The 227260-nt window shown below is 65.7% G+C and carries 208 protein-coding genes, 1 tRNA gene and 5 pseudogenes (1 of these 214 cut by a window edge); 99 read left to right on the forward strand and 115 right to left on the reverse strand.

The features are described 5' to 3' along the window. From Q7I88_RS00005 to Q7I88_RS00015, 3 genes are all read right to left on the reverse strand, one after another. On the reverse strand, positions 1-164 hold a 164-nt coding region (locus Q7I88_RS00005; RefSeq protein WP_305098632.1), incomplete at its 3' end, for a nucleotidyl transferase AbiEii/AbiGii toxin family protein. A 3-nt stretch (positions 165-167) separates the two neighbouring features. Further along, positions 168-956, reverse strand: coding sequence for a type IV toxin-antitoxin system AbiEi family antitoxin (locus Q7I88_RS00010; protein WP_305097002.1), 789 nt, complete (start codon positions 954-956; stop codon positions 168-170). A 49-nt stretch (positions 957-1005) separates the two neighbouring features. Further along, positions 1006-1452 (reverse strand): hypothetical protein, encoded by a 447-nt coding sequence (locus tag Q7I88_RS00015; RefSeq protein WP_305097003.1) that lies wholly within the window; start codon positions 1450-1452, stop codon positions 1006-1008. 474 nt (positions 1453-1926) lie between these two features. Here Q7I88_RS00015 and Q7I88_RS00020 point away from each other — a divergent pair, with 474 nt between their 5' ends. After that, on the forward strand, positions 1927-2562 hold the full coding sequence (locus Q7I88_RS00020; protein WP_305097004.1) for a S24 family peptidase: 636 nt from the start codon (positions 1927-1929) through the stop codon (positions 2560-2562). A 10-nt stretch (positions 2563-2572) separates the two neighbouring features. On the opposite strand, the gene Q7I88_RS00025 is transcribed toward Q7I88_RS00020, so the two are convergent. The 5 genes from Q7I88_RS00025 to Q7I88_RS00045 form a co-directional block, all read right to left on the reverse strand. Further along, the gene (locus tag Q7I88_RS00025; protein ID WP_305097005.1) at positions 2573-3331 is read right to left on the reverse strand and encodes an HNH endonuclease; all 759 of its coding nucleotides are present in this window, start codon (positions 3329-3331) and stop codon (positions 2573-2575) included. A 222-nt stretch (positions 3332-3553) separates the two neighbouring features. After that, the gene (mobF, locus tag Q7I88_RS00030) at positions 3554-6469 is read right to left on the reverse strand and encodes a MobF family relaxase (RefSeq protein WP_305097006.1); all 2916 of its coding nucleotides are present in this window, start codon (positions 6467-6469) and stop codon (positions 3554-3556) included. A gap of 59 nt (positions 6470-6528) precedes the next feature. Further along, the gene (locus Q7I88_RS00035) at positions 6529-8841 is read right to left on the reverse strand and encodes a type IV secretion system DNA-binding domain-containing protein (protein ID WP_305097007.1); all 2313 of its coding nucleotides are present in this window, start codon (positions 8839-8841) and stop codon (positions 6529-6531) included. Then, positions 8831-9163: a hypothetical protein gene (locus tag Q7I88_RS00040; protein ID WP_305097008.1), complete on the reverse strand. Its 333-nt coding sequence runs from the start codon at positions 9161-9163 to the stop codon at positions 8831-8833. Before Q7I88_RS00040 ends, Q7I88_RS00035 begins: the two co-directional genes overlap by 11 nt. 729 nt (positions 9164-9892) lie before the next feature. Continuing rightward, positions 9893-10114, reverse strand: a complete 222-nt coding sequence (locus Q7I88_RS00045) for a hypothetical protein (RefSeq protein WP_305097009.1) — start codon at positions 10112-10114, stop codon at positions 9893-9895. A 345-nt stretch (positions 10115-10459) separates the two neighbouring features. Here Q7I88_RS00045 and Q7I88_RS00050 point away from each other — a divergent pair, with 345 nt between their 5' ends. Continuing rightward, positions 10460-10726 carry a DUF6437 family protein gene (locus Q7I88_RS00050; protein WP_305097010.1) on the forward strand — a complete coding sequence of 89 codons (267 nt, stop codon included), beginning with the start codon at positions 10460-10462 and terminating at the stop codon, positions 10724-10726. A gap of 67 nt (positions 10727-10793) precedes the next feature. Here the strand turns inward: Q7I88_RS00050 and Q7I88_RS00055 are convergent, their stop codons facing one another. The 9 genes from Q7I88_RS00055 to Q7I88_RS00095 all read right to left on the reverse strand — a co-directional run bounded on the left by Q7I88_RS00055 (position 10794) and on the right by Q7I88_RS00095 (position 16731). Continuing rightward, positions 10794-11198, reverse strand: coding sequence for a single-stranded DNA-binding protein (locus Q7I88_RS00055; protein ID WP_305097011.1), 405 nt, complete (start codon positions 11196-11198; stop codon positions 10794-10796). A 269-nt stretch (positions 11199-11467) separates the two neighbouring features. Then, complete coding sequence (locus tag Q7I88_RS00060) at positions 11468-11737, reverse strand: hypothetical protein (RefSeq protein ID WP_305097012.1); 270 nt, start codon at positions 11735-11737, stop codon at positions 11468-11470. A gap of 68 nt (positions 11738-11805) precedes the next feature. Continuing rightward, positions 11806-12741: a DUF2493 domain-containing protein gene (locus tag Q7I88_RS00065; protein WP_305097013.1), complete on the reverse strand. Its 936-nt coding sequence runs from the start codon at positions 12739-12741 to the stop codon at positions 11806-11808. A 224-nt stretch (positions 12742-12965) separates the two neighbouring features. Beyond that, positions 12966-13406, reverse strand: a complete 441-nt coding sequence (locus Q7I88_RS00070) for a hypothetical protein (RefSeq protein WP_305097014.1) — start codon at positions 13404-13406, stop codon at positions 12966-12968. 14 nt (positions 13407-13420) lie between these two features. Beyond that, positions 13421-13699, reverse strand: a complete 279-nt coding sequence (locus tag Q7I88_RS00075; protein ID WP_305097015.1) for a zincin-like metallopeptidase domain-containing protein — start codon at positions 13697-13699, stop codon at positions 13421-13423. Between the two features lie 335 nt (positions 13700-14034). Further along, on the reverse strand, positions 14035-15381 hold the full coding sequence (locus Q7I88_RS00080) for a dihydrolipoyl dehydrogenase family protein (RefSeq protein WP_039574902.1): 1347 nt from the start codon (positions 15379-15381) through the stop codon (positions 14035-14037). Then, on the reverse strand, positions 15363-16142 hold the full coding sequence (gene merB, locus Q7I88_RS00085) for an organomercurial lyase (RefSeq protein ID WP_025549114.1): 780 nt from the start codon (positions 16140-16142) through the stop codon (positions 15363-15365). Before merB ends, Q7I88_RS00080 begins: the two co-directional genes overlap by 19 nt. 9 nt (positions 16143-16151) lie before the next feature. Further along, a complete protein-coding gene (locus tag Q7I88_RS00090; protein ID WP_025549113.1) occupies positions 16152-16379 on the reverse strand; it encodes a GDCCVxC domain-containing (seleno)protein in 228 nt (75 codons plus the stop codon). Then, positions 16372-16731, reverse strand: coding sequence for a hypothetical protein (locus tag Q7I88_RS00095; protein ID WP_017184393.1), 360 nt, complete (start codon positions 16729-16731; stop codon positions 16372-16374). Before Q7I88_RS00095 ends, Q7I88_RS00090 begins: the two co-directional genes overlap by 8 nt. A 74-nt stretch (positions 16732-16805) precedes the next feature. Here Q7I88_RS00095 and Q7I88_RS00100 point away from each other — a divergent pair, with 74 nt between their 5' ends. Next, the gene (locus Q7I88_RS00100) at positions 16806-17222 is read left to right on the forward strand and encodes a MerR family transcriptional regulator (protein WP_017184392.1); all 417 of its coding nucleotides are present in this window, start codon (positions 16806-16808) and stop codon (positions 17220-17222) included. Between the two features lie 3 nt (positions 17223-17225). Here the strand turns inward: Q7I88_RS00100 and Q7I88_RS00105 are convergent, their stop codons facing one another. The 13 genes and pseudogenes from Q7I88_RS00105 to Q7I88_RS00165 form a co-directional block, all read right to left on the reverse strand. Further along, entirely contained in the window at positions 17226-18095 is an 870-nt protein-coding gene (locus Q7I88_RS00105; protein WP_017184391.1) for an ArdC family protein, read from the reverse strand. A gap of 155 nt (positions 18096-18250) precedes the next feature. Continuing rightward, the gene (locus Q7I88_RS00110; protein ID WP_305097016.1) at positions 18251-20428 is read right to left on the reverse strand and encodes an integrase; all 2178 of its coding nucleotides are present in this window, start codon (positions 20426-20428) and stop codon (positions 18251-18253) included. Continuing rightward, positions 20425-22212: a hypothetical protein gene (locus Q7I88_RS00115; protein ID WP_205499360.1), complete on the reverse strand. Its 1788-nt coding sequence runs from the start codon at positions 22210-22212 to the stop codon at positions 20425-20427. The genes Q7I88_RS00110 and Q7I88_RS00115 overlap by 4 nt, the downstream gene beginning before the upstream one ends. After that, entirely contained in the window at positions 22209-23558 is a 1350-nt protein-coding gene (locus tag Q7I88_RS00120) for a tyrosine-type recombinase/integrase (RefSeq protein WP_039577820.1), read from the reverse strand. Before Q7I88_RS00120 ends, Q7I88_RS00115 begins: the two co-directional genes overlap by 4 nt. A gap of 157 nt (positions 23559-23715) precedes the next feature. Further along, the gene (locus tag Q7I88_RS00125) at positions 23716-24510 is read right to left on the reverse strand and encodes an ArdC family protein (RefSeq protein WP_305097017.1); all 795 of its coding nucleotides are present in this window, start codon (positions 24508-24510) and stop codon (positions 23716-23718) included. Between the two features lie 102 nt (positions 24511-24612). Further along, a complete protein-coding gene (locus Q7I88_RS00130) occupies positions 24613-25452 on the reverse strand; it encodes a ComEC/Rec2 family competence protein (RefSeq protein ID WP_305097018.1) in 840 nt (279 codons plus the stop codon). Further along, on the reverse strand, positions 25439-25711 hold the full coding sequence (locus Q7I88_RS00135; RefSeq protein ID WP_305097019.1) for a hypothetical protein: 273 nt from the start codon (positions 25709-25711) through the stop codon (positions 25439-25441). The genes Q7I88_RS00130 and Q7I88_RS00135 overlap by 14 nt, the downstream gene beginning before the upstream one ends. 235 nt (positions 25712-25946) lie before the next feature. Further along, positions 25947-26663: pseudogene (locus tag Q7I88_RS16515) on the reverse strand (patatin-like phospholipase family protein); the annotation flags it as partial. Next, positions 26650-28239: an anti-phage 6A-MBL system cap2_3 protein gene (gene cap2-3 / locus Q7I88_RS00145; RefSeq protein WP_500786076.1), complete on the reverse strand. Its 1590-nt coding sequence runs from the start codon at positions 28237-28239 to the stop codon at positions 26650-26652. The pseudogene Q7I88_RS16515 and the gene cap2-3, both read right to left, overlap by 14 nt. Positions 28240-28586: 347 nt before the next feature. Further along, entirely contained in the window at positions 28587-30419 is a 1833-nt protein-coding gene (locus Q7I88_RS00150; RefSeq protein WP_305097022.1) for a recombinase family protein, read from the reverse strand. A gap of 308 nt (positions 30420-30727) precedes the next feature. Further along, positions 30728-32701: a ParB/RepB/Spo0J family partition protein gene (locus Q7I88_RS00155; protein WP_305097023.1), complete on the reverse strand. Its 1974-nt coding sequence runs from the start codon at positions 32699-32701 to the stop codon at positions 30728-30730. 104 nt (positions 32702-32805) lie between these two features. After that, positions 32806-37053, reverse strand: a complete 4248-nt coding sequence (locus Q7I88_RS00160) for a strawberry notch family protein (protein ID WP_305097024.1) — start codon at positions 37051-37053, stop codon at positions 32806-32808. 75 nt (positions 37054-37128) lie between these two features. Beyond that, positions 37129-38043, reverse strand: a complete 915-nt coding sequence (locus tag Q7I88_RS00165) for a DUF7146 domain-containing protein (protein WP_305097025.1) — start codon at positions 38041-38043, stop codon at positions 37129-37131. A 138-nt stretch (positions 38044-38181) separates the two neighbouring features. Here Q7I88_RS00165 and Q7I88_RS00170 point away from each other — a divergent pair, with 138 nt between their 5' ends. The 3 genes and pseudogenes from Q7I88_RS00170 (at position 38182) to Q7I88_RS16555 (ending at position 39565) form a co-directional block, all read left to right on the forward strand. After that, entirely contained in the window at positions 38182-38766 is a 585-nt protein-coding gene (locus Q7I88_RS00170; protein WP_305097026.1) for a lytic transglycosylase domain-containing protein, read from the forward strand. A gap of 187 nt (positions 38767-38953) precedes the next feature. Next, positions 38954-39380: pseudogene (locus Q7I88_RS00175) on the forward strand (thermonuclease family protein). Further along, positions 39371-39565, forward strand: a pseudogene (locus Q7I88_RS16555) (DUF6961 family protein). The pseudogenes Q7I88_RS00175 and Q7I88_RS16555 overlap by 10 nt, the downstream one beginning before the upstream one ends. 367 nt (positions 39566-39932) lie before the next feature. On the opposite strand, the gene Q7I88_RS00180 reads toward Q7I88_RS16555, so the two are convergent. Together Q7I88_RS00180 and folK are read right to left on the reverse strand one after the other, a co-directional pair. After that, a tRNA-Lys gene (locus Q7I88_RS00180) sits at positions 39933-40008 on the reverse strand. A gap of 12 nt (positions 40009-40020) precedes the next feature. Further along, the gene (gene folK / locus Q7I88_RS00185) at positions 40021-40527 is read right to left on the reverse strand and encodes a 2-amino-4-hydroxy-6-hydroxymethyldihydropteridine diphosphokinase (RefSeq protein WP_305097027.1); all 507 of its coding nucleotides are present in this window, start codon (positions 40525-40527) and stop codon (positions 40021-40023) included. Positions 40528-40550: 23 nt separating this feature from the next. Here folK and Q7I88_RS00190 point away from each other — a divergent pair, with 23 nt between their 5' ends. Then, positions 40551-41204: a uracil-DNA glycosylase gene (locus Q7I88_RS00190; RefSeq protein ID WP_305097028.1), complete on the forward strand. Its 654-nt coding sequence runs from the start codon at positions 40551-40553 to the stop codon at positions 41202-41204. Here the strand turns inward: Q7I88_RS00190 and aguB are convergent. Then, entirely contained in the window at positions 41201-42067 is an 867-nt protein-coding gene (aguB, locus tag Q7I88_RS00195) for an N-carbamoylputrescine amidase (protein WP_305097029.1), read from the reverse strand. The genes Q7I88_RS00190 and aguB overlap by 4 nt on opposite strands. 77 nt (positions 42068-42144) lie before the next feature. On the opposite strand from aguB, the gene msrA reads away from it, so the two are divergent. After that, on the forward strand, positions 42145-42681 hold the full coding sequence (gene msrA, locus Q7I88_RS00200) for a peptide-methionine (S)-S-oxide reductase MsrA (protein WP_305097030.1): 537 nt from the start codon (positions 42145-42147) through the stop codon (positions 42679-42681). Between the two features lie 226 nt (positions 42682-42907). Continuing rightward, entirely contained in the window at positions 42908-44026 is a 1119-nt protein-coding gene (locus tag Q7I88_RS00205) for a helix-turn-helix transcriptional regulator (RefSeq protein WP_305097031.1), read from the forward strand. A 69-nt stretch (positions 44027-44095) separates the two neighbouring features. On the opposite strand, the gene Q7I88_RS00210 is transcribed toward Q7I88_RS00205, so the two are convergent. Further along, positions 44096-44713, reverse strand: a complete 618-nt coding sequence (locus Q7I88_RS00210) for a flavin reductase family protein (protein WP_305097032.1) — start codon at positions 44711-44713, stop codon at positions 44096-44098. A gap of 7 nt (positions 44714-44720) precedes the next feature. After that, the gene (locus tag Q7I88_RS00215; protein WP_305097033.1) at positions 44721-45968 is read right to left on the reverse strand and encodes an RsmB/NOP family class I SAM-dependent RNA methyltransferase; all 1248 of its coding nucleotides are present in this window, start codon (positions 45966-45968) and stop codon (positions 44721-44723) included. 57 nt (positions 45969-46025) lie between these two features. On the opposite strand from Q7I88_RS00215, the gene Q7I88_RS00220 reads away from it, so the two are divergent. Then, the gene (locus Q7I88_RS00220; RefSeq protein ID WP_305097034.1) at positions 46026-46184 is read left to right on the forward strand and encodes a DUF1674 domain-containing protein; all 159 of its coding nucleotides are present in this window, start codon (positions 46026-46028) and stop codon (positions 46182-46184) included. Here Q7I88_RS00220 and Q7I88_RS00225 read toward each other — a convergent pair. Genes Q7I88_RS00225 through Q7I88_RS00240 form a run of 4 tightly spaced genes read right to left on the reverse strand, consistent with a single transcriptional unit; the run spans position 46181 to position 51061 of the window. After that, the gene (locus tag Q7I88_RS00225; RefSeq protein WP_305097035.1) at positions 46181-46786 is read right to left on the reverse strand and encodes a hypothetical protein; all 606 of its coding nucleotides are present in this window, start codon (positions 46784-46786) and stop codon (positions 46181-46183) included. The genes Q7I88_RS00220 and Q7I88_RS00225 overlap by 4 nt on opposite strands. 4 nt (positions 46787-46790) lie before the next feature. After that, positions 46791-47816 carry a ferrochelatase gene (gene hemH, locus Q7I88_RS00230; RefSeq protein ID WP_305097036.1) on the reverse strand — a complete coding sequence of 342 codons (1026 nt, stop codon included), beginning with the start codon at positions 47814-47816 and terminating at the stop codon, positions 46791-46793. Continuing rightward, the gene (locus Q7I88_RS00235) at positions 47813-50086 is read right to left on the reverse strand and encodes a molybdopterin cofactor-binding domain-containing protein (protein ID WP_305097037.1); all 2274 of its coding nucleotides are present in this window, start codon (positions 50084-50086) and stop codon (positions 47813-47815) included. The genes hemH and Q7I88_RS00235 overlap by 4 nt, the downstream gene beginning before the upstream one ends. Positions 50087-50089: 3 nt before the next feature. Then, a complete protein-coding gene (locus Q7I88_RS00240) occupies positions 50090-51061 on the reverse strand; it encodes an Mrp/NBP35 family ATP-binding protein (protein WP_305097038.1) in 972 nt (323 codons plus the stop codon). 135 nt (positions 51062-51196) lie between these two features. Between Q7I88_RS00240 and hflK the strand changes: the two genes are divergently transcribed. From hflK to Q7I88_RS00255, 3 genes are all read left to right on the forward strand, one after another. Further along, entirely contained in the window at positions 51197-52309 is a 1113-nt protein-coding gene (gene hflK / locus Q7I88_RS00245) for an FtsH protease activity modulator HflK (RefSeq protein ID WP_305097039.1), read from the forward strand. Next, entirely contained in the window at positions 52309-53160 is an 852-nt protein-coding gene (gene hflC / locus Q7I88_RS00250) for a protease modulator HflC (protein ID WP_305097040.1), read from the forward strand. Before hflK ends, hflC begins: the two co-directional genes overlap by 1 nt. Positions 53161-53259: 99 nt before the next feature. Further along, a complete protein-coding gene (locus tag Q7I88_RS00255) occupies positions 53260-54804 on the forward strand; it encodes a Do family serine endopeptidase (RefSeq protein ID WP_305097041.1) in 1545 nt (514 codons plus the stop codon). Positions 54805-54816: 12 nt separating this feature from the next. Here Q7I88_RS00255 and Q7I88_RS00260 read toward each other — a convergent pair whose 3' ends face one another. The 7 genes from Q7I88_RS00260 to Q7I88_RS00290 all read right to left on the reverse strand — a co-directional run bounded on the left by Q7I88_RS00260 (position 54817) and on the right by Q7I88_RS00290 (position 60779). Beyond that, the gene (locus Q7I88_RS00260) at positions 54817-56991 is read right to left on the reverse strand and encodes a transglycosylase domain-containing protein (RefSeq protein ID WP_305097042.1); all 2175 of its coding nucleotides are present in this window, start codon (positions 56989-56991) and stop codon (positions 54817-54819) included. 121 nt (positions 56992-57112) lie between these two features. Continuing rightward, entirely contained in the window at positions 57113-57517 is a 405-nt protein-coding gene (msrB, locus tag Q7I88_RS00265; RefSeq protein WP_305097043.1) for a peptide-methionine (R)-S-oxide reductase MsrB, read from the reverse strand. Positions 57518-57602: 85 nt separating this feature from the next. Further along, positions 57603-58274 carry a glutathione S-transferase family protein gene (locus Q7I88_RS00270; protein ID WP_305097044.1) on the reverse strand — a complete coding sequence of 224 codons (672 nt, stop codon included), beginning with the start codon at positions 58272-58274 and terminating at the stop codon, positions 57603-57605. A 70-nt stretch (positions 58275-58344) separates the two neighbouring features. Next, the gene (locus tag Q7I88_RS00275) at positions 58345-58701 is read right to left on the reverse strand and encodes a hypothetical protein (RefSeq protein WP_305097045.1); all 357 of its coding nucleotides are present in this window, start codon (positions 58699-58701) and stop codon (positions 58345-58347) included. A gap of 113 nt (positions 58702-58814) precedes the next feature. After that, the gene (locus Q7I88_RS00280; RefSeq protein ID WP_305097046.1) at positions 58815-59729 is read right to left on the reverse strand and encodes an SDR family NAD(P)-dependent oxidoreductase; all 915 of its coding nucleotides are present in this window, start codon (positions 59727-59729) and stop codon (positions 58815-58817) included. A gap of 10 nt (positions 59730-59739) precedes the next feature. Further along, the gene (locus Q7I88_RS00285) at positions 59740-60246 is read right to left on the reverse strand and encodes a nuclear transport factor 2 family protein (protein ID WP_305097047.1); all 507 of its coding nucleotides are present in this window, start codon (positions 60244-60246) and stop codon (positions 59740-59742) included. Next, positions 60243-60779: a nuclear transport factor 2 family protein gene (locus Q7I88_RS00290; protein WP_305097048.1), complete on the reverse strand. Its 537-nt coding sequence runs from the start codon at positions 60777-60779 to the stop codon at positions 60243-60245. Before Q7I88_RS00290 ends, Q7I88_RS00285 begins: the two co-directional genes overlap by 4 nt. Before the next feature lie 207 nt (positions 60780-60986). Here Q7I88_RS00290 and Q7I88_RS00295 point away from each other — a divergent pair, with 207 nt between their 5' ends. From Q7I88_RS00295 to Q7I88_RS00325, 7 genes are all read left to right on the forward strand, one after another. Then, positions 60987-62384 carry an MFS transporter gene (locus tag Q7I88_RS00295; RefSeq protein ID WP_305097049.1) on the forward strand — a complete coding sequence of 466 codons (1398 nt, stop codon included), beginning with the start codon at positions 60987-60989 and terminating at the stop codon, positions 62382-62384. A gap of 80 nt (positions 62385-62464) precedes the next feature. Beyond that, a complete protein-coding gene (locus Q7I88_RS00300) occupies positions 62465-63223 on the forward strand; it encodes a nuclear transport factor 2 family protein (RefSeq protein WP_305097050.1) in 759 nt (252 codons plus the stop codon). Between the two features lie 100 nt (positions 63224-63323). Then, positions 63324-64754 carry an NAD-dependent succinate-semialdehyde dehydrogenase gene (locus Q7I88_RS00305; RefSeq protein ID WP_305097051.1) on the forward strand — a complete coding sequence of 477 codons (1431 nt, stop codon included), beginning with the start codon at positions 63324-63326 and terminating at the stop codon, positions 64752-64754. A 16-nt stretch (positions 64755-64770) separates the two neighbouring features. Continuing rightward, positions 64771-65826 carry an amidohydrolase family protein gene (locus Q7I88_RS00310; protein ID WP_305097052.1) on the forward strand — a complete coding sequence of 352 codons (1056 nt, stop codon included), beginning with the start codon at positions 64771-64773 and terminating at the stop codon, positions 65824-65826. 31 nt (positions 65827-65857) lie between these two features. Then, positions 65858-67480 (forward strand): MFS transporter, encoded by a 1623-nt coding sequence (locus Q7I88_RS00315; RefSeq protein WP_305097053.1) that lies wholly within the window; start codon positions 65858-65860, stop codon positions 67478-67480. Continuing rightward, positions 67480-69018 carry a benzoylformate decarboxylase gene (gene mdlC / locus Q7I88_RS00320; protein WP_305097054.1) on the forward strand — a complete coding sequence of 513 codons (1539 nt, stop codon included), beginning with the start codon at positions 67480-67482 and terminating at the stop codon, positions 69016-69018. The genes Q7I88_RS00315 and mdlC overlap by 1 nt, the downstream gene beginning before the upstream one ends. Before the next feature lie 99 nt (positions 69019-69117). Then, positions 69118-69582: a VTT domain-containing protein gene (locus Q7I88_RS00325; protein ID WP_305097055.1), complete on the forward strand. Its 465-nt coding sequence runs from the start codon at positions 69118-69120 to the stop codon at positions 69580-69582. Positions 69583-69830: 248 nt separating this feature from the next. Here the strand turns inward: Q7I88_RS00325 and Q7I88_RS00330 are convergent, their stop codons facing one another. Together Q7I88_RS00330 and Q7I88_RS00335 are read right to left on the reverse strand one after the other, a co-directional pair. Beyond that, complete coding sequence (locus Q7I88_RS00330; protein WP_305097056.1) at positions 69831-70814, reverse strand: hypothetical protein; 984 nt, start codon at positions 70812-70814, stop codon at positions 69831-69833. Further along, on the reverse strand, positions 70811-71272 hold the full coding sequence (locus Q7I88_RS00335; protein WP_305097057.1) for a DUF3237 domain-containing protein: 462 nt from the start codon (positions 71270-71272) through the stop codon (positions 70811-70813). Before Q7I88_RS00335 ends, Q7I88_RS00330 begins: the two co-directional genes overlap by 4 nt. Before the next feature lie 108 nt (positions 71273-71380). On the opposite strand from Q7I88_RS00335, the gene Q7I88_RS00340 reads away from it, so the two are divergent. After that, positions 71381-73039, forward strand: coding sequence for a GMC family oxidoreductase (locus Q7I88_RS00340; protein WP_305097058.1), 1659 nt, complete (start codon positions 71381-71383; stop codon positions 73037-73039). A gap of 60 nt (positions 73040-73099) precedes the next feature. Here Q7I88_RS00340 and Q7I88_RS00345 read toward each other — a convergent pair whose 3' ends face one another. After that, entirely contained in the window at positions 73100-74470 is a 1371-nt protein-coding gene (locus Q7I88_RS00345) for a L,D-transpeptidase family protein (RefSeq protein WP_305097059.1), read from the reverse strand. A 157-nt stretch (positions 74471-74627) separates the two neighbouring features. Between Q7I88_RS00345 and Q7I88_RS00350 the strand changes: the two genes are divergently transcribed. Further along, positions 74628-75512 (forward strand): DMT family transporter, encoded by an 885-nt coding sequence (locus Q7I88_RS00350; protein ID WP_305097060.1) that lies wholly within the window; start codon positions 74628-74630, stop codon positions 75510-75512. On the opposite strand, the gene Q7I88_RS00355 is transcribed toward Q7I88_RS00350, so the two are convergent. Further along, on the reverse strand, positions 75509-75736 hold the full coding sequence (locus Q7I88_RS00355; protein WP_305097061.1) for a hypothetical protein: 228 nt from the start codon (positions 75734-75736) through the stop codon (positions 75509-75511). The genes Q7I88_RS00350 and Q7I88_RS00355 overlap by 4 nt on opposite strands. A gap of 174 nt (positions 75737-75910) precedes the next feature. On the opposite strand from Q7I88_RS00355, the gene acnA reads away from it, so the two are divergent. Then, a complete protein-coding gene (acnA, locus tag Q7I88_RS00360; RefSeq protein ID WP_305097062.1) occupies positions 75911-78583 on the forward strand; it encodes an aconitate hydratase AcnA in 2673 nt (890 codons plus the stop codon). An 80-nt stretch (positions 78584-78663) separates the two neighbouring features. Continuing rightward, positions 78664-79290, forward strand: coding sequence for a prolyl hydroxylase family protein (locus tag Q7I88_RS00365; RefSeq protein WP_305097063.1), 627 nt, complete (start codon positions 78664-78666; stop codon positions 79288-79290). A gap of 8 nt (positions 79291-79298) precedes the next feature. On the opposite strand, the gene Q7I88_RS00370 is transcribed toward Q7I88_RS00365, so the two are convergent. From Q7I88_RS00370 to ruvA, 5 genes are all read right to left on the reverse strand, one after another. Further along, positions 79299-80297: a PEP-CTERM sorting domain-containing protein gene (locus Q7I88_RS00370; protein WP_305097064.1), complete on the reverse strand. Its 999-nt coding sequence runs from the start codon at positions 80295-80297 to the stop codon at positions 79299-79301. A 265-nt stretch (positions 80298-80562) separates the two neighbouring features. Beyond that, entirely contained in the window at positions 80563-81600 is a 1038-nt protein-coding gene (gene ruvB, locus Q7I88_RS00375) for a Holliday junction branch migration DNA helicase RuvB (RefSeq protein WP_305097065.1), read from the reverse strand. Beyond that, a complete protein-coding gene (locus tag Q7I88_RS00380; protein ID WP_305097066.1) occupies positions 81597-82049 on the reverse strand; it encodes a hypothetical protein in 453 nt (150 codons plus the stop codon). The genes ruvB and Q7I88_RS00380 overlap by 4 nt, the downstream gene beginning before the upstream one ends. After that, positions 82046-82519, reverse strand: a complete 474-nt coding sequence (locus Q7I88_RS00385; protein WP_305097067.1) for a hypothetical protein — start codon at positions 82517-82519, stop codon at positions 82046-82048. The genes Q7I88_RS00380 and Q7I88_RS00385 overlap by 4 nt, the downstream gene beginning before the upstream one ends. After that, positions 82519-83121 (reverse strand): Holliday junction branch migration protein RuvA, encoded by a 603-nt coding sequence (ruvA, locus tag Q7I88_RS00390; protein WP_305097068.1) that lies wholly within the window; start codon positions 83119-83121, stop codon positions 82519-82521. The genes Q7I88_RS00385 and ruvA overlap by 1 nt, the downstream gene beginning before the upstream one ends. Before the next feature lie 356 nt (positions 83122-83477). On the opposite strand from ruvA, the gene aroC reads away from it, so the two are divergent. Further along, complete coding sequence (gene aroC, locus Q7I88_RS00395) at positions 83478-84551, forward strand: chorismate synthase (RefSeq protein ID WP_305097069.1); 1074 nt, start codon at positions 83478-83480, stop codon at positions 84549-84551. 100 nt (positions 84552-84651) lie between these two features. Here aroC and Q7I88_RS00400 read toward each other — a convergent pair whose 3' ends face one another. Both Q7I88_RS00400 and Q7I88_RS00405 read right to left on the reverse strand, forming a co-directional pair. Further along, positions 84652-85578, reverse strand: a complete 927-nt coding sequence (locus Q7I88_RS00400) for a DUF8021 domain-containing protein (protein WP_305097070.1) — start codon at positions 85576-85578, stop codon at positions 84652-84654. Between the two features lie 153 nt (positions 85579-85731). Continuing rightward, on the reverse strand, positions 85732-86496 hold the full coding sequence (locus Q7I88_RS00405; RefSeq protein WP_305097071.1) for an enoyl-CoA hydratase-related protein: 765 nt from the start codon (positions 86494-86496) through the stop codon (positions 85732-85734). Positions 86497-86708: 212 nt separating this feature from the next. Here Q7I88_RS00405 and ahpC point away from each other — a divergent pair, with 212 nt between their 5' ends. The 4 genes from ahpC (at position 86709) to Q7I88_RS00425 (ending at position 92227) form a co-directional block, all read left to right on the forward strand. Beyond that, positions 86709-87275, forward strand: a complete 567-nt coding sequence (gene ahpC, locus Q7I88_RS00410) for an alkyl hydroperoxide reductase subunit C (RefSeq protein ID WP_305097072.1) — start codon at positions 86709-86711, stop codon at positions 87273-87275. Between the two features lie 99 nt (positions 87276-87374). Further along, positions 87375-88964 carry an alkyl hydroperoxide reductase subunit F gene (ahpF, locus tag Q7I88_RS00415; RefSeq protein ID WP_305097073.1) on the forward strand — a complete coding sequence of 530 codons (1590 nt, stop codon included), beginning with the start codon at positions 87375-87377 and terminating at the stop codon, positions 88962-88964. Positions 88965-89137: 173 nt separating this feature from the next. Then, the gene (gene katG, locus Q7I88_RS00420) at positions 89138-91351 is read left to right on the forward strand and encodes a catalase/peroxidase HPI (RefSeq protein ID WP_305097074.1); all 2214 of its coding nucleotides are present in this window, start codon (positions 89138-89140) and stop codon (positions 91349-91351) included. 171 nt (positions 91352-91522) lie between these two features. After that, positions 91523-92227, forward strand: a complete 705-nt coding sequence (locus Q7I88_RS00425; protein WP_305097075.1) for a VIT1/CCC1 transporter family protein — start codon at positions 91523-91525, stop codon at positions 92225-92227. A 3-nt stretch (positions 92228-92230) separates the two neighbouring features. Here Q7I88_RS00425 and Q7I88_RS00430 read toward each other — a convergent pair whose 3' ends face one another. Genes Q7I88_RS00430 through Q7I88_RS00440 form a run of 3 tightly spaced genes read right to left on the reverse strand, consistent with a single transcriptional unit; the run spans position 92231 to position 94685 of the window. Then, a complete protein-coding gene (locus Q7I88_RS00430) occupies positions 92231-92797 on the reverse strand; it encodes a Smr/MutS family protein (protein WP_305097076.1) in 567 nt (188 codons plus the stop codon). Further along, on the reverse strand, positions 92794-94008 hold the full coding sequence (gene mltA / locus Q7I88_RS00435) for a murein transglycosylase A (protein ID WP_305097077.1): 1215 nt from the start codon (positions 94006-94008) through the stop codon (positions 92794-92796). Before mltA ends, Q7I88_RS00430 begins: the two co-directional genes overlap by 4 nt. A gap of 20 nt (positions 94009-94028) precedes the next feature. Continuing rightward, on the reverse strand, positions 94029-94685 hold the full coding sequence (locus Q7I88_RS00440) for a Tim44/TimA family putative adaptor protein (protein WP_305097078.1): 657 nt from the start codon (positions 94683-94685) through the stop codon (positions 94029-94031). Positions 94686-94877: 192 nt separating this feature from the next. Between Q7I88_RS00440 and secB the strand changes: the two genes are divergently transcribed. The 6 genes from secB (at position 94878) to Q7I88_RS00470 (ending at position 102692) form a co-directional block, all read left to right on the forward strand. Further along, entirely contained in the window at positions 94878-95408 is a 531-nt protein-coding gene (secB, locus tag Q7I88_RS00445) for a protein-export chaperone SecB (RefSeq protein WP_305097079.1), read from the forward strand. 27 nt (positions 95409-95435) lie between these two features. Continuing rightward, positions 95436-97052, forward strand: a complete 1617-nt coding sequence (murJ, locus tag Q7I88_RS00450) for a murein biosynthesis integral membrane protein MurJ (protein WP_305097080.1) — start codon at positions 95436-95438, stop codon at positions 97050-97052. Positions 97053-97271: 219 nt separating this feature from the next. Continuing rightward, the gene (trpS, locus tag Q7I88_RS00455) at positions 97272-98327 is read left to right on the forward strand and encodes a tryptophan--tRNA ligase (RefSeq protein WP_305098633.1); all 1056 of its coding nucleotides are present in this window, start codon (positions 97272-97274) and stop codon (positions 98325-98327) included. 151 nt (positions 98328-98478) lie between these two features. Then, positions 98479-99183 carry a DUF4136 domain-containing protein gene (locus Q7I88_RS00460; protein ID WP_305097081.1) on the forward strand — a complete coding sequence of 235 codons (705 nt, stop codon included), beginning with the start codon at positions 98479-98481 and terminating at the stop codon, positions 99181-99183. 159 nt (positions 99184-99342) lie between these two features. Continuing rightward, positions 99343-101688: a putative bifunctional diguanylate cyclase/phosphodiesterase gene (locus Q7I88_RS00465; protein ID WP_305097082.1), complete on the forward strand. Its 2346-nt coding sequence runs from the start codon at positions 99343-99345 to the stop codon at positions 101686-101688. Between the two features lie 65 nt (positions 101689-101753). Continuing rightward, positions 101754-102692 carry an alpha/beta hydrolase gene (locus Q7I88_RS00470; protein ID WP_305097083.1) on the forward strand — a complete coding sequence of 313 codons (939 nt, stop codon included), beginning with the start codon at positions 101754-101756 and terminating at the stop codon, positions 102690-102692. A 10-nt stretch (positions 102693-102702) separates the two neighbouring features. On the opposite strand, the gene dut is transcribed toward Q7I88_RS00470, so the two are convergent. Both dut and Q7I88_RS00480 read right to left on the reverse strand, forming a co-directional pair. Then, entirely contained in the window at positions 102703-103203 is a 501-nt protein-coding gene (gene dut / locus Q7I88_RS00475; protein ID WP_305097084.1) for a dUTP diphosphatase, read from the reverse strand. Next, positions 103196-104836: a bifunctional phosphopantothenoylcysteine decarboxylase/phosphopantothenate synthase gene (locus Q7I88_RS00480; protein ID WP_305097085.1), complete on the reverse strand. Its 1641-nt coding sequence runs from the start codon at positions 104834-104836 to the stop codon at positions 103196-103198. The genes dut and Q7I88_RS00480 overlap by 8 nt, the downstream gene beginning before the upstream one ends. Before the next feature lie 153 nt (positions 104837-104989). Here Q7I88_RS00480 and Q7I88_RS00485 point away from each other — a divergent pair, with 153 nt between their 5' ends. Then, positions 104990-105388, forward strand: a complete 399-nt coding sequence (locus Q7I88_RS00485; RefSeq protein ID WP_305097086.1) for a hypothetical protein — start codon at positions 104990-104992, stop codon at positions 105386-105388. On the opposite strand, the gene Q7I88_RS00490 is transcribed toward Q7I88_RS00485, so the two are convergent. From Q7I88_RS00490 to Q7I88_RS00510, 5 genes are all read right to left on the reverse strand, one after another. Further along, complete coding sequence (locus Q7I88_RS00490; protein WP_305097087.1) at positions 105330-106469, reverse strand: hypothetical protein; 1140 nt, start codon at positions 106467-106469, stop codon at positions 105330-105332. The genes Q7I88_RS00485 and Q7I88_RS00490 overlap by 59 nt on opposite strands. Then, a complete protein-coding gene (locus tag Q7I88_RS00495) occupies positions 106466-106813 on the reverse strand; it encodes a hypothetical protein (protein ID WP_305097088.1) in 348 nt (115 codons plus the stop codon). Before Q7I88_RS00495 ends, Q7I88_RS00490 begins: the two co-directional genes overlap by 4 nt. A gap of 115 nt (positions 106814-106928) precedes the next feature. Beyond that, entirely contained in the window at positions 106929-108485 is a 1557-nt protein-coding gene (ubiB, locus tag Q7I88_RS00500; protein ID WP_305097089.1) for a 2-polyprenylphenol 6-hydroxylase, read from the reverse strand. Position 108486: 1 nt separating this feature from the next. After that, positions 108487-109218: a class I SAM-dependent methyltransferase gene (locus tag Q7I88_RS00505; RefSeq protein ID WP_305097090.1), complete on the reverse strand. Its 732-nt coding sequence runs from the start codon at positions 109216-109218 to the stop codon at positions 108487-108489. Beyond that, the gene (locus tag Q7I88_RS00510; protein ID WP_305097091.1) at positions 109215-110159 is read right to left on the reverse strand and encodes a DMT family transporter; all 945 of its coding nucleotides are present in this window, start codon (positions 110157-110159) and stop codon (positions 109215-109217) included. The genes Q7I88_RS00505 and Q7I88_RS00510 overlap by 4 nt, the downstream gene beginning before the upstream one ends. Before the next feature lie 75 nt (positions 110160-110234). On the opposite strand from Q7I88_RS00510, the gene mutM reads away from it, so the two are divergent. The 6 genes from mutM to Q7I88_RS00540 all read left to right on the forward strand — a co-directional run bounded on the left by mutM (position 110235) and on the right by Q7I88_RS00540 (position 115017). After that, complete coding sequence (gene mutM / locus Q7I88_RS00515; protein ID WP_305097092.1) at positions 110235-111050, forward strand: bifunctional DNA-formamidopyrimidine glycosylase/DNA-(apurinic or apyrimidinic site) lyase; 816 nt, start codon at positions 110235-110237, stop codon at positions 111048-111050. A 208-nt stretch (positions 111051-111258) separates the two neighbouring features. Further along, positions 111259-111519 carry a 30S ribosomal protein S20 gene (gene rpsT / locus Q7I88_RS00520; RefSeq protein WP_159793186.1) on the forward strand — a complete coding sequence of 87 codons (261 nt, stop codon included), beginning with the start codon at positions 111259-111261 and terminating at the stop codon, positions 111517-111519. Positions 111520-112010: 491 nt separating this feature from the next. Next, the gene (gene dnaA, locus Q7I88_RS00525; protein ID WP_305097093.1) at positions 112011-113420 is read left to right on the forward strand and encodes a chromosomal replication initiator protein DnaA; all 1410 of its coding nucleotides are present in this window, start codon (positions 112011-112013) and stop codon (positions 113418-113420) included. An 88-nt stretch (positions 113421-113508) separates the two neighbouring features. After that, entirely contained in the window at positions 113509-114276 is a 768-nt protein-coding gene (locus Q7I88_RS00530) for a HesA/MoeB/ThiF family protein (RefSeq protein WP_305097094.1), read from the forward strand. Between the two features lie 141 nt (positions 114277-114417). Beyond that, on the forward strand, positions 114418-114567 hold the full coding sequence (locus tag Q7I88_RS00535) for a hypothetical protein (protein ID WP_305097095.1): 150 nt from the start codon (positions 114418-114420) through the stop codon (positions 114565-114567). Between the two features lie 111 nt (positions 114568-114678). Then, the gene (locus Q7I88_RS00540) at positions 114679-115017 is read left to right on the forward strand and encodes a hypothetical protein (RefSeq protein ID WP_305097096.1); all 339 of its coding nucleotides are present in this window, start codon (positions 114679-114681) and stop codon (positions 115015-115017) included. A 21-nt stretch (positions 115018-115038) separates the two neighbouring features. On the opposite strand, the gene Q7I88_RS00545 is transcribed toward Q7I88_RS00540, so the two are convergent. After that, positions 115039-115800, reverse strand: coding sequence for a hypothetical protein (locus Q7I88_RS00545; RefSeq protein ID WP_305097097.1), 762 nt, complete (start codon positions 115798-115800; stop codon positions 115039-115041). Further along, complete coding sequence (locus Q7I88_RS00550; protein WP_305097098.1) at positions 115800-116189, reverse strand: DUF6152 family protein; 390 nt, start codon at positions 116187-116189, stop codon at positions 115800-115802. The genes Q7I88_RS00545 and Q7I88_RS00550 overlap by 1 nt, the downstream gene beginning before the upstream one ends. A 238-nt stretch (positions 116190-116427) precedes the next feature. Between Q7I88_RS00550 and Q7I88_RS00555 the strand changes: the two genes are divergently transcribed. Continuing rightward, complete coding sequence (locus tag Q7I88_RS00555; RefSeq protein ID WP_305097099.1) at positions 116428-117090, forward strand: glutathione S-transferase family protein; 663 nt, start codon at positions 116428-116430, stop codon at positions 117088-117090. A 22-nt stretch (positions 117091-117112) separates the two neighbouring features. Here the strand turns inward: Q7I88_RS00555 and Q7I88_RS00560 are convergent, their stop codons facing one another. Next, positions 117113-117577: a cupin domain-containing protein gene (locus tag Q7I88_RS00560; protein WP_305097100.1), complete on the reverse strand. Its 465-nt coding sequence runs from the start codon at positions 117575-117577 to the stop codon at positions 117113-117115. Positions 117578-117628: 51 nt separating this feature from the next. Between Q7I88_RS00560 and dapE the strand changes: the two genes are divergently transcribed. Together dapE and Q7I88_RS00570 are read left to right on the forward strand one after the other, a co-directional pair. Then, positions 117629-118762 (forward strand): succinyl-diaminopimelate desuccinylase, encoded by a 1134-nt coding sequence (gene dapE / locus Q7I88_RS00565; protein WP_305097101.1) that lies wholly within the window; start codon positions 117629-117631, stop codon positions 118760-118762. Positions 118763-118802: 40 nt separating this feature from the next. Then, entirely contained in the window at positions 118803-120044 is a 1242-nt protein-coding gene (locus tag Q7I88_RS00570; protein ID WP_305097102.1) for a dicarboxylate/amino acid:cation symporter, read from the forward strand. An 8-nt stretch (positions 120045-120052) separates the two neighbouring features. Here the strand turns inward: Q7I88_RS00570 and Q7I88_RS00575 are convergent, their stop codons facing one another. The 3 genes from Q7I88_RS00575 to dapB all read right to left on the reverse strand — a co-directional run bounded on the left by Q7I88_RS00575 (position 120053) and on the right by dapB (position 121993). Next, positions 120053-120457 carry a DUF6491 family protein gene (locus Q7I88_RS00575; protein ID WP_305097103.1) on the reverse strand — a complete coding sequence of 135 codons (405 nt, stop codon included), beginning with the start codon at positions 120455-120457 and terminating at the stop codon, positions 120053-120055. Positions 120458-120617: 160 nt separating this feature from the next. After that, positions 120618-121268, reverse strand: a complete 651-nt coding sequence (gene nth / locus Q7I88_RS00580) for an endonuclease III (protein WP_305097104.1) — start codon at positions 121266-121268, stop codon at positions 120618-120620. Continuing rightward, positions 121265-121993, reverse strand: coding sequence for a 4-hydroxy-tetrahydrodipicolinate reductase (dapB, locus tag Q7I88_RS00585; protein WP_305097105.1), 729 nt, complete (start codon positions 121991-121993; stop codon positions 121265-121267). The genes nth and dapB overlap by 4 nt, the downstream gene beginning before the upstream one ends. Before the next feature lie 35 nt (positions 121994-122028). Between dapB and Q7I88_RS00590 the strand changes: the two genes are divergently transcribed. The 4 genes from Q7I88_RS00590 to Q7I88_RS00605 all read left to right on the forward strand — a co-directional run bounded on the left by Q7I88_RS00590 (position 122029) and on the right by Q7I88_RS00605 (position 125438). Beyond that, positions 122029-122742, forward strand: a complete 714-nt coding sequence (locus Q7I88_RS00590) for an NAD-dependent deacylase (protein ID WP_305097106.1) — start codon at positions 122029-122031, stop codon at positions 122740-122742. Between the two features lie 72 nt (positions 122743-122814). Beyond that, complete coding sequence (locus Q7I88_RS00595) at positions 122815-124677, forward strand: ABC-F family ATP-binding cassette domain-containing protein (RefSeq protein ID WP_305097107.1); 1863 nt, start codon at positions 122815-122817, stop codon at positions 124675-124677. Positions 124678-124683: 6 nt separating this feature from the next. Continuing rightward, positions 124684-124887, forward strand: coding sequence for a hypothetical protein (locus tag Q7I88_RS00600; RefSeq protein WP_305097108.1), 204 nt, complete (start codon positions 124684-124686; stop codon positions 124885-124887). After that, positions 124875-125438: a pseudouridine synthase gene (locus tag Q7I88_RS00605; protein ID WP_305097109.1), complete on the forward strand. Its 564-nt coding sequence runs from the start codon at positions 124875-124877 to the stop codon at positions 125436-125438. Before Q7I88_RS00600 ends, Q7I88_RS00605 begins: the two co-directional genes overlap by 13 nt. A gap of 6 nt (positions 125439-125444) precedes the next feature. Here the strand turns inward: Q7I88_RS00605 and Q7I88_RS00610 are convergent, their stop codons facing one another. The 8 genes from Q7I88_RS00610 to Q7I88_RS00645 all read right to left on the reverse strand — a co-directional run bounded on the left by Q7I88_RS00610 (position 125445) and on the right by Q7I88_RS00645 (position 131215). After that, positions 125445-126596: a cupin domain-containing protein gene (locus Q7I88_RS00610; RefSeq protein WP_305097110.1), complete on the reverse strand. Its 1152-nt coding sequence runs from the start codon at positions 126594-126596 to the stop codon at positions 125445-125447. Next, on the reverse strand, positions 126596-126865 hold the full coding sequence (locus tag Q7I88_RS00615; RefSeq protein WP_305097111.1) for a hypothetical protein: 270 nt from the start codon (positions 126863-126865) through the stop codon (positions 126596-126598). Before Q7I88_RS00615 ends, Q7I88_RS00610 begins: the two co-directional genes overlap by 1 nt. A gap of 41 nt (positions 126866-126906) precedes the next feature. After that, positions 126907-127539 (reverse strand): ribosome biogenesis GTP-binding protein YihA/YsxC, encoded by a 633-nt coding sequence (gene yihA / locus Q7I88_RS00620; protein WP_305097112.1) that lies wholly within the window; start codon positions 127537-127539, stop codon positions 126907-126909. A gap of 27 nt (positions 127540-127566) precedes the next feature. Then, on the reverse strand, positions 127567-129369 hold the full coding sequence (gene yidC / locus Q7I88_RS00625; RefSeq protein ID WP_305097113.1) for a membrane protein insertase YidC: 1803 nt from the start codon (positions 129367-129369) through the stop codon (positions 127567-127569). Positions 129370-129402: 33 nt separating this feature from the next. Next, the gene (gene yidD, locus Q7I88_RS00630) at positions 129403-129612 is read right to left on the reverse strand and encodes a membrane protein insertion efficiency factor YidD (protein ID WP_439648351.1); all 210 of its coding nucleotides are present in this window, start codon (positions 129610-129612) and stop codon (positions 129403-129405) included. Next, entirely contained in the window at positions 129609-129974 is a 366-nt protein-coding gene (gene rnpA / locus Q7I88_RS00635; RefSeq protein WP_305097114.1) for a ribonuclease P protein component, read from the reverse strand. Before rnpA ends, yidD begins: the two co-directional genes overlap by 4 nt. A gap of 308 nt (positions 129975-130282) precedes the next feature. Further along, entirely contained in the window at positions 130283-130417 is a 135-nt protein-coding gene (gene rpmH / locus Q7I88_RS00640) for a 50S ribosomal protein L34 (protein ID WP_305097115.1), read from the reverse strand. Positions 130418-130486: 69 nt separating this feature from the next. Next, positions 130487-131215 carry an alpha/beta hydrolase gene (locus Q7I88_RS00645; protein WP_305097116.1) on the reverse strand — a complete coding sequence of 243 codons (729 nt, stop codon included), beginning with the start codon at positions 131213-131215 and terminating at the stop codon, positions 130487-130489. 150 nt (positions 131216-131365) lie between these two features. Here Q7I88_RS00645 and Q7I88_RS00650 point away from each other — a divergent pair. The 3 genes and pseudogenes from Q7I88_RS00650 to Q7I88_RS00660 all read left to right on the forward strand — a co-directional run. Next, positions 131366-132280 (forward strand): annotated as a pseudogene (locus Q7I88_RS00650) (YifB family Mg chelatase-like AAA ATPase); the annotation flags it as partial. Between the two features lie 71 nt (positions 132281-132351). After that, positions 132352-132786, forward strand: a complete 435-nt coding sequence (locus tag Q7I88_RS00655; RefSeq protein ID WP_305097117.1) for a hypothetical protein — start codon at positions 132352-132354, stop codon at positions 132784-132786. A 416-nt stretch (positions 132787-133202) separates the two neighbouring features. Further along, a complete protein-coding gene (locus Q7I88_RS00660) occupies positions 133203-133796 on the forward strand; it encodes a DUF4760 domain-containing protein (RefSeq protein WP_305097118.1) in 594 nt (197 codons plus the stop codon). On the opposite strand, the gene Q7I88_RS00665 is transcribed toward Q7I88_RS00660, so the two are convergent. Further along, entirely contained in the window at positions 133793-134752 is a 960-nt protein-coding gene (locus Q7I88_RS00665; protein WP_305098635.1) for an IS1595 family transposase, read from the reverse strand. The two genes, Q7I88_RS00660 and Q7I88_RS00665, sit on opposite strands and share 4 nt — an antisense overlap. Before the next feature lie 104 nt (positions 134753-134856). On the opposite strand from Q7I88_RS00665, the gene Q7I88_RS00670 reads away from it, so the two are divergent. The 6 genes and pseudogenes from Q7I88_RS00670 to Q7I88_RS00695 all read left to right on the forward strand — a co-directional run bounded on the left by Q7I88_RS00670 (position 134857) and on the right by Q7I88_RS00695 (position 138145). Continuing rightward, complete coding sequence (locus tag Q7I88_RS00670) at positions 134857-135087, forward strand: DUF6471 domain-containing protein (protein ID WP_305097119.1); 231 nt, start codon at positions 134857-134859, stop codon at positions 135085-135087. Between the two features lie 116 nt (positions 135088-135203). Beyond that, positions 135204-135905 (forward strand): hypothetical protein, encoded by a 702-nt coding sequence (locus tag Q7I88_RS00675; protein ID WP_305097120.1) that lies wholly within the window; start codon positions 135204-135206, stop codon positions 135903-135905. 71 nt (positions 135906-135976) lie between these two features. Then, positions 135977-136582, forward strand: a pseudogene (locus tag Q7I88_RS00680) (ATP-binding protein); the annotation flags it as partial. Positions 136583-136636: 54 nt separating this feature from the next. Next, positions 136637-137392 (forward strand): ZIP family metal transporter, encoded by a 756-nt coding sequence (locus tag Q7I88_RS00685; protein ID WP_305097121.1) that lies wholly within the window; start codon positions 136637-136639, stop codon positions 137390-137392. 62 nt (positions 137393-137454) lie between these two features. Further along, on the forward strand, positions 137455-137697 hold the full coding sequence (locus Q7I88_RS00690; RefSeq protein WP_305097122.1) for a twin-arginine translocase TatA/TatE family subunit: 243 nt from the start codon (positions 137455-137457) through the stop codon (positions 137695-137697). A 76-nt stretch (positions 137698-137773) separates the two neighbouring features. Next, on the forward strand, positions 137774-138145 hold the full coding sequence (locus Q7I88_RS00695; RefSeq protein ID WP_305097123.1) for a response regulator: 372 nt from the start codon (positions 137774-137776) through the stop codon (positions 138143-138145). Between the two features lie 12 nt (positions 138146-138157). Here Q7I88_RS00695 and Q7I88_RS00700 read toward each other — a convergent pair whose 3' ends face one another. Next, positions 138158-138631 carry a winged helix-turn-helix transcriptional regulator gene (locus tag Q7I88_RS00700; RefSeq protein ID WP_305097124.1) on the reverse strand — a complete coding sequence of 158 codons (474 nt, stop codon included), beginning with the start codon at positions 138629-138631 and terminating at the stop codon, positions 138158-138160. A 151-nt stretch (positions 138632-138782) separates the two neighbouring features. Here Q7I88_RS00700 and Q7I88_RS00705 point away from each other — a divergent pair, with 151 nt between their 5' ends. After that, positions 138783-139082, forward strand: a complete 300-nt coding sequence (locus tag Q7I88_RS00705) for a CC_3452 family protein (protein ID WP_305097125.1) — start codon at positions 138783-138785, stop codon at positions 139080-139082. A gap of 87 nt (positions 139083-139169) precedes the next feature. On the opposite strand, the gene Q7I88_RS00710 is transcribed toward Q7I88_RS00705, so the two are convergent. Continuing rightward, positions 139170-139784, reverse strand: coding sequence for an HAD family hydrolase (locus Q7I88_RS00710; protein WP_305097126.1), 615 nt, complete (start codon positions 139782-139784; stop codon positions 139170-139172). Between the two features lie 72 nt (positions 139785-139856). Further along, a complete protein-coding gene (gene ykgO / locus Q7I88_RS00715; RefSeq protein WP_033920696.1) occupies positions 139857-139982 on the reverse strand; it encodes a type B 50S ribosomal protein L36 in 126 nt (41 codons plus the stop codon). A gap of 174 nt (positions 139983-140156) precedes the next feature. Here ykgO and Q7I88_RS00720 point away from each other — a divergent pair, with 174 nt between their 5' ends. Genes Q7I88_RS00720 through Q7I88_RS00730 form a run of 3 tightly spaced genes read left to right on the forward strand, consistent with a single transcriptional unit; the run spans position 140157 to position 142308 of the window. After that, positions 140157-140741: a DUF4136 domain-containing protein gene (locus Q7I88_RS00720; RefSeq protein WP_305097127.1), complete on the forward strand. Its 585-nt coding sequence runs from the start codon at positions 140157-140159 to the stop codon at positions 140739-140741. Next, positions 140738-141877 carry a M14 family metallopeptidase gene (locus tag Q7I88_RS00725; protein ID WP_305097128.1) on the forward strand — a complete coding sequence of 380 codons (1140 nt, stop codon included), beginning with the start codon at positions 140738-140740 and terminating at the stop codon, positions 141875-141877. Before Q7I88_RS00720 ends, Q7I88_RS00725 begins: the two co-directional genes overlap by 4 nt. 38 nt (positions 141878-141915) lie before the next feature. Continuing rightward, complete coding sequence (locus Q7I88_RS00730; protein WP_439648352.1) at positions 141916-142308, forward strand: acyl-CoA thioesterase; 393 nt, start codon at positions 141916-141918, stop codon at positions 142306-142308. Positions 142309-142314: 6 nt separating this feature from the next. On the opposite strand, the gene Q7I88_RS00735 is transcribed toward Q7I88_RS00730, so the two are convergent. Together Q7I88_RS00735 and Q7I88_RS00740 are read right to left on the reverse strand one after the other, a co-directional pair. Next, complete coding sequence (locus Q7I88_RS00735; RefSeq protein ID WP_305097129.1) at positions 142315-142704, reverse strand: hypothetical protein; 390 nt, start codon at positions 142702-142704, stop codon at positions 142315-142317. Positions 142705-142785: 81 nt separating this feature from the next. Then, a complete protein-coding gene (locus Q7I88_RS00740; protein WP_305097130.1) occupies positions 142786-144054 on the reverse strand; it encodes a Rieske 2Fe-2S domain-containing protein in 1269 nt (422 codons plus the stop codon). A gap of 116 nt (positions 144055-144170) precedes the next feature. Here Q7I88_RS00740 and Q7I88_RS00745 point away from each other — a divergent pair, with 116 nt between their 5' ends. Then, entirely contained in the window at positions 144171-144776 is a 606-nt protein-coding gene (locus Q7I88_RS00745; protein WP_305097131.1) for a cation efflux transmembrane domain-containing protein, read from the forward strand. Here Q7I88_RS00745 and Q7I88_RS00750 read toward each other — a convergent pair. The 3 genes from Q7I88_RS00750 to Q7I88_RS00760 are packed head-to-tail and all read right to left on the reverse strand — an operon-like array spanning position 144773 to position 146404. Further along, positions 144773-145183, reverse strand: coding sequence for a cytidine deaminase (locus Q7I88_RS00750; RefSeq protein ID WP_305097132.1), 411 nt, complete (start codon positions 145181-145183; stop codon positions 144773-144775). The two genes, Q7I88_RS00745 and Q7I88_RS00750, sit on opposite strands and share 4 nt — an antisense overlap. Continuing rightward, positions 145180-145878, reverse strand: a complete 699-nt coding sequence (locus Q7I88_RS00755; protein WP_305097133.1) for a glycoside hydrolase family 25 protein — start codon at positions 145876-145878, stop codon at positions 145180-145182. The genes Q7I88_RS00750 and Q7I88_RS00755 overlap by 4 nt, the downstream gene beginning before the upstream one ends. 28 nt (positions 145879-145906) lie before the next feature. Next, positions 145907-146404: a UPF0262 family protein gene (locus tag Q7I88_RS00760; RefSeq protein WP_305097134.1), complete on the reverse strand. Its 498-nt coding sequence runs from the start codon at positions 146402-146404 to the stop codon at positions 145907-145909. Positions 146405-146644: 240 nt separating this feature from the next. Here Q7I88_RS00760 and Q7I88_RS00765 point away from each other — a divergent pair, with 240 nt between their 5' ends. Continuing rightward, the gene (locus Q7I88_RS00765) at positions 146645-148165 is read left to right on the forward strand and encodes a replicative DNA helicase (protein ID WP_305097135.1); all 1521 of its coding nucleotides are present in this window, start codon (positions 146645-146647) and stop codon (positions 148163-148165) included. A gap of 272 nt (positions 148166-148437) precedes the next feature. On the opposite strand, the gene Q7I88_RS00770 is transcribed toward Q7I88_RS00765, so the two are convergent. Continuing rightward, complete coding sequence (locus tag Q7I88_RS00770) at positions 148438-149142, reverse strand: Crp/Fnr family transcriptional regulator (protein ID WP_305097136.1); 705 nt, start codon at positions 149140-149142, stop codon at positions 148438-148440. 712 nt (positions 149143-149854) lie between these two features. Here Q7I88_RS00770 and Q7I88_RS00775 point away from each other — a divergent pair. Then, a complete protein-coding gene (locus Q7I88_RS00775) occupies positions 149855-150331 on the forward strand; it encodes a hypothetical protein (protein WP_305097137.1) in 477 nt (158 codons plus the stop codon). 219 nt (positions 150332-150550) lie between these two features. Here the strand turns inward: Q7I88_RS00775 and Q7I88_RS00780 are convergent, their stop codons facing one another. The 3 genes from Q7I88_RS00780 to Q7I88_RS00790 form a co-directional block, all read right to left on the reverse strand. Next, entirely contained in the window at positions 150551-150709 is a 159-nt protein-coding gene (locus tag Q7I88_RS00780; protein WP_305097138.1) for a hypothetical protein, read from the reverse strand. Between the two features lie 48 nt (positions 150710-150757). After that, on the reverse strand, positions 150758-151021 hold the full coding sequence (gene infA / locus Q7I88_RS00785; RefSeq protein WP_305097139.1) for a translation initiation factor IF-1: 264 nt from the start codon (positions 151019-151021) through the stop codon (positions 150758-150760). 184 nt (positions 151022-151205) lie between these two features. After that, entirely contained in the window at positions 151206-152402 is a 1197-nt protein-coding gene (locus Q7I88_RS00790) for a phospholipase D-like domain-containing protein (RefSeq protein WP_305097140.1), read from the reverse strand. A gap of 104 nt (positions 152403-152506) precedes the next feature. Between Q7I88_RS00790 and rpoZ the strand changes: the two genes are divergently transcribed. Next, entirely contained in the window at positions 152507-152854 is a 348-nt protein-coding gene (gene rpoZ, locus Q7I88_RS00795; protein WP_305097141.1) for a DNA-directed RNA polymerase subunit omega, read from the forward strand. 95 nt (positions 152855-152949) lie between these two features. Further along, entirely contained in the window at positions 152950-154044 is a 1095-nt protein-coding gene (locus tag Q7I88_RS00800) for a DUF3667 domain-containing protein (protein ID WP_305097142.1), read from the forward strand. Positions 154045-154115: 71 nt separating this feature from the next. Here the strand turns inward: Q7I88_RS00800 and ftsH are convergent, their stop codons facing one another. Together ftsH and Q7I88_RS00810 are read right to left on the reverse strand one after the other, a co-directional pair. Then, the gene (ftsH, locus tag Q7I88_RS00805; protein WP_305097143.1) at positions 154116-156065 is read right to left on the reverse strand and encodes an ATP-dependent zinc metalloprotease FtsH; all 1950 of its coding nucleotides are present in this window, start codon (positions 156063-156065) and stop codon (positions 154116-154118) included. Positions 156066-156172: 107 nt separating this feature from the next. Next, positions 156173-157006, reverse strand: a complete 834-nt coding sequence (locus Q7I88_RS00810; protein ID WP_305097144.1) for a nuclear transport factor 2 family protein — start codon at positions 157004-157006, stop codon at positions 156173-156175. Positions 157007-157096: 90 nt separating this feature from the next. Between Q7I88_RS00810 and Q7I88_RS00815 the strand changes: the two genes are divergently transcribed. Beyond that, the gene (locus Q7I88_RS00815; RefSeq protein WP_305097145.1) at positions 157097-157900 is read left to right on the forward strand and encodes a class I mannose-6-phosphate isomerase; all 804 of its coding nucleotides are present in this window, start codon (positions 157097-157099) and stop codon (positions 157898-157900) included. Between the two features lie 272 nt (positions 157901-158172). On the opposite strand, the gene mmsB is transcribed toward Q7I88_RS00815, so the two are convergent. The 5 genes from mmsB to Q7I88_RS00840 all read right to left on the reverse strand — a co-directional run bounded on the left by mmsB (position 158173) and on the right by Q7I88_RS00840 (position 162584). After that, positions 158173-159042 carry a 3-hydroxyisobutyrate dehydrogenase gene (gene mmsB / locus Q7I88_RS00820; RefSeq protein ID WP_305097146.1) on the reverse strand — a complete coding sequence of 290 codons (870 nt, stop codon included), beginning with the start codon at positions 159040-159042 and terminating at the stop codon, positions 158173-158175. Between the two features lie 134 nt (positions 159043-159176). Continuing rightward, positions 159177-159962 carry an enoyl-CoA hydratase-related protein gene (locus Q7I88_RS00825; protein ID WP_305097147.1) on the reverse strand — a complete coding sequence of 262 codons (786 nt, stop codon included), beginning with the start codon at positions 159960-159962 and terminating at the stop codon, positions 159177-159179. 21 nt (positions 159963-159983) lie between these two features. Further along, positions 159984-161480: a CoA-acylating methylmalonate-semialdehyde dehydrogenase gene (locus tag Q7I88_RS00830; RefSeq protein WP_305097148.1), complete on the reverse strand. Its 1497-nt coding sequence runs from the start codon at positions 161478-161480 to the stop codon at positions 159984-159986. Between the two features lie 115 nt (positions 161481-161595). After that, positions 161596-162324 (reverse strand): helix-turn-helix transcriptional regulator, encoded by a 729-nt coding sequence (locus Q7I88_RS00835; RefSeq protein ID WP_305097149.1) that lies wholly within the window; start codon positions 162322-162324, stop codon positions 161596-161598. A 2-nt stretch (positions 162325-162326) separates the two neighbouring features. Further along, the gene (locus Q7I88_RS00840; RefSeq protein WP_305097150.1) at positions 162327-162584 is read right to left on the reverse strand and encodes a hypothetical protein; all 258 of its coding nucleotides are present in this window, start codon (positions 162582-162584) and stop codon (positions 162327-162329) included. Between the two features lie 66 nt (positions 162585-162650). On the opposite strand from Q7I88_RS00840, the gene cysD reads away from it, so the two are divergent. The 4 genes from cysD to Q7I88_RS00860 all read left to right on the forward strand — a co-directional run bounded on the left by cysD (position 162651) and on the right by Q7I88_RS00860 (position 167084). Further along, positions 162651-163571, forward strand: a complete 921-nt coding sequence (gene cysD, locus Q7I88_RS00845; protein ID WP_305097151.1) for a sulfate adenylyltransferase subunit CysD — start codon at positions 162651-162653, stop codon at positions 163569-163571. Positions 163572-163668: 97 nt separating this feature from the next. Further along, positions 163669-165594, forward strand: a complete 1926-nt coding sequence (gene cysN, locus Q7I88_RS00850; protein ID WP_305097152.1) for a sulfate adenylyltransferase subunit CysN — start codon at positions 163669-163671, stop codon at positions 165592-165594. Between the two features lie 10 nt (positions 165595-165604). Further along, positions 165605-166336 carry a 3'(2'),5'-bisphosphate nucleotidase CysQ gene (locus Q7I88_RS00855; RefSeq protein WP_305097153.1) on the forward strand — a complete coding sequence of 244 codons (732 nt, stop codon included), beginning with the start codon at positions 165605-165607 and terminating at the stop codon, positions 166334-166336. A 49-nt stretch (positions 166337-166385) separates the two neighbouring features. Beyond that, positions 166386-167084, forward strand: coding sequence for a Crp/Fnr family transcriptional regulator (locus Q7I88_RS00860; protein WP_305097154.1), 699 nt, complete (start codon positions 166386-166388; stop codon positions 167082-167084). Here the strand turns inward: Q7I88_RS00860 and Q7I88_RS00865 are convergent, their stop codons facing one another. Beyond that, on the reverse strand, positions 167085-167771 hold the full coding sequence (locus Q7I88_RS00865) for an OmpW/AlkL family protein (protein ID WP_305097155.1): 687 nt from the start codon (positions 167769-167771) through the stop codon (positions 167085-167087). Positions 167772-167981: 210 nt separating this feature from the next. On the opposite strand from Q7I88_RS00865, the gene ccoN reads away from it, so the two are divergent. Genes ccoN through Q7I88_RS00920 form a run of 11 tightly spaced genes read left to right on the forward strand, consistent with a single transcriptional unit; the run spans position 167982 to position 177581 of the window. Next, entirely contained in the window at positions 167982-169637 is a 1656-nt protein-coding gene (ccoN, locus tag Q7I88_RS00870) for a cytochrome-c oxidase, cbb3-type subunit I (protein WP_305097156.1), read from the forward strand. A gap of 9 nt (positions 169638-169646) precedes the next feature. Beyond that, on the forward strand, positions 169647-170393 hold the full coding sequence (gene ccoO / locus Q7I88_RS00875) for a cytochrome-c oxidase, cbb3-type subunit II (protein WP_305097157.1): 747 nt from the start codon (positions 169647-169649) through the stop codon (positions 170391-170393). Further along, positions 170390-170563 (forward strand): cbb3-type cytochrome c oxidase subunit 3, encoded by a 174-nt coding sequence (locus Q7I88_RS00880; protein ID WP_305097158.1) that lies wholly within the window; start codon positions 170390-170392, stop codon positions 170561-170563. The genes ccoO and Q7I88_RS00880 overlap by 4 nt, the downstream gene beginning before the upstream one ends. Continuing rightward, positions 170553-171458, forward strand: coding sequence for a cytochrome-c oxidase, cbb3-type subunit III (gene ccoP / locus Q7I88_RS00885; RefSeq protein ID WP_305097159.1), 906 nt, complete (start codon positions 170553-170555; stop codon positions 171456-171458). Before Q7I88_RS00880 ends, ccoP begins: the two co-directional genes overlap by 11 nt. After that, positions 171445-173001, forward strand: coding sequence for a cytochrome c oxidase accessory protein CcoG (gene ccoG / locus Q7I88_RS00890; RefSeq protein WP_305097160.1), 1557 nt, complete (start codon positions 171445-171447; stop codon positions 172999-173001). The genes ccoP and ccoG overlap by 14 nt, the downstream gene beginning before the upstream one ends. Further along, entirely contained in the window at positions 172998-173444 is a 447-nt protein-coding gene (locus Q7I88_RS00895; RefSeq protein WP_305097161.1) for a FixH family protein, read from the forward strand. Before ccoG ends, Q7I88_RS00895 begins: the two co-directional genes overlap by 4 nt. Beyond that, positions 173444-175561, forward strand: coding sequence for a heavy metal translocating P-type ATPase (locus Q7I88_RS00900; RefSeq protein WP_305097162.1), 2118 nt, complete (start codon positions 173444-173446; stop codon positions 175559-175561). Before Q7I88_RS00895 ends, Q7I88_RS00900 begins: the two co-directional genes overlap by 1 nt. Then, the gene (gene ccoS / locus Q7I88_RS00905) at positions 175558-175710 is read left to right on the forward strand and encodes a cbb3-type cytochrome oxidase assembly protein CcoS (RefSeq protein WP_305097163.1); all 153 of its coding nucleotides are present in this window, start codon (positions 175558-175560) and stop codon (positions 175708-175710) included. The genes Q7I88_RS00900 and ccoS overlap by 4 nt, the downstream gene beginning before the upstream one ends. Further along, the gene (locus tag Q7I88_RS00910) at positions 175707-175934 is read left to right on the forward strand and encodes a hypothetical protein (RefSeq protein WP_305097164.1); all 228 of its coding nucleotides are present in this window, start codon (positions 175707-175709) and stop codon (positions 175932-175934) included. The genes ccoS and Q7I88_RS00910 overlap by 4 nt, the downstream gene beginning before the upstream one ends. 32 nt (positions 175935-175966) lie before the next feature. Continuing rightward, positions 175967-177280, forward strand: coding sequence for a radical SAM protein (locus Q7I88_RS00915; protein ID WP_305098637.1), 1314 nt, complete (start codon positions 175967-175969; stop codon positions 177278-177280). A gap of 34 nt (positions 177281-177314) precedes the next feature. After that, complete coding sequence (locus Q7I88_RS00920; RefSeq protein ID WP_305097165.1) at positions 177315-177581, forward strand: hypothetical protein; 267 nt, start codon at positions 177315-177317, stop codon at positions 177579-177581. A 49-nt stretch (positions 177582-177630) separates the two neighbouring features. On the opposite strand, the gene Q7I88_RS00925 is transcribed toward Q7I88_RS00920, so the two are convergent. Both Q7I88_RS00925 and Q7I88_RS00930 read right to left on the reverse strand, forming a co-directional pair. Then, positions 177631-178482, reverse strand: a complete 852-nt coding sequence (locus Q7I88_RS00925) for a class III extradiol dioxygenase family protein (protein ID WP_305097166.1) — start codon at positions 178480-178482, stop codon at positions 177631-177633. Then, the gene (locus Q7I88_RS00930) at positions 178479-178889 is read right to left on the reverse strand and encodes a protocatechuate 4,5-dioxygenase subunit alpha (RefSeq protein ID WP_305097167.1); all 411 of its coding nucleotides are present in this window, start codon (positions 178887-178889) and stop codon (positions 178479-178481) included. The genes Q7I88_RS00925 and Q7I88_RS00930 overlap by 4 nt, the downstream gene beginning before the upstream one ends. 186 nt (positions 178890-179075) lie before the next feature. Here Q7I88_RS00930 and Q7I88_RS00935 point away from each other — a divergent pair, with 186 nt between their 5' ends. The 6 genes from Q7I88_RS00935 (at position 179076) to Q7I88_RS00960 (ending at position 185868) form a co-directional block, all read left to right on the forward strand. Continuing rightward, positions 179076-179612, forward strand: coding sequence for a DUF6644 family protein (locus Q7I88_RS00935; protein WP_305097168.1), 537 nt, complete (start codon positions 179076-179078; stop codon positions 179610-179612). Positions 179613-179625: 13 nt separating this feature from the next. Further along, complete coding sequence (locus tag Q7I88_RS00940; protein ID WP_305097169.1) at positions 179626-180135, forward strand: hypothetical protein; 510 nt, start codon at positions 179626-179628, stop codon at positions 180133-180135. Positions 180136-180347: 212 nt separating this feature from the next. Then, positions 180348-182813 carry a TonB-dependent receptor gene (locus Q7I88_RS00945; RefSeq protein WP_305097170.1) on the forward strand — a complete coding sequence of 822 codons (2466 nt, stop codon included), beginning with the start codon at positions 180348-180350 and terminating at the stop codon, positions 182811-182813. 40 nt (positions 182814-182853) lie between these two features. After that, positions 182854-183750, forward strand: a complete 897-nt coding sequence (locus Q7I88_RS00950) for a VOC family protein (RefSeq protein ID WP_369426087.1) — start codon at positions 182854-182856, stop codon at positions 183748-183750. Positions 183751-183775: 25 nt separating this feature from the next. Beyond that, complete coding sequence (locus Q7I88_RS00955) at positions 183776-184894, forward strand: FAD-dependent oxidoreductase (RefSeq protein ID WP_305097172.1); 1119 nt, start codon at positions 183776-183778, stop codon at positions 184892-184894. An 11-nt stretch (positions 184895-184905) separates the two neighbouring features. Continuing rightward, complete coding sequence (locus tag Q7I88_RS00960; protein ID WP_305097173.1) at positions 184906-185868, forward strand: fumarylacetoacetate hydrolase family protein; 963 nt, start codon at positions 184906-184908, stop codon at positions 185866-185868. Here the strand turns inward: Q7I88_RS00960 and Q7I88_RS00965 are convergent. Next, positions 185865-186512, reverse strand: a complete 648-nt coding sequence (locus Q7I88_RS00965) for a TetR/AcrR family transcriptional regulator (RefSeq protein WP_305097174.1) — start codon at positions 186510-186512, stop codon at positions 185865-185867. The two genes, Q7I88_RS00960 and Q7I88_RS00965, sit on opposite strands and share 4 nt — an antisense overlap. Positions 186513-186646: 134 nt before the next feature. Between Q7I88_RS00965 and Q7I88_RS00970 the strand changes: the two genes are divergently transcribed. The 5 genes from Q7I88_RS00970 to Q7I88_RS00990 all read left to right on the forward strand — a co-directional run bounded on the left by Q7I88_RS00970 (position 186647) and on the right by Q7I88_RS00990 (position 191839). After that, the gene (locus Q7I88_RS00970) at positions 186647-187630 is read left to right on the forward strand and encodes an MBL fold metallo-hydrolase (RefSeq protein ID WP_305097175.1); all 984 of its coding nucleotides are present in this window, start codon (positions 186647-186649) and stop codon (positions 187628-187630) included. Beyond that, positions 187620-188909, forward strand: coding sequence for a fumarylacetoacetate hydrolase family protein (locus tag Q7I88_RS00975; protein WP_305097176.1), 1290 nt, complete (start codon positions 187620-187622; stop codon positions 188907-188909). Before Q7I88_RS00970 ends, Q7I88_RS00975 begins: the two co-directional genes overlap by 11 nt. Next, positions 188906-189961, forward strand: a complete 1056-nt coding sequence (locus Q7I88_RS00980; RefSeq protein ID WP_305097177.1) for an amidohydrolase family protein — start codon at positions 188906-188908, stop codon at positions 189959-189961. The genes Q7I88_RS00975 and Q7I88_RS00980 overlap by 4 nt, the downstream gene beginning before the upstream one ends. A gap of 121 nt (positions 189962-190082) precedes the next feature. Continuing rightward, positions 190083-191375: an MFS transporter gene (locus Q7I88_RS00985; RefSeq protein ID WP_305097178.1), complete on the forward strand. Its 1293-nt coding sequence runs from the start codon at positions 190083-190085 to the stop codon at positions 191373-191375. 143 nt (positions 191376-191518) lie between these two features. Further along, on the forward strand, positions 191519-191839 hold the full coding sequence (locus tag Q7I88_RS00990) for a hypothetical protein (protein ID WP_305097179.1): 321 nt from the start codon (positions 191519-191521) through the stop codon (positions 191837-191839). Between the two features lie 53 nt (positions 191840-191892). Here Q7I88_RS00990 and Q7I88_RS00995 read toward each other — a convergent pair whose 3' ends face one another. Beyond that, positions 191893-192792, reverse strand: coding sequence for an ROK family protein (locus Q7I88_RS00995; RefSeq protein WP_305097180.1), 900 nt, complete (start codon positions 192790-192792; stop codon positions 191893-191895). Positions 192793-192845: 53 nt separating this feature from the next. Here Q7I88_RS00995 and Q7I88_RS01000 point away from each other — a divergent pair, with 53 nt between their 5' ends. Continuing rightward, on the forward strand, positions 192846-193403 hold the full coding sequence (locus Q7I88_RS01000; RefSeq protein WP_305097181.1) for an NADPH-dependent FMN reductase: 558 nt from the start codon (positions 192846-192848) through the stop codon (positions 193401-193403). Between the two features lie 38 nt (positions 193404-193441). On the opposite strand, the gene Q7I88_RS01005 is transcribed toward Q7I88_RS01000, so the two are convergent. Next, entirely contained in the window at positions 193442-194788 is a 1347-nt protein-coding gene (locus Q7I88_RS01005; RefSeq protein WP_305097182.1) for a sensor histidine kinase, read from the reverse strand. 19 nt (positions 194789-194807) lie between these two features. Continuing rightward, positions 194808-195464, reverse strand: coding sequence for a response regulator (locus tag Q7I88_RS01010; RefSeq protein ID WP_305097183.1), 657 nt, complete (start codon positions 195462-195464; stop codon positions 194808-194810). Between the two features lie 107 nt (positions 195465-195571). Between Q7I88_RS01010 and Q7I88_RS01015 the strand changes: the two genes are divergently transcribed. From Q7I88_RS01015 to Q7I88_RS01025, 3 genes are read left to right on the forward strand one after another with little or no spacing between them, the layout of a single operon-like run. Next, entirely contained in the window at positions 195572-196642 is a 1071-nt protein-coding gene (locus Q7I88_RS01015) for an efflux RND transporter periplasmic adaptor subunit (protein WP_305097184.1), read from the forward strand. 9 nt (positions 196643-196651) lie between these two features. Next, positions 196652-199759 (forward strand): efflux RND transporter permease subunit, encoded by a 3108-nt coding sequence (locus tag Q7I88_RS01020; RefSeq protein ID WP_305097185.1) that lies wholly within the window; start codon positions 196652-196654, stop codon positions 199757-199759. Next, entirely contained in the window at positions 199759-200985 is a 1227-nt protein-coding gene (locus tag Q7I88_RS01025; protein ID WP_305097186.1) for a TolC family protein, read from the forward strand. Before Q7I88_RS01020 ends, Q7I88_RS01025 begins: the two co-directional genes overlap by 1 nt. Positions 200986-201124: 139 nt before the next feature. Here the strand turns inward: Q7I88_RS01025 and Q7I88_RS01030 are convergent, their stop codons facing one another. Genes Q7I88_RS01030 through Q7I88_RS01040 form a run of 3 tightly spaced genes read right to left on the reverse strand, consistent with a single transcriptional unit; the run spans position 201125 to position 205109 of the window. Next, entirely contained in the window at positions 201125-202726 is a 1602-nt protein-coding gene (locus tag Q7I88_RS01030) for an MBL fold metallo-hydrolase RNA specificity domain-containing protein (RefSeq protein ID WP_305097187.1), read from the reverse strand. 11 nt (positions 202727-202737) lie between these two features. Continuing rightward, positions 202738-203625, reverse strand: a complete 888-nt coding sequence (locus Q7I88_RS01035) for a ribose-phosphate diphosphokinase (protein ID WP_305097188.1) — start codon at positions 203623-203625, stop codon at positions 202738-202740. Beyond that, positions 203625-205109, reverse strand: coding sequence for a thymidine phosphorylase family protein (locus tag Q7I88_RS01040; RefSeq protein ID WP_305097189.1), 1485 nt, complete (start codon positions 205107-205109; stop codon positions 203625-203627). The genes Q7I88_RS01035 and Q7I88_RS01040 overlap by 1 nt, the downstream gene beginning before the upstream one ends. A 345-nt stretch (positions 205110-205454) precedes the next feature. On the opposite strand from Q7I88_RS01040, the gene Q7I88_RS01045 reads away from it, so the two are divergent. Continuing rightward, positions 205455-206420: a 1-phosphofructokinase family hexose kinase gene (locus Q7I88_RS01045; RefSeq protein ID WP_305097190.1), complete on the forward strand. Its 966-nt coding sequence runs from the start codon at positions 205455-205457 to the stop codon at positions 206418-206420. A 61-nt stretch (positions 206421-206481) separates the two neighbouring features. Here the strand turns inward: Q7I88_RS01045 and Q7I88_RS01050 are convergent, their stop codons facing one another. The 4 genes in view from Q7I88_RS01050 to Q7I88_RS01065 are tightly spaced (at most 23 nt apart) and all read right to left on the reverse strand, a layout consistent with a single transcriptional unit that may run on beyond the window. Then, the gene (locus Q7I88_RS01050; protein WP_305097191.1) at positions 206482-208500 is read right to left on the reverse strand and encodes a preprotein translocase subunit SecA; all 2019 of its coding nucleotides are present in this window, start codon (positions 208498-208500) and stop codon (positions 206482-206484) included. Next, entirely contained in the window at positions 208493-210646 is a 2154-nt protein-coding gene (locus Q7I88_RS01055) for a site-2 protease family protein (protein ID WP_305097192.1), read from the reverse strand. Before Q7I88_RS01055 ends, Q7I88_RS01050 begins: the two co-directional genes overlap by 8 nt. 10 nt (positions 210647-210656) lie before the next feature. Next, positions 210657-212519, reverse strand: a complete 1863-nt coding sequence (locus tag Q7I88_RS01060) for a GAF domain-containing protein (protein WP_305097193.1) — start codon at positions 212517-212519, stop codon at positions 210657-210659. Between the two features lie 23 nt (positions 212520-212542). Next, positions 212543-227260, reverse strand: the final stretch of a protein-coding gene (locus Q7I88_RS01065; protein ID WP_305097194.1) for an Ig-like domain-containing protein. The gene runs 22959 nt beyond the window's last position; 14718 of the gene's 37677 nt are visible here — the last part of the coding sequence; the start codon falls outside the window, past its right edge; its stop codon occupies positions 212543-212545.

A 227260-nucleotide genomic window follows, 5' to 3' on the forward strand; every position in this document is an offset into this window, starting at 1 on the left:
GGCAAGTAGGTCAGGTCGATGTCCACCGAGAGGCGCGGCAAGTCGCGCACGAAGAGGTTGATCGCCGTGCCGCCCTTTAGCGCGAAGCACTGCTCTTGCGCCACGAATGGGATGGTGCGGATCAGGAGGGCAACCTGCTGCCGATAGGCGTCCTGGAAGGCCATTTCTTATTGCCCCCCAAGATCGGTAGGCACCGTGATGTCGTATTGCGGATTGAGCCTGCCCCCCTTCACTAGAACACGTTTGCCGGAACCCAAATCGATCTTGGCCAAGTCGAGTTTCGGTCGCCACGCATGGCGGTGCCGGTCGGCAAAGAACAGGAACAGCCGCTTCACCTTGACGCTGGAGCAGGCTTCGAGAAGAGCTTGCAGGCGACGCGGACTGAGATCGCTCAAGCCGTCCATCAAGGCATCGACCTGATGGAAGCTCTCATGCTTGGGTAATTCATCGAGCAATTCGAGCACGGCGCGTTCCTTGCTAGAATAGCGAACAGGCAATTGCACGCCAGCGGCACTGTACATGGTGGGGCTTGGCAGTGGCGGCGCGTCGGCATCGACCGGGAACAGGCGCAAGCTATTGTGCCATGCGAAAGTCACGTCGAGCGGCAAGTCATCCAGCCAGGTTGGCGGTCGTGTCGGCCCGTAAAGGTGAACTGTCTGGACGTTTGCCGAAAGGTAATGGGCATAGCCTTGCTGTTCGAGCGCGGTGCGACCGCCAACGATTAGTGGAAGGTCAAGCATGGTCTGGAGCGAGATCACGACCTGCTGCCAGGTCAGAGGCCCGCGTGAACGGCGATAGACCCGTCGCGCTGGGCTATCCAGCCAGCCAGAACTTACATACTGGCTGCGCAGCGCTGACGAATAGCCCTTGGCCTCCAGCCAGGCGGCATCGACCAGAAGTCCTTCCGGAAGATCCTGCTGAAGCTGGTTTAGTTTGCTGTCCAAACGCGTAGCCATGCTTAGTATTTTGCCACTTGTGTAAACTCATGTCCAGTTTGAAGTAATCTCAAAAGGCTAAGCTGAACTTAGCGTTTTTGCGAAGATTCAAACCGCTTAGCCAAGCCCCCTGTGTGAAAGAAGGAATGATTCGTCCGCGAAATTCGGCAACGCTGGCGCGGAAACCCGCCGTTGCCGTCGCAAGTCCGCGCGTCTCAGTCGCGAAATCGGGCCGAACGAAAAAGATTATCAGACCCGAGGGCGGCGGAGCGGTTTGTCCGCAAAGGTCTCTAACCGTCCATAGGTGTTTCAAATCACGCGAATCGCTGAAGATTTGGCCGAATTCCAACTCTGGATAACTCTTGAGTTGCCCGGAAGAAGTTCTCATTATGTTCCGAAGAGGGGCTGCTGTTCCGATGAGGACTATCGCCAGAAAGGCCGCCATTGCGTCGCGAATGAGCGGAATCTCGGTAAAAAAGTAGATCAGCCCATCACCGAGCCATTCGGTAATTTCCACGCAGACCCCCTAAAGCCCGTAAAGATGTCGGGCTTCTGCGGGCCGATGCGGAAGCAGACTTGGCATGCTGATAGCAACCGAGCGGAGAAACCCTGAATGAGCCAGACGGTATCGAACCGCGGGGCCTGCGCCAAGGCACGTTGCGACAAACCCATGAGAATTTCGTGAATTTTCGAAGAACTATTGGAGAGCGCTTCTTGTCTTGAGGTAATTCTCGACCTTTTCAATCGTTCTTCTGCGTGGCCTGCGTCCAGCTCTTAGATCAAGCACAAAGCGCGGATCGCCAACGGCGCGGCGACCGAATCGCGTCGCGGACATGTGCGATTCTTTCAGATGGAGCTCGACGCGATCCAGTAATTTCATGACCTTCCTCGACTCACTCAACGCTTGTGTTCCTGTTTTGTTCTTAGTAGGAAGGTTCCAACGAGTCTAGGAGATTTCCTTCTCTCCTGAGACCGTCAAAAGGAATGAACGATGGAACATGTCAGAGAGGAGCTTGATCGCCTGATCCAGCAGCGACGGCTCGGATATTCCTCGATCTCGCGGATGATCGGACGCAACTCGTCCTATATCCAGCAGTTCATCAAGCGCGGATCGCCGCGCAAACTGGATGATGAGGACCGACGCACGCTCGCGAGCTTTTTCGGTGTCGATGAGCAGGTTCTGGGCGGCCCGCCCGCGCCGATGCGGGATGGCCTCGTTGAAATTCCGGTGCTCAATGTCGATGCGTCGGCGGGCTACGGCGCGATCGCCGAAAGCGAGACCGCGCATACCCGTTTTGGGTTCGACGAACGCTGGCTTGCCCGGCTTACCCGAGCAAAGAGCGCCAGTCTCTCGATCATCCATGTTCTGGGCGACTCCATGGAGCCTACACTCAGCGATGGCGACGAAGTGCTGGTCGATGCGTCGGACCAGGGCTCGCGGCTACGCGACGGGATCTATGTTCTGCGCGCCGATGATGCTCTGGTGGTCAAACGCGTGACGCTCAAGCCCGGTGGCCGCAAAATCACCATCAGCAGCGATAATTCGGCCTATCCCAGCTGGGACGATGTCGACCGGTCCGAGATTCAAGTGGTGGGACGTGTCATCTGGTTCGGCCGGGCGGTCTGATTCAACCGGATCAGGAGCCCGCAAAGCGCGCGCGATGTTTGGCAACGAAATCCGGACGGGGGTGATCCCTCGGATCGACCGGAAGCCTGATCTTCTGTCCTGAAGGCGGGAAGAGCTTCAACAGGTCGGACGGCACCTTATTGTGCGATACGAGCAGGCACAGGTTGTCGTCGAGCGTTATGAGATGTCGGTCGAACAGCCAATGGGCCGTGGCCGAGAGCGCCACGCCGTTGGGTACGACGTCGGGTCCGCCATCGGCGACAGACCAGATATGCGCCGCCTGCGCCTCCGCTTTCCCGCCACCATTGATGATCCGCAATCCCGTGACGGCACAGGTGCTGTCATAAGCGTCGAGAACCTGATTGCGGAAACTGGCGGCCCGGATTTTCTTGTTCACCAAAATCTGCTCGATCCGGCGTTTGCCAAAATCATCGGCCAGCAGCGCGGCGGTCGCATCGTCGATGTGCCGCTCGTCGAGCTCGAGCCTTATCCGGTTGTCCGGGTCGAGCGTCTCGCTCAGCCCCTGATTGACGATGGCGACGAAATCGTCGCCATCGAGCGTGCGCACCGATTTGCCGCGCAGCGTCCTGCCGGCATCGCGAGGACGGGCCATCTCGCGAAGGAATCGTTCAGCGAAGCGTCCGTCCTTGTCGCGATAGGACACCGGGTCATCGAAAGGTAGATAGTCCCTGACGCGCGCATAGTAATGGGTTGGATCAGCCTCATCGGGATCGATCCGCTCAACGAAGGCGGTCGCGATATAGGCCATCCGGCCGCCGGATACGCGGGTTTCGCGGTAAAGGATCCAGTCGTTTTCGAGCTGGCGCGCTTCGGAAAGATACTGCGAGGGGAAATGATACCGCTCGGTAATGAGGTCGTCGTAGCGCGAATTGCCGCTGATCTCGAAAACACCCTTCACCGGCAACGCTCCGCAATTCATTCGAACAGGCATCGTGCCTGGTAACGCGGAAATCGTCCAGGCTGTCGGTGATCAAATGCCGATTTCGAAAGGCTTTACCCTTTCCTTTGTCAGTTCGGGCTTGTCACTTGCAGGCGAACCGCTGCCAACATCCTTGTCTTGTGAAAGGCCCTTGGCAGCTGCCGCCTTGAGCCTTTGCGTAACTTCAAGGGCCGAAGCTTTCTCGCCGCTGTTGGACTTGATGGCCCGGCCGAGTTTCTCGGCATTATCTGCTATCAGCGTAAGGCCGTCGCGAAGCCGGGTGACCGTGACCAGGAAGGTCTGCCGATTGGCGAGATTGCGTTCGCGGCTGTCCATCACTGCGATCCCGCGATCCGATGTGAGTCCCTGCGCCATATGCGCATTGAGGGCATAGGCGAGGTCCATGCGTTTGAGCATGGGGTCACCGCGGCTCAGGCGGAGCTCCTTGCCCCCTGATGTCTCCACCAAAACGCCCTTTGTGTCGATGGCCACGATCCTCGCCCGGTCGGCGTTGAACAGCCCACGCTTGTGGTCGTTGTCGGTCCAGCGGATCTTGTCGCCCTCGATGATGGAGAGCGATTTGCGTTCGAAGAGCGACAGCCGGCTATCGGCTGCGCCCGGCCGCAAACGCGCGGGATTGAACTTGCGAAGCCGCCCCTTCCTGTCCTCAAGCAAGAGCTGCTTGCGCGCATGGTCGATGGTCTTGACGGTATAGTCGCCCTTGGAGAGTTTCTGGGTACTGTCGCGCGAGCGAAAGTTGAGAACCATGCCCGGCTGGTACGTGCGAAGGTACCGCAACTCCTCGTGGGTCACGTTCACCCGCGAATGAACGGTCAGTCGGCCCGATCGTGGCCCGAGCTCGCCATTGGCCTTGAGCCCGCGCTGAACAGCCTCGTTGACCGCGGATCGCAAGGTTCGTCCCGACGCGTAAATCGACGTCCGATCCCGATCCGCCGGGCTGAGCGAGAGCCATTGCTCGGCAGCAACAATCGCACTGTCTCCGCGAGCCTCTATGGTTGAGGGGGCAAGTGCCTGGAGCGCATCGTCGATGCGCCCCTCCTGCGCGGCCGCCTGCGCACGCCGCAGGACGGGATCGCGGCCGCGCAGGTTAACGTCCATGTTGGCTCGCTCGATCCCGGCCTGCTGGACGAGGTCGAAGGGCTTACCAGCATCGACAGCGCCTAGCTGTCGCTTGTCGCCGACGAGAACCAGACGATGGACTTCGGCAAAGTTCGCCAGCCGTACCAGCTTGGCCTTGTCCTCGTTCGACACCATCGATGCCTCGTCGAGCACCAGGACATGGTCTCCGAGCGCGCTCCGAGCTTCGCCAAGCAGGGTGGCATTTCCCGGTTCGTGCAGAAGCCTGCCCCATTGGGCGAGAAAGCGGGCGATGGTCATCGAACGGATGCCGGTGTCGCGCTCGAGCATCTGGACCAGCGTGTTCTGGACGGCGAGCCCCAGCACCTGCTTGCCTTCTTCGCGGAGCAGCTGGGCGACCGGCTGCATCACGCTGCTTTTTCCCGCCCCGGCTATGCCCTGGATCGCTACGATCCTGTCACGCGACGAAAGGACAAGGCCCGCCGCGTCCTCCTGCCCTTCGTTCAGCGAAAATCCGTGGTTGAGCGCGGCAACAGCCTGAACCCGTTCTGCGGCGTCCGGCCGTTCCAGAATAGGCGACACCGCACCGCGTCCATGGTCGACATTCGCGAGAATGGTGTTTTCAAGGTCATGCGCCTGCCGGCTCGCCAGCCAGCCTTTATGCTCGCCTTTGCCGGGCTCAAGTGCACCGCTTCTGACCAATGCGTTCACACGGGTTTCGACATGGTCCACCGTCGTCGGCAGCCCAAAATCGAGCGCCGCCTTCAGCAATTCCTCGCGCGGGAATGCTGCCTCGCGCTGCGAGAGATGACGCACCGCAGAGGCGACGGCCTGCGCGGCCGCGATGGTCGGTGCATCCTGCTTGAGGACATGGGCAGGGATCAGCGGATCAGCGGGATCACCCTTGATCCGCTGCGCGAACTCCCTCAGCTTCCCAATTCCGCGATGAAGGAGGCTTTGCTCTTTCGAACCGGCTACTGCCTTCGCCGCAGCACGCATCTGGGATGCGTCAATCAGTCCAGCAAGATCGAGACCGACCTCGTCGGCTTGCTGGCGCCACGACGAAAGAAGGCCCTCGCGATCGCGCACTGGCTCCTTGCCTTTTCGTGTTTCGAGCGTTGCGACAATTCCTGCCTCAAGTCCGTTCCCGCGCCTGGCTGCGAGGACTTCTTCGCGCCGCGTTGAAAATGCCATGACCTGCTCGCGGGCAATGCCCGCTGCTTCGAAGTTGCCATGCTTTCCAACCGGCCCTGCTTCGTAGCCCATTTTCTCGACCGCCAGGCGAAAGCGCGCCATGGTCATCGAGTTGAGGAGCGTGTTGAAAGACCAGAGCTTGTCGTTGCGCAGAGCGCGCCACTTCCCGTCGGTGCCTTGCGTTACATTCGCCACGACCGCGTGAAAATGCAGGTTTGGCTCCTGGTTGCGGTTGGTGTCGTGCTGGAAAAGACCAATCGTCAGGTTATCTGTCGCGACCTTTCCGTATCCAGCCTTGCTGCCCATCCGGGTCTGCGCAGCGTTCTTTTCTGCCCAGCGCAAGGTCTCGATGACTGCCTCGCGATAGGCATCGATAATCCGCTGGTCGCCGCCCACCAGCGCGAGCAGCGACCAGCTTTTCGGGAGTGAGAATGTGAGGTCAGTTCCCGGCCTATGGGCCTGGCCCGCGTTGCCGACCTGGATACCACCGGGAAGTTCTCCCCGCAGCAAGGCATCGAACTGCTCGGTGCTGACGCGGCCCTCAAGTCCAAGTCGCTCCGCTCCCTTTCCGGCCCAGGTTCCGGAACGATCGGCATCAGCGCCGGTGTAGTAATTGTCTGCCGCAAAATAGCTCGCGGCAGCTGAAGGCGAACGCACATTGGCGACGGAAAGCATCCTGTCTGGTCCTCGTCACGACTCCCCTCGCGGCCGGTAAATCCCTCCCCATTTGCCTTTCACATGTCGGGTTCGAACTCGCCGAAATCCTTCTCCGGAGGATCTGCGACCGCACCTTCGCGCAGGTCTTTCTCGACCGGAGTGAGAGGTTGGCGCCCGTTGGTCGCCGCACGACCTTGAGGCGTCAAACCGCCCTTGCCATGGGCGTCATCGGCAGCGGTTCCTGGTTCAGACTGATGCCGTTCCGCGCCCACTGCTGGAGCATCCTCACCGGTTTGCACGGCGGCGACAGGTAGCGTTGGGGACGCCTCCAGATTAGCATCAGAACGGTCTTCCGCCCCAAGATCAGCAGCAGCGCGCCCTGCATTCAGCTTTTCAGGCGGCACAGGCTGTTGCCGATCCTGCGATTCATCGGCGACACGACGCTGCCCTCCTAAGTCGAGTTTGAGCTGCTTTGAATCGACGGGCTTGCCGGCACCGTCGTCGTTCGACGCGGGATGCTCGCTATTCGGTTTCGAACCAGGTTTCCCATTGGGCGTCGTTGCCGTCGGACCCTGGCCAGGCTTTATGAGCGGTGTCTCGCGGGCAATGAACCCCTCGGCGATACGACCACGCGTGCGCGGAATGAGCGAGACCGGCGCAGCAGGGAATCCGTCGGGGAACTTGATGTAGGCTGACAACCGCGGAAGGTTCATGAACTGGTCGGGCAAGAGCAAGGGCTCGATCTGCCGCCGGGGTGTCAGGCTGACCGCATCGCGCGCATTGTTGTACCCGTAGCTGTAGCCTTCTTCCATGTCGCGCACCTGCCGGTGGCCGATGAAATCGGAGCACCAGGTCGCTGTCTCTCGATCGGCGGTCGCAAGGATGAGCTTGGTGCGCGCAAGCGAGGAAAGTGTCATCGCCATGTTCTCGCCGTAGACTTCCTTGAGCTTGGCAAACGCATGCACCCCGGTGACGATCGCACCACCGAAGTTGCGCGCCGTTTGCAGCCCCTTTTCAAGGGCCGGTAGTCGATGAAGGGCGCCGAGCTCGTCGATCAGGAACCACATCCGCAGGTCCTGCGTGCGCTCGAGCGTCATCAGCGTATTCATCGCCGTATCGAGCCATAAAGTGAGCAACTGCGAGGCAATGCTCATGTCGACATAGCGAGCCGACAGGAACAGGATCGAGCCCGCCTGGCAGTCACCCTTGACCCAGTCGCGGACCGAAAAGCGCGGTCCGGATGAGGGCAACAGCTTCAGCACTTTCGCGTTCGCGTTGAACACCGCACGGATCGATTCCGCCATCCGGGCCGCTTCCGGAGCGGTCAACGGATCGGCCATGGTTCCGCGCATCAGCTTATGCACTTCGGACAAGTCCGCGGTCATCAGCCGCCGCGACAAAGCCTCGTTGGTCGCCGTGCCGATACGGGCAAGATGGAGGCACATCTCGACGAATAGCATGCGCGCCGCGAGCACCCAGAACTGTTCAGAACCACCCCCGTCATGGGGCACAAGCGCTTCGGCCGCGGCATGAAACTCAGCCTCGCTCGTACAGTCGTCAAACACGCTCCACAGCGGACACCGCGCATCCACAGGATTGAGAATGATGTCGCGCGCGGGATCATAGAAGGCCTCGATAAAGGCACCTGTCAGGTCGAAAATAACCGCGCGCTGGCCGCGTTCACGTGCTTCAGCAACGAGCTGCATGAGGGCCACGGTCTTGCCGGTTCCGGTTGTGCCGATGAGCATGGCGTGGCTCTGTTCGAGCCGCCACGGCCAGCTCACGCCGGCAAGGTGTGCCGGTTGGTAGTGGCCCGCTTCGGCCAGCGCCGACGAGCTGGCAAGCCGCCATTTCCACCCGAACTTGCAGCTCAGTTCTTCGGCCCGAAATGCCTTGTTGTGACGCTCGATTTCCTCTTCGAGTTCGTCGAGCGAAACGAGCATGGCGCCGCGCTCGTGCTTGCGCTCCTTGGAGCGACCACCAAAGCGCTCGGCGAACCACCAGAAGAACACGAAGGCAGGAATCAGCAGCACCGCCGACACCAGCAAACCCTGCTTCACTGCCGAACGAAACGCCTCGACTGCCTCGCGCATCGGCGGGAACTCGCGAACGATGGCAAAGGGGAGTCCGACCCTTTCGCCGTCAAGCAATTCAAGGTTGACCAACTTGACCGGATCGAACTCCATGAAGGCATAGAGACTGGCGTAGATATGCATCCAGACCAGGTAGAACTGGTGGTCGGTCAGGGTCGCCCGCACTTCCCAGTAGCAGGTACCGAGAACAACCAGCCCGGTGACAATCAGAGGACCCTTGAGGCCCGCTGCAAACATGAAACCGAAGTGGCCGAGCAGCTGGCTCCCGCGGGTGAAGTTCAGGAGATTACGCTTCATGGGAGTGACCTCCCATGTTCGCGTTGACGGGAAGGCCGAGACGTTCGAGGCGACGCCGGTACGCCTCGTGGGTACGGTCGCGCAAACTCGCATCAGGATGACTGGCCAGAAGCGCATCGAGCGCAACCGAAATGAAGATCGCCTGGCGCGCGGGATCGAGCCCTGCAGGCCGGTTCTTCGTCTCGTTATCGCGCTGCCAAGCGGCGACAATGAGGTCACGGATAAAGACGCTGACACTAACGCCATGGTCCGCGGCACAGTGGCGAACCCAGCTACCTACGGAGAGAGATACAAATGTCTGAAGCCGATCTTGTCGGGTCATGAAACAGGTTCCTTGTCGGACCGACGGAACCTGGCTCACCTTGCGGAAGGTGACGATGAGAATAAATCGTGAACAACTCGCAGTCAATCGAAAGATTCAGACAATATTTCAGAGCGATAGATGGATTTGAGTTGTCCACGGGTCGGCGCAAAGCCGCTCAACTCGCAGACGGGTTGGTTTCGCCCAAAACCACATTCCACAGAGATATCAGAGAGATAGTTCCCGAATTCGCGGGGTACGGTGTGCTCCCTTGTTCCCATGTGCGCGAGGTAGTCCAGACAGGAAGGGGGATTGATCAAGGATGACTTTTCCCGACGTCCACGATGGAGCGCGAGCAACCAGGCCTGGCAGCTGATCGCATGCAGATCGAAAGCATTTCGACGCCTCCAGCCAAAGACAGCACCTGCGATAGAGGCAGCGGCCAAGGGCGCGTGGGAAGCAAGGCAAGCGGGGCATGTCGCGTGCCCTAGCTTCCCGCCGCCCGACCCGTTGTCGGTTCGCAAGTGCGCGCGGGGCCCAAGAACAAATCACGCCGCACCCTCAGGAGCGCATCGCCAGATGCGCGGGACAGAGTGCGTCCACAGCCCCGCTCCATTTATCGGGCGCCGCCGCATGCGGTGGGCAGCCGTCAGAGCAACCGACAGGACCGGGATTTGATCTTGGTTGGACTACCCGGCGAACATGAAAAAAGGGCAGGAACCGTTCCCGGTTCCCGCCCTGTCGATAGCCTCAGAACTCGTCGAGCATGCCGCCGTGGACCGTGTGGACCACCCGCGCTGCGAGATGCGCTGGCAGTATGTTGTAGTCACCCTCGTCGAGGGCAAAGTACCCGAGTTCATCATCCTCGATAACGTGCTGATCGAAGAAGCTGTGCAACGCTCTCTTCTCGGCAGTTTCCAGAGCCTCGAAATAGCTCCGGGACTCAACGGCGCAACGCATCGAATAAGCCATGATTATCCTCCTGATTTCTGTCGTGAGACGACAGGAGGTCGCGCGATGGTCTTGCGTGTCCCGGGTCGGGGATCGCCCGGACGGGCGACCGCGATAGCGGCGGTGGGGGTAACGATTTTGTTCGCTGCCGGATGCAATCCGGTGGCGGGCAAAATGGTGGGGCCCCGCCCGTCCTTGAGGCGGGAGGCGCAAGGCCATCATGCTGGGACAACCGTGAGCCAGGACCCACTACCTCCGCCCAACATCAAACACCTGCTGTGTGCGAATTGCCTTTCCTACACCCCGATGACGCATGCATGGAATCAACCGGGGAGCAGATCCGAGGGGAATGGAAGGACAAGTAACATGCCCCGAAACAGGAGCGCGATTGCAGCCCTGCAAAAGCTCGAAGCAGACCGCGAGGCGCTCGATGCCAAACAACGCGGACTTGAAGTGCAGGCGGCCAGAGAACTCGGCGAAATCATCCTGGGAAGCGGCCTCGAAAGCTTCTCGAAGAAGGGCCTGAGGAAGGTTGCCGAAGAACTCGGGAAACTCGGCGAGGACGCCGCGATCGAGAAACTGACGGGGCGCGGTGCAACCCGTGCTTCGAATGCAGCGCCGGGAACCCAGTAACCACAGAGGAAGAGGCCCTGCCGCTTGCGGCAGAGCCTCTTCGTAAAAGGGACGACCGGGATCGATGTCAGTCGATATCGGGAGCGTCGGTGTTGTCGTTGTCGTTGTCGTCGCCCGATCCACTGCCGCGGGAGAGGAAGTCGACCTTGTCGGCGAGGATCTCGGTGCCGTAGCGCGTGACCCCGTCCTTGTCCTCCCACTGCGTGTAGTGGATGCGGCCCTGGACGCTGACCAGCTGGCCCTTGGAGCAGTACTGTCCGACGGTCTTGGCGAGGCCATTGAAGCAGGTCACCCGGTGGAACTCGCTTTCCTTAGCGGTGTAGCCGTTCTCGTCCTTGTAGGTCTTGCCGTCCTTGTCGCGTGCGGGGCGATCGGTGACGACGGTGATGCCGGTGACATTGGTGCCGCCCTTGGTCTCGCGGGTGTCCGGATCGCGGGCGATGCGGCCGGTGAGGATTGCGATATTGGTCATGATGGTAGTCCTTCAGTTCCTCAAACCGGAGACCATCTCCGGCTTGCGAACATCCAGAAGAAACAGGGCATGGGAGGACTGCACCGCAGGCCTGAAGGGCCGAAGGGAAACCTGTTCATGACGGGTGGTGCGGGCAGGCGCGCGAAGCGCGACAACACGGCCGGAAAGGAACGGGTTGCTGCCCTCAGCTGACCTGGTTCAGGACTGTTCGCGAAGAAAGCCGGATGGGTATCGGGTGCGGGTCTGAAGGTGCCGAGACCCTGCTGTAATCAGACTACCCCATCGCCTTCCGATGCCGCCAGGAGATCCATGAAGTTGCGGGCTGCTTCGCGGTCTTCGTCGTTCTCGAACGCCACATCGAGATCGGGGGCGGACCCGAACATGTGCAGGAACGACCACAGTGCAAAGCGCTTGCCCCGGTTCTCCTCAAGGCCGAGATCGACCCGGCAGTGCTCGATGCCGGCTGCAAAGGCGTCGGGAGCAACCCCGGAGAGGTCGGTGGTGGCAAAGTAGCGCTGCAGCAGATCGTCAAGTTGCATGACCGGTCCATAGTCGGGTCGGCGCCGAATGCACATCCGGGCAATTTAGATGCAGATGACAAGGCCCCTCAGGACCCCGGAGAGGTGCCCAACGGGCCGCGGCGATCGACCACAGTGATCCGGCGCGCCTTGGCATCGATCACAAGCCGTTCGGTCACGCCATTGCCCGGAAAGGCGACGACATAACGCGGATTGAGCGAAAGCATCTGCTCGTTGCGCTTGAACCCGGCGCGAGCGCCAAGCCGACGATCGAGCGAATAGGTCAGCTGCTGAACTTCGCGGCGCTCGGCCCAGCTCGCTGCCAGGCGATCGGCACCCTTGCCGTCGCCACCATGGACCAGGAAGAGATCGGGAACCGCATCGCGAACCTTGTCCAGCGTCGCCCAGATATTGTCGGCATAGGCGCGCGCATCCTCGGCATTCTCGAAGCTCTGACGACCACCAGCAAAAACGATTGGAGTTCCCTCCGGGATCAGGGCGTGACGCCGGTTCTCGGCGCGAGCGCGGAGGAAATCGCGGGCATCGATTACGGCCGAGGTGAGGTTGCGCGAATGGCTCGTGCGCGAGCCGGAAATGGGCTTCCACGAGGAACCGGTCTCGTCGCGATAGAGTGATGCCGCGGATTCGCGCATCTGTTCGAAGGCCAGCATGCTGGCTTCGGCAGCCTGCGCGCGTTCGACTTGTTCTTCAAGATTGCTCGAATGGACTTCGGAGCCATCGGCGGATGCGAGCAGGACCCGGATTTCGTCGCTGGCCCGATCGAGCTGAGCCGCCTTGCGGCTGGCTGCGCGGTGGAAGAGATTGACCACGCCCCAGGCAATATCCTCGGCATCGGCTTCCAGGGCCGTGTCAGAAAACATCGCGAAGAGGTCGGACCAAACTCCGGCCAGCGTCTGGTCAATGGCGTCCTCGCAAGGAAAGTCGGTCTCGTTGAATGGGGCTGGCTGAATGCTGAGACCTGAGAGATTGAGGCCGCTCAATTGGTCGATGAAGCTGTCGTACATGGGGTGTCTCCTGATCTGATCGCGCGGACAAGGAGAGGAGGCACCATTGCCTCGGCCCTGTCCGCCGGAGCCCGATCAGGGCCGGGGATAGGGGCGAGACGCACCGCGTAGCGGAGAACCTGCGGCCCTAGGCTGGCGCGGGCAACACGGGCCGACGGGCCGCAGGTTGCGGCGCGCCCCGACCGGCCCAAGGGCCTCTCCCGGCGGACTGGGATGGGACAGGATCAGGATCCGGTGTCGCAAGTGGATCGGGAGCGCTCGAAGATCGCTTCGCCATTCGAGAACCAACCGACCATGCGCAGCTCGCCAAACAGGTTGATGAACCTTCCCGACACCTGGGCGAGCCAGTGCCGTGCCCTCGCCGTTCGTGGGATGCAGAAATCGGCCTCCCAGTACCGGGCATCGTCGCGTTCGACGAGCCAGATCGCGGCGAGCCCGCAATAGGTCGATATGCCGCAATCGGCAAAGGCGTTGCGCAGGAGGATGCGGTCCTCGCGGCCGCGCCATCCATCGAAGCGCTCAAAGGAAGGAAAGGTCGCCTTTGTGGTATCGATGATTTCGTCAACGAGGCACTCATAGACCCAGTCGACATCGTCGTCCTCGCCATCGTCCAGCAGGCGAAAGGCCACCGCGGAGCCGGTTGGATAGTTGACGGAGCGTCCCATCTTCGGTCTCCTGCTCAAGCTGCATTGGCGAGATCGACATCGTCCTCGACTTCACAGGATAGGTGACCCCCAAGGTCAAGCAACATGCTGGCCGCTTCCTCGGCCTTGGCTGCGGCGGTCAGGATCGCGCGCTCGTCCGATTTGAGGATCTTAAGCCAGGATGCGATGTAGCTGGCGTGATGGTCGAGGTGGGTGACCGGAAGACCCAGTTCGGCCCCGAGAATGGCCGAGGACAGCTCGGCAACATATCCTGACAGTCCAGCCCCAATCCGGGGTTCGAGGAAGAAAACCATCGGCTGCCTCCAGCACTGCCCAAAAACCGCATCGGCCTCCCCCGAGGCGGGGGTGGGCGGCGAGAGCGACCGAAGAGGCCCGTTCGAGCGGCGGGCTGCACCCGCAGGGGCGAAATGAAATGGAGCAGCCCGGCGAAGCCGGGGCTTGCAGCCCGCCGTGGCGGGCCTAGCAGGGAGCGCCGACCACCTCCGCGTCGGAAGGGAGGCCCAAAAAGTAGCGCCGCCGCGTCAGCGGCGTCCGCAGATCAGGCGGGCGACAGCCCGCTATCGTCTTTCGCGACAGGCTGCCGCCCGCCCGCGGGCGAGCACTGGTGACGGATCGTGCGCGGCGTCGCCTAGAGCATGTAGCCGATATCCGAGGCGCCGGTCGGATAGGCAAACATGGTGGAGCGTAGATCGGCCGCGGTGAGGCCGTGGCGGATGGCCAGGCCGAAAAGGTTGATCACCTCGTCGGCGTTCGGCCCGACGAGATGCGCGCCGAGGACGAGGTCCGTCCGCTCGTCGATCAGAACTTTGTGGCCATAGACCGGCTCGGCGAGCCGGCGGGCGGTGAACCAGTCCGGCGTCGAGGCCGCGTTAACCCGGAACTTGAGGCCGCTGCGGCGCGCCGCCTCTTCCGAAAGCCCGACGGCGGCGATCGGCGGCACGGTGAAGGCGACGCTCGGAACACCGCGATAGTCGGGCTCGCGCGATGGACCTTGCAGGAGGTTCGCGGCGACGATCTTCGCGTCGTGGCTCGACACCGGGGTCAGGGGCGGCCCGACGCCGGCGGCGTCACCGGCGGCATAGACCCGCGGGTTGGAAATGCTGCGCAGATGCGCATCGAGCTGCAGTCGTCCGTCTTGCACCGCGACCTGCCCGGTGGACAGGTCGAGGCTGCCGAGATCGGGACGACGCCCGGCAGCATGAATGACGAGATCGCAGGCGACCTCCAGGTCCGGCGCTCCCTGGCGAGAGGCACGCACCTGCAGGCCGTCCCCGTTCCGCTCGACCCGTGTGACCGCGGTGCCGGTCTCGATGCGAATGCCGAGCGCCGTGAACCGCGGTGTGAGCCAGCCCACCAGGTCGGGATCGAAATGCGGCAGCAGCCGGCTAGCGCGCTGCAGGATCGTGACTTCGGCGCCGGCACGTGCGGCCAGATGCGAGAACTCCGCGGCGACATAGCCGCCGCCGATCAGCACGATCCGGCGCGGCAGCGTCTCCAGCTCGAGGAAAGCGTCGCTCGTGCTGACCAGCTCCTCGCCTGGAATGCCGAGCGGGATCGGCCCCGCGCCGGTTGCGATCAGGATATGCTGGGCCTGCAACGTCCGACCGTCGACCGCGACCGCGTCCGGGCTTGCGAAGCGCGCTAGCCCGTGGAAGGCGTCGACGCCCAGCTTGGCGTAGCGGCGTTCCTGCTTGGCGGGGACCGGATCGGTAAAGCTGCGCTTGAACGCCATCAGGCTAGGCCAATCGATCGCCAGGTCGCCGCCGACACCATGTCCGGCCATGCGAGCGGCGGCATCGATCGCCTCTTCGCCGCTGACCAGCATCTTCTTGGGATCGCAGCCCCGTAGCGCACAGGTGCCGCCGAACGGGCGGTGGTCGATGACGGCGACGGACCATCCGGCGGCGCGGACCTGGCCGATCGCGACCTGGGCGGCTGTTCCGCTGCCGATGACGATCAGGTCGTAATGGGCCATGGCAATATCCCTCCGAGCATCGGTGCAAAGATCGCGCGGCCGACCTGGAGGGCCTCGCGCAGGGTCAGGCGAATGCCGTCGCGGGCGGTCACGGAACCGTCCATACGCCAGGCTTCAAGATGATCGGCATGGCAGAAGAAAGCCTGCTGAGTGCAGAGCGAAGACGCTGCACAGCCGCCGGTGTAGCGATGACCGGACCAGACGAGAATCCCCTCGGGCACGACGTCGCCCAAGGTGCAGCCCCGGTCGTGGACATGGATCGCAAGCGAGCGCCGGCATTGGCGGCATGACGAGCGGATGAGGCTGGCGTGCGGTGCGATCGTGCAGATCCCCAGCGCGTCGAGGGCGCACATGGCTCCCATCGTGATACCCGCGGCCTCCACCTGATGCTCACTGGGAGCATCGGTGAAAGGATAGGCGCCGCTCACTCGGCCGTCGCCGTCGAGGACCACGAGATCGCGTCCGGCGAGCCGGTGGAGCGCTGCGGCCACGTCGCCGGGCGGGAGCGCAACCGCGGCAGCGATCTCCACCGGCGCCGGCGCGTGGCCCTGGGTGACATAGGCCCGGAGGATGGCACGCCGCACCTCGTCCTCGGTGCTGTCGATGCCATGCCACCTGCGGCCGATAAATGCCGCGAACAGCGCTGTCAGGGCCGAATGGGCGCTTGGCGCGGTGACCGCAGTCCAGTCCGGGACGACGGTGCCGTCGGGGAATGCAACCGTCGGTTCAGGGGCAGCGTCAGCGGGGGTGGCAAGCGTCACGGCTTGTCTTCAGCCGCAGCAGGACGCGCCCTTGCCCTCGATCTGGATCGGCGGACACGGAACGTCGCCATAGGAACAAAAGACGCAGCAATCGCCCTGCTTGGGCTTGAGGACCGCGCCGCAGCCCCGGCAGTCATAGAAAAACTGGCATGCGTTGGTCGGCATCGTCTCGGTCGCCTGATGTCCGCAGTGCGGACAGGTCAGGGTCGAGTGCAGCTCCGGAACGACGTCAGACATAGCTATAACCCGCCCAGAGCAGTGCCGCGCCGACCAATAGGCCGGCGAGAGTGAGGATGCGCGTCCAGCGCGGCGTGCACACGCCGTCCGGGCCGCAGCGCATGGCGGCGAGTTGCTGGCGCAATAGCAGCGCGGCGCCGGCGACGAGGCATAATGCGCCGATCACGAGGAGCGGCGTGCGATAGGGCGCGGAGACGACGGCCACGCCGCTGAGCCAGGCCGCGCCGATGCCGGCGGATGCCAAGAGGATCGGCAGTGCGCAGCAGGCAGCGACGCCGAACGCGGCGGCGATCCCCGCCAGGGTAAGCGCGGCGGTACTTATCCCCTTGGGCGGGCTTGGTGTCTGGGTCACGGGCGACTCCTTGTGGCGGGCATGCAGCTATCCTACCATCTGTAGCGACTACAGACTCAAGAGGTATTTTGAAGATGGCCGCAACCGCCGCGATCCAGATCGGCGAACTCTCGCGCCGTACCAGCTGCAACATCGAGACGATCCGCTATTACGAGCGGATCGGGCTGCTGCCCGTTCCGCCGCGGCGCGGCCGTTACCGCAGCTACGGTCGGGAGGACGTGGCTCGCCTGGGCTTCGTGCGCCGTGCGAGGGAGCTGGGCTTCACCCTTGACGAGGTGCGCGCCTTGCTCGGACTCGCGGCCGGCGGCCAGGCCTCCTGCACCGAAGTCCGCGAGCTCGCGGCGTCGCATCTGCAGGATGTGCGCGCGCGGATCGCGGACCTCAGGCGGATGGAACGGGTTCTGGCAGACTCGGTGCGAGCCTGCGATGCCGGTCAGGATCCGGGCTGTCCGCTGCTTGATGCGCTCGGCGCCGAGGTGCGGGCCGCGTGAGCGTCACGGCTGCTGGGCGTGCATCCAATCGGCCGCCGCCTGCGCCTTGCTGGCCGCAGTGAAGATCGCGCGGCTGTCGTTCTTCAGCACCTGAAGCCAGGAGGCGATATAGGCGGCATGATCGGGACGCGGATCGTGCGCGATGCCGAGGTCGGCAAGCAGGAACGAGGCGGTCAGCTCGGCGGTCGCTTCCTCCATCGCGAGCGCGTCCTTGGTCCACCTGGCGCTGAAATCCCGGTCGAGCCGATGCGCCGCGCCGCTGGCATGGGCACACTCGTGGATATGGGTGCCGTAGAATCCATGCGCGCTACGGAAGGTTGCGAAGTGCGGCATGTAGATGCGGTCTTCGCCGAGATGGTAATAGGCGCTGCTCGACCCGTAGACCGTGTCGATACCGAGCGCGGCGATGAAGGCCTCGGCGGCCGCAAGGCGCTCGCTCTCGGGCAGGACCGGCCCGGGCTCGGGCGCGTAGCCGTCGACCTGATCGGCGTTGAACAGGCTGAACGCCCGGGCGAAGAGCCGCCGTCCCTTGCCGCCATCTTCGTCATCCTGCTCGTCGTCGCGCCGGCTGATCTCCTTCCAGAGGACGCCGAGGCTGGCCTGCTCGCCCTTGCGGACCTGGGCGCCGCGGTCCTGCCACTGACGATAAGTGCCCCAGACCCCGCTCGCATAGCCGCCGCCATAGGCCGCCGCCCAGAGCGACACCGTGTTGATGCCGCGATAGGGCTTGCCGCTGGCGATGTTGGTCGGCCGGGTGACATCGGCGCCGCTGTGATGCCATGGCATGCGCCAGTTGCCCGTACCGGCTTCGATCGCTGCAAGGATCGCCTCGGTGACCCGAGTATAGACGTCGGCTCGTACCTGAGTTGGCATGATCTGAACTCCGCTTGCCCGTCGGGGGCCATCCCCGGCGGCGGAGCTCGACTAGCGCCGGGCACAAGCGCGGTTGCGCACCCGTAGGGCCGCAGCGAAGCGGAGGACGGCAACGCCGTTGCGCCAGCGCGCCGACCGGCGCAGAGCTTCCGCCGTCAGCCGGGGTTGGCCTCCGGCGGCGCGGGGCCGATGGCGTCGATCACGGTAGTGAGCCGGTTGATCTCGGTGGCGAGTGCATGGCGTTGAAGATCCGACAGACGTCGTTCGCGCAGCAATGCCCTGGCATCATCGGCCGCGCGTTCCCAAGCTGGCCTGTGACGGGCGGTGATGCAGGCGTTGGGACAGCGGGTCGGCTCGCACAGCGCCGTGAGCGGCTGCTTGGGATCGGGGGTGGTCACGCGCTTGAGGCAGAGCGCGGTGGCGGGATCGAAGAAGCAATCCGCGAGGAGGCCGACATGGAGGGTTCGCGCGACGCTGGCGAGCATGACACGTAGCCGGGAGCGGTCGGCGATCATGGCGGGCAAGGGCCCGAGCTGCACGGCCGCATCGTCGAGCGTCCGCGCGATGCGTGGTCCCGCCGGCCCCGCGAGTGAGGCACCGCCCTGCCGCCGGTCGAAATAGTCCAGCAGGTCGCCCTGCTGACCGAGCCGGCGCTGCGCCTCGACCTCGGCGCGAAACCCCGATGCGCTGGTTCCGGCATAGCCCTCGAAAGCGGCGACCGAGGCGTGCTTATACTGGATCATGCCGGCGATGGTGCCGAACGGACGGTTGGCGATGTGCCATGCGATGGTGCGGCGGAACTGCCGCGTCGTTATGCGCCACGGCTTGCCACCGGGTCCGGACGGGATGACCGGCACATCAGGGCTGCCGAAGGCAGCGTTGAGGTGGTCGCGGAAGGCGTTGAGTTGGCGGACCACCTCGCTCGACAGATGCGTCTTGGTGGCGGCGCCGGGGCGTAGCACCGGCCAGAGCGGATCGCTGCCGCTGGCGCGCGTCGGTCTTGCCGACAGGCGTTCAAGCACCGCTATCGCGTCTGCGACCGGCTCGATCGTCACCCAGCTCGCCGCCTCGCCCATGGTCGACCGACGCTTGTAGATGGTCGATCGAATGCGATGCCGCTCGACCAGGCCATCCTCGCTGCGCGCGATCGAGAGGCACCCCCGCCGCATCGCCTGCACCTCGCAGTCGCGCATGCCGGTGAGGTAAGCGCACACTATATAGGCGGCCGCCTGAAGCATCCGTTCCTCTTGTGCGAGCGTCTTCGCATCGAAGCGTGCGCGCCATGGCCGACCGCTATCGGGATCAATCGAGATCGGCGTGTCCATGCCGCCCACTTCGACGCCCAGGTCGGCGGCAGCGGCTTCGATCAGGGCGGAGACGCCCTTGGCGAGTCCGAAATGCATGGCCGGTTCCGCCTCAGCATCGACACCGGCATGAAGATGGAGAAGATGGACGTTGATCGGCGGCGTCGCTTCTCCGGTGCGGGGATCGGTGCGCGTGACGCCGTTATGCGCGGTCGTCCAGATCGGCACGCCGCGGCCTTGCCGGGCTCGACGCGCGATATGGCGCTCGAGGCGCGCGCGCTGCCGCAGGCGGCGCTCTACGCCAGGCAGTCCGCGCTCGGCGGCAAGCAGCCGGGCGCGGCGCGCCTCGAGCCGATCCAGCGCGGCCCGAGCCGATAGAATATCGTGCGCGAAGACGGTGACGTAGCGCAATGACCAGGCGAGCAGTGCGGCGATGACATCTTCCGGAAACCGCGGGGTACGGTTCTCAACGACGTGCCGATAGCCTGCGACGCGGGCGGGTGCCTGTCCGGCCCAGGGCTCAAACGCGAGGCCTCCGCCAGCGAGGCGGTCACGATAGTGATAGAGATCGGAGACCACTTCGAGGAGGTGGCCGACTATGACGGGTCGCCGGGCAGAATCGTGGCGAAGATGCCTGGCATAGGCATCGGCCAGCGCCTGATCGATGCGGCCAAGGTCGAGCCCTCCAAGCGTCAGGCGCGCGAAGGCGAAGAACCGGCGTGCGCGGTTGAATGCCTGGCGGATGCTCGCCGGCGGCAGCTTCGGGCGGTAGCCGGGAAGATCGACGTTGAGGCGGGCGTAGAGATAGGCACGCATCGCCGCCTGCACATCGGCATGTTCGAGCACGTCGAAATGCACGGTGACATGGCAGCGCCGCGCGTTCTCGCGGAACACGGCGGGACCGAGATCCCAGCTTGAGTCGCCGACCCGCGACAGCTCTTCGCGGGCGTGGCCCGCCTTGAGCGGCGCAGTGGCCAGCACGGGCCGATCGTCGAACGCGGGTGCGCGGGCATGGGCGGGCGTGATCATGCGCGTGCTTCCGGCGGCAGATAGAGCCGCTCGCTCTCCATCTGCCAGCGCGCATCGGCGATAACGGCATCGGAGAAGACCGGCAGGACCTGGGTCGTGATGCGGGAATGGACGCGGCCGAACTTGGCCGCCCAGTCGCTCGCCGGGAGGCTCGGTCGCTGCTCTTCGACGAACGCGAGGAAGGCGAGGATCGCGGGAAGCTTGCGCGCGGTGATGACGGCGTTGGGGCAATCGAGGCAGCCCCAGAAGGGCTGCGCGCAGGGTGAGCCGGCCTCGGAGAAGGGGCTGCTATGGAAGCCCGAGCAGGCGGCGAGCCAGACATCCTGTTCGCCGTCGAGCAACGGCCCCACCGTATCGGCCGACATCAACGGCGCCGCCTGCTCGGGCGCTTCGCGCAGCGCCTGCTCGGCCGTGGGCGCGAGGACGGTCGGCATCGCGGCGGCGACCGCCTCGCGAAAGGCATCGGCGACGGCCGCCTCGTGCAGGGGCCGGAGCGACGGCAGGTCGGCATAATGGCGCGCCGCGACCTCGCGCGTGTGACCGACCGCGAAGCGGGCCATGTGCCCCTCGGTCTTGGTGTACCACAGCGCCTTGTGGGTCTTGCGCAGCCGGGAAAGCAGCAGATGCAGCGGCTTGCCGTTATCGTCGACAATGCCACAGCGGCGAGCCCAGGCGGGGAGCGGATACTTGAGGTCGACTATGCCGGCGCGAAGGCCGCCGACGTTGTGATAGGCCCACAGGCAATCGCCGGGCAGGTGCTCGCGGGCAGCCGCCGTGGCGTCGATCAGGCGGCGGATCAGCCCGCCCGGCGTGCCGCCACCGCCGTCGCGGATGCGCATGCTCTTGTGCTCGGCGCCGCGAGCCCGGCGCTTCAGATAGCGCAGCTCCACCGTGCCGGCATGGGCATTGGCGAGACAGTCTACGGTCAGCGTCTTCAGGCACTCGGGCTCAAGGCCCGTCTCAAGCGTGAGCAGCACGAGCAGCGCCGGCAGGTCGCGCGCGAGCAGATGATGCCGGCCATGCAGGTCGTCGATGAGCGTCGCGGTTGGCAGGTTGCGGCGCATGCGCATGAAATAAAGGCTCTTCAGCTCGGGCTGGTCTGCGACGATAAAGCCCTGCCGCGCGATGATCGCTTCGACATCGGCGCGGGCGGCGGTGATGGCCGGATCACCCTCGTCGGTCCGATCGTCGGCGCCGAGACGGCGGAACATCGCTTCGACATCGGCTCGCGCCGCGTCGCGCAGCGCGCGGGCGACGAAGGGGCTGTAGGCATCGCGCGGGGTCGAGCGGCCCGCCGAAGTGGCCAGCGTGTAGCGCAGCCGCTCATGCAGCTCGGGTGCGATCCGATCGGGCCGGTCTGCTTCGATCGCGCGCAGTGTGTTGATGATCTTGCTGACCGTCATGTGACGGTGGATCGCGCCCATCCCACGCCGTTCGAGCGCGGATGCGAAACCATCGATATGGACCGCGCGCAGGTCGCTGACGCCAACCACCTTCAGTCCTTCGTCGGCAAGCCAGGCGAAGAAGTGACGATAGACCTGGACATACTGCTTGATGACGCTGGCCGCACCGATCGGTCCCCCGAGCGCGGCCGACCGACGCAGCGCACCGGCAAAGGCGATGGCGAGCGGGCGAGGATCGAGCGCGGTCATATCGACCAGGACCGTCCCGCCATGCCGCGCCTCGATGGTGAACTTGAGGCCGAACACCGGATCGGGCTGCGGTCGCTCCGGCGTGATGGGCGCGAAGGCGACAGGCCGGCCCTTGCGGGGACGCTCGCTCATGCGCCCTGCGGTCCCGGCAACAGCGCCAGCAGCTCCTCGACGGCCGCATCCACCGTATCGGCGCGGGTCGCGATATGGTCGAGATAGACATAGGTGGTGGCGAGGCTCGCGTGGCCGAGCAGGCGTTGCACCTGTTGCAGCGGGTCGCCCAGGATCAGCCGATAGGTCTCCACCGGCCCCACCGGCAGTGCGGCCTCGCGCAGTCGCTGCTGGATCAGCAGAGCGAGCATATGGACTGCGAAGGTGTGGCGAAGCTGGTGCGGGCTGATCGACAGCGGGAAGCCGTTCTCCTCGCACCGCTTGCAGGCCCGGGTGAAGATCACCTCCCACGAGTTGGGGCGGACAGGCTGCCCGACCTCGGTCAGCCATAGCGCCACCGGCTCGCGGGGCGTTCCATCCTCGTCGCACAGGATCAGGCGGCATCGTTCCTCCGGGGTGCAGACATCGCGCATGCGGTCGAGACCGGCGCGGGTGACGTGGATCGGTCGCTCGAACCTGGCCGCACCGTCGCGCGCGGCGAACTTGGTCACGCCCGCGGCGCGCTCGACGGCGACATAGGCGGTGATCTGACGAAGGAGCCGGCGCGGGACCAGGACGCTGCGTCCGCGGTCGCCCTTGGTGAGCGGCGGCGGCAGGCGCAGCCAAAGCTGCTGAGCCTGATCGTGGTCGTGATCGATGGCCGCAAGCTCATCGGCGAGCAGGCCCGACGCCTCTTCGAGACGCAGGCCGGTTGTGACGAGAAGATCGGCGAACAGCGCGTTGCGCAGCCCGTTGCGATCGCGAGCGCCGGGGCGTTCCGTACCGTCAAGGGCGAGGCCGCGCAGACCGACGTCGCGGAAAATGCGGTAGTCGTCCATCGTGACGAACCGCACATCCGATCGCTTGGCAGTGCGTTCATAGGCGTCGTTGCGCGCGGCGATCATGCCCCGACGCCCCCCATGCGCCGGTCGCCATATAGCGCGCCGACTGAACGGCGCTTCGGCAATCAGCCCTTGGCTCTTACCCCAGCGGTAGAGGCGATCGAGGCTGGCGACTGCCCGGTTCCAGCTTGCCGCGCTGATCCGCTGGGCGGCGTCGCCGCGCCGCCGCGCGCGGTGATAGGCGGTCACATCGTCGCGGGCCGCGTCCCATATCGTCGTGCCGCAGGCATCGAGGAAGCGAAGCCACACCGCAACGTCATAGGCGTAGGCGCGCAGCGAATGGCGCGAGCGGATCCCCGCTAGCGGCAGGTCGACAAAGAAGCGGTCGAGATCGGGATCATAGAGAGCGTCTCCCCGCAGGATCAGCGGCACATGCGCGTCGAGCCCCCTGGCGTCGCGGCGCTCGCAAACGGTAATGATCGACACCGGCACGAAACCCTCCCCCCCGGACCCCCCACCCGGAAGCTGACCTCACACCGATGCGCCCTATGGCCCGGCAGTTATCAGGCTGGCCTCCGCCAGCTCTTGGGTCAGCGCTACGGCCAGCCTGATAACTGCCTACCGTGGGCGTCCATCGCCGACCTTACTGCAATGTTGCGGGCGGCGCAGACTGTCCAGATAAGGCGATGAGTTCCTCGGCGGCATAGGCCTCACTGCCAAAGCGGTTCTTAAGATCGCGATCGAGCCGCGAGGAATGTCCGGTCCAGTGCGACAGCTCGTGCGCGAGTGTCGCGTAGTAGTGGTCATAGGCTTCAAAAAGCTCGACCGACGGCATGGTGACCCGGTCGCGCAGCGGCTCGTAATAGGCCTGCGCGCCATGATGGCGCAGCTCTACGCCCACCTTGCCGAAGAAGGCATCAAGCCGGTCTTCGCGCCCTTTGGGCTCCAGCGCGGCAACCAATGGCTTGGGATGGTGGAATTCAGGGAGGCCATCGCACTGGTCGGCGTTGAACACGGCATAGGCCTTGAGCACACGCCGGTTCTCGGTATCCGCTTCGCCTTCGGCGTTTTCGACTTCCTTGGTGTAGCTCTTGTAGAAGATCGCGATGGTCGATTTCTCACCCTTGCGGACCTGGCCGCCGAGCTTCTGGCACTGGTGGTAGGTCATCCAGTAGGGCGAGGCGTAGCCAAAGCCATCGGCCACCATCCAAAGCCAGAAGGTGTTCATGCCGCGATAGGGCGTCCCGCAGGAACGCAAGGGCCGCGAAGCCGGCACGCCGCGCCACGGCTTGACCCAAGGTTTGGTGCCTTGCTCGAGTTTTTCGATGATGGCGGCGGTGATGCGCGCGGCAGGCGAAGTCGATGCAGTGCGGCGGGACTTAGTCATGGAAGGTCTCCTGATCGCCGGGACGGACATGTCCCGGTTCAGGAAGTGCAAAGCTCCCTCCTCTCTCTTTTAAAGGCGACGGCTATGCGCCCTATTTTCTGCCGTTCTGCTTGAACGCATCGGGTCCCAAAAGCTGCCGCTGAGAGCATGCCGCTATGTGCTCGAGGTCAGCAGGCGCGCTCGTCCGTCGGAAATATGAAAGCGTATCCAGCCATCTCGTCGAGTGGTGATGACGCGGCGCAGCGTCCCGTTGTGTTCGATGCCGCGTGCACGGTGCCGATATAGCGCGATGGTTTCTTGCGTTGCGTGCTGGATACCGCAGTCCGAGACCACAAAGATGTCTGGTTGTAGACCGGTCCATTCGAACAACTCGGGACAGTACCCATTGTAGCGACCGTGGTGCGACGCCACAAAGACGTTAATGTCGTGCATTTCTCGGCGAAAGTCAGATCGATCAAGAAGGCGCGGCCAACCTTCCCTCTCCATGTCACCGCCGTACAATATCGAGAAGCCCGGTATGCCTAGCCGGCTCGGCCAGCGCATCATCAGCACCAGGCTGAGGTTGTTCTCGTCTTCGAAATCGTAAGGATAACTGTTCCAGAATATCCTGCATGTCATCCCATCGAAGGCGGCAAGTGAACCCGCTGGCTGGTTGAAATGCATTGTCATGTCGGCGAGCGCTGCGATGCCGGCGCCCATGCCCCCAGATGCCTTTAATCGGTAGAGTTCGTTGCCCGAGACTGTTGGGTTGCGGGTGAGGCAGCCAATGTCGACGGTCTCCAGCAGCCGAGGTAAATCGCTAGCATGGTCTTCGTCGCAGTTGGTAATTACAAGTTCGTCGAGCCAACGGACTCCACGACGAGCCAACATTTCAGAAGGTCGCCAACCCGTACCTCCATTGTGCCCACAGTCGATCGACATGTGCGCGCCGGAGTCGCTTGAGATCAACGAACATTGGCCATGCGCGACGTTGAAGATTTCAAGGGTCGCCACCGCTGCTGTTCCTGACGGGATCGCCGACTGCCTGTTCGCGCGACGACCAGTATTGCTTGACCAGTGCCCGGGTTACTTGTTCACCGCGTTTGGAGAGACGGTCGATCCATTCCTCGGGCATGGCTGAAAAGTCGGTCGGATAATCTGCAACGTCCTCCGCGGTGACGAGATCGGCCGGGGCGTGAGTGAGCAGGCTGTCCTTCTGATCGATATAGGGGAGAAGGAATGTCTCGATCCCCCCCCCCACGCTGGAGATCATAGAGCCGGTTCATGGCGAAGTTCTGAGCGCGTGCATGAACACTTTCGAAAGCGGCTTTTAGCCTTGAGACCATAAATGCAGGGCGCGCGGCGTGTTTGAGCCCATACCCAGCGCGGCACGCGATAATGCGCGGATAGTCCGCGACGTGAAGACTGATGGTTGGGTCTCGCCCGGGCCAAAGCGGCGCGAGGGCGAGGTTGTCATACACGCCCCCGTCCGTGAGGATCACTCGGTGGCATTCGGCGACATCGTTCTTGGTGAACGTGAGCACTTCGTCGAGCGGCGGTAGCGCCGCCGGATAGGCGGCCGACGCTGAGACCGCGTGCGCGATCTCCATGTCTTCGGGCGCTGTAGAGCCGAAGTGCCACGATCCGACGGCATCGGCCGCGAAGTAGAACGCCGATTTGGTCTGAAGCTCGCAAGCGACGATGATGAGCTTCGGTCGATCCTTCCGCAGGCTCGGCAAAGTCTGATGAGCGAAAACCTGGCTGAACACCTTCCGCAATATTGTCGTACGGCTGGCGCTCCGGCGGATCGAAGATTGCGCCAACCAACTGCTTTTGAACCGCTTGCGAAGCCGGAGACCTCCAAGCACGCGGCACACAACGAATGCCAACAGACGATCAGTGCCAACCGCTGCAAAATTCGCGAGCGCCTTCAATCCCTCGAAAGATGACACCGCTTGCAAGATGGCTGGGCGCAAGAATCCACGCTTAAGTAGCCGTTGAGTCTTCGCTTCGAAGGTTGCGAAATCCCCCGGCGTTTGGCAGTAGAGGGCGGCGAGGACGCTGCCGCCCGACACCGCTGAAATCGTAGCGACTTGGTCTAGCAAGCCTTCGTCATGAAGGGCGCGCAGGCACCCAAGATGGAACGCCATTGCCCGGGACCCACCGCCTGAAAGCGCAAGGCCGATGTCCGGTCGGGTCCCAACGGTCGGATCAGCCTGCGGCATGGTCGATAGTCCCTTCGCCGCTTATGCAGCCCGACCAGCCAACCCTGAACCAAGTATCGACTTCACCGCATATGAACATGGCGTAGGGTGAACCGGTTGGCTCGAGATGGGCTTGAAGATAAGCGAATACTTCTTCGTCATCGCCGCTCGGTCGGGCGCTCGCGCCCTTTGGATGGCTATGCCATTCGCCGACATATTGGATGGTTCCTGCCGAGCGTAGATGGATTGCATCGACCTGCGGCTTAAGATCCTTCGCGCCGCGCTCGAAGTATGTCGGTGACTGCCGACTGTCGGGCGGAGCGGGAAGCGCGTCTAGGACGTGAAGCACACTGCGGGAGAGGTCGAAGGAACCGAGAAGAACCCCGCCTGTTTCGTTCGGCGCCGCTCGTTCTCTCAGCGTTCGCATCGCTGCTACCGCATTTTGAGAGACCGAGACCCGAAAGTCCGCCAGCGCATGACGCGAGACCTGCGACACCGTGACACTGAAAGGCAAGACCAACCCATTTTCCGGATTGAGTCTCCAAAGGTGGAGCCGCGACCGATCGGCGTCGGACAGAATTGAGACCAGTTGGCCGGCAGCAATTCCGCTTAGGGTCTGAACCTGCCAGGGAGGCAGGGGCCTAGTGAGATCTTGGCAGGCATTCGCATAGCGCAGCATGTCGAGACGAGCACTGCCGAGATGTTTCATCAAGGGGCGACAGGTTCCCGCAGCGAGAAAATACTGCGCTTCGATCTCGTCGATACGTACGCTGCGATTCCCATCCTCGGCGAGAAGCACGAGGTCGCATCCGTCGGGATTGAAAAAGAGGCTGGCAACCCGCGCTGCGGGTTCGGCATCGGCAAGGTAGCCAAGCGCTGCCGGAGAAGCGCTGAAATCGACCGTGAGGTCGGCTTCTGCGAGCGCCTCATCGATGGCGGCGCGCTCGTTGCCGGAATCGAGTATGTTTGCGATAATGGCTTTGCAGCCGTCTTCGTCGAGGATGGCATCGAGCAAAGCGCGCTGAGTCTCTGCTTTCGGCCAGCCTATCATATCGTTGGTTTGGACCTGCCGCACGAGATTGTGCGGCAGCAACACGTCGTCGTCGATGACAGTCCAAGTACCAAGCCCGGCCCGGGTGGTATTCGCCATGACATGCGAGCCGATCGCGCCGGCACCAATCCCCACGAGCTTAAAATCGCGTTCGGCGGCGTTTCCTGAATAGAGTCGCGCGAGGCCGCGATCGATGCGATTGACGACTCGCCAGCCATGGAGTTTGATCGCTGACAAATCGGGTTCGGCACCGCCCAGGAGGACGCCCAATGCACCTTCTGGAGTGCGTTCGGCTCGCCCAATTAGCACGCTGAGCTCGTGCAGTCTTACGTTTGGCGAGAAGGCTATGACCTCGAACGCTTCGACCTCAGCCTCAGCCGAGCTCTTTTTTGGGATGGTGATTAGCAGGACAGCCATCGCGTCATTGCCGGCCATCCGACCGACTATCCAATCGCCGAGCTTCTTGGAGATGTCTGTGCCCATCGGCTCTAGAAGATCCCGGAGCTCGCCGAGTGTCGTCGGCCGCGCGTGGAGCGCGCCGTGCAAGCCCTAAGGCGCTGCGCACCGGAGCCTATATTAGAACCGCGAACATGCCGCCAGTCGAGGTGCCAAGTAGGTCATTGGCCGCTCAAACGCATCTGCTGGAAAACGGCAAGGGTAAAGCCGAGCATGATGCTCTTGGGTGGCTAAACGAGCCGTGCATCGAAGAAACCTTTGTCTCAGAGCGCTATGACACGATCTACACACTGTTGCATCTCGGCCCTGCTCCATCCTGGAGCGGGCATGGAAGCGACACCGAGGAGGACAGTTTTGACCGTATGACAAGCCGAACACCTGGATCTTCTTGGCTTGGTTAGAATTGCTGAAGGGGAAAGTTCTCTGACCGATGACCGCTATCGCGTCAGTTTTCTCGAAACCGGATTGACCGCTTCCGGCCCATACTTTGTGGCGCTCGGCCACATCCCGCGACCGAACAGATTGCGAGGATCGATCGCACGCTCGGGCACTGGAAACCCATAGAGCTTCCGCTGGACCGCCCAATCGGTAGGCACGTTGGAATTCAGCAACACTTTCCTGTTGAGGCCGGGCGGCTGCGTACCATCGAAAACCGCGGTGACGATGTCCGGAGCTAGATAATTCAGCCGAACCAGACGTGCGAACTGCGCCGTGCGGCAACCCTGGATCTTTGCTAGCGCGTCGATGTCGAGCTCGCGGTTCTCTTCGACGAGACTTTGCGCTTTTCTGGCGCTGCGAATGAGATCGACAAGCTTCTTATCGGGTGTCCCCGTGCACGAAGCTTGTCGCGGGTTGATATGCAGGGATGGCCAGCGCTCCGCAGTCACTGCCCTTACGGCGACAGCATGATCGTAGCGGGCATCGCTGCACGACCAGTTCGATGGACGTCCGCGGAAACTCATTTCGCTTTTCCACTCGAGATAACGACGCACCTCCAGCATACGAAACTCGATTGAGACCTGATTCTCGCCAAGCTCCACGCGATGCGCGATCGCCTTGAATAGCTCGTTCAGATCCGGTTTCGCGGTCGCCATCAGTCGGTCGGAGGCCGCTTGTCCTTTGGCAGCCAATGTCTCCAAATCTTCGCCGAACATACCCAGCCCTTTGAGGGCCTTTCTGAGCGCGATCCGATCGCACAGGAATTCTGCGACAGCCGCCAGGACCACCGCATCGAGCTCGTCGGCGCTCGAACGGTACTGCCGAAGAAACAGCTTCTGCGACCAGATGGCGTTGCTCGAGACGTAGGTCTTGTAGAACTTGCCCCAATGCCATTTCAGGTCGAGCCGCATATGGCGTCCGAGATCGTCCCAAAGCAGGCCTGCGAGGAAGTGGTCAGTATCGCGATTGTTCGGCTTACGCTTCTTGCGCTCATTACAGATCGCCTGCGCCTCCTCCCAGACTTCTCGCGATATGAGCGGCTCGTGCTCGCCGGGATAGGTGCGATCGTGTCCTCGGATTTCGCCCACATACATGGGGTTCTGAACGATGCCGTAGACTGTACTAGGTGATATCGGCGTTCCCCCGCGCGGCTTGCCCCGCGGCGAATACTTGACCGAGCTGTGAAGACCCCGTTCGCGAACGGCCGTCATGACTCGCGTGTATCGCCGTGTCCGCAGAAACTCGTCGAAGATAAACCGGACGATCTCAGCTTCTGGCTCGTCGACCCTTAATCCCTCAGGAGTGGCAACATAGCCGAACGGCGGCAAACCACCGTGCATCTTCCCGTGCCGCTTGCGCGTGCGGATGCTGTCGCGCACCCTTTCCGCGATAAGCTCGCGTTCGAATTGGGAGAAGGTAAGCAGCACATTGAGGATCATCCGGCCCATGCTGTCGGAAGTATCGAAAGCCTGTGAGATGGAGACCAGAGCGATGTTGCGGCGATCGAAGATTTCGATCATTCGAACGAAATCGGCGAGGCTCCGGGTCAGCCGGTCGATCTTGTATACCACGACAACGTCGATCTCTCCCGCTTCGATATCCCGCATGAGCTGCGAGAGCGCAGGGCGATCCATTCCGCTCCCCGAATGGCCACCATCGTCGTATCGGTTCGGCAGCTCGACCCATCCCTTGTACTGCTGACTCTTGACATAGGCGCTACTAATTTCGCGCTGCGTAACCAGTGAATTGATATCGTGTTCGAGGCGCTGGTTAGTGCTTTTGCGTGTGTAAATTGCGCACCGTTTGAACGGTGCGATAGCTTCGATATCCATGGGCAATCTCCGAAATTTCTTCGAAACATCGCCCCGTTGCGATCAGCGGAGAAGGCCTTAGCGCCGGATGTGGAGAATTATGCGGCTATGAAAAGAGCGAGGGCGTCTCGCTCCTCACCGATCCTTTTGGAGCGATCGGCGATCGACCTTCCGCCTCAATCGATTGCCAGCATTGGAATGTCCGCTCTTCCCTTTTTCTGACTACCAAGCGGACTGACAGTTTTCAGCCCAGTATCTGGCATGGAAAAGGCGGTCCGTCCCTGTAGGGACGGACCGCCCGCCGAGTAACCTGGACCTGTCAGGAGGGGTCAGGCAGCCTGCTCGGCAATTTCGTCTGTCGCGTCGTCGCTGACTGCCTCGTCGATTTCGACATCAATCGGCGCGACCTCCTCAGCGGCAGTGAACCGCATGATCGAAGGCACCCAGGCCTGCGCCCGTTCCTTCACATCGGCCTCGCCGATGAAGTTGCCCGAGAAGATTCGTTCGGCAGCGCTCGCCAGTTCGGCTTTCTTCGACGCGGCATAGCGACTGACCAACTCCGGACCGCCGGCGGCATCAAGCGCTTCGAGCGTGCTAGCCTTGGCCACACGATCGAAGTAGTTGGCCGCGGTGGGACGCCACCAATGCGCGGTCTCGATTTCGAGGAGCGAGCCGAGCGCCTCGTGCATCGGCACCGAGCGTTCACCTTCGCAGGCCAGGCTGGCAACGAGTGTGCGCGAGACGACATGGCCAAGCCACGCCGAGCGCGCCTCGTCGGAAAGCGCCCGGAACTTGGCAAACCGCTCGACGTCGCTTTCGCCAGCACGCCAGCTTTCATCGAGCGACCCGGCGAACTCGGCCAGAGCTGCACTCGCCGGTGCATCCTTGGCCTCGAACCCGGAAACCGGGCCAGAAGCGACAGAGCCAACAAGCGTCGACGCCTTCCTGGCGCGCCAATCGTGCCCATCGGCATCGGCGAGCGTGAAGACCATGAAGTCGAGCGCCAGCGCCGGATCGTTGGCGAGATGGATCGCCAGAATGTCGCGGCGTTGCATCGCAAGCTCGTCGAGCAGGCGCTGGGACAGCGAGCTCCCTTTGGTCTTCGCCGCTCCGCTTTCCTCAATGGCCTCCACCACGCCTTCGTCAGAGATGACTTCGGTCTCGGTATAGAACTGCGGGACCAAGGTCGGCTCGCCATTGCGCGAAAGGACGAGAAAGGCACCGGCCTCGGGTTTCAGCTCGTCGGCGAGTACCGGCGGCCGATCATTGAGGGCGCGCATGGCGCGGTCGATGACGACGAGTTCGCGTTCGGCCTTGGCGACCTCGTCCTCGTCGCTGTCTTCGTCTTCAAGCACGGCGGCGACGCGGTCGTAGTCGGCCTCGAGCTCGCCGAGTTCCCGTGCTTCCTGCTCGGTCATCGGCGCAGGCTCGCAGGGCAAGCGACCCAGACCTTCAACGAGGTCATGGCTGACGTAGTTGCCAAGGGTCGGGCGCACCCAGGCAAGGCCATATTCGAGCGCGGCCTTTTCTGCGGCTTCATCCATGGCCTTGTGCGCGAGGTCTTCGAGCAGCGCGACATCAATCCAGCTCTCGCTGGCGTCATCGTCGAACAGTTCGCGCTCGATCCGGCCACCCGCGCCGAGGTAGGCATCGCGTCCGACGAGCACAGCTCGCGGATCGGAGCCGCGCACCGTGGCATCAAGCACCATGCGGCGGATCGTGTCGGGCGTCACCTGGTACCAGGCGTCTTGCAGCTCGGCATAGACATGCGCCTGGCGCTCGATGTCGGAGATCGCGCCGTAGGCCTTGGCCATGTCGAGCGTGATCGTGCCATCGGCGAGGGCTTCGAAGACGCACGGTGCAAGGCTTGCGAGGCGCAGACGTCCTTCAACGAAACGGACTGTGAGGCCGAAGCGGCGCGCCACGTCTTCGGTGGTAGCCCCTGCCTCGATGATGGAAGCGAAGGCCTGCGCCTCGTCGGCCGGGTTCATCGCGAGACGCTGAAAGTTCTCGGCAAGGCTGGCTTCGCGCACCTCGCTTTCCTCGCCTTCGATAACAAGGCATGTGACCTCATGGCTTTCGGGCAATGTGCCCTCTTCGGCCAGCGCCTGAAGCGCTGCGAGGCGGCGACCGCCGGCCTCGACCTCGAACTTGCCGCGCTTTCCTTTGCGCACGACGAGGTTCTGCAACAGGCCTCGCGCAGCGATGTCTGCCCGCAGCTGGAGGTCGGCTAGCACGTCGCTCGACTTGCGAACGTTGCGCGGGCTCGGGACGAGCTTCTTCAAGTGGATCGACTGGATCATGGGTGTTCTCCTGATGGATTAAAGGCGCAGGTGAGGATCACGAGGCCCACAAGCCCAAAGGGCTCCCTCCACTCTCATCGTGTGGTTGGGGTCTGCCCGAGGGATCAGGCGGCAAGCGCAGGCAGGACCGACGAGGCCACAGACACTGGCACGAACAATCGCGTGCGGTAGCGGATGATCTCGGTGAAGCAGCCCTTGCCCTTGTACCAGTCGAGCCGATCAGGGGAGAAGCCGGTCAGTTCGAGGCGCTGTTCGCCGCCGACCAGCGAGCGCTTCACGGTGAGTGGATCGTGGCTTGCGAGGCTCAGCGCTTTGCCGCTGGCGATGACAAGGTCGCCGATCTGCTCGGCCGATGGTCCGGCAACTCCGGAGAGGCCAAAGGTCTCGGCGATCATAGCGAGATCGATATCGAGCACTTCGCGGCCGATGATCGATCGACCATCCTCGGCGACGAGCCGGGTGACGCGGACATGATCGCCGGGGAGGCGCTTCCAGACCGGTAGCAGGAGCCCGGTAGCGAGATGGACGCGCTCAGTCAGCGGTGAATTGGCCGCCTCTTCTTCTTCGGCTCGCCAGGCGCTGGTGAACACAGTGACGCTCACTTCCTCCCAGTGGCTTTCACCGAGTGCCTCAACTGTCCAGTTTACGGACTTGAGCGGACGCAAGAGGCGGCGGCGCTCGACGACGGCGCCGTCGTCAGCGATTAGGCGTCGGGCCGGAACCGACAGCGCGACCTTGCCCGAGCGCGTATTGCGCATCGGGATTGCGTGCCGGCTTCCGATCTCATGCATTCGAACGAGGCGCTGCAATCGCAGAGGCCGAAGGTGCCTAGTGACCTCGAGCGAGACGAGACGGGTTTCGGCTCCGGTCACGGGGTCGGTGCGCAGGAGTTCATCTGCCAAAACCGTGAAGTGATCGACCCTGACGGTCTCAAGGCCCTGATCAAGCGTTCCGGCCTCGCGCGCGGCTTCGATCCGCGCTTCGACGAGGCCAAGATATTCATCGAAGATCGCGTTCTGGAGCGCGATCGGCAGGGCGAGGATACGGTTCAGCCAGCGCTGGATCGTTGGGAGATTATCGGTGAGCCCGCCATCTGGGTTTTCAAGCCGGAGGCCGGTGCGCTCGACGAAGTTACCGAAGCTCGTGGCTTCGAGCTTGCCGTCATAGAGCAGCTGGAACCAGCGGCTGAGCGCGTCGCGCGCATAGTCGCCTTCGAGATTGTCTGCCGGGTCGAACAGGTTCTGACCGCCGGTCTGGCGCTGGCCGCGCGTCAGCGCGCCCAATGCATCGAGCCTCCTCGCGATAGTCGAGATGAAGCGGCGCTCGCCCTTCACGTCGGTGGTTGCCGGCCGAAACAGCGGGGCCGAGGCCTGGTTGGTGCGGTTAGTACGACCGAGACCCTGGATGGCGTTGTCGGCGCGCCAGCCCGGCTCGAGGAGGAAATGAACCCTGCGCTGTTGGTTCCGGCAGCCAAGATCGGCATGGTAGGATCGCCCCGTGCCGCCCGCATCCGAAAAGACGAGGATGCGCTTCGTTCCTTCCATGAAGCTCTGCGCTTCGGCGACATTGGCACTCGGGCTTCGCCGTTCGAGGCGCTGGTGACCATCGCGGCCCGATACCAGTCTGCGAGTCCGGCCGGTGACCTCGGCCACGGCCTCGGTTCCGAAGTGCTCGATGATCGCATCGAGCGCGGTGGCGATTGGCGGCAACGCGCAGAGCTGTTCGATCAGCGCATCGCGCGCGGCGATGGCGCGGGAGCAGAAGACGGGATTGCCCAGCTCATCGCTCATCGCCTCGGAGCGAAGATTGCCATCCTCGTCAGCGAAGACCTGCATCAGGCGTACCGGGAAGCTCTTCGCAAGGTAATCGATGACATATTCACGCGGGGAGAGATCAATATCAAGCGTTTCTCGCTCCTCGTCGGATAGGTCGGCGAGGCGACGGTCGAGCATGGCCTCGGCGGTAGAGACCAGCTGCACGACCACCGAATGGTCCTCGCCAAGCGCGAGCTCCATCGCCGGGATCAGGCTCGGCAGTTTCATCGAGAGCAGGAGCTGGGCAAAGAAGCGCTGCTTGGTTCCTTCGAAGATCGACAGCGCCGCAGCCTTGGCGTTGCGGTTAAGCGTATCGCCGCTGTCCTCGTCGACCACCCGGGTTGCTTCGAGCGCTGCCTCGAGGTTGCGGTGAATGATCGCCCAGGCCTCGGCATAGGCATCGTAGATTCGCACCTGTGCTTCGGTCAGGCTGTGTTCGAGGATCTCGTACTCGACCCCGGCGAAGGATAGCGCACGAGCGAGATAAAGACCCTGCGCCTTGAGGTCGCGGGCAACGAGTTCCATCGCCGCCACGCCGCCGGCGCGGATTTCGGTTATGAAAGCCTCGTGGGTTGGGAAGGCGGTCTCGGGTCCCCACAGGCCAAGCCGGGAGGTGTAGCCGAGGTTGGCAATATCCGAAGCGCCGGTGGCCGAAGCGTAGAGTACGCGGGCGCGCGGTAGATGGTTCTGCAGCCTGAGACCGGCCATGCCCTGTTCCGAGCCTTTGACCTTGCCGCCGGTCGACGAGGATCCAAGTGCATTGGCCATCGCGTGGGCTTCGTCGAAGGCGATCACGCCTCCGAAATGCTCGCCCGCCCAGGCAAGGATCTGGTCAAGCCGCGTGTCTTCGGCGCGCCCAGATCGGAGCGTCGGATAGGTGACGAAGAGAATGCCTTCGGACATCGTTACAGGGTGGCCGAGTTTCCAGCGCGAGAGCGGCTGGAGATCGAGCGGAAGGCCGCCAAGCGCTTCCCAGTCGCGGCGGGCATCTACGAGCAGAGCCTCGTTCTTGGTGATCCAGACATGCCGGCGCTCGCCTGTAAGCCATCGGTCCATGATAACTGCGGCGATCTGCCGTCCCTTGCCCGCTCCGGTCCCGTCGCCGAGAAAAAAGCCTTGGCGGTATGCGTTCCCATCCTCGGACAGTTCCAGCGAGGTGCCTTCCTGGCTGACCTTGAACTGACCCGGGAGATCACGCGCGAATGCCTGCGCAGCGTAGACCAATGTCTCGCATTGCGCTTCGGACAACAGGCCATCGGCCTGCCAACCTGCGGGGACACGTGGTCGCACTTCGGGCTGCGGCGCCGCGACCGAGCCCATGGCGACCGATTCCACGAGCGGGGTGGGATGAATCGGCGCGTCCTCGAACGCGATGCGGCTGGGCCGGTATGGCAGATAGATGCCTGTCTGTTCGGGCACCGGCGCGGGTTCGGCGAGGACTGAATAGGCAAGATCGATCGCAGTTGCTGTGGCTGCAGGAGTCGCCGCAAACGGCGCTACCGGCCGGACTGGCGCGCGATGCGCTGAATTCTTGCCCCCGAGGCGCACGGGCGTGCCGAATGGCAGGCGATGGAGGCTGGCGGATGTCTGCGCACGTCGCGGAATCTTGGTGAGAAGCTCGTGGAGCGCGATCGGGTCACGGGTATCTCCGGTGATCGCGGGCGAGGACGCAGTCGGCGTCTTGTCGAATACGACCAGGCGCACGGCGATCCCCGTCCCTGTCCGGCGGAACATCTGCTGCAAGCGAACATCAAGGAGCAGCGAAGCTTCGCCCTGTGCCGTGGCAAAGGAAGTAGCATCGAAGCCTTCGGGCATGATGGCGACAATCCTCGCGCCATGGTCAGTGGCCCGGATCGCGCTGCGCAAGTGGCGCTGCGCGGTCTCGCCGTCCTTGCCTCGTTCCTGACTGTGAGCGAACGGCGGGTTCATCAGCACGACCGATGGAACAGGGCCGCGATGCAGGTCGGCGATCAGTTCACCGTCGTGCGCGGTGATCGTGGCCGCAGGGAAGATGTGGCTCAGGCTGTCTCGTCTTGCCGGATCGATCTCGTTGAGGAGCTGCGAGGCTTTCTGCACGCCGCCCCAAAGAGCAAGGGCGCCATTGCCGGCGGACGGTTCGAGTAGCGTGTCTTGCGGAAAGATAACTGCGGCCTTCGCCATCAGCCAGGCGAGCATCGGGGGAGTCGAGAACTGCTGGAGCTCGACCTGTGCTTCGCTGCGAACATGCCGGGGCGGCAAGGCGCGCTCGAGCCAGTCGAACCGCGCTTCGGCTTCGTGCACGCTCGTGGCTAGATCGATGCGCGAGGACTCGCGAAGCCAGAGCAGAGCGCCGATCTCAACCGCGTTGTTGTAGTCATCGATGCTCCAGGCGCTTCCCCAGTCCAGAACGCCGGTTTCCTCGGCGAACAGGCCGGAAATGTCGGCACGGGAATGATGACGTCCCGATGCGAGAAGCGCGGCAATCCTGGCTCCGATGGCGTAGGCGAGAGGCAATGACGGGAGCTGCCCGCTGGCAGGGAACAGATCTGATTGAAACATGGCAATTCGTCCTCCTGATGGGGGCATCGGGACACGCCCGCTGCCGGATCAGGAATTCGAGAAGCCCTCTCTCCTCTACGGCGCCGCTTTGCGGCGCAGCCATGCTGTCAGCTCATCATTCCAGTCGGTATCGCGTGAAGATGGCCTGCGGACCAGGATCGTCCGCCCTTCCTGTGCGTAGGCTGCCAGGCCACGCGATGCGGCCAGCTCGCCGCCAGCATCATGATCGACGAAGAGATGAAGCTCGGTCACGCTCTCGGGCACGCTCACGAGGCCGAAGCGCTCATTGCCCAGGGTCGCCCAGACGGGGATGCCGGTAAGAGCATAGGCCGACATCCCGCTCTCGATACCCTCGGCGAGGCCGAGCTTGCCGGAAGCCGGAGCGAGGAGGCGGACAGCAGCTTCACCGAGCGCGCCGAGTGCGCGCTTCGGCTTGTCGAAGCCAGCCTTAGTGCAAGCCTCGCGAGACAGGAACGTGCGGTGGATTGCGATCGGCCCCTCATCGAGACTGACTGCTGCGATCATGGCTGGCAAAAAGCGGGTTCGTCCTTTCGGGCCAAGCGGCGTTCGCGGATGAAAACGAAGTCCCGAAGATGCGGCGAGGATGCCGCGGCTCTCAAGGTATGCCTTCGCCGGACTGGCTCGCAGTGCTTCCGCTTCTCGCCAGATCCTCAACGCAGCCGCCGAGGGTTTGCGAGTTCTGGTCTGCTCGCGATGGTCGGCAGACGTAGACCCTGAGAAAAGCGAGGTCGCGTCGAAACCTTCACGCGCCAATGCAGACAGCACGGTCTGCTGATCGCATCCCGCAAAGCAATGGAAGAGGATGGCCTGTCGACCGAGCGACACACTGAGTGAGGGCGTCCGGTCGTCATGCGCAGGGCAGCAAGCCATGCCTTTTGTGCCGGACCATTTGCCGCCGCGACTTTCACAGATGCGGCGGGCGGTCTCGGCAAGCGACCGGTTGGGATGAGTTTGGTCAGACAGGGACATGCGAGCTCCTCAGCTTGCAAAGTGACCCCCTCAGCAGCGCTCCTCTCCTCTCCAGAGGGCAGGCATTCGCGCCTTTCCTACAGGCATATGTTCTATTTATGTTCTATTGCGATTCGAATCAATGGAGCAACAAGCGAAATGACCTGTCTCAATCGTCTGACCACGATCACGTTCGCCTGTTTGGGAATGATCGCAACTTCATCGCAGCAAGTCTGCGCCCAGGATTTTACCTTGTTCGAGCATGCGATCGTTCCGCCGAAGGCGGATCAGCAACCGGGAAGGCAATATCTTCCTGCGGTCTACCAGCCTGAGGCAGCGGACGTTTCCTACCGGGAAGGCCTGTACATGGCGGCAATAGCCGAGGCTGAGCGCCGTTACGGGCTTCCGACCAACTTGCTTCGTGCCCTCATCTGGGCTGAATCCCGCTTCAATCCGATGGCTGTGAGTCCAGCGGGCGCTGCCGGGCTTGCTCAGCTTATGCCGGCCACGGCGCGAGAACTGGGCGTCCGGAACCGTCATGACCCACTTGCATCGATCGATGGTGGCGCCCGATACCTTCGCGACATGTTGGACCGATTTGACGCGGTCCACCTAGCCTTGGCTGCTTACAATGCTGGCCCAGGAGCCGTCTCTCGATCTCGCGGCATTCCGAACAATGGTGAGACGCCGCAATATGTCCGGTCTGTGTTGGGACGTTGGCAAGCACTTGGCGCATACAATTGACGAAACTGGCTGATGTCTGGCTATTGTCTGCAATCATATGGCGGAATGAAGACGGAAAACGCTAGTGAATGAGACGCCCGGTGAACCGTTCGACTTTCGCAAGGCGTTGAAAGCACAGAAGCGCCGGAAGCTGAGAAAGGAGATCGCGTTGGGTTTGGGAGCATTCGCGATCGCATTTGCTTGAGGGATGCTGGCACTCAACTGGTCAGTCCATGATGCCAGCCTTGCTAAGGACGACCAGCAGCCACAGGCTTTATTCCAGTAAGCGAGCTCCCCACAATTTGACATCTGCGGATCCATCCGGCGCACATGCGTCGTGTATGGAGATACTTTCTGGCTTGATGGCGTAAAGATCCGCATTGCTGACATCGATACTCCCGAATTCAGCGAGCCTCGTTGCGGCTATGAATACGAACTCGGCATGCGAGCGACGCATCGCCTTGTCGAATTGCTTAATGCCGGACCGTTTGAGCTCAGGACCATCGGGAGCAGAGATGAGGACCAGTACGGTCGCAAATTGCGGGTTGTAACGCGGCCGTCGCTCGCTTGGCGATCAGCTGGTCAGCGAAGGGCTGGCGCGGACCTGGACCGGGAGGCGTGAGCCATGGTGCTGAACCGCGACCAGGAATTGTGGGCGGTCGCGCTCAGAGTCGAAAAGAACCACGGCGAAGAAGGACCCGCGTATATCGCAGAGTAGATCCAGCAACTATCCAACGAGAGGGACGAGGCAGGCGTAGCAGTATGGAGAACGGTTGCTGAGCGCCTCGATCAGCTTAATTGCCTGAGTTCCACGAACTGAGGGTCGGGGCGATGCGGGAATGGCTTCAAAACTGGGGCGTGAGAATTGAGTTCGCCTTACTGGCTTCAGTGTCTCTGCTGGGGCTGATCTTGAGCTTGAAATCCTGCATTGGTTGACGGTTTTCCCCTCAGGTCAATCGCGTCACCGGTCTTTTGCTGGCTGGCAGCTGCGTCGGAATATCACCGCATTCATCAGTGATCCAAGCGCCGCCGTCCCGCTTGGCAACCCCTTCGCGGTGTACATCTCTAGGATTCATCGAGCTCAAGAGGTGACCCCACATCCATGACGGTGAATCCTAGGTGAATCCTTTTCTAGACATTTCCACCAAATAGAGACCAGCAGACCTTACCTAAGTCGCTGAAAAATATGGTGAGCCCTGCTGGGTTCGAACCAGCGACCTACTGATTAAAAGTCAGTTGCTCTACCGACTGAGCTAAGGGCCCGACCACGGCGGCTCACCTAGGCAGCGGTCGGGGGCGGGTCAAGCGGGCGTGAAGCTGGCGGACCGAAAGGCCGGTTAGCGGGTCGCGCCAGGCGGGAGCGACGCGCAGCGCCGGGGCGAGCACGAACGCCCGCTCGCGAAACAGCGGGTGGGGGACTGTCAGGTCGCCCGAAGCGAAGCAGCCACCGCTCCACAGCACGATGTCGAGATCGAGCACGCGGGCGCGCCAGCGCTGCCCACCGCTGCGCCGCCCGAAAGCACGCTCGCTCCGCTTGAGCAGGGCAAGGAGGCCCGGCGGATCGAGGCGGGTTTCGATCACCGCGGCCGAATTGGCATACCAGCGGATCGAGGGGCCGAGAGGGTCGGTCTCGACCGGGGGAACGCTGGCAAGGATTGTCAGTCCCTCTCGCTCCAGCCACGCGAGAGCAGCCGCCAGAACGTTTCGCGGACCGCCATAGCGCTGGTGCCGAACGTTCGAGCCGAGCGCGATCAGGTAGCGGTGATTGGTTGCGGCCTGCATGGTGGGTGGCTTACTCGGCGCCGATGCCCGTGCAAATGCCCCTCGCGGACAGCGAGCCTCCGCGCGATTGCCGCCGCTGCCCGCGCCTTGTGCGGCTGCGCGGGACACTGCGACGCGAAGAGCCGGGCTGGTGGAACGCCCCCGTACCCGCCTGGGGCGATCCCGCCGCCTGGTTGGCCGTCGTCGGCCTCGCCCCCGGCAAGCGCGGCGCCAACCGCACGGGACGGCCGTTCACCGGCGACGGCGCGGGCGATCTGCTGTTCGCGGCGCTGAACGAAGCCGGGCTGGCGCGCGGCGCCTATCGCGGCGAGCCGGACGACGGGCTGGCGCTCGAAGGCGCGATGATCCTCAACGCGGTCAAATGTCTGCCGCCGGGCAATAAGCCGACCCGCGACGAGTTCGCACGATGCAGCCGGTACCTTTCGGCCCAGCTGGCTGCCCTGCCCTCGCTTGAGGTCGTCCTGGCCGTCGGCAGGGACGCGCACGACGCCGTGCTGCGGCATCACGGGCTGGTTCTTGCCCGCCACCCGTTTGCTCATGGCGCCGTGCATCTCCTGCCCGACGGGACGCGGCTGCTCGATAGTTTCCACTGCAGCCGCTACAACGTGAACACCGGGCGGTTGACCGCGGCAATGTTCGCCGCGGTGTTTCGGCAGGCGCTGGTGCTCAGGCGCTAGATGTCTTCGCAGATCCGCCCGTAAAGCTGCGGGCGGCGGTCGCGGAAGAAGCCCCAGCTGGCGCGGTGCTTGCGGCCCGCCTCGAGGTCCAGCGTCGTGACCAGCGCGCCGGTTTCCTCGCAACCGAACTGTTCGAGATAGTCGCCCCATTCGTCGCAGATGAAGCTGTGGCCGTAGAATGCCTGCCCCTGCGCGCCCTTCGGCCGTTCGAAGCCGATGCGGTTGGCGGCGACCACCGGCATGCAGTTGGAGACCGCGTGGCCGATCATCGCCCGGCGCCACATCCGGCTGGTGTCCATGTCGGCATCCTTGGGCTCGCTGCCGATCGCGGTCGGGTAGAACAGCACCTGCGCGCCCATCAGCGCCATGCAGCGCGCGGTTTCGGGATACCACTGGTCCCAGCACACGCCGACGCCGATGCGAGCGCCGAACAGGTCCCAGACCTTGAAGCCGTCGTTCCCGGGCCGGAAATAGAACTTCTCCTCGTAGCCCGGCCCGTCGGGAATATGGCTCTTGCGATAGGTGCCCATGATCTCGCCGTCGGCGCCGATCATCGCCAGGGTGTTGTAGTAGTGGTGCCCGTCGCGCTCGAAGAAGCTGGTCGGGATCGCTACGCCGAGCTTTTTCGCCAGCGTCTGCATGGCGATCACCGAGGGATGCTCGGCCGTGGGCCGGGCGAGTGCGAACAGCGCATCGTCCTCGACGGCGCAGAAGTAGGGGCCGGAGAACAGCTCGGGCGGCAGGATGACCTGCGCGCCCTGCCCCGCGGCCACCTCGACCAGCGCGGCGACGGCGGCGATATTCTCCTGCTCGTCGGTCGAAGCGAGCGCGAGCTGCAGGGCGGCGACGGTAAGCTTGGTCATGGCCGCCAGTTAGGGTGTGTGCGCAGCACTGGCAACGCTGCGAACGCATGCCTATCTCGCGCGGGAAGGAGATTTCCATGAGCGAGACTGCAATCGTTGCCGGCGGCTGTTTCTGGTGCACCGAGGCGGTGTTCCGCGACGTCACCGGCGTGAGCCAGGTCGAGAGCGGCTATACCGGCGGCAGCGTGGCCGACCCGACCTACAAGCAGGTTTGTTCGGGCAGCACCGGCCATGCCGAGGCGATCCGGGTGACCTTCGATCCCGGGGCCATCACGCTCGCCGAGATTTACGACGTGTTCCTCGGCACGCACGACCCGACACAGCTCAACCGCCAGGGCAACGATGTCGGCACGCAGTACCGCAGCGCGATCTTCCCGCTCGACGATGCCCAGAAGGCCGAGGCCGAAGCCGCCATTGCCCGCTGGAATGACGAGCATCCCGGCAGCCAGGCGGTCACCACGGTTGAGCCGCTGGGCCCATGGTATGCGGCCGAGGACTACCACCAGGAGTACTGGGACGGCGAAGGCCAGCGGAACCCTTATTGTCTCGCCGTGATCCCGCCCAAGCTGCTCAAGCTGCGCAAGAGCTTCGCGAACAAGGTGAAGGCGGGCTGACCCTCGTCCCTGGGTCGTGGCCCCCTAGACGACAGTCCGGTGCAGATATCCTGCCTGCCAATTTGTTGCGGGCAAGCTCCGGGCTGGACGAGGAAAGAGCGGATCGAAACCTTGGTGAACTGCTCGGCGCGCGGGAATTCTTTTATGGGCGTGTGCCTGGGTGCGGCCAATGGGGTACCAGCCAGACGGGGTTGGTACCGGCACCCAAGGTGCTACGTTATCCGGCATGAGGGTGGAAGAGATCGACGATAGCACGCGGGCAGCGATCCTGCGTCTGTCTGAAGCCGAGCGGGAATGCCTCAAGCGCTGCCTGCGCCATCAGACCGCCAAGCAAATGGCCCTCGATCTGGGCATCTCTCCTCACGCCGTCGAGAAGCGGTTGAAGATGGCTCGCGCCAAGCTCGGCCTGTCCTCGTCGGTTGAAGCTGCGAAGCTGGTGGAGTTGTCGGACAGGTCCGGTCGGCTGGGACCCCAATTGTCGGACCTTCCTTCGGGCAAGCCGTGGCCTGATGAAGAGGGCTCGGCAGCCGGCCCACGAAGCGAGACCGCGTGGATCACGCGCCATCGGACTTATCTGGTCTCAGGAGCAATAGTCATGAGCGCTCTTGCCGCAATAGCACTGGTAATCGCAGTTCAGTCATCCGGCACCATCCTCGAGCAGACAAACTCACCGGCAAGGGTAGCGTCCGAACAGGCCGCTGCGCCAGCCGACGGGCCGAAGCCCGGCACGGAGTCCGCCCTGCGCAGCCTTGTGAGCGGGCTGACGAGCGGGTCGCCCGAATACGACAAGCTTTCTCCGCAGTTCGCCGAGGTCGTTCGCCGCGACCTACCCATGACCCATGCCATGTTCAACGGGATGGGGGAGCTCAAGTCGGTGACCTTCCGTGGACGCGGCGCGATGGGCGACGACACCTACACTCTCGTGTTTGCCAACGGCAAAGTCGTCATGTCCGTCCTGCTCGATCCCCAGGGCAGGATGGCCGGAGGCATTCTCCAACCGGTCAAGACCTCTGCACCGACGGTTGCACCAAGCGCTGTGCCGAATGCCGGCACCGAGGCTGCCTTGCGGAACCTCGTCGCCGGGCTGGCGCGCGGCTCGCCCGACTACGACAAACTCTCTCCCGGGTTTGCCGAAATCGTCCGCCGCGACCTGCCCATGACCCATGCCATGTTCAGCGGGATGGGCGAGCTCAAGTCGGTGACTTTCCGCGAACGCCGTCCGGCAGGCGATGATGCCTACGACCTCGTATTCGCCAATGGCGAGGTGATCATGTCAGCCGCGCTCGACGCCGAGGGCAGGATGACCGGCGGCATTCTCCAGCCGGGGGGTGCCGCTGGACGCTGATCGCCAGGGGCGGCCTGCTATGGCGGCGAAACAAGGCATGTCCGCAACGCCGTATTGGCGGCGGCCCCGTCAATCGGGCCGCCGCATCCTGAACAGCCGATCCTCGGTGATCTCGAAGTAGTCCGCGGGGCCCCCGCCGCGGGTGATCGGGCGCGGGCGGGCGGTCTGGTAGATGCCGTCTTCGAGCATCGCCGTGTCGATGTGGATGCCGACCGCCTCGCCGATGACCAGCCACTGGTCGATCTCGCGCCCTTCCTTGTCCTTGAGCCGGACGAGCTGGGTCAGCTTGCATTCGAAATGCACCGGGCTGCCGGCAACCCGGGGCGGCGCGACGAGCGACGAGGGCAGCGTTTCCAGACCGGCGAGATCGAACTCGTCGACCTCCGGCCCCACGCTGGCCGAGCTCGCGTTCATCGCCTTCGCCTGCGCCATCGTCGCCAGGTTCCAAACGAATTCGCCCGTCGCTTCGACATTGGCCACCGAATCCTTCCAGCCCGACGACGAAAAGGCGATCAGGGGCGGCTTGTAGGCAATAAGGTTGAAAAAGCTGTAGGGCGCCAGGTTGCGCACCCCGACGGCGCTTACCGTCGAGACCCAGCCGATCGGCCGCGGGGCGACGATGGCGTTGAGCGGATCGTGCGGCAGGCGATGCCCGGCGGCAGGTTCGTAAGAGTGATAGTCGGCCATTGCCATCCTATGACCGGGCCTCGCCGCAGTTCCAGCGCGCGATGAAGAAGCCGTCGAGCCCGCCTTCGTCGGGCAGCATCCCGGGGTCGGTGCGCACCCAGCCCTCGGCGGTCGGCTGCAGGCCGGCAGGCAGTTCCGCTGCGCTGACCGGGTCGGGCGTCAGCGACACGCCCGCCGCCTGCGCCTCGCCCTCGGCGCTTTCCAGCGAGCAGACCGCGTAGACCAGCCGCCCGCCCGGGGCGAGCCAGTTTGCCGCGCGTTCGAGCAAGGCGGCCTGCAGTTCGGCCATTTCCTCGATCTGGCGCTCGTGGATGCGGTGCAGCACGTCGGGATGGCGGCGGCAGGTACCCGTGGCGGTGCATGGCGCGTCGAGCAGGATCGCATCGAAGCGGTGCCTGGGTTCCCATTCGAGCGCGTCGGCGCGGACCGGCGAGGCCTTGAGCCCGGTGCGCTTGAGGTTGTCCTTGAGCAGGTCGAGCCGCCGCGCGCTCATATCCAGTGCGGTAACGGTCCAGCCGGCCGCAGCGAGTTGCAGCGTCTTGCCGCCGGGCGCGGCGCAGAGGTCGAGCGCATGGCGCCCCTCGCCCGGCCCGAGCAGGCGCGCGGGAATCGAGGCGGCGAGGTCCTGCGCCCACCATTTGGCGTCCTTGAAGCCAGGCAGCGCCTCCATCGCCGTGCCGCGCGGCAGGCGGACGTGGCCGGGAGCGAGCGATTTGCCCCCCAAATCGAGCGCTATGGCGGCCGCCTCGGCCGGGTCGCGGGTGGTCAGGTCAAGCTGCGGCGGGTCGGCCAGCCCGGCGGCGATGGCACCGGCCCGCTCGCCCCAGCGTTCGGCCACTTCGGGCGGAAGCGTCGGCACGGCAGGCAAAGTCGCGCCGCGCTTACTCAGCGTCGAGTACACGCCGTGGGCGAGGCGCCGCGGCCCGCCGGTGAGGAGCGGCAGGCCCGTGGCAATGACCGCGTGCGGCGGGGTGTCGAGCCGCAGCCACTGGGCCAGCATCATGCGCAGCACCGTGCGCGGCTTGGCGTCGTCGGGCAGGCGCTTCTTCGTCGCGCTGTCGATCAGGGCATCGAGATCGACCAGCCAGCGCAGGACCTCGCTGGCGATGGCCCGGGCCAGCGCCCGGTCGGCGTGGTCGCGCATGTCCCGCGTCGCCGCGCCCAGCGCCTGGTCGAGCGTCTCTCCCCGGCGCAGCACGGCGTCGAGCATTTTGAGCGCGGCGCGGCGCGCGGGAAGGCCGGAGGGATCGGGCATAGGCCGAGCGCCCTATGCGACATTGCATCGCGGCGCCAGCCGTCCCATCTTCGCGCCATGAGCAAGCGCGCCACCAAACGCCCCGAAACCTTCGCCAAGCCCGCCCACTGGACCAGCGAGCCTCCGCCCGAGCCCAGGGCCGGCGATGGGGAAGAGGCGCTCAGCCCGACGCGCTACGGCGACTGGGTGAAGAAGGGCATCGCCATCGACTTCTAGGCCGACCGGTCGCCCTCGCCGCCGGCATCGGGCGGCTCGGCGGTGCCGAGGTGCTTCGCCCAGTCGATCCTGACCAGCGCGACCAGGCCGAGCAGCAGCACGACCTGCAGGGCGATCCCCAGCGGGCTGGCGAAGCCTTCGCGCAGTCCGTCGGCGAACGAGGACACCTGCAGCGCCTTCGCCGAACCGGCGTAGATCGAATAGGAGACGATCCGACCCGAGAAGAAGGCTGCGGTAAAGCCGAGCAGCGGCACGCCGGTGAGCCCGGCAGCGGCGAACAGTTGCGCCGAGGGCAGCGGCGACAGGGCGAACAGGCCGAGCGCCAGCACGCCGCCGTGCCGGCGCCGTTCCAGCCCATCCTTCGCGGCTTCCAGGTTCTTGCGATACTTGACCGGCAACCAGCCGCGGAACCGGCGAAACCCGTGCGCCAGCACCCAGCGGCCGAGCGCCGCCGCCATCGCCCCGACGATCACGATCGCAGGAACCGGCAAGGGGGTGTTGAAGCCGAACAGGACGATGATCGACCATGTCGGCGGACCGAAGGCCGGTAGCAGGTTGATGGCGAAGACGACTGCGAACAGCAGCAGCAACTGCGTGGCCACCGCGTCAGCCGATCCAGCCGGCGAGTTCGCGCCGCACCAGCGCCTCGAGCATGTCCATGCCCGCCTCCCCGGCGTTGAGACAGGACAGCGCGGCATAGTGCGTGCCGCCGGCCTCGATAAACTGCTCACGGCCGCGGATCGCCAGCTCCTCGAGCGTTTCGAGGCAGTCGGCGGAAAACCCGGGCGCAGCCACCGCGAGTCGCCGGGTGCCCTTGCGGGCTTCTTCCGCCAGCATGGCGTCGGTAGCAGGCTCGAGCCACTTGGCGCGGCCGAAGCGGCTCTGGAAGGTGGTGACGAAGCGCAAGCCGGGACGGTCGAGCGCCGCCTCGAGGAGCCGCGCGGTCTTGCGGCATTGGCAATGGTAGGGATCGCCGAGGTGGAGCGTGCGCTCGGGCATGCCGTGGAAGCTCAGCAGCAGCGTCTCGGGATCGAAGTCCAGCGCATCGAGCTGCGCGCCGAGATCGCGCGCCAGAGCCGCGATGTGAAGGGGATCGTCGTGGTACGGCGGCAGCGTGCGCAGCGCCGGTTGCCAACGCATGTCCCGCAGCTTGTCCGCAGCCTTGTCCACAACCGTCGCGGTCGTCGCGCCGCTATACTGCGGATAGAGCGGCGCCAGCAGGATGCGCTCGCAGCCGGCATCCAGCAGCGCCTGCAGCTGCTCGCCGATGGCCGGTTTTCCGTAGCGCATGGCATGGCGCACGAGGACCGCATCGCCCAGTCTCTCCTGCAGGGCCGCCGCCTGCGCAGCGGTGATTGCAGCCAGCGGCGAACCCTCCTCGGTCCAGACCTGCGAATAGGCATGGGCGGACTTTTTGGGCCGCGTGTTCAATATGATACCGCGCAGCAAGGGCTGCCACACGATAGCCGGAATCTCGACCACCCGGCGATCCGACAGGAATTCGAGCAGGTAGCGTTTGACCGACTTTGCGTCGGGCGCGTCGGGGGTGCCGAGGTTGACCAGCAAGACGCCGATCGCGCCGCTCGTCACCGGGGGATGATCGGAAGGAAGGTCTTGGGGATGCCAGGTCATAGCCCGCCCGATAGCAGCGGGAGACGGCGCAAGCGAAGCCCGGTTGCCGAAAAGAGCGCATTGGCGATCGCCGGTGCGACCGGCGGCACGCCGATCTCGCCCGGATCGAAGGGCGGCGCCTCGCTGTCGATGAGCTCGATGACGATGTCGGGGCTGTCGGTAAGCTGCGGCACCTGCAGCGCGGCGAGACGGCCGTAGACCGGCAGGCCGCGCTCGTATTCCGCGGCCGAGCCGAGCGCCAGGCCGAGGCCGAAGATCAGCCCGCCCTCGATCTGCTGCAGCGCGATGTCGCGGTTGACTACCCGGCCGATATCGACCGCGGCATAGAGCTTGCTGACGCGCACCCCACCCTCGCCCGCCGCGGCGACGGCGACGACGGCGATGTTTCCGCCGCTATCGGCATCGCCCATGCGGTGGCAGGCAATACCCTGCCCACTGCCGCCCTCGCCGCCGCCCCATTCGCCGAGCCGCGCGGCCGCCTGCAGGCACTGCGCGAGGCGCGGGCTGCCGCCGAGCATCGACATGCGGAAGGCGAGCGGTTCCTGCCCATGGCGGTGCGCCACTTCGTCGACAAAGCTTTCGACCATGAACGCGGTGTAGCCATGGGCATTGCCGCGCAGCCGGCCGCTCGGCAGGCCGATGCGCACCGGCACATGGTCGAGCGCAACGTTAGGAATGGCATAAGTCGGCATCAGCCCTTCGAGGACCATCGGATCGGCCTCGCCTTCGACGCCCTCGATCGCCGCCCAGGTGGTGCGGTTGTCGAACAGGCGGTGGCCGAATTCCTGCGCCGCCGGGGGCATGGCCAGCCGGGCGCGGAAGGTGTCGATGTAGCCGTTTTCGCCGAGCCGGGCGCTGAGCACTGCGGCCACCGGCGGGCGCGGGCGCTCCATCAACTGCTCCTGCCAGCGCGACCAGACCAGCTGGATCGGGCGTCCGGACTCGCGCGCAATCAGCGCCGCCTCGATCGCGTGATCGTGTTCGAGCCGGCGGTCGAAACTGCCCCCCGCCGGCATCGGATAGAGCACGACGTCTTCGGCCGAGAGGCCGAGCGCGCGGGCCGCCGCGACGCGCGCCGGCTCGGGCGCCTGGGTTGCGAGCCACAGTTCGAGCCGCCCGTCCGACAGCCGTGCGGTGCAGCTCGCGGTCTCGATCGCTCCGTGCACCGCCGGAAGGACATCGTAACGCAGCGCCAGCGTCGGCTTGCCCATTTCATCGTCGCCCGCCCCGCGCTCGGCCACCCGCTGCGGCTCGCCGCTCCGCACGCCGTGGTCGAGAATCTCGGCGATACGGTCGCTCTCGACCGGATTGGCGACGCGGAAACGGGGGGCAAGCGCGCCGAGCGCCTGCTCGGCGGCCCACCAGGTGTCCGCGACGGCGGCGATCCAGCGCTTGCCCTGGATGACGCCGAGCAGCCCCGGCGAGCCCGCCGCTGCGCGCTTGTCGAAGCTCGACAGCTCGGCCCGGTCGAGCGGGCCGTGGCGGATCGCGGCAAAAGCCATGTCGGGCAGGCGCACGTCGCCGGCGAACTGGTAGCTGCCGTCGACCTTGGATGGGAGGTCGAGCCGGGGGAAGGCGGTCTGGAGCTCTTCAGGGTCGAGGAACCGTTCGCCCGTCTCCGCCAGGCTGTCGGTGCGCAGCGGCGGGGGCGAAGGCGGGTCGTACTGCGCGGCCTCCGCGGCGAGTTCGCCGAAGGTCGCGCGCTTGTCTTGGTGGGTCACCAGGCCGGCGGAGGCATCGCATTCCTCCCAGTCGACATCCCAGCGATCGGCCGCCGCCATGCACAACATGGCCCGCGCGCTCGCCGCCGCCTCGCGGCACGGCATTTCATAGGCCGCCAGCGTCGTGCCGTCGGCGGTAGCGGTGAAGTTCCGCTCCTGCGCCCAGCGGCGTAGCAGGAGATCGTCCGCATCGTCGGCCAGCGCGGGAATTGCCGGGTGCCACAGCGGCGACCACTTCGCCGCCAGCGGCAGGTTGGCGTAGGCCCCGCTGATCGGTGCCGGGCCCGCGGCGACCTGGCGCCAGTCCGCCCCGAGCTCCATCGCCACGATCTGCGGCAGCAGCGTGGTCGCCCCCTGGCCCATCTCGAGTTGCGGCACCGCCACCGTGACGACTCCGTCTTGGCCGATGGTCAGCCAGGCACCGAAGGCTTCTTCACCCGGCCCGGTCGGCAGCGGCGCGCCGTAACGGCGCGGGTACAAGGCCCACGCGACCAACAAGCCGCCGCCGACGGCCGCGCCGGCGATCAGGCCGCGGCGCGAGACGTGCATCGATCAGCGGCTCCCGTCCCGGTCGAGCCAGGCGGCGAGTCCCGCAGCGATGGCCGCGAACGGCTCGCTCAGCGGACCGGGATTGGCGGCAGGGGGTTGGCCGGTGTCGCTGGCCACGCGGATTTCCATGGCCAGCGGGACGCGGCCGAGGAACGGAATGCCGAGCGCCTGCGCCGCCGCTTCGGCCCCGCCCTTGCCGAACGGATCGGAGCTTTCCCCGCAGTGCGGGCAGACATACCCGGCCATGTTCTCGACCAGTCCGACGATCGGCACATCGACCTGGTTGAACAGGTCGATCGCGCGCGTGGCGTCGATCAGCGCGAGATCCTGCGGCGTGGTGACGATGACCGCGCCGGCCGGACGATGCTGCTGGATCATCGAGAGTTGCACGTCGCCTGTTCCCGGCGGCAGGTCGACCAGCAGCACTTCGGTGTCGCCCCATTCGGCGCTCATCAGTTGGCCCAGCGCCTTGCCCACCATCGCCCCGCGCCAGGCAATCGCCTTGCCCGGCTGGATGAGCTGTCCCATCGACAGGAAACGCACGCCGAATTCGGTCTCGACCGGGTGAAGCGAATTCTCCGAAGCGCGCGCCTTCTGCTGCGCGGCATCGAGCAGCATGACCTGGCTGGGCCCGTAGACGTCGGCGTCGACGACCCCGACCTTGCGGCCCGTTGCCGCCAGCGCCACCGCGAGATTGGCGGTAAGGGTCGACTTGCCGACCCCGCCCTTGCCCGACCCGACGGCGATGATCCGCCGCACCGGCTTGTCGGCCATCAGCGCAACGCGAACCTCGGCAATGCCCTCGATCGCGCCGACGCGTTCGCGAATGTCGCGTTCGAGCGCTTCGGCGTCGGCCCGCGCCATGCCGGCGGCATCGACCACGAGGGTCGCGGCTCCTTCCTTGACCAGGATTTGTTTGACCCGGCCCGCCGCCGTCGGCGGCAGGGCCTCGCGTATCGTTGTTTCATCAATCATTGCCGCGCGTGCTAGCGCAAGGTCCGGCTGCGTGCAGCGAAAACTTGGCCGCCGCCCCTGTTTTTCCGGCGTCCGCTACCTATAAGGGTGGGCATGGAACACTCGAGTGGGTGGTTAGAGAGGATCGCGCTGGCAATGGCGGGCAAGAAGAGCCCTTGGGGAAATCCGGTCGGCGGCAGCGGCGGCGAACCCGAGAGCAATGACGGCGATACGCCCAGCGGCGAAAACAAGCCGAACGGACCGCGCAACCCGTGGTTGCCGGGGGGCGGCGGCGATCGTCCGCGCCGCTCGGCCAGCATCGAGGATATCTTCAAGAATCGCGGGCCCGAAGGGCCGCGCCGCGCCGGCGGCGGCGGGGGCGGTCCCAACTTCCGCCTGCCCCAGCGTCCCGGGGGCGGTTCGTGGTTGCCGTTCGTCATCGGCGGGATTGCGCTGGTGTGGCTGGGTTTCTCTTCGATCCACCAGGTGGAGCCGAAGGAACAAGGCATCGTCACGACCTTCGGCCAGTACTCGCGCACCCTGCAGCCGGGCCTCAATTTCACGCTGCCCTGGCCGATCCAGCACGTCGACGTCGAACCGGTGTCGGAAATCCGCATCGAGAGGATTCCGGATGGCACCGCGCAGCGTCTCATGCTCACCGGCGACCAGAACCTCGTAGACCTGAGCTACCTGGTGCGCTGGGACATCAAGGATCTCAAGCAGTTCCGCTTCCAGCTTCTCGATCCCGAAAGCACGGTACGCGAGGTGGCCGAGGCGGCGATGCGCGCCTCGGTGGCGGAAGAGCCGCTCAATCGCGTTCTCTCGGGCGCGGGTCGCGCCGACATCGAACAGCAGGTCCGCCGCCGGATGCAGCAGATACTCGACACCTACCGTTCGGGCATCGGCATTCAGGGCGTCGAAATCCGCAAGACCGACCCGCCGAGCGAAGTCGAAGAGGCCTTCAAGGACGTTTCGGCCGCGCAGCAGCAAGCCGAAAGCTACATCAACCAGGCCGAAGCCGTCGCGCAGCAGGTCCTCGCCCGGGCGCAAGGCGACGCCGCGGCATTCGACAAGGTCTACGAACAGTATCGCCTCGCCCCCGAGGTGACCCGGCGCCGGATGTATTACGAAACAATGGAGCGCGTTTTGCGCAACACCGACAAGACGGTCATCGAAGCACAGGGCGTCACGCCCTATCTGCCGCTGCCCGAACTGAAGCGCCGCGCCCAGGCCGCAACGCCGGCCCCGACGGACGCGGGAGGTCAGTGATGGAAGCCCTGTGGCACAACCACAAGTTGAGCATCGTGGCGATCGCGGTGCTGATCGTCGCTGCATTCTCGACGTTGATCGTCGTGCCCGAAACCGAACAGGCGGTCATCGTCCGCACCGGTGAGCCGATCGCGGTGGTCAACAGGTTCAAGCCGAACCAGCCCTACGGCCAGACCGGCGCGGGCGTGTGGTACCGGATACCGTTCGTCGACAACGTGCAGTATATCGACAAGCGCGTGCTGACCGTCGACATGGACCCGCAGCAGGTGCTTTCGACCGACCAGCTGCGGCTCAACGTCGATGCCTATGCCAGGTACCGGGTAATCGATCCGGTCAAGCTGGTCGAAACGGTCGGCACGACCGAGAACTTCGAAGCGCAACTGGCCCCGATCCTCTCGTCGGTCGTGCGCCAGGAGCTCGGCCGCCGCAGCTTCGCCTCGCTGCTCACTGCCGAGCGCGGGACGACGATGCAGAACATCCGCGACAAGCTCGATACCCAGGCCCGCGAATACGGAGCGCAGGTCATCGACGTGCGGATCAAGCGCGCCGATCTGCCCGACGGCACGCCGCTGGAATCGGCCTTTGCCAGGATGCGGACGGCGCGGCAGCAGGAAGCGGCCACGATCCGCGCGCAAGGGCAGAAGAACGCCCAGATCATTCGCGCCGATGCCGATGCCGAGGCGGCAAAGATTTATGCCGCGGCCTATGGCAAGGATCCGCAATTCTACGATTTCTATCGCGCCATGCAGAGCTACGACACGACGTTTGCCAAGGATTCGGACGGCAACGGGTCGAGCCAGATCATCATGGGCGACGACAACGAGTATTTGCGACAATTTCGCGGCCGCTAGCGCCGCGACATTAAAGCGAGGTTCAGCCACGTCGGCGTGAAAGGCCTCGGGGACAGTTGTAGTTTGTTGGGGTGCGAAGCATCCCGGAACAAGAGGATTATGAAGGACGTGAAGCCCGTGCGCTACTCATACGGAATCACCTCGGCCCTGTTGCTCGGCGGAGCGGCAGCAACACTCATCACCGGCTTTCCTGCCGGCGCCCAGGTCGCGCAGAACGACGATCAGGCGATCAGCCGAATCGTGCCCAAGGCCGGAGCTCCGACGAGCTTCGCCGACCTTACCGAACAGTTGCAGCCTGCGGTGGTCAACATCGCCACCAAGCAGCGCGTGCAGGTCAGCCAGAACCCCTTCCAGGGCACACCGTTCGCCGATCTGTTCGGCGGACAGGGCGGCGGCGCCCCCGCCACGCGCGAAGCGCAATCGCTCGGCTCCGGCTTCATCATTTCGGCCGACGGTTTCATCGTCACCAACAACCACGTCATCACCGCCGAAGGTCAGGGCAAGGTCGAGGAAATCTCGGTCACCACGGCGGACGGGACCGAATATCCCGCCAAGCTCGTCGGCTCGGACGCCGAGTCGGACCTCGCCGTCCTGAAGATCAGCGGCAGGAAAGACTTCCCGTTCGTCCACTTCGGCGATTCGAAGCACGCCCGGGTCGGCGATTGGGTCATCGCGATCGGCAACCCGTTCGGCCTCGGCGGAACCGTGACCAGCGGTATCGTTTCCGCGGTCTACCGCGCGACCGGCGGCGGCGCCTACGACCGGTACATTCAGACCGACGCCAGCATCAATCGCGGCAACTCGGGCGGCCCGCTGTTCGACATGCAGGGCAATGTCATCGGCATCAACAACGCGATTTTCAGCCCCTCGGGCGGCAGCGTCGGGATCGGTTTCGCGATTCCCGCCGATACCGCCGAGCCGATCGTGCAGAAGCTGATCAGCGGCGAGGAAATCCTCCGCGGCTACCTCGGCGTGCAGATCAATCCCGTGTCCGAAGACTTCGCCGATGCGCTCGGCATCCCGCCCAACCGCGGCGAGTTCGTTCAGCGCGTCGAAAAGGGCGAGCCGGCAGACCAGGCCGGGCTCAAGGCCGGCGACGTCGTGCTCAAGGTCAACGGCAAGGAAGTCACGCCCGACCAGACGCTCTCGTACATCGTCGCGAACATCAAGCCGGGCACCCGCGTGCCGCTCGAATTCCTCCGCAACGGCAAGCGTGAGACCGTGCAGCTGACCGTCGGTCGCCGGCCCAGTGCCGAAGAGCTCGCCAGCCAGCGGTTCGACCCGAACACGGGCGACGACCGGCAGGACAACGTCGCGCCCACCGGCAGCGGCCTCGTCGAACAGGCGCTGGGCATCCAGGCACTGGCGCTGACCCCGCAGATTTCGCGTCAGCTCGGCCTGACCGAAGGAACCAGCGGCGTGGTGGTAACCGCCGTCGATCCGAATTCCGACGCGGCCCAGAAGGGGCTCCAGCGCGGGACGGTGATCTACCAGGCGAATTACCAGGATATCGCTTCGCCCCAGGACCTCGAAGCCGCAGTGCGCGCGGTGAAGGCCGAGGGCCGGGAAGCCATCCTGCTGCGTCTGCAGCCGCGCGGCGGCCCGACGATCTCCGCACCGATCCGGCTCCGCGGCGACGACTGAGCGCGCTTGCCGCTATTGCGGCGGCAGCGCGTTCCGGCGCGTGGTCGGCCGTTCCTGCGGCAAGTTCCCACCCGTCGCTCTTTCTAGGAAATCCTCGCTCGCAGCCGGCGGGCCCGGCGCGGGCACGGCGGGCTGCGAGGGCTGTGGCTGACGCGCGGGACCGGGCTGCGGCCGCGGCACGGGCGTTGCGGCCCGGTCGTCGGGAGTAGCCGGCGCTTCACGCGCGTCTCCCGCGCGGCCCGGTTCGACCAGATTGCCGTTCTCGTCGATGAAATAGTAGTCCTGCGGATCGCCGTAGAGGTACTCGTCGTCTGGCTCGAGCTGCCACTCGGGCAATTGCAGGTCGGTGTCGAACTGCTCGACCGGCCGATCGCGCACGGCGTAACGCATGTAGGCGGCAAAGGCGCGGGCCGGGGCGGTCCCCCCCTGCAGGCCCGGAACCGGCTGGGCATCGTCCCGGCCCATCCACACGCCGGTGGTGATACCGCTCGAAAAGCCGAGGAACCATCCGTCCTTGTTCGAATTCGTCGTCCCGGTCTTGCCCGCCACGGGCCGGCCGATCTGCGCGGCGCGGCCGGTGCCGGTGTTGACCGCGGTCTGCAGCAAGTCGGTAATTCCGGCGGCGACGTAGTCGGGCACCAGCTGGGTGCTGCGCGGTTGCTCGTGCTGGTACAGCACCTGCCCGTCGGTGGTGGCGACCTTGACGATCCCATAGGGTTCGACCGAGCGGCCGCCGGCCGAAACCTCGGCATAGGCGCGGGTCATGTCGATCACCCGCGTTTCCGAGCTGCCGAGAACCATCGACGGGTAGGTCGAAATCGGCGTGGTTATGCCGAACCGCTTGGCCATCGACGCAACGGTGCCGAAGCCGACCTCGTTGCCGAGTTGCGCAGCGACCGTGTTCTTCGAATAGGCGAACGCGGTGCGGACATCGATTTCCCCGGCATAGCTGCCGCTGTGCGGAGTCCAGCCGTTGATCGTGGTCTTCTCGTCCACCACCCGGTCGTCCGGGGTATATCCGGCCTCGAGCGCCGCAAGGTAGACGAAAAGCTTCCACGCGGAGCCGGGCTGACGCACCGCCTCGGTGGCGCGGTTGTAGTTGGTGGCGACGTAGTCGGTCCCGCCGACCATCGCGAGAATGGCCCCGTCGCGGTCGAGGCTGACCATCGCGCCTTGCGCGCCGGAGGGAACGTTGGCCTTGATCGCCGCCGTCGCCGCGCGCTGCATGCCGAGATCGATGGTCGTCCAGACCTCGATCGGTTCGTAGCTGTCGTAAGGCAGCAGGAGGTCGAGCTGGGGGAGCGCCCAGTCGGTGAAGTAACGGACCGAGTTCTGCCCTTCGGCCGACTGGATCTTGACCGTGTCGGGATCGACCGCCGCTTCCGACGACGAGATCATTCCCTGCTGGCGCATCAGTTGCAGGACGACATTGGCCCGGGTGACCGCGGCATCGACGTCGGCAGTCGGCGAGTAGCGGCTCGGGGCCTTGACCAGTCCCGCGATGATCGCGGCTTCCGGCACGCTGAGTTCGGTCGCCGGGTGGCTGAAGAACTTGCGTGACGCCGAATCGATGCCATAGGCGCCGCCGCCGAAATAGACCTTGTTGAGGTACAGCTCGAGGATCTGCTCCTTCGAGAACTTCGCCTCGAGCGCCATCGCGAGAACCGCCTCGCGCAGCTTGCGGTCGATCGTTCGGTTGGAATTGAGGAAGACGTTGCGCGCCAGCTGTTGGGTGATGGTCGAGGTGGCGCCGAGCCGCCGATCGCCGGTTCCCCAGACGTAGACGGCGCGCAGCAGCCCGATCGGATCGACGCCGAAGTGCGAATAGAAGCGGCGATCCTCAACCGCCACCATCGCGTCCTTCATCGACTGCGGTATTTCGTCCCACCGCAGCCACTTGCCGTAACTCGGACCGAGCGAGACGATCTCGGTCCCGTCACGAGCCCGGACGAGCACCGTCTGCCCGTTCTGGCTGCTCATCAGCGAGGAATAGCTGGGCATCGAACGCGCGGCGAAGAGAACGGCGCTGCCGAGCGCGATGACGCCCAGAAGCGCCAGGCCCGCGCCCCACAGGACTCCGCGGCGAAGCCACAGCCGCCAGCCCGAGCGCGGGGTGTCCTCTCGCGCGCGGCGGCTGGTTTCCTGCCGCTTCCGTTTTCTGGAGCGTTCGCCCCGCTTGATTGCCATCGGTACCCGTTAGCCTGGAATGGGCGCACCCGAACGCCCGGTCACGTCGCGCTGCCATGCATAGGCCAAACCGAACATGCGGTTAACGGCCCGGCCGGACCGTTTGCCCGCTTTTTTCGCCTCAGTCTTCCGGTTCGAAGGCCAGCGCGGCGCTATTGATGCAGTATCGCATGCCGCCCCGGTCGCTGGGGCCGTCGGGAAAGACGTGCCCGAGGTGCCCTTGGCACTTGGCGCAGACGACCTCGGTGCGCACCATGCCAAGCGAAGCGTCGCGATGTTCCTCCACGGCGGTGCCGTCGGCCGGCTTGACGAAACTGGGCCAGCCCGATCCCGAATCGAACTTGTCGTCGCTTTCGAAGAGCGGCTGTCCGCATCCGGCGCAGCGGTATTCGCCGGCCGCCTTGTTGTGCTCGTACTCTCCGGTGAACGCCCGCTCGGTCGCCCCCTGGCGCAGGACGGCATATTGCTCGGGCGTCAGGCGCTCGCGCCACTCGGCATCGGACAGCTGGATCTTGTCGTCGGGCATCATGCTTCTCCTCGGCAGGGATATATGCCGTGTTTTGCCTGTCTCAAGCGCGGGCCGAGACCTGGGCGCGGATGGCCGGCGAAACTCAGCTGTTCGGATCGTTGTAGCCTGCCGGCGGCGGCAAGCCTTCCATCTTCTCGTTGAGCAGAGGCCGAAAGCTCGGCCGGCTTTTCATCACGCGGTACCAGCCGCGGGCCTCGCCATGTCCCGACCAGTCGATCCCGCCGAGATAATCCGCCACCGAGATCTGCGCGGCGGCGGCGAAATCGGCGAGGCTCAGCTGCGCGCCGGCGATCCACCGGCGCGTGTCGATGAGCCAGTCGATGTAGTCGAGATGCTCGTGCGCCAGCCGCATGGCCTCGCGCAGGGTCTTGCTGTCGGGCGGGGAGCGCAGGAAAAGCCGCTTCCTCATCCGCTCGTTGAGCAACGGAAGCGTCACCTCTCCGAAAAACTGCTCGTCGAACAACGCCACGAGCCGGCGGATTTCCGCTCTCCCGGGCGCCGTGCCCAGGATCAGGGGCGCCTTGTCCTCGGTTTCTTCGAAATACTCGCAGATCGCCTGGCTATCGATCAGCGTAACGCCCTTCGTCTCGTTGCAGACGACCGGCGTACGGCCAGCAGGATTGAGCGCGAAGAGCGCGTCGCCGCCTTCCCAGGGATTGGCGCGCAGCAGTTCGAACGCGACGCCCTTCTCCGCCATGGCGAGGCGCACCTTGCGGCTGAACGGACAAAGGGGGAAGCAATGGACCTGCCACATGGCGGGCCGCAATGCCGCATGCGGAGCGGCGCGTAAATAGCGCTGTGGGGCAAGCGCCCGGGGAGTGCGCTCAGAGCCCCGAGGCCTGGAGCGAGGCGAGGCACTCCGGCATGGCCTTTGGCAGCGCGTCACCCTCGCTCAGAGCGGCAACCTCGGCCTTCAGCAACGCCGAAACCTGTTCGCGGTCAAGCGATTGCTGGTCCATCAGCGAGGCCATCGCCCGAACGAAATATTCCTTCCCGCGCGCCCGAAGCTCGGGGATTTCGCCAAGCGTCTTGTCGCCGTGCTCCTGCATGTTGGCCGCGAGGGCGAAGGCGGCAGAGCAGCGCAGCAGGACCTTTTGATCGGCATTGAGCTGCGCGGCCTGCTGCGCCGAGGCGCCGGTGGCGGCGAGAAGGAGGACTGCTGTCAGGAGAATCGTTCGCATGGAGGGCGCCTATAGCAGCGCGATTGCCGCGCGGTGAACGATAGTCGGCTCGATGCGGACTTTTCGCACCGGGTGCCGGACGGCCTCACCGCCTGCACCGAGGCAAGCGGCGTTCAAATTTCGCGCGCCTTGCGCCGCGTTTCCGCGAAACTGTCGTGCCGCATCTTTTCGAAGGCCACCCGCTGGTCATATCCGGCGTCCTTCGGATAGTCGCGGTAATCGTCGAGAATCTCGTCGAACAACACGCGCAATTCGTCCTTGTGGTCGGGATGGGTGAAGATATTCGCCCTGTTCTCGCGCACCCCTTCGAGAATGCGCGCGCCGATCACGTCGGGCTCCATGCCGAATTCGTGCACGCCTGCCAGCCGTTCGACGGCCGCCTGGTCGACGGGCTTCATCTCGCCCTTCAAGGCCTCCGGCCGCACATCGTCGCTGGCGTAGATCACGCTCTTGACCAGGCCGGGGTGCACCACCGACACGCCGATCCCATACTTGTACATCGAATGCCGCAGCGAATAGCTGAGGCCGCGCACTGCGAACTTGGCGGTGTTGTAGATGCCCGGCGCGCCGCTGGCGATGAAACTGGCCATCGACGCGGTGTTGGTGATGTGTCCGCCGGTCTGCTCGCCCGCCTCCACTCGCGCCTTCATGCGCGGGGCAAAGGTCTGCACGCCGTTGATGACCCCGCCGAGATTGACGCCGAGCACCCAGTCCCAATCGTCGTAGGAGCTGTCTTCGATCGTCTGGAAGAGGTTGATCCCGGCGTTGTTGAAAAGCAGGCTGACCGGTCCGAAGCGGTCCTCGACCTGGTCCGCCGCTGCGGCGAATCCCGCCCGGTCCATGACGTTGAGCTGGACGCCCATGACCTCGCGGTTGTCGAGCGTCGCCAGTGCGGCGTCGATCGCGTCCTCGCGGATGTCGGCAATGGCGACCTTGGCCCCCGCTTCGAGCAGGTTGCGCACGATGCCGATGCCGACCCCGTTGGCGCCCCCGGTTACGAAAGCCGTGCGGCCCGCGATATCGATCATCTGCTTCCTCTCAGTCTGCTTCGGCTGCCGCGTCCATGGCGGGCACCGGATTGACCGGGCCTGACTCGCGCCCCGGCAGGAACTCGTTGTAGATTTTGCGCCGCTTGAACAACCAGCGCCCTTCGACCCTGACCAGCTCATCCTCGTAGACGCCGAAGCTCGGCAGGGCGATCGAACCGTCGGGCCCGCCGTTGGTCATTTCCCACCAGAAGCCGGTGTTCCAGGCGAGGTCGCCCTCGACCCGGATCACCTTCTGGTTGACCACGTGGCGCAGCTTGGCCGGATTGCCGCTGCTGTCCTTGAAGATTTCCCCGATCTTCGCCTTGAAGGATTCGGCTTCGGCGCGAATGGCGTCGCGCCCCCGCGCAACGCCCATCGCCCAATCGAGCTCGCCATCCTCGGTGAAGCAGGCGGCGTAGGCCTCGGCATCGTGGTAATCCATGGCGAACAGGTAGCGCGCCATGAGATCCTCGATCTCCGCCCGATCGGTGGCGTAGCTCTGCCCGTACCCGCTCACTGGCCCGCGGCGGCCGCGTTCGCGAGCCTGTCCATGTCGGCGACCGGATTGCCCGGACCGGACTGGCGGCCCTTGAGGAATTCGTTGAGCACGCGGCGCTTCTTGATGAGCCAGTGGCCCGAAGCCTTGGTGAATTCGTCCTCGTAGATGCCGTAGGTGCCCATCTTCATCGAATCCTTGGGCCCGTTGTTCGCCATTTCGACCCACAACGTCCGGCCCCAGGCCTTGTCGCCCTCGACGCGGATCGAGCTCTGCAAGACGACGTGGCGCAGCAGTGCGGGCTTGCCGTCCTCGGTGTGATAGAATTGACCGATTCGCTCCGAAAAGCTGGTCACGGCCTGGCGGATCGCATCGCGCCCGACCGACGTGCCGCTGGCGAATTCGAGTTCGCCATCGGGGGCGAAGGTGCCGACATAGGCGTCCCAGTCGAAGTAATCGATGGCGAAGAGATAGCGCGCCATCAGGTCCTCGATCTCGGCGCGGTCCGCGGCGTAGGATTGGTCGTACGTCTGCTGCGCATGGGCAGTGGTCATGGGCATTGCTCCGGATAAGGCTATGGCGGAAATGGCGGCAAGCGCCCGGCGGACGCTGGAATTCGGCATTGGTTCTCTCTCCCCTCGGCGCGACACAGCGCCACACTTGGCGACAATTTTTCGCTTCATGGTTTTGTAGTTGCCACTTACAAATTGCTGCAAGAAGATTCACCGCCCGGGCTGGGACGGGGGACCAGGGAGAACGCAATGGCCATCGCTCCGACCGCCGGAGATTCGCCGATCACCACGTCCGATGCCGCGGCAGGCCAGCCCTGGCCGCCGGAGAGCCGCGGCTGGTTTGCCCTGTTCGCCGTGGTCTTCGCGACCTTCATCACCTTCTTCGACCAGACCGTGTTCGCGATGCTGGCCGAGAAGATGAAGGGCAGCTTCCAGATATCGGATTCGACGCTTGGCTTCCTGCTCGGCCCGGTCACCGTGATCGCCTACGTGATCGTCGGCATCCCGCTCGCCCGGCTGGTCGACATCTTTCCGCGCAAGTACGTGCTCGGCGCGAGCATCGCGGTGCTCGGCACGATCATGGCGCTGGGCGGTCTCGCGCAGAGCTTCCGCCAGCTGCTCGGCACCCGCCTGTTCGTCGGCGCGGCGAGCTCGGCCAACGGCCCCGGCTCCTACGCCTTGCTCGTCGACGCGTTCCGCCCGCTGCGGATCCCGCTGGTCTTCGCTCTGTTGCAGCTCGGCTACATCGGCGGCTCGTCATTCGGCAACATCATCGGCGGACAGATGATCGCCTGGACGAGCACGATGCCGGAGACGGTCTCGTTTCTCGGCCTGCCGATCTTCAACTGGCAGCTCGTGCTGCTGATGGTCGGCGCGCCCGGCCTGCTGGCGGGGCTGATCTACATGTTCGTGAAGGAGCCGCCGCGGCGCAGCCCGGTGGCGCAGCTCACCGCGCCCGACGCGACGCTCGCGCGCAAGTTCGCCGCCTTCATGGGGTGGGACGCGCTCAAGGCGATCTGGGCGCGCAAGCGCGTGTTCCTGCCGCTGTTCGCGGCGCTGGCCCTCTCTGCCGTCGAGAGCCAGGGGCTGCCCGCCTGGCGCATACCCTTCATGGCCCGCACCTACGGTTGGAACGAGGCGGAAACCGGGGCTTTGCTGGGCTCGCTTCTGCTGGTCTCGATGCTGGCGGGGATCGCCGCCGGCGGCTTCTTCGTCACCTGGATGGGCAAGCGCTACAAGGACGCCAACATCCGCGCGACCGCGATCATCTTCGCCTGCACCACGGTCACCACGATTCTCACGCCGCTCGCTCCGAGTGGCGAGATCGCGCTGAGCCTCATGGCGCTGGGCGTGTTCTTCGGGCTCGCCGGGGCGCCGGCGCAGAACGCCGCGATCCAGCGCATCGCGCCCAACGAGATGCGCGGGCAGGTCAGCGCCTTCTACCTGTTCATGTTCACCTTCTTCGGCGCGCTCGGCAGCTTCGTTATCGGCTGGGTCAGCACCTACGTGGTCGGCGACGAGAGCCAGGTCTGGAAGGCGATCCTCATCACGGCGATCGTGTTCCTGCCGACCGCGACCTTCTTCATGTGGCGCGGCATCCGCCCCTACCGCGAGGAGGTGGAGCGGCTCGAAGCGCTCGGACTGTGACCGCCCCGATCTCCCGTTGACTCGTTCCGGCGAACCGCCGAAAATGTATGCAACACATACAAAAATCCGGAGAGAGTCGAATGTCTGATACGAGCGTGGAATCGCTTGCCGCCAAGGTTGACGAGCTGGAGCAGCGCCTGACCCGGCGCGAGGACGAAATCGACGTCCGCAACCTGCAGTACCTCTACGGCTACCTGATCGACAAATGCATGTACGACCAAGTCGTCGACCTGTTCACCGACGATGCCGAAGTGCGCTTCTTCGGCGGCGTGTGGAAGGGCAAGGAAGGCGTTCGCCGGCTCTATGTCGACCGCTTCCGCAAGCGCTTCACCCACAACAACAACGGCCCGATCGACGGCTTCCTGCTCGACCATCCGCAGCTGCAGACGATCGTTACCATCGAACCCGACGGCAAAACCGCCCGGCTACGCGGCCGCAGCACGATGCAGGCCGGCCGGCACAAGGATTACGAAGGCGACGCGCCGCACCTCAAGAAGCGCCAGTGGTGGGAAGGCGGCCTCTACGAGAACACCTACAAGAAGGGCGAGGACGGCAAGTGGCGCATCCACGTCCTCAATTACTTCCCGCACTGGCACGCCAATTTCGAGGACGGCTGGGCCAACACCGATCCGGAGTTCACCCCGTTCATCCGCGAGACCTACCCGGCCGATCCCGCCGGGCCCGACGAGCTGATCGACGAGCACTGGCTATGGCCGGTCCACAAGCTGCTGCCGTTCCACATGAAGCACCCGATCACGGGCGAGGAAATGGTCGCGGAGCGCTGGGAAGGCGACGCCAAGCGCGACGCCGAGCGGGCTGCCGCGAAGGCGAGGGGCTGAGAATAAATCGTCGTCCCAGCGAAAGCTGGGACCGCTGTCCACCAAGCGAAGCGCCAAAGGCGAACGATCCCAGCTTTCGCTGGGATGACGGAGTTAGGAAATGACCGACTACCCCTCCCTCCACATGATCATCAACGGCAAGAAGGTCTCCGGCGGCGGCCGGCGGACCTTCGACGTGATCAACCCGGTGACCGGCGAAGCCATCGGCGCGCTGCCGCTGGCCAGCGCCGAGGATCTCGACAAGGCGCTCGAGGTGGCTGCCGAGGGGTTCCGCATCTGGCGCCGCTCGACCCCGCAGGAACGCGCTGCGGTGCTCAGCGGGGCGGCGCGGCTGATGCTCGAGCGCGCCGACGACATGGCCCGCATCGCCACGATGGAGCAGGGCAAGCCCTTCGCCGAGGCGAAGATCGAGCTGATGATGAACGTCGGCCTGTTCAACTTCTACGCCGGCGAGGCCAGCCGGCTCTACGGCCGCGAACTGGTCCGCCCGGTCGGCCAGCGTTCGACGGTGCGCTGGGAGCCGGTCGGCCCCGTCGCCGCCTTCGCCCCGTGGAACTTCCCACTCGGCAATCCCGGCCGCAAGCTCGGCGCGCCGATCGCCGCAGGGTGTTCGGTGATCCTCAAGGCCGCCGAGGAAACCCCGGCCAGCGCGCTTGGCGTGCTGCAGTGCCTGCTCGACGCCGGACTGCCGCCACAGGTCGCGCAGGCCGTGTTCGGCGTGCCCGACGAGGTCAGCCGCCACCTGCTCGGCTCCAAGGTGATCCGCAAGCTCAGCTTCACCGGCTCGACCGTCGTCGGAAAGCACCTGATGAAGCTCGCCGCCGACAACATGCTGCGCACGACCATGGAGCTGGGCGGCCACGGCCCGGTGCTGGTGTTCGACGACGTCGACGTCGAAACGGTCCTCGATACCGCGGTCATGGGCAAGTACCGCAACTGCGGCCAGGTCTGCGTCAGCCCCACCCGCTTCATCGTCCAGGAAGGCGTGTTCGAGAAGTTCCGCGACGGCTTCGCCCAGCGCGCCAAGGCGGTGAACGTCGGCGATGGCCTCAAGGACGGCACCCAGATGGGCCCGATGGCCAATGCCCGCCGTCCCGAGGCGATGGAGCGGCTGATCGGCAACGCCCGCGACAAGGGCGCGACGGTCGACACAGGCGGCAAGCGCATCGGCAATCAAGGGTTCTTCTACGAGCCCACCGTGCTCAGCCAGATCCCGCTCGACGCCGACATCATGAGCGAGGAGCCCTTCGGCCCGGTCGCGCTGATCAATCCCTACGCCAGCGAAGAGGACATGATCGCCGAAGCTAACCGCGTCGAATACGGCCTCGCCGGCTATGCCTGGACCGACGACGTCAAGCGCCAGCGGCGCCTGGCCGATGCCATCGAGACCGGCATGGTCGGGATCAACAGCCACATGATCGGCGGCGCGGACAGCCCGTTCGGCGGCGTGAAGTGGTCGGGCCACGGCAGCGAAGACGGGCCCGAGGGCGTCCGCGCCTGCATGGTCGTCAAGGCCATCCACGAAGGCTGAACAACGGGAAATGACGATGACACACGAACTCAAGACCGGCGGCGACCGCGGCTACCTGCGCATTGCCACCGAAGAAGCTTTCGCCACCCAGGAACAGCTCGACGCGATCATGCGGCTGGTTCGCGAAGGCCGCGCCGACGAAGGCACCGTCAGCCTGTGGGGCTTCTATGGCACCAGCGCCAGCGAGCGCACGACCTTCATCCGCGAGCGCCTGCTCGACCTCGGGCCGCTGCGCCTGCAGGCGATGGACGATGCCGGGATCGACAAGGCGGTGCTCGCGCTGACCAGCCCCGGCACGCAGTCGATGCACGACCCCGAAGAGGCCAAGCGCATCGCCCGCAACGCCAACGACCAGCTCAAGGACGCCTGCGAGAAGCATCCCGACCGCTTCTACGGCATGATCGCCGTCGCTCCGCTCGATCCCGAGTGGTCGGCCGAGGAACTCAGGCGCGGCAAGGAAGAGCTCGGCTTCCACGGCGTGCAGATCAACAGCCACACCCACGGCCACTACCTCGACGAAGAGCAGTTCGACCCGATCCTGCGCGCCTGCGCCGATCTCGACCTGCCGCTCTACATCCACCCGCAGGGCCCGCCCGACGGGATGATCGGCACGATGGTCGAGGCCGGGCTCGACGGCGCGGTGTTCGGCTTCGGAGTCGAGACGGCCTTCCACGGGCTGCGCCTGCTGACCACCGGCGTGTTCGACCGCTACCCCGGGCTGCAGATGATGCTCGGCCATGGCTGCGAGGCGATCCCCTACTGGATCTACCGCCACGATTACATGCACCGCGCCGGCGTGCGCAGCCAGCGCTATCCGCGCCTCAAGCCGCTGCAGCACGACCTGTTCCACTATTTGCGCAACAACGTGCTGGCCACCAACAGCGGCATGGCCTTCGAGCCCGCGGTCAAGCTGATGATCGAGGTGATGGGGGAGGACCGCGTGATGTACGCGATGGACTATCCCTATCAGTACCTGCCCGAAGAGGTGGTGTGGATGGACGACATGGACATTACGCCCGAACAGAAGAAGAAGTTCTTCCAGACAAATGCGGAGCGCTGGTTCAAGCTCTGAAGCAGGCTTAGCGGCGAGGGGAGAGACGCTGGTGACGACGACTGTTGAGGGCATCAAGCCCGCCGCGCGGGTCAGCCGTGCCGGCTGGTATGCGCTGTTTCTCGTTTCCTCGGCGCAGGGACTGAGCCTGCTCGACCGGCAGATCCTGTCGATCCTCGCCCCCTCGATCCGCGCCGATCTCGGCATCGGCGATGCGGAGCTCGGGCTGCTTTACGGCACCGTGTTCGCGCTATTCTATGCGCTGTTCTCGCTGCCGCTCGGACGATTGGTCGACGGCTGGATTCGCACCCGGCTGCTGTCGATCTGCATCCTCGGCTGGTCCGTCTTCGCTGGGCTTTCGGCCTTTGCCGGCAGCTTCGCTGTCCTCGCGATCTCCCGCCTGGGCGTGGGTATCGGCGAAGGCGCGGCCCAGCCGGGCGCCAACTCGGTCATTTTCGATACCTTCCCGCGCAGCCGGCGCGGCACCGCGATGGCGGCGATGGGCATCGCCACCGCGCTCGGTCTCGGCCTGTCGATGGCGCTGGGCGGGTTCGTCGCGCAGTGGTGGGACGAAGCCTATCCGGGCGGAGGACCGGGCGGGTTTTCCGGCTGGCAGTTCGCCTTCCTCGTCGCCGCGGCGCCGGGCCTGGTCCTCGCATGGGCGCTCTACCGCATGAAAGAGCCGGTGCGCGGCGGTGTGGACGGCATTCCGGCTCCGCCCGATCCGCATCCCTTCAAGGCCAGCGCCGCCGTGCTCGGCTCGGTCACTCCGCTGGCCAACTGGTATTCGCTGTGGCGGCGCGATGCCGGGGCGAAGCAGTGGATCATCAACCTCGTCGGCCTCGCTGCGATCGCCGCGTTCTGCTGGGTCATGACCGGCGTGACCCAGGCCTTCAGCCCGCGCCCGACGCTCGACGTCCTCGGGGTGGCGGTAAACCCGCACGCGCTGCAGTGGTTCGTGGTCGGCTTCGGCGCATTCGTGATCCTGAACCTGTTCCAGTCGCTCAAGCTGACGGACAGGTCGACGTACAACGTCATGCTCTCGCCTTCGCTTCTGCTGCTGTTCGTCGTCGGCGGCCTGCAGACCTCGATCAACTACGGAGTCATGGGCTTCACCCCGAGTTTCCTGATCCGCGAATACGGGATGGATCAGTCGACCACCGGATTGCAGTTCGGCCTGCTCGCAGCCGCGCTCGGCGTCATCGGCCCGCTGGCGGCCGGGCCGCTGAGCGACCTCCTCACCGTCCGGCTGGGCGCCAGGGGCCGGGTCTGGCTGACCTTCGCTTCGCTCGGCATCTCGCCGTTCCTCGGGATCTGGACCTACAACGCGCCCGACCCGATGAGCTTCTATCTGCGCTTCTCGGCCTACAGCCTGGTGCTGACCCTGTGGCTGCCGCCGATCTACTCGCTCTACTACGATCTCGTGCTGCCGCGGATGCGCGGAATGGCGAGCAGCACCTACATCATCATCTCGACGCTGCTGGGGCTCGGCATGGGTCCCTATTTCGTCGGTATCGTATCCGATCGAAACGGCGGCGACCTGGGGCAGGCGATCATTTCGATCAACGTCGTCGCGCCGGTCATCGCCGTCATCCTGCTTTATGTTTTGACCCGCGTTCAGCGTGACGAGGATTCGGTCCTCGCCCGCGCCCGGGCCGGAGGAGAACCCGTCTGATGCCGACCGTTCGCGATGCCGCATTCGCCGTGTTCGAACACTTCGGGGTCGACCGCCTGTTCGGCAATCCCGGCAGCACCGAGCTGCCGATGCTCAAGGGCCTGCCCTTCCCCTATGTCATGGGGCTCAACGAGGCGGTGGTGGTCGGTATGGCCGACGGCTTCGCCCGTTCCGCGCGCAAGCCCGCGCTGGTCAACCTGCACAGCGCGGCGGGCACCGGGCATTCGCTCGGCAACCTGTTCACCGCGTGGAAGAACAATGCGCCCGTCGTGGTCACCGCGGGGCAGCAGGCGCGCTCGATTCTGCCGTTCGACCCGTTTCTCTATGCCGAGCGGCCGACCGAATTCCCGCGCCCCTACGTCAAGTATTCGGTCGAGCCCGCGCGCGCCGAAGACGTGCCGCAGGCGCTGATCCGCGCCTTCGTCACCGCGCTGACCCCGCCGATGGGCCCGGTGTTCGTCTCGATACCGGTCGACGACTGGGACCGCGAATGCGCAATCCCCGCCCTGCCCGACCTGACTCTGGTCTCGGTCCCGTCGGCGACGGGAATCGAGCGCATTGCCTCGATCATCGACGGCTGCGAGAAGCCTGCGCTGGTGTTCGGCACCGGGGTCGCCAATGCCGGCGGCTGGTGTCACGCCATTCGCCTCGCCGAGCGCTGCGGAGCGAGCGTGTGGACCGCGCCCTACAACGCGCGCGAGACGTTTCCCGAGGACCACCCGCAGTTCGCCGGCTTCCTCCCCGCCTGGCGCGACCAGATACGCGATCTGCTCGATCCATTCGACGCCATCGTCGTCGTCGGCGCGCCGGTCTTTACCTACCATGTCGAGGGCCGCGGCCCGCACTGGCCCGAGCACGCCCGGCTCATGGCGCTGTCCGACGACCCGCAGCACCTTGCCGCGATGCCCGGCGGCGGCGGGGTGCTGGGCGACGTGGAGGACGGGCTCGCGCAACTCGCCGAGCGGGTCAACAAGCGCGAGTTCACCGGCAAGAAGCACGAACTGAAGAAGCCGGCGCGGGAAATGACCGCCGCCTACGTCCTCAGCCGCGTCGCCGAACTGCGGCCCAGGGACGCCGTCATCGTCGAGGAGGCCCCGACCGCCCGCGGGCCCGAGCACGATGTCCTGCCGATCACCCGCGAGGGCGGGTTCTATTCCTGCGCCAGCGGCGGCCTCGGCTATTCGCTGCCGGGCAGCATCGGCGTGGCGATGGGCCAGCAGGACAAGGTCCTCGCGATCCTCGGCGACGGCGCGGCGATGTACACCATCCAGGGCCTGTTCGCCGCACAGCTCGAAGACGCGAACGTCAGCTTCCTGATCATGAACAATTCGGCCTACGCGGCGCTGACCGGGTTTTCGGGCGAGTTCGGCATGAACCACGTGCCGGGCTGCGACCTCACGGGGCTCGACTTCGTCAAGCTCGCCAATGGGCACGGGGTCGAGGCGAAGCGGGTCGAGGCGGTCGAAGACCTCGATGCCGCGCTCGAATGGAGCTTCGCCGCCAAGGGGCCGACGCTGCTCGACATCCGGATCGCCTAGGGATTTCGGTCGCTCTGCCGCAGCGTGGGAGCGTACCGGCCCGGAGGTCGGAACCGACGCTCGCTCCGAACACTGCACCGGCATGAGGATATCGTCTCGATGAGCGCCGACGTTCTGGCGGTCGTGCAGTCCCTTTTCACCAGCGAATTCGCGCTGGCCTGCGCCTTTGCGGCCTTGACGGCCACACTGGTGGCCTTGTGCGTGCCCGGCACGATCATCCCGGTGTCGGTGTCTTCGGGCGCGCTGCTCGGCGGCGTGGTCGGCGGCGCGGCGGTGCTTGCGGGCGTGCTCGTCGGCAGCCAGGTCCTGTTCCTCGCTTCGCGCCACCTGCTGCGCGAGCGGGTCAGGGCGCGCTGGGGCGAACGGCTGGCGCGGTTCGAGGATCACTTCGCGCGGCGCGGCTTTCTTTATGTCGTCGGGCTTCGGGTCGCGGGCGTGCCGCATTTCCTCGTCACCGCAGGCTCTGCGCTCTCGCCGGTCCGCAGCCGCACCTTCCTCGCCGCGACGCTGCTCGGCTTTCTGCCGGTAATCGGATTGACCTCGACCGCCGGCTCGCTGTTTTAGGGCTGTCCTACAAGGCCCGGTTGCCGCCATGCTCCGCGCGGCTCTTTCGAATCGTCGATCACCCGCTCAGCTGGAGGCAGATTTTTCCCGACCGCACCGCATCTGTCACCCGGCAATCCCGCCAATAACCTACGTTATATCAAATTCTTAGTGCACACTTGCTGGGTTACAGGGTGTAAACATGGTAACCTTGGCCCAGCCTCGACGATCGCGATGCAGACCGAATCGATCGCCCAGGGCGGCGAGCGTCAGCGCTTCGACGCCGCACGGTCGGCGCGCGATCCCTCGATCACCGCGCGGATCGAGCTGTCGCCTTCCTGGCAGGCATATTCGTAGAGCTTGTAGTCCTCGTCGCGCTGCCGCTCGAGTTTGGCCGTCCAGGGCGCCGTGTACACGGCCGGATCTTCGTAGGTCACTCGATAGGCCAAGCGGTCCGGCCCCGCGAGGCTGAAGCGCTCCACCACCTTCGCATCGGGCCCGACCGGGATGACCGCGTTCTCGCGCCCCGGGATCGGCCCTGCCGCACGGCCGAATCGTTTGGTCGTCGCGCTGTCGCCCGACACGATGTTTGTGGTCACGACGACCAGCGTGCCGCCCTCCCAATGCCCGCGGCTGTAGCCATGCCACGCACGAACCTTCCGGGGCCAGGGTGCGCTTCGCTCAAGCCGAATTATCCGCGTGCCGAACGTCTCCATCTGCAGCGCCACATAGCCTGGCGCCTGGAATATCCGTAGCCCGTTGTTGTAGGGCTGCGGCAGCATGACCGCCGGGAAGCCGCGCGTGATGCAGCGTTCGAACGCGTCGAAATCGCTGACCCAGTCGAATACCGGCGGGCCCACGCGGGTAGAGCGCGCGCCTTCGGAAAGCGCCCTCGCCGCCTTGGTAAGCGGCGGGAGGCGGCCGTCGGGCGGATCGACGATCAGCGAACTGCGGTGCGCGAAAGGTGTCGAGAGCAGCCACTCGGAGAGGCCCTTGGTACCACCTTCGGCCGGCCTGTATTCCGCATCCGATTGCTCCGCGGCGGCCAGTCTTTCGGCAAACTCGGCGTCGGTCAGTTCCGCCCGGTCGCCAAACTCTTGCGGACGCTCGAGGCGAATTCGGGCATCGTTGACCATCTGCACCGGCCATGTGCCGGTAAGGTCGGGATCGCCCCATTCGGTGCGAGGCGCTTCGAAATCGCTATTGCCGGCCGCCAAGAACGCCGCGAGCGCAACCGGGACGGCCCGTGTCACAGCACCCGCCAGACCCACAGCTTGATCGAACTCGCATAGCGCGCGCCCGAGCAGATGAAGATCGAGCGATTGAGCCAATCGTAGGGGCCTTCGGGGGCGATGAATTCGGGGACCGTTCGGAAATAGTACTCGTCGGGTTCGACCGGCTCGCCCCGGCGCAGCCGATCCATGACCTCGGGCGGACCGTGGCGCAGGCCCTTGTTGCGGATCTGGATCAGCGCGCCGTCGTCGGTTTCGATCGCATAGATCGCGTCGGCCACGGTCACTCCGTCGGGCCGGGTCAGCTGCCAGTCGGCCGAATTGCCCATCAGCTTGCCGGAAATCTTCGGACCCTTGACGTAGCCGCCGGCCTTGATCGGGATGATCCGCCGGGTTCCGTCGACCACCGGCCCAATCTCGCGCGGGGTCTCCAGCTCGCCGCCGGCTTCGTAGACAAACTCAAGTTCAGGCTTGATCAAGGGCTCTCTCCGCACGGTTTTCCGTGACCCGGTGAGTGCACAATCCTAGGCTGAAATCCAAGCGAATCGCACCAATATTGCGTCCACGGGGCGCAGAAGGAGAGGAAAATGGCGGCTGAACTCTACGCGGACTATGTCATCGTCGGTGCAGGCAGCGCCGGATGCGTGCTGGCGGCGCGGCTGAGCGAGAGCGGGACACACAAGGTGGTCCTGCTCGAGGCGGGCGGCGACGACCGGCCGCTCAAGGAGCCCGGCCAGTTCATGTCCAACCTGATGATCCAGACCCCGATCGGGTTCGGCAAGACGCTCAACGATCCCAAGGTCAACTGGCTCTACGATACCGAGGTCGACCACGGCACCGGCGACCGGCCGCACAAGTGGCCCAAGGGCAAGGTGCTCGGCGGCTCGAGTTCGATCAACGGGTTGCTCTACGTCCGCGGCCAGGCGGCCGATTACGACGGCTGGGCGCAGATGGGTGCGCGCGGGTGGAGCTGGGACGATGTCCTGCCCTACTTCAAGAAGGCGCAGAATCAGGAGCGCGGCGAGATCGACACCCACGGGGTGGGCGGCCCGCTCAACGTCTCCGACTTCCCGGAAAAGCACCCGATTTCCGCGGCGCTGATCGAGGCGTGCGAGGAATACGGCCTGCCCTACCGCGAGGACCTCAACAACGGCGATCAGGAAGGCGTCACCTGGTTCCAGCTCACTGCCAAGAAGGGCAAGCGCCACTCGGCCGCCAACGCCTACCTCCACCCGGCGATGGGCCGCGAGAACCTGCTGGTCGAGACCCGCGCGATGACTACCCGGATCATCTTCGAGGGCAAGCGCGCGGTCGGCGTCGAGTTCATGCAGAACGGCGAGAAGCGCCGGGTCATGGCGGCGCGCGAAGTCATCCTCAGCGCCGGATCGGTCGAATCGCCCAAGCTGCTCGAGATCAGCGGTGTCGGTCAGGGCGAGTTGCTGCGCGAACTGGGCATTCCCGTGGTCCACGAGAGCAAGATGGTCGGCGAGAACCTGCAGGACCACGTGATGATCGGCTGCCAGGCGCGCCTCAAGGAGGACTGGCACTCGATCAACTATCGTTCGACCGGGCTCAACCTGGTCAAGGAGATCGCCAAGTACGGTATCACCCGCACCGGCATCCTGAGCATGGCGGTGGCCCACGGCTGCGCTTTCGCCAAGACCCGGCCCGAGCTCGAGCACCCGGACATGCAGATCCACATGATGGCGGCGAGCATGGACCTCGAGGTCTTGGCGACGACCCAGGGGCTGCAGCTCGAAAAGGAGCCGGGCATGGCCAGCAACCCGTGCCAGCTGCGCCCGGAATCGCGCGGCAGCATCCACGCCCGCTCGCCCGACGGGATGGTCAATCCGAAGATCGTCCCGAACTACCTCTCCGACCCGATCGATCAGCAGATGGCGGTCGAACAGCTCAAGGTCATTCGGGCGATCTGGAATCAGCCGGCAATCCGCCAATACATGAAGGACGCCGGCGACCCGTTCGGCGATACCGATCAGGCCATGTTCGAATATGCCAAGATGGCCTCGGCCACGGTCTACCATCCGGTCGGCACGGTCGCGATGGGGGACGAGCGCTACCCGGTCACGCCCGAGCTCAAGGTTCGCGGCGTCGAAGCACTGCGGGTCATCGACGCCAGCGTGTTCCCCAAGATCACCAGCGGCAACACCAACGCCCCGACGATCATGATCGCCGAAAAGGGCGCCGAGATGATCCTCCAGGATGCGAAGGAATCGGTCGCGGCCTGACCGGCCGAGCACCGCGACGCCGGAATCGGGCAGCCGCAGAGGCGGCGCTGATCCCGGTTATCAGATCTGCAGGTCGTCGACGATCTCGACCACCTTTTCGCTCGTCTCGCGGGCACGGTTGCCGACCCGCGGCTGGTCGAGCGCGGCGAGAACCGGCGCGTCGCGGCCGTAGATGTCGTCGAAACTGCGCAGCTCGCCGTCGATGTCGCGGCCCATGGTGAAATACGTGATGTAGACGGGCATCGTCTTGACCACCGGCACGCGGGTGTACTTGCCCGAGCTGGAGATCTCTACGGCCTCGTCCTTGGTCGCGCCCTGGCCGAGGATGGCGATGGTCATGGCCAGCTCGAGCGCCCGTTCGGTGCGAATGCATCCGTGGCTGAGCGCGCGGTTGTCGCGTTCGAAAAGACCCCGGCTCGGAGTGTCGTGGAGGAAAATTGCGTGCGGGTTCGGCATGTCGAGCTTCATCATGCCGAGCGAGTTGCCGGGTCCCGGTTGCTGGACCACCGAAATGTATCCGTTGGCGCCCTTGGTTGCCTTGTAGCCCGCGGACCTTGCCCAACCGGGGTTGTTGAGCACCTTGGCTCCCAGCCCCTCGCCTTTGACGATCGACTGCGGGACGGTCCACGTCGGATTGAAGATTACCCCTTCGACCGTCTCGGCAAGCTGCGGCGTCGCGGTGCGGCCGGGTTTGCCGACGATCGTCCTGTATGTGCGAATGATCTGATCGTTGACCGTCAGGCGCAGCTGCATCTCGGGGACGTTGGTGATCAGGTACTGGCCGCCGAGATCGCGCGCGAGCCAGCGCCAGCGGTCCATGTTGGCGCGAATCATCTTGCGCTTGGCCGCGTCGGTCTCCGGGGTTTGGGCGAGCAGCGTCTTGAGCGCCGCATAGTCGGGGTGCGTCGGATCGAGACCCGCCAGCGTTCCGGCGATGTCATGGCTGGCCAGCGCGTCGGCGAGCACCTTCCCGGTCGGAATCAGGTCGGGGTCCGGATCGACCACGAACCACTGCTTGCGCGCTTCCATCGGCGTGCGCCCGTCGCGCAGGTCCTCGACCAGCCAGCCGAACACTTGGCTCGCCAGCTGGTCGAGCTCGGGGCTGGTGCCGAAAGCGATCGCCTGGCGCAGGGCTTCGGGCCGATAATCGCGGGGATCTAGTCCTTCGCTGCCGATACCCTCGATCGCATCGAGCAGGCCCTGAGCGTCGGCGACCGACCACGGCTGGACGAGCGGGAAGCGCGGCGCCGGCGTGGAAGCGTCCTGCACCACCGGCCGCGAGACGACCTCGACCGCATCTTTCTCGAGCACGTTTTCGGCTTGGAAAGGCGCGAACTGTTCGGCGAAGCTCTGCTGCTGTGCGGCCGCCGGTGCCGCCGCGCACAGGGCCGCAGCGGTGGCGAGGAGAAGCTTGCGCGTGAGAATGGTCATGATGTCCTGTGCCCGGAGCCGATGCGACCGACTAACGCAGCCGCGCCCCTGATTGTGCCCGTTTCGCCGAATTTCATCAACCATCACGCCTTGCTGGCGGCTGAATCGATGGGGAGCGCGCCATTGCCCGAAGTGCGCAATCGCGTAAATCCCGCGAATGCATCCGCCCCGCAATCTGCTGCCGTTTCTCGTCACGCTGGCGGCGGTCGGACTGCTCTCGCTGATGGATGCAGTGATGAAACTCGCCGCACTGGCGGTCGGGACCTACGTGACCCTGGTGGTCCGCAGCGGCTTCGCGCTGGCGATGGCCGGGCCGCTCTACCTCGCCACGCGCCGCGGTTGGCCGGCGCGCCCGGTGATGCGGCTGCACATCGTACGCGGGGTGGTCATTGCCGGGATGAGCTTCACCTTCTTCTGGGGAATCACCCGGCTGCCGCTCGCCGAGGCGATTGCGCTCAGCTTCACCTCGCCGCTCGTCGCATTGTACCTTTCAGCCGTGCTGCTGGGCGAGACTATCGCCCGCAGCGCCATCGCCGCCTCGCTGCTCGGCCTCGCCGGGGTGGCGACGATCGCCTGGGGCCGGATCGAAGCCCCCGCCGCCGACGGCGGCGCGGCGCTCGGCATCGCGGCGGTGCTGACATCGTCGCTGCTCTATGCCTGGAACCTGGTCCTCCAGCGCCAGCAAGCCCAATTTGCCAAACCGGCCGAGGTTGCCACTTTCCAGACCGCCGTGTCGGGCCTCGTCTACCTGCTGTTCGCCCCGTGGTTCTTCGCCTTGCCCGGGTCGGCATCGCTTCCTTGGATTTTCGCTGCGGCCGCGATGTCGGTCGGCGGCGCCATGGCACTGGCCTGGGCTTATGCCCGGGCCGAGGCCCAGGCGCTGATTCCGCTCGAATACTCCGGGTTCCTCTGGGCCATGCTGTTCGGCTGGCTGTTTTTCCGCGAGCCGGTGTCCGCGCCAACGCTGGTCGGTGCGGGCCTGATCGTCGCCGGGTGCTGGATCGCCGCACCGCGCAAACCGCCCGAAATGACGGCAGCCTAGTTGGGCGACGGGCTCGGCAGCGGAACCGGCGAGGGACTCGGCTCCTCGGCCGGTGCCCTCTGCTCCTCAGTCGTCGCCTCGGCCCCGGTTTCCTTGTCGTCGCCGGCCAGCCAGTTCCACACCAGACCCGCTGCTCCGCCGGCAAATGCCGCCAGCGCCAGCGCAAGCGCCATGACGAAGACGTGGAGCCGATCCTGCGGCCTGCTGGGTGGTCCGATGGGCATCGTTGCGTGTGCTGCGTTCCGAGCTTCGGCCCCTAGCCGCAGAGCGGCTTCATTCCAATCCCGCCCCCTTGATTTTGCGCCGCGGAACGCGCAGTGCCCCGCGTAAATCCGGCCCTTGCGCTGATGCGCGATCTCTCAGGCCGGGCTCGACAAAACAGGAAGGACCAGCCGCAGATGACTCAGGTCGGCAAGAACTCGCTCGGAACCCGCTCGACGCTTGAAGTGGGGGGCAAGTCCTACGCGTACTATTCCCTGAGCAAGGCGTCCGAAACGATCGGCGACGTCAGCCGCCTGCCCTTCAGCATGAAGGTCTTGCTGGAGAACATGCTGCGTTTCGAGGACGGCGGCTTCACCGTCTCGCAGGCGGACATCCAGGCGATCGCCGACTGGCAGAACAACCCGGCAACCGGCAGCGAGATCCAGTACCGCCCGGCGCGCGTGCTGATGCAGGACTTCACCGGCGTGCCCTGCGTCGTCGACCTCGCGGCGATGCGCGATGCCATCGCGCGGCTCGGCGGCGACACCAGCAAGATCAACCCGCTGGTCCCGGTTCACCTCGTCATCGATCACTCGGTCATGGTCGACGAATTCGGCACGCCCAAGGCTTTCGCTCGGAACGTCGAGCTCGAATACCAGCGCAACGCCGAGCGTTACGACTTCCTCAAGTGGGGTTCGAAGAGCCTCGACAACTTCAAGGCCGTGCCTCCGGGCACCGGCATCTGCCACCAGGTCAACCTCGAGCACATCGCGCAGTGCGTCTGGACCAGCCAGGACGAAAGCGGCGAGACCGTCGCCTATCCCGACACTTGCGTCGGCACCGACAGTCACACCACGATGGTCAACGGTCTCGGCGTGCTCGGTTGGGGCGTCGGCGGGATCGAGGCGGAAGCGGCCATGCTCGGTCAGCCGGTCTCGATGCTGATTCCCGAAGTCGTCGGCTTCAAGCTCATCGGCAAGCTCGCCGAGGGCGTGACCGCCACCGACCTCGTGCTGACCTGCGTGCAGATGCTGCGCCAGGTCGGCGTGGTCGGCAGTTTCGTCGAATTCTACGGCCCCGGCGTTACCCAGCTCAGCCTCGCCGACCGCGCAACCATCGCCAACATGGCGCCCGAATACGGGGCCACCTGCGGCTTTTTCGGAGTCGACGAGAAGACCATCGAATACCTCGCCCTGACCGGCCGCGACGAGGAGCAGCTCGCCCTCGTCGAAGCCTATTCCAAGGCACAGGGTCTGTGGTTCACGCCCGAGAACGAGCCGGTCTTCACCAAGACTCTCGAGCTCGACATGGAACGCGTCGTGCCCTCGCTCGCCGGTCCCAAGCGTCCGCAGGACAAGGTCGCGCTGCCCGAGGTGGCCGAACTGTTCAACACCGATCTCAAGAAGCTCTACGGCAAGAGCGGGCCGGTGCGCGTCGACGTCGATGACCGGAACCACGACATCGGTGACGGTGACGTCGTCATCGCGGCGATCACCAGCTGCACCAACACGAGCAACCCCGATGTGCTTATCGCCGCCGGCCTCGTCGCCAGGAAGGCGCACGCCAAAGGAATGATGCCCAAGCCGTGGGTCAAGACCAGCCTCGCCCCAGGATCGCAGGTGGTTACCGACTACCTCATCAAGGCGGGGCTGCAATCCGATCTCGACGCTATCGGCTTCGATCTCGTCGGCTATGGCTGCACCACCTGCATCGGCAATTCGGGTCCGCTGGCCGAGCCGATCAGCAAGGCGATCAACGGCAACGACATCGTCGCCGCCTCGGTCCTCTCGGGCAACCGCAACTTCGAAGGCCGCGTCAGTCCCGACGTGCGCGCCAACTTCCTCGCTAGCCCGCCGCTGGTCGTTGCCTACGCGCTCAAAGGCACGGTGACCGAGGACATCACCACCACCCCGCTGGGTCAGGACAAGGACGGCGCCGACGTCTTTCTCAAGGATGTCTGGCCGACCAATGCGGAGGTGAACGAGATTCGCATGGGCTCGATCGACCGGGGCATGTTCCAGGCCCGCTATGCCGACGTCTACAAGGGCGACGAACACTGGCAGGCGATCGACGTCACCGGCTCCGATACTTACCAGTGGCGCGCCGGCAGCACCTATATCGCCAACCCGCCCTACTTCGACGGGATGACAATGGAGCCAGCGACGATTACCGATATCGTCGACGCCAAGCCGCTGGCGATCCTCGGGGATTCGGTCACCACGGACCATATTTCCCCGGCCGGATCTATCAAAGCCGACAGCCCGGCTGGCGAATACTTGCTCGCCCACCAGGTCGCGAAGCAGGACTTCAATTCCTACGGCAGCCGCCGCGGCAATCACGAGGTGATGATGCGCGGCACCTTCGCCAATATCCGCATTCGCAACGAGATGGTCCCCGGCGTCGAAGGTGGCATGACCACCTACGAGGGCGAGACGATGCCGATCTACGATGCGGCGATGAAGCACAAGGAAGACGGTACGCCGCTGATCGTCGTCGCCGGCAAGGAATACGGTACCGGGTCGAGCCGCGATTGGGCAGCCAAGGGCACGATCCTGCTCGGTGTCCGCGCCGTGGTCGTCGAGAGCTTCGAGCGCATCCACCGTTCGAACCTCGTCGGCATGGGCGTGCTGCCGCTGCAATTCACCGGCGGGGACACACGCGAAACGCTCGGCCTGAAGAGCGACGATAGCTTCACGATCCGCGGCCTGGCGGACATCAAGCCGCAGCAGGACATGGAAGTCGAAGTGGCGCGCGCCGACGGGACAAGCTTCACCTTCACGGCGAAGTGCCGCATCGATACCGCAAACGAGCTCGAATACTATCGCAACGGCGGCATCCTGCAGTACGTGTTGAGGAAGCTCGCGGCCTGAGCCTGCTGGCCCGCCTCGGGCTCGGCAAGCCGGCCGACGAGAAGGCCGATCCGGCCCGACTCGCCGCTGTCGGCAAGGCAGTGCGGAAGCGGCTCCTCGAGGATGCCCGAGCCCGCCCTCTCGGCGGGCGCAAGGCGGATCTGTTCACCGTGCCGGAGTTTGCCGGCCCGGAGGATTGCCGCGCGTTGATCGCGACGATCGAGCAGCACGCCGCGCCCTCAATCCTGTTCAACGACAGCCCGAGCGGCCGGAAGGGGATCCGCACGAGCTCGACGCATTATTTCCGCGACGATCCGGTCGCGACGGACCTTGGCGAACGGATCGACGCCTTGCTCGGCCTCCAGCGGGCCAACGCCGAGACGATGCAGGGCCAGCGCTATCGCTGCGGGGAGGAATACCGGATTCACCGCGACCACTTCCTGCAGCAGCGCGAACACTGGCAGCGCGAGCGGCTGCGCGGGGGCCAGCGGACCTGGACCGCGATGCTCTATCTCAACGCCGTCGAAGCGGGCGGGACAACCGATTTCCCCGAGCTCGAGCTGTCGATCCGCCCCGCGGCGGGCATGCTCCTGGTGTGGAACAACATGGACCGGCGCGGGCGGCCCAACCCGGCGACCCGCCATGGCGGGAGACCAGTGGACGCGGGCGTCAAATATATCGTCACCCAGTGGTACCGGCTGGAAGCCTGGCGCCTGAACCCCGAGTAGATGACGGCTCAGGCGGTGGCGGGCTTTCTGCGCCTGCGCCGGCCGAAGACCGCCGCGGCACCCGCGCCGAACAGGAGCAGCATCGGCGGTGCCGGAACCTGAGTGCCCGAGGTGGTGCCGCAGTGCTTGCCGCAGCCGTAGCTGCTGCTGCCCGAGGTGCTGCTTGATCCCGAGGTCGAGGTCGACGTGCTGCTCGAGGTCGAAGTACTCGAGGTGATATTGCCCGAGGTCGAGCTGGAGGTCGAGGTCGAGGTGCTGGTCGAGACGTTGCCCGAGGTCGAACTCGAGGTCGAGCTGGAAACGTTGCCCGAAGAACTCGAGGTCGAGGTGACGTTGCCCGACGACGAAGTCGTGGTGCTGGTCAGACCGCCGGTAGAAGTGGAGGTCGAGGAGCCGCCGCTCGACGTCGAGGTCGAGGTCGCCCCGACATTCGAATTGTCGACATTGACGTCGACGTTGATGACCTGCCCCTGACCCTGGCTCTGTCCGCCGGTGGTGGTCGTGGTGCTCGAGAGATTGACGCTGCCGCCGCTGCTCGACCCGCCGAAGAAGCCCCCGAAGAACCCGCCGCCGAAGCCGCCGAAGCCGCCCGAGCCGCCGATCACCACCGGGGCTCCGCCGCCGCCACCAGCGATCATGCCGCCCTGCGGTGGCAGGGGAACGCTGACCGGGACCATCGCCATTTGCGGCGCGGCCTGCGAGTAGCAGTAGGCCTCTTCGCGCGCCGGCGCACCGCCGGGTCCGAGTTCGCCGGGTTTGACCATCGTTTCGCCGGGCGCGCATTCCAGCGTGATCGTGCGGCGGATGCGCTTGACCTTGTGCGGGATGACGCGCTTGGCGGTCTTGGTCTTGGTGTACTTCACCGGCGCAGCCTTGGTGTACTTCCCGGCGTGATATTCGGGAGCGCCGCTGGCGGGCGCCTCTGCCACGTGCACTGCACCGCCGACGGCAACCGCGCCGATTGACGCTGCTGCGGACAGTTTCGCGAGGGCCATACGTACAGACATGGTCGATCTCTCAAGCTTTCCCGGATTTGCCTGACCTTCCCGAAATGGAAGGCACGGCGTGTCCGGTTCCAGCCAAGAACAGCCAAAAAACCTTACCCGGCAATTGCGTTAACCAAGAAAAGAAGCCTTGCGGGCGCTTTTTTGAAGGGCCCGGCATCGCCAGACCCGGGGTTGTCCCACAGTGGCACTGAATGGTGGGCATTCGATAAGCAAAAATTAAGCAATTGCGCGGGTTTCGGGCGTTTTGCGCTCTCCCCTCCGCCCTCTATTTCGCAGCCGGAGAATCGCCGAAAAGACCTTCCTGCAGGCCGCCGGGAGGGTTCATTCCGAGGTGTTTCCAGCCGCCCGCGTTAAGGCATCGCCCACGCGCGGTGCGGGCCACCAGGCCGAGCTGGATGAGGAACGGTTCGACCACTTCCTCGATCGTGTCGCGCGGCTCGGCGAGGCCGGCGGCGAGCGTTTCCACCCCGACCGGGCCGCCGCCGTAGATCTCGGCGATCATCGTCAGGTAACGCCGGTCCATCGCGTCGAGCCCGAGGGCGTCGACCTCGAGCCGGGTCAGCGCCTTGTCGGCCACGCCCTGCGTGACCGTCCCGTCGCCGGCGACGTGGGCGAAGTCGCGGACCCGGCGCAGCAACCGCCCGGCCACGCGCGGCGTGCCGCGGGCGCGGCGGGCGATCTCGCGCGCGCCGGCGGGATCGATAGCCACGCCGAGCTTGTCGGCCCCGCGGGTCACCACCCGCTGCAGTTCCTCGACGGTGTAGAAGTTGAGCCGCACCGGGATGCCGAAGCGGTCGCGCAGCGGGGTGGTCAGCAGCCCCTGCCGGGTGGTCGCCCCGATCAGCGTGAACGGCGGCAGGTCGATCCGCACCGAGCGCGCCGAAGGGCCCTCGCCGATGATCAGGTCGAGCGCGCGGTCCTCCATCGCCGGGTAGAGCACTTCCTCGACCACCGGGTTGAGACGGTGAATCTCGTCGATGAACAGCACGTCGTTGGGCTCGAGGTTGGTGAGCAGCGCGGCGAGGTCGCCGGTCTTGCCGATCACCGGCCCGCTGGTGGCGCGGAAACCGACGCCCATCTCGCGCGCGACGATCTGCGCCAGCGTGGTCTTGCCCAGCCCCGGCGGCCCGAAGAACAGCACGTGGTCCATCGCCTCGCCGCGTCCCCGCGCAGCCTCGATGAAGACTCGCAAATTCTCGCGCGCGGCCTCTTGGCCGACGAACTCGGTCAGGGTCTTGGGCCGCAGCGCGGCGTCCGGGTCCTCCGGCTGGCGCTGGGGGGAGAGGGCGGGGTTATCGGTCATGTAACCGCAAACCCGGTGACCCACGAACCCACAGAGAAGCAGGCGACTGAAGCCCAAGAAAACGCTCGCGCAGAGAGCGGGCTTATTGTGGCAAAATCCCTCTCCGCGTCTTCTGCCACCTTGGGATCAATGTCTCGGACTGCGATGGCCGTTGCCCAGATCAACTCGATGTAACTCAATCTTTGGATCGCCTGCCTGTTGATCACTTGAGAGCGCCAAGCCAATCCCAAGGCGCAGATGATGCCGAGCCAAAACGCCCCTCCAGCGATTCGAAACATCGTCGTTGGCATTTCGAGGTCCGAAATTGCGAGCAGACCGCCTCCGTTAATTGCGAGAAAGGACGCCATCAGCCACCGAAAGGCCGCCGAGTGCTCCTCAATTAACGTGATTCTAGCTTCGCTTGTCCGGCGGAGTTTCTCCTTCCCCACTTCGATCGGAATATTAGTCATGTCACAGAATCCAGGCCGACGAGTGCTCCGAGCAAAAACATCCCGAGTGATATGAAAGCACACGAAAGCCCGACCCTCTCGGCTATCTCGCTTTTCGTCTCGAATGGTGTCGCGTCAAAAGACTGTTCCAACTCCAAAGAGTCGGAAATCGCCCGTCTCGACTCAACAAATTCGGCCTGCATCACCAAGCCCTGTGAGACATAGCCCGCGATGTAGATGGCTAATGCCGAGAAGCAGCCAATTCCGAACCAAACGAAGCTCCAAAACAGCGCCCGCGGCTCAACAACGGCTCCAGTATTGCCAGCAAAGGTTAGGAGCGCGAGAATGCCGCCGCCATTCGCCAAGAACAGCGCCTTGATCCCCGCTTGCGCATATTCAACCGAGAACCTCAGCCGATCATGGGCGGAATCCCACCAGCGTTGCCCTTCAGCGCGGGCGACTTCCTTTTGCTCGGGCGTCAGCGCGCCCATCACCCCGCCGCCCTCTTCAGCGCCACGCGGATGAGATCGGTGTCGCTGGCGTCGTCGCCCAGCTCGGCCTGTGCGTGGGCGACGGCAGCGGCCGCGATGGCGGGCTTGAAGCCGAGGTTCTGCAGCGCGGACAAGGCATCGGCGGCGGCTCCGCCGCGCGGCGCGGCGACTGAGGCGCCGGCCAGTCCGCTTCCGGGCAGCGCGCCGGCCTTGTCCTTGAGTTCGTTGACGATGCGGCCCGCCAGCTTCGGGCCAACGCCCTGCGCTCTCGCCACCGTGGCGGCGTCGATGGCGGCGCAGGCGTCGCGCAGTTCTTGCGTAGAGAGCGCCGAAAGGATCGCCAGCGCCACTTTCGAGCCGACGCCCTGCACCTGGGTCAACAGCCGGAACCAGTCGCGCTCGCCGGCGTCGGCGAAGCCGAGCAGGCGCATGTCGTTCTCGGACACCTGCAGGTCGGTGAAGACCGTGCAGCCCTCGCCCACCTCGCCCAGCGCGGCGAGCGTCTTCGACGAGCAGTGGACGAGGTAACCGACGCCGGCGACGTCGATCACCGCCCAGTCGCTCCCCGTCTCGTCGAGCACACCCTTGAGCTTGGCAATCATGCTTTGTTCCTGCTCGCTGGGCGGCCGTTTTGAAAGGGGGCATGTGCCCATCGTCCACGGTGACGACGCGGCATGGCTGCGAGGGGCCCGCGAGAGGATGACACAAGCGACAGGGTGTCACCCGGCTCATTCGACAGTATTTCTTGTGTTTCCAATGGCTTGAAGCACAATCGGCCGGGTGACACTCTTGCGGAATCGCGAGGAAAATCGCTTCTGGCGCTGCTCTCGACCGGAAGGCTGGTTCGAGGGGGCAAGCCGATCATCCGAGGAGACTGGCACAAGTCAGGGTCTGTAGGACAGCCCATTCCTCTGCCGGACGCTCGACACCGACGGCGGTTGCGCTATGGGAACCCCTCATGAGCTGGAACACCTTCGGACGGGTCTTGCGTTTCACCACCTGGGGCGAAAGCCACGGGCCGGCGCTCGGCGCGATTGTAGACGGGTGTCCGCCGGGCCTTTCGCTCACCGAAAGCGATATCCAGCCGTTCCTAGATGCCCGGCGGCCGGGGACCAGCAAGTTCACCACCCAGCGCAAGGAACCCGACGCAGTCCGCATCCTCTCGGGCACGTTCGAGGGCCGGACCACCGGCACGCCGATTTCGCTGATGATCGAGAACGTCGACCAGCGCTCGAAGGATTATTCGGAAGTCGCCAAGGCTTATCGCCCGGGCCACGCCGACTATGCCTACGACGCCAAGTACGGTTTGCGCGACTACCGCGGCGGCGGGCGGTCGAGCGCGCGGGAGACGGCGGCGCGGGTCGCCGCGGGCGCGGTGGCGCGGCTGGTCATCGCGGAAGTGACGCTCACCGCCTACGTCTCGGAGATCGGCGGCGATGCGATCGACCCTGCGAGGTTCGACGCGGCCGAAATCGGCAACAACCCGTTCTTCTGCCCCGACGCGGCGGCGGCCAAGCGGTGGGAAGCGCTGGTCGACGAGGCGCGCAAGGCCGGCTCGAGCCTCGGCGCGGTGGTCGAATGCGTCGCGACCGGCGTTCCGGCCGGCTGGGGCGCGCCGATCTACGCCAAGCTCGACGCGGACCTGGCGAGTGCGATGATGGGCATCAATGCGGTCAAGGGCGTCGAGATCGGCGAAGGCATGGCCGCCGCCCGCCTGCGCGGGGAAGAGAACGCCGACCCGATGCGTCCGGGCGAAAACGGCTCGCCCGAGTTCCTCGCCAACCATGCGGGCGGCATCGCCGGCGGCATCAGCACCGGTCAGCCGGTGGTAGTTCGGGTGGCGTTCAAGCCGACCAGCTCGATCCTTATCCCGCAGGAAACCGTAACGCGCGAAGGCGCGGCGACCGAGCTCGCCACCAAGGGCCGCCACGATCCCTGCGTGGGCATCCGCGGCACCCCGGTGGTCGAGGCGATGATGGCGCTGGTCCTGACCGACCACAAGCTGCTGCACCGGGCGCAGTGCGGGTCATGAAGCGGGACCCCGGGTCAAGCCCGGGGTGACGTAAATCTTTGGCGGACCACTTCGCTTCTTCGTCGCCCCGGATTTGATCCAGGGTCGCGATATTGCACCCTCACGGCTGCACGATGCCCTCGCGGATCGGCCAGCCGCCGAGCGCGAGTTCCGGGGGGAACAGGCGCATCCAGGCCTGCACCATGTGGATCTGGCCGTCGTAGACCTTGAACATCTCCCAGGCCGTCAGCTTGGGCGAATCCGGTCCGCCGCGCTGGTTCCAGTGGAGCCGCATGAGAACGATGCCCATGCGCTCGTCGACGACGATTTCGCGCACGGTGACCCGGCCCAACTGCTTGAAGATCGCCAGCGACTGATTGCCGATGTCCTCGCAGCCCGGGAAGAACGTGCACCCCGGCCCGGCCATGAGCGCGCCGTTTTCGAGCCGGAAAGCCTCGGGCGCGAACGGGGTGCCGATGGCGTCAAAGGTCTCGGCATTGCTGAGCCCGCGCGGGTAGAACATGGCAATGCGGATTGCCTCGTCGCGCGATTCGAGCTGGTCCGGCCGCGGCGGCAGGGCCATCCCCTCGGCCGGGGCACCGCTGTAGGCGTCGATGTTGTAGATCATGCCATCGGCGCGGCTGCGGGTGGCGACCAGTTCGAGTTCGTCGATCTTGTTGTCGCCGTCTATCCTGACCCGCACGACCAGCAGGATCGGCGCGCCCGATTCCTCGACCATGGCGCCCGCCACGGCTTGGCCGGCGCGCGTGTCGACGATGTCCTGGCGATAACCGCGCAGCCGGGTGACCGACCGCACCAGCCCGACCTTGTCGAGCGGCTTCTCGACGCCGTCTTCGGTGACCCGCAGCGTGGCGGCAACGGGCAGCTTGCTGACGTCGTGGTCGGCGAGCGCGTAGAGCACTTCGCTGACTTTGCCGCGCAGGCATTCGCGGTCGCAGGACGGTGCGGCGGCCTCGGCGGCGGCGGCCGGCCGCGCGGCGACCGCGGCGGACGACAGGATCAGGCACAGCGCCAGGACGATTCGCAAGACTTCTCTCCCCCCAAATGGCCGGGCGCAGCGCCGCGGCCGGCGGACTATAGCGCGCCCGCTCCGAATTGGAAAAGCGCCCTGAGCGGTGCGGGGGGCGCGCTTTCGGGGGCGGGTTTTTTCCCGCCGCGCAAGGGGTCGATTTGCGGCCTTTCAGAATCCCGAGAAGTCGGGCGCGCGCCGTTCCATGAATGCGGCGAACGCCTCGCGCGCTTCGGCGCTCTGCAGGCGCTCGCGGAACTCCGCCATTTCGGCGTCGGTCCGCGCCAGCAGCGTTTCGGCGTCGCGCATCAGCCGCTTGGTGGCGACGAGCGCGCCGAGCGGCCGGCGAGCCAGCGCCGCGGCGGCTTCGCGCGCTGCCGGCAGAACGTCGCCGGCGGGCAGGACGGCGTTGGCGAGACCGAGCGCCATCGCCTCCTGCGCCGTCAGCCCCTCGCCCAGCGCGAACATCGCGAAGGCGCGAACATGGCCGATGCGCGCGGGGAGCAGCAGGCTCGAAGCCGCCTCGGGCACCAGCGCGAGATCGACGAAAGGCGCGGTGAGCCGCGCGCCCTGGGCAAGATAGACGAGGTCGCAGTGCAAGAGCAGCGTCGTGCCGATACCGACCGCGAGACCGGGGACGGCGGCGACGATCGGCTTTTCCGCCCGCGCCAGCGCCGCGATGAAGCGCGTGCCCTCGTCCGCATCGGCCGCGCCGCTCGCCACCCGGGCGAAGTCTGCCATGTCGTTGCCCGCGGTAAAGACCTCTCCCGCGCCGGTGAACAGCACGACGCGGAGCGCCGGATCGCGCTGGGCGCCTTCGAGCGCCTCGCGCGCGGCGCGGTACATCGCCATCGAGAGCGCGTTCTTCTTCTCGGGCCGGTCGAAGGTCACCTCGCGCACCCCGCCGACGTCCCGAATCGCGACCTGACCGCTCATCGCGCCCTCCTCTTTCTGGCCCGAACCTCGTGCCACGAAACACCGCTGATTGCGATTACTGCAACAGGTGTTGCGCGTACGGAAACTTGCGCACGATTGATTGATAATTTCGATGTTCGCAATCGCAACAAACACCTTTGTTGCGCCGCATCAATGACTATCTCCGCCTTCGAGTTTTCAACCCTCGCAGACAACCGAACAGGAGCATTTTGATGGGTATCATCGGCAGCACGATCAAGCCGTTCAAGGCGACCGCCTTCAAGGCGGGCGAAAACTTCTACGACGTCACCGAAAAGGACATCGAGGGCAAGTGGGCCGTGTTCTTCTTCTACCCGGCGGACTTCACCTTCGTGTGCCCGACCGAGCTCGAGGATCTCGGCGAGCATTACGAGATGCTGCAGAAGCTCGGCGTCGAAGTTTTCGCGGTCAGCACCGACACGCACTTCAGCCACAAGGCGTGGCACGACACCTCGGAGAAGATCGGCAAGCTCAAGTACGCCTTCCTCGGCGACCAGATGCACGTACTGTCGAACAACTTCGGCGTGCTGCGCGACGGTGTCGGCCTGGCCGACCGCGCGACCTTCGTGGTCGATCCCGACGGCGTGATCCAGCTCATGGAAATCACCTGCGAGGGTGTCGGCCGCAACGCCAACGAGCTGGTCCGCAAGATCCGCGCCGCGCAATACGTGCGTTCGCATCCGGGCGAAGTGTGCCCGGCGGCCTGGGAAGAAGGCAGCGACACGCTGGCTCCCTCGCTCGACCTCGTCGGCAAGCTCTGATTCGACAGCGGCCGCCCCAGCGGCGGCCGCGAGACCCGGGGCGGCCCCCTCCCCCCTCGCCGCCCCGGGTCTCCAACCCTTCATTGTAACGGAACCGCCATGCTCGACGCGACCCTGACCCAGCAGCTCAAGACCTACCTCGCCAACCTGCGCGAGCCGATCGAGCTCGTCGCGACGCTCGGGCAAGGCAAGAAGTCGGACGACACGCGCGAACTCCTCACCGAGATCGCTGCGCTGCATGACATGGTCTCGGCGCGCTTCGACGGGGCCGGTTCGCGGACGCCGAGCTTCGTCATTCGCCGCGCGTCCGATCCGGATGTCGCGGTCGAGTTCGCCGGGCTGCCGATGGGGCACGAGTTCACCAGCCTGGTGCTGGCGCTGCTGTGGGCCGGCGGGCATCCGCCCAAGGTCTCCGACGAGGTCATGGCGCAGATTCGCGACCTCGAGGGCACCTACGCCTTCGAGATGTATTTCTCGCTGAGCTGCCACAACTGCCCCGACGTGGTGCAGGCGCTGACCCTGCTGGCGCTCAACAACACGGGCGTGACCGCGACCCTGATCGAAGGCGGCACGTTCCAGGACGAGGTCGAGAGCCGCGGCGTCATGGCCGTGCCCGCCACGTTCCTGAATGGCGAAATGTGGGCCAGCGGCAAGATGGGCGTCGAGGAAATCCTCGCCAAGCTGGACAGCAACGCCGGCGCCCGCGCCGCGGCCAAGCTGGCCGAGAAGAAGCCGTTCGACGTGCTGATCGTCGGCGGCGGGCCGGCGGGTGCGGCGGCCTCGATCTATGCCGCGCGCAAGGGCTTTGCTACCGGGATCGCGGCCGAGCGGTTCGGCGGCCAGGTGCTCGACACGCTCGGCATCGAGAACTTCATTTCCGTGCCCTATACCGAAGGCCCCAAGCTCGTTGCTCAGCTCGAGCAGCACGTCGCCGAGAACGCGGTCGACGTCATGACGCTCCAGACGGCGGAAAAGCTCATCCCGGCACGCATGCCGGGCGGCATGCACGAAGTGCGCTTTGCCGGCGGCGGCAGCCTCAAGGCACGCAGCGTCATTCTCGCCACCGGCGCGCGCTGGCGCCAGCTCGGCGTGCCGGGCGAGGACGAATACCGCAACAAGGGCGTGGCCTACTGCCCGCACTGCGACGGCCCGCTGTACAAGGGCAAGCGCGTGGCGGTGATCGGCGGCGGCAATTCGGGGGTCGAGGCGGCCATCGACCTGGCCAACATCGTCGATCACGTCACGCTGGTCGAATTCGCCGACGCCCTGCGCGCCGACCAGGTTCTGCAGGACAAGCTCCATTCGCTCGGCAACGTCGACGTGCTGCTCTCGGCCGAGACGACCGAGATCACCGGCGACGGCGAGCGCGTGACCGGCCTGGTGTGGCGCGGGCGGCATTCGGGGCAGGAGCACCGCGTGGATCTCGAAGGCGTGTTCGTGCAGATCGGCCTCGTTCCGAATACCGAATGGCTCGCGGACAGCGGCATCACGCTGTCGCGCCACGGCGAGATCGAGATCGACGGGCGGGCGGCGACCAACCTGCCCGGCGTTTTTGCGGCAGGCGACGTGACCACGGTTCCCTACAAGCAGATCGTGATCGCGATGGGCGAAGGCTCCAAGGCGGCGCTCAGCGCGTTCGACTATCTGATCCGCACCGAACCGGTCACCGACATCGCGGAAGCCGCCTGAGCGCCCATTGCGACTAATCGATTGTCTCGCTCGACAGGCGGTGATTGATTAATTCGCTCAACCTTATCGGACTATCCCGCTAACCCCTCGCCCGCCCTCCTGTTAGTCTGCGTCAAAGACGGCGACCTGCTGAGTCGCTGCACTGCAACAACCGGCAGACAGGAGAGCGAAAGATGGACGCCAAGACAGGATCGATCGAGGGCGGTTGCCCGGTACCCCACGACGGAGGCGTGCGGGCGCTGCTCGGCCGCACCAACAAGGACTGGTGGCCGGAGATGCTCGCCACCGAAATCCTCAACCCCAACGGCCCCACCAACCCCTACGGCGACGATTTCGACTACGCCGAGGCTTTCAACGCCGTCGATTACAAGGCGCTCAAGCAGGACCTCACCGACCTGATGACCGACAGCCAGCCGTGGTGGCCGGCGGACTACGGCCATTACGGACCGTTCTTCATCCGCATGGCCTGGCACGCGGCGGGTACCTACCGCACCGCCGACGGCCGCGGCGGCGCCAACAGCGGCCAGCAGCGCTTCGCCCCGCTCGACAGCTGGCCCGACAACGGCAATCTCGACAAGGCGCGCCGCCTGCTGTGGCCGATCAAGCAGAAGTACGGCAAGAACATCAGCTGGGCCGACCTGTTCATCCTCGCCGGCAACGTCGCGATCGAGAGCATGGGCGGGCCGACCTTCGGCTTCGGCGGCGGCCGCGCCGACGTCTACGAGCCCGAGCGCGACATCTATTGGGGTTCGGAAGACAAGTGGGTGAACGAGAACGTTCAGACCCGCATCGCGCCAGACCACGGCATGCACGAGCTCGAAGGACCGCTCGCCGCGATCCAGATGGGCCTGATCTACGTCAACCCCGAAGGCCCGCAGGGCAATCCGCACGACATGGAAGGCATGGCGCGCGACATCAAGGAAACCTTCGCCCGCATGGCGATGGATCACGAAGAGACGGTAGCGCTTACCGCCGGCGGCCATACCTTCGGCAAGTGCCACGGCAATGGCGATCCATCGACCCTTGGCGCGGCGCCGGCGGGCGGCGACCTCGCCGCGCAGGGCTTCGGCTGGGTTTCCGGAGAAGAGCATGGCGGCATCGGCGAGCACACCGTGACAAGCGGCCTCGAAGGTGCGTGGACCAATACCCCCGACAAGTGGAGCGAGAACTACTTCCGCCTGCTGCTCGATTACGATTACGAGCTGGTGAAGTCCCCCGCGGGCGCCCAGCAGTGGCAGCCGATCGACCAGAAGGAAGAGGACATGGCGCCGGCGGCCTGGGACCCGAGCAAGAAGGTTCCGACGATGATGACCACCGCGGACATGGCGCTCAAGAACGATCCGGAATTCCGCAAGATATCGGAGAAGTTCCGCAACGATCACGAGGCGTTCAAGGATGCCTTCGCCCGCGCGTGGTTCAAGCTGACCCACCGCGACATGGGCCCCAAGGCGCGCTACCTTGGGCCCGAGGTGCCCGAAGAAGACCTGATCTGGCAGGATCCGGTCCCGGCCGGCACGATGCCATCCGACAGCCTTGTCAACGAGATCAAGGGCAAGATCGCCGATAGCGGGCTGACCGTCAGCCAGCTGATCAAGACCGCCTGGGCCTCGGCCTCGACGTATCGCAAGTCCGACCACCGGGGCGGCGCCAACGGCGCGCGCGTGGCGCTCGAGCCGCAGAAGAACTGGGAGGTCAACGAGCCGGTGATGCTCGCCAAGGTCATCGACACCCTCAACGGCCTGCGCGGGGACATGAGCCTCGCCGATGCCATCGTTCTCGGCGGAGTGGTCGGGCTCGAGAAGGCGATCAAGGACGCCGGCTTCTCAGTCGAGGTCCCCTTCACGGGCGGTCGCGGCGACGCGACGCAGGACCAGACCGATGCCGCGAGCTTCGACGTGATGGAGCCCGAGGCCGACGCCTTCCGCAACTACGTCGGCAAGAAGAAGCTCGCGATCAAGGTCGAGGAAATGATGCTCGACCGCGCCAGCCTGCTCGGCCTCTCGGTGCCAGAGATGACGGTGCTGATCGGCGGCCTGCGCGTGCTCGGCGCCAACCACGGCGAACGCGGGCACGGCCACTTCACCAAGCGTTCGGGCCAGTTGACCAACGACTTCTTCGTCAACCTCTACGACATGACGAACGTCTGGAAGGCGACTGACGACAGCGACCAGGAATACGTCGCGACCGACCGCAAGGACGGCAGCACCAAGTGGCACGCCACCCGCGCCGACCTGATCTTCGGTTCGAACTCCGAACTGCGCGCCGTCGGACAGGTCTACGCCGAGAATGGAAACGAAGAGAAGTTCGTGAAGGACTTCGTCAAGGCCTGGACCAAGGTCATGGACGCCGACCGCTTCGACCTGACCTGCGCCAAGTACCACCAGTAGGCGCCGATTTGTTGCGGCCCACCGCCCGGGCCGGCAAGACGGACCCCCGGTAGCGATGCCGGGGGTCTTGTTTTTTGCCCTCGAACAATTTCCCGGGCCGGATTTTGCCGCATCGGATATGGTGCAACTGCGGCGCACCCGGCGCGGCCGCATGGTGCGGGAGAACAGATCATGGGCCGTCTTCACGTTCACTCCGAATCCCACGCCACCTCGCGGATCGGTTGGCTGCGGGCCGCCGTAATGGGCGCCAACGACGGGATTGTCTCGACCGCCAGCCTGATCGTCGGCGTCGCCTCGGCCAGTGCCGGGCGCAGCGAAGTGCTGGTCGCGGGCATGGCGGCGCTGTTTGCCGGAGCGATGTCGATGGCGGCGGGCGAATATGTCTCGGTCAGTTCGCAGGCCGATACCGAGAAGGCCGATCTTGCCCGCGAGACCCGCGAACTGGCCGAACAGCCCGACTTCGAGCACGCCGAACTGGCCAAGATCTACGAGGGCCGAGGCGTCGATCCGGCCACCGCCAGCACCGTGGCGACGCAGATGATGGCGCACGATGCCCTAGGCGCCCACGCCCGCGACGAACTGGGGATTTCCGAAGCCACCACGGCCCGGCCGCTGCAGGCGGCGATGGCCTCCGCACTGACATTCACCGCGGGTGCGGCCGCGCCGCTTGCCGTCGTTCCGCTGGTCCCCATGGGCATCGTGATCCCGGCGGTGGCAGCCGTATCGTTGCTGTGCCTCGTCGTTCTGGGCGGCCTGGGCGCGAAGGCCGGCAGCGCGCCGCTCGTTCCCTCGATGGTGCGAGTAAGCTTCTGGGGCGCGCTGGCGATGGCCGTAACGGCCGGGGTGGGGCAGCTGTTCGGCGCGACGGTCGCCTGACCTTCAGCGCCGCTTCCGCAGGACGAGATAGAGCGCACCCTCACCCCCGTGGCGGCGGTGGGCCGTGCGGACGGCGGCGATATCGGACCCGTGCGGCCCGGCGGCGAGCCAGTCGAGGACCTTGGCGCGGATCGCGCCGCGGCGCTCGGCCCGGTCGGCGGCGGCGACCGGACGCGGCTTGCCGGTGATCAGCAGCACGACCCGCGCGCCCATCGCCTTGGCTTGCAGCAACCCGTCGTCGAGCCGACGGTGCGCCCCCTCGAGCGTATGGCCGTGGAGATCGAGCGTAAAATCGGGAGCGAGCGTACCGCGCGCCAGTTTCCTGTCCCAGGTCGAATCGAGCGGCTGTGAAGGATCGCGCGGCGCCGGTGCTGCCAGGGGGACCGGGCGCGGCGGCGGAATGCGGCCCTTGGGCGGACGGGGCGCGGGCGCCGCAGGCGCCGCCGGAGCGGGTGGCGAAGCCCCTCCACCACCCACCTCGTGCCGGGGAGGATCGAGCGGCCGCACCGTCGCGGCAAGGCGCGCCCAGGCGGCGGATTCCTCGGCTGTCAGTCCGCGCGGGGGCTTCACCTGCCGGTCAGCCGATAAACAGTCCCCTTGGGCAGCAGGAGCAGCGCCCGGCCGTGCGCGCTCATGCCGCCGGCGATGCGGCGAGCATCCTCGCCATTGCCCCAGAAGGTGTCGAAGCGGTTCGCGCCCTTGATTGCCCCGCCGGTGTCCTGCGCGATCCACAGCCCGGTGACGTCGGCGTTGTCCATATCCAGCCAGACCGGCGCGCCGAGCGGCACGTAGTTGGGGTCGGCGGCGACCGAGCTCTGCCGCCGGACAGGCACCCCGAGCGCGCCGAGCGGCCCGTCGCCGACGATCTCGCGGAAGAAGACCCAAGACGGGTTCTCGCGCATCAGCGCGCGGCCCTCCTCCGGGTGCTCGCGCAAGTACTGCATGATGCCCTGCATGGTGCTGGCATATTGCCCGGGTCCGTCGCCAAGCAGACCGCGCTCGCGCATGACGCGGCCGATCGAGACGTATTCGCGCCCGTTCTGCCCGGCATAGCCGATCCGCATCGTGCTGCCGTCGGGCCCGCGCAGCAGGCCCGATCCCTGCACCTGCAGGAAGAAGAATTCGACCGGATCGGCGGCCCAGGCGATTTCCAGCCCGCGCCCGACCAGCGCCCCGTCCTCGATCTGGGCGCGGTCGTAATAGGGGACGAACTTGCCCTCCGCATCGAAGCGGCCGAGCGGCGGGCGGCCCTCGCGCTCGTCGGGCGGCGTGTCCGCGGGCCAGGCGCGCACCAGATCGTCCGGCACGCCGTAGACCGGAAGGTCGAAGGCCGGAGAGCGCGTTCGCTGGCCGGCGATCTCGGGTTCGTAGTAACCGGTGGCGAAGCTGCTGCCGTCGCCGACGACGGCGGTCTCGAACCAAGTGCCGAAGAAGGCTTTCGCCTCACCGTAAGGCCAGGTCGCGGCTGCGCGGCAGGCCGCATCCCAGTCGCGCGCCCGGGTCAGCCCGCTGACGTCATCGCGGCGCAGCAGCGCCGGGCACGATTCGACGAACCCGGCGAGCGCCGCCCCGGCGTCGTTGGGAGCGATGTCGAGCGAGCCGATCGAAGGACCGTGCCTCACGCCGGCGAGCAGCGCCGATGGGGGCGGTGCGGGTGTCGGGGTGGGCGAAGGCCGCGGAGTCGAAGTGCCCGGGGGAACGAGGCCGGTGCAGCTGCCGAGCAGAGCCATGACGGCGAGTGCAGCGGCGAACTGTCCGGTCCGCCAGCGCTTGCCCCCCATTCAAGCCCCCCAGTGCGGCGTCAGCCGAGGTCGGTTTCGTCGAGCAGCCAGTCGGGCGCGGCGGACCTGGTGTCGCGCGAGAACGTCCAGACATCGCGGCTTTCGACCGCGTCGTCGAGCGAGCCGGCGACCGGGTTGCCGTCCTTGTCGCGGGTGACGGTGGCGATGTCCGCGACAAAGCGCACGGCGATGCGGGCGATCTGACCGTCGAGGCGGGCCGAATGAACCGTCGTGTCCTCGATACGGATGAGCCGGTTGTCGAGGGTCAACCCTTCGCTTTCACGCTCGTCGATGGCCGCGGCGAAGCCCTGATAGACGTCTTCGTCGCACAGCCCGCGCAGCTCGTCCTTGTCGCCGCGCCAGAACGCCTCGAGAATCATGGCGTAAGCGCCCTTGGCGCCTTCCAGGAATGGCAGAAGATCGAACGAGCGATCGGCCGCGACGATCGCGGACAATCCGCGTTCGATCGCCGGGGGAAACCCGGCCAGGCCGCGCTGCGGTGCAGGCTGCAGTGCGCCGTTCTGCGGCGGCGAAGGCGTTGCTCCCGCCTGTTCGGGCGCTTCGAAACGGGTCGGGATCGATTCTTCCTCATGCTCCGCCCGGCGGCCGAGCACCGAGTAGAGTCGCAGGCCCAGGAAGGCCGCGATCGCTGCGAGGATGACAATCTCGTAAATCACCGTTTCGTTCGTCCTGTTCTCCCGGAAAATAGGCCCGGATTGCGATATGTCCTGATGATGCCCGAGATAGATACGAATTACAAATGAACAACCATCGAACGTCGCCGCCGGGCACATACCGTTGCGGCGCGGCCACGCGGCTGCTAGGCGCGCCGCCAATCTACTAGACCATCCAACGAAAGAGCAGTTCCCATGGCCGACGAAGGCGACGTCCTGACCGATCTCAACCCCGGCGCTGGCGGCAACGGGGCCGATACCGCCCCCGTGGCGGGCATCATTTCGCAGTATGTGAAGGATCTCTCGGTCGAGAATCCCAAGGCGCCCGAGAGCTTTCAGTGGAACGCGCAGCCGGAGCTCGACGTGCAGTTCAACATCGGGGCGACCCCGGTGAACGACGAGGTCACCGAGGTCGAGCTGAAGGTATCGTGCACCGCCAAGACCGACCAGGGCACCGCCTATATCGTCGAGCTGTCCTATTGCGGCCTCGTCGGCATGCGCAACATGCCCGACGATCAGAAGCACATGTTCTCCTACGCCGAAGCGCCGCGCTTCCTGTTCCCATTCGCCCGCGCCGTGATCGCCAATGCAGTGCGCGACGCCGGTTTCGCCCCTTTGATGCTCGATCCGATCGACTTCCAGGGGCTTTACCTGCAGCAGCTGCAGGCGCGCGGCGAAGCGAGCTTCAGCGGCGAGGGCTCTGCGGCCGAGGGCGAGGCCAACTGAGCCTCCTGCGAGCGTAGGGACAGGCCAATGAGCCTCGTCCGCAACGTCGGAACCATCGGCGGGCTGACCGCGCTAAGCCGGATATTCGGTTTCGCCCGCGACATGCTGATTTCGCGGGCCCTGGGCGCGGGCCTCGCGGCCGATGCCTGGCAGCTCGCCTTCACCCTGCCCAACACCTTTCGCCGGCTGTTTGCCGAGGGCGCCTTTAGTGTCGCCTTCGTGCCGATGTATACGCGCCGGTTGCACGGCGCCGAAGGCGAGGAAGAGGTCGCGCGCCGCCAGCAGGAGGCGGATGACTTCGCCAGCGACGTCCTGTCGGTGTTCGTCTGGGTGCTGCTCGGCTTTTCGGCGCTGTGCATGATCTTCATGCCCGGCATCGTCTGGCTGCTGGCGCGCGAATACCACGACGTGCCGGGCAAGTTCGAGCTCTCGGTGATCCTCAGCCGGGTGACCTTCCCCTATCTCGGGCTGATCAGCCTCGTGGCCATGCTGTCGGGCGTGCTCAACGCCCGCTCTCGATTCGCGCCGGGCGCTTTCGTGCCCGTTTTCCTCAACCTGGTGATGATCGTCGGCATCGTCATCGGCTGGACGCTGCGCGGACCCGACGGGGATGACCGCATCGTCGCCTGGGCCCTGGCGCTTTCGCTCACCTTCTCCGGTGCGGTGCAGCTCGCGTACATGTGGTGGGCGAGCAGCCGGGCCGGCGTGCGGCTCAAGGTGTCGGCGCCCAAGTTCACTCCGGAGGTCAAGCGGCTGGGCATGCTGATCCTGCCGGCCACGTTCGGCGCCGGAATCTACCAGGTCAGCCAGCTGGTCGACACCTTCTTCGCGACCAGCCTGCCGCAAGGTTCGCTTGCGCTGCTAAAGTATGCCGACCGGCTCAATCAGATGCCGCTCGGCATCTTCGGCATCGCGCTCGGCACCGCGATCCTGCCGATGCTGGCGCGGCACATCCAGACTGGCGACAAGCGCGAGGCGCACCGCCTGCAGTCGAACGCAATCGAGATAGCCATGCTGCTGTGTCTGCCCGCCGCGGTGGCGCTGGCGATCTGCGCGGAGGCCTTCACGACCGGCATCTTCCAGGGCGGCAGGATGACCCCCGCGGACACCGCGATCATGGGCAACATCGTCGTCGCCCTGGTCTGCGGCCTTCCCGCCTATGTGCTGATCAAGGTGTTCCAGCCGGCCTTCTTCAGCCGCGAGGACACGCGCACGCCGGTGTTCGTCGCCGCCGGGGCACTCTCGATCAACATCGCGCTCAATTTCTATGTCGTGCCGCGCTACGGCATTGTCGGGCTGGCCGGGGCTACCGCCTTCACCGCGACGCTCAACGTGGCGACGCTCTACACCATCCTGCAGATTCGCGGCTGGTACCACTTCACCGCGAAGCTCGCCGGACGCATCGCCCGCCAGATCGCCGCCACCGCGCTGATGGGTGCACTTCTCTTCTGGCTGACCCCGGTGCTCGCGCCTTACTGGTCGGGCAGCGCGCTGGACCGGATCTGGTCGCTCAGCGCGCTGGTTGCCGCCGGCGGACTGAGCTTCTTCGGCGCCGCCTACCTGCTCGGCGCGCTGGACAAGGATCTGATCGCGCAGCTCAAGCGCCGGCGCCCGGCGAAGGCGCCGGTGGACCTTGCCGAATAGGGTCTGGCGGGGTTTCCCTCGCAGGCGATTATGGTAAGGGCCGTTCGATGGAACGGAAGCTCGCCCCCGTAAAGAATGCGCCGCGCCGCTTTGCGGTGCGCGGCCGGGCGGCCCATTGGCGTCACTTCGGGCGATGGCTAGGCCTGGCCTGATACCCGCTGCCGGCATCGCATCGGCAGACCCCAAACCCGTATCCCGCGTTTCATGAAAGCTGTTCCCATGCGCGTCGTCTCCGGCATCCAGCCCACCGGCAATCTCCACCTCGGCAATTATCTCGGCGCCATCCGCAATTGGGTGCGCATGCAGGACGAGATGGAGGATGCAAATCGCGCTCAAGCAGCCGCAGGCGGTAGCGCGCAAGGAAATCAGTGCCTGTTCTTCCTCGCCGACCTCCACGCCATCTCCATGCCGCACGTTCCCGCCGAACTGCGCGCCGCAACGCTCGAGATGGTCGCCGCGCTGGTCGCCTGCGGAATCGATCCCGATCGCTCCGTGCTGTTCAACCAGGCCCAGGTCCCGGCTCATTCCGAGCTGCAATGGCTGCTCAGCGGCACCGCGCGGATGGGCTGGCTGAGCCGCATGACGCAGTTCAAGGACAAGTCGGGCAAGAACCGGGAAGGCGCCAGCATTGCGCTATTCACCTACCCGGTGCTGCAGGCCGCAGACGTGCTGCTCTACCAGGCGACCCACGTTCCGGTGGGCGAGGACCAGAAGCAGCACCTCGAGCTGGCCCGCGACATCGCACAGAAGTTCAACAACGACTTCGCCTCCGACGAGGATCCGGTCTTCACGCTGCCCGAACCCTACATCCCGCCCGAGGCGGCACGAATCATGAGCCTGCGCGACGGCACGGCCAAGATGAGCAAATCGGACCCGTCGGACATGAGCCGCATCAACCTGTCGGACGATGCCGACACGATGATGAAGAAGGTCAAGAAGGCCAAGACCGATCCCGAGCCGCTTCCCTCGGAAGCAGCGGGTCTCGAAGGCCGTCCCGAAGCGAAGAACCTCGTGGCGATCTACGCGGCCTTCACCGGGCAGGACATCGAGGGCGTGCTGGGCGAATTCGGCGGCGCAGGGTTTGGCACCTTCAAGCCGGCGCTCGGCGAGTTGCTGGTCGAGACGCTGGCGCCGATGGCCGCGCGCTTCAACGAACTCAAGGCCGACCGCGAATCGCTCGACGCAATCCTCGCCCGCGGAGCGGCGCGTGCCCGCGAAATCGCCGGACCGACGCTGTCGCGTGCCTACCAAGCCCTCGGGTTGATCCGGGGATAAGCGAAAAGCGCCGAAATTATAGAGTCTTGCGAATCGGGATGTTCAATTCCGGTTCAGCCCGTCATTTATAGAACACGGTTCAACGATGACGGCAGCGCGCCCTGAGAGGGAGGGATGCAGCCGCGTACCTGATTTCGGAGATTTTTTGATCATGTCGCTTTTTTCGCAAACCTTTCGCGGGCTGAAGATCGCCGCCGCAACGCTGGGCCTTGCCGCCCTCGCCGCGTGTGCCGCGCCGTTCAACGCCGACGTCTCTCGCTTCCAGTCGCAGCTGCCGGCCCCGCAGGGGCAGAGCTTCGCCATCGTCGCCGACGATCCGGCGCTCGCCGGCGGGCTCGAGTTCTCGCAGTACGCCGGCTACGTCGCGCAGCACATGCGCGAGCTCGGCTACACCCAGGCCGCCTCGCCGCAGGACGCCACGCTGCTCGTGCACTTCGACTACGGCGTCGACAACGGCCGCGAACGCGTCCAGTCGACCGGCTTCGGCTATCGCGACCCGTTCTATCGCGGCTGGTACGACTATCAGCCGGTGATCTTTCGCGACCGCCGCGGCAACGCGCACGTTAGCTACATTCCGACGCGGTCCTGGGGCTATGGCTTCTACGATCCGTGGTTCGGCGGCCCCGATATCGACAGCTACACCGTCTATACCAGCGGCATCGAGATGAAGATCGACAATGCCGCGACGGGCGAGCGGCTCTTCGAAGGCAAGGCGCAGGCGTTGTCGACCTCGAACCGGTTGCAGTACCTCGTGCCCAATCTGGTCGAAGCGATGTTCACCGATTTCCCCGGCGATTCGGGTAAGACGGTGCGCATATCGATCGCCCCCGAAAAGCAGCCGGTTCAGCGCCGCTAGACGCAGCGCTGCCCTCGATCACCAGGAAGGCGAGTCCGGAAACGGGCTCGCCTTTTTTTGCCCGCGGCAATCGCCCTACGAAGAACAACTTAGGCAAGCCGTCAGGCTCTTTAAGTCGCTGACTTTCCATGAGGCACAGTGGTCTCCAGGAGAGTCGCGGTGTCCCAAATTCCAGTTACCCCGTTCGAGAAGAGATTTCGCGCGCGCGTGCTCATCCCCGGGGCGGTTGTGCTTCTGCTCACCGCGGCTCTTTGTGCCGCCGGCGTGTACATCACCGGACGGAACACCGACACGATGGCGCTCTTCGGGCAGCAGGCCGAAGTCTGGCGCGCAACCGCCAGCGGCATGGACGAACTGGCGGTGGCGCAGGAATCCATCGCTCTGTGCGACCAGTGCATGCGCGAAGCGCGCGCTGCGAAACCGGACTTGGCATGGCTCGACAAGAACATCGGCGCCCGCCTTCATGAGCTCCACGACGCCGACGCAACCTACATTCTCGACGCTAGCGATCACCCCATTTACGCCTCGCTCGCGGGCCGTTCCCAACCGCCCGCCACATATGAAAGCGTCGCGCCGGCGGTCGGCAGGTTCGTCGCGCTGGCGCGCGGTGAAATCAAGCGCCCCAGCGGCCGCAGCAACCTCAACGAACGCTTGCCTGGATCACCCCCCGAACCGCTCGTCTTGCCCCCGCAACCCGGAATGTGGGACCAGCCGGTTACGGTGAACCCCACCGTGCGCACCACGCCCAATGTGATCCATGCGACAGACATGGTGCGCCTCGGCGAGCGCGTGGCTTTTGTGAGCGCCATGCAGATGAAATGGCTCGACGGCTCCCGAGCCGCCGCCAACCAGCCGGCCCCTGTCTTGGTCAGCCTGCGCTATCTCGACGACAAATTCCTTACCGCGCTCGGGCGGCAAGGCATGCTCGCCGAGCCGCGACTGGCAATGCACCCCCGTCTCGGCGCCGACGAAACATCGGCTCCAATCCTCGACAGCGACGGCGCGCCTCTCACCACCATCGTCTGGAAGCCGATGCTCGTGGGCAGCATGGCCATGAAACTGCTGCTGCTTCCGGCGGTGGCGATGTTCGCCATCGTTGCGCTACTGGTGCTCCTGATGTCGCTCAAGCTGCGCAAGATGATGCGCCAGGACGACCAACACCTCGTCAAGCTGCGGCAGGCCCATATCGAACTGCAGGCAAAAGAGGCGCAGGCGCATCACCTTGCCTATCACGACGTCCTGACAGGCCTGCCCAACAGGGCTTTGTTCAACGACAACTGCGACCGGGCGCTGTTGCGGGCCAGGCATGGCGAGAAGATGGCGATCGTCCTGCTCGACCTCGACCGCTTCAAGAACGTCAACGATCGGTTCGGTCACCTCGCCGGCGACGAACTGATACGCGAGGTGGGCGATCGGCTCTCTCGCGTCCTCAAGGGCAAGGATGCCGTCGCCAGGCTGGGCGGCGACGAGTTCGCCATCCTGCTCGAAGGAGACGATCTTGCAGAAGGCATGGACTGCGTGCTGGAACGGATCCTGCTGGACCTGCATCGCCCGTACGACGTGCTCGGCAATCAGGCCCATATCGGGGTGAGCATGGGCGTCGCGGTCGCACCCGAATGCGGCACCGATCGCACCGACCTCATGCGAAAAGCCGATATCGCCCTCTATCGCGCGAAAGACGACGGGCGCGATTGCTACCGCTATTTCACGCCGTCGATGGACGAGACAGTGCAGCTTCGCGCGATGCTCGAAGAGGATTTGCGTGCGGCCATCGCTTCGGGAAGCAGCCTGAGCGTCCACTACCAGCCGCTGGTCGATTCCCGGCAAGGCAAGATTACCGGTCTCGAGGCGCTGCTGCGCTGGCAGCACGAAGAGCACGGCGCGATATCGCCGCAGCTCTTTATCCCGGTGGCGGAGGAGACCGGCCTCATCTCCGCGCTCGGCGACTGGGTCATCGAGGAATCCTGCAAGGTGGCGCGCGATTGGCCGAACCTGACCATCGCCATCAATCTTTCGCCCATCCAATTTTGCGACGAGGGCTTTGCCGATCGCGTGTGTGACATCGTTGCCCGCGCCAAAGTCAGCCCGCACCAGATCGAGTTCGAAGTGACCGAAGGCGTCGTGCTCGACCAGAACGAAGTCGTCCGCGGGGCACTGCGCCGCCTGCGTCAAATGGGCTTCCGCATCGCTCTCGACGATTTTGGCACTGGGTATTCGTCGCTCAGTTACCTGCGCGAGTTCGAAGTCGACCGGATCAAGATCGACAAGAGCTTCGTCCATAGCCTTGGCCAAACGATGGACGCGAATGCCATCATCACGGCAGTCGTGACGCTGGGACACGCGATGGGCCTGCAGGTAACGGCCGAAGGAGTGGAAACGGCGGACCAGGAAGACTTCCTGCGCAGCGCGGGGTGCAACGTCCTGCAGGGGTTCCGGTTTTCGCAGGCCGTGCCGGCGAACGAGTTGACCGAGTCCATGGCCGAGCACGCGCGCCGCGCCGCATAGCCGCGCATCACGCGCGGAGTTTTTCGTTGCCCAACGCGGCGGCTGAGGGGCATGGTCGCCAGATGATGAGGAAAACTGCTCGCATTGTCGGCGCCTTCGCCGCAGTCGCTCTACCCACTTCCGCGCTGCCCCAAGTGCCGCCGGACATCGCCGCCAAGACGCGCGAGATTGGTGCCATGATGGACCCGGCGAAAGGCTACAGCCCGTGGGAGGGCCGGTTCGACTCTTCATATTGGGACAACATGACGATCACTCGGGCGATCGCCTATGGCGAGGACCCTGCGCAGAAGCTCGACGTGTACTTGCCCGATGGCGCGGCTGAGAGCGATGCCGAGCGCCCCGTCCTGCTATTCGTCCACGGCGGCGGCTTTCGTGGCGGGCGGCGCGAGGGCATGCCCTACCCTGACAACATTCCCGGCTGGGCGGTGCACCAGGGGATGATCGGGGTCAGCATCGATTATCGCCTCGCGCCGGAGAACCCATGGCCGGCAGGCGCCGAGGACCTGAAATCAGCCATCGCCTGGGTCCGCGCGCACGCCGCGGAATATGGCGGCGATCCAGACCGCATTGTCCTGTTCGGCCATTCCGCCGGAGCAAACCACGTCGCCGACTACGTTGCGCACAACGAACTGCACGGATCGGAGCTTGCGGGCGTAAAGGGTGCGGTTCTGCTTTCGCCGTTCTATGCGGCCGAGGCCGATCCGGGGCAGCCGCATCTTTATTACGGTACCGATGCCGCGCTGCAGACCGCAGTGCCGCAGGTCGAGCGACTGCGCATGAGTCATGTGCCGCTGTTCATGGGCATCGCCCAGTACGACATCGAGCCGATGCGTTCGTTCGGTCTCAACGCCCGCGACTGGCTGTGCGAACAGCCCGAGCGTTGCCCCGGTTTCGTCGACCTGCCCGACCACAACCATTTCACCGAAGGCTTGTCGCTGGGCACCGCGGACAAGACTCTGTCCACGGCGCTGGTCGCCTGGCTGAAGTTGAACGGGGTGCTCTAAGGGGCGGAACTCACCGCGGCTTGCCGGCCCCGGTACCGGCGCGGCCATAGCCCTCGCCGAGTTTTGCGTGCCCGCCGGTCGAGCCGAAACCGCCCGCGCCGCGCGCGGTCTCGTCCAGCTCGTCGACCTCCTGCCACACCCCGCGCGTAACGGGGGCGAGCACGAGCTGGGCGACGCGGTCGCCGCGGGCAATAGCAAAGGCTTCGCTGCCGTGGTTGATCAGGATCACCTTGAGCTCGCCGCGATAATCCGAATCGATCGTGCCCGGCGTGTTGGGGACGGCGATGCCGTGCTTGAGCGCGAGGCCGGAGCGCGGACGGACCTGGATTTCGTGTCCGGGCGGGATCGCCACGGCGAGACCGGTCGCGACCGCGTGGCGCGCGCCCGGCTGGATGATCACGTCCTCGGCCGCAAGCACGTCCATTCCGGCAGCGCCGCTCGTCGCGTAAGCCGGCAATGCCAGCCCGACGCCGTGCGGCAGGCGTTTGATCTTGACCGCGACCTCAGGCATCGAGCGCTGCGGCAATCTTCTCGGCCAGCTTGAGCGCCACGTCCTTCTTGCTCATCGGCTCCCACGCCTCCTCACCCCTCTCGGTGACGATCGTAACCCTGTTGTCGTCACCGCCCATCACGCTCTTGCCCACCGGGCCGGACACGTCGTTGGCGACGATCCAGTCCGCGCCCTTGTTCTTGCGCTTCTTCCTGGCGTTGGCGATCACGTCGTCGGTCTCGGCGGCGAAACCGACCAGCAGCTTGGGGCGCTTCTTGTCGGCCGCGAGGTTGACGAGGATGTCGGGGTTTTCCTGCAGCAGCAGCGCCGGAGGCGCATCGCCGCGCTTCTTGATCTTGTGCGCCGAATATTCGCGCGTGCGCCAGTCCGAGACCGCGGCGACCAACACCGCGGCATCGACCGGAAGACAGTTCTTGGCCGCGTTGGCCATTTCCTCGGCGCTTTCGACGTCGATGCGGTCGACGCCAGGAGGCGTCGCCAAGTGCACCGGCCCGGCGACCAGCGTGACGCGCGCGCCGAGCGCCGCGGCTGCAGCGGCGATGGCGAAGCCCTGCTTCCCGCTCGACCGGTTGGCGATGTAGCGGACCGGATCGAGCTTCTCCCAGGTCGGTCCCGCGGTAACGAGCACGTGCTTGCCGTAGAGCGGGCGATGCTCGGGATCGATGGCGAAGTCGGGCTGCCCGTCGAGTGGGTCCTCATCGAGCGCGGCCGCGGCATGCGGCGACGCAGGTAAGACCGGGCCACCTTCGATCGGCTCGGGTGCGACCTGGTTGGCGTTGACATGGTGGTTGATCGCCTCCCGGTCGGTCGGCGGGGCGCTCTTTGCCGCGCCCTTCTTGGCGAACAGCGGATGGTCGAGGTCGGGCGTGGCGTCGACCGGCTCCTCGACGGGAAGATCGTCGTAGACGAAGTCCTCGAAGGCGACGTCTTCCTCGGGGGCCTTGCGCGGTGTCGAGCGGGGGATGATCGAGGCGAGCAACCCGCCGAGGCCGCCGCGTTTGTGAACTTCTTCGGGCTCGTCCTCGCCCTCTTCCTCCGGCTCCAGCGCCTCGAGGTAGTCGGCAATTTCCTGCGGGCCGGCGTCGCCCGGATCGAGATTCAGCATCGCGGCGATCTCGAGCCACACCGACTCGGGTTCGGGCAGGCGGCCGGGACCGTATTCGCCGCAGGCCATTTCGCCGTCGTCGGGATCGAGCACGGTCACGCCCGCCTCGCGCAGCAGACCGACGTTGCGGCGGGTCGCCTCGTGCTGCCACATCTTCACGTTCATCCCCGGCACGGCCAGCACCGGCTTGTCGGTGGCGAGAATCAGTGTGGTGCCGAGGTCGTCGGCGATGCCGGCGGCCATCTTGGCGAGCAAGTCGGCGGTCGCCGGGCATACCACGACGAGATCGGCTGCACGCGAAAGCTGGATATGGCCGATCTCGGCCTCGTCCTTGAGGTCCCAGAGACTCGAGTGGACCTGATTGCCCGACAGCGCGGCGAGGCTCATCGGGGTGACGAACTGCGCCCCCCCGTCGGTCAGCACGCAGGTGACATCGCCGCCGCCCTTCTTGATCAGGCGGACGAGCTCGCAGCTCTTGTAGGCGGCTATTCCCCCGCCCACGACAAGAAGGATGCGTGGCCCAGCCATGCTCGCCTAGGAGTCCCTCCGTACGGCCTCAAAAGTCGGGCGCACCCTAACGGCGCGCCCCAAACGAGGCCAGCCTTGCCTCAGGGTGGTTAACTTTTGCCTAGCGCGATCGTTTCAGGCAATGTCTCCGGCCACAGAAAACGGGGAAATCCCATGCGCTTCGTCCTTACCGCCCTCGCCATGATCGGCGGCATCGTCTTCACCCTGATCGGCATCGGCTTTTTCCTCACTCCGGAAAGCTCCGGCGCGAGCCTCGGCCTGCTGCCGAGCGGAACCCAGAGCCTGGCGGTAATGCGCGCCGACATGACGGCATTCTTCGTCGTCGGCGGGCTGTCGCTGGCGTTCGGGGCATGGCAGCGCAACGGCGAACTGCTGCTGGTCCCCGCCGCGCTGTTCGGCATCGCCTTCACCGGGCGTCTGGTCAGCGTCTTCGCCGACGGCGTCTATCCGGGATTCTGGCAGCCGATGCTGGTCGAAGCGAGCGTGGTGGTCGTCAGCGTCCTGGCGAGCCAGATGTTGCCGCATCGGGCTGTCGGCCACGAGACGATCTGAGCGCGGCGACGAGGTCGGCCAAGGCCCGCGGCGCCAGCGCGAGGCCGGCGCCATAGGCCGGAAAAAGCAGCGCCAACCAATAGAAGTTCTCGATCCGCGCAAACAGCGCAACCATGACGATGAAACCAAGAAACCACGTGCTGGCGAACAACCCGATGCGGCCGCCCAGTCCGGCCCAGCCGAGCAGCGGGAGGAAGGCGAGCGGAGCCCCCAGCCATGTCGGCAGGGCATTGAGCAAGCTGACAAGGACCAGACCGTGGAGCGGCAGCTCGAGACCCTGGTGCGCAGTCCACCCGCTCGACACGATATCGCCGGGGAGCTGGTGCGCGATTACGGCTTGAGCGTGGAAATACATCCCGACCAAGAACAGCGTGATTGCCACGACCACGGCCTGGAACTCGCGCCAGCGCGCCTGGCCGGCGGCGAGCACGGCCCAGAGCAGGAAATAGGGTAAGGCAAGTTCCCTGATCGCCAGGCCGCAACAGGCGAGCAGAAGCGACGGCCACCAGCGCTCCGGGCGATAGGTCGCCAGCGCGGCCGAGACGAACAGGCCGGCCATGATTTCCTGGCTCAGCCCGACCTTGGAAATGAGCGCCACCGCGCCCAGCGCCAGAGCGGCAAGCAGCGCCCCGATCCGTTCGGCGAACATGACCCGGCCGCGAAGACCGAAATAGAACCCGATCGCAGTAATCGCCCATAGCAGAACCGAAAGCACGCGCAGCCCCTCGAGACCGAGAACAATCGAACTCATGGCAAGCGTGGGCGGACGCACTGTCACGAACGGCTTGGTGGGGAATTTGGAGTGCCGCTGTTCGTCGAGCGCGGCGGCGTAATAGTTCTCGCCGGCCGAGACGCGCCTGTCGATCGCGAGGTAGAGATCGAAGTCGCGCCGCGAGCCGTGTGCCAGCTTGCGCTTGTTTTCGACCTGCGCCTTGCGGCCGTAGCTCTCTTCGGTCGAGACGCTCCACACGCCGGCAACGACGGTCAGGCCGAGCAGGACAGCGGCCGCCCAGCGCGGCAGGCGGCGCAGCGGACGGCCGAGCGCGTCCCACCAGGCGACGATGTCGGGCAACCTGCTCATCGCTGAACTGCTCGCCGCCACAGCGAGCCGAGCGTGAGCGGCAGGAACGCGAGCCCTGCGAACCACACGGGGGCCACAACCAGGGCCCAGTAGAAGTTGTTGTCACGCCCGGCGATCATGAAGAGCAGTCCATAGCCTGTGCAGAGCAGGGCGCAGAAGGTGCCGAGCGGGCTTTTCCACCCCGTCCAGCCGACCAGCGGCAGCAGCGCCAGCGGCGCGGCGAGGAGCGCCGGGAGGAACTGCAGCGGGCTGGTCGCCACGATGTTGCCGGTCAGGCCGCGCATTCCGCGCAGGGCGAGCCAGCCCTCGGACGGGCGGTCGGCCGGCCGAAGCAGCGCGTTCACCTGTGCGGCATGCAGGCAATGTGGCCGGCGAAGGCCAGCAACACGGACAGCCGTGGCAGCGCCGCGGGGCCAATGCGCGAAGCGGTCCCACGGCGCCGCGCCCCCCGGCCCCATGCTAGCCGAGCCAGCCCGCGAAGCTGGCGATCCACACCAGCGCCCCGCCGCCGAGTGCCGCGGCGAGGTAGCCGGGCCAGCGGGCGCCTATTCCCGGACGTCGTTCCCATACGAGTTCGATTTGCGGCAGCGGTGGCTGTTCGGGCGCTCCGCCCTTGGCCGGGTAGTGTTCCTCGATCCGGCGCACGAGATCGGGCAGGCGCAGCAGCGTTTCGAAGTCGGTCCGAATCCGATCGGCGAGCGCGGCCTCGGGTCCGAGCTCGTCGCGGATCCAGCTTTTCACGAAAGGCGAGCTGACGTCCCACATGTTGATCTGCGGATGCAGCTGGGTGGCAATGCCCTCGACCATCACCATGGTCTTCTGCAGCAGCAACAGGTGGGGCTGGGTCTGCATGTCGAAATCGCGGGTAATCGCAAACAGGCCGTCGAGCATCTGCCCGACGCTGAGCTCGCTGACCGGCTTGCCGCGCATCGGCTCGCCGACGGCGCGAAGGGCCGTGGCGAATTCGTCGACCGAGTGATAGCTCGGCACATACTGCGCCTCGAAATGAATCTCGGCGACGCGCCGGTAATTGCCCGTGGTGAGGCCGTAGAGGATTTCCGCCAGCCACTGCCGCGCGCGCCGGTCGATCCGCCCCATGATGCCGAAATCGATCGCGACGATCGTCCCGTCGGGCCTCACGAACAGGTTCCCCTGATGCATGTCGGCGTGGAAGAAGCCGCCACTGATCGCCTGCGTCAGGAAGGCCAGCACCAGCCGCCTGGCCAGCGCGGGGAGGTCGTGGCCGGCGGCCTTGAGCGCCTCGACGTCGGAGATCTTGATCCCGTCGATCCATTCGATGGTCATGACCCGGCCATTGGTCCGGTCCCAATCGATCGAGGGTATGCAGTAGCCGTCGAACCCGCGCATGCTTTCGGCCAGTTCGGACGCCGACGCCGCCTCGCGCCGCAAGTCGAGCTCGCGATTGGTCCAGCGCTTGAAGTTGGCGATGGTGAGCGCCGGGCGCAGCCGCCGGGCCTCTCCGCCGAGCGCCTCGAGGTGCGCTGCGGCCCATTCGTAGGTGGCGATGTCCCTGGCCAGCCGCTCGCGAATGCCGGGCCGAAGCACCTTCACCGCGACGTCGACGCCCTCGGTGGTGACCGCACGGTGCACCTGGGCGATCGAGGCCGAGCCGACCGGCTCGGGGTCGATGTACGAAAACACGGAGTCGACCGGAGCCTCGAAGCTGCGGGCGATCTCCGCCTCGATGGCGGCATAGGGAACCGGCGGCAGGCTGTCCTGCAGCGAGAGCAGGTTGTGCGCCGCCTCTTCGCCCACGAGGTCGGGACGAGTGGCGAGCGACTGGCCGAGCTTGATCGCCGCGGGGCCAATGTCCTGGAAGGCCGCGGCGTAGTCGGGCGCGCCCGGCTGCAAAGTTCCGAACCGGGCTATGCGGGCAAGCCGCTTGACCTGCGGCGGGGTATTCGGATCGCGCTCGATCCCCCGGAGCGCGCCATGCCGCGCCAGCGTTCGGCCCCACTTGAGGAGCCGCCAGATGTGTCTGGCCGGCCGGGTCACGCTATGTCTTCCATCCCGAATGGATTGCCACCAGCCCGCCCATGATCGGTTCGACCCTGGTGCAGGCGAAACCGGCGCGGACGATCATCGCCTCGAATTCGGACATCGGCGGGAATCGGCGGATCGATTCGATCAGATAGCGGTAGCTCTCGGCATCGCCGGCGATGGCTTTGCCGAGCTGCGGCACCAGCTTGTGCGAATAGACGTCGTAGGCCTCTTTGAAGCCGGGCCACTCGGTGGTCGAGAACTCGAGGCAGAAGAAGCGCCCGCCGTACTTGAGCACGCGGTGCGCCTCGGCCAGCGCCTTGTCGATATGGGTCACGTTCCTGATGCCGAAGGCGATGGTGTAGGCATCGAACATGCGGGGCCCATAAGTCAGCTGTTCGGCGTTCTGGTTCGACCACACCAGCCCGTCGATGCCGCGCTCCATCGCCCGCTCGACGCCGACGTCGAGCATTTCCTGGTTGATGTCGGCAACGGTGACCTCGGCCCCCCGGGCGGCCATGCGGAAGGCAATGTCGCCGGTGCCTCCGGCCATGTCGAGGATCGCCTCGCCCGGCTGCGGCTTCACCCGGCGCACGAACGTGTCCTTCCACAGCCGGTGCATCCCGCCCGACATGGCGTCGTTCATCACGTCGTATTTGGCAGCAACGCCCGAGAACACCGCGCCGACCCGGCGGGTTTTCTCCTGCGGATCGACGTCTTCGTAGCCGAAGGAAACCGTTTCGCTCATGCGCCCTCCCCTAGCCGCGGCGCGGCGTCCGCGCCAGCGCCCGCTTGCCCGCGCATGGCCAGGGCCGAGAGCGCAATTCCTGCGAGGATCATCGCCATGCCGGCGAAATGATAGGTGTGAAGCTTCTCCCCGAGCAAGGCGGCCGACAGGAAGGCCCCGAAGATCGGCATCAGGGTAATGGCCAGTCCCGCGCGCGCCGCACCGACCACCTGGGTCGCGTGGTTGAACATGAAGTAGGCCGCGATCGAGGGCAGCACGCAGACGTAGGCGAAGGCGCCGAGCACGCCCGGGCCCCAGACGATGCGTTGGCCCGAGAGCCATTCGTTGGCGGCGAAGGGCGCGAGCACGACGGCGCCCACCAGGAAGGTCGCGGCGACGAAGCTGATCGGCGCGACGGCCGGGCGCAGACGCAAGAGCACCGTGTAGAGCGCCCAGACGGCCACGCTGGCAAGGACGAGCAGGTCGCCGGCGCCGAAATGCAACTCGAGCGCCCGAGCCGGATCGCCCTCGAACACGATCGCCGCGACACCGACAATCGATGCGGCGACGCCCAAATTCTGCACCAAGGGGCTGCGCGTGCCGAAGAAGAGCCGATCGAGCAAGACGACCGCCGCCGGAATGGCCGCTTGCAACAGCAAGGCATTGGTCGCGGTGGTGTAGCGCAGGCCTGTGTAGAGCAAGGAGTTGAATGTCGCGATCCCGAGCAGGCCGAGCAGGAGGACCGGCACCCAGTGCCTCTTGATGGCCGGCCAGTCGCGCCGCAGCGGTCCCCAGGCGAACGGCAAGAGCAGCAGCGAGGCGCCCGTCCAGCGAACCCAGGCCAAGGTCAGCGGCGGCACCTCCAAGCGTACCGCGCGCCCGATGATCGAGTTGCCTGCCCACAGCACCATGACGACGCCAAGCAGGGCAAGGGCGCGGTATTGGCGGCTGGCGTCTTGCATGGCGCGTGCCCCTAGCTGCGCAGGCCGCGCTTGGCGATGACAGAATCGCTCCGCCCGGCTAACGCCCCCCGCACCATGCCCGAACTCCCCGAAGTCGAAACCACGGTGCGCGGGCTCGCCCGCTTTCTCGAGGGCGAGCGGCTCGAGGCCGTCATTCTCAATCGCGCCGACATGCGGTTTCCCTTCCCGCAGGGCTTCGTCCAGGCGCTGAGCGGCGCGCGTGTGACGGGTCTCGCGCGCCGCGCCAAGTACGGCCTCGTCCATACCGACCGCGACAGCACGATGGTGTTCCACCTCGGCATGAGCGGGCGTTGGCGCATCGATCCCGCCACGCCCGATAAGCACGACCACCTCGTTCTTGCCACCGCCGCGCACCGCTTCGCGCTTTGCGATCCGCGCCGCTTCGGTTTCGTCGACCTTGTCGCAACCGAGGCCTTGGATGCCTGGCCGGCCTTTGCGGCGATGGGCCCCGAGCCGCTCGGCCCGGACCTTCAGGCGCTTCGCCTCAAGTCCGCGCTGGCCGGACGCAAGGCGGCGATCAAGCTCATGCTGCTCGATCAGCGCGTGGTCGCCGGACTGGGCAATATCTACGTCTGCGAAGCGCTCTGGCGCGCTGGCATCGACCCGCGCAGAGCCGCCGGGCGCGTCTCGCTCGCTGCGCTCGAGCGCCTCGTCACGGCGATCCGCGAGGTGCTCGAAGAGGCGATAGCGGCCGGGGGCTCGACCTTGCGCGATTATGCCCGGCCCGACGGCCAGCTCGGCTACTTCTCGAAGCTATTCGATGTCTACGACCGCGAGGGGGAGGCGTGCCGGCGCGATGACGGCGGCGCGATACGGCGCGTCGCGCAGGGCGGGCGGTCGACCTGGTTCTGTCCTCGCTGCCAGCGCTGAGATGAATTGCTTATCGGGAACGAAAACGTAGAGGGGCGAGGGAAACGGCGGCGAGCGCCGGTCGGTCGCCGGATTCAGCCGCGAAATTCTTGACGATTCGCCAAGGCGACGCTAAGGGCGCCGCTTTCCGGCGGGAATCCGCCGTCCGACAAACCTGCAAGACAAGAATTATTCCGGCCGCACCGGGCGGCCCGAGACAAGGATAGACATGGCCAACACGCCGCAAGCCAAGAAGCGCATTCGCCGCAACGACCGCCGCGCCGAAATCAACGGTGCGCGCATCAGCCGCATCCGCTCCTTCGTGAAGAAGGTCGAGACCGCGATCGCCGGTGGGGACAAGACCGCCGCTGCGGCAGCGCTCAAGGATGCGCAGCCCGAACTGGCGCGCGGCGTCGCTCGCGGCGTTCTCCACAAGAACACGGCCTCGCGCAAAATGAGCCGACTCAGCAAGCGAGTCGCAGGCATGTGATTCGCTCCTGCGGGGTTTTCCGCAGGAACGAAATCGGAACGAGGCTGGTGCGAAAGCACCGGCCTTTTTTTGCGTCTGCGAAGCGCATCCAGCGCGGTGTCATCTAAATGTAGGAAATCCCGCGATTCGCGCGGGCTTAGCTTGCAACCCTTTGATATTTCATGCTTTCAACGCGAGGCTGCGGGGTAGCGGACTGTCAAGATGGATTAATTTTGTTTTTTTCCCCCGCGAGACTTGCCGATCAGACGAAGTCGTTTTTAAGACAGCAACTCAGGTCGCACGACTCTTCTGTCACGGCCTTTACATCGAGACGATGAAGCGTGCGCGCCGGCCCATTGGGACGACTCTGGCGGATGGCGGAGCCATGCCGGCGCGACAAATGGCGGTGGGGGAAATGCAATGCTCTTCGCAATGGGGTGGGTTCGATGATTCGAAGAAGCGCGCAGGCGGGTCGTATCGGGGCGTCAGGTCAAAACGAAATCGAGGGTAAGATGGAAGACCAGGAAGCGTTGGACCTGGCCGCCGACTGGGCGGATATTTCTCAGGGCTTGCGCAAGGATCTTGGTCACCAGCTGCACAGCCAGTGGATCAAGCCGATCCAGCTCGGCACGTTCTGCAAGGACTCCGGCACGCTGAACCTGTTCCTGCCGACCGAGTTTTCGGCCAATTGGGTTCAGGACCGTTTTCACGACCGGCTCTCGCTGGCTTGGAAAATCGCCCGCAGCGAAGTGCGCCACGTCAAGATTCAGGTCCACCCGGGCCGCCGCAAGCTCGCCGACATCGACCTGCGCGGCAACGACGGCTTCGGCCGCCGCGCGGCCAACGACGCCTTGCCTGGCATGGCCATGGCCTCGATCGGCGAGCACGGGTTCACCAGCTCGGTCGGCCTCGACCCCTCGCTGACCTTCGCCGCCTTCGTCACCGGCACAACCAACGTTCTGGCGTTCAATGCCGCCGAGCGCATGGCGAAGGTCGAGCAGCCGCAATTTTCGCCGCTCTACCTCAAGGCTGCGACCGGCCAGGGCAAGACCCACTTGATGCACGCCATTGGCCACAGCTACCTGCAGGCGCACCCGCGGGCGCGGATCTTCTATTGCAGCGCCGAGCGCTTCATGATCGAGTTCGTCCAGGCGCTGCGCTCCAACGAAATGATGGAGTTCAAGGCCCGGCTGCGCGCCTTCGACCTGCTGCTGGTCGACGACATCCAGTTCATCATCGGCAAGGCCGCTGCGCAGGAAGAGCTGCTCTACACGATCGACGCGCTGCTCGCCGAAGGCAAGCGGCTGGTGTTCGCCGCCGACCGCGCGCCGCAGGCGCTCGACGGAGTCGAACCGCGGCTGCTTTCGCGGCTGTCGATGGGCCTCGTCGCCGACATCCAGCCGGCGGACATCGAACTGCGCCGCTCGATCCTCGAATCCAAGCTCGCGCGGTTCGCGCCGCTGTCGGTCCCGGCCGACGTGATCGAATTCCTGGCCCGGACCATCAACCGCAACGTGCGCGAACTGGTCGGCGGCCTCAACAAGCTGATCGCCTATGCCCAGCTGACCGGGCAGGAAGTCTCGCTCCAGCTCGCCGAAGAGCAGCTCACCGACATCCTCTCGGCCAATCGCCGGCGCATCACCATCGACGAGATTCAGCGCACCGTGTGCCAGTTCTACCGCGTCGACCGTTCGGAAATGTCGAGCAAGCGCCGGGCCCGCGCCGTCGTCCGCCCGCGACAGGTGGCGATGTACCTCTCCAAGGTGCTGACCCCGCGCAGCTACCCCGAGATCGGGCGCAAGTTCGGCGGGCGCGATCACTCGACGGTGATCCACGCGGTGCGGCTCATCGAGGACCTGAGGAAGCGCGACGCCGACATGGACGGCGACGTGCGCAGCCTGCTCCGGCAGCTGGAGAGCTAGCTCTCGCTCCACTGCCGGCGAACCTCTGTTCGGCAGGGCTGACACAGCCCTGTCGACAGCAATTCCACATGGTGCCAACAGACTATCCATGGCCCTGTCTCCCGACCGTCTCGATCGCTTTGCACGGCACATCGTGCTGCCCGAGGTCGGCGGCGCCGGCCAGGCTGCACTGGCCGCTTCGCACGCGGTGCTGGTAGGGATCGGGGGGATCGGCAGCCCCGCCCTTCAGTATCTTGCCGGGGCGGGAATCGGCCGGCTCACGCTGATCGACGACGACCGGATCGACGCCAGCAACCTCCAGCGCCAAACGCTGTTCGCCGAAGCCGACATCGGGCATCTCAAGGCCGAGCGTGCAGAGGCCTGGCTCGATCGCTTCGACCCGCAGATCGCGGTGCAGGCGGCCGCGATCCGCATCGATTCCGCCACTGCCGGCCCGCTGATTGCCGGGGCCGACCTCGTGCTCGACGGCTGCGACAACTTCGCCACCCGGCTCGCGGTGTCCGACGCGTGCGTGGCGGCGGGCGTCCCGCTGCTCTCGGCCGCCGTAGGACGTTTCCAGGGTCAGGTCGGCGCCTTTGCCGGCCATCTGCCCGACGAGGCGTGCTACCGCTGTTTCGTAGGCGATGCCTTCGATGCCGAGGACTGCGACACCTGTGCCGAGGACGGCATGCTCGGGGCGATGGCTGGGTGGACCGGCACGTTCGCCGCGCTTCAGGCGATTCGAGTGCTGCTCGGTGCCGGCGGGGGGATGGGAGAGCCGCTGTGGAGCCGCCTGCACATTCTCGATGGCCTCACGCCAGGCATGCGAACGATGCGCATCGCCAAGGACTGCGAGTGTCGCGGCTGTAGCGGTTGAGGGCTCAGTCCGTGTGGAAATCGCACGCTCAGGGCCGGGCGACAGCCACTTTGAGAACTCCGTGGAATCCGTGCATTCGAGGCTGGCAATATGCTTCAAATGCACGCTAGGGAGCCCGGACCGAAATAGGGATAATGGGTCGTGTCCAAGCGTATTCCGATGAGTCATGAAGGGCGTCTGCGCTACGCCCGAAAACAGCGGACCATGAAGAAATTGGGGAAGGCACTCGTCCTCACACTCTTCCTGGTCGCAATCGCGCTTGCCTATGTTGCCATCGAGCTCGGTTACTGACCGCACGCGCCCGTGATGCGCCCGCAAGCAGAGCCAGGCGCCGCGCGTATGGCCATACCGGCTCTCCCGCTCTAACGCGCGCTCTCAGGCTCGGGCAATTGAGGGGGACGCATGGCGCGAAAGCATCCGAAACACGTTGGCTTCGAGGACTCGCGCGCCGAGGCCGAAGAGCCGCCGGTCGCGGCGCCGTGCTGGCTTTGCGGCCGTCAGCTTGGCGAGACCATCGTCTGGCATCATCCCGTGCCCAAGAGCCGCGGCGGGCACGACGTCGTGCCGATGCACCCGATCTGCCAGCAGGCGCTGATCGCCAACTTCACCAATGCGGAGCTGCAGCGCCACGGCATGGACGTGCAGAGCCTGCTGGATAATCCGGCCGTGCGCAAATTCGTCGACTGGGTCGCGAAAAAAGACCCCGATTTCAGCGCCGGAACGGCCAAGAAGCGCCGCTGAGCCGGCCGCCCGGGCCGAAGCCTATTCGCCGACCGGCGCCGGTGCGTTCGCCCCTTGGTATTCGAGCGCGAAGGTCGGATCGCATTCGTACGGATAGATGTAGTCGTGGCCGCGCTCCCAGCGAATGAAGCGGGCGCCGGTGTTCTCCAGCATCTCGGGATCCTCGAACCACTGGCTCGCCTCGAGCGCCTTGCCGTCGGCGGACAGGCGGTAGCGCTCGACCATGTGTGCCTGATCGGAGTGATTGAGACCGTTGTTGGTGATCGTCGACGGCGCAAGATGGGTGGTGTCGATCACCAGCTCGTCGCCCTCCCAGTGACCGATCGAATCGCCCATCTTGGTATGCGGCGCATCCTCCGGCAGATGCCCCCGTCCATCGGTGTAGATCAGCCGGTACTGGTCGTAATATTCGTACTTGAACACCAGCAGCCCGGGCGCCTCGATGATCTGGAATGGAAACGGACCTTGCACCGTGTACATGATCGACTGCGGCTGGCAGACGCGGGCGATGGTCATCTCGTCGGTCGGCTGCCAGTCCCTGGCAACGTCCAGCGCCTTTTGGGTCAGCTTGAGCCCCCCGTAGACGCCGCGCGGGAACTCGGCCGCACCCGTATCGTCCAGCACGACCGCATCCGCCGGCAACTTGGCCTTGAGGTCCTCAGGCATCGGATAGCCGCGAAACGGCGCGCTCCAGTAGCCCGAGAGGTCGGGATGCTTCGCCTCCTCGGAGGCGGCAGGGGCAGCAATGACGGCAGCGACGGCAAACGCGAAAGCGAACCGCATCAGCTCTGGTCCTGCCGGCCGAACGGCGCCGTGCCGATCGACTTGCCGGCGGCGTCCTTCACGCCCTGCAACCGCATATAGGGCGTGCCGTCGCGCGAAGGCCAACCGGTGATGGTGATCGTATCGCCCGGCTTGATGATATTGCGCGTCCAACCGCGCCGGACGAGGATCACCGGCGCGTTGGTCTCCGCGCGCCAGTGCTCGACGCTGCCGTCCGGCTTCTTGACGTCGAGCGCTATCGTCCCGTGCGGATTGGTGAACCGGAAGGCGGTGACAACTCCGGTCACCGTCACATTCTTGTCCGGGTCGAAAAACACCGCGAAGGAATGGTGCGCCGCTGCCGCACCCGACAGGACCAGCGCCGCAAGCCCAACCAAAAGTCGTTTCACCCAAACCTCTCCCGAATTTGATTTCGGCAATATTACCACATTGTGGGACTAATCAAGCTCGATGAACGCACTCCGAACTGAAAAGCTCTGAGCTGCCGCCACGAGGTCGTCGCCCGCCGCAGGCGGGGAAGCCGTCAGGTGCGCCCCGAGCAGGGCTAGCGCCTGCCGCGAACAGGCGTTCAGCCTCGACAGCATCGGGCTGAATGCCTAGGGCACCGACGGAGGAGGACGAGCGCGCATGAAGCTCATCATCGGCAACAAGAATTATTCCAGCTGGTCGCTGCGCGGCTGGCTCGCGGCCAAGCAGTCGGGCCTGCATTTCGAGGAGCTGACGGTCCATATCGACGGCGACGACTGGCAGGCAATGAAGCGCGAAGGCGGCGAATTCCAGCCCAGCGCGGGCAAGGTCCCGGTCCTGTGGGACGGCGAGGTCGTGGTGTGGGACAGCCTGGCGATCCTCGAATATCTGGGCGACAAGGTGGGGCGCGACCGCTTCTGGCCCAAGGACGACGAGGCGCGCGGCATGGCCCGGGCCTGCGTCGCGGAGATGCACAGTTCCTACATGGCGCTACGCCGCGAATGCCCCATGAACATCCGCCGCCGCATCGAAGGCCACACGATCAGCGACGAGGCACGGCACGACATCGTGCGCATCCTGCAGCTGTGGGCCGAGGCGCGGGCGCGCTTCGGCAAGGGCGGGCCGTTCCTGTTCGGCACCTTCGGCGCCGCTGACGTCTTCTACGCCCCGGTGGTCAGCCGCTTCATTACTTATGGACTGCAGGTCCCCGGCTTCGCCCAGGCCTATATGCAGGCGGTGTGGGAGCACGACTGGCTGCAGCAGTGGGTCGAAGCGGCGCAGAACGAGGAATGGGTTATCCAGAAGTTCGAGAATCCGGCCTGACCACACCGCGCCCGCACGCAAGTCAGTCCTTCGGCGGGTAGGGCGTCCCGTCCTTGTGCAGGTAACCGCCCGCGCGATCGAACTTCAAATCGATGTCGGGATATTCGCCGTGATCCCTCGCCGTGTCGCCCGCGCTGAGCGCGAGCATGACGCAGTCGGCGTCGGACCGGTTCTGCAAGCAATGCCCGTTGCGCTCCCCCTTGGGCCAGGCAGCGATGTCGCCGGCCCGCATGATCGTCTCGCCCGCGTCCTCGACCAGCACCGCCTCGCCGGAAAGGATCACGACCAGCTCGTCCTCCTCGGCGTGCCAGTGGCGCTGCGAAGACCAGGCGCCGGGCTTCAACACGACGTGCGCGGCTCCGAGTTCGGTCAGCCCTGCAGCCGGGCGCAGGCGGCGGACCCACCGGCCGGCCACGTCCTTGTCGTAGGGAGAGGGATAGCCGGTGGCGTTGGTCTGCGCGATGGAGTCGAGATCGAGCTTGGGCATGACGAGGCGCTCCGGCTGGAAAGCTGCGGCGCCCTCGTCTAACCCGCGATGATGAACAAGGCCAGCACCGCCCTCGAAGCCGCCAAGGCGCTCATCGCTTGCGAGAGCGTAACGCCGGCGACCGGCGCGGTGTTCGATACGCTCGAAGGCCTGCTCGCCCCGCTTGGCTTCGAATGCATCCGCTTCGTCAAGGGCGAGGCGCCCGACGGACCCGTCGAGAACTGCCTCGCCATCCGCCGCGGACCCGAAGGCTCGCGCCACTTCGCCTTCGCCGGGCACCTCGACGTCGTTCCGCCGGGCGAGGGCTGGACCGGCGATCCTTTCCAACCGGACGTGCGCGGCGATCTGCTTTACGGGCGCGGCGCGGTCGACATGAAGGGCGCGGTCGCCGCGATGGTTGCCGCGGTGGCCGACATCCCTGCCGATCGCGGCACCGTCAGCCTGATCATTACCGGCGACGAGGAAGGCACCGCGGTCAACGGCACGCGCGCGCTGATCGACCTGATCCGCGAGCGCGGGGAAATCCCCGATCTCTGCCTCGTGGGCGAACCGACTTCGGTCAACCGTCTCGGCGACATGATGAAACCGGGCCGCCGCGGCTCGCTCAACGTCTGGCTCGAAGTCAGCGGAGTGCAGGGCCATGTCGCCTATCCGCACCTCGCCGACAATCCGGTGACCAGGCTGGTGGCCATGCTCGCCGAGCTCGACGCACTGGTGCTCGACGAGGGGACCGAGTGGTTCCAGCCCTCCAACCTCGAGATCACCGATCTCGAAGTCGGCAACCCGGCGCACAACGTCATTCCCGGCAAGGCCAAGGCACGCATCTCGATACGCTTCAACGACACCCACAGCGGCGAAAGCCTTGCCGAACTGGTCACCGGCATCGCCGCAAGGCACGGCGGCACGGCCAGGCCGGTGATCTCGGGGGAACCGTTCCTGACCCCGCCTGGGGCCTTCCAGGACATCGTAGCCGCGGCAGTGAAGGCCGAAACGGGGATCGAGCCGGAACCCTCGACCAGCGGGGGGACCTCGGACGCGCGGTTCCTCAAGGATATCGTCCCCGTGATCGAGTTCGGGCTGGTCAACGCGACCATGCACAAGCTCGACGAGGCGGTGGCGGTCGAAGATCTCGCGACCGTGGCGCGCATCTATCGCCGCATCGCGCTGGCAGCGCTGGCGCTGTGAGGCTGTCTCTCGCCCGCCGGCAGTTTGAAGTCTGGAGGACATGCACGTGAAGACCTGGTTTGCCATCCCGCTATGGAAGCGCGTGATCGCTGCGCTGATCTTCGGGGTCATCGCCGGTATCGTGTGGGGACCGGGTGCCGAGAGCATCAAGATCGTCGGCGACGTGTTCATCGCTTTCATCAAGATGCTGGTGGTACCGCTGATTCTCCTTTCGATCGTCTCGGGCGTCGCCTCGATCGGCGACTTGCGCAAGCTCGGCGCCGTCGGCTGGCGAGCGCTGCTGCTGTTCGTCGTCACCAGCCAGTTCGCGGTCTGGCTCGGTCTCGCGCTAGGTTCGGTCTTCGGTCCCGGCATCGGAGTGGACACCAGTGCCATCGCGGTCGGCCAGCCGCCCGCCCCGAACGAGACGACCTGGCGCGAGATGGTGCTCGGCATGATCCCGCAGAGCCCGGTCCAGGTCATGGCCGACGCCAATGTCCTGCCGCTGATCATCTTCGCGCTGCTGGTCGGCATCGGCATCGTCATGGCCGCCGAGGAAGGCGGCCCGCTTGCCAGGATATTCGATAGCGGCGCGGTGGTGATGCAAAAGGTCACCATCGTGGTGATGGAGCTGACCCCGTTCGGCGTCTTCTCGCTGATGGCTTGGGTCGCTGGCACGCTGGGGCACGATGCGCTGTTCGCGCTCGCCAAGCTGGTCGCGCTCAATTACCTCGGCTGCCTGCTGATCATCGGCGTGGTCTACGTTTCGCTGATCCACTTCGTCTCGAAGCTGCCGGTCACCGACTTTTTCCGCGGCATGGTCGATGCGATGGCCGTGGCCTATTCGACCGCCTCGTCGAACGCGACGCTGCCGGTGACTCTGCGCTGCACCCAGCGCAACCTCGGCGTCAGGCCGTCGACTTCCAGTTTCATCGTCTCGCTGGGCGCGACGATCAACATGGATGGAACGGCGATGTACCTCGGCCTCGCCACGCTGTTCGGCGCGCAGATCTTCGGCGTGTCGCTCGATTTCGGCGACTATGTGATGATCTCGGTCCTGGCGACGGTCGGCTCGATCGGCGCGGCAGGCATTCCGGGTGCGGGGCTGATCATGATGGCGCTGGTGTTCGGCGCCGTCGGCGTCCCTCTGGAAACCATCGCTTTCGTCGCCGGGGTCGACCGCATCATGGACATGATGCGCACCGCGACCAACGTCACCGGCGACGGGACGGTCACCGTCACGGTGGCAAGCCTCGTGAACGAGATCGACCGCGCGGAAATGATCAGCGCCGACGACGTCTGAAACCGCGCTCAGTCGGCGTCGGGCTGGTTGATCTTGACCGGTAGGAACTCGCCGAGTCCGCACCCGGCGCCTTGCGAGCCGTCCGAATAGAGCACGTGGATGATATCGACGCTGCACAGCCGGCCCGTCGTCGTGCGGTAACCGAATCGCTCTTCGAAGCCCAGGCTCGGGCAACGGTTGGGCAAGGTGTTGCGGTAGGTGGTGCCGTCGATCATGTGAAAATCGATCGTGTTGTCGTCGAACACCTCGGTGTCGCGGATGCGGTTCGTCTGCACGCAATTGACCGCTGGCCCGGTGGCGACGATGGCGGGGGCCTTGCTGACGGGGCCGCTACCCGGCTCGGCCTGCGGAGCGCAGGCGGCCAGCGGAACCGCGGCGGCTGCGGCAATGACGATCCTGGATGAGCGCAGCATGGTCGTACTCCTCTCTGCAGGCAAATGCCTCGAACCAAAGACGGAGTCGATGCGCGCCTGCCTTACGTAACGGGCCACGCGAACAGCTTGTTCCGGTAGCTGCCCGGCGCATCGACAGCGGCCAGCTGCTTCTGATTCGCCACCCGCGCGAGTGCCTTGGTCACCGCCCCTTCGGCTTCTCCAGCACCTTGTTCCTGAAGCTGCACAGGTCTTCGACCACGCAGCGCCAGCATTCCGGGATGCGCGCCTTGCAGGTGTAACGGCCGTGGAGGATCAGCCAGTGGTGCGCGTGCAGGCGGAACGGTTCGGGCACGCGCTTGTCGAGCTTGACCTCGACCTCGTCCGGGGTCTTACCTCTCGCCAGGCCGGTGCGGTTGCCGACGCGGAAGATGTGGGTGTCGACCGCAAAGGTCTCCTCGCCGAACCAGCAGTTGAGCACGACATTGGCTGTCTTGCGTCCGACGCCGGGCAACTTGACCAGGTCCTCGCGATTTCCCGGCACCTCGCCGCCAAATTGCTCGACCAGCATCCGCGACAGCGCGATGACGTTCCTGGCCTTGGAATTGAACAGGCCGATGGTCTTGATGTGCTCCTTGAGCCCCTCTTCGCCCAGCTCCAGCATTTGCTGGGGCGTCTCGACCTCGGCAAACAGCTTGCGCGTCGCCTTGTTGACCCCAACGTCGGTCGATTGCGCGCTGAGCGCCACGGCGACGACGAGCTGGAAGGCGTTGCCGTATTCGAGTTCGGTTTCGGGGCTGGGATTGTCTTCGGCGAGGCGGCGGAAGAATTCGAAAATCTGCTCCTTCGTCAAAGTCCGAGCACCTGCCCCATCGCGTAGCGGCCGGCGGCCTGGCCGAGCAGCCATTCGGCGCCCCTGACCGCCCCGTGCGCGAATATCATCCGGTCTTCGGCGTGATGGGCAAGCGTCAGGCGTTCCTGCGTTCCGGCAAGGATGACCGAATGCTCGCCGGCGACGGTGCCGCCGCGCAGGCTGGCAAACCCGATCGCACCGCGTTTGCGCGCGCCGGTATGCCCGTCACGGCCGCGCTCGCAGTGGCCGGCAAGTTCGATTCCGCGCCCTGCGGCCGCCGCTTCGCCGAGCAGCAGCGCGGTCCCCGAGGGCGCGTCGACCTTCATCCGGTGGTGCATCTCGAGCACCTCGATATCCCAGTCGTCGCCGAGCCGGCTCGCCGCTTCGCGCACCAGGTGCGCGAGAAGGGTAACGCCGAGCGAGGTATTGCCGGTCTGCAGCACGGCAATTGCCCCGGCCGCGGAATCGAGCGCCGCGTGGTGCTTTTCCTCCAGCCCGGTGGTGCCGACGAGAATGGGAATGCCGGCGCCGACGGCAGCGTGGAGATTGGCGTCGAGCGCGCCAGGGGCGGAAAAATCGACCAGCACGTCGCTCGCATCGGCCAGCGCAGCGGGGTCGCCGCCGCGGTCGACGCCGCCGGAGCAATCGTGCCCCGCTTCCGCGATGGCGCGTTCGAGCGCATGCCCCATGCGCCCCTCGCTGCCGATGATGCCGATGCGTGCCATTGTCTTTCCCGTTTTCCGCGTGCTTCATGCGGCACATGTCCGATATCCGCAACATCGTCATCCTCACCGGCGCTGGGATCAGCGCCGAATCCGGTCTGCGCACATTCCGCGCCGAAGACGGATTGTGGGAGGACCATCCGGTGGAGGAAGTGGCCACGCCGCAGGGCTTCCGCCGCGATCCCGACCTCGTGCAGCGTTTCTACGACGAGCGGCGCGCCAACATCCTCGCCGCACAGCCCAATCCGGCGCACGCGGCGCTCGCGCGGCTCGATGCCGAATGGACCGGCGACCTGCTCATCGTCACTCAGAACATCGACGACCTCCACGAACGCGCCGGTGCGCACCGGGTATTGCACATGCACGGCGAGGGACTGAGCGCGTGGTGCACGGCCTGCGACGCCCGCCATCGCTGGACCAGCACTCTACGCGACGCCCCGCCGTGCCCCGCCTGCGGGCAGTCCGCGCTGCGGCCCGACATCGTCTGGTTTGGCGAAATGCCCTACCAGATGGAGCGTATCTTCGCCGCACTCGGCCGCGCCGACCTGTTCGTTTCGATCGGCACGAGCGGCGCGGTCTATCCGGCGGCAGGCTTCGTCCAGGCGGCCAAGGACAGCGGCGCGGCGACGCTCGAGCTCAACCTCGAGCCAAGCCAGGGCTCGCGACTGTTCGACGAAACGCGGCTCGGTCCTGCCAGCGCGCTGGTGCCCGAGTGGGCGAGGGAGATTCTGGAGCACGCGCGCGGCGCGTAGCGCCTGCCCGCTCATCGCGGTCCTGCCATACCGTTGTTGGGCTTTGCCGCGTTGCCTGTTAGGCGGCCGCGCATGATCACGATCAACAACATCACGGTGCGGCTTGGGGGCGTCGCCATCCTGGAGGGCGCGAGTGCGGCCATACCGCCGGGCGCCCGGGTGGGCCTCATCGGCCGCAACGGGGCCGGCAAATCCACCTTGATGCGCACGCTGATCGGGCAGATCGAGCCCGACGACGGCTCGATCGAGATGCCGCGCCGCACGCGCCTGGGCTATATTGCGCAGGAAGCGCCGGCCGGGACCGGAACGCCCTTCGAAACCGTCCTCGCTGCCGACACCGAGCGGTCCCAGCTGCTCGAAGAAGCGGAGACCTGCACCGATCACGAACGCCTCGCCGACGTGCACGAGCGGCTGCTGGCGATCGATGCCTATTCGGCTCCGTCGCGGGCCGCCCGCATTCTCATCGGCCTCGGCTTCGACGAAGAGATGCAGGGCCAGCCGCTCGATAGCTTTTCCGGCGGTTGGAAGATGCGCGTGGCCCTTGCGGCGCTGCTTTTCTCCGCCCCCGACCTCCTGCTCCTCGACGAGCCGTCGAACCACCTCGACCTCGAAGCGACGCTGTGGCTGGAGAATTTCCTCCGCGCCTATCCCGGAACCCTGATCGTCATCAGCCACGAACGCGACCTGCTCAACAACGTGGTCGACACCATCGTGCACCTGCAGGGCGGCAAGCTCAGCGTCTATTCCGGAAACTACGACGCCTTCGAGAAGCAGCGTGCCGAGCGCGCCGCGCACCTCGCCGCCGCCAAGGCCTCGCAGGATGCGCAGCGGGCCCGCCTGCAGGACTACATTGCTCGCAACAGCGCTCGCGCATCGACCGCCAAGCAGGCCCAGTCGCGGGCCAAGATGCTCGCGAAAATGCAGCCGATATCGGCCTTGATGGACGACCCCTCGCTAAGCTTCGATTTTCCCAACCCCACCCAGCTCAAACCGCCGCTCATCACGCTCGATTTCGCCTCGGTGGGGTACGACGGCAAGCCGGTTCTCCAACGGCTCAACCTGCGCATCGAGCCTGACGACCGCATCGGCCTGCTCGGCCGGAACGGCAACGGGAAGACCACGCTGGCCCGGCTGCTCGCCGCGCAGCTCACGCCGATCGAGGGGACCATCAGCGCTTCGGGCAAGATGCGCATCGGCTACTTTACCCAGTACCAGGTCGAGGAGCTGAGTTCCGATGCGACCCCGCTCGAGCACATGACCCGGGCGATGGAAGGGAAGTCTCCCGGCGTAGTCCGGGCGCAGCTCGGACGGTTCGGCTTTTCCGGCCACAAGGCGACGACCAAGGTCGCCAAGTTGTCGGGCGGTGAGCGGGCGCGGTTGGCGCTGGCGCTGATTACGCGCGAGGCACCGCACCTGCTCATCCTCGACGAGCCGACCAACCACCTCGACGTCGACGCTCGCGAAGCGCTGGTGCAGGCGCTCAACGACTTCGAAGGGGCCGTGATCCTGATCAGCCACGATCGCCACATGGTCGAACTCACCGCCGACCGCCTTGTCCTCGTCGATAATGGTACGGCCGAGGATTACGCCGGCAGTATCGAGGATTACATCGACTTCGTCCTCGGCAGGAACCAGCCGAAGGAGGGCCGCGGCCCGAAACCCAGAAAGGATCGCAAGGCGGAAGCTCGAAATCGCGAGCAGGCCCGGCAGATTCGCGGCACCATCGGCGAGACCGAGCGGGGAATCGCCCGGCTGCAGGAGCAGATCTCCGCCATCGATCTTGCGCTGAGCAACAATGCCCCGGCCAATTCTCCCCTCGCTGCGCTGCCGCCGGGCGAGCTCGCGCTGCAACGGGCGGAGCTGGCACGCGAACTCGAAGATTTCGAACGGCGCTGGCTCGAGGCGAGCGAGAGCCTCGAGCGGCAGACGGCCTAGGCAGCCATGCGCACCAGGCTGAGCATCTGCCGCAAGAAGGCCAGCTACCGCAGCGGACGCGAGGCTATGGAGGCCGCGAGCACGATGTCCGCTCAGTTGCGGCACTACCGCTGCGACCGGTGCTGGCAATTCCACCTCACCAGCCGCACCAAGGGCAAACGGATACCGCGACCGGACGGCCACGCAGGCGAAACCGAATGGCCGCGCTGATCCTCTTCAACAAGCCGTTCCGGGTGCTCGCCCAGTTCACCGACGAACGCACCGCCGCTCCGCGCCGGACGCTGGCCGAGTTCATCGACCGACCCGGCTTCTACCCGGCGGGCAGGCTCGATTACGAGAGCGAGGGCCTGCTGGTCCTGTGCGACGACGGCAAAATGCAGGCGCGGATTGCCGATCCGCGTTTCAAGCTGCCCAAGACCTACCTGGTTCAGGTCGAAGGCGAACCGGACCGGGCGAGCCTCGACCGGCTGCGCTGCGGCATCGAGCTGAAAGACGGACGGACCAGGCCGGCCGATGCCGAGACGATTACCGATCCGTGCCTGTGGCGGCGAGACCCGCCGATACGGGTTCGCAAGACCGTTGCCGACTCATGGCTCAGGATAACCATCAGCGAAGGCCGCAATCGCCAGGTACGCCGGATGACCGCGGCCATCGGGCATCCCACCTTGCGGCTCGTGCGCTGGTCGGTGGGCGACTGGACTCTCGACGGATTGGGCGTGGGAGAATGGCGCACCGTCGCGGCCACTCTGCCGCTACGCTGAAACGGTTCAGTCGTCGGGTTTGAAGGCTACGCTTCCTTCTCCGAGCAGGCGCAAGAGCAACGAAGCACCCTCGGCGGAGTCGAGAAGGTCGGGGCCGACCACCATGGAATCGGCGGCGCAGAGGCCCTCCGCGAACACCGCGACCGGGCCGGAACAGTCATGGGACCGCCCATCCACGAAGAGCATCAGCGCGCCCTCGCCGCGGCGGACGAAGGCGAAGCGGCTCGCCGGATTGCGCATCAGGGGAATGCCTGCGGATACGAACGAACGCAGTTCGTCGAGTTGGAGCGGTTGCTCGGGCCGCCAATCGATCTCCTGGTTCTTCGGCGCGGTGGCGTATTCCCCGAACCAGCACGCGAAGTCGTCGCCCGAAGCCATCCGCTCGGTGACCATCTCCTGCAACCTCGCGAGTGCGTGCGCCGAAATCTCGCCGGGATTAGCCTGTAATGCCAGGTCCGCGTCGGAAAAGCGGTCGTCGTCGTCGAGTTCCGAAGCCAGGTGTTCGGCCCAGCCGGCGATCAGTTCGCTCCGCGAGGGCGCGCGGAAACCGATCGAATAGGTCATGCAGTCGCCGCCCACGGCGATGCCGTTGTGGGCGTAGCCGGGCGGGACATAGAGAATGTCGCCCGGGTCGAGAATCCATTCGTCGGTCGGCTCGAAATGCGCGAGCAAGCGCAAGTCGTCGTGGGGCAACAAAGGCGTGGACTGATCGCAGCGCGCGCCGATCTGCCACCGGCGCTGGCCCAATCCCTGGACCAGGAACACATCGTAATTATCGAAATGGGCGCCGACGCCGCCCTCATCGACGGCATAGCTCACCATGACATCGTCGACGCGCCAGTTCGGAATGAATCTGAACGGCGTCAGCAGCTCGGCAACCGCGGGCACGTGGTGGTCGACCGCCTGGACGAGGAGCGTCCACCTCTGCGCAGCCAGTTTTTCGAATCTGCCAGCCGACAACGGCCCGTGTTCGAGTTGCCATCGATCCGACGCGCGCAAGACGAGGCGGGATTCGACTTCCGGCTCGCAGGCGAGGCCGGCCAGTTCATCCGGTTCGAGCGGATTGCGCCACGCGTCCCAAGGATTGCGCATCAGCAGCGGTCGCTTCTGCCAGGTTTCGCGCAGGAACGTCCCGGTATCGAAGTTGGCGAGCAGCATCACCGCTCGCCGTCCTTCTCGGCCGCAGCCATCAGGTCCATGAAATCGCGCGCCGCCTCGCGGTCGGCCTGGTCCTCGAACGCAACGTCGAGGTCGGGCGCCATTCCCATGAGGTGGAGGAACGTCCACAGGGCAAAGCGCTTGCCCGGATCCTGCTCGAGACCGAGATCGACCAGGGCGTGCTCGACGCCGGCGGACTGCACGGCAGGGCTGAGAGCCGCAAGGTCGGTGCTGCCGAAATAGCGCCTTAGCAGATCGTCGAGGTCCATCGCTCGCCACCCATAGTTCGCCGGAAAAACGGCGGGAGTATTCAGGTCCTGATGTCGGCCAAAACTGCCGCGCGCAGCTCGTCGATACCCAGCTTCGTCTCCGAGCTGGTGACGTGGACCTGAGGGTATGCGGCGGGATGCTTGCGCGCTTCTGCTTCGACCTGCGCCAGCGTCGCCGCCAGCTCGCTCGCCTTGATCTTGTCGGCCTTGGTCAGCACCAGCCGGTAACCGACAGCCGATTCGTCGAGCATTTTCATCATCTCGCTATCGACCGGCTTCACGCCGTGCCGCGCGTCGATGAGGACCAGCGTGCGCTTGAGCACCGGGCGGCCGCGCAAATAGGTGCGGACCAGCTGCTTCCACTTCTCGACCACCTTCACCGGCGCCTTGGCGAAGCCGTAGCCGGGCATGTCGACCAGCCGGAACTGCGTCGGCTCGCCGACCTCGAAGAAGTTGAGCTCCTGCGTGCGCCCGGGCGTGACCGACGTGCGAGCGATCGCCCGGCGTCCGGTCAGCGCATTGAGTAGCGAAGACTTGCCGACATTCGAGCGGCCGCAGAACGCGACCTCGGGCACGTCGCCCTCGGGCAGAAACTTGAGCTGCGGCGCCGAGAGCAGGAACTCGACGCGGCCCGAGAACAGGCGGCTGGCCTCCTCCGCCAGGTCGTCAGCCATTCCGCCTATCCCGAGCTTGGCGAAGGATCACCCTTCGAGCTTCCCGCGCTCCGAGGCGCGAACCTTGTCCGCCTGGTCCTTCTTGGCCTGCGCTTTCAATTGCGGGTGCTTCGAATAGAGGTACTGCTGCTGCGCCACCGAGAGCACGTTCGAGGTGATCCAGTAGAGCAGCAGCCCGGCCGCGAACGGCGCCATGACGAACATCATCACCCACGGCATGATCGAAAAGATCTGCTGCTGCATCGGGTCCATCGCCGCCGGATTGAGGCGGAAGGTCAGCCACATCGTCGCGCCGAGCAGCAGCGCGAGCGGACCGATCGCCAGAAAACCGGGCACCGCGAAGTCGAGCAGGCCGAACAGGTTGAGGATATGCGCCGGATCGGGCGCCGACAGGTCCTTGATCCACAGCACGAAGGGCTGGTGGCGCATCTCGATCGACAAGAGCAGCGTCTTGTACAGCGCGAAGAACACGGGGATCTGCACGAACATCGGCAGGCAGCCGGAGAGCGGATTGATCTTCTCCTCGCGGTAGAGCTTGCTCATCTCTTCCTGGAGCTTGACCTTGTCGTCCTTGTAGCGCTCCTGCAGCGCCTTCATCTTGGGCTGCACCGCGCGCATCTGCGCCATGCTGGCGAAGCCCTTTTGCGCCACCGGGAACATCAGCCCGCGGATGATGACGGTCAGCAGCATGATGGCCACGCCGAAATTGCCGACGAGGTGGAACAGCTCCTTGAGCAGCCAGAAGATCGGTTTCTCGAACCAGCGGAACCAGCCCCAGTCGATCGACAGCCCGAAATTGCCCACGCCCTGCTCCTCGTAGGCGTCGAGGACGTCGCTTTCCTTGGCTCCGGCGAACAACCGCGTGGTGCGGGTCGCCTGCCGGCCCGGCGCCACGGTCACGGGGTCGTAAATGACGTCGGCGCGATAGTCGGCATTGCCCAGCGCACGGAAGTCGCTCGTCGTCGCTGCGCCGTCCTGCGGGATCAGCGCGGAGAGCCAGTAGATGTCGGTAAACCCGATCCACCCGGTCTTGCCTTCGGGCGAAACTTGCCGGGCATCGTCGAGGTCGTCGTAGTCATAGCTGAAATTGACCGACCCGCCGAACTGGCCGAGCGGGCCCGACTGCACGTTCCAGGTATCACGGCTGGCGGTCTTGCTGGTGCGGTTGAGGAAGGCATAGGGCTGCGCCACCACCGGCATCGCTGCGGTGTTGACCATGGTCTGCTTGGCCGTGAGCATGTAGCGGTCGTCGACCGAGAAAACGGTGCGGAATGTCTGCCCCTCGCCGTTGTCCCAGGTCAGCGTCACCGGCCGGCCGGGGGCCAGCGGTCCGCCCGAGGTCTGCCACTCGGTCTTTGCATCGGGCAGCTTGATGCCGTCCCCGACCCAACCGAACTGGGCGAACTGCTGCGCCGGCGTGCCGGCCGGCGAGAACAGCCGCACGGGGCCCGAATCCTTCTCGACCGTCTGGCGATGGGTCTTGAGCGTGACGTCGTCGATGCGCGCGCCCACCGGGTTGATCGAGCCGGCGACCTCGGGTGCGTCGATCCGGACGCGGTCGGGCGTCTTGAGTTCGACCGCGAGGTCCTTCTCTTCAAGAGCGATGTCGCCGGCGGCGGTGAGCCCACCTTCGCGCGAACGGGTTCGCGAGTTGATCGCCGGTTCCTCTTCGGAGGACACGCTTGCCTTATCGCTCGGCACACGAGCGGGGGCGGAGGCGACGGCCGGCTCGTCGGGCTGCGGATAGAGCCAGTTCATGGCGAAATCCCAGCCGAACAGCAGAGCTGCGCTCAGCACGACGGCGAGGATTAGATTGCGCTGGTTGTCCACGAAAGATCCCTAGTTACGAACTCATGCGAGGCATTACGGCACCGGGTCGTGCCCATGTCCCCCCCAAGGGTGGCAGCGCAATATACGCTTGATCGCCATCCATCCACCCTTGATCGCCCCATATTTCTGCAAGGCGTCGATAGCGTACTGCGAACACGATGGTTGATATCGGCACGATGGCGGCAGGATCATGCTCGGACCGAGCTGCCAGGCCCGGGCGACGAGGATCAGAACCCGCTTCACTTCCTGCGCCTGCGGGCCGGGTCGCCCTTGCCTTCACGCGCCCGCGCGAGCGCCTGCGAAAGCTCCTCGCGCATGCGCGCGAAATCGCGTTCGACTCCGCCTTCCCGGCCAATCAATACATGGTCGGTATCGGCCAGGCCCTCGGCGGGAAGTGCACCGCGCAGCAATTCGCGAAAGCGCCGCTTCATGCGGTTGCGCACCACCGCATTGCCGATTTTCTTGGTTACCGTCACCCCGAAGCGCTTGCCCAGCCCCTCGTTGCCGCGCGTCAGCAGCACGAACCCGGTGCGCGCATTGCGCAGCCCTCGGTTGGCGGCGAGAAAGTGCGCGCGGCGCCGTATCGTCGAGATCTCAGAGGTCATTCCGGGGGCCAATGTAGGAGCTGATTCGCGAGGTCGGAAGCGGCGCCCTCTTTTTGCTTCATGCCCGCCCATCCGGGCGGGCGTCCTCGGTGCTGTTCCCTCCGCCCCTGCGGGACTGCGGGGCACCTGCGGGCGGCCGGTCGGCCTTGCGGCTCCCTGGTCGGGAGCCGGACTCGCACAAACCTGTCAGGTTGATCGGGTTCTTGGTCGCGGCAGCCAAAGCGCAACCGCGCGTCCGCAGCGGGGGCGGCTTGCCGCCCGCCTAGCGAGGACGAACGCCCGGATGGGCGTTCGAAAAACAAAATGAATCAGGCGCTCAGCGTCTTGCGGCCGCGGGCGCGGCGGGCGCGCAGGATCTTGCGGCCGCCGACGGTGGCCTTGCGCGCGCGGAAGCCGTGGCGGCGCTTGCGCACGAGATTGCTCGGCTGGAAAGTGCGCTTCATGGGACGTGTCCTCGAATTCAATAAAAAAATGGCCGCCCGCAAAGGCGGCCTCAATCTGTGGACGCGCGGTTAGTTGAGTGAGAGCCCCAAGTCAAGATAGGCGAGCTTCGGCGCTTCCCCCTCGCCGCCCTGCCCGATCCACTGCCGCATCTCCGCCCCGCTCAGCCACCGCGCCTGCTCGAACGGCACCGAGTTGGTCATCGCATAGAACGCCCGCGCTTCGTCGGCACTCATACCCATTTCGCGGTAATAGGCGAGATACTTGGCGTTCTCCGGCGCGCTTTCGGCATAGTCGGAGGCCTGCAGACCGTCTTCGTCCTCCCAGGCGTGAACCGCGAACTCGGCCCCCTCATCGATCTCGCGCCTCGTTCCCGCGAGAAACAGTTCCACTCCGCCCGAACGCACCGAACCTCCGTCGGGGACGTGCGTCGCCAGCCCGGCGGCCCGAATCATTCGCCCGAGTTTCAGGTTCGCCCGATCGTCGAACGTCCCAGCGCACTCGATCATGTCGAGCCGGTCGAGCTGCGGAAAGTCGCGAAGCATCGCCGCAAATTGCCCCGGGCTGCGCGTATCCGTGACACCGACCAGCGCCGCGGTCCGGTCGTCGAGCACACGAAACGGCCCGTAGGCGGCGATCGCCCCGTCCGCCGCTTCGACCGCCGGCGGCATGACGAAGCGCGTCGCGGAACCGCCGACCTCGACCCATTCCTCGACCGTGACGACCCCGCGCTGCTGCGCCTGCGCCGGAGCGGCGGCGAAAGCGGCTAGGGCCAGGACAAGGCAGGCGGACCAACGCATCGCCGAACCCTCGGCCCGCGCCGGTCACCCAGACGTAAAGACAAGCGGTTGCCGGCGGATTCACCATAGCGCCCGAAGCGGAGCGGATTTGCTTTGGTTTTTCTCGACATAGCCCCGCGCCGCGCTATCGTCGCCCCTCAGGGGGATTACGTGGTCGCACTCGTATCGACTGTCGCCTATCTCGGGCTCGAGGCGCGCGCCGTCGAGGTGCAGTGCCAGGTTGCCCCGGGCCTGCCGCGCTTCAACATCGTCGGTCTGCCCGACAAGGCCGTCGGCGAGAGCCGGGAGCGGGTCCAGGCCGCGCTTGCCGCGATGGGGCTGGCGCTGCCGCCCAAGCGCATCACCATCAACCTCTCCCCCGCCGACCTGCCCAAGGAAGGCAGCCACTACGACTTGCCGATTGCGCTCGCCCTGCTCGCGGCGATGGGGGTGACAGACGCCGAACAGCTCGGCGACTGGATCGCGGTCGGCGAACTGGCGCTCGACGGGCGGGTGGTGGCGAGCCCCGGTGTGCTGCTCGCGGCAATTTTTGCCAGCGGAGCGGACAAGGGGTTGATCTGCCCCGCCGCGCAAGGCGCCGAGGCGCGCTGGGCCAGCGGCATCCCGGTCTGTGCCGCGCCCGATCTCGTCAGCCTGCTTAACCACCTCAAGGGCACGCAGACGCTTCCCGAGCCGCAACCCGGCGAAGCGGTCGAAGCGGAAGCGGGGCCGGACCTCAAACAGGTCAAGGGCCAGGAGATCGCCAAGCGTGCGCTCGAGATCGCCGCCGCCGGGGGCCACAACCTCCTGATGATCGGTCCCCCAGGCGCCGGCAAGTCGCTCCTCGCCGCGTGCCTTCCCGGAATCCTCCCGCCGATGACCCCGGGCGAGGCGCTCGAAGCCTCGATGGTGCAGTCGGTCGCCGGCACGCTCGAAGGCGGGCGCATCTCGCGCCGCCGGCCCTACCGCGACCCGCACCATTCCGCCTCGATCGCTGCGCTGACCGGCGGCGGCCTCAGGGTCAAGCCGGGCGAAGTCAGCCTGGCGCACCTCGGGGTGCTGTTCCTCGACGAACTGCCCGAGTTCCACGGCATTATGTAGCAAACGCACCAACACGGGGATAGATGCCATCGCCCGCAATCCCCTATGTATCGGATATGGGGACACAGCACGCAATCACCGCCCTACGCGACAAGCGGGGCGAACTCACGGGCCAGATCGACGTGCTACAGGACCAGCTCCGGCAGGCCATGATCGACCTGGACCACGTTGACGCGACCCTACGGCTATTCGACCCGGACATTGAATTGGACGAGATACGGCCCAAACCGCTCCCGCCACGGCATCACGCCTTCAAGGGACAGGTGACGCGCGCAATCCTCGCCATGCTGCGCTCTGAGGGCGCTATGGACGCTAAAGCGATCACAGTGCGGCTCATGGCCGAGCGGGAACTGAATACCGCCGACAAAGCGCTGGTGAAGGCGATGCACAAGCGCGTAGGCGCTGCGCTGCGCAATGCTCGCGACCGGGCGCTGGTGGTGTCCGAGACGTCCGCTAAGGGCGGGTTGCTGGCGTGGAGCCTAGCCAAGTAGGCTGTAGATCATCGCGCCTAGGCCTAGAAGCGAGAGGGCTAGCAGGGCGGCGTATTCGAGTTTGAGGCGCACCAGTTCAATATTGCAGCTACTCGACAAATGGCATAGGGGGCCCGCCGAAAGACGTTGTGGCCGGGGATACATTCCCTATCTGGAACATGAAGTGGTCTAGACCGTTGACCGTGACACATCAACTGCTCTAGGCTTTTGTATATACCCACCGGCGCTGCTAAACGTCATCATGTGAGATGCAGACTGGTTAAACTGAACTTAACCTGCCCCCACCTATTATCGACTGATCGAAAGGGAGTAACCCGAATGCGCAAAGAAGGCTATGTAGACTGAGCCCACCTTCCAGATTGAATAAGACGCCCCGGCCTAATAAGCTGGGGCGTTTTTGTTGAGGGGGTGGGCCGTTGAAAGAATTTTTAATTGCGTGGAAGGACGCAGCGCCAGCAGTTGGCGCGACTATCGCAGCCATTTCCGTAACAGTCGCATATCTAGCCTACAAAAGCACTCGGGCCGCTACTCGACGCCGGGCAACGCTCGACATGGTCATGAAGACCTTAATGGATAAGGATGTGCAAGCGGAATACCGAAAATTCCGCGATCTTATCCGAAAGCACGAAGATCCAGATGACCCGTTCAAAATGGTCGCGCTGGCGCAGCCGGATTCAGTCGGCAATACAGATCGCAATCTGGTTCTGCAGCAGCTCAACATCTATGAGCTGATGGCGCTCGGGATACGACGACGGCTATTCGATGAGGCGATCTACAAGAGATGGTACCATAACCAATTCATGATGGATTACGAGGGCGTATCGGATTTGATTGAGGCGCTCCAAGCCAATAAGGCTTCGATCTATTGCGAAGCGAGCGGCCTGTATAGAAGCTGGCTGAAAGACGGGCACCCAGTCTCATCGCCTAATCGCGTGAAGATGGCTTGGTGGGCTTTACGAAAGCAGCATGACAAGATCGATGCTGCTCGGGACATGGCTAAAGCGCGTTAAGCCGCCCGCTGCCAATACCCCTTCCAACCCCGGCTAACCGGCGCTTCCATCGTGGCGGCGGTCAGCGTCATAGCCTGCGAGCCGTTGTCCACGCGGCGATTGTCCTCGCGCCATGAGGCTTCCGCCGCGTAGCTGGCGAGATACGGACCGGCGATATGGTGGTGCGTTCCGGTTTCCATCCGGCGCAGGCGGCTAAAGAAGCTTTCGGCCTGATTGGTGCAGGCATAGCCGTCCGAATACGAGAGCTGGTGATTGATGCGGTGCGTGTCGAACCGGGCGTGAAGCGCATCCCAATGCGAAGCTTCGTCCGCGTGGACCGTGGACATATGATGGATGCGAGCCGCGATTACCTGCCCGCCCTTGGCCTCGTTATGGGCAACGACCGTGATGCTTTCGCCGTTGCGCTCGCGCCCGACAACGACGACCTGGCGCTTGCCGCTCTGGTTCTCGCGCAGGCGACGGTCGCGGCGATTTTCCTTGTTGTTGGCGGGCTTCACGTAACCGCCGAAATACGCGCCGTCCAACTCGACTTCGCCCTCAAGCTGCTGCGCCATATCCTCGCGCGCCATTGCCTCGCGCAGCTTGTGCGTGAGAACGAAAGCCGTCTTGTATTGGCAGTCCAGATCGCGCGAGAGTTGCAATGCCGCGATGCCCTTCGCGCCGTTCACGAAGATCGCGATGGCGGCGAGAAGATCGCAGAATGACATTTTGCGCGAGGCAAAGATCGTGCCGCTCGTGACACTGAACTGGTGGTGGCAGGCAACGCACTTGAACTTGCGGCGGGTGGTGATGGTGTAGGCCTCCGTGCAGCCGCAACGCGGGCAGATCGCCGCGCCGTCATTTTCCGGCCAGCGCATTTCGCAGAACAGCGAATAGGCTTCGTCCTCGCTCATACGGAAAACCGTCTTGAGGGAGAGGGTGCGAGCCTTTGCGGAGAGGAGAAAGTGTTGTGCCATGTCATCGTTTCCAGTGCTTATGCATCGGAGATAATGGCAGTGCAGCATCTTGTCAAGTGGCAATCATCATCGTATATGATGCATTAGCACCATAGGAGGCGACATTGCCAGTTCAGGACAAAGAGTGGGAAAGCAAGGTGAAGGGGATGCTCAAGGCAGAACTAACCCGCCGAGGCATCACCTACGCGCAGCTTGTCGGGAAGCTGGCGGATATCGGAGTGCATGACACGGAGCCGAATATCCGCAATAAGATCAGCAGGGGTAAGTTCACGGCGGTATTTTTTCTGCAATGCTTAGAGGCTATCGGAGCATCGTCTGTGCGCTTGCGGGACTGACCCTGCTAGGGACTAGCCCAGCCCCACAGACCGGCGGTAACGGCGAACAGACAGCACGCGAGGCCAATCAACAGTCCACCACGCCAGCGGTTCTTCCGCCGCCCCAACCCGTCGATATGGTCAAGCCCTCGGAAGATGAGGGGCCATGCGGGCCAGGACGGTATCGAAGCGAAGAAGACCTTTGCGCCCAGTGGAAGGCTGCGGATTCCGCGCGAGATGCGGCTGACTATGCCTTCTGGGGCCTGATTTTGGCTGCCATCGGTACGGTGGGTCTTTTGGCCACTCTCCACTACACTCGGAAGGCTGTTCTCGCTGCGGAAGAAGCGACGAAAGACGCCGACGAAGCCCTTGCCCTCGCCCAAAGTAGCGCCGATGCTTCCCGCCAAGCCGCTGAAGCCATGCGCGAAGCCAACGAGATCGCGCGGGCCGCTCAACGCGCTAGGCTGATTGTCTCGATTTATCACATCCACCAAGACCATGAACCGCCCTATGTAGACCTGAGGGCGACCAACATCGGTGGTTCTCACTGTGTCGTGACGCTCGTCGCCTCCCACTGGTCCGATTCCAACGAGTGGGAGCAAAACGGCATTATGATGGGTCCTCCCCTGAGCACTTTCGTCGCTGAGGGAAAGGCTGAGGTTATCGGCGCCCCTCGCCATGGACCCCCTAAGAATTTCCTTTACGGGATGGTGCGCTACGCGGACGGCTTGGGAGAGCACCGCTCCTTCTTCGCGTTCCATTTCTGGCGAGACAGCGGACTTGCTCGCGAGTGGCGCTGGAGTTTGGCCTATCCCAAGGGAAAGCCCAAAGACACCTAGCGCACCGCAAACGGTGACACCCGCAACGCAGAGGGCGACAAGCGCCCTCAGCATGGTGCGTTTGCTACATAATGCCGGAGTTCCAGCGCGCGGTGCTCGATTCGCTACGCCAGCCGCTCGAGACCGGCGAGGTCAGCGTGGCGCGGGCCAACGCCCACGTGACCTACCCGGCACGGGTCCAGCTGATCGCGGCGATGAACCCGTGCCGCTGCGGGCATCTCGGCGATGCCGCTCTGGCCTGCAGCCGCGCCCCGCGCTGCGCCGCCGACTACCAGTCCAAGGTCTCGGGCCCGCTGCTCGACCGCATCGACCTGCACGTCGAGGTCGACCCGGTCAGCGCCGCCGACCTCGCCTTGCCCCCGCCGGCCGAGGGGAGCGCCGAAGTCGCCGCGCGCGTGGCGGCGGCGCGCGCCGTCCAGACCGCGCGCAAGGACCGGACCGGCGCGCGCACCAATGCCGAACTCGACGGCGAGGCGCTGGAAACTCTCGCCACGCCCGACGAGCCCGGCCGCAAGCTGTTGATGCAGGCCGCCGAGGCGATGCGCCTGTCGGCCCGCGGCTACACCCGCATCCTGCGCGTCGCGCGCACCATCGCGGACCTGTCGGGGGCTGAAGAGGTGGGGCGCATCCACGTCGCCGAGGCGCTCAGCTACCGCCGCCAGCCGCCCCGGGCCTGAAGCGCCCGCGGCGCGCAGGACTGAACAAATCGCGTCGCGCCTCGTTGTCAGGGCATGTCCGAGCTGTTTCAGGTTCTCTTGCTCGCCCTGTTCCCCGCCGCGGGCAATTTTCTCGGCGGGCTCGTTGCAGAGTTCACTCGAACGACGCGCAAGCGGCTGTCTTTCGCCCTGCATCTCTCTGCCGGGATTCTCTTCGGCGTCATTGCCATCGAGCTGGCGCCTCGCGCTTTCGCCGGTGCGCCCCCGTTGCTGGCGGCAGGCGCGTTCTTTGCCGGCGGCGTGTTCTACATCGGCCTCGAAGCGCTGATCGACAGGCTGACGGAGTCGGCGCGGAGCAGGTCCGCAAAGTCGGCAGCCGATGTCAGCGGCGCGTGGGTGATCTACGCCGCCGTCGTCGTGGACCTGTTCAGCGACGGCCTGCTGATCGGCACCGGCTCCGCCATCTCGCTCGGCCTCGCGCTGGTCCTGGCGATCGGCCAGGTTACCGCCGATATTCCGGAAGGGTTCGCCGCGATTGCGAACTTCAAGGACAAGGGCACGCCCCGTTCGCGCCGGCTGCTTATCGGTGCCTCGTTCGTGGTGCCGGTTCTGGCCGGGGCTCTGCTCTCCTACCTGCTCTTGCGCAACCAGGCCGAGGCGGTCCAGCTCGTCGCGCTCGCCTTCACCGCCGGCCTGCTGCTGGTTGCCGCTGCCGAGGAAATCATCGGCGAGGCTCACGCCGCGGCGCCCGACAGCAAGCGGTCCACGCTGGCCATCTCGGGCGGGTTCGTATTGTTCGCGCTCGTCGCATCCTACTTCAGCGCAGGATGATCGCACCGCTTTGTGCGCCGGGCGCGACCTGCTAGGCGTTGGATCGAAGGAGCATCGGAGCGATGGGTTCGTTTTCAATCTGGCACTGGCTGGTCGTCGCCGTGGTGGTGATGGTGCTGTTCGGGCGCGGCAAGATCTCCGAGACGATGGGCGACTTCGGCAAGGGCCTGAGCGAGTTTCGCAAGGGGATGAAGGACGAAGACGAAGACCGCGAGCGCAAGCTGGCCTCGCAAAATCCGGATATCGCCCCGCCCTCGAAGGTGACGCTCGACCAGCGCGAAAGCGGCGGCGCAAGAGAGGGCTGAGCGCGCCGCACGCGGCGTGTTAACCAAAAATCGTGCTTAACGCCGGAACCGGTCGCCCCTCAGGCGTTGTCCCTCCATGGCCAGGCGTATCCTCGTCGTCGAAGACGACCTGCTCAACCGCATGTTCTATTGTGCGACGTTGGAGCAGGCCGGGTACGCCGTCACCGCGGTCGGCGACGGCGCGCTGGTGCTGCAGGAGGTCTCCCGCGTCGCGCCCGACCTCATCATCATGGACATCAACCTGCCGCATGTATCGGGTCTGGTGCTGACCGAGCGGCTCAAGTCGCAGGCCGCTTACCGCGACCTGCCGATCCTCGCCATCACGGCCTATGTCGGACGGGCGGAGGAGGCGCGGATTCGCGAGGCCGGGGCGGCGGGTTATCTTTCCAAGCCGGTTACGATCTCCGCGCTGCTGGGGACCATCGACGAGCTGCTGCCCACCGCCTGACCCGGGCCCCGGCTAGCTCTCGCGCGGCGAACCGACCCGCTCGGCTTCTTCCCAATCGAGGTCGGAATACTGCAGCGGGCGGCCGTCGTGCGCGTGCAGCCGGACCGGTTCGATCGGCAGGCGATCGCGGGCGTCGACCAGCACGGGGCTCGATGCGACCTTGGAGGTGTACTTCTCGCCCCACTGCCTTAGCGCGATGAGCGCCGGCAGGAGATCGATGGCCTTTGCCGTCAGGCGGTACTCGACCTTGCGCTTGTCATGCTCGCAAGGTTCGCGGCTGAAGATGCCATTCTCGACCAGCTTGTGGAGCCGGCCCGAAAGGATGTTGCGGGCGATGCCCAGTTCCGACTGGAAGCTGTCGAAGTGGCGGATGCCGTTGAAGCCGGCGCGCAGGATCATGAAGCTCCACCTGTCGCCGATGACCTCGAGCGCGCCGGGCAGGCCGCATTCGACGACTTCTCTCAGGTTCTCGTGCAGGTGGCCCATCGGCGCCTTTCCATTCTCCGGTTAACGATTAACCCACTGCCGGGCCGTCATGCAACGGACACTGATTTTTCGGTTGCAATACGAAACTCGTAAATTTAAGTAGCGATTCGCAACTCGTTGTAAAGCGCAACCGATGAACCCGGAGTGTCCCATGTCCCCGATTCGCACGTTCGCCCTCTCCGCCCTCGCCGCGTGCACCCTGGCCGCGCCGGCGGCCGCCGCATCGGCGCCCTACTACCAGGCCCAGCTGGCCGCACCGGCCGGCGCTGCCAGGATCGTTGCCGGCGGGCTGCTTTGGAATTGCGAGGGCACCTCGTGCGTCGCTGACAAAGACAACAGCCGCCCGGTGATCGTTTGCCGCAAGCTGGCGCGGGAAACTCCGGCGGTCGTTCGCTTCAGCGCCGCCGGGGAAGACCTCGGCGCCGAAGACCTCGCCCGCTGCAACGGCTAGGCCTCAACTCCACCCCCCGGGCATTCCCTCCATCCAGGAATGCCCTCCCGTACCCCCGCGCTCCCAAGCAGCGCGGGGGTCTTTTTGTCAGCGCAGCAGACCGCAGCGCAGCAGTTCGTCCTCGAGCCCCTCGGGCCCTTCGAACAGGTGCGCCTGCCAGCCGCGCGCGCGAGCGGCGGCGACGTTGGCCGGGTTGTCGTCGGTGAAGAACAGTGCCGCGGGCGGATGGCCGAAGCGCTGCTCGCTGATCTCGTAGATGCGCGCATCGGGCTTGGCGACCTTCTCCTCGCCCGAGACGACGATGTCTTCGAACAGTGCAAAGATCGCTTCGAGCGGACGGAATCCGGCGAAGAACTCGGCGCCGAAATTGGTCAGCCCGTAGAGCGGCACTCCCGCCGCATGGAGCCGCCGGGCCAGCGCATGGGTGCCCTCGATCGGATGCTGGATGGTCTCGTTGAAACGCCGGGCATAGGCATCGATGAGGTGCGCATGCTCGGGAAACTCGGCCTTCCGCGCGCGCACCATCTCGGCCAGCGGCGTGCCGCGGTCGCTTTGGAAGTGCCATTCCTCGCTGATGACATTGGCCAGCACGTGGTCAAGCTCGTCCGGATCGGCGACGAGCTTCGCCATCAGGTACCGCAGGTCCCAGTCGAACAATACGCGGCCGATGTCGAACACCACCGCTGCCGGCGTTTCAGGCATGCAAAAGGCCCCCGAATCGACGGGAGCCCTGCATGTCTTCGCAGCCGCGAACGAATCGCGGCGCGGCCTGCATTAACCCTGGCGCGCCTTGAAGCGGCGGTTGGTCTTGTTGATCACGTAGACCCGGCCGCGGCGACGGATCACGCGGTTGTCCCGGTGGCGGCCCTTGAGCGACTTGAGGCTGTTGACGATCTTCATGACGATTCTTCCAAAAAGTTCGGCACCGGAGATGGCCTCCGATGCCGTAATTTCAAGCGCGGGCCACTAAGGGCGGCTGTCCGCGAAGTCAAGCACGCAGAGCCGGTTCATTGCCGGCCACGCCCCCTGTGCCAAGCCGCTGGCACCTTCACCCTTGCTGGACGTTACCCCACCATGCGACGCCTCCTCCTCGCCCCCTTCGCCGCGCTCGCCCTCGCAGGATGCGCACAGACTGTCGTCTCACCCGTCTCGGTCACCCGGTTTATCGGAAACGAACCTGCCCGACTCGGCGAGGGATCCATTTCCGTGCGCGCCGCGACGGACGGCAACAGCCTCGAATTCGCTGCCTGGAAGCAAGCGGTCGCCGCCGAACTGGCGAAACTCGGTTACCGCGTGGTCGAAAACGAAGTCAGCGCGCAGGTTGCCGAGGTCCGGGTCGAGCGCGCAAGGGACCTGCCGGAACCGCGCCGCGGACCGGTCAACGTCGGCGTCGGCGGTTCGACCGGCTCCTACGGCTCCGGGGTGGGCGTCGGTCTCGGCGTCGACCTTTCAGGCCCTCCTCCGGAAGTGACCGACAACCGCCTGCGCGTGGTCATCAAGGACAACGGCACCGGCCAGGCGCTGTGGGAAGGCCGCGCCGAATTCTCGGCCAGCGCCAACAGCGACTATGCCAGCGCGCAGGCCGCGGCGAACAAGATGGCGGCGGCGCTGTTCAAGGGGTTTCCCGGCGAATCCGGCACGACTATCGAGGTCAAATGACCGATATCGTAATCAACGCTGCCTTCGACAGCGGCAACATCGACGTAATCTCCATCGACGGCGCCGCCGCCACCCTGGCCATCCCGCCCGACCACCAGTCCGAGTTCCGCCAGTGGTTTCACTTCCGCGTCAGCGGCGCGGCCGGGCGCGAGCTGGTGCTGCGGATCGTCGACCTCAACACCAGCGCCTATCCGGGAGGGTGGAGCGGCTACAACTCCTGCGTCTCGGAAGACCGCGACTACTGGGGACGCGCCGATTCGAGCTTCGACAAGGGCGAGGATGGCGGCACGCTGACGATCCGCTACACGCCGGCCAGCGATATCGCCTGGTTCGCCTATTTCGCGCCCTATTCAATGGAGCGGCACCACGACCTCGTCGCCGAGGCCGCCGCTGCCGAAGGCGTGAGCTATCGCTGCCTCGGTTTCACCCTCGACGACCAGCCGCTCGACTGCCTCGAGATGGGCGAAGGTCAAACCCAAGTCTGGCTCTACGCGCGCCAGCACCCGGGCGAATCGATGGCCGAATGGTGGATGGAAGGCGCGCTCGAAGTGCTGACCGATCCGGCCGACCCGGTGGCCCGCGTCCTCAGGCAGAAGTGCCGCCTGCACGTCGTGCCCAACTGCAACCCGGACGGCAGCCGCCGCGGGCACCTGCGCACCAACGCGGTCGGTACCAACCTCAACCGAGAATGGCACGAACCGAGCGCGGCCAAGTCGCCCGAGGTCCTCGCCATCCGCAATGCCATGGACCAGACGGGCGTCGATTTCGCGATGGACGTCCACGGCGACGAGGCGATCGCCGCCAACTTCCTCGCCGGGTTCGAAGGAATTCCTTCGTGGAGCGAGGACCTGCAGGCGAAGTTCGACCGCTTTCGGCAGATTCTCGCTCGCCGCAGTCCCGACTTCCAGGTGGAAAAAGGCTACCCTGCGGCCAGCGTAGGGAAGGCCAACCTGTCGATGAGCACCAATCAGCTTGCGGAACGCTTCGGCGCCTGTTCGATGACGCTGGAAATGCCGTTCAAGGACAATGCCGACCTGCCCGATCCCGAACAGGGCTGGAGCCCCGAACGCTGCAAGCTTTTGGCCCGCGAATGCCTGGCGAGCCTGGTCGAGTGGCTGAACGCGGCGAGCAACTAGTCCTTGCAGCGTAACAATGCATCGCTACTTACAATGATGTGAGCAAACCGCACCTCTTCCCGATCGCCATCGCGCCCGCCGACATCGACTTTATGGGCCATGTCAACAATGCGCGGTACCTAGCCTGGGTGCAGGACGCGGTGATCGATCACTGGAAGACGTTTGCCCCGGTCGAAGCCGTCGCCCAGCACCTGTGGGTCGCGCTCAAGCACGAGATCACCTACCGCCGCCCGGCGTTCCTCGGCGACAGCGTCATCGCCCACGTCGTGCTCGAGAAGGTCCAGGGCGTGCGCGCCTCTTATGAGACGCTGGTCCGCCGCGGCGAGGAAATCATCGCCGAAGTGAAATCGACCTGGTGCTGCCTCGACGCCGAAACCCGCAGGCCGGTGCGCCCGGCCCGCGAGGTCATCGACCGCTTCTTCGCGCGCTAGCTCGCTTTACTTGCGCGTCCCGGAGATCGGGATGTCGCCGAAGTCGCTCTTGGCCGTGCCGCTCAGCGCATCGCCCTCGACCTTGAGATCGTAGCTCATTTTCATTTGCTGCCCGCCCATGTCGAGCGCGCGGTCGAAGGTGACGTGGTCGCCGTCGACCACGAGGTTAGAAATCGTGCTCTTGGGCGGGTCTCCGCCCGGCCCGCCTTCCATCGGCGCGTCCTTCATGTCGAGCGTATAGGCGCCGCCCGCCTCGGCCACCGTCCAGTCGGACTTGAAGGTCCCGAAATCGGTCTTCGCCTCGACCGCCCAGGCGCCGGCTACGCCGGACCCCTCGGCCAGCGCCGGCGATGCGAATAGTGCGGCAGCGCCGGCGACCACGAAAAGCTTCCTCATGCGAACTCTCCTCTCCCTTGATGCAGGGAGATTATGCCGCGCGCAGCCGGCGCGCAATCGCCAAGCTGTCGCAGGCGATCGTCACTCGGCCGCCTCGGCCAGCGCGGCCGGGTCGACCTCGCGCCAGTCGGCACCCTCGGGAAAGGCGAAGCTGACCGCGCGGATCGCGGCGAAATCGATATCCTCGGCGGCGAAGGCCAGCTCGCCCGTGTCGCGGTGGCGCCGGACCGCGTCGAGCAGCAGGCGCCGTGCGCGGTAGATCACCCGGTCGCAGGTGCCGAGGTATTCCCTGGTCCGGTCGACGATCGGTCCCATCGATTCCTGCACCGCGAAATCCTCGTAGGCATTTCCGCGATTGACGATCCCGCTCCAGTGCCCCGCCTTCATCGCCGCGCGGTCCTGGTGCCATTGGTTCTCGGGACCGCCCATGTCGGCGTTGAAATGGTCGGGATTCCCGCTCCACGTCCCGAAGGCGCTCATCAGGTCGCGGGTCAGCGGGCCCTCGGTGTCGTAGAGGATGTACCACTGCGCCGTGGTGACGTCGTCGATCGGTATCGAGCAGCAGGTAACCCGGGCCCCGTGCGGCGCGGCGGGGATGAAGCTGAAGAACGGCAGCGCCACCTCGCGCACGCGGGCATAATGCACGCCGCCAAGCTCCTGCCGGATCGCGCCCTCGCGGAAGCCGTAGGGGCGCTCATCGAACTCGAACACCGGCGCACCGTCGCCGAGCATGTAGTCGCTTTCGTCCTTGAAGTATTCGCGGCCGTCGTCGCTACCGAGGTTGGTGGCGTGGAGGAAGGTGACATGGGCGCTGTCGAGCAGCGCTTCGAGGCCTTGCAGCCAGTTGGTGCGAATCACCCCGCGATAAGGCTGCACCTGGTCGTCGCCAAGCGCGGTGAACTCGTAGGCCGGAAAGCGCGGCGGGGTCTCCCTGGCCCCCATATAGACCCAGAGCATCCCGCCGGCCTCGTGCACAGGATGGCTGCGCACCGGCACGCTCTCGGCGAACTTCTCGCGCTGGCCGCGCGGCTCGGTCGGCGCGTCGATGCACTTGCCTGCCGCCGAGAATTTCCAGCCGTGGAAGATGCACCTGAGGCCACCTTCCTCGTTGCGCGCAAGGCGCAGGCTCGCGCAGCGGTGCGGGCATGCTTCCTGCAGGAAGCCCGGCGTGCCGTCTGGCGAGCGAAAAGCGACGAAGTCCTCGCCGAACAGGCGCACCTTCTCTGGCGCACCGCCGGCCTCGAGCGCCGCCGAGCGGCACGCCGGGACCCAGTATTCGCGCAGCATCGCGCCCATCGCGGTCCCCGGACCGACGCGGGTCAGCAGCTCGTTGTCAGCCTGGTTCAGCATCCTTCCTCTCCTCTTGCGCACGCCCACATGGTGTCCGGCCGCGTGCCTCCCCCGCCGGGGCGTCGCTCTCCCGACTCGGTTTGCCACATTGCCGCGCGCTGCTGTAGTGGGTAGCGATGTCCGACTGCGGCTGCGAACCCACAGCGACCGATACCCCGGCGCAGCGCCGCGCGCTGACCATCGCGCTCGCGCTCAACGCGGCGATGTTCGTGGTCGAGGGCGCTGGGGGCCTGCTCTTCCACTCCGCCTCGCTGCTGGCCGACGGGCTCGACATGCTGTCCGACGCGGCGGTCTATGCGCTCGCGCTCTACGCCATCGGCCGCAGCGCGCTGTTCAAGGTCAAGGCCGCGCGAGTGAGCGGGTGGGCGCTGCTGCTGATCGCCATCGCCATGCTGGCCGAGGTGACGCGCCGCGCTCTGACCGGCAGCGCACCCGAAGGGTTCGGCATGGTCGGCGTCGCGCTAATTGCGCTGGTCGTGAACGTCGTCGTCCTTCGCCTGCTCGCCGCGCAGCGCAGCAGCGAGGTGCACATGCGCGCGGCGTGGATCTTCACCCGCGCCGACGTGGCGGCCAACGCCGCGGTGATCGTTTCCGGACTTGCGGTCCTGGTGACCGGCATCGGCGCGTTCGATCTCGTCATCGGCGCGGCGATCGCGCTCTATGTCATGCGCGAGGCGTTCGAGATCATCGACGAAGCCAAGGAAGCGCGGGCCGAAGCTTAATCGAGACTCGCCGGACCGAACGCGGCGGGAAGCAGCGCGGAGAGCTTGACCGTGCGCACTTCCGAGGGCCCGACGCAGAGCACGTCGGGATCGGTTCCGCCCAGGGCGGCGAGTTCGTTGAGCACCTGCCGGCAGCGCCCGCACGGCGTGATCGGCTCGGGTCCCGGCCCGGTCACCGCAACCGCCAGCAGCCCGCCGCGGTGCCCCTCCGCCATCGCCTTGCCGACCGCGACCGTTTCGGCGCACAGCGCCAGGCCGAAGCTGGCGTTCTCGACATTGGCCCCCGTCACCACCGACCCGTCGGCAAAGCGCAGCGCCGCGCCGACCGGGAACTTCGAGTAGGGGGCATAGGCAGCCAGCGCCGCCCCGCGCGCAGCCTCGACCAGTTCGATATCGTCCTGCGTCACGGCTGCAGCACCACCCAGCGCACGGGTTCGGGGCCGGCATCGCTACGATAGTGCGCATTGGCGGTCCACAGCGTCCACGGCCGCCCGGCATAGTCGGGCTGCAGGAAGTCGCGCTGCAGCCACAGGTTGCGCTCGATCTTGGCGGCGATGTGGTAGCGGTCCTCGAACTCGGGCGAGACCAGCAGCACCGCCGGCTGGCCGACATGCCCCTCGATCTGGTTGAGGAAGGTGGTCAGCTCGCTCTCGACCGCCTGCTCGCTGACCCGAACCGGGCAGTCCTCGGCGGTGCGCAGCAGGGCGATTGCCGGCGGCAGCAACCCCGTTTCGCGCGGCACGATGGTGACGAAGTTGGCGCTCTGCCGCTCGGCGGGCTCGCACGGGTCATAGGTGTGGACCACCCCGACCGACAGGCCGCTGCCGCGCACCGCGCGCAAGTTGCGGCTGAACGCCGGGTCGCGGCCCCCGGCGCCGCTGCTCGCCTCGAGGTAGGCGAACTGCGCGCCGATCGCCTTGAAGGCATTGAAATCGACCCGTCCGTCGCGCGCGCCGACGAGCACGCCCTGCACCGGGAAGTCTCTGCGCTCGGGCCGCCAGTGCTGCGCGGTCCACCACGCCCAGCCCCCTGCGACCAGCGCGGCGAGCAGCACCAACGCGAAAATCCGCGTGCGCCAGCGAAATGCCTTCTTCCTGCCCATCGATCCCGCTCTGCGACCCCGTGCCCCGTCAGCCGCGAATATGCAGGACGCAGACCAGCGTGAAAAGCCTGCGCGCCGTATCGTGGTCGAGTTCGACCTTGCCCTCGAGCGCTTCGAGCAGGTGGCGCGCGCCGCGGTCGTGGATGCCGCGCCGGGCCATGTCGAGCGTCTCGAGTTCCTTCGCCGAGGTCTTGCGGAGCGCCTTGTAATAGCTGTCGCAGATGGCGAAATATTCGCGCACCGCGCGGCGGAAGCGCGTCAGGCCCAGCCCGATCGTCCCGGCATCGCGGCCATGATGATCGCGCAGCGCGATCGCCAGCCGCCCCTCGACCACCGCAAGCCGCAGCGACCAGGGCCCTGCGTGGCCGAGATCGACGGCCCGCAGCGGGCGAAAATGGCTGTCGACCGCCAGGTCGTGCAGCGCCGCCGCGCGTTCCTGCTCGACCTCCGGCCCGCGTGCGAGCACGGTCGATTCGTCGAGCGAGATCGCCGCGATGCGGTCGCTGGAAGGGCTGGTCTCGGCCATGGCGGGGCTTTCGCAGACGCAGCAAGCGGCGGCAAGCGTCTCCTCCCCGAAACGGGGAGGTGGCAGTCGCCGCAGGCGACCAACGTAGGGGAAACGCACCCTGCACACCGATGCCGAGGGGCCCCTCCCCCCATTTCGTTCGGTCCGCCGCCCAGCGCCGAGGTGGATGTGCCCGCTATCCACACGCAGTTTCTCGCCCGCCCTCTTGCCGCGAATCCCGCATCGGCGCATCACGCGCGCATGGCCGAAGAAGACCTCCTGATCCGCCCCGACACTCCCACCGCGCAATCGCCCGCGGGCCGCAAGCTGCCCGCCAACCTCGAGGCCGAGGCCGCCTTTCTCGGCGCCGTGCTGATCGACAACCGGCTGATGGAAGAGATGCCGGTGCCGCTGCGGCCCGAACATTTCTTCGATCCGTTGCACGGCCGCATTCTCGACCGCATCCTCGTCCTGCTCGACAAGCAGATGGTCGTCACCCCGGTGACGCTCAAACCCTATTTCGAGGCCGACGAGGCGCTCAAGGAGCTCGGCGGCACCGGCTATCTCGCCCGGCTCACCGCCGACGGCCAGGGCCTGCTCGCCCCGCGCGAACTGGCCCAGCAGATCTACGACCTGGCGCTCTTGCGAGAGCTGGTCACGGTCGGGCGCAACCTCGTCGAAGGGGCGCTCGACACCAGCGAGGAAGTCGAGCCGATGCGGCAGATCGAGCAGGCCGAGGCGCGCCTGTTCGAGGTCGCCGAGGGCGCCGCGGGGTCGAGCGACGCGGAAAGCTTCCGCGGTGCGGCGAACAAGGCGCTGGAGATGATCGAAACCGCGATCAACTCGGGCGGCCACGTCTCGGGCAAGACCACCGGGCTCGTCTCGATCAACGACAAGTGCGGCGGGCTGCACGATTCCGATCTCATCATCCTCGCCGGGCGTCCGGGCATGGGCAAGTCGTCGCTCGCCACCAACATCGCCTTCAATTGCGCCGACCGCTACGTGCGCGACAGGCGCGACGGGATCGCCAAGAGCGTCGGCGCCCCGGTGGCGCTGTTCAGCCTCGAAATGAGCGCCGACCAGCTCGCCACCCGCATCCTCGCCGAACAGGCGGGCATTCCGTCCGAGAAGCTGCGCATGGGCAAGATCGGCCGCGACGAGTTCCAGGACCTCTCCTACGCCAGCCAGCGCCTCGCCGACCTGCCGCTGTTCATCGACGATACCCCGGCGCTGACCATCGGCGCGCTGCGCACCCGCGCCCGGCGCTTGAAGCGCCGCCACGACATCGGGCTGATCGTGGTCGATTACCTGCAGCTGCTGCAGGGCAGCGGCCGCGCCACCGACAACCGGGTCAACGAGATTTCCGAGATCAGCCGCGGGCTCAAGACGCTGGCCAAGGAACTGCAGGTCCCGGTCATCGCGCTATCCCAGCTCAGCCGCGCGGTCGAACAGCGCGACGACAAGCGCCCGATGCTCTCCGACCTGCGCGAATCCGGCTCGATCGAGCAGGACGCCGACATGGTCTGGTTCATCTTCCGCGAGGACTATTACGTCCTCTCGCGCGAACCCAAGGTCCCGCAGGGCGACGACGACATGAAGACCGCCGAGGCCCACGCCGCCTGGGCCGCCGAAATGGAACGCGTCCACGGCCTCGCCGAACTGATCGTCGCCAAACAGCGCCACGGCTCCACCGGCAAGGTGCGGCTGAGGTTCGAGCCGAAGATCACGCGGTTCACCGATCTGGCGGAGGGCGATTACGGCGGCGGCGGGGATTGGGAGTAGGCTGCAGGGCGGGCGGACAATGCCAGCAGCGAGGATCCATTGACGGCCCGATTGCGGACCTACCTACACATTCCACCTCGTCACCCTGAACTTGTTTCAGGGTCCAAGTATCCCCCGACCATGTCGGTGCCAGGAGGCAACGGATGCTGGAAGCGCAGCTGTGCTTGCACAAGCTGGTTCAGCATGACGGACGTGGGGGTGCCCTCTCCACACCTATTGACGCCTGCAGCCCGATTGCGGACACCTGATCGTTCCGCTTTTCCAATCGGCCGCTATTGCACCTGGTCGAGGTGCAAATAGAGTTCGTTGAACCCCGACATATCCCGCAGACGCCCCCAGTCGGGGATCGCCAGGAAGCGTTTCTCGCGCACGATCAGTCTGTCATCCTCGAGTGCCTTCAGCGTTCGATTGACGTGGACCACGGTGAGGCCCGTCGCATCGGCGAGTTGCTCCTGGGTCATGGGGAATTCATAGCCTTCCGTGTCGCCCATCTCGGCGAGTTCCAGGCGCCGCGCAAACTCGCACAGGAGATGGGCTATCCGCTGTCTGGCCGGTCGCCGTCCCACGTTCATGACCCACTCGCGGTAGATCGAGGCATCGATCAGCGTGTCCACCCACAGCGCTCGCGCGATCCGCGGGTGGCCGTCGATCAGCGCGACAATCGCATCCTGTGAAATCGTGGCGACCTTCGCCCGCGTCAGTGTCTGAACGCTGTGATCGGCCGTCTTGAGCAGCGATCCCTCGAGGTCGACGAAGTCGCCCGGCACGTGAATGCTCACGATCTGCCGATCGCCGTCCGCGGTCAACTTGTGACGGAATGCGAGCCCCGAAATCAGAAGCGAGCTCTCGACCAGGGAATCGCCCTCGCGCACGAGATAGCGACCTGGTTCGGCGATCCTGGAGTGAAACGGCAGAGCCAGCAGGGCCTTGTGATCGCTCGCATCCAGCAAGCCTCTGCGGGCGAACTTGCGCGCCATCCTTTCGAGGGTGTGAGAGAGTTCCACCGAAACGCTGCCTCGCTACTTGGGCGGGAGCACGTCGAATCTCTCGGTCGCCTAAGCCCAGTTAGTGGTGCAGCGATGGAGCCACATTAACATCTTTGCCCCGTCGGCCCCCAACATATTTAAACATTTCCGCTCGCGCCGACTTTGGAAACCGAGCGGCGGGAGAATCTCGCGGCAAGCGTTTAACCTATGACGTGGCGGGGCGGAGCGATTCGGGCTTTCCTCCACAGCCGAGGAGAGGGCCATTGGTCGAGTCGAACTTTGGTTTCGGACATACCTACACTCTCGTCCTGACCGACGGCGGCAGGCGCGGCGAAAGAGCTCTGGAATTTCGGGCTTCGGGAGCTGACGCCGCATTGCTCCAGGCACGGAAGGCTTGCGAGGGCCGTGAGTTCGAATTGTTCGAGAATGGGCGTTCCCTCGGTCGCCTTCGAATGGAGGACGAAGGGGGCTTTGGTCGCTCAACCCACCGAGCAGTCAGCGCGGCTATGCCGAGGTTTCGCAACCGAAGCCGAAGGCCGCAAGTGTCCGACCATTGAACCGGGCGAAGCCGCTCGGCGTCTCGTAGCGCGGCAGCTTACCGCCCCTGTGCGGGCGGCGCGATGACGCGATTTTCGTGATCGCCGCCTGGCATCCCGCCTTTTTCCACTTTCCTACACGTCCCCACCTGTGCCTTGATCGGGGCATGCCCGAATCCAACACCCGCTGGCCCGCCTATGCGCGCGTGCCGCCGTTCCTGCCCGTGCCGCTCCGCGCGCGGGCGGGCGGGTGGACGCACCAGAAGCAGGCGGCGCTGATCGGCTTTCTCGCCGAGACCGGCTGCGTGGCCGAGGCGGCGCGGCGGGTGGGGATGAGCCGGATGGGCGCCTGGCGGCTGCGCCGGCGCCCGGGCGCCGCGGGCCTCGCCCATGCCTGGGACACGGTCATGGCCTACCACGCGCAGGCGTCCGGCCACCTGCGTAACCTTTCCGCGGCGGAAGGTTACGGCCGGGGAGCTTGCCGGGTACGCCTACGAAGGCCCGATCGTGCTGCGGATGCGGGGCGGAAGGTATGTCGGCGCGGAGCGCAAACCGAATGCTACTGCCTTGATTCGCCTGGTAAATCGGCTCGAGTCCAACGCCGCGCGCTATGGCTGGAACCACGGCGCTGCGCAGCCCGGTGACGGGGCATGAGAGAAGTTAAAATTTTCCGCGTTTGGCGTCCGCCTGCAACGGTGCCGGAGGTCAGGCGCACTCGTGCGCCGCGGCCATTTGCGCCACGAACCAGGCGCACGCGGCCGCAGCCCCCAGCACGGCGGGCTGCGGGCCGCTTGCCCGCAGGGCTGCGGCGGACGCCAGCCGTTCGACTTCGCAGTCCGCCGGGAAACTCGGCGATGCGCCGCTCAATCGACCATCGCCGCGACGAGGCGGCGCAGTTCGAGCGTGCTGAGGGTGGGGGACCGGCGTTGCTGGCACGGGTTGCTCCTGCCGGTATCGGCCTTCGCCCCGTAACGGGGGGAAAGCCGGGGGCGCGAGGTCGCGCCGTTGATCTGTGTTGCCATTGTAGTTGTGCGGCGGCTAGGCGGCCGCCCTTTCATAAATGCGGCGAGCTAGCGGCGGAAGCCGCTCCGGCGTTTGGCCGGGCCCTGTCCGGGCGTGCGCTCGCGAAATACGATCCGGCCTTTGGTCAGATCGTAGGGAGTCATTTCCACGTGGACCCGGTCGCCGACGACCGAGCGGATACGGTAACGCCGCATCTTTCCGGCAGTGTAGGCGACGAGAGAATGCTGGTTGTCGAGCGTGACGCGAAAGCGTCCATCGGGCAGGATCTCTTCGATCTGACCTTCGAGGGTGAGCAGTTCTTCTTTCGCCAAGGCGCGGGGTCCTCCGGGGGGAATGTATGAAACATCGCGCGGGCTTGGGGCCCGCGCGGCGGTGCCGAAAAAGCAGCGGGAAGGAAGGAAGCGGCGGGCCGGAGCCGGCCGTCAAATTCCGTCGCAAGCGACGTCAGCTGAGGTTGAGATAGGGATTGCCGGGAAAATAGCAACCCATGCGCCGCTAGAGCCCGAGATTGAGCCGGCGGCTGACCGTGTAATCGACCACCGAGACGAGCGCCCAGCTGAGCCACCAGCGCAGCCGGTTGAGCGGGGTCGCCCGGCTCTTGTGCAGCGGGATGGTGATCGGGGTGGAGGCTTCGGCGAGGTGATCGATGAACTGCCGCATGCGCGCCGCCAGCGCGGCGTCCTCGATCTTCACCACGATTTCGAGGTTGATGTAGAGACTGCGCATGTCGAAATTGGCGCTGCCCGCATAGACCGCATCGTCGAGCACGATCAGCTTGGTGTGGAGCTTGCAAGGTTCGAATTCGAAGATTCGCGCCCGCGCCTTGAGCAGGGTGCCGTAGAGCAGCCGCGAGGCGCCGATCGTCGCGCCGTTATCGGATTTGGCGGCGAGCACCAGGCGCGTCTCGCCCTTGCACGCGATGCGCCGGATCCGGCGCAGCAGCATGATCGCGGGCGAGAAATAGGCCATGACCATGTCGAGCCGCTCGCCGCGGATGAGATCGCGCGTGACGCTTTTCGCCCAGGGCGAGAGCCAGCGAGTCGGGCCGCCGATCAGCAGTTGGACGGGCGAACGCCCGCCATCCCATTCGCGCACCCGGCGGCGAATGTCGCGAAAGCGGGCGTCGGGATCGCGGGTCCATTCCTCGAGCTCGTGAAACCACTCGGTTACCCGTTCGACCAGGCTGCCCTCGACGGTGAAGGCAAGGTCGTTCCAGCCGTTCTCGCGCGGCGGCGCGAAATAGTCCTCTTCGATATTGAACCCGCCCAGCATGGCGACGCGGTTGTCCGCCACGACGATCTTCTGGTGGTTGCGAATGAGAAAACGGACCGACCACTTCGGCAGGAAGCGGCAGAAGCGGCCGCCCGCCGCTTCCAGCTCGGCGAAGAAGCCGTCGGCCACCGCGGCACCGAAGCCGTCGACGATCAAAGAGACATCGACCCCGCGGCGGGCGGCAGCGACCAGTGCGTCGCGAACCCGCACCCCGGCAGCGTCGGGGCTGAAGATGTAGAACGCCATGTGCAGGCTCACTTCAGCACTATCGATCAGCGCACAGAGCCGTTCGAGCCGGTCGCGCCCGGCGGGAAAGAACTCGAGGCGCTGGCCCTGCGCCAGGCACGCGAAGGGCGGCGGATCGACGTAGTCCCGGATGGCCGGCGACGGCGGGGCGAAAGCGCTGGCGGGACTTTGCATGGGCGGTCCATAGCACGGCGCCGCAGGGCGAAAACCTTGACTCTCGGTGCTGCGGTGCCTACTTGGCGCGCTTTCCCGCTAAACCCATTTTTCCGAGGTGCCCGATGGCGCGCGTTACCGTCGAAGATTGCGTCGACAAGATCCCCAACCGTTTCGACCTGGTCCTGCTGGCCGCCCAGCGGGCGCGCGAGATTTCCGGCGGGGCGGAACTGACCATCGACCGTGACCGCGACAAGAACCCGGTCGTCGCGCTGCGCGAGATCGCCGAAGAGACCGTCAAGCCCAAGCACCTGCAGGAAAGCCTGGTCACCAACCTGCAGAAGATTCTCCCCGACGACGAGGACGAGGCTGACGAAATCGGCTCGCTCAGCCAGTCGGCCGAGGCCATGCGCCTCTCTGCCGCCGCGCCGACCCGTTCGACCTCGATCGGCGCCGACTACGACGGCAACTGACCGGTTCTTCCAATACCCGAACGAGGGCCGCCGTCGTGCGGCCCTTTTTCGTTTCGGCATTCCGCGATAAGATCGCGCCGGCAAAGGGGGTACGGATGGGCGATTTCGGCGAAGCGTTGGGCACCGTGGTCGAAGGCGGCCTCTATTCGCGTGCGGTCGAGCCGGCGCGGGGTGAGACCGGCCGGCACGGCCACACGCACGAGAGCGCCTGCCTCAACTGCGGCACCGAACTGGTCGGCCCGCACTGCCACGCCTGCGGCCAGCATGCCCACATCCACCGCACGATCGGCGCCTTCATGCACGACTTGCTGCACGGTGTGCTCCACGCCGACGGCAAGACGTTTCGCACCCTGCCGCTGCTGGCGTGGAAGCCGGGCGAACTGACCCGCCGTTACATCGAGGGCGAGCGCGCGCGCTTCGTCAGCCCGATGGCTTTGTTCCTCTTCGCGGTGTTCCTGATGTTCGCGGTCTTTCAGCTGGCCGGCATTGCCCCGCCGGCCGACCTCGGACCGCCGGTTCAGGTTGGCACGGTGGGATCTCCCGCCGAGACGGAGCAGCGCCTTGAGAAAGAGCTGGCGGAGCTCAAGGACGCTCGCAAGGAGATGGGGGACGGAAATCCAGGCTCGCGGTTCGTCGACATGCAGATCGACCGCCTGGAAGAACAACTGAGCCGCAAGCCTGCCGACGCCGCCGAGGGCACAGTCGTCGCGCTCGAATCGGGCCACGCCACGACGAACGTCGCTACCCCCTACTCGGGGATCGCATTGATCGATCACGGCATCGACAAGTGGCGCACCAACCCGAGCCTGATGGCCTACAAGCTGCAGTCGAACAGCTACAAGTTTTCGTGGTTGTTGATTCCGCTGTCGGTCCCGTTCGTCTGGCTGCTCTTCCTCTGGCGCCGCCGTTTCGGAATCTACGACCACTCGGTCTTCGTGACCTATTCGCTCGCCTTTATGACCCTTTTCTACGTCGTATTGGTCCTGCTCAGCGGCCTGGGAATAAGCGCCGGGGCTTTGCGGACCATCGCCGTCGTGGTGCCGCCGATTCACATCTACCGCCAGCTCAAGGGAGCCTACGGCCTGACGCGGTTTTCGGCGCTTTGGCGCACGACGGTGCTATGCGCCTTCATCTTCGTGATCCTGTTCCTGTTCATCGACGTCCTGCTGGTCCTCGGCGCGCTCGGCTAGGTCGATACGGAAAAGGGCCGCCCGGCAAGAACCGGTCGGCCCCTTCACGGCGATCGCCTTGAAGCTGGGGATCAGGCGCCCTGGGTCGCCGGACCGCCTTCGCCCGAGAAGCGCTTGCCGGCCTTGGGCACCGCCGAGCCACTGGCCGGGGCGGCGATGATCGGGCCCTTGGGCTTGTCGCTGCGGTCGAACTTGCCGTCCTTGAGCAGCTGCTCGATCTCCTCGCCGGTGAGCGTCTCGTACTCGAGCAGCGCCTGGGCGAGCAGGTGGAGCTTGTCCTCCTGGCTCTTGAGCACTTCGGTCGCGCGCTTGTAGGCGCTCTCGATCAGCGTTCGGATTTCCGCGTCGATCAGCTGGTTGGTTTCGTTCGAGCCCATGGTCCGGTTCGAACCGCCCATGCCCAGATAGCCTTCCTGCTGCTCTTCGTACTGCAGCGGGCCGAGCTTGTCCGACATGCCCCACTTGGTGACCATGTTGCGGGCGAGGTCGGTGGCGTACTGGATGTCGCCGCTAGCACCGCTCGAGACCTTGTCGTGGCCGAAGATGATTTCTTCCGCCACGCGGCCGCCCATGCTGACCGCGAGGTTCGCGTGCATCTTGTCGCGGTGGTACGAGTAGTTGTCGCGCTCGGGCAGGCGCATGACCATGCCCAGCGCGCGGCCGCGCGGGATGATCGTCGCCTTGTGGATCGGGTCCGACGCCGGCTCGTTCACGCTGACCAGCGCGTGGCCGGCTTCGTGATAGGCGGTCATCTTCTTCTCGTCGTCGGTCATGACCATCGAGCGGCGTTCGCTGCCCATCATGACCTTGTCCTTGGCGTCCTCGAACTCCTGCATGGCGACCAGGCGCTTGTTGCGCCGCGCGGCGAGCAGCGCCGCCTCGTTGACCAGGTTGGCAAGGTCCGCGCCGGAAAAGCCCGGCGTGCCCCGCGCGATCGTGCGGGCATTGACGTCGGGCGCCAACGGCACCTTCTTCATGTGCACGGCGAGGATCTTCTCGCGTCCGTCGATGTCGGGAATCGGCACTACGACCTGGCGATCGAAACGGCCCGGGCGCAGCAGCGCCGGGTCGAGCACGTCGGGCCGGTTGGTGGCGGCGATGATGATGATGCCCTCGTTGGCTTCGAAGCCGTCCATTTCGACCAGAAGCTGGTTGAGGGTCTGCTCGCGCTCGTCGTTCGAGTTGCCGAGGCCATGGCCGCGGTGGCGGCCGACGGCGTCGATTTCGTCGATGAAGACGATGCACGGGGCGTTCTTCTTGGCCTGCTCGAACATGTCGCGCACGCGGCTCGCGCCGACGCCGACGAACATCTCGACGAAGTCGGAACCCGAAATGGTGAAAAACGGGACGCCCGCCTCGCCCGCGATGGCGCGTGCGAGCAACGTCTTACCGGTACCCGGCGAGCCGACCAGCAGCGCGCCCTTGGGAATCTGGCCGCCCAGTTTGGAAAATCGCTGCGGATCCTTCAGGAACTCGACGATTTCCTCGAGTTCCTCGCGCGCCTCGTCGATGCCGGCAACGTCGTCGAACGTCACCCTTCCCTGCCGCTCGGTCAGCAGCTTGGCCTTGGACTTGCCAAAGCCCATCGCGCCCGATCCGCCGCCCTTCTGGACCTGGCGCAAAGCGAAGAACGCCACGCCGAGGATCAGCAGAAACGGAAGCGACTGGATGAGAATGTAGGTCAGAACCCCCATCTCCTCCTTCTGCGCGCCGGAATAGCGTACGCCCTTTTCGTCGAGCAACTTGGTCAAGGTGGTGTCGTTCTCGACCGGAATGGTGGAGAAGGTCTGTCCGTTCTTGAGGGTGCCGGTAATCTTGTCGGGCGAGACCTCGACCTTTTCGACCGAGCCTTCGGCGACCTTGGCGCGGAAGTCCGAATAATCGAGAGCGTTGGCCGCGGTCGTGCGCGGGCCGCCGAACATCGAAACCACCAGCAGCAGAGCGAGGAAAATCCCGCCCCATACCATCAGGCTCTTCATCCACGGATTGGGATTGTTATCGGGCTCGCGATTGTCGTTCATCAGGTCAGGTCCTGCCTTTCATGCTGAATGTAGGCGCACGGGGGTGAATGGCAAGTTGACGAGCGAATCTCTGTGGCGCGCAATCGCACGCCCCGCGCTGCCCGGCGTCAGTGCACGGCCGGCTTGGGATCCCCACCGAAGGTCCGCTCGCCCCGGCGGGTCACGTGAATGTCACAGATCAGTCCGTCCCGCAGCGTGTAGACGACCTGCACGGGCACATCGTAAAACTCGCCCTGCTTGAGCGGCCCGACAGCGAAATCGGGTGCGTCCTCGACCGCGGTGAAGCGGCTGACGGCGTCGTACACGATCTTCTCGTCGGTGAACTCGAGATGCTCGGGGATGACCGTCTCGCGGACCCGGGCGAACATCGGCTTGTAGAAATCGACGATGCCTTGCTTGCCGACCACGTCGCCAACCGAGCTGGTCAGATGGAGGACCACGTCGTCGGTATAGAACTGCGGAAAGCGCTCGAACTCGGCGCCCGAAAAGGCCGCGGAATAGGCCTGGAATGCGGCCCGCTGGCTCGGATGCGCGCCGAGCCGGGGCAGTTTGCTGACACCCGTTTCCGGCGGCCAGGTCATCGACTTCAGCTCGGCAATCTTGCCTTCCTCGTTCAGCGTGTAGGTGACGAAGAACTTCACCGTCACCAGATCGCCCGGATGCAATTCGCCGAACGGGAAATCGGTCCGATGCTTGCTGGCGTGAAAGTCCATGTCGACCTCGGCGAACAGCAGGCCGTCGCGGCTCATCACCACCTGCGGCCGCATCACCTCGCGCACGCCGTCGTGCGCCCAGTTGAGGAAGGCAAGCAGCTCGCCCGCGCCTTCGCGCACGCCATTGGCGCTGACCATGCGGCAATCTTCGGCGAAGAAGCGATCGACGAGCGCGGCGTCGTCGCCGGTGTTGAACAGGTCTTCGTAGGCTTGGTAGTCGAGTTCCATCGCGCGGTTATGGCCGCTGCGGCGCGCGCCGAAAAGGGGCAAGGCGCAAGCGCGATTGTCGAGCGGCCCGTCGCCCGGTAGGTACCGGCCATGTTGCTCGAAACCAAGACGGTCCAAAAGCCCTGGGGCCGCGTAGACCTGCCCGCCCCCTTCACCGCGCCCGATGGCGAGCGGATTGGCGAGATCTGGTTCGTGCCGCCGCCGGAGCTGCCCGGCCTGCTGGTCAAATACCTGTTCACGAGCGAAAAGCTCTCGGTGCAATGCCATCCGTCGGACGCGCAGACCGAGGCGATGGGGCTCGGCCGGCAGGGCAAGGAGGAATGCTGGCTGGTGATCGACGCCGAACCGGGTGCAAAGCTCGGCATCGGATTCGAGCGTGAGGTCGGGGCCGAGGAAATGCGCGCCGCGGCGCTGGACGGCAGCATCGAAGGCCTGCTCACCTGGCACCGCGTGCGCGCCGGCGACTTCTTCTACATCCCGGCGAACACCGTCCACGCGATCGGCCCGGGCTGCTCGATCATCGAGGTGCAGCAGAACTCCGACATCACCTACCGCCTCTACGACTACGGCCGGGAGCGCGAGCTGCACCTCGACGAAGGCGTGGCGGTGGCACGGGGCGAGCCCTACCCCGACAGCCTCAAGACCTTCGTCGGCCACGGTTCGGACATCGGGCTGGTCGATGGACCTCATTTCCGGCTCGACCAGCTGGCCGGCGGCCCCGACCCGGCGATCTCGGCGCGCTATCGCGGGCCTCTGCTGGTGATCCCGCGCGAAGGCGATGTCGCGGTCGAAGGCGAGGCCGTCAGCCCCGGGCAGTGCGCGCTGGCCCGCGAGATCGACGCGGTCGAATTCGCCGAAGACGGCACCTGCCTGATCGCCCAACCGATGGCGTAAGCCAGTCGTTCAGGTTTTGCCGTGAATTCCTGACTCGAGTGAGTGACACAAGCGACACCCTGTCACCCTGGAATTCGGCGATTACAGCACTGATTATATTTACTATTTCCGCGAAAACGCCGGGTGACAGATTCGCGAAACCGAAAGCGCGGGCAACACCGGTGGGCATGCTGCGCGAGAAACGCGAGACCGACGATCGGAAAGAACTGTCAGGGTGATTGCAGCTTCGGCGCGTGTAGGACAGCGAAAATTCCTCCCCGGACTGGGGAGGATTACAGCGTCTCGATAATGGCCGAGAAGTCGCGGCCGCCGTTGCCGGCGGCGTCGAACGCCTCGTAGAGTTCGCGCGCGTGGGCTCCCATCTGGGCGTCGACGCCGGCGGTCTCCGCCGCTTCCATCGCCAGCCGCAGGTCCTTGAGCATCAGGCCGGTGGCGAAGCCGCCCTTGTACTCGTTGTCGGCGGGCGTGGTCGGGCCGACGCCGGGCAGCGGACAGTAGCTCGTCACCGACCACGACTGGCCCGAGGAGACCGAGGCGATGTCGTAGAAGGTCTGCGGGTCGAGCCCGAGCTTCTTGGCCATGGTGAAGGCCTCGCAGGTGCCGATCATGTGGATGCCGAGCATCATGTTGTTGCAGATCTTGGCCGCTTGCCCGGCCCCTGCGCCGCCGGCATGGATCACCGCCTTGCCCATGCCCTCGAGCACCCGCTTGGCGCGCTCGAAGCCTTCGCCGCTGCCGCCGACCATGAAGGTCAGCGTCCCGGCATTGGCCGCGGCGATCCCGCCCGAGACGGGGGCGTCGACCATCGCGTAACCGCCATCAGCGGCCAGCCGTTCGACCTCGCGCGCTGTGGCCACATCGATGGTTGAGCAGTCGATCAGGATCGCATCGGTCGGAGCATGGCCGATCACCTCTCCGGTATAGGCGCTGAGTACAATCTGGCCGTTGGGCAGCATCGACACGACCGCATCGACGCCCTCGACAGCTTCTCTCACCGAACCGAACGTTGCGCAGCCGTTGGCCTGCGCTGCATCGAGCGCTTCGCTGGCAAGGTCGAACGCACGCACCTCGTGCCCTTCCTTGACGAGGTTCGCGGCCATCCCGCCGCCCATGTTGCCGAGGCCGATGAAGGCGATTTTCATGCTATTCTCTCCAATGCCCTCTCCCCTTCAGGGGAGAGGAGGGAGCCCCGGACCTGATCCGGGGCGGAAGGAGAGGGGAATGCCGCGCCGCCCCTCTCCCAACCCCCTCCCCTGAAGGGGAGAGGGCTAGATATTTAGCGCCCCTTCCACACGCCCGGCCGCTTCTCGACGAAGGCCTTCATGCCTTCCGTCTTGTCCTCGCTCGCAGCGAGGATCTGGAAGATGCGGCGTTCGTGCAGCAGGCCCTGTTCGAGCGTCGTCTCGTAGGCGGCGTTGACCAGTTCCTTGTTGGCGATGACGGCCATCGGCGGCATCGAGGCGATGGTCTCGGCGGTCTTGAGCGCATCGTCGAGCAGGCCCGCAAGCGGCACCACGCGGGCGACGAGGCCCGAGCGCTCTGCCTCCGCGGCGTCCATCATCCGTCCGGTGAGGCACATTTCCATCGCTTTGGCCTTGCCGACCACGCGGGTCAGCCGCTGGCTGCCGCCCATCCCAGGCGCGACGCCGAGCTTGATTTCCGGCTGGCCGAACTTCGCCGTGTCTGCGGCGATGATGAAGTCGGCCATCATGGCGAGTTCGCACCCGCCGCCCAAAGCGAAACCGTTGACCGCGGCGATCCACGGCTTGCGCGTTTTCTTGACGAAATCGGCCTGCCAGCCGGAGAAGAAGTCCTCGAGGAAGAATTCCGCCGCGGGCTTGTCGGCCATTTCCTTGATGTCGGCCCCGGCGGCAAAGGCCTTCTCGCCGCTGCCGGTCAAGACGAGACAAAGCTGCGTGTCGTCGGCCTCGTAGGCGGCAAAGGCGTCGATCAGTTCGGCCAGCACCTGGCTGTTGAGCGCGTTCAGCGCCTGCGGCCGGTTGAGTGTGACGAGCGTCACACTCCCATGGGTTTCGACGAGAATCGTTTCGTAGCCTGCCATGCTTCCTCTTTCGTCCTGGGGTCACCCCATAGTTGGTATCACGAACGCGTTCGACCCGTCTCCGCCGCCGTCGGGCCAGCGCTGCGTGACCTTTTTCAGCTTGGTCCAGAACTTGAGGCCCTCGGTGCCGTACTGGTCGGTGTCGCCGAAGCCCGAGCGCTTCCAGCCGCCGAAGCTGTGATAGCTGACCGGGACCGGGATCGGCACGTTGACCCCGACCATGCCGACGTTGACCCTGTGGGTGAACTCGCGCGCGGCGTGGCCGTTGCGGGTGAAGATGGCGACGCCGTTGCCATACTGGTGCTCGCTCGGCAGGCGCAGCGCCTCCTCGAAATCCTTCGCGCGGACGATCTGCAAGACCGGGCCGAAGATCTCGTTGTGGTAGCTAGACATGTCGGGCGTGACGTGGTCGATCAGCGTCGGGCCGACGAAGAATCCGTCCTCGTGCCCCTGCAGGGTGAAGCCGCGCCCGTCGACGACGATCTCGCCGCCTTCCTTCTCGGCGGTGGCGATCCATTCTTCGATGCGCTGCTTGTGTTCGGCGGTGACGACGGGGCCGTAGTGCGCTTCGGGATCGGTCGAGACGCCGACCCGCAGGGCGTTGATCGCCGGGATGAGCTTTTCCTTGAGGCGTTCCGCCGTGTCCTCGCCCACCGGCACCACGACGGGCAGCGCCATGCAGCGCTCGCCGGCCGAACCGAAGGCCGCCCCGGCGAGGTCGTTCACCACCATGTCGAGATCGGCGTCGGGCATGACCACGCCGTGGTTCTTGGCCCCGCCCATCGCCTGCACGCGCTTGCCGGCCTTCACCCCGCGTTCGTAGACGTAGTGGGCGATGTCGGACGAGCCGACGAAGCTGATCGCGGCGATGTCCGGATGGTCGAGGATCGCGTCGACCATTTCCTTGTCGCCGTGGACCACCTGCAGCAGTCCCTCGGGCGCGCCGGCCTCGAGGAACAGCTCGGCCAGCCGCACCGGCACGCTCGGGTCGCGCTCGGAGGGCTTGAGGATGAAGGCGTTGCCCGCGGCAATGGCCATGCCGAACATCCACATCGGTATCATCGCCGGGAAGTTGAACGGAGTGATGCCCGCGCCGATGCCGAGCGGCTGGCGCATCGAATAGACGTCGATGCCGGGACCGGCGCCCTGGGTGTACTCGCCCTTGAGCACCTGCGGGATGCCGCAGGCGTATTCGATCACTTCGAGCCCGCGCTGCACGTCGCCCTTGGCGTCGTCGATGACCTTGCCGTGCTCGCTCGACAGCAGCCGGGCGAGGTCGTCCATGTTGGCCTCGATCAGTTCCTTGTACTTGAACATCACCCGGGCGCGGCGCTGCGGGTTGGTCGCCGCCCATGCGGGCTGGACCTGCTTCGCGGTCGCCACGGCCTTGTCGAGCAGCGCGGCATCGCCGAGCGCGACCTCGGCCTGCACCGCGCCGCTGTTGGGGTCGAAGACCTTGTGAGTGCGGGCCGGGGCGGAGCCGGTTCCATTGGCGATGAAGTGGTCGATCTGGCGCATGGCTTGTGCGCACTCCTTTCAGGTGAAACTAATTTGCCTGCGCACTGCATGAGCGCGCTGCGCTTTGCAAGGGCCGGCTCGGTGAACGAACGCCGCGGTGCGACGTTCGGTCCCGTCAGGCGAGGGCGAGCACGCTGGTGAGGATGTGCCGCACGAGGTCGGCCTGCCCGCGGGCGCCGGTCTTGGCGTAGATCTTCTTCGAATAGTTGCGCGCGGTCTCGATGGTCAGGCCGTGCTCGTCGGCCGCCTCGGCAATGCTGAGCCCCTGCGTCATCGACCAGGCGAGCCGCGCCTCGCTGGGGGTGAGCTGGAACAGGTCGGCGAGCTGTTCGTGCCGGTCGGTGGAAGAGGAGCGGTCGCCGCGCAGGTAGACCGCCGCCACCGCACGCGAACCGCCCGCCAGCGCGTCGACACGGAGGGGCGAGACGAGCAGGTCGATCCAGGGATCATGGCTGAGGTTGATGGCCCGGGGGCGCTCGTCGGGGGACCCGGCAAACTTGCGGGCGAGCGCAGTCAACTCGCGGTCGACCGCGGGGCTCGCAGGGGTCAGCCGGTCGTAGCTGCCGCGCCGCAGGAGGCCGGATTGCTGCAGCACCCGCTCGGCCTGCGGATCTAGGTCGACGATGCAGCACTTGCCGTCGATGGCGATCCATCCGAAGTTCATCCGCCGGGCCGCGTCGTCGCGCAAGACGGACCGTGCGCGCTCGCGCTCGATCGCGGCAAAAACGCGGAGCGCGACCTTGAGATGCGGCGCGAGCGCGGCGAGCAGCGAGCCGGCAGCCGCCGGCAACGCCTCCGGTCCGGCAACCACCAGCACCGCATCGGTCCCGCCCTCCTCGGCCACCCTTATGGCGCGCAGGTCCCCCGCGATGTCCCCATCGAACTCGCTGGCGGCGTAGCTGCGATTCTCGCGCAGCGCCGGGCTGCGCCGTGACTGAGCACGATCGCGCGCTCGGCATACGGCCCATCGAGCACCAGCGCGGCGAACGGCGCCCCGCACACCGCCGCGAGCCGGGCGAGGAACGTGCGCCACATCGGCTGTTCGAAAAGCCCCTCGTGGAGCGGCACAAGAAGATCTGTCTCACCGAGGGCGGGAAAACGCATGGATTGGCTATAACCCCTCCCATATGGGAGGTCCACCCGCGACGATTGGAGATATGCCTCGTGCCCATGAGCGAAACCCCGGCCCTGACCCATCTCCAGCGCCTCGAGGCCGAGGCGATCCACATCATGCGCGAAGTCGTCGCTGAGGCCGACAAGCCGGTGATGCTCTATTCGGTCGGCAAGGACAGCGCGGTCATGCTGCATCTCGCGCGCAAGGCCTTCTACCCCTCGCCGCCGCCCTTCCCGCTGCTGCATGTCGACACGACGTGGAAGTTCAAGGCGATGTACGAATTGCGCGACAAGATGGCGCGCGAGAGCGGGATGGAGCTGCTGGTCTACCAGAACGAGGAGGCGCGGGAGCGGGGGATCAACCCGTTCGATCACGGTCCGCTGCACACCGACATGTGGAAGACCGAGGGGCTCAAGCAGGCGCTGACCAAGTACGGCTTCGACGCCGCCTTCGGCGGGGCCCGGCGCGACGAGGAGAAAAGCCGCGCCAAGGAGCGCATCTTCTCCTTCCGCACCGCCAGCCACGGGTGGGACCCGAAGAACCAGCGCCCCGAGCTGTGGAATCTCTACAACGCCAGGAAAAACAAGGGCGAAGGCATTCGCGTCTTCCCGATCAGCAACTGGACCGAACTCGACATCTGGCAGTACATCATGGCCGAGGGGATCGAGATCGTGCCGCTCTATTTCGCCGACAGGCGCCCGACCTTCGTCCATGACGGGCAACTGCTGATGGCGGACGACCTGGAGCGGCTCGAAAAGGTTCTCGGCTACATGCCCGAAATCACCGAACGCTCGGTCCGCTTTCGCACGTTGGGCTGTTTCCCGCTGACCGGCGCGGTCGAGAGCGACGCGGCGACGCTGTCCGAAGTGGTGCAGGAAACCCTGCTCACCACCACCAGCGAACGCCAGGGCCGGGTCATCGACAAGGACGCCGGCGGCGCGGGCATGGAGAAGAAGAAGCAGGAGGGGTACTTCTGATGGCGGCTCTTGCTGTTTGGTCCGTTCGTGCTGAGCTTGTCGAAGCACGATCGCGCGACGCCCTTCGACAGGCTCAGGGCGAACGGAGGTTTGTCTAATGGCCGACTCCGAAGGTCCCGATGCAATCTACAAGACCGATGCCCTCATCGCCGAGGACATCGACGCCTATCTCGACCAGCATCAGCATAAATCGATGCTGCGCTTCATCACCTGCGGCAGCGTTGACGACGGCAAGTCGACCCTGATCGGGCGCCTGCTGTACGATTCGAAGATGATCTTCGAGGATCAGCTGGCCGCGCTCGAGAACGACAGCAAGAAGGTCGGCACGCAGGGCCAGGAGATCGACTTCGCGCTGCTGGTGGACGGCCTCGCCGCCGAGCGTGAGCAGGGCATCACGATCGACGTCGCCTATCGGTTCTTCAACACCGAGAAGCGCAAGTTCATCGTCGCCGACTGTCCGGGTCACGAGCAATACACCCGCAACATGGTGACCGGCGCAAGTACCGCCGACCTCGCGGTGATCCTGGTCGATGCGCGCAAGGGCGTGCTCGTTCAGACCCGCCGGCACAGCTACCTGTGCCACCTGATCGGCATCCGGAACATCGTCCTGGCGGTCAACAAGATGGACCTCGTCGACTACTCGCAGGAGGTCTTCGACAGGATCGTCGCCGAATACCGCGAATTCGCCCGCGAAATCGGCATCGAGAGCTTCACCGCGCTGCCGATCTCCGGCTTCAAGGGCGACAACATCACCACGGCGCCCTCGGCCAACACGCCGTGGTACTCCGGCCCTAGCCTGGTCGACCATCTCGAGACCGTCGAGGTCCGCTCGGCGATCGACCGCGACAAGCCGTTCCGCATGCCGGTGCAGTGGGTCAACCGGCCCAACCTCGATTTCCGTGGCTTCTCGGGCCTGATCGCCACCGGCACGATCAAGCCGGGCGACGCGGTGCGAGTACTGCCCTCGGGCAAGACCAGTACCGTCAAGTCGATCGTCACGTTCGACGGCGACCTGGACGAAGGCGTCGCCGGCCAGTCGCTGACGCTGACCTTGGCCGACGAAATCGACTGCTCGCGCGGCAACGTCATCGCGGTTGCCGACAATCCGCCGCAAGTCGCCGACCAGTTCGAGGCGACACTGGTGTGGATGGCCGACGACGCGCTGCACGTCGGGCGCAGCTACTGGCTCAAGCTGGCGACGCAGACCGTGTCGGCGACCGTGCAGGAGCCCAAGTACGAGATCGACGTCAACAGCCTCGAACACCTCGCGGCAAAGACGCTTGAACTCAACCAGATCGGCGTGGCCGAAGTGCTGACCGACCGGCCTCTGGTGTTCGAGCCTTACGCGGAAAACCGCGCGCTCGGCGGGTTCATCCTGATCGACAAGATCACCAACGCCACCGTCGGCGCGGGGATGCTCAACTTCAGCCTGCGGCGCAGCCAGAACGTCCACTGGCAGCCGACCGACGTGACCCGTGAAAGCCATGCTGCGCTGAAGAACCAGACGCCGCGCGTGCTGTGGTTCACGGGCCTCTCCGGCTCGGGCAAGTCGACCATCGCCAACGAGGTCGAGAAGAAGCTGGCGCTGATGAACCGCCACACGTTCCTGCTCGACGGCGACAATGTGCGCCACGGCCTCAACAGGGACCTCGGCTTCACCGAAGCCGACCGGATCGAGAACATCCGCCGCATCGGCGAGGTGGCCAAGCTGATGGCCGATGCCGGGCTGATCGTGCTGACCGCCTTCATCAGCCCGTTCCGCGCGGAACGGCAGATGGTGCGCGACATGCTGCCCGAGGGCGAATTCGTCGAGATCTTCGTCGACACTCCGCTCGAAGTTGCCGAGGCGCGCGACGTGAAGGGCCTGTACAAGAAGGCCCGCGCCGGCGAGCTCAAGAACTTCACAGGGATCGACAGTCCCTACGAGGCCCCCGAAAGCCCCGATATCGTGGTCAACACCGTCGAGATGAGCGTGGAAGAGGCTGCGCAGCATATCGTCGACCAGCTGCTGCCGCTGAAGTAGGGGAAGCCGGATGACCGACGCCGAACTCGCCGCACACCTGACGGAAACCGCCGGGCGCATTCTCATCGAGGTGCGGCAAAGCCGAGTGTTCGGCGGGCGGGCGCTGGGCAAGGCGGGGGACCAGGTGGCCAACCAGTTCCTGGTGCGCGCGCTGGCCGCGCAGCGCCCGGACGACGGCCTGCTGTCGGAAGAAAGCAAGGACACCGACGAGCGGCTCGGCAAGGAGCGAGTGTGGATCGTCGACCCGGTCGACGGCACCCGCGAGTACGGCGAGGAGCGGACCGACTGGGCCGTGCACGTGGCGCTGGCCGTCAATGGCGCGCCGATGGTCGGCGCGGTGGCCCTGCCCGGCCTCGGCGAGGTGCTGCGCAGCGATGCGCCCGTCTCGCTGCCTCAGGCGTCGCACAAGCTGCGCATGGTCGTAAGCCGCACGCGACCCGCCGCCGAAGCGGTTGCGGTCGCGGAAATGCTCGGCGCCGAACTTGTGCCGATGGGCAGCGCCGGAGCAAAGGCGATGGCGGTGATCCGCGGCGAAGCCGACATCTACCTGCATTCGGGCGGACAATACGAATGGGACAGCTGCGCGCCGGTGGCGGTGGCGCTGGCGCACGGGCTTCACGCCAGCCGCATGGACGGCAGTGCGCTGGTCTACAACCAACGCGACACCTACATGCCCGACCTCCTCATCTGCCGCGAGGAGCACGCGGCGCCGGTCTTCGAGGCGCTCGCCGCGCTGGGCTGAAGCCCGCTTGGCCCTATGCGTCCCCTGCAGGTGTTGGTAGAGAGCCGAAATGTCTTCATGCGATACCTGCGTGGTCCGCAATCGGGCGATCTGCTCGGTGCTCGATTCCGAGGAAGTCGAGGCGCTCAACGGCATCGGCCGGCGGCGCAATCTCGAGGCGGGTGAATCCCTGATCTGGGAAGGCGAGGAATCGGTCCTTGTCGCCAATGTCATCGAAGGTCTGCTCAAGCTCTCGACCGGAACCGAGGACGGACGCGAACAGATCGTCGGCGTCGCCTATCCCTCGGACTTCATCGGCCGCCCGTTCGGTGCGCGTACGAGTCACTCCGTCACCGCACTGACCGACGCCCGCGTCTGCCTGTTCGCGCGCAAGGACTTCGACCGCTTCGCGGGCGAGCATCCCGCACTCGAGCAGAAGCTGCTGCGGCGGACGCTGGCCGAACTCGACCGGACGCGCGACTGGATGCTGTTGCTCGCGCGCAAGAGCGCCGAGGAAAAAGTTGCGACCTTCCTGCTCGACATGTCGTCGCGACTGGTCGAGCCCGGGTGCGAGGCGCCCGGCGACCGACCGCTCGACCGTTTCGACTTGCCGTTCTCGCGCCAGCAGGTCGGCGATATTCTGGGGCTGACGATCGAGACCGTCAGCCGTCAGATGACCAGGCTGAAGCGCGACGGCGTGATCGGGCTGCCCAATCGCCGGGCAGTCGAGATACTCGACCGCCCGGCGCTCGAAGCCATTGCCGGCTGATCAGAAGCGGAAGCCCACTCCCGCGCTGAGAACCCAGGGATCGAGCTGGTGCTTGGTCTGGATCACCTTGGTGCCGCCGGCGTACCAGCGGGCCGTCGTGCCGACGAAGTAGCGCTTGGCGTCGAGGCTGACGACCATTCCCTTGGCGTTCACCGGCACATCGAGTCCGGCCTGAAGCGCAAAGCCCAATTCGTCGGACATGGTGGTCTTGTCCGCGCCAGCGGCCTTGGCGAAGGCGCCCGGATTGGCGTCGATCCACAAGAAGTAGGTCGGGCCCGCGCCGATGTACGGCGACACGCCGCCGGGGTTCAGGTGATACTTGAGCGTGAAGGTCGCCGGAATCAGCTTGGCGTTGGATACCAGTTCGGAGCCTGCCGCCAACCCGGTGGTGGCATCGACATCATGCTGCGTCACGCAGCAGATCGTCTCGAGCGAGACCGCGGGCGAAAAGAAGTACTCGATCGCCACGGTCGGGACGTAATTGTCGTTGGCCTTGGTCTGGGTGCCGGCGGGCAGTCCGACAAGATCGAGATCGACCTTGTCGATCTTGCCGTCGGGCAGCACGGCCGAGCCAAGAACCTTGACCTGCCAGGAGCCCGCATCCTGGGCGCTGGCCGGGGAAGCGAACCCCGTGAACGCGACCAGTGCCGCAGCGGCGGCGTAGGAGCGCAGTGCCAACTTCTTCATTCGTAATCTCCGCGCCCCGCAGCGGCCGCCCGATGCGGCCCAGGGTATTTGCGAGGCCGGCGGGAGATGGCGGGGGAAATCGCGAAACGCTTTGACTCGGCGCAAATATTTCGCACGAAAATTTCGCGCTTGCGCAACGAATATTTGACCCACGTCAAGGTTTAGAACGCGCAGTCGGCGTGATAGGCGTCAGCGTACAGGAGGTACCGAATGGAACGAGTCGTCACTCGCGCCGGCATATGGTTCGCCATCATGCTGCTGGCGCTGCTGGCCGCGGCACTGGCGGCGGATTCCGGCTTTGCCGCGCACATGATCATCGTCTGCCTGGCGGCGGCTGTGTGCCTCTGGTTCACCGTCTCGCAGGCGGATTACGAGGCAATCGCGCGCGGCGTGCTGCGAATGCCGGCGGATCCATCGAAATACGACGACGATCCGGTCCGGTGGGGCGTGATCGCGACCGTCTTCTGGGCCGTGGTGGGCATGCTCGTCGGGCTGGTGATTGCATTGCAGCTCGCCTTCCCGCTGCTCAACATGGAGCCGTGGTTCAACTTCGGCCGCTTGCGCCCGCTGCACACCTCCGGAGTGATCTTCGCCTTCGGGGGCAACATTCTTATCGCCTCCTCGTACTACGTCGTCCAGCGCACCAGCCGTGCGCGCCTTGCCTTCCCCGGCCTCGCGCGCTTCGTGTTCTGGGGCTACCAGATGTTCATCGTTCTGGCGGCCAGCGGTTATGTCCTGGGGATCACCCAGAGCCGCGAATACGCCGAGCCCGAATGGTACGTCGATCTGTGGCTGACCGTCGTCTGGGTGGCTTACCTGATCGTCTTCGTCGGGACCTTGGTGAAGCGCACCGAGCCGCACATCTATGTCGCGAACTGGTTCTACCTGTCGTTCATCCTGACCATTGCGATGCTGCACATCGTCAACAACCTGGCAGTGCCGGTGCACCTGTTCGGCTCGCACTCCTATTCCGCCTTCGCCGGCGTGCAGGATGCGCTCACCCAGTGGTGGTACGGACATAACGCGGTGGCGTTCTTCCTCACCGTGCCGTTCCTGGCGATGATGTACTACTTCGTGCCCAAGCAGGCGGAGCGGCCGATCTACAGCTATCGCCTGTCGATCCTGCACTTCTGGAGCCTGATCTTCCTCTACATCTGGGCCGGACCGCACCACCTGCTCTACACCGCGCTGCCCGACTGGGCGCAGACCTTGGGCATGGTGTTCTCGATCATGCTGTGGATGCCCAGCTGGGGCGGCATGATCAACGGCCTGATGACGCTCAACGGCGCGTGGGACAAAATCCGCACCGACCCCATCATCCGCATGATGGTGATGGCGCTGGCGTTCTACGGCATGGCGACCTTCGAGGGGCCGATGCTGTCGATCAAGGCGGTCAATTCGCTGTCGCACTATACCGACTGGACCATCGGCCACGTCCATGCCGGGGCGCTGGGCTGGAACGGGATGATCTCGTTCGCGGCTGTCTATTACATGGCGCCGCGGTTGTGGAAGCGCGAGCGGCTCTATTCGCTGCGCTGGGTCAACTGGCACTTCTGGCTCGCCACGATCGGCATCGTCTTCTACGCCGCGAGCATGTGGGTGGCCGGCGTCACCCAGGGCCTGATGTGGCGCGAATACGGCGCCGACGGCTACCTGGTGAACAGTTTCGCCGACACCGTCGCCGCACTGCACCCGATGTACCTGCTGCGCGCCTTCGGCGGCACCCTGTACCTCGCCGGCGTGATCCTCATGGTCGCGAACGTGTGGCTGACCGTCGTCGGCCGCCTGCGGAGCGAAGCACCGCTGCGCGACGCGGCTTACGACCCCGAAGCCGACCGGCCCATCGTTGCCCAGCCGGCCGAGTAGGAACCAGCAATGAGCATTACCGAGCAACACAAGAAACTCGAGCGCAATGTCACCTATCTGGGCGTCGGCGCGTTCATCGCGGTGGCGATCGGCGGCGCGGTGGAAATCGCCCCGCTGTTCTGGATCGACAACACGATCGAGAAGGTCGAGGGCATGCGGCCCTATACGCCGCTGGAGCAGGCCGGGCGCGATATCTACGTGCGCGAAGGCTGCTACGTCTGCCACAGCCAGATGATCCGTCCGTTCCGCGACGAGGTCGAACGCTATGGCCACTACAGCCTCGCTGCCGAGAGCATGTACGATCACCCGTTCCAGTGGGGCTCCAAGCGCACCGGGCCCGACCTGGCGCGCGTGGGCGGGCGCTATTCCGACAGCTGGCACGTCGAGCACCTGAAGAACCCGCGCTCGGTGGTGCCGGAAAGCGTGATGCCGACCTACAACTTCCTGTCCCAGACCGACCTCGACACGAGCGATGCCGCCGCCAAGCTGACGGCGCTGCGCCGGGTCGGCGTTCCCTACACCGGCGAGGACGTGCTGAACGCCGTGCTCGACATGAAGGCGCAAGCCGACCCTAACGCGGACTCCGGCGATCTCGAGAAGCGCTATCCCAAAGTGCAGGTGCGCGATTTCGACGGCGATCCGAACCGTCTGACCGAAATGGATGCGCTGGTCGCCTACCTTCAGGTCCTCGGCACGATGGTCGACGTGAACAGCGCCGCGGCGCAGGAGGAATTGGCGCAGGAGAAGGGCCGGTGAGCGCGCATTCGACATACGACTTCCTGCGCCACATGGCCGACAGTTGGGGCCTGCTGGTGATGACGGCCGTGTTTCTCGGCTTTGCCGCCTGGCCTTTCCGCCCCGGCGCGCGCGACCAGAACCGCGACGCCGCAAACCTGATTTTCAAGGACGACAGCGATGGCGAATAAGCGCATCGACGAACCGACCGGCACCGAAACCGTCGGCCACGAGTGGGACGGCATCGAGGAACTCGACACGCCGATGCCGCGCTGGTGGTTGTGGACCTTCTACATCACCATCGCCTGGGCCGCGGTCTACGTCGTGCTCTATCCCGCCTGGCCGCTGATTTCGCACGGAACCCAGGGCGTGCTCGGCTGGACCAGCCGCGGGCAACTGGCCAAGGAAATGTCCGCGGCCGATGCCGCGCGCCAATCGCTGCGCGAACAGATTGCGGCGATCGACGTCGAAAAGCTCGCCGCAAGCCCGGACCTGATGAGCCAGGCCGTTGCCGGCGGCGCTGCGGCGTTCAAGGTCAACTGCGTGCAGTGCCACGGTTCGGGTGCGGCCGGCAGCGCGGGCTATCCCAACCTCAACGACGACGATTGGCTGTGGGGCGGAAGCTTGCCGGCGATCCACCAGACGATCCTGCACGGCATCCGCCAGCCGGGTGACGACCAGACCCGCACGAGCCAGATGCCCGCCTTCGGCGACATCCTCGAGCCGAGGCAGATTTCCGACGTCGCCGGCTACGTCATGAGCTTGAGCGGCAAGGGGCCCGCGAATGCTGCCGGGGCCCAGATTTTCGCAGACAATTGCGCCGTATGCCATGGCGCCGACGGCAAGGGGCTGCGCCAGTTCGGCGCGCCCAATCTCGCCGATGCGATCTGGCTTTATGGCGGGACCAAGCAGGACGTGATGCGGCAGGTTCGCGCGCCGCGCCACGGCGTTATGCCGGCATGGCAGGGACGGCTCGATCCGGTCACCATCAAGATGCTGGCCGCTTACGTGCATTCGCTGGGGGGCGGGGAAGACTTTACACAGGTCACCGAAACTCCGGTGGAACAGTCCAATGAGCAACCCTGACGAACCCAAAATCGAAGAGGGCGTAGTCAAGACCACGCAGCCGGTAAGCAGCGCCGTCGCCGATGCGGTGGCAGGGGCGAGGCGGCACGAGCCGCACGAACCCGCGCGCCAGCATCTCCCCGAAAAGCTCTACGAGCCACGCAGAGCGGTCCACAACAAGCGCATCGACGGGCCGTTCCGCCGCTTCAAGTGGCTGGTGATGTTCGTCACTCTGGCGATCTATTACGGAACGCCGTGGATTCGCTGGGACCGCGGCCCCTATGCGCCCGACCAGGCAGTGCTGGTCGATCTCGCTCACCGCCGGTTCTACATGTTCGGCATCGAGATCTGGCCGCAGGAATTCTATTTCGTCGCCGGTCTGCTGATCATGGCCGGTATCGGCCTGTTCCTGATCACCAGCGCGGTGGGCCGGGCCTGGTGCGGCTATTCGTGCCCGCAGACCGTATGGACCGACGTGTTCCAGCACGTCGACCGTTTCATCGACGGCGACCGCAATGCGCGGATGCGGCTCGACGCCGCGCCGTGGACCTGGAGCAAGGCCCTGCGCCGCGCCTTCAAGTGGACGATCTACCTGGCGATCGGCTTCTGGACCGGGGGCGCGTGGATCATGTACTTCGCCGACGCGCCGACCCTGGTCCACGATTTCTGGCGCGGAGAGGCGGCGCCGGTGGCCTACATCACCGTCGCGGTGCTCACATTGACGACGGTCACGCTCGGCGGCTTCATGCGCGAGCAGGTGTGCATCTACATGTGTCCGTGGCCGCGCATCCAGAGCGCGATGATGGACGAGAAGTCCCTCACGGTGACCTACAAGGACTGGCGCGGCGAGCCGCGCGGCAGCCTGAAAAAAGCCCGGAAGGATCCCGAGCATTACGGCGATTGCGTCGATTGTCTGCAGTGCGTCGCCGTCTGTCCCACCGGGATCGACATCCGCGAAGGGCCGCAGATCGGCTGCATCACCTGCGCGCTGTGCATCGACGCATGCGACCGGACCATGGCCGAGGTGGGGCGCCCGCGCGGGCTGATCGACTATGCCACGCTGGAGGACTGCAAGCGCGAGGCGGCCGGCGAGGCCCCGCGCCCGGTGTGGAAGACGCTGCTGCACCCGCGCACGCTGATCTATCTCGGCATCTGGTCGGCGCTCGGCCTGGCCATGCTCTTCGCCCTCGGCACGCGCAGCCGAATCGACATCTCGGCCGCCCCCGACCGCAATCCGCCCTTCATGCTCTTGAGCGACGGCAGCGTGCGCAATTCGTTCACCGTCAAACTGCGCAACATGAGCACCGCACCGCGCCGGATGAAAGTGACGCTCGACGGTCTGCCCGGAGCGGTCATGTGGACGAGCACGACGAGCCGCGAGGCCGCCGCGCGGAGCATCGAGACGACGGTACCCGCCGACGCGACGGCGCCGCTGCGCCTGTACATCGCCGCCCCCAAAGGGACCGGCGAGCAGCCATTCTCGTTCCACCTCGTGACGCTCGACAAGCAGGCTGAGCGGGACACGGCAAAGGTGACGTTCAGCGGACCGGGAGCGGGCGGATGAGGAGCAAGACGTTCACCGGCTGGCATATGACCGGAATTCTCGTCGCCTTCTTTGGCGTGGTGATCATCGTCAACCTCACCATGGCGAGCTACGCCGTTTCGACCTTCGGCGGCGTGGTGGTGGAAAATTCTTACGTCGCGAGCCAGGAATTCAACGATTGGCTCGACGAAGCGAAGGACGAGCGAGCCCTGGGCTGGTCGGCCAGCGTCGCCCGCGACGGTGCGGGTCACGTCACCGTCGTCCTCGCCGGCGCACCGGATAGTGTGGCGCTGAGCGCCGAAGCGCGCCACCCGCTCGGCCGGTTGCCGGATTTGGCGCTGACGTTCTCCGCGCTCGGAGGCGGCCGCTACATTTCCCATGAAGTCCTGCCCGCCGGGCGCTGGACGATCCGCCTCGCGGCAAGCGACGGCAATCGCAAGTGGCGGTCCGAGGAGCGGCTGTAATGGCCACCCGGGCAGTCGTTCCCGCGGACCTCGAGCAGACCCAACTTGCGGTACCGGGAATGCACTGCGCCGGGTGCATGGGCAAAGTCGAACGCGGATTGCTCGAGCTGCCGGGCATCGTCAGCGCGAGGGTCAATCTCACGGCGCGGACCGTGAACGTCGCCCACGACAAGTCGGTCGGCGATCGGGATCTGGTCGCCGCGCTCGAAGCCATCGGGTTCGAATCGAAGCCCCGCCGCGATCTTTCCACGCAGCGCGTTTCCGCGGCCCGGCCGCTTCTCGCCCCGCTGGCGGTGGCGGCCTTCGCGGCGATGAACGTCATGCTGCTGTCGGTCAGCGTGTGGTCCGGAGCGCAGGGCGCGACCCGGGACATGTTCCACTGGATCAGTGCCGCGATTGCAATTCCGGCGGTGAGCTATGCGGGGCGGCCGTTCTTCGCCTCGGCCTGGAAGGCGCTGCGCCGCGGGACCACCAACATGGATGTGCCGATCTCGATCGGCGTCGTGCTGGCGACGGCACTCAGCTTCTACGAGGTGATCGAGGGCGGCGGTCATGCCTGGTTCGATGGCGCGCTGATGCTGCTCACCTTCCTGCTCGCGGGCCGGGTTCTCGATGCGATGATGCGCGACCGCGCGCGCGCCGGGGTCGATGCGCTACTCGGCCAGGCAGCGCGCGGCGCCATGGTCGTGGGTCCGGGCGGAGCGCTCGAGTGGCGTGACGCCGATGCGCTGGCGGCGGGGATGACCATGCGCGTCGCGGCCGGCGAGCGGCTCGCCGCCGACGGAACGATCGTCAGCGGCGCGAGCCGCTTCGACCAGTCGCTGCTGACCGGCGAGAGCGCACCAGTCCCGGCCTATCCGGGGGATCCCGTTCTCGCCGGCACGCTCAATCTCGATGCCCCGGTGGACGTGACGGTCACCAGCGCAGGGGGCGATACCACACTGGCCGAAATCGCGCGGCTGATGGATGCGAGCACGCAGGACCGGAGCAAATACGTGCGCATCGCCGACCGTGCGGCGCGGCTCTATGCTCCGGCGGTTCATACCCTCGCCGCGGTCACCGCGCTTGGCTGGCTGCTCGCCGGAGCGGGCCTGTACAAGGCTCTCGTCATCGGCGTCGCCGTGCTCATCATCACCTGCCCCTGCGCGCTCGGCCTCGCCGTGCCGGTGGCGCAGGTCGTCGCCAGCGGGGCGATGATGCGTATGGGGATCATGGTCAAGGACGGCTCGGCGCTCGAGCGCCTGGCGCAAGCGGATCGCGCGCTGTTCGACAAGACGGGGACTCTGACAATGGGCGAGGCACTGCCCGATCCGGCGGCGCTCGATGCGCTGCCGGCGGATGCATCCTCCATCGCTCTGGCGCTCGCCTCGCACAGCCGCCACCCCCTGTCGCGTGCGCTCGCCAAAGCGCTGGCCGCCCGGGGTTGCCGCGCCGCCGCGCTCGGCAATGTGCGCGAGGATCCCGGTGCTGGTGTTTTCGCGATCTGGCGAGGAGAAGAAGTTGCGCTGCGCCGTCCCGAGGCCGCCGAAGGAACTGCCGTGGCGCTGGAGATCGCCGGCCAGCCAACCCGCCTGATAGGCTATGCGGACCGTCTGCGCCCCGACGCGGCGGCAGCGCTCGCGCGGCTTGCGGCGATGGGGATGGAAAGTTCGATCGTCTCGGGCGACAACGCCGCAGCGGTGCAGGAAGTAGCTCGCGCCACCGGCCTCACCGCTCAGTCCGCCGCCACGCCGGCCGAGAAGCAGCACCTCATCGCCCGGCTCAAGGCGGGTGGCAGAAACGTCCTGATGGTCGGCGACGGGCTCAACGATGGACCGGCGCTGGCCGCGGCGAACGTCTCCATGGCACCGGGCGCGGCGAGCGAGGTCGGTCTCCAGGCCGCCGATCTCGTGTTCATGCAGGACACCCTGCTCAGCGTGCCGCGGGCTATCGCCGCGGCGCGGGCGACGATGCGCGTCGTCAGGCAGAACTTCGCGCTCGCGGCGGCGTACAACGTGGTAGCGGTGCCGCTGGCAATGGCCGGGCTCGTCACCCCGCTGCTCGCGGCGGTGGCCATGTCGCTCAGTTCGCTGATCGTGGTGGGCAACTCGCTGCGACTGGTGCGAGCCGCAAAATGACCATCCTCGCGTTCCTCATTCCCGTCGCGCTCGGGCTCGGGCTGCTCGGGCTCGCGGCCTTCTTCTGGGCCCTCAGGAGCGGCCAGTTCGACGACCCCGACGGCGCCGCGGCGCGCATCCTGCTCGACGACGAGGACGACGACGCGTGAGCGAAGCGCTGACCGTAATGTTCGCGACGCTGGCGATGGTTCCGGCCATGGTCGGGACGATCGAAGCCGGCGGGCACACTTTCAATCTCGCGCTCTGCAATGGCGGTTCGCTGACAATTCAGATCCCGGCGCAGCAAGCGCCGCCGCCGGGGACCCAGCCGTGCTGCGTCGAGAAGGGATGCCGGAGCGGCGCAAAACGAAAGCGGTTTGACTCCGCGCAATGAAATCGCCCCCCGGCGGTGCGAATTACGCTGGCATGTGGCCCTATCACCCCGACCTGCTGGCGACTCCCGTCCCGCGCTACACAAGCTTTCCGACCGCCGCCGAGTTCGCGGCCGACGTCGGCCCAGTCGATTTTATCGAAGCCGTCTCGACCGCGACCGGGGACGTCTCGCTCTACGTCCACATCCCGTTCTGCGAGAAGATTTGCTGGTACTGCGGCTGCAATACCGCCGCGGCGAACAAGGCGCAGCGGCTGACGAGCTATCTCGAGGCGCTGCACCGCGAGATCGAGTTGATCGCCGCGCACCTGCCGGCCAGCACGCGGATCCGCCGTGTCGCCTTCGGCGGCGGGAGCCCCAATGCCATATCGCCAGTGGACATGGTCCGGCTGTTCGAAGCTCTGGTCATCAACTTGCCACTGCACGATCCGCTGGTCTCGATCGAACTCGACCCGCGCACGCTGAGCGACGCCTGGGGCGATGTGCTGCGCGGCATCGGCGCGACGCATGCCAGCCTCGGCGTGCAGACCTTCGCTCCGCACCTGCAGGAAGCCGTCGGCCGCGTGCAGCCGCTGTGCATGATCGACTCTGGCGTGCGCCTGCTTCGCGACGCCGGGATCGCTTCGTTGAACTTCGACCTGATGTACGGCTTGCCGGGACAGTCGATGGACGATCTCGCCGCGACGCTGGCGCTGGCCTCGGACTATGGCGCGGACCGTATCGCGCTGTTCGGCTATGCCCACGTGCCGCATATGCTCCCGCGCCAGCGGCGGATCGACGCGAGCGCGCTTCCCGACCAGCACGCGCGCTTCCGCATGGCGTCAGCCGGATACCAGCAATTGCTCGCGGGAGGCTATCAGGCGGTCGGCTTCGACCACTTCGCTCTGCCCGGCGATCCGCTGGCGCAGGCGGCGACCCGCGGCACGCTCAAGCGCAACTTCCAGGGTTTTACCGACGACCAGGCGCCGGTTCTGATCGGCCTGGGCGCCTCGGCAATCAGCAGTTTTCCGACGCTGCTGGCGCAGAACGAGAAGAATTCCGGCCGCTACAGGATGAAGCTCTCGCAGGATCAGCTCACCACCGCGCTCGGCAAGCGCCGCAGCGTCGAGGATCGGCGCCGCGGCGCGATCATCGAGGAATTGCTGTGCCGCGGCCGCGCGCGGGTCGATCCCGCGACGGCGGCCAGCGTCCACGAGCGGCTTCGTCCCTATCTCGAGCCGGGCCTGTGCCGGTTCGACAACGGTTCTCTTGTCATTGCCGGCCACGCCCTGCCCTATGCCCGCTCGATCGCCGCAGCGTTCGACCCCTATCGGCAGGATTCCGCCCGCCGGTTCAGCTCGGCGGTCTGACGGAACCGGCGCCGCGCCATCGCATTGAGGGAGTATGTCGCTCGCCTCGATCGATATCCTCTTCGCCGTTTGCGCGATCGCCAGCCTGCTGGCGGGCGTGTGGCTGCTCCTGCATCTGCCTTCCGTCGTCGCTCTGTTTGCGCGCAATCGCGCAATCGCCCCTTCCGGCCGGCCGCACGCATCGCGCGCGATGACGTGGTTCATGCTGGCGCTGTTCAATCTGGGCTGGATCGCCTGCGTGCTGATCTGGATCTGGATCATCGGCGGCGACGCCAACCAGGCGATCGACGCGCGGCCCTGAGCCCGGGGGCGGTCCCCGCCGAAATCTCGACGCTCCTCGGCCGCGAGGATCAGGCGTGCACGACCGCCCTGTTCTCGAGCAGCACCGTGGCCGCTGCGGTGTTGGAAATCGGCACGTGATAGTTGCTCGCGAGCTCGTGGACCGACCCGCGCAGTGCTCCGCGAGCGGCAATCCAGTTGAGGATCTCGACCCCTTGGCTGCCGGCCAGTTCGACGATGTCGAGCGTGTCGTGCTGCAGCAGCGCCTCGGGATCGGGCGCCAGGTTGCGCAGGCAGAACTTGTCGTAATCGGTGTTGATGTGTCCCGCACGGCCGCCTTCGAGCTGGTGCGACAGGCCGCCGGTGCCGAAGATCACGATCTTCTCGTCCGCGGCCCAGCTTTCGAGCGCGCGGCCGACTGCCTTGCCGAGCTCGAAGCAACGCTTCGGGCTGGGCAGCGGGTGCTGGACGGTGTTGATCGCGATAGGTACCAGCTTGACCGGAAAATCGCCCTCGGGCCAGGCGAGTTCGAACGGCACCGCGACGGCATGGTCGACCGTCATCGTCTGGCAGGTGACCGGATCGAATTCGTCGTTCACGATCGATTCGATGATGTGCCACGAGAGCTCCGGATAGCCGGGCATCGGCCGGTCGAAGGCGATGCCCCACCCCTCGTCCTCGTGGCGGTACTCGGGCGCCGCGCCAACCGCGAAGGTGGGCATCTTGTCGAGGAAGAAATTGAGCCCGTGGTCGTTGTAGAACACCACTGCGACATCGGGCTTCTCGCGGCGCAGGAAGGCGTGGACGGGTTCGAAGCCATCGAAAAACGGCTTCCAGTACGGATCGCTCTGCAGCCCCTTGGCGATGGCGCCACCGATGCCGGGGACGTGGCTGGTGAAGATGCCGCCGACGACTTCGCTCATAGCGCCAACTCCTGCGCATTGACGCGCCGCTCGGTCACCGCATGGCCCATCAGCGCGGCCTTGAAATCGTCGAGCGCCATTCCGGTCTGCAGCGCCCCGAGGTCCTGGACGTTGAGGCCGAAGATACCCGCCAGCTTGGCGAGGTAATAGACGTTGCCGCCCGCTGCGATCATCGCCGGCACGTCGCGCTCGCGCACGGCCCGCTTTTGCGTTTCGGTGAGATGGAAGCGGTCCATGTAGCCATCCTCGTCGGCGACGAAGGCATCGCGGTTGGCCTGCGTGTTGAAGGAAAAGCACATGGCGTTGAGGGCATAGCCGGCCTGCGCACTGGCACCGTCGAAAACCGGGGTGCCCGGAATGACCCGCTTTCCAGTGGCGTCCGACTGGGCAAAGGCAAGCATCGTCATCTCCCTCGCTAATTGATGCTCGCCAAATGCGCCCGGCCGGCCCGGACATCATTGTCCGAGGTCAAAAACCGTCATCCCGGCGCCAATTGACGCCGGTCAAAGTCAACAAGCGGGATTTGCGCCAAGCCTCCGGGGTCGAGGGCAGCGGGAGAATTCCGCCCCTTTTCGCCTCAGGAGGGGAAGACGATGGGAGAGTGGTTGTTCGAACTGACCGAAAGGCTGCGCGACACGCAGCTGGTCGAATTTTCGTTGTGGGTGACCGACTGGCCGCTCGCGATCTGGCTGCAGAGCCACTTCCTGGCTATCCCGGGATTCCAGACGCTGCATATCCTGGCCATCGCCGTGCTGTTTTCCAGCGTGCTGATGCTCAACATGCGCATCTGGGGCTTCACCGGCAAGGACCAGGATCTCGACGCGGTTTATCGCCGCTACGTGCCGTGGAGCTGGTGGGCTGCGGCCTTCCTGATTGCCAGCGGGATCATCCTCCTGATCAGCGAGCCGGTGCGCAACATGGTCAACGCGATCTTCTGGATGAAGATGACGATGCTCGTCGTCGCGATCGCTGCCAGCCTGGCGTTCCAGCGCGCGGTGCGGGTGCAGATGCGCGCCGGAGCGGCCAGCCTCGAGGCATCCGGCGCGCTCAAGGTCGGCGCAGTTGTCCTGACCTTGCTGTGGTGTGCGGTCATCATGGGTGGGCGCTGGATCGCCTACGCGCCGGTTTAGGGGGTACACGAACATGACAAATCCAACCGTCTGGGAAAATATCCAGAACACGTCGCTCGGTGCGGGCATCGCCGGATCGGAATGGTGGTTTCCGACCATCGAGACGGTCCACGTCATCGCGCTCGTCACCGTTGTCGGGGTGATCGCGGTGATGGACCTGCGGCTGCTCGGCCTGACTTCGCGCGGTCGATCGGTCGTGGCAATGGAGCGCGACACCGTGCCGCTGGTCTGGGGCGCCTTCGCGGTCGCACTGTTCACCGGTTCGCTGCTGTTCGTCAGCAAGGCGGCGACCTATATGGCCAATCCCTTCTTCCTGTGGAAGATGGGGCTGATGGTGCTGGCCGGCATCAACATGGTGATCTTCCACCGGGTGATTTCCAAGGGTGTCGACGAATGGGGCCAGCCGGGCCACGCGATTCCCACTGCGGCCAAGGTTTCCGGCGTGCTCTCGCTGGTGCTGTGGATGCTCATTCCCCTGTGCGGCCGTATCGTCGGCTTCACGCTGGGCGTCTATTACAGCTAGCGAGCAGGCGCCTGCTGCATGGCGCTGTCGGCCCCCCGCCGGCAGCGCGTCGTGGCGTTGGCAGGCGCTGTTTCGAACCCCCGCTTAGTGAGACCGCACACGGCGGCGTCGACCATGTGGCGCCTCCACGCACTCCCCGCAGAAAAAATTCTTGAGTCGCGGAATTAATATTCCTAGTGTCAGGAATATAAGGTTGCTTGGGAGAGGCATACATGTCCGCGAAATTTCTGTTCGGCGCGTCGCTCGGCGCGCTCTGCGCCTTTGCCGGTTGCACGCCTGCGCTGGCTCAGGATACGCCCCCGTCCGCCGAAGAGCAGGCAAGCGCCGACCAGGCCGGCATCGCCGATATCGTGGTTACCGCGCAGCGGGTCGAAGAAAACAGCCAGCGGGTACCCGTGGCGATCGACGTGATCGCCCCCGCCGAGCTGGTTCAGCAGAACGTGATCCGCGCCGAAGATCTCTCGCGCGTCACACCCTCGCTCTCCGCTTCGGGCGGCGGCGGTCCGACCACGGTGTTCTTCGTTCGCGGCGTGGGCAACGCCACGGTCAACGGATATTCGGATCCGGCGATCGCGTTCAATTACGACGGCGTCTACATCGGCCGTCCGACGTCCACCTCGGGCGTGTTCTACGATCTCGAGCGGGTCGAGGTGCTCAAGGGGCCGCAGGGAACGCTCTACGGCCGCAACGCTACAGCGGGCGCGATCAACGTCATTCCCAACCGACCGAAACTCGGCGAGACCTCGGGCAACTTCATGCTCGGCTATGGCAACTACGACTGGCTCACCGGCCAGGCCGCGATCAATGTGCCGGTCGGACGCGATGTCGCAGTGCGGGCAGCGGCGAGCGTCTCGCGTCACGACGCGTTCCAGAGCGACGGCACCGGCAACCAGCGGGAATACGCGGGGCGCTTGCAGATATACGGCGAACCGACGGCCCAGCTGGATCTACGTCTCGCCTTCGACTTTTCGCACCAGGGCGGCGCAGGAAGCAGCGGGTTTTACCTGGGCGCGGTGGACCCTACGTTCGGACCGACGGGATTTGCAGGCTATCAGTTCACGCCGTCGGGCTTCTCCGATCAGCAGGGGCTGCTCGACCCGGCCTCGAACGCCTACCTTGCGTCGCGCTTCATTGCGCAGGCCGGCCGCGCCGGCGCCGTGGTCGACGGCGTGCCGTACAACCACAACAACTACTGGGGCGTCACCGCTGAACTCAACTACCAGACCGACGCAGGGACGTTGACGATCCAACCCGCCTATCGCGAGTCGCGGATCGATTACGCATTCAACGGGGTGTTCCGGCAGGGCGTCACCAAGGAGAAGGACACGCAGAGCAGCGTCGAAGCACGCTGGGCCGGCGACTTCGGCACGTCGGTCGACTACCTGCTGGGTGCGATCTACTTCGACGAGAGTATCAACGCGACCGCGCGCTACAACCAGCAGACGCTGTCCCCCTATCAGGACTTCTCGACGGGGACCGAGAGCTGGGCCGGCTTCGGCAAAGTCACATTTCACCCGACCGAAGCGCTTAGCCTAACCGCCGCGGGACGTTACACGTCGGACCGCAAGACCTTCGACGGAACCTCGAACGTCTACATCCTGTTCTGCGGCAATCCCGAACCGCCGCAGGATTTCTGCCCGACCCTGCCGTTCATTCCGCTCGCTTCGACCGAAGCCGAACTGCGCTCGTTCTACGCTTCGCAGGGCGTTCCGATCACGCCGGTCCCGCTTTTCGTGCTTCCGCCATTTGCCGGCGGCTCGCAGACCGCGCCCTTCGTACTGCTTGCGCCGATCGCGATCGATTCCGGCCTCAAGAACGACAAGTTCACCTATCGGCTCGCCGCGCAGTACGATTTTTCGCCGCGTAACATGATCTATGCGAGTTACGAGACGGGCTACCACGCTGGCGGTTTCTCGTTCGCTCGCGGTGTCGAAACCTACGAACCGGAAACCATCAGGGCCTACACGATCGGTTCGAAGAACCGCTTCCTCGACAACAGACTGCAGCTCAACGTCGAGGCGTTCCTGTGGAAGTACAAGAACCAGCAGTTCAGCCAGTTCGGCTACGATCTCGGCAATCCGCCCTCGACCGTCTTCCTGACGCGCAACATCGGCGACAGCACGATCAAGGGCTTCGATGTCGACGTGGAGTTCCTGGCGACCGAGAACACGCTGATCTCGGCCAACGTCCAGCGCCTCGACACCAAGTACGACAGTTTCACCTATTTCGCCCCGAACCAGGGTCTGCCGCCCAACACGACCTGCCCCTTCTCCCCGACCACCCAGACGACCCCGGGGGGCACGATCGCCGTCTTCGAGATCGATTGTTCCGGCAACCCGGCGTTCAACTCGCCGAAGTGGTCCTTCAACCTCAGCGGCCAGCAGACCGTGCCGATCGGAAACGATTACAAGGCGGTGCTGGTGGCGGGCACGCGCTATCGCTCGTCGAGCTACTCGTCGGCCGACTATCTGCCCTACCTGCAGGCCCAGGCGACTTACGTCAGCTATGCTTCGGTGACCTTCGGGCGCGAGGACGACAGCCTGTACCTCACGCTCTACGTCAACAATATCGAGGATAACCGGCGGCTCGTCGGCGGAACCACGAATGCGGCGGGACTGATCGCAGCGTCGGCAGAGCAGCCGCGAACCTATGGTATACGGCTCGGCGGCAACTTCTGAGCCGCGAATCGCCCGATGGAGTGAACAAATGCCCGTTAGTGTGACCGACCTTCAATATGTCTCGCTCGCCGTGCCGGACCTGGCCGCGGAACGGGAATTCTTCGGCGAGAAGTGGGGGCTGATCGAGGTCGCGGAAGAAGACCGCAAGGTCTACTTCGCAGCCGAGGGAAGAGCGCATCCCTACGTCATCGTTCTGCGCGAGGATGCCGAGCGCAAGACCGACCTGGTCGGGTTCTCGGCGGGTTCGCGCGACGAGGTTCTGGCAATCTTCGAGCAGGTGAAGGCGGCCGGCGCAAAAATTATTTCCGAGCCGGGCCCGGCGCGCGGCCCGGCGGGCGGCTTTGCCTTCCGCTTCTTCGATCCCGACGGGCGAGCCATGGAAGTCGTTTGCGAGAGCACCCCGCGCAGCTTCCGCCAGCTCGAACGCGGCGAGGCTATTCCGGTCGGCATCAGCCATGTCGTCTTCCACTCGCCCAACCACACCGCCCTGGCGGAATTCTTCGAGCAGGCGCTCGGCTTCCGTCTGTCCGACTGGATCGGCAACTTCATGGTCTTCCTGCGCTGCAACGCGGCGCATCACCGCGTCGCCATCCTTCCCGGGCCGCCGGCGCTCAATCACATCGCTTTCGACGTAAGCTCGGTCGACGAACTGATGCGCGGGCTCGCCCGCATGCACGAAAACGGCATCAAGCTGAGCTGGGGGCCCGGGCGCCACACGGCGGGAAACAACACCTTCAGCTACTTCATCACGCCCAACGGCAACGCGGTCGAATACACCTCGGACCTCGAGGAAGTGGACGAGGAAACCTGGCAGCCGCAGACTTACGAGCCGGGCCCGCAGACGATCGATCAGTGGGGCACCGGGCGGATCATCACCGGCAATGTCCCCCATGCCGAGATGACGCCCGATAAGGGCCTATGGCAGGTTCCCGCCTGACCGTGGCCAAGCGAAAGGACGGGGTATGATCGGCAAGGCACTTGTCGTCGGCGGCGGAGTGGGCGGCATGAGCGCTGCACTCGCCATGACGCGCCGCGGCGTTGCCGTCGAACTGGTCGACGCCGACCCCGACTGGCGCGCCTACGGGGCAGGCATCAGCGTCACGGGGCTGTCGCTGCGCGCGTTCGACGATCTCGGCATCCTCGACGAGGTCCGCGACCGCGGATTCGTCGGCGGGGGTATTCGCCTGCGCTCGCCCGATGGCGGCGTGATCATGGAATCCCCGCCGATTCCCGCCGACGCGCCGCCGGTCGACCGCAGCGGCGGGATCATGCGCCCGGCACTTCACGACATCATGTCGCACCGCGTTCGCGCCGAGGGCGTGCGCGTGACGCTGGGGGCGAAGATCTCGAGCTTCGAACAGGGCGGCGACGGGGTCACCGTCGAGTTCCCCGACGGCCGCCGCGAGACATACGACCTCGTCGTCGGTGCCGACGGCATCTTCTCGCAAATGCGGCAGGCGATCTTTCCCGATACGCCCAAGCCGCAATTCACCGGCCAGGGATGCTGGCGCATCGTCGCCGACCGACCGGCCGAGGTCGATCGCGCCGAAATGTTTCTCGGCGGGCCGGTCAAGCTCGGTTTCAATCCGATTTCAGACGACAAGATGTACGCCTTCATCCTCGAACACGTGCCCGACAATCCGTGGTTCGAACCCGGCGAGCAACTCGATCACGTGGCACAGTTGCTGGCGCCGTTCGGCGGCTATGTCTCGCAAGTGCGAGCCAATCTCGGAGAGGATTCGCTCGTCAACTACCGCCCGCTCGAGTGGCTGCTGCTACCCGCGCCGTGGCATAGCGGCCGGGTCGTGCTGATCGGCGACGCCGTCCACGCCACGACGCCGCACATGGCCTCGGGCGCGGGGATGGCAGTCGAAGACGGTCTGGTGCTGGCTGAAGAACTCGAGCGCGACGCCAGTGTCGAAGGGGCCCTGGCTGCCTTCACCCAGCGCCGGTTCGAGCGCGCGCGGACGGTGGTCGAAAATTCGGTCCGCATCGGCGAGATCGAAATGTCGGGCGGCAATCAAATGGATGCGAACGCAATGCTCGGCGGCACGATGCAGAAGCTGCACGAGCCCTATTGAGAGGCAGCGAAATGACCTACGGACTGGCCACGGTTTCGCTCGACGGAGCGACGCGCACGGTGCTCGTGCGCGGCGAGCGCTTCGTGCCCCTTCGCCATTGGGGCGAGGATCGGCCGATCGCCGAACTGCTGCGGGACTGGGATGCGGTGGTGGGACGACTCGGCGAATGGGCGGCTGACGAGGCTGCGTTTGCATCGGCCCACGACCTCGCCTCCGCGCAGGCCGAGATGCCCTACCGGCCGGGCCAGGTCTTCTGCACCGGCGCCAATTACAAGAAGCATGTGGTTGGCCTGATCATGGGCGATCCCTCGATGCGGACGCAGGAGCAGGAGGAGGTCGATCCGGCCGAGCTCAGGGCGCGGGTCGAGAAGATGATGGACGAGCGCGCCAAGGCGCCCCCCTTCGTCTTCCTGAAGCTACCGGCCTGCGCGATCGGTCCGCGCGACGACGTGGTGCTGCCCTTCGATGTCGAAAAGCCCGACTGGGAGCTCGAACTCGGCGTCGTCATCGGTCGGCGCGCCCACCGGGTGAGCGAGGCCGAGGCGATGAATTTCGTCGCCGGATACGCTGTCGTAAACGACGTTACCGCGCGCGAACTCATCTTCCGCCGCGATGGATCGGCAATCGGCGCCGATTGGCTCTCCGGCAAGAGCTTCCCGACTTTCCTCCCGTTCGGGCCGATGGTGGTGCCGAAGGAGTGCATCGTCGATCCCTACGACCTGTCGATGAAGCTATCGGTCAACGGCAAAGTCTATCAGGACGAGACGACGGCCGACATGATGATCTCGATCGAGCGCCAGATCGCTTATCTCTCGAGCCGCGTCGTGCTCGAGCCCGGCGACCTGATCTGCACCGGTTCGCCTTACGGCAACGGCTCGGCGTTCGGGGTCTTCCTCAAGCCCGGCGACGTGATGGAGGCGACGATTGCGGGGCTCGGCACGCAGCGCAATACTTGCGTCGCGGAAGCCGTCTAGCGCTTGCGCAGTCCGTCGGTAATCAGCCGGACCACGAAATCCTCGTAGCGCTTGCCCAGCTCCTCGATATCCGCGTCGGGAGGGACGAGAAGCTCGATGAGCGGCGCTCCGGACACGAAGAAATCGCTGATGCCGACCACCGCCAAATACATGAACAGCGGGTCGAAATCGCGCAATTGCCCCTCGGCGTCGCTGTCCAGAATGCGCCGATAGTTGGCCACGGGCTGGCGGTTCCACTCGCGCATCTTGTCGCGCACTTCGGGCACTGTGGAGGAGTCGAGCTCCTCGATCATCAGCCGCTGCATGTGCTTGGCCGAGCGGGTGAAGCGGAACGTCCCGCGGATCATGTGTTCGAGAAGCTGGAGAGGATCGCCCGGGGGAAGCGGCCGGTTGCCTTCGTCGCCGATCGTCTTGGCGACTTCGAAAAGGAGGTTTTCGCGATTGCCGAAGTAGTAGCGCACCAAGGCGGGATCGGCATTCGCGCGGCGGGCGATGGCGGTGCTCGTCACCTGGGACGGCGGCAATTCCTGCAAAAGCTCACGCGCAGCCTCGATAAGCGCGTCGCGGCCGACGCCGCTCTCGGACGCCGTCGGCCGCCCCTTGCCGCGCGATGCGGTCTTCCGTCCGCTTTTTGGTACCCCCACTGGCTTTCCGCCCTTTGTCATTCGCCGAGAGTGCTACGCGGTGCGCATAACATCGACAAGAATGTCGTCGGCAAAAATATTCTTGTGGCTAGGAATAAAGTCGATAGGGTCGTGACGAGAGGAGAGACGCAACCATGGCAAATTGGCCATTCCGGCAGGGTGTGCATGAACTTGCCGACGGCATTTACGGATATATCCAGCCCGACGGGACCTGGGGCTGGTCGAACGCCGGGCTGGTGACGTCCGAGGGCGAGACGCTGCTGATCGACACCTTGATGAGCGTCCCGCTGACCCGCGCCATGCTCGCGGACTTCGCACGGGTCCCGGGGGGCGCGTCGATCGACATGGTGATGAACACCCATGCCAACCCCGACCATTTCTTCGGCAACGGAGTGGTCGAAGGCGCCGAGATCATTTCCACCGCCAAGACGCGCGCGGAAATGGAGGGGTTCAATCCCCAGGCGCTGGCCAATCTTTCGGCGAACTGGGAAAGCATGGGCGAAGCGGGAGAATTCCTGTTCGAAACCATGGGCCGCTATTTCGACTTCAGCGGCGTCGACGAGCTCGCCCTGCCCACCCGCACATTCGACGCGACAATGACGCTGCAGGTCGGCGAGAAAACCGTCGAACTGACAGACCTCGGTCCCGCCCATACCGAATCCGACACGATCGCCTGGGTGAAGGAAGACCGCACGGTCTTTACCGGCGATCTGCTTTTCAACGAAGGTCATCCGATCGTCTGGGCCGGACCGTTCGACAACTGGATTGCCGCCTGCGAGCACATCATTGCGCTCGGACCCGAGGTGGTAGTGCCGGGACATGGACCGATCTGCGATGTCGAGGGGGTGCGCACCATGAAGGGCTATTTCGAGCATCTGCGCAGCGAAGCGCGCGGCCGCTTCGAGGCAGGCATGGACTGGCGCGCGGCAGCGCGGGACATTCCGATCAAGGAATATGCGCACTGGACCGATCCGGAGCGCGTCGTCGCCAACGTCTATTCGCTCTACAAGCAGTGGGATCCCGGTCTCGACCACGCCCCGCCGCCGGTGCTGTTCGCCGAGATGAACCGCTACCGCAAGGAACACCACGAGAAGCACGGATGCGGGCATGCCCATTGATCTGAACGCCACCCACGACCCCAAGAGACGAAGCTGGGTGGAGAGCGCCAACGCTGCCGATACCGACTTCCCGATCCAGAACCTGCCATTCGGCGTGTTCGACGACGGACGGGGGCCCCGCGGCGGCGTAGCGCTGGGCGACAGCATCATCGACCTCAAGGCCCTGCTCGATACCGGAGAGATCGCCGGTGCGGCGGCCGAGGCGGCGGCAGGCGATACCCTGCTGCCCTTGTTCGCATGTTCGCGCAGCGAAGTTTCGGCCTTGCGCGCGCGGTTATCGGATCTCTACCGCGCCGACGGCGCCAGCGATCGAACCCATGCGCATGACGCGCTCGTTCCGATGCAGAACGCGCGTCTCTTGCTGCCGGCCAAGCCGACTGCGTTCACCGACTTCTGCACCTCGGCCGATCACATCTTGCGCATGGCCGGCAGCGGCGGTCGCACGCCCATGCCGGCTTGGGCGACGCTGCCCGTCGCCTACAACGGGCGGGCCAGCTCGGTCGCCGTCTCCGGCACACCGGTGGTGAGGCCGGTCGGACAGGTCGTTCCGCCCGGCAGCAGCGACATGGTCGTTGCAGCCGAGCCGATGCTCGATTTCGAGCTCGAATTCGGCGCCTGGCTGGGCGGGCCGGTCAATTCGCTCGGCGAAAGCGTAGACATGACGCAGGCCGACGAGATCCTGTTCGGTTGCTGCCTGGTCAACGACTGGTCGGCACGCGGCATCCAGTTCTACGAAATGCTCCTCGGCCCGCACCTCGGGAAGAGCTTCCTGACCACGATCTCGCCGTGGGTCGTGACGATGGAGGCGCTCGCGCCGTTCCGTGTGGCCGGACGCGGGCGGACGGCCGACCAGCCCGACCTGCCGAGCTATCTCGACGATCCCTACGACCGCAGCTCCGGCGGGCTGAACGTCGAGCTGACCGCCGAGCTCGATACCGGCGCGGGCCCGCACACGATCGTGCACACCAATGTCGCCGAGCTGTTCTGGACCCTGGCGCAGATGGTCGCGCACCAGGCTTCGGGCGGCGCCCCCCTCGAGATCGGCGACCTGATAGCGACCGGCACCGTCTCCGGCGCGGCCGACGAAGCGCGCGCCTGCCTCGTCGAGATCACCAAGCTCGGCAAGGAGCCGCTCACCCTGCCCGACGGCACGCAGCGCACGATGCTCGAGGACGGCGATACCCTGACCCTGCGCGGGCGCGCCGTCGCCGAAGGATATGTCCCGATCGGCTTCGGTCCCTGCGCCGGCACCGTCCAGCCGGCGAGGACCACGCGGTGAGCGGCGAAGTCTTCACTTGCGGCGAGCGCAAGCCCGTCCCGGTCCAGGCGCGAGGCAAGCATCTCGTCGTCGACATCCACTGCCACCTCGGAATTCCCGCGGCAGACGGCATCGTGCAGGCGAAGTATCCCGGCCCGCCGCCGGGCATCAACGACTTCACCAGCCCGAAGACCATGGAGGTCAACCGCGCCCAGTTCGCGCAGATGGGCCGCACGCTGAACACGCTGGATACGCGCCTCGCCGACATGGACCGGCTCGGCATCGACGTGCAGGCGATGTCGCCGAGCCCAGGGCAGTATTTCTATTTCACCGATCCGGAAACCGGCCGGGACGCCGCGCGGGCCGTCAACGACGGTATGGCCGATGCGGTCGCCCAGCATCCCGATCGGCTTGTCGGCATGGGAACGGTGCCGCTGCAGAACACCGAAATGGCCGTCGCCGAGATGCGCCGCTGCGTGAAGGACCTCGACCTGCGCGGGATCGAGATCAGCTCCAACGTCAACGGCACCGATTTTCACGCACCCGAGCTGCGCCCGTTCTGGGCTGCGGCGGAAGAGCTGGGCGTGCTGATCTTCATCCATCCGCTCGGCTTCACCCATGCCGCACGGATGAGCGAATTCTACTTCAACAACCTGATCGGCAATCCGCTCGAATCCACGCTCGCGGTCGGTCACCTGATCTTCGGCGGCGTCCTCGATACCTACCCGGATCTGAAGATCTGCGTGGCCCACGGCGGCGGTTACATGCCAGGCTACTGGGGCCGGATGGACCATGGCTGGCGCGCGCGCGGCGACTGCTCGGAGCATTGCCGCCACGAGCCGTCGAGCTATCTGCGCAGGCTGTGGCTCGACACGCTGGTGTTTGACCAGGACCAGCTCGAGAGCCTCGTGCGCACCCACGGCGCAGACAAGTTGTGCCTTGGCAGCGACTATCCATTCGACATGTCCGAGCCCGACCCGGTCGGCTTCCACGAACGGCTCTCGGAACGGGAAAAGGCGAAGATCCTCGGCCTCAACGCCGCCGAACTGCTCGACCTGGAACGCGCGGGTTGAGCGACCTGCTGGCCGAAATGTCCCGCGAGCCTGGGCTGGGATCCCGAAACCTGTCGGACCGCGATGCCTTGTCTGGCCGGAGCTCGGCCGCGAGCGGCGCCGGGCAATGGAAGGCTAGGCGATGAGCGGCTCCCGGCCCTCCGTTTCCTCCGGCGCGGCGGTGTGGACGCTGTTCCTTCTGTTCCTGACCAACATCGTCAACGTCGGCGACCGGTCGCTGCTCGGCGTCGTGACCGAGCAAGTGCGGACCGACCTGGTGCTGTCGGACACGCAGATGTCGCTGGCCAACGGGCTCTTCTTCACTCTGTTCAACCTTGTCGGCGGGCTGTTCCTGTCGCGCATGATCGACCGCGGCAATCGCAAGCGCATCCTGGCGTGCGGGATTGCCGCCTGGTCGATCGCTACGGCGGCGACAGGGCTCGCGCACGACTTCTTCACCCTGGCGTTGGCGCGCATCGCGGTCGGCATCGGCGAAGCCACGGCTTTCCCCGCGGCCATGTCGCTGATCCCCGACCTGTTTCGCCAGGAAGCGCGGGGCAAGGCGGTGGCCGTGTTCCAGTCGAGCGCCTTCATCGGGATCGTCGGTGGGACGATCGCGGCAGGTCTGCTGGCCGCTTCGCTCGGTTGGCGGGCGATGTTCCTGTGGGCCGGCGGCGCCGGTGTGGTGCTGGCGCTGATCGTGCTCGTCAGTGCCTCGGAACCACCGCGCGGAAGCGACAACGTTCGTGCCGCCTTGCCGGGCAGGCTGGAAGATCTGATCGCGGGCCTCAGGCGATTCTGGGACGCGAACGGCCTTGTCCGCCTGACGCTCGGGTATGGCGTTGCCGGCATGCTCACCTCCGTCCTCGCCGCATGGGGGCCCAGTTTCCTCCAGCGATCGCACGACGTCCCGCTGGCGCAGGTGGGTATCGTCATCGGCCCAGCCGTGGGCCTCGGTGGGATCACCGGCACACTGTTCGCCGGGTTTCTCGCCGATCACCTCGTCCGCCGCTCAGGAAAGGCCATTTCGGCGCTGTCGATTCCGGCCGTTGCCCTGCCTTTCGCGCTGCCCTGCGTGCTGGGCTTCGCCTTTTTCGACAGCCTGACCCTGGCCATGAGCAGTGCGGCGCTGATGAACTTCCTGCTCAGCTGCGCGATCATTCCCAGCATCAACTATGCAGTCAGCAGCGCCGAACCAGGCGATCGCGGCCTCACGGCCACCGTCATGCTTGCCTCATCGGGACTCATCGGCGGCGCTCTCGGGCCGTTTGTCGTGGGCTGGCTGAGCGACCGCCTCACCCCCACGCTCGGCGACGAGGGCCTGCGCTTCGGAATCGCCGCAATGGCGGCCGCGCCCCTCATTGCAGCGGCCTTCGTCGTGGCGGCGCGTGCCTCGGCCATGCGGGTTCAGGGAACCGCGTCGGTCGAGGTGTGACCGAGCGAAGCAGCTTTGCGCCCGCTCATCGCTCCGCTCCTGCCCCTCGCGCGGCGAGAAATTCTTGCAGACGCAGGGGTAAATTCCTAGTCTGCGGAATTACTAGGATGCGGCGCCGCACCTGAAACCACGGGAGAGTGCAAATGCGTACGATGATTCACAGTCTGGCCCTGACCTGCGCAGCTTGCGGAGTGGCCGTTATCGTGCCCGCATCCGCCGCCGCGCAAGACTCGGCCGCAGCACACTATTCGGTCTCGGAAACGCTCGTCGGCAAATTGCTCGACGATCCGGCGGCGGTCGAGATCCTCAAGCGCCTCATCCCGTCGGTCTATGAGAACGATATGTTCAAGACCATGGGCCGCAGCCTCACGCTAAAGGCAATCCAGCAATACGAACCGGAAAGTCTCAGCGACGAAAACCTCGCCAAGATCCAGGCCGAATTCGACAAGATCCCGGCGAAGTAAGGCTTCCCGGGCGGCCGGCGCTTAGCAGTTCGCCCGGCCTCGTCGCAGTCCGCTCAATCCGGACGCTCGGCGCTCGCCCGCCGCGCCAGTTCGATCGCCCCCATCGGCCCGGCCCGGTCGCCCAGCGCGGCGAGAACTACGATTTCGCCGATCGTTTCCGCATCGACGTGCGGCAAGTAGCGGCCGAGGGCGCGAACGGCTTCCGCCCGGAGCAAGGGCAGCAGGAACGGCCGCCCGAGCGCGACGCTGCCGCCCAGGACAATCCGCTCGGCTGAGGTCGTCAGAAGGATTGCGGCGGCCAATTGCCCGAGATCGCCCGCAACCTTGCCCCAGCCCGGATGATCGTCCGCAATTGCTTCGGCGGGCATGCCGAAACGCGCGGCGAGGGCCGGTCCGCTGACCAGCCCCTCGATGCAGTCGCCGTGGAAGCCGCAGGTGCCGGGAAAGTCGTCGCCTACCACACGGCGCAGGCTGAGATGGCCGAGCTCGGGATGCATCGCCCCGTGAACCGGCTCCCCGCCGACGAGCAAGCCGCCGCCGACGCCGGTGCCGATGGTGACATAGCAGACGCTGTCGCATCCCCTGGCGGCACCGAGGCGATGCTCGGCGAGCGCCGCGGCGTTGACATCCGTATCGAGGCGAAAAGGGCGCTCCATGCCCTCGAGCAAGAGCCGGACCACCCCCACCCCGCTCCAGCCCGGCTTGGGCGTCTTGAGGATGTGCCCGAAGTCGGCACTGTTCCTCGCCAGCGCTACCGGGCCAAAGCTGGCGATGCCGATGCCGGCGAGCGATCGCTCCGCGTCCCACTCGCGCAGGAACCCGTTTAGCGCGCCGAGAGTTTCATCTGGAGCGCCCGTCGGTATCGCGTGGCGGGCTGTGATCTGCTCTCCGTCCGAAAGGACAGCGATGGCCTTGGTGCCGCCCAACTCGATTCCGGCAAGGGGCGCCGTCATCGTCGGCGCCTTGTCATGTCCCATCCCAATCACGCCCATCTAACGGAGTACCCATGGCCAAGTCTTACAAGATCGCGGTGGTGGTCGGCAGCCTGCGCAAGGAGTCGATCAACCGCAAGGCCGCCGAGGCCCTTGTCCGCCTCGCGCCCGACAACCTCGACCTCGAATTCGTCGAGATCGGCGCGCTGCCGCTTTACGACGAGGATGTCGAAGCTGCCGGAGCGCCGCAATCCTGGACGCGCTTTCGCGAGCAGATTTCCAGTGCCGACGCGGTGCTGTTCGTGACGCCCGAATACAATCGCTCGGTCCCGGGGGTACTGAAAAACGCCATCGATGTCGGCTCGCGTCCCTATGGGCAAAGCGCCTGGGCGAAGAAGCCGGCGGCGATCATGACCGTTTCGCCGGGAGCCATCGGCGGGTTCGGCGCCAACCACCACCTGCGCCAGTCGCTCGTATTCCTCGACATGCCGGTGCTTCAGCAGCCCGAGGCCTATATCGGCCGCGGGTTCGAGCTTTTCGACGAGACAGGCGAGCTCAAGAGCGACGACACGCGGTCGTTCTTCAAGAGCTTCATCGATTCCTTCGCCGGCTGGATCGAGCGCATCGCCTGACGGGACGGCGCAAACAGCGACGGCTGGTCCGCATCTGCCTAGGTCCCGACAGTCTTGGCAGGAGGGAAATGGACGAGCGCGAGCAAGCCGGATTTTCCATTTCTCAGTTCGATTCGGGCGTCGATGCTCTGAGCAATCTCCAGCGCGATGGCCAGGCCGAGCCCGCTGCCGGGCTTGGCCGGATCGAACCGGGTTCCGATCTGGAAGGCGCCTTCGAGCTGCTCGTCGGCCATTCCGGTCCCGTCGTCGCTGATCTCGATCGCGGTTCCCTCTGGACCGGAAGCGATCCCGACGCTCACCGCGCTTGTCGCCCACTTGCCGGCGTTATCGATCAGGTTTGACAGCAATTCGGCTAGATCGACCGGATCGACCGCGAGGCCCACGGACTTGTCCGACGAAGTCTTGATTTCGAAGGCGATGCCCGGGTGGATACGACGCATCGCGGATATGATCGGCACCAGCAATTCGGGCAGCTCGCTCACCGTCCCGGGCGTGTAGGCCCCGGCCGAGGAGCGCGCCCGGGCGAGCTGGAAATCGATCTGGCGCCCCATGGCATTGCTTTGTTCGAGCAGGGTGCGCGCGGCGCCTGCGGTCTTGCTGTCCGCAGTCAGCCGTTCTGCCTCGTCGGTGATGATCGCCAGCGGGGTGCGCAGCGAATGCGCGAGATTGCCGGCCTGAACCCTCGAGCGGGTTATAAGCTCACCGGTCTGGCGAATGTAGTCGTTGAGGTCGTGCGCCAAGGGGGCAATTTCCGCCGGCCAGGCCCCTTCGAGCTGGCTGGTCTTGCCGCTCCGAAGCCGGGCAAACGCCGCGCCGAGCCGGTCGAGCGGCCGCAGCCCGATACTGACCACAGCCGCGCCGGTGGCCAAAAGCAGCATGCCGAGGACCGTCAGCCAGAAGGTCAGTTCGCGCGTGAACCCCGCAATCACGTTGGTCAGCTCGCTCTTGTCGGTCGCGATCACGAAATGGACGTGGCGGCCTCCCGCCAGGACTTTCTCGAAGCCGTAGGCGATCGCAGGACCCGTCGGCCCAGGCGTGATCGCGTGCCGGATGACGTTATCGTGAGCGACCGCATTGTCGAAATGGCCGCGGGTCATCGACTCCGAGCGAAGTGGCGGCCCGCCGTCTACGTCGACCTGCCAGTAATAGCCCGACAGCGGCACTTCGTAGCGCGGGTCGGACAGCGGGCGGTCGAGGCGAACGGTTCCGTCGCGGTTCACACGAGCGAGCCGCGCCAGTTCGTTCACGTGGACGTCGAGTTCGTCGTGGAAGCTCTGTTCGACATGCCGGGTGAAGATGCTGGTGGCCGAAAACCAGATCGCACCGATACCGACGGCGACCCACACGAGCACGGCAAGGAGGATGCGCAGCCGCAAGCTGTTCATGGGCAGGGAAAGCCGCACCCTACTTCTCCAGCCGGTACCCGAAGCCGCGCAGCGTGGTGATCCGTTCCTTGCCGATCTTGCGGCGCAGGCGGCCCACCAGAACCTCAACGGTGTTGAGCTCGCGCTCGGCCTCGAGGTCGTAAAGATTCTCGAGAATGTCGCCCTGGCTCAGCACTTGTCCGGCCCGGCGCATGAACACGTGAAGCAGGCGGAACTCCTGCTTGCTGAGCGAGAGCGGCCGACCGCCCTGCTCGACGCTATGAGCTTGCGGGTCGAGGCGCAGGTCGCCAACTTCGAGCACCCCGCTGCGCGCTCCCGCCTGCCGGCGCAACAGGGCGTTGAGCCGCGCCTGCAGCTCCTCGAAGCGCACCGGCTTGACCACGAAATCATCCGCCCCGGCGTTGAGACCTTCGACCTTGTCCTGCCAGCTTCCCCGGGCAGTGAGGATCAGGATCGGACATTCGACCCGGTTGGCCCGCCAGTGCCGCAGCACCTGCAGCCCGTCGCCATCGGGCAGGCCGAGATCGAGGATCACTGCCGCCATCTTGTCGAGATCGGGCCAGGCTTCGGCGTCGGCGCCGCTCGTCGCCAGGTCGACCGCATAGGAGACGCCGCGCAGCCGTTCCGACAGGCGCCGCCCCAGTTCCGGATCATCTTCTACAAGCAAGAGGCGCACGCGGGGTCACAATCATAGGGCTGCTGGCGGGGTCAGCCGCGTAAATGAACCGCGAAACTGACAACAAGCTGCCAAACTGACAAGTTGTTGTCAGCTTGCGCCGGCAAATGCGGGGCATGATCCTCCGCAACACCCTCATTGCCGCGGCCCTGGCCCTGAGCGCCTGCTCGTCGGGCGACGAAGGCGGCGCGGCAAACAAGGATGCGGACCCCCTGGCGGGCCTGCAGATCACGACAGCACGGGCCCAGGCGGCGGAAGGCGTGCCACTGGCGACAGTGCCGGGCACGGTCACCCTCCCGCCCGAGGCGCGCGTCGCAGTGACTTCGACCTATCCCGGCGCGGCGCTGCGCGTCTTCGTGATCGAAGGTCAGCCGGTTTCGCGAGGCCAGCCGCTGGCGATCGTGCGTGCTGCCGAGCCCGTGCAGATCGGCGGCGACCTCGCCCGCGCGCAAGCCGAATATACGGTGGCCGAGCAACGCTCGAAGCGGCTCGCCCAGCTGGCGTCCGAAGGTATCGTGGCGCAGGCGCGCGCCGAAGAGGCGGCGGCCTTGGCTCGCTCCGCCGGCGCGACGGTGGCGGAAAACCGCCGCTTGGCGGCCATGTCCGGCATCGGGCGCGACGGCACGATGACGCTGCGCGCGCCTATCTCCGGCCGTGTCGCCCATGTCGGGGTGGAGACGGGTGGGCCGGTCGACGGGCTGACGGCGCCGTTCATCATCGAGAACGCCTCCGCCTACCGGCTCGATCTGCAGCTTCCCGAAAGGCTGGCGCGGCAAGTGCGGCCGGGCATGGCGGTCGACGTCTCGCTGCCAGGGAGCGACGGCCCCGTCGCTGCGGGCAAAATTCTATCCGTCGCCCCTTCGATCGACCCGCAGACCCGATCCGTCATGGCCAAGGCCAGCATCGGCGCGGCTCCCGGCCTGGTCGCAGGCAGCAACGTTACCGTAGCGATCCGCGACATGGGCATGGCGACCGGTATCGGCGTCCCGGCGGGCGCGGTGGTCAAGCTGGGGAACAAGGACGTGGTCTTCGTCCGCACCGGCAAGACCTTCGCGCCCCGCCCGGTAACGGTGGCAGCCACCGCGGGCGGCCAGGCGGTGTTGGTCGCCGGCCTCAAGGCGGGCGAGGTCGTCGCCACGAGCAGCCTACCCGAACTCAAGGCCATGGCCGCGGAATAGGTCGGCCCGATGCTGCGTAAACTCGTCGAAAAGGCCCTTTCGCTGCGGCTCGCCGTACTCGGCATCGCCGTGGTGCTCGCAGGGATCGGCGGCTGGTCCTTCGCCAACCTGCCGATCGATGCCTTCCCCGACATCAGCTCGACCCAGGTCAAGATCATCCTCAAGGCGCCGGGCATGACGCCCGAGGAGGTCGAAAGCCGCGTCATTACCCCGATCGAGATGGAGATGCTCGGCATCCCCAACCAGAGCGTCCTGCGCTCTGTCGCCAAATATGCCATTGCCGACATCACCATCGATTTCGCCGACGGGACCGACATCTACTGGGCGCGCAGCCAGGTGGCCGAACGGCTCAACGCCGTCATGGGCGACCTGCCCGACACTGTCAGCGGCGGGATGGCCCCGATCAGCACGCCGCTGTCCGACATGTACATGTTCACGCTCGAAGGGCCGCAGAGCCTCGCCGAAAAGCGACGCGTGCTAGACTGGATCGTTCGCCCCGCGCTGCGCACGGTCCCCGGCGTCGCCGACGTCAACGCGCTGGGCGGCTATGTCGAGACTTTCGAGGTCGCGCCCGACAACGCTGCGCTCGCCGCCGCAGGCCTCAGCACCGCGGACCTCGTTGCAGCCATCGAGGCGAGCAACCGCAACGACGGCGCCGGACGACTCGTGGTCGGCGAAGAGGCCCTGATCGTCCGCTCGACCGGGGCGATCCGCACGCACGACGATCTTGCCAACACGGTGGTGCGCTCGGGATCCGGCGCGGTGCTGCGCGTGGGCGATCTGGCCCAGGTGCGGACCGGAAGCCTGACCCGCTACGGCGCGGTGACGAAGGACGGTGAGGGCGAGGCTGTCGAAGGCCTGGTAATCGGCCTGCGCGGCGCGGATGCGAGCAAGGTGGTCGACGGGGTCAAGGCGCGGCTCGAGGAAATCAAGCCGAGCTTGCCCGAAGGCATGAGCATCAAGATGTTCTACGACCGCTCGGACCTCATCGGCAGGGCGGTCGGAACGGTCGAGGAGGCCTTGCTCGAAGCGACCCTGCTCGTCGTGGTCTTGCTGCTGCTCTTTCTCGGCGACGTGCGCGCCTCGGTGATCGTCGCGCTGGCCCTGCCGATGGCGGCGCTTCTGACCTTCATCTTCATGCGCGCCATCGGCCTGACCGCCAATCTCATGAGCCTCGGCGGTCTCGCCATCGCGGTGGGCATGCTGGTCGACGGGGCCGTCGTCGTGGTCGAAAACGTGGTCGAACGACTGAGCAACGAAAAACACGCCAAGGCCGGCAAGCTGCACAACATCTTCATCGCCACCGCGGAGGTGGCCAAGCCGGTCGCCTCGGGCATGGCGATTATCGCACTCGTCTTCCTTCCCCTGCTCACGCTGCAGGGGCTCGAAGGCAAGCTTTTCGCGCCCGTCGCCAAGACCATCGTGCTGGCGCTTCTCTCCGCGCTCCTGCTCTCGCTCACGCTGATCCCGGTGCTCGCCTATTTCCTGCTCAAGGTGAAGCACGGGCACCACGAGCCGTGGTTCATGCGCCAGGTCTCGCCGCGCTACGCCCGCTTGCTCGATGCAGCGTTCGGTAGAAAGAAGCTGGTTTTCGGTATTGCCGGCATCGCCCTGGTGCTCACCGGTGTAGCCTACACGGTGACCGGCAAGACCTTCCTGCCGACCATGGACGAAGGTTCGATCATCATGCAGCTGACCAAGCTGCCGACCGTTTCGCTCGAGCATTCCGTCGCTGGCGATCTCAAGGTCCAGAAGGCCATCAAGGCGCAGGTCCCCGAAGTCGAAGCCTTCGTCATGCGGATGGGCTCCGACGAGCTAGGGCTCGACCCGATGGGGCTCAACGAGAGCGACGGTTTCCTGCAGCTCAAGCCGCGCGAAGAATGGCGCGTGCGCGACAAGGGCTGGCTGGTCGAACAGATTCGCCAGGTCATGCAGCGATTCCCCGGCATCGAGCCGAGCTTCACGCAGCCGATCGAGATGCGCACATCGGAAATGCTCACCGGCGCCCGCGGCGACCTGGCCATCAAGCTGTTCGGTCCCGACCTCGGCGAACTTTCGCGGATCGCCGGTCAAATCCAGGGGCGGCTGGAAAAGATCGAAGGCACCTCGGAAGCGATGACCGTCGCCAACGACCAGGTCGACTACCTGCAGTTCGACATCGACCGCGTCGCCGCCGGCCGGCTTGGCATGCCGGTCAGCGAGCTGCAGGACATGATGCGCGCCGGTGTCGAAGGCGTGCGCGCGGGCGTCGTTGCCGAGGGCAACCGCCGCATTCCCATACTCATCAAGGCCGCGGGCGGGCGCGAGCTCTCGCCGCAGGTCTACGCGGACCAGCTGTACCGTTCCCCCGGCGGGCAGCTGGTCCGCACCAGCGATGTGGCCCGCGTCGAGCGCATCGAGGGACCGGTCAAGCTGGAGCACGAGAACGGCTCGCGCTTTGCGCTGATCCAGGCCTTCGTCTCGGGCCGCGATCTGGTCGGATACGTCGAGGAGGCCAAGGCCGACATCGCCGCCAACGTGCCGCTGCCGCCGGGTTACCGCCTCGTCTGGGGCGGGCAGTTCGAGAGTCAGCAGCGCGCCAGCGCCAGGCTGATGGTGGTCTTGCCGATATCGATCCTGATGATCTTTGCCATTCTATACGTCACGCTCGGATCGCTGCGCGGATCGTTGCTGATCCTCACCAACATCCCCTTCGCCATGGTCGGCGGAATGATCGCCCTGGCGATTTCGGGCGAATATCTCTCCGTGCCGGCCTCCGTCGGCTTCATCGCCCTGCTCGGCATCGCCGTGCTCAACGGTCTCGTCATGGTAAGCTACTTCCGGCAGCTGCGCGAGGAAGGCATGCCGCTGGCCGAGGCCGTGCGGCGCGGGGCCGAGCGGCGCCTGCGCCCGGTGCTGATGACCGCTTCGATCGCCGCGTTCGGCCTCGTTCCGCTGCTCTTCGCCACCGGGCCGGGATCCGAGATCCAGAAGCCGCTCGCCATCGTCGTCATCGGCGGGCTGGTCAGCGCGACTCTGCTCACGCTGGTCCTGCTGCCGATCCTCTACCAGCGGTTCGGCGAAACCAAGGCGGAACGCGAAGGTGGCGACCTGATCCATCCCGCGGAGGCCGTCTGATGAAGCGCTTGCGCCTGTTCGCCCTGCCTTTTGCCCTCCTGGCCGCTCCACTCGCCGCCGAGGATGCCCTCCCCGACGCGGCCTCGGTTGCCACCGCCCTCGACAACCACCCGAGCGTGACCGCCGCACGTGCCCGGGCCGATGCGGCCCGAGCCGAGGCGCGCGCGCTGGCCAAGGGTCCGCACGAGGTCCTCTTCAGCGGCAGCTACGTCAATCGCAACGTGCGGTCGGAGGGGGCTTACGACGAATTCGACACCCAGCTGACCCGCGCCGTGCGTCTGCCCGGCAAGGCACGCCTGGACCGGGCCATTGGCCGCTACGGTGTCGAGGCGGCAGACAACATGGCCGAAGACGCCAAGCATCAGGCCGCGCTGAAACTGGCCGAGGGCTGGTGGGACTGGGTCGGCGCCGGCGCGCAGGCGGCCATCGACGCGCAGGCGGTCGACAACTACCGGCGCGCGCTCGCGGCCGTGCAACGCCGGATCGAGCTCCACGACGCCGCCCTGCTCGAGGCAGACCAGGCCGCGGCGGCGCTGGCCGCCGCAGAGGTCCTCGCCGCCCAGTCGAGCGGCCGCGCGCAGGTCGCCCGCAGCCGTCTCGCCGCGCAGTTTCCCTCGCTCGCGCTGCCGCAGGAAGCCCCGGTCATCCCGGGCCCGGAAATGCCCGCAGAGAGTCTCGAGTTCTTTCGCGGTCGGGCGCTCGCCAACAGCCACGAGATCGCCGCTGCCGAGGCAATAGCCCAGCAGCGCGAAGCGATGGCCGAACGCGCCCGCAAGGACCGCATCGCCGACCCCACATTCGGTGTGCGGCTGTTTTCCGAGCGGGGCGGGGCCGAGCGCGGCGCTGGCATTCTGTTCTCGATTCCGCTCGGAGGCGGGCAGCGCGGCGCGCTGGCCGACCGGGCCGGGAGCGAGGCCACCGCGGCCCGCGCGGAGGCTACCCGCGCCCGCTTCGACATGCAGGAAATCGCCGCCGGCGACGTCGCCGAGGCCCGCTTCCGCCTTGCGGCCTGGCAACGCGCCCGTGCCGCGCTCGATTCCCAGGTGGCCGCCCTCACCAGGCTGCGCCGCGGCTACGATCTCGGCGAAATCGATCTGTCCGACCTCCTCTTCGGCGAGCGGATGGTGCACGATGCCTTCCGCGAAGAGGCCCTCGCCCGGGCAGAAGCACACCGCGCGCTAACCAAGCTACGGATCGACAGCCACGAACTGTGGCTCGCAGACTAGGTCTTGATATCGCCGGATCGAACCCGGTCGAATTCGTCGTTTGATGCTGCCCCTTCGGCGATGGCACGCCCGGTCGCAGGACAATTGCGCCGCGGCGATCGAATAGGCGGCGGCCGCGGAGACAAGCAACCATTGCAGACTAGCTGCCGCTCGATCGCCGTTCCTTGAAGTCCTCGTAAGACTCGAGAACATGCCGCATGTCCTCGAGCGCCTTTTGCCGTTTGCGCTCGTCTCGAATCTGCCCCAGCCTTGTCTTGAGCGAAGACACGAAGTCGGCGTAGGAATTCTGCCAGTCGCGGCCGGTTTCGAGCGCCAGGTCTTCGCGCCCGGTGGTGGTGCGCTTGGCCGGCTCGCCCGGCCTCAGGTCGTAGGTCTCGCCGATGCTGGGCAAGAGCACCGAAAGATGGGGCGCACTCTTCTGAACTAGCCGGCGCAGGGCTTCGCTGGCTTCGGGCTCGCCGTGCGAGAGGAACAGGCTTCCCTTGATGGGCTCGCGATCGTCGATCCATTCGAGCAATTCCGCCTGGTCTGCATGGGCCGAGTAGTACTCGATGCTGCGAACCTGTGCGCGCACGTTGACGTCGTTGCCGGAAATTCTCACCGTCTTTGCGCCCTCGAGAATCACGCGGCCGAGCGTCCCCTGCGCCTGGTAACCGACGAACAGGACCGTCGAATCGCGGCGGTGCAGGTTATGGAGCAGGTGATGGCGGATCCGGCCGCCTTCGCACATGCCCGATGCCGCCAGGATAATGGCGCCGGACATCGTATTGAGGCGCATCGACTCGCGCACATCGTCGACGAAGTGAAAGGAGGGATGGTTGAATATGTCGATGCCGTCCGTGTCCTCGAGTTCTGCGGAATAGCGCTCGAACACGCTGGTCACCTTGTTGGCGAGCGGTGAATCCACGAACACCCTGACATCGGGAATGTCGCCGCGCTTCAGCATGTGGGCGAAGTCGAGCAAGAGCTCCTGAGTCCGTTCGAGCGCGAAGGTCGGAATGATGAGATTGCCGCCGCGCGTCATGGCAGCCGTAACCTCCGCTTCGAGCAACTTGCGCCGTTCCTGGAGCGTCACCTTTTCGCGCACGCGGCTGCCATAGGTCGATTCGCAGATGACGAAATCGAGATCGGCGGGACCCGCAGGGTCTTCGAGAAAGGCGCGGTATTCGGGGCCCAGATCTCCCGAGCAGATGATCCTTACGCCGTCCATGTTCAATTCGGCCGACGCCGAACCAAGGATGTGTCCTGCATTCCACAGCCGGGCCTGGAATCCCGGAGCCGGCTCGAAGCTCTCGCCGCGCTCGACCGCCCTGCATTGCCGCCAGGCCGCAATCGCGTCTTGCCCGGTATAAACCGGCTCGATCGGGTCCTCGCCCGCCCGATCCCGCCTGCGATTTCGGCGCTCGACATCTTGTTCCTGGATGCGGCCCGAGTCCGCCAGCATGTATTCCAGGAGATCGGCCGTCGGCCGGGTGCACCAGATCGACCCTCTGAAGCCATGCTTCACGAGCTTGGGCAGCAGTCCGCTATGGTCGATGTGGGCGTGGGTCAGGACTACCGCGTCGATGTCTTTCGGCTTGAAGGCGAACGGTTCTGCGTTGAGCTTTTCGAGTGTGCGAGAACCTTGAAACATCCCGCAGTCCACCAGGATCGAGCGACCGCGATGGGTGAATTGCATGCACGATCCGGTAACGGTGTGCGCCGCTCCGTGGAAAGTCAGCGACAGCTTTTCGTTTGCCACGGTTCCTCGGTTCAGTTCGACCAGCCGCGCTTGCGGATTTCGTCCGCGAGCAGCTTGACCAGAGTGATTGTGGCCGTCGGTCCGGCAACGCTGTCGGTCGAGCGGATTCGATCGATTCCGGCCTGTTTCAGCAGGTCGATTTCCGCGGCGCTCGCCAGACAATGCGTGGCGAGTGCTTCGACACGCGTAGCGCCCGCCTTGCGCAGCAGACGCGCGGCCTGCTCGAGCGTTGCGCCGCTGGAAATGACGTCGTCGATCAGCACGACCCCGCGACCGGCGACCTCGTCGGCTCTTTCGAAAGATATCTCGACCTCACGGTCCGCGTCCCGCCGCTTCGTGCCGACGATCGCCGAAAGCCCCAGCGGCGCGGCGATTGCTTCGACCCACTGCCGGGATTCGCCGTCCGGGCCGACGAGCACGGGATTGTCTCCTGCGTCGATCGCGCTGGAAAGAACGGGGGCAGCCGTCACGCTAACGGCCTCGGTGCCAGGCATGATCTCTTCGAGCGAGCGAATTCGGTGGAGATGGGGATCGACCGTCAGAAGCGCATCGAAGTGTGCGGCGAGCAGCGCGCCGACCACGCGCTGGCTGACCGCCTGGCCCGGCTCAAAAGCCTTGTCCTGGCGCATGTAACACAAGTAGGGCGCGACAAGTATGAGCCTCCGGGCGCCATTCTGCCTCAGAGCGGACGCGGCCAAAAGGAGCTCGACCAACTTGGCGTTGGGATGATCGAGCGAGCGATAGAGGATCACCGTTTCGGGCGGAGGATCGACTCTGACCAGACTCTCGCCGTCGGGGAAACGGTGCAGCGCCACAGCGCCGGAAGAAACGCCCAGCTCGCCGGCCAGCCGAGCGGCCAGTTCGCCGGATTCCGGAAATCCGAAGAGTGCACAGGCCATCAGGCGATTCCGTAACCCGACTGCTCGGCTGCGAGCTCCCTGGCAAAGCCAAGTCCCGTTTCCGAGTGGGCGTATATCCGGTAGAGCGCCTCGCCGGTGCGGACCGCCGCGCCCACCTTGTGCAGCAGGTCGATCCCTGCGCCCTTGTCCATCGGGGCCCCGGCGAGCCGCGCAATGCGCGCGATGCGCTCGCAATCGATGCTGGCGACCCTTCCGGCCCGCGGCGCCTTCACCTCGAAGTGATGGGCGCCGAGGGCAGGCGGCTTGGTGTTGCGCCCCTGTACCTCGATCAGCCGTTCCATGACCGCGAGTGCCTCGCCGGACGCCAGCAGTTCGAGCGCGCGGGCATAGCCGCGGCCTCCCTCGATCGCCGGATCGAACTCGAGCACGTGTCCGGCCAGCAGGACGGCGCGATCGCGCAGGTCGTCCGGCGCATCGGCGTCGTTGCGCAGCACGGCCATCACGTCGCGCGCTTCGAGCACGGGCCCGATGCCGCGGCCGACCGGCTGCGAGCCGTCCGTGATCACGATGTCGGTAACGATGCCCATGTGCCGCGCGACATATTCGAACATCTTGCGGAGCCGCACCGCATCGCCCTGCGTGCGGACCTTGGCCGTCGGGCCCACGGGAATGTCGATCACGAGATGGTTCGATCCGGCCGAAACCTTCTTCGAAAGGATCGAGGCGACCATCTGCTCGTACCTGTCTAGTCTCAGCGGACGCTCGACGGTGATCAGGATATCGTCTGCCGGCGAGAGATTGACGCGCCCGCCCCAGGCGAGGACGCCCTTCTCCTGCCTGACGATTTCGACCAGGCGGTCCTCCGACAGGTCGACGTTGGCGAGCACTTCCATGGTGTCCGCCGTCCCGGACGGCGAGGTAATCGCGCGCGACGAAGTCTTCGGGCAGAGCAGACCGTGAGCGGCGACGATGGGAACGACGATCATCGAGGTGCGGTTGCCCGGAATGCCGCCGATGCAATGCTTGTCGACCACCAGCGGGGAATCCCAATGCAGCCTGTTGCCGACGTCGACCATGGCCTCGGTCAGCGAGAGCGTCTCCTGCGTACTCATGAAGCCGGCACAGGCGACGAGGAACGCGCCGATTTCCATCGGCGAGTAGAGGTGAAGCGTGATATCCCGAATGACGGCCGAGATCTCGCTTGCGCTCAGGACCTCGCCATCGATTTTTCGGCGCACGAATTCGAGGCTGGGCGGAGGTCGCGCCTGCTCGATCGACACCTCGCTCCCCTCGTCCATGGCCAGCCGGCGAAAGGCCTGCTCGCCGAGTCCGATTTCCCCCGCGCCCACGATGCTTTCGTCGTCGACCAGCGCCAGCGATGCGAGAATCTCCCCGCAATCGCAAAACACGCGCAGCTTGCGCAGCGCCTGGAATTGCTCGGCGGAATAGCCGTTCCCGTGGCGCAGCAGGAAAACCGTGTTTTCGGGGTGGGTATCGATCGGGATTTTGCGAATTTTCAGCAAGTCTGCCCCTCTCTGGCATCGCTCGGTTTCTCTGTGGCTCCGGCTCGCGCCTCCATCCGTCGGGGATTTCGTCCGGCTTGCCTCGACTCCTCTGTCCTCGGAAAGCGATCTCCTTCTGCCTCGTGCGCAGCACGACAGTCGGCCGAACGTGGCCTCTCGCGAACTCGATGTCGAGGACTTCGCGCGCCGCGACGATGCTCTCCGACGGAGCTTGCGGGCGCAAAAGCAAATCCGTTGAATCAGGCCTCGCGGCTCGATAGCGTGCCGTTCCGAAAATCCATCGGTGCGCGCCTGCCTGGGCGGCGGCCAGTGCATCTCCGGCGCAGCGCACAGGGAAACGGGTAAATGTTCGAAATCGCGACCTTGACGATGAATCCGACCATCGACGTTGCGCTCGAGGTCGATCGTATCAGGCATACGCACAAGCTCCGCGGCCACAGCGAGACTCATGCCCCGGGCGGCGGGGGAATCTGCGTCGCTCGCGTGTTCGTTCGCCTCGGCGGAAATGCGCGGTGCTATTATCTATCGGGCGGCCCCATGGGTGCCGCGCTCGACGGCCTCCTCGATCTTCATCAGCTTGTCAGGAAGAGGATTCCGATCGGCGGCGAGACGCGGCTGTGCACGACCGTGTACGACCGGGAAAGCGGCAAGGAATACCGTTTCATGGCCGAGGGGCCGGTCGTGGCGGAAGCCGAGTGGCGGGCATGTCTTGACGCGATCGCCGAGGTGCGCTGCGACTATCTCGTTGCGAGCGGATCGCTCCCGCAGGATGTGCCCGCCGATTTCTATGCCCGCGTCGCCCGTGTGGCCGAGAAGCGCGGAATCCGCTTCGTGCTCGATAGCTCCGGACCGGCGCTGGCGCAGGGCCTGGCCGGGCCACCGGTGTTCCTGGTCAAGCCGAGCCTCGGAGAATTCCGTGCCCTCACGGGGTTGCCGCTCGAAAGCGAAGACGCCATCGCGGCCGCCGCGGCCGAGTTGGCCCGCCGCGGTCCGGCCGAGCATGTCGTGGTCACCATGGGCCGGGATGGAGCACTCCTTGCCAACGCGGACGGCGTGCTGCGCCTGCCCTCGCCCCAGGTCACCACCGCCAGCGCAACCGGTGCGGGCGACAGCTTCGTTGCCGCGATGGTCCATGCGCTGGCGTCGGGCCGGGACGTGCGAGAGGCCTTCCGCTTCGGCATGGCCGGCGGCGCCGCTGCGGTGCTCACTCCCGGTTCCGGCTTGGCTCCAGCGGCGGAGATACACCGCCTCTACGAGCAAATGCGCGCGAAAGCCGCAAATGCCGGCAACGGAGAAGGGGGTGCCGGCTGACGGCAGAATACCTGCCGAATAGGCTGTTTCCTTTCCGGGCGCACTTCATCCGCCACAGCAATCAGCCGCTGAAGGACATGCTTTCGCGTAGCCGCTCCTCGGACAATTCGACCTGCCGCCGGCCCGCCGCATGGCGCCGCTCGGCCTGTGCCTGCGCCCATTTGCGCAGCCATTCGGCGGGTCCGTCGCGCACCGGCCACTGCCTCGACGAGCGCGCGAGCATGCCCGTCGCCGCGCCGCCGAAATGGACATAGAGCTCGTCGTCGAGCGCGGTGATGGCTTGCGCCGATCCGGGATCGCCCTGCCGCCCGGCGCGGCCATAGAGCTGGCGGTCGATGCGCGCGGATTCGTGGAAGGCGGTGAGGATGACGTGCAATCCGCCCGCCGCCTTCGCCTCCTCGCCCAGCTCGATATCTGTCCCGCGTCCGGCCATGTTGGTGGCCACCGTCACCGCGCCGGTCTGCCCCGCTCCGGCGACGATCTCGGCTTCCTCGTCGTCCTGCCTTGCATTGAGCACGCGGTGGGCGATGCCGCGAAGCGACAGCGCGACCGAGACCTTTTCGGAATCCGCCACGGAGCGGGTTCCGACCAATACCGGGCGGTCGCCCTCTTCCGCCTTCACCTGCGCCACGGCGGCGCCGACAAGGCGCCATTTCTCCTCCTGCGTCCGGACCATCACGTGACCGCGGTGCTCGCGGATGCATGGGCGGTTGGTCGGCACCGGCTTCACGCGCAGCCCGTAATCGGCCCATAATTCGCCCGCCACTTCGCGCGCCGTGCCGCTCATCCCGGCGATCCGGCGATAGCGGCGGAAGAACACCTGGTAGGTGACCCGCGCCAGCGTGTTGCGCGTGCCGGTCAGCTCGACCTGCTCCTTGACCTCGACCATCTGGTGCAAACCGCCTTCCCACGACCGGTCGGCCATGGTCCGCCCGGTCCCTTCATCGACGATCTGCACCTTGTCCTCCCGCACCACGTAATCGCGGTCGCGCTGGAACAGGTAAAGTGCGCTGAGCGCCTGGTGCGCGAGCTGTTCGCGCGCCTGGCGGATACGCCAGGGCCGGTGCGGCAGGCCCGATGCCCGCTCGGCAATCGCGATCTTGCCGCGCTCGGTCACCTCGACGCTGCGCTCGGCGGGCTTGAGGCGGTAATGGCGGCCCTGCTCGAGATTGGCGGCGAGTTCGAGCGCCGACTGGTATAGGCCGTCATCGTCGGAGGGCACTTCGGCCGACAGGATCAACGGCGTGCGCGCCTCGTCGATGAAGATCGAATCCGCCTCGTCGACGATCGCGAAATGCAGCCCGCGCATGGTCAGCGGAGCACCGGCGCGGCCGAACAATTCGGCCACTTTGCGCCGGGTCGCCCCGCGCTGCTTGCCGAGCGCGGCCTGGTCCTTGAGGTAATCGAAGGCGATTTCCTTGTTGGTTCCGTAGACCACGTCCGCGCCATAGGCCGCGCGCCTTTCTTCGAGTTCCTTGCCTTCGACGATGAGCCCCGTCGACAGGCCGAACAGGTGATAGACAGGCTCCAGCTTGGCGAGGTCGCGCTCGGCGAGATAGTCGTTCACGGTGAAGACGTGGACCGGCATTCCCGCGAGTGCGCCGGTGATCGCGGGAAGCAGCGCGGTAATCGTCTTGCCTTCCCCGGTCGCCATTTCGGCGATCCCGCCATCGACCATGATCAATCCGCCCATCAGCTGCACCGGGAAATGGCGCATGCCGAGTTCGCGGAACGTCGCCTCCCGAATCAGCGCGAAGCACTCGTCGACGAGGTCATCCTTCAGCCCCTGCGAGGTCAGCCGTGCACGCATGGTGCGGCAGCGCAGGACAAAGGCCTCCTGGCCCAACGCGGGTAGATCCGCAAACCTCTCGGTCATGGCGGTGGCGCGCGCGAGCAGACGATCCTTCGCCAGCGGGGAATCGACCATCAGGCGCCCGATCGCGCGGTCGAACGGGCGGTCCCATTTCCAAGCCTTGCGCTGGCCCTTCTCGGCATAGGGGGCGATCACCGGTCCGCTCTCGCTGCGAATCTCGCGCCAGATGTCGTGCGCGCGTTCCCTTAGGCTTTCGCGATCAAGCATCGAAGCGGGCCAGGAACATCTGCCGCACGCGCCGCGCGACCTGCCAGCCGAGCGGCTCCCAGTCGAGGCGGAAGCGGACGAAGACGCGGGTGCCAAAGGGCACGTCACGCAGTTCGGGCGGCAGTGCGATGTCGAACAGGAAAACCCGGGCGAGCGTGGTCTTGCCGTCCTGATCGCGCGGGTCGAGCGGGAAGATGCCCCCGCGCGAAGTGGCGAGGATCGGATTCGGCAAGGTGTGCGTGGCGCCGGGCACCGAGCGGACGATACGCCCTTCGAAGGTCTCGCCGGGCCGGTCCGGCAGGCGGAACGCGACGCCGTCCAGATGGCCGCGTATCAGCTCGAAATCGTCCTGCGACACCGCGATTCGCGCGACCTCGGCCGCGCCCGGCGTGACATAACCGATCAGTTCGCCCTTGTGCACGAACCGCCCCGGCAGGTCCTGCGCCGGCGCGGCGGCGAGCATGAAGCGACCGGGCGCTTGTGCCTTGACCTCGAGATCGCCGAGCCGCTGCTGCTGGATGGCAAGGCGTTCGAGCGTCTCACGCAGCGTCAGGGTGCTGACCTCGCGCTTGACCCGATCGCGGGCGAGTTCGGCATCGGCCTCGGCCTGCATTTCGCGCGCGCGCCAGCGCAATTGCTCGACCTCGGCCTGCAGCAGCGGATGCTCGGCCTCGACCAGCAATTGTCCCGGCAGCACCGTATCGCCCTCGCGGGCGGCGATGGCGGTGATCGTACCGTCCGACCCGGCGCGCACATGCGCTTCCTCGGGCAGCCAGACCACGCCTTGGGTGTTGGCGTGATGGGGAGCGGGCAGGACGAACAGCAGCAGCGCCAGCCCCGCCACCGCGCCGAGAGTGATACGCGCCGCGCGGCGGCGGTTGCGGTGAAGCTGCGGGCTGTTGAAGACATGACCGAACATCTTCCACAGCGGCAGGCCTACGCTTGACCAGATCGTCCACATCGCGATCACCACGCCGATGACGAAGAAGCGTTGCGCCACCATCAGCGCGATGCCGAACATCATCACCATCCGCGCGGCAAAAGCGGCTGGGGCATAGAGGACGAACCAGCGCTTCTCTCCCGGCGTCGCCGCATAGGGCTTCACGTCGGGCGTACGGAAGACGTGCTTGTCGACGAGGTGCGACCAGTATTTGTTCGAACGCGAGGCGAGATTGGGAATTTCGAGCAGATCGGCGAGGATGTAATAACCGTCGAAGCGCAGCAGCGGGTTGCCGTTGACCAGGATGGTCGAGATTCCAGCCACGGTGATGGTGTTGAAACAGATCGCGCGCGCGAGGCCTGGCTCCAGCCCGACCCACGCGAACATGGCCAGTGCCGCTATGAACAGCTCGGCGATCATTCCCGCCGCGCCGATCAGCGCGCGCTGCCACTTGCTCTGCAGTGCCGCGGCGGCGGAAGCATCGACATAGGGCACGGGGAACAGGACTAACATCATGATCCCCATTTCGCGCACTTCGCGGCCATTGGCCTTGGCGGCGAAACCGTGGCCGAGCTCGTGCGCGGTCTTCACCACCGGATAAACCAGCGCCATCACCAGCAGGTTCTGTGTCGACAGCACCCGGTCCCAGAGATTGTCGGTCAGCTCGCTCCAGTGTTCGCCCGCCAGCAGCAAGGCCGGCATCACCACCGCCAGCCACAGCGCCAGGCCGACCCAGCCGAATAGCGGGCGCAGATACGGCATCATCCGCGTAAGGAACTTGTCGGGATCGACCAGCGGCACGCGAAAACTCATCGGACTCTTGAGGTTCTGCACCCACAGCTGGCGCTTCTGCTTGCGATGACGCTTGAACAATTCCTCGGTGTCGGGGGCGGCGTCGCTCGCCAGGAGGTCGGAATTGTGCAGCTGGCCGAGCGCGGCGATGACATCGTCCTGCGTCGGCGCATCCTCGCCGATATCGTCGACCAGCTTTTCCCACAGCTCATTGACCGTGTGCTGGCCGTCAAGCCGTCCGATCAACAGGTAGGCGCCGCGCGGAAAGCGATGGACCTTGCCCGCCACTCCGTCGTCGAGAATATACCACACCTCGCCGCGATAGATGTGCCGGCGCACGCGGACATGGCCGCGCAGCTTGGGCCTCAAATGGGCGACATTGTACCAGGAGGCGCTCTGGAAGGGACTGGCCATGCCGCGCGTCTCAGGGAAGCCAGTTCCACGCGAATAGGCTTAGCCATTCGCGCAAGCTGCGGGTCCAGATCCAGAAATTGCTGCGCCGGTCGATATCGACCTTGGCCACGCCCTCCATGCCCGGCCGCATGATCTCGCTGGCGCCCTCGCCCAGCTCGGCCTCGACGCGGAAGGTGTTCTGCCCGTCGCGATTCTCGGTCACCGAGGTCAACTGGGTGACGGTGAAGGGCACCGTCCGCCCTGCGAGCCCAGTCGGTGCGAAACGGCCGTGCTGGCCAGGTTCGAGATAGGCGATATCGGCCTCGTCCACGTGCAGCACGACCCGGAAATCGTCGAGGGGTGCGACTTCGAACAGGACCTCGCCTTCATCGACGGGCGAACCGACAAGCTGGCTGACATCGCCCGATACCAGCACCCCGTCGATCGGCGCCACCATGTTCACCCGCGCGAGCTTGTATTCGATCAATTGCAGCTCGGATTCGGCCTGCCGCAATTGCGCGCCGAACTGGTTCATCTCGGCACGTTCGTGCTGGGCCAGCGCCTGGCGGTATTGCCGGTCATATTGCTGCACCTCGCTCTGGGCCCGGGCATGGTCGATCTCGAGATCGCGATCGTCGAGCGTGGCGAGTACCTGCCCGGCCTTCACCACATCGCCCGCGCGGGCATGCGATTGCGCGATGAAGCCCGAAAACGGCACCGAGGCCGCGCGCTGCACACGGCCTTCGAGCGCGGCGTCCGAAGCGACGCGGAACTGCGCGATGGGCAGGAACAGCACCAGCAACAAGATCAGCGCGGCAATTCCCAGCGCCTTGGCCAGCGGACGCCGCGGGCCCAGCAGCGCCCTGGCGCCATCCATTGCCGCCCCGCGCACTCTGCCGCTGACCAGCCGCGCCTCGCGCCTTTGCAGCGCGAAGACAGGCGCCACCAGCCCGGCGGCGGTTTCGCAGAACAGCGTCTCGGTTGACGAGAAGGGCTCGCCGCCCTTGTCGCGTTCGATGGTCAGCACGCCCAGCGCGATGCCCCGATCGACGAGCGGCACGGAAAGAATCGCCGAAGATCCGAGCGCGGCGGCGAGCTTGGCGTGCTGGATCGTGATCGCGCCGGAGGATGTCCCCTCGGATTCCGGACACAGGATGGTCTGTTGCTGATCGTGCGCCTCGTCCATCGCCGCTTCGATCGTCTCGGCAATGTCCGAACGTTTGCGGAACCACGAGCCGTGGCTCATCGCCTGCAATCTGATTGATTGCTTGCGCGCCAGCCCCACCGCCGCGCGGTCGGCATGGGCGATGCGGCAGATCTCGTTGCACAGGGCCATCGCCGATTGCTCGAGCGTGTCGTGCTCCTGCACCGCGGCCAGCAATTCGAGCGCGGCGGCGGCGCTGGCGCGGTACGTGGCGCCCGCGTCGGCGCGATGCTGCCACACCAGCGACAGAATCCAGCCGACGCCCCAGTGCAATTCGCGCAAGGCCTTTTGCAGCACCGCCGCACCGCCTTCGGCGAGCGCGAGGACTATGGCGCCGTGAATATGTTCGCCCGATGACACCGGATAGGCGATGCAGGTCTGGCCGGGCATGTCTGCGAGTGGCTGGACCTGCGGCTGCCCGCTCGTCAGCGCCACTTCCCCAGCCTTGCGCAACGGATCGATATTGCTCGGGCGTGAAGGCCACGCGGCAATCGGCGCAAACTGGCCGCCGCCTTGCTCGAGCAGGATCAGCCCGCCGCTCGCCCCCGGCGTACGCGCGCATTGCAGGTCGAGCCAGGCGCGGCAGAACTCCGCCGGGCCGGCGGCCGTCGCCAGCGCAGCCCACAGGGCGGCCTCCTCGGGCGCGGTGCCGTCGGCTGCCTCCTGCTGCTTGAATGGCTGTGCCTGCATATCCCCCATCCCGCCGCGCGGACTTATTCGGTTTCCTCGGTCTCCTTCCGGCGGCGCGCCTTGCGCTCGACAAACTCGCGCCCGATCACCGGCAGGCCGATGGCGAAAATGCCGAGAGCCGAATCCTCGCCATCCTCGCCGGACGTTCCCGCCAACAGCCGCGCCAATTCGTTGCGACCGTGGTCCGCGCCGGAGGGCGGGGTCGATCCGTTCCACGCCTGCGGCGCGGCAGGAGTCTCCACCTCTATTGGCGCTGCTTCTGGAGATACGGGATCACTCTGCGGCGGATTTTCGCCTTCGGGCTGATTGGCAGAGGGCTCTTGCCCGGCCTCGCCCGACTCCTGCACGAGGGGCAGCGACTGGGTCGCAAAGATCATTCCCGACCAGTTGGCGATCGCCGCATCGAGGCCGTAGGTGATCTCCGGCATGTCGGGCAGAGCGGGCACTTTCGCGAAATGCAGGCTCATCGGATCGGTCTCGAGCGGGTCGATCTGCGGCAGCAGCGGGTTGGCGAAGGGACGATGGTCGAGGATCTCGGCCACCAGGTCCGGCGGGATGTCCGGCCAGGCGCCGAATTCCCGATCGACGCGCAAAGCAAGGCGGGTAATCCACCACAGATCGACATTGGTCAGCACTTCGTCGCCATCGGCATCCCCGAAATAGCCGACCACCTGCAGCGCCTCGTCCTCGCCCGATGCAAGCGGCGGCGCCGCGTTGATTGCCTCGACATTGACCACCAGCGTCTCGCTCGACCCGTAGGGCGCGGTTGCGGGCACGCTGGCATCGAGGCTGACGATGTGGCGCGCGCCGGCGGCAATCGCAGTGTCGCTGACCACGGTCACCCGCAGCAGGCTTTTGCCGCCGCCGACCGTCTCGACACGCCAGTCGATCGTCGCACCGTCGGGCAGGTCGGCGCCGGCGACCACCCCTTCGAGATCCATCAGCGCGGGATCGAACTCGACGGTGAAGACCATCGTCTTGACCCCGCCATCGCTGCTGAAGCGGACCTGCAGCCCGGCCGCGTCCTCCGGCGGCACGTCGATATGCTCGCCGGGTCCGCGCATGAAATCGGGCAGTTCGGCCGTCCCCGCGCGGGCCAGCGAAGCCACGATTGTCGCATGGTAGTCGCCACCTGCGCGGCCGTCCGCGTCACCATCGAGCGCCGCGCCGAATTGGCTAAAGAAGCCGGTGTCGCTCAGCACAAGGTCATAGCTGTCGTATTGCAGATCGATTCCATCTGCGCGGGCGATGTAGAGATGGCCGTATTCGGGATCGACCGAGAGTGTCGCAGCGACGGGTCCGGTCAGCTCACCGACCAGTGTGACAGCCCCCGCCTTGAACATGCTGGGATCGAGCGCCTCGTTGAAAGTGACATGCAGGCGCCCGCCCTCGAAGGCGGTATCGACCACCTGTAACAGGGGTGCAGGTGACACGCTTACCTGAAGACGATTGGCGGCAAAGGTGCCGTCATCATTGGTGAGCGTCGTGGTGATTTGGTAATCGCCCGCTGTCGCGTAGCCGTGCGAAGCGCCAGTGGCGTCGCCCGCGACCACCGAAGGCGCGGTGCCGTCGCCCCAGTCGATGCGCCATTCGAGTGGCGCGTCGTCGCCCGGATCGTTTGAACCGAGCGTGATCGCGTAGTCCGATCCGATCGCGGCATTGGCGCCGCCCGACACGGCGAGCGTCGGGGCGACATCGGCGATGGTGAGCGTGAAACTCTCCTCGTCGAACCCGTCCTCGCCATCGGCGACGCGAACGGTGAAGGACACAGTAGCATCGCCGTCGGGGGCGAACCAGGTGAGCAATCCGTCAGCGGATATCTGCGCCCCTGCGCGGGCAGATACCAGCGTCCAGCCGAGCGCCGAGGCCAAGCCATCGGCATCGCTGGCGGTGAGTTGGAGCGACAGCGTCTGCCCTTCGGCAATGCTCAGATCGGCGACCGGATCGATTGCCGGCGCGACATTGGCGACTGCCGCGACCGAGATGGTGAAACTGCGCTCGGCGAACGCGCCGTCGGGGTCGGTGACGCGTACCGTCACGGCCTTGTCGCCCACGCCCGCGGCGGTCCACGTGAAGATACCGTCGGCCGAGACGCTCGCGCCCGTGGGCCCGCTGACCAGCGAGAAGGTCAGGTCGGCCAAGTCATCGTCGGGGTCTCCAGCGACGAGCGCGACGGAAATCGGGTCGCCCTGCCTAGCCGCGATATTGGCGACCGGTTGCAATACCGGCGGCCGGTTCGAAACCGCGGCCACGGTGATCGTGAAGCTGCGCTCGGCATAGGCACCGGACGGATCGGTGACGCGCACCGTCACAGCCTTGTCGCCCACACCCGCGGCGGTCCACGTAAAGATTCCGTCGGCGGAAACGCTCGCACCCCCCGGCCCGCGCACCAGCGAGAAGGTGAGATCGGCGAGGTCATCATCCGGATCGTTGACAACGAGTGCGACCGATACCGCATCCCCTTCGGTGACCGCGAGATCGTCCACCGGAGCTAGGTTGGGACCGGTATCGTCGATTGCGGCGACCGAGATGGTGAAGCTGCGTTCCGCGAAGGCCCCATCGGGATCGCTCACGCGCACGGTAATCTTGCTGTCGCCGACACCCACCGCCGTCCAGGTGAACTGGCCGTCCGCCGAAACAGCCGCTCCGGCAGGTCCCGAGACGAGGCTGAAGGTGAGGTCCGCAAGCTCGTCATCGGGATCGCTGGCCGAGAGCGCGAAGGCCACGGCATCGCCCTCGGTGACCGCCAGGTTGGCAACCGGTTGCAGCACAGGCGCCTGGTCCGAAACCGCCGCCACGGCGATGGTGAAGCTGCGTTCGGCATAGGCACCGTCGGGATCGGCGACGCGCACGGTGACGACTTTGTCGCCCACCCCGGCGGCGGTCCATTCGAACCGGCCATCCGCCGAGACGGAAGCACCGGCGGGACCCGAAACGATGCTGAAGGTCAGATCGGCCAGATCATTGTCGGGATCGCTGGCGGCGAGGTTGAAACTCACCGCATCGCCTTCGGTTACCGCTAGGTCGTCCACCGCCGCCAGCACCGGTGCCCGGTTGGGAGCCGCTTCGACGCCGATGGTGAAGCTCGTCTCCGCGCTGAGCCCGCCGCTATCGGTGACTCGCACGGTGACCGGCTGATCGCCCAACGCGGAGCCGGCGAGCCAGCTGAACAGGCCGCGGGCGGTCACCGTGGCGCCGTCAGGGCCGCTCACCAGTTCGTAGGTCAGCGCGGCCTCGTCATCCTCGGCATCGCTGGCGACGAGTTGCAGGATCACCGGCTGGCCACTGGCAACCTTGCGGTTAGCGACCGGAGTGAAGACGGGCGCGGTATTATGATCGAGCAAGGTCACCGCGATGGCAAAGGTGGTTTCGGAGAAGGCGCCTTCGGGGTCGGTGACGCGTACTCTTACGCTTTGCGAGGCCGCATCGCCCATCGCGGTCCAGGCGAACCGGCCATCGGCGGAAACGGTCGCCCCGGCGGGGCCGGAGACGAGCGAGAATGTGAGATCGGCGAGGTCGTGATCGGCGTCGGTGGCGGTCAGTTGCAGCGACAGGGGGGCGCCTTCGGTCACCGCCTGGTCCACCACGGGTCCTATGATAGGTGCAGCATTGTCCGGCGATGTGACAGCTATGGTGAAGCTGGTTTGCGAGGCGAGTCCCGCCGCGTCTTTCACCTGCACCGTGACCACCTGATCGCCGCTGCCGCTGGCGGTCCAGGTAAACACGCCGTCGGGCGAGACGCTGGCTCCGGCCGGCCCACTCACCAGCGAGAAGGTCAGCGCATCTGGCGCGTCGTCGATATCGCTTGCGGTCAGCGATAGCGCGACACCGGTACCAAGCGTGGCGCTGCGGTCGGAGATCGAGCCGATCACCGGCGCGTCGTTGACCGGGTTGATGGTGATATCGACCATCGCGGAGGCGGTACCGCCGAAGGCGTCGGCGATCGCATAGGTGAAGGCGTCGCTGCCGTTGTAATCGGGGTCGGGGACATAGATCCACTGGTCACCGACTGTGGCGGGCGCGGTCAGCGTGCCGTGCGCTGGACCGGTCAGGATCGTCACGCCGAGCGGCTTGCCTTCCGGATCGGAATCGTTGGCGAGGAAATCGACGGCCACCGAACCGTCTTCGCCGAGCAAGAAGTGGTCGTTATTGGCGATCGGCGGCAGATTTACGGTGCCAGTGCCGAACTGCACGTTGTCGACCACCACCAGGCTGTCGAGAGCCCCCTGGCCGATGAGGTCGAAAGACAGCAGCGCACCATTGGGGGTGGCGATGCCGTCGAGCGACATCGTCACGACGACGGGGCCGGTCAGCGGATTGCCCGAAATGCCTACGCCGGGCGCCACGAACACGGTGCCATCGGCCTGCAGGTTGAGGAAGGCGTCCGACAGGTCGAGCCCGTTCAGCCCGCCGAACAAGGACTGGCCGGTGACCGGATCGAGCAGCGCCACTTCGAACGCGTCGGGCGGCATCTCGCCATTGGTACCGAGCCTCGCGGAATCGATGGTGAAAGACAGAGTCCGCGCCCCGCCGGGAATGACGAAGCCCTGTCTCAGCGAAGTAAGGAAGCGGCTGTCCTCGGCGAGCACGCCCTTCCCGCCGGAGATCGAGCCGCCGCCGGCCCCCGTCCAACCCGCAGCCGCTGCGAAATCGCCGTTCTGCAGGCCGGTGGTGAACGGAACGCCGAAGCCGATCAGGCTCGCCGCCTGGCTCGGCCCGCTGGCGAATATCTGCTGTATTGGATTGGTGAGCTGGACGGTCGCGACACTGGGTTCTTCGAAGGCAACGCTGTTGCCGCCATTGGCCACCTCGTCGAGGTCCGAATAGACGCGCCGCTCGCCGAGGCCGAGTGTGGCGCTCATCAGGCGCGGATCGAGCGTCGCCGGGATATCGTCGATGCCCGCTGCGTGGCCGAGCTCGTGCAACACCACCGTCATCAGGTCGACCCTTCCCGCAGCGTCGCTGTCGGCGAGCGCGTCGAACAGGTGCGATGCGCTGCCCTGCGCGAATTCGGAATTGTCGCGCGGGGTGGGATCGATGAACCAGCCGAAGCCGGCGGCATCGTCGTCGAGCACGAGCAGCCCGTCCTCGAAGCTGGCCAGGGCATTGTCGCCGAGATCGCGCACCTCGAAGGTGAGATCGTCGAACGCGCTGTCGATATTGGCGTAGACGCCGCCGTCGATCCACGCCTGCATGGCCGCCTGGATGACGCCCTGCATGTTCTCGATCGGAACCGTGTCGGCGCCCGGTGGGGTCGCACCGCCGGCATCCAGCTCGAGCGGAGAGCCGCTGGTCAGCAGCGAGAAGCGCACCTTGTCGAGGAAGAAGAGCTGGCTGATGAAATCGCCGACATAATCGGGATCGGGATCGGCGGGATTGTCGAGCACCACGCGTTCACGCACCCGCAGCTCGGTCTTGCGCTCGTTGGTGTAGGCCTCCGGGCCGACCCCGGGGATTTCGTCGACCGTGATTTCGCCGATGGAGACCGGGTCGAGCACGCGGGCGGGATCGTCGCCGTGGTCGATCAGGAACTGGCGTATGAAATGCGTCACCGCCTGCGCGCGGTCGAGCGCGAGCTGGTCATTGTATTCCTCGCTGCCGATCGGGTCGGCGTAGCCGAAGATCTGCACCTGCGCCTGCGGGTGATCGAGCACCCATTGGGCCTGCGCGTCGAGCGCCGCTTTTTCCTCGCCGGTCAAAGCGCCGACCGTGCGCTTGTCGAAATCGAACAGGACCTGTGAATCGATCCCGTCGGGATAAGACCACGGCATGAAGTCCTCGACCTGCTCGTCGGCATTGACCGCTTCGATCCGCAGCGTGACGATCTGGCCGCGCAGGCCCGGCGGCACGTCGATGACGAACTTGTTGGTCTTGGCAAAGCCGATATCGGTCAGTTCGACCGGTTTTGCCAACCCGCCCAGGCTCGGGTCTTCGGGCGTCAGCGTGACCTTGATGCCGACACCCTGCGTCAACAGCCACGGCGAGAAGGTCTCGAACTGCAGCTTGTTGGCATCTTTCGGAACCAACAGGCGGTTGTGGGTTACGCCCGAGAAATCCGACGATTCGTCGATGAAGGTCTTTAGCGCGTTGACGATAGGGTCGAGTACCTCTGTCGGGATATCGAGGTTGCCCAGGCCCGCGACCAGTGCGTCGAGAATGCCCTTCACGGCGGACGTGCCGCCAAACATCAGCGCGAAACTGCCTTCGGGCGCGAGCTTGTCCTTGATGTACTTCTCGGTGAACTTCTTCATGATCTCGCGGAAGCCGTCGAATTCCTCCGGATTGGGATTCGAGGCCTTGCCGATGAAATCCTTGAAGCTGAATTCGCCATTGCCGGTGATCGCGTCGAAGGCGCCGGAATCGATCGCCGCCTTGATCAGGTCGTCGACGACGTTGAGGAACTTCATCAGGAACTTGTACTTGTCGAGGTTCTTGTCGATGTCCGGGAATACCTTCTTGGTCGCCTCGAACCACTTGTCGAAGGCCGGGGTGCCGGGGCCGCCATCGGGTGGCGCGGTGAGGCCCGATGCCCGCAACGTCATGCCGCGCAGCCAGGTGTCGAACAGCTTCTTGCCGACCGTATCGATAAACCGGGCGGTCACGTCCTGGAGAATCTGGCCCGGGGTCATCTGCATCAGGAACATGCCGGTGACGTCGACCTCGCCGAACCAGCCGCCCAGCACCTTGCCGAAGTCGATGGTGAAGCCGCCGCCGCCGTGGAATGACCAGCCGGGCAGCTCGTAGGACAGCGGATAGCGGCCATAGGTCGCTTCCTCGAACACGCTCGAATTGGCGTTCCCGCCCTGGGTCAGGAAGGTCCAGAAGGAATTGCGCGTGCCGAGCTCGAAGTCGCCGTTGAAGACCGTCGGCACAGCGGCATCGCCCTTGGCCGCGGCCGAGTTGTCAAAGGAGACATTGACGCGCAGCCCGTCATCGGTGCGATATTGCGCACCGCCGCCCGCCGGGCTGTAATACCAGCCCATGCCGATGCCTTCCCAGATCTGCCCTGTGGTCTCGGCATAATAGGTCGTCGGCTTTCCGGCGGTAACCAGTGCCGGCTGCACGTTGTACCAGGGAATCCTGCCGAAATCCTCGGTCGGCAGCACCAGCGAGAGCGTGCCCTTCCCGTCATCGACCACGCGGCGATAGATCGGGTAGCCGTCAATGTCCTCAATGCTGGTGTCGATCGTGCCGGCATACCATTGCAGCACGCGCGAATGGGGCCCGCCGACACCGATCGAGAACGGGCCGAAGCCGATATCGTCCTGGGTGAAGCCCGAGCGGCCGTTGAGCTGCACTTCGAGATCGGCACTGGTCTTAGACGCGAACGGATTGTTCTTGCGATAGTCCTCCAGCTTCTGGCCGGTCAGCCCCTGCTCAGGGTCCTTGGTCAGCGAACGGCCGTTGGCGGTGGCGGTGAAGGTCAGCCGCCGCAGCGTGTCGCCGATCGGCAGGTCGGTGGTCTCGCTGCGCGCGAGCGTCTGGTAGTAATTGTCGGCGAAGGTGACGTTGTTCCACACCTGGACCGCCGGATCGCTGAAGTTCTGGAACTGGATCGGGTTCATCTTGAGGCCGAGGAAGGCGGCCGTGGCGAACAGGTCCGGGATCTTGTTGCCGAACTTGATGATCTTGGCACCGACCGACGGGGCCAGCAGGCTGATGATCCCGCCCGCTCCCTCGACCAGCAATTGCGCGATGGTGTCCAGCGGGATCGCCAGCGTTTCCTGCAGGAAATCGTGCGGGTCGAGCGAGGTCATCTGGATGCCGAATTCGCCGCCGGCGTCGGGGAAATAGGTGCCCAGCCGCTGGATGATCTCCGAATTGACCACCGCGCCCCGGCCATGGCCGATGAAATGCAGCGGTGAGGCGAAGAGGTCTCCGCCGGTATCCTGGTCGAGCAGCACCAGCGAAGCGAAGAAGGCATCGGCCGCGGCCTCGGAGAAGCCGGTGTCGGTAATATCCGATTCCTTGTTCCAGTCGCCGATCAGGACCACGGCCTTGCCGTCCTGCAGCGCGGCAGCGTTGCGCTTGGTGGGGTCGTTGATGTCGACCCAGTCGCCGGTCTCCTTGTCGTATTTCAGCACCACGCCGCCGCCGCTCGCATCGACGATCATCTGCCCGATTTCGCCGAACACGCCGCCGTCCTCCTCGAACGGCGTGTTGTCGAGGCCGAAGCCAAGCTGCATGTCGTGCGACAGGATCGTGACGCCGTTGAACGGTGCCTCGATCTGCTTGGGCGTCATCGTGAAGCTGGCGGATTCGCGGATATCCTTGCCGACCAGTTCGACGCCCCAGTAGTAATCCTGGCCGGCGGTCATCGCCTTGGCGAACTCGGCCGAGACGAACACCTTCCAGGTCTTGTTGTCGATGAACCCGGTCTTAGTGATGTTGCCGCGCGCATCCACCAGATAAATGCCCGGCTCCAGCTCCTGCGAGCTCAGGATACGGTTCGGGTTGTTGTCGCCCGCCTCGAGCAGGTCGGAATCGGGATCGCTGTCGAAGAAATGGCGGGTCGAGGGCCGGTCGTCCGGCCACATGCCGCGGCCGGGGGGCAGCGCGCTGACGAACAGCCTGGCCTTCGAGGACGTGCTCGCCGGCACGAGATTGGTGTCGAGATCCCAGGTAAAGGCGAGCAGGTCGGTATTCTGGTTGAAGACGTCGAATTCGCTGGTCGGCGCGATCAGGCGCAGGGCGTTGATGTCCTGCAGCGCCAGGCCGCGGCCATGGCGGGGGACGTCGATCGCCGGCTTGTAGATGTCGTGGTGGTCGTTCGGATTGTCGAGCGCGGCGAAGCGATAGTGATCCGGGTCCGGATCGATGTCGCGCAGCTCCTTGACGTCGAGCACGACGATGTTCCCGACCCCGCGATAATTGGCGTAGAGCTTCTGGCCCGAGCTATCGAGGCGCAATTCCTCGAGGAAGGCGAGCGGGACCGGGGAAGTCGAGCCGACGATCTGCGGATGCGACCCGAACGGATCCTTGATCACCATGATCTTGGAACCGACGGTGTAGAGCTGGTCGATGTCGTTGGCGTTGTCGGTGTCGTTGCTCCAGTAGAGCGCGGGCAGCCCCCATTCGGCGACGAAAGCATATTGCCGGTCGGGCGTGACCGCGATGCCCGACGAATAATGGACGTTGAGGTCGTTGATCCTTCCGATCGAGAAGCTCGACGTGTCGGTGGTGCGCTTCTTGTCGACCGAGAGGGTGAGGCCGGCGATCGTGAACGGCACGTATTCGACGCCGGTCGACTTCTCGGTGATCGAGGTGCCTACACTTGTCGGATGCCCGTCGCGGATCTGGAAATTGTTCGGGTCGTCATTATCGACGAAGATGTAGTGGAAGCCGTTGTCGCGGTCGCCGCGCGAGACGAACACCATCAGGTCGGGATCGGTGGTGGGCTGGATGTCGAACACCTCGACCCCGCCGTCGATCTTCTTGATGACCTTGCGCCACTGGCGGGTGTTGTCCGCCTGGTCGATGACCCGGTCCGCCTCGTCGGTGTTGATCACCATCACCAGGCCGTGATCGGCATTGGTGCCATAGGCCCAGTAGCGCTCCCCGAACAGTTCGGACACCGGCACGCCGACATAGAGGCGCGTCCCATCGGCATTGAGCGCGAGGCTGGTGATGTGGCCGAATTCCTCGCCGCGGCTGACGATGCTGACGTCGATGGCGTGGAACGAATTCTCGACGACCTTGAGGTAGTTGGGCGAGGAGGGATCGATGTCGATGACATAGACCTTCCCCAGCCCGGCGGCGTAAAGGTACTTGTTGTTCGGATCGACCGCGAGCGCGGTGACATTGCCGCCGGGCACCTCGATCATGTTGACGCCGGCCTTCTTCGGATCGGCGTCGAATTGCTGGAGGGCCAGCGTGTCGATCACCGCGATGCCCTTGTTGGTGGCGACGAACGCCGCGCCGAGATCGGTGGTGGTGGCGATCTCGTTAACCGCCGCGCCCAGCTCGATATAGTGGAACAGGCGGTCCTTTACCTGCTCGGTCTCGAAATTGCGCTTGAGGTCGATGACCTCGACGCCCGTCGTAGTGCCCGAGAAGCCGAACGATGCCTTGTTGTCGACGGTGATCGGCGAGCTGCGCACCGTCGATGTCAGCCCGCCGACCTCGACCTTCGGGCGCTCGACGAAGATCTGGCTCGAACCGAGCAGCACGTTCCTGCTCACCGTGATCGTGACGACCGCCAGGTCTCCGAGGCCGCGCTGGACGTCCACCTGGCTGTCGCCGAGCTCGATCTCCAGCGTCCCCTGGCGCAGCACCACCTTGAGCTTCGGGAGATCCGCGCCGGGATTCTGCACGACGAGCTGCACCCGCGAACCGCCGTCGTCGAGCAGGTAGGGATTGGCCTCGAGAATGATCGGGCCCGCGCTGTTCTGCGTCTCGACATCGGGGAACTCGGCGTAGATCGTGTGGTTCTTGTTGATCGTGTTTGCCGTGGGGTGGAGCGTGACCTTCTGGAACTCGCCCGCGCCGACCTGGCGATAGGCCTCGAGGTCGGCAAGCTGGGCCAGCAGCGGCACATACATCAGCCCGACGCCAAGGCCGGCGAGGCCGAGCGCCACCGCCGTCCCCGTGACACCGCCCACCGCGGCGATGCCGAGCGCCGGGGCGAAACAGAACGCGAGCGCGATGTTGAACCCGGCATTGACTTCGAGCGTGGGCACCGGCTCGGCAATGCGCGCGACGAGGACGTTGGCATTGTCGCTCAGGCCGGGGAATGGCGGCGACTTGATGCGGGCCATGCCGTCGGCGTCGATCCGGCCTTCGTCGACCACCGCCCACACGTCCATCATCTCGCCGTTCTCGCCGACCGGGAGCTGCTGCTGGACGAACACCCATACCTGGTCGCCGACATTGCCCGAGCCCGCGGGCACCGGGACAGCGAGCTGGACGGTGTCGAGGAACGCGCCACCCTCGACATCGAGCTTGAACGCGCCGACGAAGTTGAAGTCCTCGGGCGAAGGCACCGGGATTTCGAGCTGGTCCTCGCTCAGGCTCTCGACGGTAACGGTGGCGTCGTCGCTGAGGCCACCCGGACCGAACGCGATCTGCACGCCTTGCGAGTTCTCGATGATCCCGCCTTCGCTGGCGTCGATCTGCGCCTGGTCGGCGACCACTGGCGGCTTGACCGACACCTCGATGCGGTCCTCGCCCCATGAATGGATCACGGTGACCGTGGTCCTGCCCGCGCGCAGGCCGGTCATCATGCCGTGTTCGTCGACCGAGACGATCGAGCTGTCGCCCGAAACGTAGATCGTCTCCTCGTCTTCGGCCCCCTCGGCAAAGATCGACTGGCCGGGGTCGAGCGTGGTGACGATTTGGCGTTGGCCGCCCGATGGCAGAAGAGTGACCGAATCGGGATAGGCATCGATGCCGTAAACCGAAGTGATGATCGCCCGGCCGGTCTCGGGGAAGCCCGCCGTGACCACGGTCGCCTGCGAGATGTCGCCGCGCGTGACCTGGAGATAGGTCGCACCTGGTCCGGTCGGGCGCAGCGTGCCGTCATCCTGCAATATCGCGACGCTGTCGTCACCGACCGAGGCATCGACATAGGAATAGGGAAGGTACACGTCAGCCTGATCCGCGAACTGGCCGACCAGTCCGATCCTGAGTCCGTCCGCCAGCGATTCGAAGTGCGGCGCGACATATTCGAAGTCGATCGCGGTCAGCGGCGCGTTGGAGACATCGATGTCGATGACCCCCGCCGCCGAGGCGCCGAAGCCATCGTCGGCGGAAACCTTGACGCTACCATCGCCCGAAGAACCCGCATTTGGCGTGAAGACCAGGCTGCGCCCGTCTGCCGAGAGCTCTGCCTTGCCGCCGGTCGCCTCGACCACGCGAAAATAGAGCCGGTCGCCATCGGGATCGGTGGCCACTTCGGACAGGTCGATCCAAACCGGCAGGTCGACATGGGTCAGAATGTCCGGGAGCTCCTCCGCCAGCTCGGGCGGCAGGTTGGCGATGAAGCCGTAATTGGCGGCGACGAGCTGCCGGTCCGCCGCGTCGATCGTGCCGTTGCCGGTAATGTCGCTGCCCGCGAGCATCGCGGCGATGGCCGCGCTGTCCTCGCCATCGACCCGCGCATCGCCATTGATGTCGCCGGCAATCCCGAGTTCGAGCGTGTAATCGCCGGTACCGGCAATCTCGAGATGATGCAGGCCCGCTTGGGTAACCGCGAACAAGGTGGTGCGCGTGCCGCTGGTCGCGGCACTGGCGAGCGCATCGAGGCCGGAAATCGCCGGGACGACATTGCCGGTCGTCACCACCCGCAGGATCACCGCACCTGTCGGCGTCTTGGACAGCTCGCTGTCGCGGACGGTGAAGGCGTAGCCTTTGGTCTCGCCTGTCCCGACCGAGCCATCGACTACCTGTCCGGCGAAACTCGCCGGCGTCGCCAGGTCGGCGACAATGGGCCGCGTCCCGACCGTGCCGTCGGCTGCGTATTGGACGCTGCGACCCTCTCCCTCGGACGGCACTTCGAGCGCCAGCTTGCCGTCGACATAGGCGTAGCGCGCACCCGCGCCGGTGGCGAGGTTGCGGGCAGCGACCAGCATACCGTCCGGCGAATAATCGTAGACGATTGTGGTCTGGTCCGGCGCGGTGACGCGCGCAATCTTGCCCAAGCCGTTGCGAACGAACTCGAGCGCGTCGCCGCCGGCCGCCGCAATGCCGTTATCGCCGACGAACAGCATCCCTTCGGCCTTCTCGATCGCCACCGTGCCGCGCGCGGTCTCGATGAGATAGCGCGTACCGTCCGGAGCGCTCAGCGCGTAATCGGCGCCGGTGAAGGTGGCAGAGGCCGGATTGTAGGGCACCCCGTCGGCAATGGTGTAGAACTTCGCACCGACCTTGCGCAATTGTGCGTCGACCGACGCCAGGACGTAACCGTGATCGCCGTCGGCCTGCCAGGCCGGACGGTAGAAGGTCTGGCTACCGATGACTTGCGCGACCGGGGTAAAGGTGAAGCCGGCGCGCTCGCCGCTCGGCAGGGTGAGGTAGAGCCGCGTGCCGAGTGCGAAGCCCGGCAGGGCTCCGGAGGCGTCCCGTGCGTCGCCCACGTCGGTCACGATATCGGTGTCCAGACCGAGAAAGCGCCACGCGCCCGTGATCGAATCGTATTGACGCGTCAGGGAGACCGGAATTCCGCTGAGCGTGCCGGAATAGTCGGTGACCGCGGTGACATACTGGCCGAGCTTGTCGGCGCCGCTGGCGAGCTCAATCTGCGCGCTGGAGACGGTGGTCCGGCCGGAAATGTCGCGCGCGGTGAGCCGCAGGGTATAGAAGCCGTCCGCCTCGCTGCGCGCATTGAGCCTGCCGAGCGTACCATCGAGTGGATCTTCTCCGCGCGCAAGCAGCTCGACCGTGCCGTCGCTGCCGAGCAGTTCGAGCGTCCAGAAGTCCAGATTGGTGTCCGAAACCATGCCTCCGACATCGAGCGCGCCGGCGACGACGGCATTGTCGACACCAGGCGCGAAAGCGGTTTCGGGCTTGTCGGTGTCGGCCGGATCGCGCACCTTGATCTGCCTGGTAACGGTGTTGGTGCCGCCGTCCGCATCGCGCGCGGTGGCAACAAGCGTGTACTTGCCCGGCTGGCCCGCGGTAATGGTCGCGCGGCCATTGGCGTCGATCGTCAGCGGCACGCCGTCGAGAGTAAGAGTTGTCTCGACGATCTCGGACAGGCTGTCCGCCTGGACCGTGACCAGCACGCTTTGGTCCGGAACCGGGGGAAAGCTCGGGGTCAACTCGATCCTCAGCGCAGGCTCGATTGGCTCGAGCAGGGCGCGCACAAGGATCGACTTCCTGGTCACCGTCTTGCCGTCGCTGACCAGCAGCTTAACCACGTAATCGCCTGCCTGGCCCGGTCCCGGCGTCCAGCTGAAAAGTCCGGTGTCGGGGTCGATTGTCGCCCCTTCGGGCAGTCCCTCCGCGCTGTAGGTCAGGCTGTCCTCGGCATCGGGATCGCTGGCGGCGATGGCGAAGCTCTTTTCCTCGCCGAGGATGAAGCCATGATAGCCCTCGTCGATGACCGGGGCGCGGTTGATGTCGGCGACGCGGATCACGACTGATATTTCGTCGGATGCGCCGCTCGGGTCGACCGCACGCAACTTGAGCAGGTGATCGCCCGCCTGATCGTATTCCGGCGACCACTGGAATTCACCGCTGCTGGCGACGAACAGCGCGCCATCGGGCAGGCCGCTCACCACCGAGAGCTGGACCGGGTCGCCGTCGCGATCACTGGCGACCGCGCGGAAGACAAGTTTCGCTCCCTCGCGCACCAATTGCAGGCTCATCGGCACGAAGATCGGCGCCTGGTTGGTGTTGGCGACCGCGATGGTAATCGTCTCGCTGCTCGACTTGTTGCCGTCGCTGGCGGTGAAAGTGACCTCGTAGTCGCCCGCCTGGTTGAGCGACGGAATCCAGCTGAATTCGCCCGTGACCGGATCGAGCACTGCGCCTTCGGGCGCGCCGTCCATGCGGAAGGTGAGCTTGTCGTTATCGGCATCGGCGCCGCGCACGGTGAAGGCGAGCTCCTCGCCCTCGCTCGCGGCACGATCGCCGATCGGCGCGATTTGCGGGCCGGCATTGCTGGTGCGGACCACCACGCTGAACGTCGCCTGCGCACTCGCGGGATCGACCAGGCCGTTGCCGCTGTCGGAGACCGTCACATGCGCGTCGTGACTGCCGATGTCGGCGGTCGCAGGCGTCCATTCGAGCAGGGCGCGACC

The sequence above is a fragment of the Croceibacterium aestuarii genome, assembly GCF_030657335.1.
In the GTDB taxonomy this organism is placed as follows: domain Bacteria; phylum Pseudomonadota; class Alphaproteobacteria; order Sphingomonadales; family Sphingomonadaceae; genus Croceibacterium_B; species Croceibacterium_B aestuarii.

Coding starts and splice junctions, on each gene's coding strand:
- Q7I88_RS00010 (WP_305097002.1), bottom strand. CDS start 956: ATGGCTACGCGTTTGGACAGCAAACTAAACCAGCTTCAGCAGGATCTT.
- Q7I88_RS00020 (WP_305097004.1), top strand. CDS start 1,927: ATGGAACATGTCAGAGAGGAGCTTGATCGCCTGATCCAGCAGCGACGG.
- Q7I88_RS00025 (WP_305097005.1), bottom strand. CDS start 3,331: ATGGCCTATATCGCGACCGCCTTCGTTGAGCGGATCGATCCCGATGAG.
- mobF (WP_305097006.1), bottom strand. CDS start 6,469: ATGCTTTCCGTCGCCAATGTGCGTTCGCCTTCAGCTGCCGCGAGCTAT.
- Q7I88_RS00035 (WP_305097007.1), bottom strand. CDS start 8,841: ATGAAGCGTAATCTCCTGAACTTCACCCGCGGGAGCCAGCTGCTCGGC.
- Q7I88_RS00040 (WP_305097008.1), bottom strand. CDS start 9,163: ATGACCCGACAAGATCGGCTTCAGACATTTGTATCTCTCTCCGTAGGT.
- Q7I88_RS00045 (WP_305097009.1), bottom strand. CDS start 10,114: ATGGCTTATTCGATGCGTTGCGCCGTTGAGTCCCGGAGCTATTTCGAG.
- Q7I88_RS00050 (WP_305097010.1), top strand. CDS start 10,460: ATGCCCCGAAACAGGAGCGCGATTGCAGCCCTGCAAAAGCTCGAAGCA.
- Q7I88_RS00055 (WP_305097011.1), bottom strand. CDS start 11,198: ATGACCAATATCGCAATCCTCACCGGCCGCATCGCCCGCGATCCGGAC.
- Q7I88_RS00060 (WP_305097012.1), bottom strand. CDS start 11,737: ATGCAACTTGACGATCTGCTGCAGCGCTACTTTGCCACCACCGACCTC.
- Q7I88_RS00065 (WP_305097013.1), bottom strand. CDS start 12,741: ATGTACGACAGCTTCATCGACCAATTGAGCGGCCTCAATCTCTCAGGT.
- Q7I88_RS00070 (WP_305097014.1), bottom strand. CDS start 13,406: ATGGGACGCTCCGTCAACTATCCAACCGGCTCCGCGGTGGCCTTTCGC.
- Q7I88_RS00075 (WP_305097015.1), bottom strand. CDS start 13,699: ATGGTTTTCTTCCTCGAACCCCGGATTGGGGCTGGACTGTCAGGATAT.
- Q7I88_RS00080 (WP_039574902.1), bottom strand. CDS start 15,381: ATGGCCCATTACGACCTGATCGTCATCGGCAGCGGAACAGCCGCCCAG.
- Q7I88_RS00090 (WP_025549113.1), bottom strand. CDS start 16,379: ATGTCTGACGTCGTTCCGGAGCTGCACTCGACCCTGACCTGTCCGCAC.
- Q7I88_RS00100 (WP_017184392.1), top strand. CDS start 16,806: ATGGCCGCAACCGCCGCGATCCAGATCGGCGAACTCTCGCGCCGTACC.
- Q7I88_RS00105 (WP_017184391.1), bottom strand. CDS start 18,095: ATGCCAACTCAGGTACGAGCCGACGTCTATACTCGGGTCACCGAGGCG.
- Q7I88_RS00110 (WP_305097016.1), bottom strand. CDS start 20,428: ATGATCACGCCCGCCCATGCCCGCGCACCCGCGTTCGACGATCGGCCC.
- Q7I88_RS00115 (WP_205499360.1), bottom strand. CDS start 22,212: ATGAGCGAGCGTCCCCGCAAGGGCCGGCCTGTCGCCTTCGCGCCCATC.
- Q7I88_RS00135 (WP_305097019.1), bottom strand. CDS start 25,711: ATGATCTCCAGCGTGGGGGGGGGGATCGAGACATTCCTTCTCCCCTAT.
- Q7I88_RS00150 (WP_305097022.1), bottom strand. CDS start 30,419: ATGGATATCGAAGCTATCGCACCGTTCAAACGGTGCGCAATTTACACA.
- Q7I88_RS00155 (WP_305097023.1), bottom strand. CDS start 32,701: ATGATCCAGTCGATCCACTTGAAGAAGCTCGTCCCGAGCCCGCGCAAC.
- Q7I88_RS00160 (WP_305097024.1), bottom strand. CDS start 37,053: ATGTTTCAATCAGATCTGTTCCCTGCCAGCGGGCAGCTCCCGTCATTG.
- Q7I88_RS00165 (WP_305097025.1), bottom strand. CDS start 38,043: ATGTCCCTGTCTGACCAAACTCATCCCAACCGGTCGCTTGCCGAGACC.
- Q7I88_RS00170 (WP_305097026.1), top strand. CDS start 38,182: ATGACCTGTCTCAATCGTCTGACCACGATCACGTTCGCCTGTTTGGGA.
- folK (WP_305097027.1), bottom strand. CDS start 40,527: ATGCAGGCCGCAACCAATCACCGCTACCTGATCGCGCTCGGCTCGAAC.
- Q7I88_RS00190 (WP_305097028.1), top strand. CDS start 40,551: ATGCCCGTGCAAATGCCCCTCGCGGACAGCGAGCCTCCGCGCGATTGC.
- aguB (WP_305097029.1), bottom strand. CDS start 42,067: ATGACCAAGCTTACCGTCGCCGCCCTGCAGCTCGCGCTCGCTTCGACC.
- msrA (WP_305097030.1), top strand. CDS start 42,145: ATGAGCGAGACTGCAATCGTTGCCGGCGGCTGTTTCTGGTGCACCGAG.
- Q7I88_RS00205 (WP_305097031.1), top strand. CDS start 42,908: ATGAGGGTGGAAGAGATCGACGATAGCACGCGGGCAGCGATCCTGCGT.
- Q7I88_RS00210 (WP_305097032.1), bottom strand. CDS start 44,713: ATGGCCGACTATCACTCTTACGAACCTGCCGCCGGGCATCGCCTGCCG.
- Q7I88_RS00215 (WP_305097033.1), bottom strand. CDS start 45,968: ATGCCCGATCCCTCCGGCCTTCCCGCGCGCCGCGCCGCGCTCAAAATG.
- Q7I88_RS00220 (WP_305097034.1), top strand. CDS start 46,026: ATGAGCAAGCGCGCCACCAAACGCCCCGAAACCTTCGCCAAGCCCGCC.
- hemH (WP_305097036.1), bottom strand. CDS start 47,816: ATGACCTGGCATCCCCAAGACCTTCCTTCCGATCATCCCCCGGTGACG.
- Q7I88_RS00235 (WP_305097037.1), bottom strand. CDS start 50,086: ATGCACGTCTCGCGCCGCGGCCTGATCGCCGGCGCGGCCGTCGGCGGC.
- Q7I88_RS00240 (WP_305097038.1), bottom strand. CDS start 51,061: ATGATTGATGAAACAACGATACGCGAGGCCCTGCCGCCGACGGCGGCG.
- hflK (WP_305097039.1), top strand. CDS start 51,197: ATGGCGGGCAAGAAGAGCCCTTGGGGAAATCCGGTCGGCGGCAGCGGC.
- hflC (WP_305097040.1), top strand. CDS start 52,309: ATGGAAGCCCTGTGGCACAACCACAAGTTGAGCATCGTGGCGATCGCG.
- Q7I88_RS00255 (WP_305097041.1), top strand. CDS start 53,260: ATGAAGGACGTGAAGCCCGTGCGCTACTCATACGGAATCACCTCGGCC.
- Q7I88_RS00260 (WP_305097042.1), bottom strand. CDS start 56,991: ATGGCAATCAAGCGGGGCGAACGCTCCAGAAAACGGAAGCGGCAGGAA.
- msrB (WP_305097043.1), bottom strand. CDS start 57,517: ATGCCCGACGACAAGATCCAGCTGTCCGATGCCGAGTGGCGCGAGCGC.
- Q7I88_RS00270 (WP_305097044.1), bottom strand. CDS start 58,274: ATGTGGCAGGTCCATTGCTTCCCCCTTTGTCCGTTCAGCCGCAAGGTG.
- Q7I88_RS00275 (WP_305097045.1), bottom strand. CDS start 58,701: ATGCGAACGATTCTCCTGACAGCAGTCCTCCTTCTCGCCGCCACCGGC.
- Q7I88_RS00280 (WP_305097046.1), bottom strand. CDS start 59,729: ATGATCGATATCGCGGGCCGCACGGCTTTCGTAACCGGGGGCGCCAAC.
- Q7I88_RS00290 (WP_305097048.1), bottom strand. CDS start 60,779: ATGACCACTGCCCATGCGCAGCAGACGTACGACCAATCCTACGCCGCG.
- Q7I88_RS00295 (WP_305097049.1), top strand. CDS start 60,987: ATGGCCATCGCTCCGACCGCCGGAGATTCGCCGATCACCACGTCCGAT.
- Q7I88_RS00300 (WP_305097050.1), top strand. CDS start 62,465: ATGTCTGATACGAGCGTGGAATCGCTTGCCGCCAAGGTTGACGAGCTG.
- Q7I88_RS00305 (WP_305097051.1), top strand. CDS start 63,324: ATGACCGACTACCCCTCCCTCCACATGATCATCAACGGCAAGAAGGTC.
- Q7I88_RS00310 (WP_305097052.1), top strand. CDS start 64,771: ATGACACACGAACTCAAGACCGGCGGCGACCGCGGCTACCTGCGCATT.
- mdlC (WP_305097054.1), top strand. CDS start 67,480: ATGCCGACCGTTCGCGATGCCGCATTCGCCGTGTTCGAACACTTCGGG.
- Q7I88_RS00325 (WP_305097055.1), top strand. CDS start 69,118: ATGAGCGCCGACGTTCTGGCGGTCGTGCAGTCCCTTTTCACCAGCGAA.
- Q7I88_RS00340 (WP_305097058.1), top strand. CDS start 71,381: ATGGCGGCTGAACTCTACGCGGACTATGTCATCGTCGGTGCAGGCAGC.
- Q7I88_RS00345 (WP_305097059.1), bottom strand. CDS start 74,470: ATGACCATTCTCACGCGCAAGCTTCTCCTCGCCACCGCTGCGGCCCTG.
- Q7I88_RS00350 (WP_305097060.1), top strand. CDS start 74,628: ATGCATCCGCCCCGCAATCTGCTGCCGTTTCTCGTCACGCTGGCGGCG.
- Q7I88_RS00355 (WP_305097061.1), bottom strand. CDS start 75,736: ATGCCCATCGGACCACCCAGCAGGCCGCAGGATCGGCTCCACGTCTTC.
- acnA (WP_305097062.1), top strand. CDS start 75,911: ATGACTCAGGTCGGCAAGAACTCGCTCGGAACCCGCTCGACGCTTGAA.
- Q7I88_RS00370 (WP_305097064.1), bottom strand. CDS start 80,297: ATGTCTGTACGTATGGCCCTCGCGAAACTGTCCGCAGCAGCGTCAATC.
- ruvB (WP_305097065.1), bottom strand. CDS start 81,600: ATGACCGATAACCCCGCCCTCTCCCCCCAGCGCCAGCCGGAGGACCCG.
- Q7I88_RS00380 (WP_305097066.1), bottom strand. CDS start 82,049: ATGACTAATATTCCGATCGAAGTGGGGAAGGAGAAACTCCGCCGGACA.
- Q7I88_RS00385 (WP_305097067.1), bottom strand. CDS start 82,519: ATGGGCGCGCTGACGCCCGAGCAAAAGGAAGTCGCCCGCGCTGAAGGG.
- ruvA (WP_305097068.1), bottom strand. CDS start 83,121: ATGATTGCCAAGCTCAAGGGTGTGCTCGACGAGACGGGGAGCGACTGG.
- aroC (WP_305097069.1), top strand. CDS start 83,478: ATGAGCTGGAACACCTTCGGACGGGTCTTGCGTTTCACCACCTGGGGC.
- Q7I88_RS00405 (WP_305097071.1), bottom strand. CDS start 86,496: ATGAGCGGTCAGGTCGCGATTCGGGACGTCGGCGGGGTGCGCGAGGTG.
- ahpC (WP_305097072.1), top strand. CDS start 86,709: ATGGGTATCATCGGCAGCACGATCAAGCCGTTCAAGGCGACCGCCTTC.
- ahpF (WP_305097073.1), top strand. CDS start 87,375: ATGCTCGACGCGACCCTGACCCAGCAGCTCAAGACCTACCTCGCCAAC.
- katG (WP_305097074.1), top strand. CDS start 89,138: ATGGACGCCAAGACAGGATCGATCGAGGGCGGTTGCCCGGTACCCCAC.
- Q7I88_RS00425 (WP_305097075.1), top strand. CDS start 91,523: ATGGGCCGTCTTCACGTTCACTCCGAATCCCACGCCACCTCGCGGATC.
- mltA (WP_305097077.1), bottom strand. CDS start 94,008: ATGGGGGGCAAGCGCTGGCGGACCGGACAGTTCGCCGCTGCACTCGCC.
- secB (WP_305097079.1), top strand. CDS start 94,878: ATGGCCGACGAAGGCGACGTCCTGACCGATCTCAACCCCGGCGCTGGC.
- murJ (WP_305097080.1), top strand. CDS start 95,436: ATGAGCCTCGTCCGCAACGTCGGAACCATCGGCGGGCTGACCGCGCTA.
- trpS (WP_305098633.1), top strand. CDS start 97,272: ATGCGCGTCGTCTCCGGCATCCAGCCCACCGGCAATCTCCACCTCGGC.
- Q7I88_RS00460 (WP_305097081.1), top strand. CDS start 98,479: ATGTCGCTTTTTTCGCAAACCTTTCGCGGGCTGAAGATCGCCGCCGCA.
- Q7I88_RS00470 (WP_305097083.1), top strand. CDS start 101,754: ATGAGGAAAACTGCTCGCATTGTCGGCGCCTTCGCCGCAGTCGCTCTA.
- dut (WP_305097084.1), bottom strand. CDS start 103,203: ATGCCTGAGGTCGCGGTCAAGATCAAACGCCTGCCGCACGGCGTCGGG.
- Q7I88_RS00480 (WP_305097085.1), bottom strand. CDS start 104,836: ATGGCTGGGCCACGCATCCTTCTTGTCGTGGGCGGGGGAATAGCCGCC.
- Q7I88_RS00485 (WP_305097086.1), top strand. CDS start 104,990: ATGCGCTTCGTCCTTACCGCCCTCGCCATGATCGGCGGCATCGTCTTC.
- Q7I88_RS00490 (WP_305097087.1), bottom strand. CDS start 106,469: ATGAGCAGGTTGCCCGACATCGTCGCCTGGTGGGACGCGCTCGGCCGT.
- Q7I88_RS00505 (WP_305097090.1), bottom strand. CDS start 109,218: ATGAGCGAAACGGTTTCCTTCGGCTACGAAGACGTCGATCCGCAGGAG.
- Q7I88_RS00510 (WP_305097091.1), bottom strand. CDS start 110,159: ATGCAAGACGCCAGCCGCCAATACCGCGCCCTTGCCCTGCTTGGCGTC.
- mutM (WP_305097092.1), top strand. CDS start 110,235: ATGCCCGAACTCCCCGAAGTCGAAACCACGGTGCGCGGGCTCGCCCGC.
- rpsT (WP_159793186.1), top strand. CDS start 111,259: ATGGCCAACACGCCGCAAGCCAAGAAGCGCATTCGCCGCAACGACCGC.
- dnaA (WP_305097093.1), top strand. CDS start 112,011: ATGGAAGACCAGGAAGCGTTGGACCTGGCCGCCGACTGGGCGGATATT.
- Q7I88_RS00530 (WP_305097094.1), top strand. CDS start 113,509: ATGGCCCTGTCTCCCGACCGTCTCGATCGCTTTGCACGGCACATCGTG.
- Q7I88_RS00540 (WP_305097096.1), top strand. CDS start 114,679: ATGGCGCGAAAGCATCCGAAACACGTTGGCTTCGAGGACTCGCGCGCC.
- Q7I88_RS00545 (WP_305097097.1), bottom strand. CDS start 115,800: ATGCGGTTCGCTTTCGCGTTTGCCGTCGCTGCCGTCATTGCTGCCCCT.
- Q7I88_RS00555 (WP_305097099.1), top strand. CDS start 116,428: ATGAAGCTCATCATCGGCAACAAGAATTATTCCAGCTGGTCGCTGCGC.
- Q7I88_RS00560 (WP_305097100.1), bottom strand. CDS start 117,577: ATGCCCAAGCTCGATCTCGACTCCATCGCGCAGACCAACGCCACCGGC.
- dapE (WP_305097101.1), top strand. CDS start 117,629: ATGAACAAGGCCAGCACCGCCCTCGAAGCCGCCAAGGCGCTCATCGCT.
- Q7I88_RS00570 (WP_305097102.1), top strand. CDS start 118,803: ATGCACGTGAAGACCTGGTTTGCCATCCCGCTATGGAAGCGCGTGATC.
- Q7I88_RS00575 (WP_305097103.1), bottom strand. CDS start 120,457: ATGCTGCGCTCATCCAGGATCGTCATTGCCGCAGCCGCCGCGGTTCCG.
- dapB (WP_305097105.1), bottom strand. CDS start 121,993: ATGGCACGCATCGGCATCATCGGCAGCGAGGGGCGCATGGGGCATGCG.
- Q7I88_RS00590 (WP_305097106.1), top strand. CDS start 122,029: ATGTCCGATATCCGCAACATCGTCATCCTCACCGGCGCTGGGATCAGC.
- Q7I88_RS00595 (WP_305097107.1), top strand. CDS start 122,815: ATGATCACGATCAACAACATCACGGTGCGGCTTGGGGGCGTCGCCATC.
- Q7I88_RS00600 (WP_305097108.1), top strand. CDS start 124,684: ATGCGCACCAGGCTGAGCATCTGCCGCAAGAAGGCCAGCTACCGCAGC.
- Q7I88_RS00605 (WP_305097109.1), top strand. CDS start 124,875: ATGGCCGCGCTGATCCTCTTCAACAAGCCGTTCCGGGTGCTCGCCCAG.
- Q7I88_RS00610 (WP_305097110.1), bottom strand. CDS start 126,596: ATGCTGCTCGCCAACTTCGATACCGGGACGTTCCTGCGCGAAACCTGG.
- Q7I88_RS00615 (WP_305097111.1), bottom strand. CDS start 126,865: ATGGACCTCGACGATCTGCTAAGGCGCTATTTCGGCAGCACCGACCTT.
- yihA (WP_305097112.1), bottom strand. CDS start 127,539: ATGGCTGACGACCTGGCGGAGGAGGCCAGCCGCCTGTTCTCGGGCCGC.
- rnpA (WP_305097114.1), bottom strand. CDS start 129,974: ATGACCTCTGAGATCTCGACGATACGGCGCCGCGCGCACTTTCTCGCC.
- rpmH (WP_305097115.1), bottom strand. CDS start 130,417: ATGAAGCGCACTTTCCAGCCGAGCAATCTCGTGCGCAAGCGCCGCCAC.
- Q7I88_RS00645 (WP_305097116.1), bottom strand. CDS start 131,215: ATGCGTTGGTCCGCCTGCCTTGTCCTGGCCCTAGCCGCTTTCGCCGCC.
- Q7I88_RS00655 (WP_305097117.1), top strand. CDS start 132,352: ATGGGGACACAGCACGCAATCACCGCCCTACGCGACAAGCGGGGCGAA.
- Q7I88_RS00665 (WP_305098635.1), bottom strand. CDS start 134,752: ATGGCACAACACTTTCTCCTCTCCGCAAAGGCTCGCACCCTCTCCCTC.
- Q7I88_RS00675 (WP_305097120.1), top strand. CDS start 135,204: ATGGTCAAGCCCTCGGAAGATGAGGGGCCATGCGGGCCAGGACGGTAT.
- Q7I88_RS00685 (WP_305097121.1), top strand. CDS start 136,637: ATGTCCGAGCTGTTTCAGGTTCTCTTGCTCGCCCTGTTCCCCGCCGCG.
- Q7I88_RS00690 (WP_305097122.1), top strand. CDS start 137,455: ATGGGTTCGTTTTCAATCTGGCACTGGCTGGTCGTCGCCGTGGTGGTG.
- Q7I88_RS00695 (WP_305097123.1), top strand. CDS start 137,774: ATGGCCAGGCGTATCCTCGTCGTCGAAGACGACCTGCTCAACCGCATG.
- Q7I88_RS00700 (WP_305097124.1), bottom strand. CDS start 138,631: ATGGGCCACCTGCACGAGAACCTGAGAGAAGTCGTCGAATGCGGCCTG.
- Q7I88_RS00705 (WP_305097125.1), top strand. CDS start 138,783: ATGTCCCCGATTCGCACGTTCGCCCTCTCCGCCCTCGCCGCGTGCACC.
- Q7I88_RS00710 (WP_305097126.1), bottom strand. CDS start 139,784: ATGCCTGAAACGCCGGCAGCGGTGGTGTTCGACATCGGCCGCGTATTG.
- ykgO (WP_033920696.1), bottom strand. CDS start 139,982: ATGAAGATCGTCAACAGCCTCAAGTCGCTCAAGGGCCGCCACCGGGAC.
- Q7I88_RS00720 (WP_305097127.1), top strand. CDS start 140,157: ATGCGACGCCTCCTCCTCGCCCCCTTCGCCGCGCTCGCCCTCGCAGGA.
- Q7I88_RS00725 (WP_305097128.1), top strand. CDS start 140,738: ATGACCGATATCGTAATCAACGCTGCCTTCGACAGCGGCAACATCGAC.
- Q7I88_RS00735 (WP_305097129.1), bottom strand. CDS start 142,704: ATGAGGAAGCTTTTCGTGGTCGCCGGCGCTGCCGCACTATTCGCATCG.
- Q7I88_RS00740 (WP_305097130.1), bottom strand. CDS start 144,054: ATGCTGAACCAGGCTGACAACGAGCTGCTGACCCGCGTCGGTCCGGGG.
- Q7I88_RS00745 (WP_305097131.1), top strand. CDS start 144,171: ATGTCCGACTGCGGCTGCGAACCCACAGCGACCGATACCCCGGCGCAG.
- Q7I88_RS00755 (WP_305097133.1), bottom strand. CDS start 145,878: ATGGGCAGGAAGAAGGCATTTCGCTGGCGCACGCGGATTTTCGCGTTG.
- Q7I88_RS00760 (WP_305097134.1), bottom strand. CDS start 146,404: ATGGCCGAGACCAGCCCTTCCAGCGACCGCATCGCGGCGATCTCGCTC.
- Q7I88_RS00765 (WP_305097135.1), top strand. CDS start 146,645: ATGGCCGAAGAAGACCTCCTGATCCGCCCCGACACTCCCACCGCGCAA.
- Q7I88_RS00770 (WP_305097136.1), bottom strand. CDS start 149,142: ATGGCGCGCAAGTTCGCCCGCAGAGGCTTGCTGGATGCGAGCGATCAC.
- Q7I88_RS00775 (WP_305097137.1), top strand. CDS start 149,855: ATGCCCGAATCCAACACCCGCTGGCCCGCCTATGCGCGCGTGCCGCCG.
- Q7I88_RS00780 (WP_305097138.1), bottom strand. CDS start 150,709: ATGGCAACACAGATCAACGGCGCGACCTCGCGCCCCCGGCTTTCCCCC.
- Q7I88_RS00790 (WP_305097140.1), bottom strand. CDS start 152,402: ATGCAAAGTCCCGCCAGCGCTTTCGCCCCGCCGTCGCCGGCCATCCGG.
- rpoZ (WP_305097141.1), top strand. CDS start 152,507: ATGGCGCGCGTTACCGTCGAAGATTGCGTCGACAAGATCCCCAACCGT.
- Q7I88_RS00800 (WP_305097142.1), top strand. CDS start 152,950: ATGGGCGATTTCGGCGAAGCGTTGGGCACCGTGGTCGAAGGCGGCCTC.
- ftsH (WP_305097143.1), bottom strand. CDS start 156,065: ATGAACGACAATCGCGAGCCCGATAACAATCCCAATCCGTGGATGAAG.
- Q7I88_RS00810 (WP_305097144.1), bottom strand. CDS start 157,006: ATGGAACTCGACTACCAAGCCTACGAAGACCTGTTCAACACCGGCGAC.
- Q7I88_RS00815 (WP_305097145.1), top strand. CDS start 157,097: ATGTTGCTCGAAACCAAGACGGTCCAAAAGCCCTGGGGCCGCGTAGAC.
- mmsB (WP_305097146.1), bottom strand. CDS start 159,042: ATGAAAATCGCCTTCATCGGCCTCGGCAACATGGGCGGCGGGATGGCC.
- Q7I88_RS00825 (WP_305097147.1), bottom strand. CDS start 159,962: ATGGCAGGCTACGAAACGATTCTCGTCGAAACCCATGGGAGTGTGACG.
- Q7I88_RS00830 (WP_305097148.1), bottom strand. CDS start 161,480: ATGCGCCAGATCGACCACTTCATCGCCAATGGAACCGGCTCCGCCCCG.
- Q7I88_RS00840 (WP_305097150.1), bottom strand. CDS start 162,584: ATGCGTTTTCCCGCCCTCGGTGAGACAGATCTTCTTGTGCCGCTCCAC.
- cysD (WP_305097151.1), top strand. CDS start 162,651: ATGAGCGAAACCCCGGCCCTGACCCATCTCCAGCGCCTCGAGGCCGAG.
- cysN (WP_305097152.1), top strand. CDS start 163,669: ATGGCCGACTCCGAAGGTCCCGATGCAATCTACAAGACCGATGCCCTC.
- Q7I88_RS00855 (WP_305097153.1), top strand. CDS start 165,605: ATGACCGACGCCGAACTCGCCGCACACCTGACGGAAACCGCCGGGCGC.
- Q7I88_RS00860 (WP_305097154.1), top strand. CDS start 166,386: ATGTCTTCATGCGATACCTGCGTGGTCCGCAATCGGGCGATCTGCTCG.
- Q7I88_RS00865 (WP_305097155.1), bottom strand. CDS start 167,771: ATGAAGAAGTTGGCACTGCGCTCCTACGCCGCCGCTGCGGCACTGGTC.
- ccoN (WP_305097156.1), top strand. CDS start 167,982: ATGGAACGAGTCGTCACTCGCGCCGGCATATGGTTCGCCATCATGCTG.
- ccoO (WP_305097157.1), top strand. CDS start 169,647: ATGAGCATTACCGAGCAACACAAGAAACTCGAGCGCAATGTCACCTAT.
- ccoP (WP_305097159.1), top strand. CDS start 170,553: ATGGCGAATAAGCGCATCGACGAACCGACCGGCACCGAAACCGTCGGC.
- ccoG (WP_305097160.1), top strand. CDS start 171,445: ATGAGCAACCCTGACGAACCCAAAATCGAAGAGGGCGTAGTCAAGACC.
- Q7I88_RS00895 (WP_305097161.1), top strand. CDS start 172,998: ATGAGGAGCAAGACGTTCACCGGCTGGCATATGACCGGAATTCTCGTC.
- Q7I88_RS00900 (WP_305097162.1), top strand. CDS start 173,444: ATGGCCACCCGGGCAGTCGTTCCCGCGGACCTCGAGCAGACCCAACTT.
- ccoS (WP_305097163.1), top strand. CDS start 175,558: ATGACCATCCTCGCGTTCCTCATTCCCGTCGCGCTCGGGCTCGGGCTG.
- Q7I88_RS00915 (WP_305098637.1), top strand. CDS start 175,967: ATGTGGCCCTATCACCCCGACCTGCTGGCGACTCCCGTCCCGCGCTAC.
- Q7I88_RS00920 (WP_305097165.1), top strand. CDS start 177,315: ATGTCGCTCGCCTCGATCGATATCCTCTTCGCCGTTTGCGCGATCGCC.
- Q7I88_RS00925 (WP_305097166.1), bottom strand. CDS start 178,482: ATGAGCGAAGTCGTCGGCGGCATCTTCACCAGCCACGTCCCCGGCATC.
- Q7I88_RS00930 (WP_305097167.1), bottom strand. CDS start 178,889: ATGACGATGCTTGCCTTTGCCCAGTCGGACGCCACTGGAAAGCGGGTC.
- Q7I88_RS00935 (WP_305097168.1), top strand. CDS start 179,076: ATGGGAGAGTGGTTGTTCGAACTGACCGAAAGGCTGCGCGACACGCAG.
- Q7I88_RS00940 (WP_305097169.1), top strand. CDS start 179,626: ATGACAAATCCAACCGTCTGGGAAAATATCCAGAACACGTCGCTCGGT.
- Q7I88_RS00945 (WP_305097170.1), top strand. CDS start 180,348: ATGTCCGCGAAATTTCTGTTCGGCGCGTCGCTCGGCGCGCTCTGCGCC.
- Q7I88_RS00955 (WP_305097172.1), top strand. CDS start 183,776: ATGATCGGCAAGGCACTTGTCGTCGGCGGCGGAGTGGGCGGCATGAGC.
- Q7I88_RS00960 (WP_305097173.1), top strand. CDS start 184,906: ATGACCTACGGACTGGCCACGGTTTCGCTCGACGGAGCGACGCGCACG.
- Q7I88_RS00970 (WP_305097175.1), top strand. CDS start 186,647: ATGGCAAATTGGCCATTCCGGCAGGGTGTGCATGAACTTGCCGACGGC.
- Q7I88_RS00975 (WP_305097176.1), top strand. CDS start 187,620: ATGCCCATTGATCTGAACGCCACCCACGACCCCAAGAGACGAAGCTGG.
- Q7I88_RS00985 (WP_305097178.1), top strand. CDS start 190,083: ATGAGCGGCTCCCGGCCCTCCGTTTCCTCCGGCGCGGCGGTGTGGACG.
- Q7I88_RS00990 (WP_305097179.1), top strand. CDS start 191,519: ATGCGTACGATGATTCACAGTCTGGCCCTGACCTGCGCAGCTTGCGGA.
- Q7I88_RS00995 (WP_305097180.1), bottom strand. CDS start 192,792: ATGACGGCGCCCCTTGCCGGAATCGAGTTGGGCGGCACCAAGGCCATC.
- Q7I88_RS01000 (WP_305097181.1), top strand. CDS start 192,846: ATGGCCAAGTCTTACAAGATCGCGGTGGTGGTCGGCAGCCTGCGCAAG.
- Q7I88_RS01005 (WP_305097182.1), bottom strand. CDS start 194,788: ATGAACAGCTTGCGGCTGCGCATCCTCCTTGCCGTGCTCGTGTGGGTC.
- Q7I88_RS01015 (WP_305097184.1), top strand. CDS start 195,572: ATGCGGGGCATGATCCTCCGCAACACCCTCATTGCCGCGGCCCTGGCC.
- Q7I88_RS01020 (WP_305097185.1), top strand. CDS start 196,652: ATGCTGCGTAAACTCGTCGAAAAGGCCCTTTCGCTGCGGCTCGCCGTA.
- Q7I88_RS01025 (WP_305097186.1), top strand. CDS start 199,759: ATGAAGCGCTTGCGCCTGTTCGCCCTGCCTTTTGCCCTCCTGGCCGCT.
- Q7I88_RS01035 (WP_305097188.1), bottom strand. CDS start 203,625: ATGGCCTGTGCACTCTTCGGATTTCCGGAATCCGGCGAACTGGCCGCT.
- Q7I88_RS01045 (WP_305097190.1), top strand. CDS start 205,455: ATGTTCGAAATCGCGACCTTGACGATGAATCCGACCATCGACGTTGCG.
- Q7I88_RS01050 (WP_305097191.1), bottom strand. CDS start 208,500: ATGCTTGATCGCGAAAGCCTAAGGGAACGCGCGCACGACATCTGGCGC.
- Q7I88_RS01055 (WP_305097192.1), bottom strand. CDS start 210,646: ATGGCCAGTCCCTTCCAGAGCGCCTCCTGGTACAATGTCGCCCATTTG.
- Q7I88_RS01060 (WP_305097193.1), bottom strand. CDS start 212,519: ATGCAGGCACAGCCATTCAAGCAGCAGGAGGCAGCCGACGGCACCGCG.